198 protein-coding genes, 1 tRNA gene and 7 pseudogenes (1 of these 206 running past the window's edge) are annotated in these 227,597 nt (G+C 70.8%); 83 read left to right on the top strand and 123 right to left on the bottom strand.

All coding sequences use genetic code 11. The annotated features are described in order from the left end of the window. From ispG to AQJ46_RS35070, 16 genes are all read right to left on the bottom strand, one after another. Positions 1–353: the beginning of a flavodoxin-dependent (E)-4-hydroxy-3-methylbut-2-enyl-diphosphate synthase gene (gene ispG / locus AQJ46_RS35140; protein WP_059209397.1), read on the bottom strand. The gene continues 805 nt to the left of window position 1, outside the view; 353 of the gene's 1,158 nt are visible here — the first part of the coding sequence; it begins with the start codon at positions 351–353; its stop codon lies off the left edge, out of view. 4 nt (positions 354–357) lie between these two features. Beyond that, positions 358–1,380 (bottom strand): adenosyl-hopene transferase HpnH, encoded by a 1,023-nt coding sequence (gene hpnH / locus AQJ46_RS35135; protein ID WP_037716058.1) that lies wholly within the window; start codon positions 1,378–1,380, stop codon positions 358–360. Between the two features lie 5 nt (positions 1,381–1,385). Then, on the bottom strand, positions 1,386–2,027 hold the full coding sequence (locus AQJ46_RS35130; RefSeq protein ID WP_059209396.1) for a phosphorylase family protein: 642 nt from the start codon (positions 2,025–2,027) through the stop codon (positions 1,386–1,388). Beyond that, positions 2,027–4,018 carry a squalene--hopene cyclase gene (shc, locus tag AQJ46_RS35125; protein WP_059209395.1) on the bottom strand — a complete coding sequence of 664 codons (1,992 nt, stop codon included), beginning with the start codon at positions 4,016–4,018 and terminating at the stop codon, positions 2,027–2,029. Before shc ends, AQJ46_RS35130 begins: the two co-directional genes overlap by 1 nt. Positions 4,019–4,138: 120 nt before the next feature. Further along, a complete protein-coding gene (locus AQJ46_RS35120; RefSeq protein ID WP_079072542.1) occupies positions 4,139–5,203 on the bottom strand; it encodes a polyprenyl synthetase family protein in 1,065 nt (354 codons plus the stop codon). 71 nt (positions 5,204–5,274) lie between these two features. Next, positions 5,275–6,669 (bottom strand): hydroxysqualene dehydroxylase HpnE, encoded by a 1,395-nt coding sequence (gene hpnE, locus AQJ46_RS35115; RefSeq protein WP_059209393.1) that lies wholly within the window; start codon positions 6,667–6,669, stop codon positions 5,275–5,277. Beyond that, positions 6,666–6,806 (bottom strand): DUF6380 family protein, encoded by a 141-nt coding sequence (locus AQJ46_RS57565; protein WP_225887471.1) that lies wholly within the window; start codon positions 6,804–6,806, stop codon positions 6,666–6,668. The genes hpnE and AQJ46_RS57565 overlap by 4 nt, the downstream gene beginning before the upstream one ends. Further along, a complete protein-coding gene (hpnD, locus tag AQJ46_RS35110) occupies positions 6,806–7,756 on the bottom strand; it encodes a presqualene diphosphate synthase HpnD (protein ID WP_059209392.1) in 951 nt (316 codons plus the stop codon). Before hpnD ends, AQJ46_RS57565 begins: the two co-directional genes overlap by 1 nt. Next, positions 7,753–8,655: a squalene synthase HpnC gene (gene hpnC / locus AQJ46_RS35105; RefSeq protein ID WP_059209391.1), complete on the bottom strand. Its 903-nt coding sequence runs from the start codon at positions 8,653–8,655 to the stop codon at positions 7,753–7,755. Before hpnC ends, hpnD begins: the two co-directional genes overlap by 4 nt. Before the next feature lie 387 nt (positions 8,656–9,042). Next, on the bottom strand, positions 9,043–9,858 hold the full coding sequence (locus tag AQJ46_RS35100; protein ID WP_404828493.1) for an ABC transporter ATP-binding protein: 816 nt from the start codon (positions 9,856–9,858) through the stop codon (positions 9,043–9,045). Next, a complete protein-coding gene (locus AQJ46_RS35095; protein ID WP_059209390.1) occupies positions 9,851–10,780 on the bottom strand; it encodes an ABC transporter permease in 930 nt (309 codons plus the stop codon). Before AQJ46_RS35095 ends, AQJ46_RS35100 begins: the two co-directional genes overlap by 8 nt. Before the next feature lie 99 nt (positions 10,781–10,879). Next, positions 10,880–11,752, bottom strand: a complete 873-nt coding sequence (locus AQJ46_RS35090; protein WP_387531666.1) for a glycosyltransferase family 2 protein — start codon at positions 11,750–11,752, stop codon at positions 10,880–10,882. An 8-nt stretch (positions 11,753–11,760) separates the two neighbouring features. Further along, positions 11,761–12,540 (bottom strand): CDP-alcohol phosphatidyltransferase family protein, encoded by a 780-nt coding sequence (locus tag AQJ46_RS35085; protein WP_079072546.1) that lies wholly within the window; start codon positions 12,538–12,540, stop codon positions 11,761–11,763. After that, positions 12,518–13,579, bottom strand: a complete 1,062-nt coding sequence (locus AQJ46_RS35080) for an iron-containing alcohol dehydrogenase family protein (protein ID WP_059209389.1) — start codon at positions 13,577–13,579, stop codon at positions 12,518–12,520. Before AQJ46_RS35080 ends, AQJ46_RS35085 begins: the two co-directional genes overlap by 23 nt. After that, complete coding sequence (locus AQJ46_RS35075) at positions 13,567–14,319, bottom strand: phosphocholine cytidylyltransferase family protein (protein ID WP_057610194.1); 753 nt, start codon at positions 14,317–14,319, stop codon at positions 13,567–13,569. The genes AQJ46_RS35080 and AQJ46_RS35075 overlap by 13 nt, the downstream gene beginning before the upstream one ends. Beyond that, the gene (locus tag AQJ46_RS35070) at positions 14,316–16,109 is read right to left on the bottom strand and encodes a DUF5941 domain-containing protein (RefSeq protein WP_059209388.1); all 1,794 of its coding nucleotides are present in this window, start codon (positions 16,107–16,109) and stop codon (positions 14,316–14,318) included. The genes AQJ46_RS35075 and AQJ46_RS35070 overlap by 4 nt, the downstream gene beginning before the upstream one ends. Before the next feature lie 277 nt (positions 16,110–16,386). Between AQJ46_RS35070 and galE the strand changes: the two genes are divergently transcribed. The 3 genes from galE (at position 16,387) to idi (ending at position 19,209) form a co-directional block, all read left to right on the top strand. Next, entirely contained in the window at positions 16,387–17,349 is a 963-nt protein-coding gene (galE, locus tag AQJ46_RS35065; RefSeq protein WP_059209387.1) for a UDP-glucose 4-epimerase GalE, read from the top strand. A gap of 143 nt (positions 17,350–17,492) precedes the next feature. After that, the gene (locus AQJ46_RS35060; protein WP_059209386.1) at positions 17,493–18,428 is read left to right on the top strand and encodes a cation diffusion facilitator family transporter; all 936 of its coding nucleotides are present in this window, start codon (positions 17,493–17,495) and stop codon (positions 18,426–18,428) included. Between the two features lie 187 nt (positions 18,429–18,615). Continuing rightward, positions 18,616–19,209, top strand: coding sequence for an isopentenyl-diphosphate Delta-isomerase (gene idi, locus AQJ46_RS35055; protein WP_059209385.1), 594 nt, complete (start codon positions 18,616–18,618; stop codon positions 19,207–19,209). A gap of 6 nt (positions 19,210–19,215) precedes the next feature. On the opposite strand, the gene AQJ46_RS35050 is transcribed toward idi, so the two are convergent. Both AQJ46_RS35050 and AQJ46_RS35045 read right to left on the bottom strand, forming a co-directional pair. Next, positions 19,216–19,725 (bottom strand): ATP-binding protein, encoded by a 510-nt coding sequence (locus AQJ46_RS35050; protein WP_059209384.1) that lies wholly within the window; start codon positions 19,723–19,725, stop codon positions 19,216–19,218. 126 nt (positions 19,726–19,851) lie between these two features. Beyond that, positions 19,852–20,456, bottom strand: a pseudogene (locus AQJ46_RS35045) (HdeD family acid-resistance protein). 70 nt (positions 20,457–20,526) lie between these two features. On the opposite strand from AQJ46_RS35045, the gene AQJ46_RS35040 reads away from it, so the two are divergent. Next, the gene (locus tag AQJ46_RS35040; protein WP_059209383.1) at positions 20,527–21,291 is read left to right on the top strand and encodes an enoyl-CoA hydratase/isomerase family protein; all 765 of its coding nucleotides are present in this window, start codon (positions 20,527–20,529) and stop codon (positions 21,289–21,291) included. Here the strand turns inward: AQJ46_RS35040 and AQJ46_RS35035 are convergent. After that, positions 21,263–21,913 (bottom strand): DJ-1/PfpI family protein, encoded by a 651-nt coding sequence (locus AQJ46_RS35035; protein WP_059209382.1) that lies wholly within the window; start codon positions 21,911–21,913, stop codon positions 21,263–21,265. The genes AQJ46_RS35040 and AQJ46_RS35035 overlap by 29 nt on opposite strands. A gap of 10 nt (positions 21,914–21,923) precedes the next feature. Continuing rightward, complete coding sequence (locus AQJ46_RS35030; protein ID WP_059209381.1) at positions 21,924–22,883, bottom strand: GlxA family transcriptional regulator; 960 nt, start codon at positions 22,881–22,883, stop codon at positions 21,924–21,926. A 113-nt stretch (positions 22,884–22,996) separates the two neighbouring features. Here AQJ46_RS35030 and AQJ46_RS35025 point away from each other — a divergent pair, with 113 nt between their 5' ends. The 3 genes from AQJ46_RS35025 (at position 22,997) to AQJ46_RS35020 (ending at position 26,559) form a co-directional block, all read left to right on the top strand. Beyond that, positions 22,997–23,866: an SCO6745 family protein gene (locus AQJ46_RS35025; RefSeq protein WP_059209380.1), complete on the top strand. Its 870-nt coding sequence runs from the start codon at positions 22,997–22,999 to the stop codon at positions 23,864–23,866. Between the two features lie 101 nt (positions 23,867–23,967). Next, on the top strand, positions 23,968–24,099 hold the full coding sequence (locus tag AQJ46_RS58535) for an LPFR motif small protein (protein ID WP_252100478.1): 132 nt from the start codon (positions 23,968–23,970) through the stop codon (positions 24,097–24,099). A gap of 93 nt (positions 24,100–24,192) precedes the next feature. After that, positions 24,193–26,559, top strand: coding sequence for a Tex family protein (locus AQJ46_RS35020; RefSeq protein WP_059209379.1), 2,367 nt, complete (start codon positions 24,193–24,195; stop codon positions 26,557–26,559). Between the two features lie 59 nt (positions 26,560–26,618). Here the strand turns inward: AQJ46_RS35020 and AQJ46_RS35015 are convergent, their stop codons facing one another. The 5 genes from AQJ46_RS35015 to AQJ46_RS34995 all read right to left on the bottom strand — a co-directional run bounded on the left by AQJ46_RS35015 (position 26,619) and on the right by AQJ46_RS34995 (position 34,489). Then, positions 26,619–28,262, bottom strand: a complete 1,644-nt coding sequence (locus tag AQJ46_RS35015; protein WP_059209378.1) for an ABC-F family ATP-binding cassette domain-containing protein — start codon at positions 28,260–28,262, stop codon at positions 26,619–26,621. Between the two features lie 48 nt (positions 28,263–28,310). After that, positions 28,311–29,339: a hypothetical protein gene (locus AQJ46_RS35010; RefSeq protein ID WP_059209377.1), complete on the bottom strand. Its 1,029-nt coding sequence runs from the start codon at positions 29,337–29,339 to the stop codon at positions 28,311–28,313. A 149-nt stretch (positions 29,340–29,488) separates the two neighbouring features. Then, the gene (locus AQJ46_RS35005; RefSeq protein ID WP_059209376.1) at positions 29,489–31,189 is read right to left on the bottom strand and encodes a BCCT family transporter; all 1,701 of its coding nucleotides are present in this window, start codon (positions 31,187–31,189) and stop codon (positions 29,489–29,491) included. Positions 31,190–31,277: 88 nt separating this feature from the next. Continuing rightward, positions 31,278–32,519 (bottom strand): M14 family metallopeptidase, encoded by a 1,242-nt coding sequence (locus AQJ46_RS35000; protein ID WP_059209375.1) that lies wholly within the window; start codon positions 32,517–32,519, stop codon positions 31,278–31,280. After that, a complete protein-coding gene (locus tag AQJ46_RS34995; RefSeq protein ID WP_059209374.1) occupies positions 32,516–34,489 on the bottom strand; it encodes a Xaa-Pro dipeptidyl-peptidase in 1,974 nt (657 codons plus the stop codon). The genes AQJ46_RS35000 and AQJ46_RS34995 overlap by 4 nt, the downstream gene beginning before the upstream one ends. Positions 34,490–34,650: 161 nt before the next feature. On the opposite strand from AQJ46_RS34995, the gene AQJ46_RS34990 reads away from it, so the two are divergent. After that, positions 34,651–36,159, top strand: a complete 1,509-nt coding sequence (locus tag AQJ46_RS34990; protein WP_059209373.1) for a M1 family metallopeptidase — start codon at positions 34,651–34,653, stop codon at positions 36,157–36,159. Positions 36,160–36,244: 85 nt separating this feature from the next. Here AQJ46_RS34990 and AQJ46_RS34985 read toward each other — a convergent pair whose 3' ends face one another. Together AQJ46_RS34985 and AQJ46_RS34980 are read right to left on the bottom strand one after the other, a co-directional pair. Next, a complete protein-coding gene (locus AQJ46_RS34985) occupies positions 36,245–36,727 on the bottom strand; it encodes a macro domain-containing protein (RefSeq protein ID WP_059209372.1) in 483 nt (160 codons plus the stop codon). 39 nt (positions 36,728–36,766) lie between these two features. Then, positions 36,767–38,233, bottom strand: a complete 1,467-nt coding sequence (locus tag AQJ46_RS34980; RefSeq protein ID WP_059209371.1) for an amino acid permease — start codon at positions 38,231–38,233, stop codon at positions 36,767–36,769. A gap of 226 nt (positions 38,234–38,459) precedes the next feature. Between AQJ46_RS34980 and AQJ46_RS34975 the strand changes: the two genes are divergently transcribed. Then, entirely contained in the window at positions 38,460–39,179 is a 720-nt protein-coding gene (locus tag AQJ46_RS34975; protein ID WP_059209370.1) for a MerR family transcriptional regulator, read from the top strand. Between the two features lie 40 nt (positions 39,180–39,219). On the opposite strand, the gene AQJ46_RS34970 is transcribed toward AQJ46_RS34975, so the two are convergent. The 6 genes from AQJ46_RS34970 to AQJ46_RS34945 all read right to left on the bottom strand — a co-directional run bounded on the left by AQJ46_RS34970 (position 39,220) and on the right by AQJ46_RS34945 (position 47,250). Continuing rightward, positions 39,220–40,848, bottom strand: a complete 1,629-nt coding sequence (locus tag AQJ46_RS34970; RefSeq protein WP_059209369.1) for a thiamine pyrophosphate-binding protein — start codon at positions 40,846–40,848, stop codon at positions 39,220–39,222. Positions 40,849–41,016: 168 nt separating this feature from the next. Next, positions 41,017–43,194: a 3-hydroxyacyl-CoA dehydrogenase NAD-binding domain-containing protein gene (locus tag AQJ46_RS34965; RefSeq protein ID WP_059209368.1), complete on the bottom strand. Its 2,178-nt coding sequence runs from the start codon at positions 43,192–43,194 to the stop codon at positions 41,017–41,019. A gap of 42 nt (positions 43,195–43,236) precedes the next feature. After that, on the bottom strand, positions 43,237–44,451 hold the full coding sequence (locus AQJ46_RS34960; RefSeq protein WP_057610171.1) for an acetyl-CoA C-acetyltransferase: 1,215 nt from the start codon (positions 44,449–44,451) through the stop codon (positions 43,237–43,239). Between the two features lie 19 nt (positions 44,452–44,470). Further along, positions 44,471–45,613, bottom strand: coding sequence for an acyl-CoA dehydrogenase family protein (locus AQJ46_RS34955; protein ID WP_059209367.1), 1,143 nt, complete (start codon positions 45,611–45,613; stop codon positions 44,471–44,473). A 10-nt stretch (positions 45,614–45,623) separates the two neighbouring features. Continuing rightward, positions 45,624–46,760: a CaiB/BaiF CoA transferase family protein gene (locus AQJ46_RS34950; RefSeq protein WP_079072540.1), complete on the bottom strand. Its 1,137-nt coding sequence runs from the start codon at positions 46,758–46,760 to the stop codon at positions 45,624–45,626. A 109-nt stretch (positions 46,761–46,869) separates the two neighbouring features. Further along, positions 46,870–47,250, bottom strand: a complete 381-nt coding sequence (locus tag AQJ46_RS34945; protein WP_059209482.1) for an MmcQ/YjbR family DNA-binding protein — start codon at positions 47,248–47,250, stop codon at positions 46,870–46,872. 90 nt (positions 47,251–47,340) lie between these two features. Here AQJ46_RS34945 and AQJ46_RS34940 point away from each other — a divergent pair, with 90 nt between their 5' ends. Continuing rightward, complete coding sequence (locus AQJ46_RS34940; protein WP_059209365.1) at positions 47,341–48,519, top strand: saccharopine dehydrogenase family protein; 1,179 nt, start codon at positions 47,341–47,343, stop codon at positions 48,517–48,519. 7 nt (positions 48,520–48,526) lie between these two features. Here AQJ46_RS34940 and mmpA read toward each other — a convergent pair whose 3' ends face one another. Together mmpA and AQJ46_RS34930 are read right to left on the bottom strand one after the other, a co-directional pair. After that, the gene (gene mmpA, locus AQJ46_RS56355; RefSeq protein WP_086723806.1) at positions 48,527–48,685 is read right to left on the bottom strand and encodes a morphogenic membrane protein MmpA; all 159 of its coding nucleotides are present in this window, start codon (positions 48,683–48,685) and stop codon (positions 48,527–48,529) included. Positions 48,686–48,783: 98 nt separating this feature from the next. Then, on the bottom strand, positions 48,784–49,473 hold the full coding sequence (locus AQJ46_RS34930) for an endonuclease V (protein ID WP_059209363.1): 690 nt from the start codon (positions 49,471–49,473) through the stop codon (positions 48,784–48,786). A gap of 42 nt (positions 49,474–49,515) precedes the next feature. Between AQJ46_RS34930 and AQJ46_RS34925 the strand changes: the two genes are divergently transcribed. Beyond that, positions 49,516–49,812, top strand: a complete 297-nt coding sequence (locus tag AQJ46_RS34925; protein ID WP_059209362.1) for a YciI family protein — start codon at positions 49,516–49,518, stop codon at positions 49,810–49,812. 3 nt (positions 49,813–49,815) lie between these two features. Here the strand turns inward: AQJ46_RS34925 and AQJ46_RS34920 are convergent, their stop codons facing one another. After that, entirely contained in the window at positions 49,816–50,145 is a 330-nt protein-coding gene (locus AQJ46_RS34920) for a hypothetical protein (protein WP_059209361.1), read from the bottom strand. A 50-nt stretch (positions 50,146–50,195) separates the two neighbouring features. Then, on the bottom strand, positions 50,196–51,308 hold the full coding sequence (locus tag AQJ46_RS34915) for a WD40/YVTN/BNR-like repeat-containing protein (protein ID WP_225887470.1): 1,113 nt from the start codon (positions 51,306–51,308) through the stop codon (positions 50,196–50,198). Positions 51,309–51,549: 241 nt separating this feature from the next. Here AQJ46_RS34915 and ssgD point away from each other — a divergent pair, with 241 nt between their 5' ends. Then, on the top strand, positions 51,550–51,966 hold the full coding sequence (gene ssgD, locus AQJ46_RS34910; RefSeq protein ID WP_057610164.1) for a spore wall synthesis regulator SsgD: 417 nt from the start codon (positions 51,550–51,552) through the stop codon (positions 51,964–51,966). A 63-nt stretch (positions 51,967–52,029) separates the two neighbouring features. Here ssgD and AQJ46_RS52780 read toward each other — a convergent pair. Together AQJ46_RS52780 and AQJ46_RS34905 are read right to left on the bottom strand one after the other, a co-directional pair. Next, positions 52,030–52,158: pseudogene (locus tag AQJ46_RS52780) on the bottom strand (isocitrate lyase/phosphoenolpyruvate mutase family protein); the annotation flags it as partial. A 37-nt stretch (positions 52,159–52,195) separates the two neighbouring features. After that, entirely contained in the window at positions 52,196–52,843 is a 648-nt protein-coding gene (locus AQJ46_RS34905; RefSeq protein ID WP_059209360.1) for a GOLPH3/VPS74 family protein, read from the bottom strand. A gap of 284 nt (positions 52,844–53,127) precedes the next feature. Between AQJ46_RS34905 and AQJ46_RS34900 the strand changes: the two genes are divergently transcribed. Further along, positions 53,128–54,750 carry an ABC-F family ATP-binding cassette domain-containing protein gene (locus tag AQJ46_RS34900; protein ID WP_059209359.1) on the top strand — a complete coding sequence of 541 codons (1,623 nt, stop codon included), beginning with the start codon at positions 53,128–53,130 and terminating at the stop codon, positions 54,748–54,750. Here the strand turns inward: AQJ46_RS34900 and AQJ46_RS34895 are convergent. After that, positions 54,719–55,435, bottom strand: a complete 717-nt coding sequence (locus tag AQJ46_RS34895; RefSeq protein WP_059209358.1) for a MerR family transcriptional regulator — start codon at positions 55,433–55,435, stop codon at positions 54,719–54,721. The genes AQJ46_RS34900 and AQJ46_RS34895 overlap by 32 nt on opposite strands. A 51-nt stretch (positions 55,436–55,486) precedes the next feature. Between AQJ46_RS34895 and AQJ46_RS34890 the strand changes: the two genes are divergently transcribed. The 5 genes from AQJ46_RS34890 (at position 55,487) to AQJ46_RS34870 (ending at position 60,528) form a co-directional block, all read left to right on the top strand. Continuing rightward, a complete protein-coding gene (locus AQJ46_RS34890; protein WP_059209357.1) occupies positions 55,487–55,921 on the top strand; it encodes a DUF6194 family protein in 435 nt (144 codons plus the stop codon). A 129-nt stretch (positions 55,922–56,050) separates the two neighbouring features. Next, a complete protein-coding gene (ddaH, locus tag AQJ46_RS34885; RefSeq protein ID WP_057610159.1) occupies positions 56,051–56,827 on the top strand; it encodes a dimethylargininase in 777 nt (258 codons plus the stop codon). 207 nt (positions 56,828–57,034) lie between these two features. Continuing rightward, complete coding sequence (locus AQJ46_RS34880; protein WP_059209356.1) at positions 57,035–58,015, top strand: acyl-ACP desaturase; 981 nt, start codon at positions 57,035–57,037, stop codon at positions 58,013–58,015. 412 nt (positions 58,016–58,427) lie between these two features. Then, positions 58,428–59,189: an IclR family transcriptional regulator gene (locus tag AQJ46_RS34875; protein ID WP_059209355.1), complete on the top strand. Its 762-nt coding sequence runs from the start codon at positions 58,428–58,430 to the stop codon at positions 59,187–59,189. 94 nt (positions 59,190–59,283) lie between these two features. After that, positions 59,284–60,528 (top strand): PP2C family protein-serine/threonine phosphatase, encoded by a 1,245-nt coding sequence (locus AQJ46_RS34870; RefSeq protein WP_208617031.1) that lies wholly within the window; start codon positions 59,284–59,286, stop codon positions 60,526–60,528. Between the two features lie 48 nt (positions 60,529–60,576). Here the strand turns inward: AQJ46_RS34870 and AQJ46_RS34865 are convergent, their stop codons facing one another. After that, positions 60,577–60,825: a WhiB family transcriptional regulator gene (locus AQJ46_RS34865; RefSeq protein ID WP_199873702.1), complete on the bottom strand. Its 249-nt coding sequence runs from the start codon at positions 60,823–60,825 to the stop codon at positions 60,577–60,579. A gap of 226 nt (positions 60,826–61,051) precedes the next feature. Here AQJ46_RS34865 and AQJ46_RS34860 point away from each other — a divergent pair, with 226 nt between their 5' ends. Next, positions 61,052–61,843, top strand: coding sequence for a VOC family protein (locus AQJ46_RS34860; protein WP_059209354.1), 792 nt, complete (start codon positions 61,052–61,054; stop codon positions 61,841–61,843). Between the two features lie 13 nt (positions 61,844–61,856). Here the strand turns inward: AQJ46_RS34860 and AQJ46_RS34855 are convergent, their stop codons facing one another. The 3 genes from AQJ46_RS34855 to AQJ46_RS34845 form a co-directional block, all read right to left on the bottom strand. Next, positions 61,857–62,882 (bottom strand): LacI family DNA-binding transcriptional regulator, encoded by a 1,026-nt coding sequence (locus AQJ46_RS34855; RefSeq protein WP_059209353.1) that lies wholly within the window; start codon positions 62,880–62,882, stop codon positions 61,857–61,859. Positions 62,883–63,033: 151 nt separating this feature from the next. Beyond that, positions 63,034–63,948 (bottom strand): ornithine cyclodeaminase family protein, encoded by a 915-nt coding sequence (locus AQJ46_RS34850; protein WP_059209352.1) that lies wholly within the window; start codon positions 63,946–63,948, stop codon positions 63,034–63,036. 14 nt (positions 63,949–63,962) lie between these two features. Continuing rightward, a complete protein-coding gene (locus AQJ46_RS34845; protein WP_059209351.1) occupies positions 63,963–64,943 on the bottom strand; it encodes a multicopper oxidase domain-containing protein in 981 nt (326 codons plus the stop codon). A gap of 189 nt (positions 64,944–65,132) precedes the next feature. On the opposite strand from AQJ46_RS34845, the gene AQJ46_RS34840 reads away from it, so the two are divergent. After that, positions 65,133–67,631: a ThuA domain-containing protein gene (locus tag AQJ46_RS34840; RefSeq protein ID WP_208617030.1), complete on the top strand. Its 2,499-nt coding sequence runs from the start codon at positions 65,133–65,135 to the stop codon at positions 67,629–67,631. Beyond that, positions 67,631–69,823 (top strand): OmpL47-type beta-barrel domain-containing protein, encoded by a 2,193-nt coding sequence (locus AQJ46_RS34835; protein ID WP_059209349.1) that lies wholly within the window; start codon positions 67,631–67,633, stop codon positions 69,821–69,823. Before AQJ46_RS34840 ends, AQJ46_RS34835 begins: the two co-directional genes overlap by 1 nt. On the opposite strand, the gene ligD is transcribed toward AQJ46_RS34835, so the two are convergent. Next, positions 69,810–70,835: a non-homologous end-joining DNA ligase gene (gene ligD / locus AQJ46_RS34830; RefSeq protein WP_059209348.1), complete on the bottom strand. Its 1,026-nt coding sequence runs from the start codon at positions 70,833–70,835 to the stop codon at positions 69,810–69,812. The genes AQJ46_RS34835 and ligD overlap by 14 nt on opposite strands. A 65-nt stretch (positions 70,836–70,900) precedes the next feature. Here ligD and AQJ46_RS34825 point away from each other — a divergent pair, with 65 nt between their 5' ends. Next, the gene (locus AQJ46_RS34825) at positions 70,901–71,962 is read left to right on the top strand and encodes an ATP-dependent DNA ligase (RefSeq protein WP_059209347.1); all 1,062 of its coding nucleotides are present in this window, start codon (positions 70,901–70,903) and stop codon (positions 71,960–71,962) included. Positions 71,963–71,971: 9 nt separating this feature from the next. On the opposite strand, the gene AQJ46_RS34820 is transcribed toward AQJ46_RS34825, so the two are convergent. Further along, positions 71,972–73,162 (bottom strand): zinc-dependent alcohol dehydrogenase, encoded by a 1,191-nt coding sequence (locus AQJ46_RS34820; RefSeq protein ID WP_059209346.1) that lies wholly within the window; start codon positions 73,160–73,162, stop codon positions 71,972–71,974. A 184-nt stretch (positions 73,163–73,346) separates the two neighbouring features. On the opposite strand from AQJ46_RS34820, the gene AQJ46_RS34815 reads away from it, so the two are divergent. Beyond that, positions 73,347–74,369 carry a DUF3048 domain-containing protein gene (locus tag AQJ46_RS34815; RefSeq protein ID WP_059209345.1) on the top strand — a complete coding sequence of 341 codons (1,023 nt, stop codon included), beginning with the start codon at positions 73,347–73,349 and terminating at the stop codon, positions 74,367–74,369. Here AQJ46_RS34815 and AQJ46_RS34810 read toward each other — a convergent pair whose 3' ends face one another. Further along, positions 74,370–74,834, bottom strand: coding sequence for a MarR family winged helix-turn-helix transcriptional regulator (locus AQJ46_RS34810; RefSeq protein WP_057610147.1), 465 nt, complete (start codon positions 74,832–74,834; stop codon positions 74,370–74,372). 151 nt (positions 74,835–74,985) lie between these two features. Between AQJ46_RS34810 and pcaH the strand changes: the two genes are divergently transcribed. The 5 genes from pcaH to AQJ46_RS34785 are packed head-to-tail and all read left to right on the top strand — an operon-like array spanning position 74,986 to position 79,666. Then, entirely contained in the window at positions 74,986–75,759 is a 774-nt protein-coding gene (gene pcaH / locus AQJ46_RS34805) for a protocatechuate 3,4-dioxygenase subunit beta (protein ID WP_059209344.1), read from the top strand. A gap of 6 nt (positions 75,760–75,765) precedes the next feature. After that, the gene (gene pcaG / locus AQJ46_RS34800; protein WP_059209343.1) at positions 75,766–76,371 is read left to right on the top strand and encodes a protocatechuate 3,4-dioxygenase subunit alpha; all 606 of its coding nucleotides are present in this window, start codon (positions 75,766–75,768) and stop codon (positions 76,369–76,371) included. Next, complete coding sequence (gene pcaB / locus AQJ46_RS34795; protein ID WP_059209342.1) at positions 76,368–77,699, top strand: 3-carboxy-cis,cis-muconate cycloisomerase; 1,332 nt, start codon at positions 76,368–76,370, stop codon at positions 77,697–77,699. The genes pcaG and pcaB overlap by 4 nt, the downstream gene beginning before the upstream one ends. Beyond that, positions 77,696–78,814 (top strand): bifunctional 3-oxoadipate enol-lactonase/4-carboxymuconolactone decarboxylase PcaDC, encoded by a 1,119-nt coding sequence (gene pcaDC, locus AQJ46_RS34790; protein WP_059209341.1) that lies wholly within the window; start codon positions 77,696–77,698, stop codon positions 78,812–78,814. The genes pcaB and pcaDC overlap by 4 nt, the downstream gene beginning before the upstream one ends. A gap of 60 nt (positions 78,815–78,874) precedes the next feature. Next, positions 78,875–79,666, top strand: coding sequence for an SDR family NAD(P)-dependent oxidoreductase (locus tag AQJ46_RS34785; RefSeq protein ID WP_059209340.1), 792 nt, complete (start codon positions 78,875–78,877; stop codon positions 79,664–79,666). A gap of 24 nt (positions 79,667–79,690) precedes the next feature. Here AQJ46_RS34785 and AQJ46_RS34780 read toward each other — a convergent pair. Further along, positions 79,691–82,360 (bottom strand): annotated as a pseudogene (locus tag AQJ46_RS34780) (ATP-binding protein). Positions 82,361–82,612: 252 nt separating this feature from the next. Between AQJ46_RS34780 and AQJ46_RS34775 the strand changes: the two are divergent. Beyond that, complete coding sequence (locus AQJ46_RS34775; RefSeq protein WP_059209339.1) at positions 82,613–83,620, top strand: DUF2510 domain-containing protein; 1,008 nt, start codon at positions 82,613–82,615, stop codon at positions 83,618–83,620. 148 nt (positions 83,621–83,768) lie between these two features. Here AQJ46_RS34775 and AQJ46_RS34770 read toward each other — a convergent pair whose 3' ends face one another. Further along, complete coding sequence (locus AQJ46_RS34770; RefSeq protein WP_059209338.1) at positions 83,769–84,383, bottom strand: TetR/AcrR family transcriptional regulator; 615 nt, start codon at positions 84,381–84,383, stop codon at positions 83,769–83,771. Positions 84,384–84,615: 232 nt separating this feature from the next. Between AQJ46_RS34770 and AQJ46_RS34765 the strand changes: the two genes are divergently transcribed. Together AQJ46_RS34765 and AQJ46_RS34760 are read left to right on the top strand one after the other, a co-directional pair. After that, positions 84,616–85,458 carry a phosphatase PAP2 family protein gene (locus AQJ46_RS34765; RefSeq protein ID WP_059209337.1) on the top strand — a complete coding sequence of 281 codons (843 nt, stop codon included), beginning with the start codon at positions 84,616–84,618 and terminating at the stop codon, positions 85,456–85,458. Continuing rightward, complete coding sequence (locus tag AQJ46_RS34760) at positions 85,455–86,402, top strand: DMT family protein (protein WP_059209336.1); 948 nt, start codon at positions 85,455–85,457, stop codon at positions 86,400–86,402. Before AQJ46_RS34765 ends, AQJ46_RS34760 begins: the two co-directional genes overlap by 4 nt. A 6-nt stretch (positions 86,403–86,408) precedes the next feature. On the opposite strand, the gene AQJ46_RS34755 is transcribed toward AQJ46_RS34760, so the two are convergent. After that, positions 86,409–87,272, bottom strand: a complete 864-nt coding sequence (locus AQJ46_RS34755) for a phospholipid scramblase-related protein (RefSeq protein ID WP_057610136.1) — start codon at positions 87,270–87,272, stop codon at positions 86,409–86,411. Between the two features lie 63 nt (positions 87,273–87,335). Beyond that, complete coding sequence (locus tag AQJ46_RS34750) at positions 87,336–89,390, bottom strand: phosphocholine-specific phospholipase C (protein ID WP_059209335.1); 2,055 nt, start codon at positions 89,388–89,390, stop codon at positions 87,336–87,338. 156 nt (positions 89,391–89,546) lie between these two features. On the opposite strand from AQJ46_RS34750, the gene AQJ46_RS34745 reads away from it, so the two are divergent. Next, positions 89,547–90,845 carry an MFS transporter gene (locus AQJ46_RS34745; RefSeq protein ID WP_059209334.1) on the top strand — a complete coding sequence of 433 codons (1,299 nt, stop codon included), beginning with the start codon at positions 89,547–89,549 and terminating at the stop codon, positions 90,843–90,845. On the opposite strand, the gene AQJ46_RS34740 is transcribed toward AQJ46_RS34745, so the two are convergent. From AQJ46_RS34740 to AQJ46_RS34700, 9 genes are all read right to left on the bottom strand, one after another. Beyond that, positions 90,792–91,763 (bottom strand): sugar phosphate isomerase/epimerase family protein, encoded by a 972-nt coding sequence (locus tag AQJ46_RS34740; RefSeq protein ID WP_059209333.1) that lies wholly within the window; start codon positions 91,761–91,763, stop codon positions 90,792–90,794. The genes AQJ46_RS34745 and AQJ46_RS34740 overlap by 54 nt on opposite strands. Then, positions 91,760–92,371, bottom strand: coding sequence for a nucleoside deaminase (locus AQJ46_RS34735; protein WP_059209332.1), 612 nt, complete (start codon positions 92,369–92,371; stop codon positions 91,760–91,762). Before AQJ46_RS34735 ends, AQJ46_RS34740 begins: the two co-directional genes overlap by 4 nt. Before the next feature lie 21 nt (positions 92,372–92,392). Next, positions 92,393–93,901 (bottom strand): GMC oxidoreductase, encoded by a 1,509-nt coding sequence (locus AQJ46_RS34730; RefSeq protein WP_059209331.1) that lies wholly within the window; start codon positions 93,899–93,901, stop codon positions 92,393–92,395. Positions 93,902–93,931: 30 nt separating this feature from the next. Beyond that, positions 93,932–95,077 (bottom strand): ROK family transcriptional regulator, encoded by a 1,146-nt coding sequence (locus AQJ46_RS34725; protein WP_059209330.1) that lies wholly within the window; start codon positions 95,075–95,077, stop codon positions 93,932–93,934. Further along, entirely contained in the window at positions 95,071–96,387 is a 1,317-nt protein-coding gene (locus AQJ46_RS34720) for a carboxylesterase family protein (RefSeq protein ID WP_059209329.1), read from the bottom strand. The genes AQJ46_RS34725 and AQJ46_RS34720 overlap by 7 nt, the downstream gene beginning before the upstream one ends. Further along, complete coding sequence (locus tag AQJ46_RS34715) at positions 96,384–97,205, bottom strand: carbohydrate ABC transporter permease (RefSeq protein ID WP_057610128.1); 822 nt, start codon at positions 97,203–97,205, stop codon at positions 96,384–96,386. Before AQJ46_RS34715 ends, AQJ46_RS34720 begins: the two co-directional genes overlap by 4 nt. Continuing rightward, positions 97,202–98,143: a carbohydrate ABC transporter permease gene (locus AQJ46_RS34710; protein WP_059209328.1), complete on the bottom strand. Its 942-nt coding sequence runs from the start codon at positions 98,141–98,143 to the stop codon at positions 97,202–97,204. Before AQJ46_RS34710 ends, AQJ46_RS34715 begins: the two co-directional genes overlap by 4 nt. Further along, entirely contained in the window at positions 98,143–99,441 is a 1,299-nt protein-coding gene (locus AQJ46_RS34705; RefSeq protein ID WP_059209327.1) for an extracellular solute-binding protein, read from the bottom strand. The genes AQJ46_RS34710 and AQJ46_RS34705 overlap by 1 nt, the downstream gene beginning before the upstream one ends. Positions 99,442–99,636: 195 nt before the next feature. Further along, the gene (locus AQJ46_RS34700) at positions 99,637–100,671 is read right to left on the bottom strand and encodes a chitinase (RefSeq protein WP_225887469.1); all 1,035 of its coding nucleotides are present in this window, start codon (positions 100,669–100,671) and stop codon (positions 99,637–99,639) included. 279 nt (positions 100,672–100,950) lie between these two features. Here AQJ46_RS34700 and AQJ46_RS34695 point away from each other — a divergent pair, with 279 nt between their 5' ends. Genes AQJ46_RS34695 through AQJ46_RS34685 form a run of 3 tightly spaced genes read left to right on the top strand, consistent with a single transcriptional unit; the run spans position 100,951 to position 103,144 of the window. After that, positions 100,951–102,024: an aromatic ring-hydroxylating dioxygenase subunit alpha gene (locus tag AQJ46_RS34695; RefSeq protein ID WP_059209325.1), complete on the top strand. Its 1,074-nt coding sequence runs from the start codon at positions 100,951–100,953 to the stop codon at positions 102,022–102,024. Beyond that, complete coding sequence (locus tag AQJ46_RS34690; RefSeq protein ID WP_057610121.1) at positions 102,021–102,209, top strand: hypothetical protein; 189 nt, start codon at positions 102,021–102,023, stop codon at positions 102,207–102,209. Before AQJ46_RS34695 ends, AQJ46_RS34690 begins: the two co-directional genes overlap by 4 nt. Next, on the top strand, positions 102,206–103,144 hold the full coding sequence (locus tag AQJ46_RS34685; RefSeq protein WP_059209324.1) for a PDR/VanB family oxidoreductase: 939 nt from the start codon (positions 102,206–102,208) through the stop codon (positions 103,142–103,144). Before AQJ46_RS34690 ends, AQJ46_RS34685 begins: the two co-directional genes overlap by 4 nt. Here the strand turns inward: AQJ46_RS34685 and AQJ46_RS34680 are convergent. After that, positions 103,059–103,940 (bottom strand): IclR family transcriptional regulator domain-containing protein, encoded by an 882-nt coding sequence (locus AQJ46_RS34680; RefSeq protein ID WP_404828492.1) that lies wholly within the window; start codon positions 103,938–103,940, stop codon positions 103,059–103,061. The two genes, AQJ46_RS34685 and AQJ46_RS34680, sit on opposite strands and share 86 nt — an antisense overlap. Before the next feature lie 128 nt (positions 103,941–104,068). On the opposite strand from AQJ46_RS34680, the gene AQJ46_RS34675 reads away from it, so the two are divergent. Genes AQJ46_RS34675 through AQJ46_RS34660 form a run of 4 tightly spaced genes read left to right on the top strand, consistent with a single transcriptional unit; the run spans position 104,069 to position 107,428 of the window. Beyond that, complete coding sequence (locus AQJ46_RS34675) at positions 104,069–105,040, top strand: ABC transporter substrate-binding protein (protein WP_059209323.1); 972 nt, start codon at positions 104,069–104,071, stop codon at positions 105,038–105,040. Next, on the top strand, positions 105,037–105,810 hold the full coding sequence (locus AQJ46_RS34670) for an ABC transporter permease (RefSeq protein WP_059209322.1): 774 nt from the start codon (positions 105,037–105,039) through the stop codon (positions 105,808–105,810). Before AQJ46_RS34675 ends, AQJ46_RS34670 begins: the two co-directional genes overlap by 4 nt. Then, positions 105,807–106,586: an ABC transporter permease gene (locus AQJ46_RS34665; protein ID WP_059209321.1), complete on the top strand. Its 780-nt coding sequence runs from the start codon at positions 105,807–105,809 to the stop codon at positions 106,584–106,586. The genes AQJ46_RS34670 and AQJ46_RS34665 overlap by 4 nt, the downstream gene beginning before the upstream one ends. A gap of 26 nt (positions 106,587–106,612) precedes the next feature. Further along, on the top strand, positions 106,613–107,428 hold the full coding sequence (locus AQJ46_RS34660; RefSeq protein ID WP_208617029.1) for an ABC transporter ATP-binding protein: 816 nt from the start codon (positions 106,613–106,615) through the stop codon (positions 107,426–107,428). Here the strand turns inward: AQJ46_RS34660 and AQJ46_RS34655 are convergent. The 10 genes from AQJ46_RS34655 to AQJ46_RS34610 all read right to left on the bottom strand — a co-directional run bounded on the left by AQJ46_RS34655 (position 107,397) and on the right by AQJ46_RS34610 (position 119,511). Further along, a complete protein-coding gene (locus AQJ46_RS34655) occupies positions 107,397–109,538 on the bottom strand; it encodes a discoidin domain-containing protein (protein ID WP_225887468.1) in 2,142 nt (713 codons plus the stop codon). The two genes, AQJ46_RS34660 and AQJ46_RS34655, sit on opposite strands and share 32 nt — an antisense overlap. Positions 109,539–109,592: 54 nt before the next feature. After that, complete coding sequence (locus AQJ46_RS34650) at positions 109,593–111,179, bottom strand: glycoside hydrolase family 13 protein (RefSeq protein WP_059209319.1); 1,587 nt, start codon at positions 111,177–111,179, stop codon at positions 109,593–109,595. A 33-nt stretch (positions 111,180–111,212) separates the two neighbouring features. Next, entirely contained in the window at positions 111,213–112,073 is an 861-nt protein-coding gene (locus tag AQJ46_RS34645; protein ID WP_059209318.1) for a carbohydrate ABC transporter permease, read from the bottom strand. Further along, a complete protein-coding gene (locus AQJ46_RS34640) occupies positions 112,070–113,026 on the bottom strand; it encodes a carbohydrate ABC transporter permease (RefSeq protein WP_059209317.1) in 957 nt (318 codons plus the stop codon). Before AQJ46_RS34640 ends, AQJ46_RS34645 begins: the two co-directional genes overlap by 4 nt. Before the next feature lie 5 nt (positions 113,027–113,031). After that, positions 113,032–114,378 (bottom strand): ABC transporter substrate-binding protein, encoded by a 1,347-nt coding sequence (locus tag AQJ46_RS34635; RefSeq protein ID WP_059209316.1) that lies wholly within the window; start codon positions 114,376–114,378, stop codon positions 113,032–113,034. A gap of 121 nt (positions 114,379–114,499) precedes the next feature. Next, entirely contained in the window at positions 114,500–115,495 is a 996-nt protein-coding gene (locus AQJ46_RS34630; protein WP_208617028.1) for a LacI family DNA-binding transcriptional regulator, read from the bottom strand. 66 nt (positions 115,496–115,561) lie between these two features. Beyond that, complete coding sequence (locus AQJ46_RS34625) at positions 115,562–116,377, bottom strand: ABC transporter permease (RefSeq protein WP_059209314.1); 816 nt, start codon at positions 116,375–116,377, stop codon at positions 115,562–115,564. A gap of 9 nt (positions 116,378–116,386) precedes the next feature. After that, positions 116,387–117,250, bottom strand: coding sequence for an ABC transporter permease (locus tag AQJ46_RS34620; RefSeq protein WP_059209313.1), 864 nt, complete (start codon positions 117,248–117,250; stop codon positions 116,387–116,389). A 3-nt stretch (positions 117,251–117,253) separates the two neighbouring features. Then, positions 117,254–118,459: an ABC transporter substrate-binding protein gene (locus AQJ46_RS34615; protein WP_208617027.1), complete on the bottom strand. Its 1,206-nt coding sequence runs from the start codon at positions 118,457–118,459 to the stop codon at positions 117,254–117,256. 17 nt (positions 118,460–118,476) lie between these two features. Next, positions 118,477–119,511 carry an ABC transporter ATP-binding protein gene (locus AQJ46_RS34610; protein ID WP_059209312.1) on the bottom strand — a complete coding sequence of 345 codons (1,035 nt, stop codon included), beginning with the start codon at positions 119,509–119,511 and terminating at the stop codon, positions 118,477–118,479. 121 nt (positions 119,512–119,632) lie between these two features. Here AQJ46_RS34610 and AQJ46_RS34605 point away from each other — a divergent pair, with 121 nt between their 5' ends. Together AQJ46_RS34605 and AQJ46_RS34600 are read left to right on the top strand one after the other, a co-directional pair. Further along, positions 119,633–120,373 (top strand): FadR/GntR family transcriptional regulator, encoded by a 741-nt coding sequence (locus AQJ46_RS34605; RefSeq protein ID WP_059209476.1) that lies wholly within the window; start codon positions 119,633–119,635, stop codon positions 120,371–120,373. Between the two features lie 39 nt (positions 120,374–120,412). Further along, positions 120,413–121,171 carry a cache domain-containing protein gene (locus AQJ46_RS34600; RefSeq protein ID WP_059209311.1) on the top strand — a complete coding sequence of 253 codons (759 nt, stop codon included), beginning with the start codon at positions 120,413–120,415 and terminating at the stop codon, positions 121,169–121,171. A 113-nt stretch (positions 121,172–121,284) separates the two neighbouring features. Here AQJ46_RS34600 and AQJ46_RS34595 read toward each other — a convergent pair whose 3' ends face one another. Continuing rightward, the gene (locus AQJ46_RS34595) at positions 121,285–121,935 is read right to left on the bottom strand and encodes an MmyB family transcriptional regulator (RefSeq protein ID WP_057610109.1); all 651 of its coding nucleotides are present in this window, start codon (positions 121,933–121,935) and stop codon (positions 121,285–121,287) included. A gap of 224 nt (positions 121,936–122,159) precedes the next feature. Here AQJ46_RS34595 and AQJ46_RS34590 point away from each other — a divergent pair, with 224 nt between their 5' ends. Both AQJ46_RS34590 and AQJ46_RS34585 read left to right on the top strand, forming a co-directional pair. After that, a complete protein-coding gene (locus tag AQJ46_RS34590; protein ID WP_059209310.1) occupies positions 122,160–122,816 on the top strand; it encodes a helix-turn-helix domain-containing protein in 657 nt (218 codons plus the stop codon). Positions 122,817–122,848: 32 nt separating this feature from the next. After that, the gene (locus tag AQJ46_RS34585) at positions 122,849–123,379 is read left to right on the top strand and encodes a hypothetical protein (protein WP_059209475.1); all 531 of its coding nucleotides are present in this window, start codon (positions 122,849–122,851) and stop codon (positions 123,377–123,379) included. A gap of 23 nt (positions 123,380–123,402) precedes the next feature. Here the strand turns inward: AQJ46_RS34585 and AQJ46_RS34580 are convergent, their stop codons facing one another. Then, the gene (locus AQJ46_RS34580) at positions 123,403–124,425 is read right to left on the bottom strand and encodes an alpha/beta fold hydrolase (RefSeq protein ID WP_059209309.1); all 1,023 of its coding nucleotides are present in this window, start codon (positions 124,423–124,425) and stop codon (positions 123,403–123,405) included. Between the two features lie 243 nt (positions 124,426–124,668). Between AQJ46_RS34580 and AQJ46_RS34575 the strand changes: the two genes are divergently transcribed. After that, entirely contained in the window at positions 124,669–124,908 is a 240-nt protein-coding gene (locus AQJ46_RS34575) for a hypothetical protein (protein ID WP_059209308.1), read from the top strand. Positions 124,909–124,929: 21 nt separating this feature from the next. Here the strand turns inward: AQJ46_RS34575 and AQJ46_RS34570 are convergent, their stop codons facing one another. Both AQJ46_RS34570 and AQJ46_RS34565 read right to left on the bottom strand, forming a co-directional pair. Continuing rightward, positions 124,930–125,610, bottom strand: a complete 681-nt coding sequence (locus AQJ46_RS34570; RefSeq protein ID WP_059209307.1) for a 4'-phosphopantetheinyl transferase family protein — start codon at positions 125,608–125,610, stop codon at positions 124,930–124,932. Beyond that, a complete protein-coding gene (locus AQJ46_RS34565; RefSeq protein ID WP_059209306.1) occupies positions 125,607–126,467 on the bottom strand; it encodes a metallophosphoesterase family protein in 861 nt (286 codons plus the stop codon). Before AQJ46_RS34565 ends, AQJ46_RS34570 begins: the two co-directional genes overlap by 4 nt. Positions 126,468–126,732: 265 nt before the next feature. Here AQJ46_RS34565 and AQJ46_RS34560 point away from each other — a divergent pair, with 265 nt between their 5' ends. Next, a complete protein-coding gene (locus AQJ46_RS34560; RefSeq protein WP_057612719.1) occupies positions 126,733–127,854 on the top strand; it encodes an ATP-grasp domain-containing protein in 1,122 nt (373 codons plus the stop codon). A 154-nt stretch (positions 127,855–128,008) separates the two neighbouring features. Further along, positions 128,009–129,688, top strand: a complete 1,680-nt coding sequence (locus AQJ46_RS34555; RefSeq protein WP_059209305.1) for a carbohydrate binding domain-containing protein — start codon at positions 128,009–128,011, stop codon at positions 129,686–129,688. 53 nt (positions 129,689–129,741) lie between these two features. On the opposite strand, the gene AQJ46_RS34550 is transcribed toward AQJ46_RS34555, so the two are convergent. The 5 genes from AQJ46_RS34550 to AQJ46_RS34530 form a co-directional block, all read right to left on the bottom strand. Then, on the bottom strand, positions 129,742–130,263 hold the full coding sequence (locus tag AQJ46_RS34550) for a cupin domain-containing protein (RefSeq protein WP_059209304.1): 522 nt from the start codon (positions 130,261–130,263) through the stop codon (positions 129,742–129,744). A gap of 115 nt (positions 130,264–130,378) precedes the next feature. Further along, on the bottom strand, positions 130,379–131,629 hold the full coding sequence (locus tag AQJ46_RS34545) for an alpha-L-fucosidase (protein WP_208617026.1): 1,251 nt from the start codon (positions 131,627–131,629) through the stop codon (positions 130,379–130,381). A gap of 4 nt (positions 131,630–131,633) precedes the next feature. Continuing rightward, positions 131,634–134,681, bottom strand: coding sequence for an alpha-mannosidase (locus AQJ46_RS34540; RefSeq protein WP_059209303.1), 3,048 nt, complete (start codon positions 134,679–134,681; stop codon positions 131,634–131,636). A 76-nt stretch (positions 134,682–134,757) separates the two neighbouring features. After that, positions 134,758–136,095 (bottom strand): 6-phospho-beta-glucosidase, encoded by a 1,338-nt coding sequence (locus tag AQJ46_RS34535; protein ID WP_059209302.1) that lies wholly within the window; start codon positions 136,093–136,095, stop codon positions 134,758–134,760. Between the two features lie 214 nt (positions 136,096–136,309). After that, entirely contained in the window at positions 136,310–137,074 is a 765-nt protein-coding gene (locus tag AQJ46_RS34530) for a DeoR/GlpR family DNA-binding transcription regulator (protein ID WP_059209301.1), read from the bottom strand. Positions 137,075–137,201: 127 nt separating this feature from the next. Between AQJ46_RS34530 and AQJ46_RS34525 the strand changes: the two genes are divergently transcribed. The 7 genes from AQJ46_RS34525 to AQJ46_RS34495 all read left to right on the top strand — a co-directional run bounded on the left by AQJ46_RS34525 (position 137,202) and on the right by AQJ46_RS34495 (position 147,986). After that, the gene (locus AQJ46_RS34525) at positions 137,202–138,362 is read left to right on the top strand and encodes a carbohydrate kinase family protein (protein ID WP_225887467.1); all 1,161 of its coding nucleotides are present in this window, start codon (positions 137,202–137,204) and stop codon (positions 138,360–138,362) included. 64 nt (positions 138,363–138,426) lie between these two features. After that, positions 138,427–139,713: an ABC transporter substrate-binding protein gene (locus tag AQJ46_RS34520; protein ID WP_059209300.1), complete on the top strand. Its 1,287-nt coding sequence runs from the start codon at positions 138,427–138,429 to the stop codon at positions 139,711–139,713. Beyond that, positions 139,713–140,663 carry a carbohydrate ABC transporter permease gene (locus tag AQJ46_RS34515; RefSeq protein WP_059209299.1) on the top strand — a complete coding sequence of 317 codons (951 nt, stop codon included), beginning with the start codon at positions 139,713–139,715 and terminating at the stop codon, positions 140,661–140,663. Before AQJ46_RS34520 ends, AQJ46_RS34515 begins: the two co-directional genes overlap by 1 nt. 14 nt (positions 140,664–140,677) lie before the next feature. Further along, a complete protein-coding gene (locus AQJ46_RS34510; protein WP_057612710.1) occupies positions 140,678–141,517 on the top strand; it encodes a carbohydrate ABC transporter permease in 840 nt (279 codons plus the stop codon). Continuing rightward, entirely contained in the window at positions 141,514–144,438 is a 2,925-nt protein-coding gene (locus tag AQJ46_RS34505; protein ID WP_059209298.1) for a glycoside hydrolase family 2 TIM barrel-domain containing protein, read from the top strand. The genes AQJ46_RS34510 and AQJ46_RS34505 overlap by 4 nt, the downstream gene beginning before the upstream one ends. A 39-nt stretch (positions 144,439–144,477) precedes the next feature. Next, complete coding sequence (locus AQJ46_RS34500) at positions 144,478–146,301, top strand: LamG-like jellyroll fold domain-containing protein (protein ID WP_059209297.1); 1,824 nt, start codon at positions 144,478–144,480, stop codon at positions 146,299–146,301. An 11-nt stretch (positions 146,302–146,312) separates the two neighbouring features. Then, positions 146,313–147,986 carry a PHP domain-containing protein gene (locus tag AQJ46_RS34495; RefSeq protein ID WP_059209296.1) on the top strand — a complete coding sequence of 558 codons (1,674 nt, stop codon included), beginning with the start codon at positions 146,313–146,315 and terminating at the stop codon, positions 147,984–147,986. Positions 147,987–148,058: 72 nt separating this feature from the next. On the opposite strand, the gene AQJ46_RS34490 is transcribed toward AQJ46_RS34495, so the two are convergent. The 4 genes from AQJ46_RS34490 to AQJ46_RS34475 are packed head-to-tail and all read right to left on the bottom strand — an operon-like array spanning position 148,059 to position 151,849. After that, positions 148,059–148,514, bottom strand: coding sequence for a MaoC family dehydratase (locus AQJ46_RS34490; protein ID WP_057612706.1), 456 nt, complete (start codon positions 148,512–148,514; stop codon positions 148,059–148,061). A 14-nt stretch (positions 148,515–148,528) separates the two neighbouring features. Next, positions 148,529–150,034, bottom strand: a complete 1,506-nt coding sequence (locus tag AQJ46_RS34485; RefSeq protein ID WP_059209295.1) for an acyl-CoA synthetase — start codon at positions 150,032–150,034, stop codon at positions 148,529–148,531. 10 nt (positions 150,035–150,044) lie between these two features. Then, a complete protein-coding gene (locus AQJ46_RS34480) occupies positions 150,045–150,920 on the bottom strand; it encodes an amidohydrolase family protein (RefSeq protein WP_059209473.1) in 876 nt (291 codons plus the stop codon). An 11-nt stretch (positions 150,921–150,931) separates the two neighbouring features. After that, entirely contained in the window at positions 150,932–151,849 is a 918-nt protein-coding gene (locus AQJ46_RS34475; protein ID WP_057612704.1) for an SDR family NAD(P)-dependent oxidoreductase, read from the bottom strand. A gap of 195 nt (positions 151,850–152,044) precedes the next feature. Between AQJ46_RS34475 and AQJ46_RS34470 the strand changes: the two genes are divergently transcribed. Genes AQJ46_RS34470 through AQJ46_RS34455 form a run of 4 tightly spaced genes read left to right on the top strand, consistent with a single transcriptional unit; the run spans position 152,045 to position 155,166 of the window. Next, positions 152,045–152,464 (top strand): MarR family winged helix-turn-helix transcriptional regulator, encoded by a 420-nt coding sequence (locus AQJ46_RS34470; RefSeq protein ID WP_059209294.1) that lies wholly within the window; start codon positions 152,045–152,047, stop codon positions 152,462–152,464. Continuing rightward, positions 152,461–153,246, top strand: coding sequence for an IclR family transcriptional regulator (locus AQJ46_RS34465; protein ID WP_059209293.1), 786 nt, complete (start codon positions 152,461–152,463; stop codon positions 153,244–153,246). The genes AQJ46_RS34470 and AQJ46_RS34465 overlap by 4 nt, the downstream gene beginning before the upstream one ends. Before the next feature lie 58 nt (positions 153,247–153,304). Further along, positions 153,305–154,501, top strand: a complete 1,197-nt coding sequence (locus AQJ46_RS34460) for a sensor histidine kinase (RefSeq protein WP_059209292.1) — start codon at positions 153,305–153,307, stop codon at positions 154,499–154,501. Next, on the top strand, positions 154,498–155,166 hold the full coding sequence (locus AQJ46_RS34455) for a response regulator (protein WP_059209291.1): 669 nt from the start codon (positions 154,498–154,500) through the stop codon (positions 155,164–155,166). Before AQJ46_RS34460 ends, AQJ46_RS34455 begins: the two co-directional genes overlap by 4 nt. Here the strand turns inward: AQJ46_RS34455 and AQJ46_RS34450 are convergent. Beyond that, positions 155,163–155,570 (bottom strand): VOC family protein, encoded by a 408-nt coding sequence (locus AQJ46_RS34450; protein ID WP_059209290.1) that lies wholly within the window; start codon positions 155,568–155,570, stop codon positions 155,163–155,165. The two genes, AQJ46_RS34455 and AQJ46_RS34450, sit on opposite strands and share 4 nt — an antisense overlap. A gap of 195 nt (positions 155,571–155,765) precedes the next feature. Here AQJ46_RS34450 and AQJ46_RS34445 point away from each other — a divergent pair, with 195 nt between their 5' ends. Both AQJ46_RS34445 and AQJ46_RS34440 read left to right on the top strand, forming a co-directional pair. Continuing rightward, on the top strand, positions 155,766–157,877 hold the full coding sequence (locus AQJ46_RS34445) for an MMPL family transporter (RefSeq protein WP_059209289.1): 2,112 nt from the start codon (positions 155,766–155,768) through the stop codon (positions 157,875–157,877). 170 nt (positions 157,878–158,047) lie between these two features. Further along, complete coding sequence (locus AQJ46_RS34440) at positions 158,048–159,280, top strand: L,D-transpeptidase (protein WP_059209288.1); 1,233 nt, start codon at positions 158,048–158,050, stop codon at positions 159,278–159,280. A gap of 6 nt (positions 159,281–159,286) precedes the next feature. Here AQJ46_RS34440 and AQJ46_RS34435 read toward each other — a convergent pair whose 3' ends face one another. Further along, complete coding sequence (locus AQJ46_RS34435) at positions 159,287–160,072, bottom strand: helix-turn-helix domain-containing protein (RefSeq protein ID WP_059209287.1); 786 nt, start codon at positions 160,070–160,072, stop codon at positions 159,287–159,289. A gap of 64 nt (positions 160,073–160,136) precedes the next feature. Between AQJ46_RS34435 and AQJ46_RS34430 the strand changes: the two genes are divergently transcribed. Further along, complete coding sequence (locus AQJ46_RS34430) at positions 160,137–160,946, top strand: SDR family oxidoreductase (protein ID WP_059209286.1); 810 nt, start codon at positions 160,137–160,139, stop codon at positions 160,944–160,946. A gap of 227 nt (positions 160,947–161,173) precedes the next feature. Then, positions 161,174–162,559, top strand: coding sequence for a glycoside hydrolase family 16 protein (locus AQJ46_RS34425; RefSeq protein ID WP_059209285.1), 1,386 nt, complete (start codon positions 161,174–161,176; stop codon positions 162,557–162,559). A gap of 158 nt (positions 162,560–162,717) precedes the next feature. Here AQJ46_RS34425 and AQJ46_RS56605 read toward each other — a convergent pair. The 6 genes and pseudogenes from AQJ46_RS56605 to AQJ46_RS34400 form a co-directional block, all read right to left on the bottom strand. After that, positions 162,718–162,852: pseudogene (locus tag AQJ46_RS56605) on the bottom strand (MFS transporter); the annotation flags it as partial. A 16-nt stretch (positions 162,853–162,868) separates the two neighbouring features. Then, a pseudogene (locus AQJ46_RS52775) lies at positions 162,869–163,235 on the bottom strand (alkaline phosphatase family protein); the annotation flags it as partial. Positions 163,236–163,333: 98 nt separating this feature from the next. After that, a complete protein-coding gene (locus AQJ46_RS34415) occupies positions 163,334–164,557 on the bottom strand; it encodes an RNA-guided endonuclease InsQ/TnpB family protein (protein ID WP_059209283.1) in 1,224 nt (407 codons plus the stop codon). A gap of 181 nt (positions 164,558–164,738) precedes the next feature. Then, a pseudogene (locus AQJ46_RS34410) lies at positions 164,739–165,146 on the bottom strand (acid phosphatase); the annotation flags it as partial. Positions 165,147–165,339: 193 nt separating this feature from the next. After that, positions 165,340–165,726 carry a VOC family protein gene (locus AQJ46_RS34405; RefSeq protein ID WP_059209282.1) on the bottom strand — a complete coding sequence of 129 codons (387 nt, stop codon included), beginning with the start codon at positions 165,724–165,726 and terminating at the stop codon, positions 165,340–165,342. An 11-nt stretch (positions 165,727–165,737) separates the two neighbouring features. After that, positions 165,738–166,652 carry a helix-turn-helix transcriptional regulator gene (locus AQJ46_RS34400; protein ID WP_059209281.1) on the bottom strand — a complete coding sequence of 305 codons (915 nt, stop codon included), beginning with the start codon at positions 166,650–166,652 and terminating at the stop codon, positions 165,738–165,740. 146 nt (positions 166,653–166,798) lie between these two features. On the opposite strand from AQJ46_RS34400, the gene tkt reads away from it, so the two are divergent. The 8 genes from tkt to AQJ46_RS34360 all read left to right on the top strand — a co-directional run bounded on the left by tkt (position 166,799) and on the right by AQJ46_RS34360 (position 177,195). Beyond that, positions 166,799–168,874, top strand: a complete 2,076-nt coding sequence (gene tkt, locus AQJ46_RS34395) for a transketolase (RefSeq protein WP_059209280.1) — start codon at positions 166,799–166,801, stop codon at positions 168,872–168,874. A gap of 19 nt (positions 168,875–168,893) precedes the next feature. Then, the gene (gene tal, locus AQJ46_RS34390) at positions 168,894–170,039 is read left to right on the top strand and encodes a transaldolase (protein WP_059209472.1); all 1,146 of its coding nucleotides are present in this window, start codon (positions 168,894–168,896) and stop codon (positions 170,037–170,039) included. Next, the gene (gene zwf, locus AQJ46_RS34385; protein WP_059209279.1) at positions 170,036–171,571 is read left to right on the top strand and encodes a glucose-6-phosphate dehydrogenase; all 1,536 of its coding nucleotides are present in this window, start codon (positions 170,036–170,038) and stop codon (positions 171,569–171,571) included. The genes tal and zwf overlap by 4 nt, the downstream gene beginning before the upstream one ends. Beyond that, on the top strand, positions 171,568–172,503 hold the full coding sequence (opcA, locus tag AQJ46_RS34380; RefSeq protein WP_059209278.1) for a glucose-6-phosphate dehydrogenase assembly protein OpcA: 936 nt from the start codon (positions 171,568–171,570) through the stop codon (positions 172,501–172,503). The genes zwf and opcA overlap by 4 nt, the downstream gene beginning before the upstream one ends. Next, a complete protein-coding gene (gene pgi, locus AQJ46_RS34375; protein WP_059209277.1) occupies positions 172,496–174,148 on the top strand; it encodes a glucose-6-phosphate isomerase in 1,653 nt (550 codons plus the stop codon). The genes opcA and pgi overlap by 8 nt, the downstream gene beginning before the upstream one ends. A 10-nt stretch (positions 174,149–174,158) precedes the next feature. Then, the gene (gene gnd / locus AQJ46_RS34370) at positions 174,159–175,037 is read left to right on the top strand and encodes a phosphogluconate dehydrogenase (NAD(+)-dependent, decarboxylating) (protein ID WP_059209471.1); all 879 of its coding nucleotides are present in this window, start codon (positions 174,159–174,161) and stop codon (positions 175,035–175,037) included. 7 nt (positions 175,038–175,044) lie between these two features. Then, positions 175,045–175,632 (top strand): histidine phosphatase family protein, encoded by a 588-nt coding sequence (locus AQJ46_RS34365; RefSeq protein ID WP_059209276.1) that lies wholly within the window; start codon positions 175,045–175,047, stop codon positions 175,630–175,632. A 99-nt stretch (positions 175,633–175,731) separates the two neighbouring features. Then, on the top strand, positions 175,732–177,195 hold the full coding sequence (locus AQJ46_RS34360) for a hypothetical protein (protein ID WP_059209275.1): 1,464 nt from the start codon (positions 175,732–175,734) through the stop codon (positions 177,193–177,195). A gap of 7 nt (positions 177,196–177,202) precedes the next feature. Here AQJ46_RS34360 and AQJ46_RS34355 read toward each other — a convergent pair whose 3' ends face one another. Further along, a complete protein-coding gene (locus AQJ46_RS34355; RefSeq protein ID WP_059209274.1) occupies positions 177,203–178,078 on the bottom strand; it encodes a shikimate dehydrogenase in 876 nt (291 codons plus the stop codon). A 130-nt stretch (positions 178,079–178,208) separates the two neighbouring features. Between AQJ46_RS34355 and AQJ46_RS34350 the strand changes: the two genes are divergently transcribed. After that, entirely contained in the window at positions 178,209–178,874 is a 666-nt protein-coding gene (locus AQJ46_RS34350) for a TetR/AcrR family transcriptional regulator (protein ID WP_059209273.1), read from the top strand. A gap of 124 nt (positions 178,875–178,998) precedes the next feature. Beyond that, positions 178,999–180,339 carry an MFS transporter gene (locus AQJ46_RS34345; protein WP_059209272.1) on the top strand — a complete coding sequence of 447 codons (1,341 nt, stop codon included), beginning with the start codon at positions 178,999–179,001 and terminating at the stop codon, positions 180,337–180,339. Between the two features lie 83 nt (positions 180,340–180,422). On the opposite strand, the gene AQJ46_RS34340 is transcribed toward AQJ46_RS34345, so the two are convergent. Both AQJ46_RS34340 and AQJ46_RS34335 read right to left on the bottom strand, forming a co-directional pair. After that, positions 180,423–180,833 (bottom strand): VOC family protein, encoded by a 411-nt coding sequence (locus AQJ46_RS34340; RefSeq protein WP_059209271.1) that lies wholly within the window; start codon positions 180,831–180,833, stop codon positions 180,423–180,425. A gap of 110 nt (positions 180,834–180,943) precedes the next feature. Further along, the gene (locus AQJ46_RS34335; protein ID WP_059209270.1) at positions 180,944–181,390 is read right to left on the bottom strand and encodes a PPOX class F420-dependent oxidoreductase; all 447 of its coding nucleotides are present in this window, start codon (positions 181,388–181,390) and stop codon (positions 180,944–180,946) included. Positions 181,391–181,548: 158 nt separating this feature from the next. Between AQJ46_RS34335 and AQJ46_RS34330 the strand changes: the two genes are divergently transcribed. Further along, entirely contained in the window at positions 181,549–182,775 is a 1,227-nt protein-coding gene (locus tag AQJ46_RS34330; protein WP_059209269.1) for a serine hydrolase domain-containing protein, read from the top strand. 15 nt (positions 182,776–182,790) lie between these two features. On the opposite strand, the gene AQJ46_RS34325 is transcribed toward AQJ46_RS34330, so the two are convergent. The 5 genes from AQJ46_RS34325 to ribA are packed head-to-tail and all read right to left on the bottom strand — an operon-like array spanning position 182,791 to position 187,820. Beyond that, positions 182,791–183,945, bottom strand: coding sequence for a saccharopine dehydrogenase family protein (locus tag AQJ46_RS34325; RefSeq protein ID WP_059209268.1), 1,155 nt, complete (start codon positions 183,943–183,945; stop codon positions 182,791–182,793). Then, the gene (locus AQJ46_RS34320) at positions 183,938–185,002 is read right to left on the bottom strand and encodes a saccharopine dehydrogenase (protein ID WP_059209267.1); all 1,065 of its coding nucleotides are present in this window, start codon (positions 185,000–185,002) and stop codon (positions 183,938–183,940) included. The genes AQJ46_RS34325 and AQJ46_RS34320 overlap by 8 nt, the downstream gene beginning before the upstream one ends. Beyond that, on the bottom strand, positions 184,999–186,147 hold the full coding sequence (locus tag AQJ46_RS34315) for an NAD(P)/FAD-dependent oxidoreductase (RefSeq protein WP_059209266.1): 1,149 nt from the start codon (positions 186,145–186,147) through the stop codon (positions 184,999–185,001). Before AQJ46_RS34315 ends, AQJ46_RS34320 begins: the two co-directional genes overlap by 4 nt. Further along, positions 186,144–187,115, bottom strand: coding sequence for an ornithine cyclodeaminase family protein (locus AQJ46_RS34310; protein ID WP_059209265.1), 972 nt, complete (start codon positions 187,113–187,115; stop codon positions 186,144–186,146). The genes AQJ46_RS34315 and AQJ46_RS34310 overlap by 4 nt, the downstream gene beginning before the upstream one ends. A 45-nt stretch (positions 187,116–187,160) precedes the next feature. Next, entirely contained in the window at positions 187,161–187,820 is a 660-nt protein-coding gene (gene ribA, locus AQJ46_RS34305) for a GTP cyclohydrolase II (protein ID WP_057612671.1), read from the bottom strand. Positions 187,821–187,858: 38 nt separating this feature from the next. Between ribA and AQJ46_RS57555 the strand changes: the two genes are divergently transcribed. Next, the gene (locus AQJ46_RS57555) at positions 187,859–188,611 is read left to right on the top strand and encodes a creatininase family protein (RefSeq protein WP_079072539.1); all 753 of its coding nucleotides are present in this window, start codon (positions 187,859–187,861) and stop codon (positions 188,609–188,611) included. A 110-nt stretch (positions 188,612–188,721) separates the two neighbouring features. Here the strand turns inward: AQJ46_RS57555 and AQJ46_RS34300 are convergent. The 5 genes and pseudogenes from AQJ46_RS34300 to AQJ46_RS34280 form a co-directional block, all read right to left on the bottom strand. Then, positions 188,722–189,945, bottom strand: a pseudogene (locus AQJ46_RS34300) (lysylphosphatidylglycerol synthase transmembrane domain-containing protein); the annotation flags it as partial. Continuing rightward, a complete protein-coding gene (locus tag AQJ46_RS34295; RefSeq protein WP_059209264.1) occupies positions 189,942–190,949 on the bottom strand; it encodes a class I SAM-dependent methyltransferase in 1,008 nt (335 codons plus the stop codon). The pseudogene AQJ46_RS34300 and the gene AQJ46_RS34295, both read right to left, overlap by 4 nt. Then, positions 190,946–192,130 carry a glycosyltransferase family 4 protein gene (locus AQJ46_RS34290; RefSeq protein ID WP_059209263.1) on the bottom strand — a complete coding sequence of 395 codons (1,185 nt, stop codon included), beginning with the start codon at positions 192,128–192,130 and terminating at the stop codon, positions 190,946–190,948. Before AQJ46_RS34290 ends, AQJ46_RS34295 begins: the two co-directional genes overlap by 4 nt. After that, the gene (locus AQJ46_RS34285) at positions 192,127–192,525 is read right to left on the bottom strand and encodes a 6-pyruvoyl trahydropterin synthase family protein (protein ID WP_059209262.1); all 399 of its coding nucleotides are present in this window, start codon (positions 192,523–192,525) and stop codon (positions 192,127–192,129) included. The genes AQJ46_RS34290 and AQJ46_RS34285 overlap by 4 nt, the downstream gene beginning before the upstream one ends. 115 nt (positions 192,526–192,640) lie before the next feature. Then, positions 192,641–193,621 (bottom strand): zinc-dependent alcohol dehydrogenase, encoded by a 981-nt coding sequence (locus AQJ46_RS34280; protein ID WP_059209261.1) that lies wholly within the window; start codon positions 193,619–193,621, stop codon positions 192,641–192,643. Positions 193,622–193,741: 120 nt separating this feature from the next. On the opposite strand from AQJ46_RS34280, the gene AQJ46_RS34275 reads away from it, so the two are divergent. Further along, positions 193,742–194,539: a CDP-alcohol phosphatidyltransferase family protein gene (locus tag AQJ46_RS34275; RefSeq protein ID WP_059209260.1), complete on the top strand. Its 798-nt coding sequence runs from the start codon at positions 193,742–193,744 to the stop codon at positions 194,537–194,539. A gap of 19 nt (positions 194,540–194,558) precedes the next feature. Here AQJ46_RS34275 and AQJ46_RS34270 read toward each other — a convergent pair whose 3' ends face one another. The 5 genes from AQJ46_RS34270 to AQJ46_RS34250 form a co-directional block, all read right to left on the bottom strand. Further along, a complete protein-coding gene (locus AQJ46_RS34270) occupies positions 194,559–195,008 on the bottom strand; it encodes a GNAT family N-acetyltransferase (RefSeq protein ID WP_059209259.1) in 450 nt (149 codons plus the stop codon). A 645-nt stretch (positions 195,009–195,653) separates the two neighbouring features. Continuing rightward, the gene (locus AQJ46_RS34265; RefSeq protein WP_059209258.1) at positions 195,654–196,865 is read right to left on the bottom strand and encodes an MDR family MFS transporter; all 1,212 of its coding nucleotides are present in this window, start codon (positions 196,863–196,865) and stop codon (positions 195,654–195,656) included. Further along, positions 196,862–198,655: an ABC transporter permease subunit gene (locus tag AQJ46_RS34260; RefSeq protein WP_059209257.1), complete on the bottom strand. Its 1,794-nt coding sequence runs from the start codon at positions 198,653–198,655 to the stop codon at positions 196,862–196,864. The genes AQJ46_RS34265 and AQJ46_RS34260 overlap by 4 nt, the downstream gene beginning before the upstream one ends. A gap of 3 nt (positions 198,656–198,658) precedes the next feature. Beyond that, the gene (locus AQJ46_RS34255; RefSeq protein WP_059209256.1) at positions 198,659–200,137 is read right to left on the bottom strand and encodes an ABC transporter substrate-binding protein; all 1,479 of its coding nucleotides are present in this window, start codon (positions 200,135–200,137) and stop codon (positions 198,659–198,661) included. A gap of 7 nt (positions 200,138–200,144) precedes the next feature. Continuing rightward, positions 200,145–200,681 carry a GNAT family N-acetyltransferase gene (locus tag AQJ46_RS34250; protein WP_059209255.1) on the bottom strand — a complete coding sequence of 179 codons (537 nt, stop codon included), beginning with the start codon at positions 200,679–200,681 and terminating at the stop codon, positions 200,145–200,147. Positions 200,682–200,797: 116 nt separating this feature from the next. On the opposite strand from AQJ46_RS34250, the gene AQJ46_RS34245 reads away from it, so the two are divergent. The 3 genes from AQJ46_RS34245 to AQJ46_RS34235 all read left to right on the top strand — a co-directional run bounded on the left by AQJ46_RS34245 (position 200,798) and on the right by AQJ46_RS34235 (position 202,924). Continuing rightward, a complete protein-coding gene (locus AQJ46_RS34245) occupies positions 200,798–201,754 on the top strand; it encodes an ATP-binding protein (protein ID WP_059209254.1) in 957 nt (318 codons plus the stop codon). Positions 201,755–201,800: 46 nt separating this feature from the next. Continuing rightward, a complete protein-coding gene (locus AQJ46_RS34240) occupies positions 201,801–202,193 on the top strand; it encodes an SCO5389 family protein (RefSeq protein ID WP_057612659.1) in 393 nt (130 codons plus the stop codon). A gap of 89 nt (positions 202,194–202,282) precedes the next feature. After that, positions 202,283–202,924 carry a DUF6461 domain-containing protein gene (locus tag AQJ46_RS34235; protein ID WP_059209253.1) on the top strand — a complete coding sequence of 214 codons (642 nt, stop codon included), beginning with the start codon at positions 202,283–202,285 and terminating at the stop codon, positions 202,922–202,924. 89 nt (positions 202,925–203,013) lie between these two features. On the opposite strand, the gene fusA is transcribed toward AQJ46_RS34235, so the two are convergent. After that, on the bottom strand, positions 203,014–205,050 hold the full coding sequence (fusA, locus tag AQJ46_RS34230) for an elongation factor G (RefSeq protein WP_059209252.1): 2,037 nt from the start codon (positions 205,048–205,050) through the stop codon (positions 203,014–203,016). A gap of 299 nt (positions 205,051–205,349) precedes the next feature. Continuing rightward, positions 205,350–206,462 (bottom strand): serine hydrolase domain-containing protein, encoded by a 1,113-nt coding sequence (locus tag AQJ46_RS34225; protein ID WP_059209251.1) that lies wholly within the window; start codon positions 206,460–206,462, stop codon positions 205,350–205,352. Positions 206,463–206,628: 166 nt separating this feature from the next. On the opposite strand from AQJ46_RS34225, the gene AQJ46_RS34220 reads away from it, so the two are divergent. Next, positions 206,629–208,170 carry a hypothetical protein gene (locus tag AQJ46_RS34220; RefSeq protein ID WP_225887466.1) on the top strand — a complete coding sequence of 514 codons (1,542 nt, stop codon included), beginning with the start codon at positions 206,629–206,631 and terminating at the stop codon, positions 208,168–208,170. Then, complete coding sequence (locus AQJ46_RS34215; RefSeq protein ID WP_059209250.1) at positions 208,167–210,818, top strand: phospholipase D-like domain-containing protein; 2,652 nt, start codon at positions 208,167–208,169, stop codon at positions 210,816–210,818. Before AQJ46_RS34220 ends, AQJ46_RS34215 begins: the two co-directional genes overlap by 4 nt. On the opposite strand, the gene AQJ46_RS34210 is transcribed toward AQJ46_RS34215, so the two are convergent. Next, complete coding sequence (locus AQJ46_RS34210) at positions 210,776–211,678, bottom strand: DUF429 domain-containing protein (RefSeq protein ID WP_079072537.1); 903 nt, start codon at positions 211,676–211,678, stop codon at positions 210,776–210,778. The genes AQJ46_RS34215 and AQJ46_RS34210 overlap by 43 nt on opposite strands. A gap of 65 nt (positions 211,679–211,743) precedes the next feature. Continuing rightward, positions 211,744–211,828 (bottom strand) — tRNA-Leu (locus tag AQJ46_RS34205). 184 nt (positions 211,829–212,012) lie between these two features. On the opposite strand from AQJ46_RS34205, the gene AQJ46_RS34200 reads away from it, so the two are divergent. Then, on the top strand, positions 212,013–212,441 hold the full coding sequence (locus tag AQJ46_RS34200) for a PAS domain S-box protein (RefSeq protein ID WP_059209249.1): 429 nt from the start codon (positions 212,013–212,015) through the stop codon (positions 212,439–212,441). A gap of 66 nt (positions 212,442–212,507) precedes the next feature. Here AQJ46_RS34200 and frc read toward each other — a convergent pair whose 3' ends face one another. Together frc and oxc are read right to left on the bottom strand one after the other, a co-directional pair. Beyond that, positions 212,508–213,764 carry a formyl-CoA transferase gene (gene frc / locus AQJ46_RS34195; protein ID WP_059209248.1) on the bottom strand — a complete coding sequence of 419 codons (1,257 nt, stop codon included), beginning with the start codon at positions 213,762–213,764 and terminating at the stop codon, positions 212,508–212,510. A gap of 29 nt (positions 213,765–213,793) precedes the next feature. Beyond that, a complete protein-coding gene (gene oxc / locus AQJ46_RS34190; protein ID WP_059209247.1) occupies positions 213,794–215,542 on the bottom strand; it encodes an oxalyl-CoA decarboxylase in 1,749 nt (582 codons plus the stop codon). Positions 215,543–215,796: 254 nt separating this feature from the next. On the opposite strand from oxc, the gene AQJ46_RS34185 reads away from it, so the two are divergent. Then, complete coding sequence (locus AQJ46_RS34185) at positions 215,797–217,380, top strand: FadD7 family fatty acid--CoA ligase (RefSeq protein WP_059209246.1); 1,584 nt, start codon at positions 215,797–215,799, stop codon at positions 217,378–217,380. An 812-nt stretch (positions 217,381–218,192) separates the two neighbouring features. Here the strand turns inward: AQJ46_RS34185 and AQJ46_RS34180 are convergent. From AQJ46_RS34180 to AQJ46_RS34160, 5 genes are all read right to left on the bottom strand, one after another. Next, complete coding sequence (locus tag AQJ46_RS34180) at positions 218,193–219,125, bottom strand: LysR family transcriptional regulator (RefSeq protein ID WP_059209468.1); 933 nt, start codon at positions 219,123–219,125, stop codon at positions 218,193–218,195. Between the two features lie 83 nt (positions 219,126–219,208). Continuing rightward, complete coding sequence (locus AQJ46_RS34175; protein WP_079072543.1) at positions 219,209–219,391, bottom strand: formate dehydrogenase subunit delta; 183 nt, start codon at positions 219,389–219,391, stop codon at positions 219,209–219,211. Between the two features lie 31 nt (positions 219,392–219,422). Beyond that, positions 219,423–222,239 (bottom strand): formate dehydrogenase subunit alpha, encoded by a 2,817-nt coding sequence (fdhF, locus tag AQJ46_RS34170; protein ID WP_059209244.1) that lies wholly within the window; start codon positions 222,237–222,239, stop codon positions 219,423–219,425. Next, complete coding sequence (locus tag AQJ46_RS34165; RefSeq protein ID WP_059209243.1) at positions 222,236–223,849, bottom strand: formate dehydrogenase beta subunit; 1,614 nt, start codon at positions 223,847–223,849, stop codon at positions 222,236–222,238. The genes fdhF and AQJ46_RS34165 overlap by 4 nt, the downstream gene beginning before the upstream one ends. Then, on the bottom strand, positions 223,846–224,325 hold the full coding sequence (locus AQJ46_RS34160; RefSeq protein WP_059209467.1) for a formate dehydrogenase subunit gamma: 480 nt from the start codon (positions 224,323–224,325) through the stop codon (positions 223,846–223,848). Before AQJ46_RS34160 ends, AQJ46_RS34165 begins: the two co-directional genes overlap by 4 nt. A gap of 286 nt (positions 224,326–224,611) precedes the next feature. Between AQJ46_RS34160 and AQJ46_RS34155 the strand changes: the two genes are divergently transcribed. Continuing rightward, the gene (locus AQJ46_RS34155) at positions 224,612–225,301 is read left to right on the top strand and encodes a GntR family transcriptional regulator (RefSeq protein ID WP_057612647.1); all 690 of its coding nucleotides are present in this window, start codon (positions 224,612–224,614) and stop codon (positions 225,299–225,301) included. Between the two features lie 18 nt (positions 225,302–225,319). Here the strand turns inward: AQJ46_RS34155 and AQJ46_RS34150 are convergent, their stop codons facing one another. Further along, positions 225,320–226,126, bottom strand: coding sequence for an acyl-CoA dehydrogenase family protein (locus tag AQJ46_RS34150; RefSeq protein WP_059209242.1), 807 nt, complete (start codon positions 226,124–226,126; stop codon positions 225,320–225,322). Positions 226,127–226,267: 141 nt separating this feature from the next. Between AQJ46_RS34150 and AQJ46_RS34145 the strand changes: the two genes are divergently transcribed. Next, entirely contained in the window at positions 226,268–226,960 is a 693-nt protein-coding gene (locus AQJ46_RS34145) for a GntR family transcriptional regulator (RefSeq protein WP_059209241.1), read from the top strand. Positions 226,961–226,997: 37 nt separating this feature from the next. Here AQJ46_RS34145 and AQJ46_RS34140 read toward each other — a convergent pair whose 3' ends face one another. Beyond that, positions 226,998–227,519: a beta-class carbonic anhydrase gene (locus tag AQJ46_RS34140; protein WP_059209240.1), complete on the bottom strand. Its 522-nt coding sequence runs from the start codon at positions 227,517–227,519 to the stop codon at positions 226,998–227,000. Positions 227,520–227,597: the final 78 nt, after the last annotated feature.

Raw genomic sequence — 227,597 nt, 5'->3', positions numbered from 1 at the left:
TTGACGCGTACGGCCGCACAGCCTGCCTCGATCGCCGCAAACACGTACTTGGGCTGGAAGTGGATGTCCGCGATCACCGGGATCTGCGACTTGCGGGCGATGGTCGCGAGCGCGTCCGCGTCGTCCTGTGTGGGACAGGCGACGCGGACGATCTGGCAGCCGGACGCCGTGAGCTCGGCGATCTGCTGGAGCGTCGCCCCGACGTCCGACGTTCGGGTCGTCGTCATCGACTGCACCGACACCGGGGCCCCGCCCCCGACCGCCACCGGCCCGACCATGATCTGGCGCGACACGCGCCGTTCGGCGATCGGCCGGACCGGTACCTCGGGGACGCCCAAGGAAATGGCGGTCATGGCGCTACTCGCGGTTTCCGGAGACCGTCTCGCGCATGGCACGCAGCGACTCCTTGAGCGAGCCCATGGTGGCGAGAACGGCGGTGGGCTCGTAGCCGCAGTGCGCCATGCAGTTGGCGCACCGCGGGTCCTTGCCGCGGCCGTACTTGTCCCAGTCGGTCTCCTCGATGAGTTCGCGGTACGTCGGCACGTATCCGTCGCTCATCAGGTAGCAGGGGCGCTGCCAGCCGAACAGGGAATAGTTCGGGATCGCCCAGGCCGTGCACGGGAAGTCGACCTTGCCCTCCAGGAAGTCCAGGAAGAGCGGGGAGTGGTTGAGCCGCCACTTCTTGCGGTTGCCGCCCGCGAAGGCCTTCTTGAACAGCTCACGGGTCTGCTCCACGCCCAGGAAGTGCTCCTGGTCGGGCGCCTTCTCGTAGGCGTAGGCGGGCGAGATCATCATCTCGTCGACCTTGAGGTCGTCGTTGAGGAAGTTGAGCACCTCGATGATGGTCTGGGGGGTGTCGGTGTTGAAGAAGGTCGAGTTGGTGGTGACCCGGAAGCCGCGCTTCTTGGCCTCCTTGATCGCCTCCACGGCCTCGTCGAACACACCCTCCTTCGCCACGGACTCGTCGTGCCGTTCACGCAGCCCGTCGATGTGCACCGCGAAGGCGAAGTAGGGGGAGGGCTTGAACTTGTCCATCTTCTTGCGCAGCAGCATGGCGTTGGTGCAGAGGAAGACGTACTTCTTCTTCGCCACCAACTGCCGCACGATCTCGTCGATCTGAGGGTGCATCAGCGGCTCACCGCCGGCGATGGACACCATCGGCGCACCGGACTCCAACACCGCCCCGACGGCCTGCGCCACCGGCATGCGCTGCTTGAGGACACCCGCAGGATGCTGGATCTTGCCGCAGCCCTCGCATTTGAGATTGCACGCGAAGAGAGGCTCCAGCTCCACGATCAGCGGGAACTTGTCCCGCTTGCGGAGCTTTTGTTCGGCCAAGTATGTAGCGACCTTGATGGACTGGCGCAGCGGCATGGCCATCTGGCTCACCTCCTGGGGAGCAGCAAGGAACGGTGCCATTCATGGAAAGCTGGAAGAACGGAACGAAGGACGCGGAAGGCTGATATTCCACCGCGTACCGTGCCGATCCGGACGAGTTCATGTTGTGGAGCATCCACGACCACCCGGACGGCCGCAACAGGACGCTCGCCCACGCGCACGGCGCTCAGGAGCGTGGCCGCGGACTCCATGTCGACCGCGATCGCGCCGGTCGCGAGCAGATCCGACCGCTCGTGACCGCGGACCACGTGATCGGAGCCGGTGAGCGGTCCGGTGTGCACGGTACGTCCCGGTACGGCCCGTACAAGCTCCTTGACGAGTAGGTCGGTCTCCACACAGGGAACGGTTCCGTCCGGATCCCGGGTCTCCTCGGCGACCACCAGATCGCCGGGGTGCATCCCGGGGGCGAGCCCCGCGCAGAAGCCGGTGGCCAGGACGGCGGCCCCGGCGAGCGCGGGATCGGCCAGGCGCCGGGTGACGGACCGTTCCGCCGCCTTGGGGCCCATGCCCGTCCGGAGCAGGGTGACCGGCCCGCCGACCCCGCCGCGGTCGCCGGTGCGCAGGGCGAGGTGCTCGATGCCGAGAGCGCAGGCGATCAGCAGCGGGGCGGTGGCGGGCTGGGTGCTCATCAGAGGGCCTCGGTCCGGGAGAACGGTTCTCCGTGGACGTAACGGCCCAGGGCGGTGAGTGGGAAGACCTGCCGGTAGAGGTGGTAGTTGATGGAGAAGTCCCAGGGGAAACCGGTACCGGTGAAGTAGGGCTCGTCCCAGGAGCCGTCCTCGCGCTGGGTGCTCGCGAGCCACTCGATGCCGCGCTCGACGGCCTTGGAGTCCTTCTCCCCCGCGGCCAGCAGCGCCATCAGCGCCCAGGCCGTCTGCGAGGCCGTGGAGGCGCCGCGGCCGCTCCACTCCTTGACGTACCTGTAGGAGCGCAGGTCCTCTCCCCAGCCGCCGTCGTCGTTCTGCACCTTCTCCAGCCAGGCCACCGCCCGCCGGATCGCCGGGTGCGAGGCGGGCAGACCGGCGGCGGTCAGCGCGGGCACCACCGACCCGGTGCCGTAGACGTAGTTGACGCCCCAGCGCCCGAACCACGAGCCGTCCGGCTCCTGTTCGGCGAGCAACCACTCGATGCCGCGCCGGGTGCGCGGGTCGTGGGAGAGCCCCTCGATCGCGAGCATCTCCACCACGTGCGCGGTGACGTCGGCGGACGGCGGGTCGATGACCTCGCCGAAGTCGCAGAACGGCAGCCGGTTGGGGAACGGGCTGGTGTTGTCGACGTCGAAGGCGCCCCAGGCCCCGTTCTTCGACTGCATCCCGAGGTTCCAGCGCACCCCGCGCCCGATGGCCTTCTCCACCCGCTCGGGGTCGTGGTGTCTGACCCGTCGCAGCGCGAGGACGACCTCGGCGGTGTCGTCGATGTCGGGGTAGTTGTCGTTGTGGAACTCGAACGCCCAGCCTCCCGGCGGGAGTTGGGGTCGTTTGACGGCCCAGTCGCCGGGCCGGACGATCTCCTCGCCGAGCATCCAGTCCGCGGCCTTGACGAGCTGCGGGTGATCGGCGGGCACGCCGGCGTCGGCGAGCGCGATGGTCGCGAGGCAGGTGTCCCACACCGGCGACTGGCAGGCCTCGATCATCCGGGACCCGTCCTCGCGCCAGATGGCGAAGCGGTCCAGGGACTCCAACCCGGCCCGCATGACCGGGTGTTCGAGGTCGTAGCCGAGCAAGTGCAGCGCGATCACCGAATAGACGGCCGGGGGCTGGATGCCGCCCCAGCAGCCGTCGTTCTCCTGCCGCTCGATGATCCAGCGGGCCGCGCTGTTCATCGCGGCTCTGCGCAGTCTGCGCGGGGCGACCTTGCGCAGCTGGTGCAGCGCCTTGTCGAGACGCTGGAAGGCACCGTCCCAACTCGCCACCGGGGCAAGGGGCTTGGCCGGGTTCGGATCGGCCGGGTCGAGGTGCAGTTCGTCGAGCGGGAAGGGCGCGGGCCGGACCGGGCGCTTCGCGGAGACGATCGTCAGCGGGACGATGGTCTGGCGGGCCCAGCAGCCGAAGTCGTAGATGTTGAGCGGCATCCACCGGGGGAAGTAGATGAGCTCCGGCGGGAGTTCGGGCAGGTCCTCCCACTTCCACCAGCCGAACAGGGCGAGCCAGATCCGGGTGAACACCCGGGCGGCGGCGATACCGCCCTGAGCGCGGATCCAGGCGGAGGCCTTCGCCATGTGCGGGGCGTCGGGAGCGTCGCCGTCCAGGCGGAGGGCGACGTACGCCTCGATGGTGGTGGAGAGTTCGCCGGGCCCGCCGTAGAAACTGGCCCAGGCGCCGTCCTCGCGCTGCTCGCCGCGGATGAACTTGGCGGCGGCCCGGGTGGTCGACTCGTCGCGGATGCCCAGGAACTGTCGGAGCAGCAGGTCCTCGGCGTCCATCGTGACGTTGGTCTCGAGGTCGCCCTTCCACCAACCCTCGGCGTCCTGCTGGGCGAGCAGGTGCTCGGTGGCGCGCTGTACGGCACGTACGGCGGCTTCTTGTATCCCGGCCGCCACGGGAGTGTCGAGGTGGGTTTCGCTGGCCGCGGCAGCGCGGGGCGGCAGGGCCCCGGTGCTTCCGTCGGTCGTCGCTGTCATGGCTTCCCCTTCGTGCAGTGTGCATGTGGTGCTCTGCTGTGGGTCCGCCGTCGGCCGGTGCCTTTCCTTTCCTCGCAGCACCGGCCGGCGACTACGCGAGGGCTATTCGACCGATAGTGATCATCTCTTTCGTACGACGACGAAGTCGGCGAGCGCCGTGAACCGGTCCCGCACCGAGTCGGGCATGTCGATGGCGTTCAGGGCCTCGATGGCGACGGTGTGCTGACGGCGGGCCTCCGCCGCCGTCCACTCGCGGCCTCCGGCCTCCTCGATGAGGGCGGCGCGGGCCGCGAACTCCTCCTCGGAGAAGTTCTCGAAGTCGCTGCTCTTGGCGTCGGCGGCGAGGATCTCGCCGAGCCGCTCGGAGGCGGCACCGCCCGCCGCGAGCGCGGCCACGACCGGCAGCGACTTCTTGCGCTGGCGCAGATCGCTCCAGGTCTGCTTGCCGGTGGAGACCGGGTCGCCCCAGATGCCGAGGAGGTCGTCGACGGCCTGGAAGGCGAGGCCGAGGTGGTAGCCGTACTTCTCCAGGGTGTCGGCGGTGCGGTCGTCGGCGCCGCCGAGCACCGCGCCGATGGAGGAGGCGCAGGCGAGCAGGGCGCCGGTCTTGTTGCCCTCCATCTCCAGGCACTCCTCGACGCTTACGCGGTCGCGGTGCTCGTAGGAGATGTCCTGGGCCTGGCCGTCGATCAGGGCGCGGGTGGCGGTGGTCAGACGGCGGGTGGCGCGGCCGGCCTCGACCGTGCCGAGCTCGAGCAACACCTCGTTGGCCAGGGCGAACAGGGCGTCGCCGACCAGGATGGCCTGGGCGGGGCCGTGCACCTTCCACACGGTGTCGCGGTGGCGGCGCTGCTCGTCGCCGTCCATCAGGTCGTCGTGCAGCAGGGAGAAGTTGTGGACCAGTTCGACGGCGACGGCGCCGGGGATGCCGGTCTCGGGCGGGGCGCCGGTGACCTCGGCCGAGAGCACCGCGAGGGCGGGGCGCACGGCCTTGCCGCCGTCCCCGTCCGCGGGGTTGCCCTGGGCGTCGATCCAGCCGAAGTGGTAGGCGGAAACGGTGTCCATCGGGGGTGCCAGGCGGTCGACGGCCGCCTTCAGCTCCGGTGTGGCCAGGGTCCGGCCGCGCTCGAGGAGCGCGGTCACGTCCACCGCGGTCCTCGCAGCGGCTGTCTCTGCCGGGGGCACAGTGGGCACGGTCTCTCCTCTTGTTGCGGTACCGGAGGTGCTGGGGCCTGACGCGCCGTGCTGATCGAGCATCACGCGGCCTCCTCGAACTCGAAGAGGCGGGCGGGGCGGGGCCGGCCCAGGGCGGCGAGAGCGGCGTCCGCCGCGCTCACACCGCTGCGGACCGCACTCTCCATGGTCGCGGGCCACCCTGTGGCGGTCCACGCGCCGGCCAGGTAGAGGCCGGGGGCTTTCGTACGGGCACCGGGCCGCAGCCGTCCGACGCCGGGGGCCGGAGCGAACGTCGCCGTGCGCTCCCGGGTCACGAAGAAGTCCTTCACCTCGGCGCCGCGCGCGAGCGGAAGCAGCCGCTCCAGCTCGGGCAGATAGCGCTCGCGCAGCGCGGCCACCGGCTCGTCGATCTCGTGGTGCGCGGCCGACTGGGACAGGGCGAGGTACTGGCCCTCGAGCAGCCCGGAGGCGTCGGTGCGGTCGAAGACCCACTGCACCGGGGTGCCGAGGGCCGCGAAGAACGGCTTGTCGAGCACCTTGCGGTCGTAGACGACATGGACGTTGAGGATCGGGGCGGTGCCGATCTCCCGAAGATTTTCCGGGGCGTCCAGCGCGCCCTCCGGCAGCAGGTCACACGCCTCGTCCTGGGCGACGGCGAGGACCACCGCGTCGGCCCGGAGCGTCTCCCCGGGAACCTGAACGCTCCAAGTGCCGTTCTCGTCAGTAGAGATGGAGGTGACGCGTGTACGGACCTCGATACGCACGCCCGCGGAGTCGAGCGCCTTGCGGGCGAGCCGGTCATGCAGTTCACCGAGCGGGACGTGCGCCCAGCCGATGTCGGCCGCGCCCGGGTCGGACAGCAGACCGGTCTTGAACACCATCGCGGCGAGCCCCAGCGAGGCGTCGCCCGCGACCGCGTTGAGGGTGGCGACCCCGACCAGGTCCCACAGGGCCTCGACGGCACGCGCCGACTGACCGTGCGCGGTCAGCCAGCTGCCGAAGTCCTGTGCGTCCAGGCTCGGATCGGCGAGGTCGAGCCCCTTGAGCGCGAGCGCGGCACGCCCCACCCTGGCCCGCTCGGCGAGCGAGAGATGCGGATAGGTCGCCAGGCTGCGCCCCAGATGCAGGGGCACCGGCAGCGCGTCGCGCCGCAGCCTGCCGAGCCGTCTGCCTTCGGGCCGGGCCACGTCGAGTACGGGCACGTCGAGCCGATCCTGCAGCGGCGCCAGCGCCGTTCCCTCGATGCGGTCGAGGAACCAGCGGTAGGCGGTGCAGCAGCGCAGGTAGACGTGCTGTCCGTTGTCGACGGTCAGTTCGCCGCGCTGGAAGGAGAAGGCGAGTCCGCCCAGGCGTGGTCTGCCTTCGAGCAGGGTGACACGCACCCCGGCGTCGGCGAGCGCGAGCGCGGCCGTGATACCGGCGAGCCCACCGCCGATCACGACGGCGTCCCGCCCGGACTGCTGCCCGTCGGTCATCGCACACCCTCCCCTGCGCGGACGCCGTGGTGCTTGAACGATGCACGGCGGGCCGTTGCAGTCAGGGACGCCGTCCTCGAGCGGAGGGTTGCGTGCCACTTTTCTCCGATGGCATCACCTTGGGCCGAATTGTCCATCAGGCGCGCCTCCTGACGGTCTGCCGCGTCACATGCCGTGCGTCCAGGCCGGACAGGCCACGGACGGCGACGTACGCCTTCTCACGTCCGGGCAGCGAGACCCGGCCGCGCAGCACCGCCTCGGGGTCGCGCTCGATGCGGTCGAGCAGACGGCGGTAGATGCCGGCCATGGCGGCGACACAGGCGCCGCTGCGCCGGTCGAGCATGGGGAGCAGCCGGTAGCCCTCGGCGAAAAGGGCGCGGGCCCGTCGCACTTCGAAGTGCACGAGGCCCGCGAAGTCGGCGCCCTCCGGTGGTTTCGGCCCCTTGAAGCCGGCCGAGCAGCCGAACTTCGCGAGGTCGTCGGCGGGCAGATAGATGCGTCCGCCCTCAGCGTCCTCGCGGACGTCTCTGAGGATGTTGGTGAGCTGGAGCGCAAGACCGAGCGTGTCGGCATACTCTGGCGCGCGCTCGGCGGCGCGCGCCCCCGGTTCGGTGCCGAACACACCGAGCGAGAGCCGTCCGATGGCGCCCGCCACGCAGCGGCAGTACACCTTCAGGTCGTCCCAGGTCTCGTAGGTCTCGCCGTGTACGTCCATCAGGACGCCGTCGATCAGCTCGTCCAGGCCGCCCAGCGGGATCGGGAAGACCTCCGCGGCGTGGGCGAGGGCGACGGCCACCGGATCGGTGTCGTCCTCGTCGATCGAGCCCTCCCGCACCCGGGTCAGCATCGCCCGGGTGTCCTCGAGCCTCGCGGTCTTCACGTCGGCCGCCAGTGCGCCGTCGCCGATGTCGTCGACGCGCCGTGAGAACGCGTAGAGCGCCGACATCGCACGCCGCTTGGACGTGGGCAGCAGCCTGATGCCGTACGCGAAGTTGCGCGCCTGCTGTCCGGTCACGGTCTCGCAGTAGCTGTAGGCGGCGAGTACCGGTGCGGACACATGCGGTGGTGACTCCACGGTCCGGATCACCCCTCTCCTCGCAGAGTGACGCCCACCTCGCGCAACAGCTGGAGCTTGCCGGGCTTGGGCGGGCCGGGAAGTACGTCGTGTTCTGCGGCGGCGATCGCGTGGAGCGCCGCCCTTCCCCCCGCCACGAACCCTGCGAGCAGCAGCTTCAGTCTGCCGTGGACGCTACCCACCAGGGGGGCGCCTTCATTCAGGAGTTCGCGGGCGCGTTGTGCTTCGTATGCAACCAGAGCGCGCACCGATGCGCCCGCGGTTTTCGCGGCGAGATCCGCTTCCTGGACGTGAAAGCGCTTCATGTCCTCGGCGGGCAGATAGATCCGGTCGCGGCCGAGGTCCTCGGCGACGTCCTGGAGGTGTTCGACGATCTGGAGGGCCGTGCAGATCGCGTCCGAGAGACGGATCCGCTCGGGGGTCGAGGTGCCGGTGACGGCGAGCACGAGACGGCCGACGGGGTTGGCGGACAGCTCGCAGTAGGCGAGCAGGTCGTCGTAGGTCTCGTAGCGGGTGACGAGCTGGTCCTGGCGGTTGGCGGCGATCAGGCCGAGGAAGGGCTCGGGGGTGAGCGAGCGGCGGCGGACCGTGGCCTGGAGGCGGCGCAGCAGGGGATGGCCCGGGGTTCCGTCGAAGACCCGGTCCAGGTCGGCCTCGAAGGCGTCCAGGAGGAGCGACCGGTCCTCGGCCTCCTCGGGCGACACGCCGAGCAGCCCGGCGTCGGTTCCGCCGGGGGCCAGGTCACCGTCGCCGATGTCGTCGACGAGCCGGGCGAAACCGTAGACCGCGATGAGATCGGTGCGCCAGTCCTTGGGCAGGAAGAACGGAGCCACGGGGAAGTTCTCCCCCGCGGCCTTGTCGAGCGTGCCGCGCTCCGGATCGCCGGCGCGCGCCGTACCGGTTGCCGTCACCGCTCACTGCCCGGGGCAGGGACGGCACGGGCTGGGCGGAGCTGGGGATCTTCGGTCGCCATTGCCGTCACAACTCCCGTTCTACACCGCAGACCCAATACAGACTATTTCGGACACGCCGCCCGGCCGTCGGCGCAGCGCCCCAGTGATCGGGTGTCGCGCATTATCGCCCCACTTGCCGCGATTAGGCACCCGTACAGCTTACGTTGTACAACGCGGCAAGGATCGTCGGGGTGTCCTGCACATCACAACAACACACCGATTGGCCCCAAGATTCCTAAGGGGGCACGAAGTTGACGTTTCCTTTGCAGACGCGGGGCCCCGCCGGATCAGTTCCGGCGGGGCCCGGTCAAGCGGAGCGGTCCTGTTCGTCCGCGGCGCAGTGGACTACTTGCCCGTGAACTTCTCGTACTCCTTGATGACCTCGTCGGTCGGGCCGTCCATGCGCAGCTCGCCGCGTTCCAGCCACAGGACGCGGTTGCAGGTGTCACGGATCGACTTGTTGTTGTGACTGACCAGAAACACCGTGCCCGCGGTCTCGCGCAGCTCGCGGATGCGAGCCTCGGAGCGCTTCTGGAAGGAGCGGTCGCCGGTGGCCAGGGCCTCGTCGATCATGAGTACGTCGTGGTCCTTGGCGGCGGCGATGGAGAAGCGCAGGCGGGCCGCCATGCCGGAGGAGTAGGTGCGCATCGGAAGGGTGATGAAGTCACCCTTCTCGTTGATCCCCGAGAAGTCGACGATCTCCTGGTAGCGCTCCCTGATCTGCTCCCGGGTCATGCCCATCGCGAGCCCGCCCAGGATGACGTTCCGCTCGCCGGTGAGGTCGTTCATCAGTGCCGCGTTGACGCCGAGCAGGGAGGGCTGGCCGTGGGTGTAGACGCGGCCGCTCTCGGCGGGCAGCAGACCCGCGATGGCGCGCAGCAGGGTCGACTTGCCGGAGCCGTTGGAGCCGATCAGGCCGATCGCCTCGCCCTTGTAGGCGACGAAGGACACGCCCTTGACGGCGTGCACCTTGCGCACGCCCCGCGCCGCGTCGTCGGAGCCTCGCTTGAGGATGCGGCTGAGCGCGGCGGTCGCGCTGCCCTTGCCGGTCTTGGCGCCGTTGACGCGGTAGACGATGTGCAGCTCGTCCGCGATGACGGTGGGAGTGTGCTCGTCCGCGATGACGCCGGTGGTGTGCTCGTCCCTGATGTCCTCAGCCACGGCCGTACCTTTCCTCCGCCTTCCAGAAGTACACGAAACCGCCGAGCGCGAAGAGCGCGGCCCAGCCGCCCGCGGCCGCCCAGACATGGTCGGGCAGGTTCTCGGCGCCGTACTCGTCGATCAGGGCGAAGCGCATCAGGTCCATGTAGATGGCCGCCGGGTTCCACTGGAGCACCGTGGCGAGCCATTGCGGCTTGTCGGCCAGCATGACCGGGATCGAGAACATCACGCCGGAGGCGTACATCCAGGTACGCATCACGAACGGCATGAGCTGCGCCAGGTCGGGTGTCTTGGCACCGGCGCGGGCCATGATCAGCGCCAGACCGGTGTTGAAGAGGAACTGAAGGATCAGCACCGGGACGATCAGCGCCCAGGACAGGTCCGGGTAGTGGCCGAAGCCGACCGCCACGGCGAACAGCACGACCATCGAGAACAGCAGCTGCTGGAGCTGCTGGAGCGCGAAGGAGATCGGCAGGGAGGCACGCGGGAAGTGCAGCGCGCGGACCAGGCCGAGGTTGCCGGAGATGGCGCGGACGCCCGCCATGACGGAGCTCTGCGTGAACGTGAACACGAAGACGCCCGTGACCAGGAACGGGATGTAGACGTCCTTCGGCATGCCACGGCTGGCGTTCAGGATGACACCGAAGATGAAGAAGTACACGGCCGCGTTCAGCAGCGGCGTCGCCACCTGCCACAGCTGGCCGAGCTTGGCCTGGCTGTACTGGGCGGTCAGCTTCGCCCGCGAGAACGCGAGGATGAAGTGGCGCCGGTCCCAGAGCTGGCGGACGTACTCGACGAGTGAGGGCCTGGCGCCGCTCACGGTCAGGCCGTTCCGGACGGCGAGCTGTGCCGCCGTCAGGCCTTCGTCGGGCGACACGGGCGCGCTCACCGCGACCGTGCCGTCGTGCGTTGTCTCACTCACTGATGGATAGCTTTCCTCTTCGGGATGCGCAGCCTTGTGCGGGGCAGGGCATGAGCCTGGGGCCGCGGTGCGGCCCGGTCGCTCTCAGGAACGAGCTTGTCAGATGACCGGGGGCCGGCCCAGTCGGGTCAGGCGCCAGACGGTACGCCACTTCATCGGCCTGCGCGGTCCGCACTGCGTGCTCCAGCCCTCCCGGAAGCCGCCGAACCAGGCCTTCAGGGCGGGCCGCGAGGGACGGCGCAGCAGGGTGAGGAGCAGCCAGACGCCGAGATAGACCGGGACCAGCGGCGCGGGCAGGTTGCGGCGGGCGAGCCAGACGCGGTTGCGGGCGACCATGCGGTGGTAGACCGCGTGCCGCGAGGGCGCGGTCGTCGGGTGGTACAGCACCATGTCGGACCGGTAGTCGATCATCCAGCCCGCGTCGAGGGCCCGCCATGCCAGGTCGGTTTCCTCGTGGGCGTAGAAGAACTCGTCCGGGAGGCCGCCGACTTCGGCGAAGACCTGGGTGCGTACGGCGTTGGCGCCGCCGAGGAAGGTGGTGACCCGGGAGGAGCGCATCGGGTCGGCGGCCCGCAGCCGGGGGACGTGCCGGCGCTGGGTGACCCCGGTGTCGGGGTCGGCGATGCGGAAGCTGACGATGCCGAGCTTCGGGTCGGCCTCGAAGGCCTGGCGGCACAGTTCGGCGGTGTCGTGGTTCGGGAGGAGGCCGTCGTCGTCGAGGAAGAGCAAGATGTCGACGTCACGGCCGCTGGGCCCGAAGGCCTCGATGCCGACGTTGCGGCCGCCGGGGATGCCGAGGTTCTCCGGCAGCTCGATCGTGCGGACGCCGTCGGGGACGTCCGGGACGGGCGAGCCGTTGCCGACGACGACCACCTGGACCGGGTCGCCGTCCTGCTTGGCGACCGAGTCGAGCAGGGCGCGCAGCTCCTCGGGGCGGTTGCCCATGGTGATGATGACCGCGCCGACCTTCATGCCGGTGCTCACTTCAGCCTGCTGGAGGCGAGGATCGACACAAGGTGCAGCAGGGTCTGGAGCAGGGCGATACCGGCGAGCACCGCGACGCCGAGCCGCGAGAAGAACAGGTCGTCGCGCAGCTGGTCCGCTATCGCGAGGACCAGGATCAGCAGGGAGGCCTCGATGCCGAGGATCAGCCGGTGGAACTTGAACGCGGCGGCGGCCCGGCGGGCCAGTGCCATACCGGAGGAGCGCATCTCGGCGGCCGCCTCCTGGACGGGCGGCTTCCCGGTCTGGTGGCGGGCGACGCCGACCAGATCGGTCTCGGCCTTGATCAGGATCGCGCCGAGCGCGGCCAGGGTGCCGAGGAAGGCCCACAGCCAGTCGATACGCCCACTGCCGAACACGTCGGCGGCGCGCAGACCGAAGCCGACGAGCACGGCGGCGTCGGTGAGGTAGGCACCGACCCGGTCGAGGTAGACGCCGCCCAGCGAGTACTGCTTCTTCCAGCGCGCGATCTCGCCGTCGACGCAGTCCAGCAGCAGGTACATCTGGACGCACACCACGCCGAGCACGGCTCCCGGGATCCCCGGCACCAGGAGGGCCGGGGCCGCGAGGACACCGAAGACGGTCATCAGGTACGTGAGCTGGTTGGGCGTGACCTTGGTGTTCACCAGGTAGCGGTCCACCCGGAGGGACACCTCACGCATGTAGAGGCGTCCCATCCAGTGCTCACCGCTGCGCCGGTCCTTGACCCCTGCGGGGTGGACGACCGGACGGAGTTCAGCTACCGATGGCCTTGACATAGTCGGTGTAGATGTCCTTGATCTGGTCGGTCTTGAGGTCGAGGTGTTCGAGGATGGTGTAGCGGCCGGGGCGGGTCTGCGGGGCGAACTCCACGGCGCGGACGAACTCCGCGGGCGTGAAGCCGATCTCCTCCGGCAGGACCGGCAGTCCGTGCCGGCGCAGTACCTCGGCCATGTACGCCGATTCCTCGTGGGCTCCGCGCAGGTACATCGCGAAGGCCGCGCCCAGGCCGCACTGCTCGCCATGGGCGGCGGCGCGCTTGGGGTAGAGCAGGTCGAACGCGTGGTTGATCTCGTGGCAGGAGCCGGACGCGGGCCGTGAGTCGCCCGAGATCGACATCGCGACGCCGGTGAGGACGAGGGCCTCGGCCAGCACCTGGAGGAAGTCGTTGTCGCCGACACCTCCCGGGTGCCGGAGCACGGCCTCGCCGGCCTGGCGGGCCATGGCGGCCGCGAGTCCGTCGATCTTCTCGCCCTTGACGCGGTTCGCCAGCTCCCAGTCGGCGATCGCGTTGATGTTGGAGACCGCGTCGCCGATGCCCGCGCGCACGAAGCGCACCGGGGCCTCGCGGATGACGTCGAGGTCGATGACGGCCGCTATCGGGTTGGGCACGCCGTACGAGCCGCGGCCCGCGTCGTTGTCGAGGGTCGCGACCGGCGAGCACAGGCCGTCGTGCGCGAGATTGGTCGGTACGGCGACCAGGGGCAGGCCGATGCGCGCCGCGGCGAACTTGGCGCAGTCGATGATCTTGCCGCCGCCGAGTCCGACGACCGCGTCGTAGTGGCCGGCCTTCATCTCGCCGGCCAGCCGGATCGCGTCGTCGAGGGTGCCGCCGCCGACCTCGTACCAGGTGGCGCCGGGCAGGGCGGGAGCAATCCGCTCCTTCAGCTTGGCGCCGGAGCCGTTGCTGACGGCGACGGCCAGCTTGCCGGAGTGCGAGATCCGCTCGTCGGCGAGCACACCGGCCAGGTCGTCGAGGGCGCCGGGGCGGATGTCCACGACGACCGGCGCGGGAATCAGCCTTGTCAGTAGCGGCACGCGATCTCCCGTCCGCGGGCGAGATCGTCGTGGTTGTCGATCTCCACCCACTGGACGTCGCCGATCGGCGCGACGTCGATGCGGAAGCCGCGGTTCACGAGCTCCTGGTAGCCGTGCTCGTAGAACTGCTGCGGGTCGGTCTCCCAGACCGTCTTCAGGGCGTCGGCAAGTTCCGGGGCGGCGGCGCCCTCGATGAGGGTGACGCCGATGTACTCACCGGTGGCCTCGGCCGGGTCCATCAGCTTGGTGATCTTCGTCATGCCCTTCTCGGCGTCGACGACGACCTTCATCTCCTCGTCGGCGAGGGACTTCACGGTGTCCAGGGCCAGGATGATGCGCTTGCCCTCGCCGCGGGCGGCGAGCAGCGTCTTCTCGACGGAGACCGGGTGCACGGTGTCGCCGTTGGCGAGGATCACGCCGTCCTTGAGGGCGTCACGGCCGCACCACAGGGAGTAGGCGTTGTTCCACTCCTCGGCCTTGTCGTTGTCGATGAGGGTGAGCTTGAGGCCGTACTTCGCCTCCAGCGCCGCCTTGCGCTCGTACACGGCCTCCTTGCGGTAGCCGACGATGACCGCGACCTCCGTCAGACCGATCTCGGCGAAGTTGCCGAGGGTCAGGTCGAGAACCGTGGGTTCGCCCTCTATGCCCGCGGGCCCCACCGGCACCAGAGCCTTGGGAAGGCTGTCGGTGTAGGGGCGCAGACGGCGTCCGGCGCCGGCCGCCAGCACGAGGCCGATCATGCGGGTTCTCCTTCATCGTGTACGGCGGGCGCCCCTGCGGACACCCAGAAGCGGATGCTCTCGACGAGCACCAGCAGGGCCACCGCCACGGCCAGGACCGTGAGCGCGACCGTGAACTGCGAAGCGGTGAGCAGCGCGGCCAGGACGGTGACGAGCAGCGTCCGTCCCTCGTGCCCCCCGATGGCGCGCACCAGCCAGGCCGGGGGCGCTCCGGCGTTGCCGCGGATGCGGTACACCGTGTCGTAGTGATGGTAGGCGACGGCGGCCACCAGGCCGAAAGCCGCGGGAAGGGCTCCGTTCACGTCCGCCGTGGCCGCGAGGATCAGGACGGTGCCGTATTCGGCGGCACGGAAGAGCGGGGGGATCAGCCAGTCGAGGGGGCCCTTGAGGGGCCGCGAGACGGCTTCGGCGGACAGCAGGACGTACAGGCCGGCGACCAGGACGACCATCCAGTCGGGACCCCACGCCCAGGCCGCCAGCGCCGTCGCGACCGCACCGGCGGCGGCGCTCAGCGGCGCCGTGCCACGGGGGGTGCCCGGCAGGATGCGCGCCAGCAGTCCGGCCAGCGGTCCGCTGTCCGCGAGGTCCGCCAGCGCCTGCGCCGCCCGGTCCGTGCGCTGCGCCTTCCGCGTCAGCGACCGCAGCACCCGGCCCGCCGTCGTGTAGGTCGCCGCGAAGGCGCACCCGATGAGAAGGGCGTAGAAGGTGATACGAGGAGTGGTGGCCGCCGTCAGGACCGCGATCATCGCCCAGCGCTCACCGATCGGCAGGACGATCATCCGCCGTACCCACACCGTCCAGCCGACGCTGTCGAGCTTGTCCGAAAGGGCCGCCGTGGGGCTGGTGTTGGCGGTCGCGTCGTGGTTGGCCTCGTTGAAGGAGAAGTCGACGACGTGGCGGCAGGTCTGCAGGATCATCGCGCCCAGCGCCAGCGCCCAGACGTCATCGCCGCCGCGGGCCGCTCCGAGGGCGAGGCCCGCGTAGTAGGCGTACTCCTTGGCCCGGTCGAAGGTGGCGTCGAGCCAGGCGCCGAGCGTGGAGTACTGGAGGGAGTAGCGGGCGAGCTGGCCGTCGGTGCAGTCCAGGACGAAGGACGCGATGAGCAGGACGCCGGCGGCGATGAACCCGCCGCGGGTACCGGTGGCCGCGCAGGCCGCCGCTATGAGCGCGGTGATCAGGGAGGCGGTGGTGACCTGGTTCGGGGTCAGGCCGCGGCGGGCGCACCAGCGGGCGAGGTAGCGGGAGTAGGGGCTGATGAAGTGCGTGGTGAAGAAGCCGTCCCGGGACTTCACGGCCGACTTCAGGCGTACGGCCTCGTCGTCGACGTCCGCGACGGCCTGCCGTGCCTCGTTGCGGGCCTGCGGGTCGGCGGGGACGGCGGCGACCAGGCTGCCGAGCTCGGGGCGGTACACCTCGGCGCCGTCGTCGGCCAGCGCGGTGACGATGCGGTCCGGGAGGCTGTCCACCGCCAGCGCCGTGCCGCCGCCCGCGGAGTTGTCGCGGGCCAGCGCCCGAGTGAGCGTCACGCGCCCTTCGGGCTGTGCGGTGACGGCACCGGGCACGGCGGCGAGCGGGAAGCGGGGGTCGGTGAGGCCGAGGCGCAGGGCGTGCACGTGGCCGACGAAGCGGGCGTCGACGAGGGCGACCCGCTGCTCGCAGGGTGCCTCGGCGACCAGCCGCTCGGCGTCGGCGGCGTCCACGGCGACCCGCACGTCGAAGCCGAGAGACCGCAGATCACCCTCGATCGACGATCCGGGGACCGGCTGACCGGTGAGGATGGCGGTCGACAACCGAACTCACTCCCTGGGTGCCGACGCGCGGGCGCCGGTCATGTGCACGATGGGGGCGCCCCTTGGCTGCACCAGGCGGGCGGCATGTCGGCAGAGGCTATCGGATGCCAAGAAGACCGCGTTCACCGCCCGTTAACGGGCCGATCAACGACGCCTCCCCCGGCCTTTGCCGCGATCATCATCGGTGATCCGGGCCCTCGCTCACAAACCGCGCCCCACAGAGCGGACATCCAGGACATCGCCGGGAGCCCTGGGCGTCGGCATAGGGTGGGCGACCATGACGTGGCTGATCACCGGCGGTGCCGGGTACATAGGGGCACATGTGGCGCGGGCCATGACGGGGGCCGGTGAGCGGGTGCTCGTCCTGGACGACCTCTCGGCGGGCGTCCCCGCACGGCTGCCCGCCGACGTGCCGCTGGTGCGGGGCTCCTCGCTCGACGGCGGCCTGCTCAAGCGGGTGCTGGCCGAACACGCGGTGACGGGTGTGGTGCATCTCGCGGCGCGCAAGCAGGTCGCGGAGTCGGTGGCACAGCCGACCCGCTACTACCAGGAGAACCTCGGCGGCCTCGCGACCCTCCTGGAGGCGGTCGCGGAGGCCGGTGTCGAGCGCTTCCTGTTCTCCTCGTCGGCGGCCGTGTACGGCAACCCCGATGTGGAACTGATCACGGAGGAGACGCCGTGCGCCCCCGTGAACCCGTACGGCGAGACGAAGCTCGCCGGGGAGTGGCTGGTGCGGGCGGCCGGGCAGGCGCACGGGATCTCCACGGTGTGTCTGCGCTACTTCAACGTCGCCGGTGCCGCGACGCCGGAGCTCGCGGACACCGGGGTCTTCAACATCGTCCCGATGGTCTTCGACCGGCTCACGCGCGGCGAGGCCCCGCGGATCTTCGGTGACGACTACCCGACGCCGGACGGCACCTGCGTCCGTGACTACATCCACGTGTCCGACCTGGCCGAGGCCCATCTCGCGGCGGCCCGGCACCTGAGCGGACAGAGCGGCGATCTGACGGTCAACATCGGTCGCGGCGAGGGCGTGTCCGTGCGCGAGATGGTCACGGTGATCGGTGAGGTGACCGGAGACCGACGGCCGGCCGTCGTGGAGCCCCGGCGTCCGGGAGACGCGCCCGTGTCGGTGGCCTCGGCCGCCCGGGCCGCCGGGACGCTCGGCTGGAGCGCGCGGCGAGGGGTGCGCGAGATGATCGACTCCGCCTGGCGGGGCTGGCTGCTGCACCACCACTGAGGGATCCCTGACCTGCGCTTCGTTTCCGCAGGTCAGGGCACATGACAACGGTGTTCAGTGCCGCGTTGCCCGATACCCCCTACCCGTAGTTCACTGTGATCCAGGACGGGCTTTTCGGGGACAACGCGTAGGAGGCGGCTTCCATGGGGGCAGGGCACGATCACGGGCACTCGCATGCGCCGGCCGGCGGTACGGCGACCGCGGCGTACGCCGGCACGCTGCGGGTGGCGCTGTCGATCACGCTCACCGTCATGGTGGTCGAGATCGTCGGCGGCGTCCTCGCGGACTCCCTCGCCCTGGTCGCCGACGCGGCGCACATGGCGACGGACGCGCTGGGCCTCGGCATGGCCCTCCTCGCGATCCACTTCGCGAACCGCCCGGCGACCGGCAACCGCACCTTCGGGTACGCGCGCGCCGAGATCCTCGCCGCCCTCGCGAACTGTCTGCTGCTGCTCGGCGTCGGCGGCTACGTCCTGTACGAGGCGATCCAGCGGTTCATCACGCCGGCCGGCACCGAGGGCGGGCTGACCATCGTGTTCGGTGCGATCGGTCTCGTCGCGAACATGATCTCGCTGACCCTGCTGATGCGCGGCCAGAAGGAGAGCCTGAACGTGCGCGGGGCGTTCCTGGAGGTCGCGGCGGACGCGCTGGGCTCGCTCGCGGTGATCGTCTCGGCCGTGGTGATCCTCACCACGGGCTGGCAGGCCGCCGACCCGATCGCGTCCCTCGTCATCGGCCTGATGATCGTGCCGCGCACGGTCAAGCTGCTGCGCGAGACCCTCGACGTCCTGCTGGAGTCGGCCCCCAAGGACGTCGACATGACGGAGGTGCGCACGCACATCCTGGCCCTGGACGGCGTGGAGGACGTCCACGACCTGCACGCCTGGACGATCACCTCGGGCATGCCGGTGCTGTCCGCGCACGTGGTCGTGCGCTCCGACGTCCTCAGCGCGATCGGTCACGAGAAGATGCTGCACGAACTCCAGAACTGCCTCGGAGACCACTTCGACGTGGAGCACTGCACCTTCCAGCTGGAGCCGAGCGGGCACGCGGAACACGAGGCGCGCCTGTGCCACTGACACACGTGTACGGTGCATGAAACGCCCGTTCTGACGGAATGCAGCGATCCGGCGCACCTTTGCGTCCTCCACCCGACAGCACCTCCCCGAGCGGTTCCCCGCCCGCCGCGCCGGGCACGATCAACTGCCGGGAGTGCCGGATACGTGCGGCACACTTGGGGCGCGAAGACCGATGTGAAGGATGGGTATGCCGACCACACCTGCCACCACGACGCACACTCCGTCGAACGGCGCCGCGAACGCGATCCTGCTGGAACTGGTCGACGAGCACGGTGTGACGATCGGCACCGCGGAGAAGCTCGCCGCTCACCAGCCGCCGGGGCAGCTGCACCGCGCCTTCTCGGTGTTCCTCTTCGACGAGCGGGGCCGGCTGCTCCTCCAGCAGCGCGCCCTGGGCAAGTACCACTCCCCCGGCGTGTGGTCCAACACCTGCTGCGGCCATCCCTACCCGGGCGAGGCGCCCTTCGCGGCGGCGGCCCGGCGGACCTACGAGGAGCTGGGCGTGTCCCCGTCGCTGCTCGCCGAGGCGGGCACGGTCCGCTACAACCACCCGGACCCCGACTCGGGCCTGGTCGAGCAGGAGTACAACCACCTGTTCGTCGGCATGGTGCAGTCCCCGCTCGCCCCGGACCCGGAGGAGGTCGGCGCGACGGCGTTCGTGACGCCGGACGAGCTGGCGGAGCGGCACGCGAAGGACGCCTTCTCGTCCTGGTTCATGACGGTGCTGGACGCGGCCCGCCCCGCGGTCAGGGAGCTGACGGGCCCCTCCGCCGGCTGGTGACCGCCCTCAGGGCACGCGCACGGACTTGAGCGGCAGGGCGGCCCAGATCACCTTGCCGCCGCTGGACGTGTGCTCGACGTCGCAGACCCCGCCCGCCTCCCGGGTGATCTCACGGACCAGCAGCAGCCCCCGGCCCCCCGTCTCGCTGTGGGCGGCCTCCAGAGCGGTCGGCCGGTAGGGGTGGTTGTCCTCCACGGACACCCGCACCCACTCCGCGCCCACGGCCACCTCCACGGCGAGCATCGGCGAGAGCAGCGCCGCGTGCCGGACGGCGTTCGTGACGAGCTCCGACACGATCAGCAGGAGACCCTGGACGAGGTCGTCCGAGACGGGCACTCCCTGGCGGTACAGCAGGTCCCGCACGGCGTGTCGCGCCTGCGGGACCGACGCGTCGACTGCGGGTGCGGTGAACCGCCACACACCCTCGTACGGCAGCGGATCCGGTGTGCCCGGGTCGAGGGGGTCCTCTCCGCCGTCCAGTGGGCGAGGGCCGGACCCGCGCCCATGGTCGTCCATTCTTCGGTCGCCACCCTTGCGCTCGATTGTCACCACATGTCGAGTGTTGGCAGCGCGTCACTCCACCCCGGATGTCTGAACAGAAGTCAGCGGATATCGAGTGCCGCTGACCGATTTCGCGCAGAACTATTCGAGGTGTGTCTGTTTGGTGGCGGCCTCGTGCTGCTCGGTGACCATTCCGACGATCTTGCGGCCGCCGAAGCCGGTGGCCATGAGGCCGAGGCCGTCGAAGAGCAGGGCGAGCGAGAAGAAGCAGCCGATCACGTATGGGCTGCTGCTCGGCCAGGAGGCCAGGACCAGGATGCCGAGCAGCAGACCGAAGGCGCCCTGCACGAGGGTCCAGCCGAACTGCGGTCCGCGCACCACCAGGCTGCCGGCCAGCCGGAACACCCCGCCGGTCAGGAAGAGCAGCGCGGCGAACATGGTCAGAGCCGCGGCGCCGCCTCGGGGCGCACGATGACGACGACGCCGGCCGCGATGTTCAGGGCGGCGACCACGACACCGAGCCAGAAGAAGTTGGAGCCCCGGGCCTGGACCGCGTGCAGCAGTCCGACCACACCGCCGATCAGCAGGAGCCAGCCGAAGAGGATCATCGAGGTGAGCGTGGCCACACCGGTGTAGATCAGCCCGACGAGTCCGGCGAGCACCAGGATCACACCGAGCGCCGCGAGCCGGCCGAAATCGCGGCTCAGCCTGGCCGTCTCGGGGTTCTCCGCCTTGTTCACCGCCATGCGGGGCCTCCTCGCGCCGCGGACCCCTTCTTGATCGTACGGTCGGGGCATACGACTAGCATCCGACGCTATGGAGCTCTCGGAGCCGCAGCTGCTGCACACCGTCACCGACTCGGTCGCTACCGTCGTAGTCCACCATCCGGCCAAGCGCAATGCAATGACGGCCGCGATGTGGCGGGCGCTGCCGCCGCTGCTGGACACGCTGGCCGACGATCCGGGGGTACGGGCGCTCGTGCTGACCGGGGCGGGCGGGACGTTCTGCGCGGGCGCCGACATCTCCACGCTGCGGCGGTCGCCCGAAGAGGCGCAGGCGCTCGCGGTGCTCGCCGAGGAGGCCCTCGCCGCGTTCCCGAAGCCGACGCTGGCGGCGATCCGGGGGCACTGTGTGGGCGGCGGGTCGCAGCTCGCGGCGGCCTGTGATCTGCGGTTCGCCGAGGAGGGGTCGCTGTTCGGGGTGACCCCGGCGAAGCTCGGGATCGTGTATCCGGCGTCCTCCACCCGGCGGTTGGTGTCGCTGGTCGGCCCGGCCGCCGCCAAGTACCTTCTGTTCTCCGGCGAGTTGATCGACGCGGAGCGTGCACTGCGCACGGGCCTGGTCGACGAGGTGCTGCCCGAGGGCGAACTCGCCAAGCGGGTCGGTGAGTTCACCCGGATCCTGGCGTCCCGCTCGCAGCTGACGCAGGCCGCGGCGAAGGAGTTCGCGAACGGCCGCACGGACCGGGACGCGTACTGGACCGGGCAGGCGCGGGGCAGCGGCGACACCGCGGAGGGCGTCGCCGCGTTCTTGGAGCGCCGTCAGCCGCGGTTCACGTGGTCGGTGCCTGGCCGAGGATGAACCGGCTCCTCGACCGGATCAGCTCGACGACGTCGGCGGGGGCCTTCTGCGGGGCTCCGGCGTCGTAGGGCGGTTGCGGGTCGTACTCGATGCCGAGTTGTACGGCCTGGGCGACGAATTCGCCCGCGATGCGGCCGATCAGCTCGAGCCCCATGTCGATGCCGGAGGAGACCCCGGCCGCGGTGACGTACTTGCCGTCCGTCACGACCCGCTCCCCCGTCGGCTCGACCCCGAACTTCCTCAGTTCGTCGAGCGCCAGCCAGTGCGAGGTCGCACGACGCCCTTCGAGGCGGCCCGCGGCTGCGAGCAGCAGGGAGCCGGTGCACACGGACGTCGTCCAGGTGCTGGTGGTGTCGGCGACGCGGATCCAGTCGAGGAGTGCCTCGTTCGTCATCTGCGGGGTCTGCCCCGGGCCGCCCGGGACGACCACCACATCGGGGTTCGGCACTTCGGCCAAGGTCCTGTCGGCGACCAGCGCGAGGTTCCCGCTGTCGGTGCGGACGGGGCCGGTCTCCTCGGCGACGAAGACGACCTCGGAGTCGGGGAGACGACCGAGGGTCTCGTACGGTCCTACGGCGTCCAGGGCGGTGAAACGGTCGTAGAGGACGATGGCGATCTGCACGGGAGTCCTTTCAGTGGGCCGGGGTCGGATGGAAGCGGTGGCGGTACTCGGACGGGGCCGTGCCGAGGGCTTTGACGAAGGCGCGGCGCATCCCCTCGGGGGTGCCGTAGCCGCTGGCGCGGGAGATCTCCTCGATGCCGTCCGAGGTGTCCTCCAGGAGGCGGCGGGCGTGTTCCAGCCGGACCCGGTCGACGTACCGGCCCGGTGTCATGCCGGTCTCGGTCTGGAAGGCACGGGCGAAGTGGCGGGGCGAGAGACGGGCGCGGGCGGCGAGGGTCTCGACACTCAGGTCGTCGGCGGGGTGTTCGGTGATCCACTGCTGAACCTCGCGCAGCGGCTCGCGCCGGGCGGTCTGGGCGGCGAGCTGGGCGCTGAACTGGGCCTGGTTGCCGGGCCTGCGCAGGAAGACGACCAGGTGGCGGGCGATGGTGAGGGCGGCGTCCCGGCCCAGGTCCTCCTCGACCAGGGCGAGCGCGAGGTCGATGCCCGAGGTGACGCCGGCGGACGTCGACACCTGCCCGTCACGCACATAGATCGGGTCCGGGTCCACCTCCACGGCCGGGTGGTCGCGGGCGAGCTTGTCGCTGTACGCCCAGTGCGTCGTGACGCGGCGCCCGTCCAGGAGCCCCGCCTCGGCGAGCCGGATGGCGCCGGTGCACACCGAGACCAGCCGCTCGGCCCGGGGGCCGTGCTCGCGCAGCCAGTCGGTCAGGTGTGCATCGGGGCGCCGGGTGCCCTGGCCCCCGGGCACCACGAGGGTGTGCGGGGCATCGGTCTGAGCGAGGGTTTCGTCCGGTACGACGGTCAGGCCGCTGGAGGTGCGTACGGGAGCGCCGTCCAGCGAGGCCGTACGGATGCGGTAGGTGCCCGGGGTGTGCTGCTCGGCCCCGGCGAAGACCTCCAGCGGGCCGGTGACGTCGAGGCTCTGCATGCCGTCGAAGAGGACGAAGAGAACGGTTCGCTGGGCCATGTTCTCGATTCTTGGGGGCACCGGCGATGGCGGCAATGACGGGTTCCCCACCTTTTCTGCCATCAGGAGCTCCCCCGTAGAGGGGATACCAAGCGGTCGGTAACCTGCACGCCATGACTACTGCCGTCCTGGAACCGCGCGCCGGCCGCCGATGTCACAACCCGCTCAATTCCCTGCACGCCGCGCACTACTTCTCTCCCGACCTGGGCAGGGAGCTGGCCGCGATCGGCGTCACGCACCCGAGGGCCGTCAACTTCGCGGTGCGGGCCGCGGCGCTGGGGCCGGTCGGCCCGGGGGCGGTGACGGCCGCGTTCTACAACTACAAGCACGAGCTGGTGGCCGAGCATGTGCCCGCGGTGTGGCGGACCGCCACGCCCGAACAGGTTCTGGCGGCACGCGCGCGTGCCGTCGACTCGACACTGCGCCGCCTGCTGGGTGAGCAGGCCGTGGCATCCGACGAGATGGCCGAGGCGGCGCGGCTCGCCCTCCGCGCCACCGAGGCCTGCTCGCGCGCCGCGCGCCCGCTGTACTCCGCGCATGCCGATCTGCCGGTGCCCCAGGAGCCCCACCTGGCGTTCTGGCACGCCGCGACACTGCTGCGCGAACACCGGGGCGACGGGCATCTCGCTGCCCTGATGTCCGCGGGGCTCGACGGCCTGGAGGCCCTGGTGACCCACACGGCCACGGGCAGGGGCATGACGCCGCCCTGGGTGTTCACCACGCGCGGATGGACCCGACAGGAGTGGGACGCGGCCGTCGGACGGCTCCGCGAGCGCGGGCTGCTGGACGCCGACGGCGAGCTGACGGAGCGAGGTGCCGCCCTGCGGGACGGGATCGAGGCGGAGACCGACCGGCTGGACCGGGCCCCGTACGAGCACCTCGGGGCCGAGGACGTACGGCGGCTGACGGAGCTCGCGATCGGGTTCGCGCGTACCGCGACGGCCGCGGGGGCCTATCCCGCGGACCTGATCGGCAAGCGCTGAGCCATGACGGATCAAGTCCGCGCAGCGAAGATTGCCGCGCCGTCACGGAGGTACCCGTTCATCTCCTGGTCGTGGTGGCCGGGAGAGGAAAGGGGATGCACATGTTCCGCGCGATCGCAGACGTACTGCGCCAGATCGGTGGCGCCATCGCCACCGTGGTGACGCTGCCGTTCCGGGCGCTGGCCCGGCTCTTCGGCGGTGCGTCCAGCTCCACGAGGAGCCGCAGGGCCTGATGACGACGGCCGGATGACCGCGCCTGATCCCCGACTGTCGGTGCCGCCTGCCACAATTGCCGCGCAACCTCAGTGAGAAGGCGGTACGGGATCGTGACGACACCCGGGTCCAGCGGGTCCACCAACGCAGGGTCGATCGAAAGCAGGATCGCCGAGGAACTCGGCGTACGGGAGCGGCAGGTCAAGGCTGCCGTGGAACTGCTCGACGGCGGTTCCACGGTTCCCTTCATCGCCCGCTACCGCAAGGAAGCGACCGAGATGCTCGACGACGCGCAGCTGCGCACGCTCGAGGAGCGGTTGCGGTATCTGCGGGAGCTGGAGGAGCGGCGGACGGCGATCCTCGACTCGGTGCGCGAGCAGGGCAAGCTCACCGAGGAGCTTCAGGCGCGGATCCGGGGCGCGGAGACCAAGGCGCGCCTGGAGGACATCTACCTGCCGTTCAAACCGAAGCGCCGCACCAAGGCGCAGATCGCCCGCGAGGCCGGCCTCGAGCCGCTCGCCGAGGGCCTGCTCGGGGACCCGGGTGTCGCTCCGCTCGCCGCGGCCGCCGCGTTCGTGGACGCCGACAAGGGCGTGCCCGACGCGCAGGCCGCGCTCGACGGCGCCAGGGCGATCCTGACCGAGCGCTTCTCGGAGGACGCCGACCTGATCGGCGAGCTCCGCGAGCGCATGTGGGTGCGCGGCCGTCTGGCCGCCAAGGTGCGGGACGGCAAGGAGGAGGCGGGCGCCAAGTTCGCCGACTACTTCGACTTCGCCGAACCCTTCACGAACCTGCCCTCGCACCGGATCCTGGCGATGCTGCGCGGTGAGAAGGAGGAGGTCCTCGACCTCGTCCTGGAGCCGGAGGAGGCCACGGAGGGGCCTTCGTCCTACGAGGGCATGGTGGCCCACAGGTTCGGGATCGCCGACCGCGGCCGTCCCGGCGACAAGTGGCTGACGGACACGGTCCGCTGGGCATGGCGGACCCGCATCCTCGTACACCTCGGCATCGACCTCAGGCTGCGGTTGCGCACGGCCGCCGAGGACGAGGCGGTCAACGTGTTCGCGGCCAACCTCCGCGACCTGCTGCTCGCCGCCCCGGCCGGCACGCGCGCGACGCTGGGCCTGGACCCCGGATTCCGTACGGGTGTGAAGGTCGCCGTGGTCGACGCGACCGGCAAGGTCGTCGCCACCGACGTCATCTACCCGCACGTCCCGGCCAACAAGTGGGACGAGGCGATCGCCAAGCTGGCCCGCCTCGCCAAGGAGCACGCGGTCGACCTGATCGCGATCGGCAACGGCACGGCGTCCCGCGAGACCGACAAGCTCGCCGGTGAACTCATCACCAAGCACCCTGAGCTGAAGCTCACCAAGGTGATGGTGTCCGAGGCGGGCGCCTCCGTGTACTCGGCCTCGGCGTTCGCCTCGCAGGAGCTGCCGGACATGGACGTGTCGCTGCGCGGCGCGGTCTCCATCGCGCGCCGGCTCCAGGACCCGCTGGCCGAGCTGGTGAAGATCGACCCGAAGTCGATCGGCGTCGGCCAGTACCAGCACGACCTGTCCGAGGTGAAGCTGTCCCGTTCGCTGGACGCGGTGGTGGAGGACTGTGTGAACGGCGTGGGGGTCGATGTGAACACCGCGTCCGCCCCGCTGCTCGCCCGGGTCTCCGGGATCACCTCCGGGCTCGCCGAGAACATCGTGTCGCACCGGGACGCCAACGGTCCTTTCAAGGCGCGCACCGAGCTGAAGAAGGTGGCCCGGCTGGGCCCCAAGGCGTACGAGCAGTGCGCGGGCTTCCTGCGGATCCGCGGCGGCGACGACCCGCTGGACTCCTCCAGCGTGCACCCCGAGGCGTACCCGGTGGTGCGGCGCATGGTGAAGACCGCCGGACAGGAGGTCGCCTCCCTCATCGGCAACACGGGCGTCTTGCGCTCGCTCCGGCCGCAGGACTACGTGGACGAGACGTTCGGTCTGCCCACCGTGACCGACATCCTCAAGGAGCTGGAGAAGCCGGGGCGCGACCCTCGGCCCGCCTTCAAGACGGCGACCTTCAAGGACGGCGTCGAGAAGATCTCCGACCTTGTCTCCGGGATGGTGCTGGAGGGGGTCGTGACGAATGTGGCGGCGTTCGGGGCGTTCATCGACGTCGGTGTCCACCAGGACGGTCTGGCGCATGTCTCCGCGCTGTCGAAGACGTTCGTCAAGGATCCCCGGGATGTCGTGAAGCCCGGTGACATCGTCAAGGTGAAGGTGCTGGAGGTCGATATTCCGCGGAAGCGGATCTCCTTGACGCTGCGGCTGGACGACGAGGCGGCGGCCTCCGGCGGGGAGCGGCGACAGCAGCAGCGGGGTGGGCGGCCTCCTCAGCAGCGGCAGCGGCAGCAACCGCGTCAGCAGCAGGCGCCTGCTCCGGGCAACAGTGCGATGGCCGATGCTCTGCGGAAGGCCGGGCTGCTGGATTCCAAGAAGAAGGGGCGGTAACGGTCGTGGGGGGGAACTGCGGGCCGGCTGTGGCTGGGCGCGCAGTTCCCCGCGCCCCTTCAGGGCGCTTCAGTCACCTTGCCCGATGAGAGCTCCAGTCGGCGGTTCACCCTCACCGCGTCCAGCATTCTGCGGTCGTGGGTGACCAGCAGCAGGGTGCCCTCGTAGGCGTCCAGTGCCGACTCCAGCTGTTCGATGGCCGGCAGGTCCAGGTGGTTCGTCGGCTCGTCCAGGACCAGGAGGTTGACGCCCCGGCCCTGGAGCAACGCCAGGGCCGCCCTCGTACGTTCGCCGGGGGACAGCGTCGCCGCCGAGCGCAGGACGTGGTCGGACTTCAGGCCGAACTTGGCCAGGAGGGTGCGCACCTCCGCCGGTTCCGTGTCGGGGACCGCCGCGCAGAAGGCGTCCAGCAGGGACTCCTCGCCGTGGAAGAGCTCGCGGGCCTGGTCGACCTCGCCGATCAGGACGCCGGAGCCCAGGGAGGACTGGCCGGAGGTCAGCGGCACCCGGCCCAGCAGGGCGCCGAGCAACGTGGACTTGCCGGCGCCGTTCGCGCCGGTGACCGCCACCCGGTCCGCCCAGTCGATCTGGAGGGACACCGGGCCGAGGACGAAGTCGCCGTGGCGGACCTCGGCGTCCCGCAGCGTCGCGACGACCGCGCCCGAGCGCGGGGCCGACGCGATCTCCATCCGCAGGTCCCACTCCTTGCGCGGCTCGTCGACGGCGTCGAGGCGCTCGATCATCCGCTGGGTCTGGCGGGCCTTCGCGGCCTGCTTCTCGCTGGCCTCGCTGCGGAACTTACGGCCGATCTTGTCGTTGTCGTTGTTCGCCTTGCGGCGCGCGTTCTTCACGCCCTTGTCCATCCACGAGCGCTGCATCTGCGCCCGGTCCTGGAGGGCGGCCCGCTTGTCGGCGTACTCCTCGTAGTCGTCCCGGGCGTGCCGCCGGGCCACCTCCCGTTCCTCCAGGTAGGCCTCGTAACCGCCGCCGTAGAGGGTGATCTGCTGCTGGGCCAGGTCGAGTTCGAGGACCTTGGTGACGGTGCGGGTGAGGAACTCGCGGTCGTGGCTGACGACCACGGTGCCGGCGCGCAGGCCCTTCACGAACCGCTCGAGGCGCTCCAGGCCGTCCAGGTCGAGGTCGTTGGTCGGCTCGTCGAGGAGGAAGACGTCGTAGCGGGAGAGCAGGAGGGAGGCGAGGCCCGCTCGTGCCGCCTGGCCGCCCGACAGGGACGTCATCGGCAGGTCCAGGTCGACCGCGAGGCCCAGGGAGTCGGCGACCTCCTCGGCGCGTTCGTCGAGGTCGGCGCCGCCGAGGTCCAGCCAGCGCTCCAGGCTGGTGGCGTACGCGTCGTCCGCTCCCGGTGCCCCGTCGACCAGGGCCTGGGTCGCCTCGTCCATCACCCGCTGGGCCTCGGCCACTCCGGTACGGCGGGCGAGGAACTCCCGTACGGTCTCGCCCGGGCGCCGCTCGGGTTCCTGCGGGAGGTGCCCCACGGACGCCGTCGGCGGGGAGAGCCTGAGCTCCCCCTCCTCCGGCGTGACCAGGCCCGCGAGCATCCTGAGCAGCGTGGACTTGCCCGCGCCGTTGGCCCCGACCAGGCCGATCACATCTCCGGGCGCGACGACGAGGTCGAGCCCGCTGAACAGGGAGCGGTCGCCGTGGCCGGCGGCGAGGTTCTTGGCGACGAGGGTGGCAGTCATCAGACCGTCGATCCTAACGGCCGCGGCGGATGCCCGGCGCTTCGATTCTCAGCGGGCCATCGCCTCCACCAGGACACTTCCCGAGGTCCGCGCCACCACGAACGATTCTCCCTTCACCGCCTTGGCGTCCAGGGCGATTCGGTGCCGGCCCGCTTCCAGGACGCCGTCGAAGACCTCGTGGGCGTGGGCGCGGTACAGCCGGTCGAGGCGGTACGCCGTCAGGCGCACCCGGCACGGTGAGGTGACCTCGACGGCCGCCTCGCCGTCGGCGGCGACCAGCCGGGTCAGCCGGCGCCGTTCGACGGGGCTGCGGTCCAGGGCGTGCTCGATCTGGGCCACGAGCAGCGGGACGATCGGGGCGAGGCCGTCGACGTAGGTCACGTCGACGCCCGCACGTTCGAAGGAGTGGCGTACGGCGGTACGTTCCTCCTCGGTGACCGCGCGGCCGAAGGCGACCGCGCCGTAACCGCGCAGTTCGTCGGCGTGGACGGCGCCCACCTCACGGGTGATGTCGGCGCCGATGCCGATGGTGCGCAGGGCGGCGGCCAGCTTGGCGAGGACGGCGACGCGGGCGCCGATGAGCAGGACGCGGCGGCGGGCGCCCTCCGGTTCGGCGCCGCCTCGGAGCAGGGAGTCGAGCGCCGCACGGTACTCGGCGCCCTGGAAGCGGAACGGCCCGATGCCGTGGTAGCCGTTGAGCTGGAGGTCCACGGCCTCCTCGGTCTGCCAGGCGAAGTCCCGCCAGATGAAGTCGTCGCCGTCCCGCTCGATGACCGCGGTGACGGCTCCACAGGCGAGGTCCTCGCACTCGGGGCAGCCGTAGATGACGTGACGACCGCTCGGAAGCGGGGCGTCCGTCTCGCCCAGGAAGCTGCGGACCTGGGCGGTGAAGATCGCGGGTGGGACGTCGGAGGCGAGCGGGGAGACGGCGTCGAGGTCGGAGAGCTGGAAGAGGAGCGGGCGGCCGTCGACGAGGAAGTCCACGAAGTCCCGGTGTATCTGAAAGTCACCGTTGGCGAGGACTCCACCGGCACGCATCGCCGGTGCCAGGCCGAAGGTCGCGTATGCGGCAGACATGGTGAGAGTATTCCCGGCTTTGGGCCGGTCTGAGCACGGCATGTGTCATTCCGCTCACGCCGGGAGGCGCGGCCCGGCGTGAGCGGCGTGCGCAGGTCGGAGGAGGACCGGTCGGAGAGGGTGTGTCCTCCTCCCGACAGGTGCCGTACTCAGCTGTGGTCGTGGCCCAGCGGGTCGCCCTCCGTCTCGGTGCCGGGGCCCGGGCCGATCTGGATCCCGAAGTCGCCGTCGTACTTCCTGTGGCCCTCGATCACGGCGAGTTCGACGGCCTCGGAGCCCATCTCGCCGCGCACGATCAACGGATCCCGGCGCAGGTCGCGCATGAGGGCGACGCACATGCCGATCATCACCAGCACGAAGGGAGCGGCGGCCAGGATCGTGAGGTTCTGCAGGCCGGTGAGCGCGTCGCCCTGGCCGCTGCCGACGAGCAGCATGATGGCGGCGACCGCTCCGGTGACCACACCCCAGAACACGACGACGAATCGCCCGGGTTCGAGGGCTCCCCGCTGGGAGAGCGTGCCCATCACGATGGACGCGGCGTCGGCTCCCGAGACGAAGAAGATGCCGACCAGGATCATCACCAGCAGGCTGGTGGCGGTGGCGATGGGGAACTCCTGGAGTACGCCGAAGAGTTGGCCCTCCGGAGTCGACTCGCCGCCGAGCGCGCCGCCCTCCTTCAGCTTCATGGCCGTACCGCCGAAGATCGCGAACCAGACCAGGCTGACCGTGCTGGGCACGAGGATGACACCGCCGACGAACTGCCGGATGGTGCGGCCGCGGCTGATGCGGGCGATGAACATGCCGACGAAGGGCGTCCAGGAGATCCACCAGGCCCAGTAGAAGACGGTCCAGCTGCCGAGCCAGTCAGCGACGCCCTTGCCGCCGCTGGCCTCGGTGCGTCCGGCGAGCTGGGGCAGATCGCCGAGGTAGGAGAAGACCGAGGTGGGCAGCAGGTCGAGCACGATGATGGTGGGTCCGGCGATGAACACGAAGACCGCGAGGATCAGGGCGAGCACCATGTTGATGTTGGACAGCCACTGGATGCCCCGCTCGATGCCGGAGACGGCCGAGAGCACGAAGGCCAGGGTCAGCACGGCGATGATCGCGACGAGCAGACCGGTGCTGACGTCGTCCATCCAGTCCAGCTCCTGGAAGCCGGAGCCGATCTGGAGGGCACCGAGACCGAGAGAGGCCGCGGAGCCGAAGACGGTGGCGATGATCGCGAGGATGTCGATCACCCGGCCCACGCCGCCGTTCGCGTGCCTTTCCCCGATGAGCGGGGTGAACACGGCGCTGATCGTCTGGCGCCTGCGCTTGCGGAAGGTGCTGTAGGCGATGCCCAGGCCGACCACCGCGTAGATCGCCCACGGGTGCAGGGTCCAGTGGAACAGGGTGGTGGCCATCGCCGTCTCCATGCGTTCGCCGGAGTTGGCGGGACTCGTGCCCGGAGGCGGGGTCGTGTAGTGCGAGAGCGGCTCGCTGACTCCGTAGAACATCAGGCCGATGCCCATGCCGGCGCTGAACATCATCGCGACCCAGGACACGGTCTTGAACTCGGGTTCCTCGCCCTCGGCGCCCAGGTGGATACGGCCGTAGCGGCTCATCGCGAGCCACAGGGCGAACACCACGAAACACGAGGCGGCCAGCATGAAGGCCCAGCCGCCGTTGTGGATCAGCCCGTTGAGCATGGAGGTGGAGACGTCCTCCAGTGAGTCCGTCGCCGCCCAGCCCCAGATCACGAACGCCAGGGTGATGGCGGCGGTGACTCCGAACACCACCCGGTCGGTCTGGCGGCCGAGAGTCCCCGCGGGGTCTTCCCGGCCACCTCTCTTCTTCAGGTCTTCCGTCATCTGCGGCACCTTCCCCTGGGGCGGTGGATACGCCTGTTTTCACACAGTTCCCCAGGACCTACCACAGGTGCCACAGATGGGAACCGCTTCAGCAGCCGGTGTCGGGCTCCCCGACCGTGAGGTGGTACGGCGCGCGTTCGTCGAGGAGCAGCGGGACGAGGGCGCGCAGGGGTTGGCGGAGCGGGACGTAGCTGCCCTTCGTCCGCACCCCGTGCAGGGCGAGTTCGTCCTTCCACTCCAGGTACTGGGCGTCGGTGAGCCGGTAGCCGCAGGGCGGGTCCTGGATCACCTCGGCCGGTTCGGGCGGGTCGTTGTCGGCGCCGCCGAGGTAGAGGGGGCCGGTGGAGGGCTTGTGGCGGGCCTCGGTGGTGGCCTTCTCGATCTGGCGGCGACGGTCGTCGGCGAAACGGAACAGGCCCTTCAGAGCGGCCAGTTGGGAGTTCACCCGGCGTCGGTTGTTGCCCGCCTCGTCGCTGTCCCCCAGCGGTTCGACTCTGCTCTCGATCAGCAGGCCGATCGCGTGCTTGACACCCGACATGTTGCGCAAAATGCGCTCCTGGCCGTCACCGGCGACCTGCTTGACCGGGTCGCCGGTGACCGGGTCGGTCCAGATGCCGTACGTGCCGGTCGTGTAGCCGGCCCGCTGGGCGGCGGGGCGTACGTACGCCTGGGACAGGGTCTCGGCCTCGTCGTGGACGGCCTGGTCGGTGTTGAGGTTGCGGGGCCAGAGGTCGAAGAGGTCCTTGTCGTAGTACCGCGGTGTGGCGGAGTACTCGTGCAGGTCGTAGATCACGTCCGGTTGCCGGTCGCGGACGACCTTCGCCATGGCGCGGGCCTCGGCGGTGGCGAGGGCGAGGTGGTCGCGGTTGATGTCGACGCCGTCACTGTTGCCACGGGTGTCGGCGGCCCGGCCGTCCGGGTTGGCGGTGGGCACGACCAGCACGGTGGTGCGGTCGAGGAAGCGCCGGGTGCCGGCGTCCTTCGCGTACGCCAGGTCGCGGACCTGGGTGAGACAGCTCTCGCGCCCGGAGGGCTCGTCGCCGTGCTGACTGCACACGAGGAGGACCTTGTCGGTGGCGTGACGTGCGCCGACCTGGACGAGGTGGAGGGGGCGGCCCTGTTTCGTCGTACCGATGCGGCTGAGGGTGACCCGGCTGCTCGCCCGGTCGACCTCGGTGAGGAAGTCCTGCTCCTCGGACTCGCTCGTCCAGCGGGCGCCGTTCGACTGTTCGAAGCCGGTGCGGGGCGGGGCCTCGGTGGCTTCGGCCGGAATCGCGACCAGGGAGGCGACCAGGGCCGCCGTGCTCACGGTGACGGTTCGGATCGTCATCCTCCCTCCGGAACACGGTGGGCGGTGCGCGGGGCCCGGACTCCGTCAAGGGCCGCTGTCGCCTCCGGTACGGCGGTCTCGGCGCCCTTCGTGGCATGGGCGAAGGCGGCGGTGCCGCCGACCAGCGGGACGCGGGCCGAGGTGCGGGAGAGGTCGATCGTGAGGGTGGGCTTGGTGGACGGCGGGTCGATGAGGTCCTTGTCGGTGCCCGCGACGATCAGGGCGAGGCGGTGGCCCGCCGGGACGACATGGTCCGTGGCGCCGAGGTCCAGGGTGATGGTGTACGCCTTGCCCGGGGTGAGCGGGACGCCCTTTCCGGGGTCGGCGTAATTGCCGAGGTCGGCCCAGCCACGGCTGACGACCGTGTAGTCGACGGCGGTGGTCTTCGCCTGCGTCCGCTTGAAGCAGGCGCTGTCACCCGACGTGCTGACACCCCAGCAGGTGCGGTCGGTGAGGGTGGCGATGCCTTCGCCCGCGGCCGCGTAGTCGCGGATGGTGTCGGGGCCGAGATCCACGAGTACGGCGGAGAGATGGGCCGTGGTGGTGGTCGGGCTCGCCGTCACGGTGACCTTGGAGGAGCCGGACAGGCGGAGGCCCTTGGTGAGGGTTCCGGTGGTGAAGCCCGCCTTGTCGGGGGTCGACGTGTCGATCCGGGCGGCCCAGTCGGTCTCGCTCAGCGCGGGGTCGTCGGTGAAGGTCTCGGTGCCCTTGGCCTTGGTCAGGCCGAGAGTGCCGACGCCGGGCTGGGAACCCTTCGAGGGGCGCAGGGTCGTGGTCGCCGTGCCGCGCGGGGGCCAGGTCTTCGAGGTGACCCACTGGTCGGGGTGGCGCTCGATGTCGGCCATCGGTTCGCGGTCGATGCCGTTGTCGTAGCCGAGGAGTTCGTGGTCGAACCAGCGGTGCAGGGTGTCGACCCAGTGCGCGCGGCGGAAGTCGAAGGGGTCGACGTGGCCGGTCTGGGAGAGCCAGATCTTGCGCTCGACGCCGTTCTTCGCGAGGGCGTCCCACCACGGACCGAGGTGCTGGAGGCGGACGTTGAGGTCCTGCATACCGTGGATCGCGAAGACGCTGGCCTTGACCTTGCGGGCGTCCTTCACGTAGTCGCGCTCGGTCCACAGCGGGGTCCGGTCGCCGGTGCGGGGCGCCTGGTCGACGAGCTTCTGCTGGACGGCGGCGCACCTGGCGCGGGCGTCGGGGCTGTCGACGTAGTCGGAGAGCCAGTCGGGGCCGGAGTCGTAGAGCGGGGCGCCCTGGGAGAAGTAGTAGTCGTACCAGGTGGAGATGGCGCTGATCGGGACGATCGTCTTCAGCCCCTCGACCCCGGTGGCGGCGACGCCGTTGGCGATGGTGCCGTCCCAGCTCTTGCCGATCATGCCGGTTCTGCCGTTGGTCCAGCCGGCCTTGGCCTTCGCTGTGCCCGTGCGGCTGGTGTAGGCGGTGGCCCGGCCGTTCAGCCAGTCGACCACCGCCTTGGCGGACTGGATGTCGGAGCGGCCGCCCACGTCCACGCAGCCGTCTGAGCGGTTGGTGCCGGCGAGGTCGACCCCGACGAAGGCGTAGCCGCGGGGCACGAAGTAGTTGTCGTAGAACAGCGGCATCTGGACGACGTCGCCCTGGGCGTCGTACGTCTTCAGCTGGCTCTCGTTGCCGCGTCCGCAGCAGGAGTAGTAGGGGCTGGCGTCCATGATGACCGGGACCTTGCGGCCCTGTTGGGCGGGTTCGCGGGGCCGGACGATGTCGACGGCGACGCGGTCGGTCTTTCCGTCACCGTCGCCGTCGAGCCGGGTGTCCACCCAGACGGCCTCGCGGACGGCGTTGCCGTACGAGTAGACCGGTTGGCTCTCTCGCGGGGCCGTCCGCTCCTGTGCGTGTGCGGTCGCGGGCACGAGGAAGGTCGCCAGCAGGGCGGCGGTGGCCGCGGCGGCTGTCGCGAGCGGTCTCCAGATCATGAAGCGCGTGCGTATCGACATGCGCGGACGGTACAGCGGTCAACTCCCGTGCAAAAGAGGGCCCCTTGAGACCATGACGGCCGAATGGCGATCGTGTGACACGGGGGTCCGTGGACACATCCAGCTCACAGGTGGTGAATAGGCTGCGAACAGACCTCGTGCCCCTACCACTTGGAGCTTTCGTGCACCGCAGACTCATCGCACCGGGCGCACTCGCGACGGCCTCCCTGATGCTGGCGATCCCGGCATCGGCGGCGGGCTCCTCCCCCGGCGCACCGGGTATCGGCGACCCCTACTACCCGGCCTACGGCAACGGCGGATACGACGTCTCCCACTACGACCTGCGGCTGAAGTACCAGCCGGCGACGGACGAGTTGGAGGGAACGGCGACCCTTCTCGCGCGCACCACGCAGGATCTGTCCCGCTTCGATCTGGACTTTCTGCTCGACGTGAGCGAGGTGCGGGTCAACGGGGCCAAGGCGTCGTTCACGACCTCCGGCGAGCACGAGCTGGAGATCACGCCGAAGTCACCCCTGGCCAAGGGCACTTCCGTGACCGTGGTGGTCCGTTACAGCGGGGTGCCGTCGTCCAAGCAGGCGTACGGCTTCACCAGCTGGCACCGCACTCCCGACGGCGGGGTCGGGGCGAACGAGCCCGAGTCGGCCTGGTGGTGGTTCCCGAGCAACGACCACCCGCTCGACAAGGCCACCTACGACGTGTCGGTCCTGGTGCCGGACGGCAGCCAGGCCATCTCCAACGGAACGCTCCAGTCGACGAGTTCACGCCTCGGCTGGACGCGCTACACCTGGCGCTCCGACAAGCCGCAGGCCACCTATCTCGCGACCCTGGCCGTCGGGAAGTTCGACATCACGACCGGGACGACCGACGGCGGGATTCCGGTCGTCAACGCCTACAGCAAGGACCTCGGGGCCAACTACGGCGCGGCGCGGGCCAGCGTCGAACGGACCGGGGAGATCGCCGACTGGCTGAGCGGGTACTTCGGGCCGTATCCCTTCAACGCGCTCGGCGGATATGTGCCGAACACCACTACCGGGTACGCGCTGGAGACGCAGACCCGGCCGTTCTACAGCCCGCGGCAGTTCGCGAACGGCTCCAACACCTCGGTCGTCGTGCACGAGTTGGCCCACCAGTGGTACGGCGACCTCGTGTCCGTGCGCGGCTGGAAGGACATCTGGGTCAACGAGGGCTTCGCCCGGTACGCGCAGTGGCTGTGGTCCGAGCACGAGGGCGAGGGGACGGCTCAGGAACTCGCCGACTACGTGTACGCCTCGCATCCGGCCGACGACACGTTCTGGACGGTGAAGCCGGGCGATCCCGGGCCGGAGAACCAGTTCGACATCGCCGTCTACGACCGGGGTGCGCTGGCCCTGCAGGCGCTGCGGAACGAGATCGGCGACGAGGCCTTCTTCACCGTGCTGAAGGGCTGGCCGCAGAAGTACGCGTACGGCAACGCGTCCGTCGCCGACTTCCAGCGGTACGCCGAGGAGGTGTCCGGGCAGCCGCTGGCGGCGCTGTTCGACACGTGGCTGTTCCAGCCGTCGAAGCCGGGGGCACCGGCGGCGCGGGGCGCGTCGATCGCGAAGGCCGGGGAGGCCGCGGACGCCTCCGTACAGCCGAAGTCGTGGAAGAAGATCGCGGCGACGAACGACGTGCACGAGCACGGCGAGTAGGGCCCGGGGTTCCGGCGAGCCGCGCTGTCCGATGGTGTCCACCCCGGCCCCGCCGGGCGCGAGCACCTCGATGTCCCGGCTCGCCTCAGGCCTCACCGTGGTCGTGGACGGTGACGGCGACACCCCGCTTCACCAGCCGCTCGTTGATCAGCGGCTCCACGCGGGACCACTTTCCGCCGGCGAGTCCGCACCCTATCCGTGGCATGTGCACGGACGCGTTGAGTTCCAACGCCTTGTCGGCCAGGCGGCCCAGAGCCACGTCGATCGCCTCGTAGCGGACCGGGACGCCCTTGCTGCCGCTCCGCATCCCCCGCTGTCCGACCATGTTGGCCACCCAGACATACGGCTCGACCTGCACGAACTGCACGGCGCCCAGCCCGAAGTCGTTCGACGCCCGCCCCCGGTGCCAGGCGCGGTAGGCGGCCTCCGGCTCGGGCCATCTGCGTGACACCGCGACGACGAAGCCCTTGCCCCAGCCCCCGAGGTCGTTGCAGACGTGCGCGATCAGCTTGGTGCCCTTCACCGACGGAGCGGTGGCGTCGCCTCGGATGTACGTGATCTCCCCCATGACGCCACCGTAGAGGGCGCCACTGACAAGGGCGTCTCGTCAGTCCGTGAGGTCGGTCAGTTCGCGGTCCGTCGTGCGGGCGACCCTGCGGCGGATGCCGAACCAGCCGCCGACCAGGAGTGCTGCGATCACCGGGATCAGCAGGAGCGTCCGGCGGCCGACCTCGGGGTCGTTCGCCATCATGCCCAGGCAGGCCAGGAGGAAGGCGATCGTGGTGATCTCCGTGGCCGGGCTGAAGGGCAGGCGGAAGGAGGGGCGGGTGACCAGGCCCGCCCGGGCGCGGCGGACGAAGACGAGGTGGCAGATCATGATGATCACCCAGGTGCTGATGACGCCCAGGGAGGCCACGTTCAGCACGATCTCGAAGGCCTGGCTCGGCATGAGGTAGTTCAGGCCGACGCCGAGGACGCAGACCGCGCAGGTGAGCAGGATGCCGCCGTAGGGGACCTGGCTGCGGTTCATGCGGGCCGTGAACTTCGGGGCCGAGCCCGCCGTCGCCATGGAGCGCAGGATGCGGCCGGTGGAGTACAGGCCGGAGTTCAACGAGGACATCGCCGCGGTCAGGACCACCAGGTTCATCACGTCACCGGCCGCCGGGAGCCCGATCTTCGACAGGACCGTGACGAAGGGGCTCTCGTCGGCCGAGTAGACCGAACCCGGCAGGAGCAGGGCCAGGAGGACGACCGAGCCGACGTAGAACAGGCCCACCCGCCACATGATCGAGTTCACGGCGCGCGGGACGACCTTCTCCGGTTCCGCCGTCTCCCCCGCCGCGACCCCGACCAGCTCCAGCGCGGCGTACGCGAAGATCACGCCCTGCATGACGAGGACGACCGGCATCACGCCGTGCGGGAGGACGCCGCCGTTGTCGGTGATCACACTCGGGCCGGGTGTCCCGTCGCCCACCTCGTGCTGAGTGGCCAGCAGGAAGATGCCGATCAGCATGAAGCCGACGAGCGTGGCGACCTTGATGATCGCGAACCAGAACTCCATCTCGCCGAAGATCTTCACCGAGATCAGGTTCACGGCGAGGACCACGGCCAGCGCGATCAGGGCCAGCGTCCACTGGGGGATGTCGGTGAACAGGCTCCAGTAGTGCGTGTAGAGCGCGATCGCGGTGATGTCGGCGATGCCGGTCGTCGACCAGTTCAGGAAGTACATCCAGCCCGCGACGTAGGCCCCCTTCTCGCCGAGGAACTCGCGCGCGTACGACACGAAGGAGCCCGAGGACGGCCGGTAGAGGACCAGCTCGCCCAGGGCACGGACGACGAAGAACGCGAAGACGCCGCAGACCAGGTAGGCCAGCGCCAGCGCCGGGCCCGCGGTGTGGAGGCGTCCTCCGGCGCCCAGGAAGAGGCCCGTGCCGATGGCGCCGCCGATGGCGATCATGTTGACGTGGCGGGCCTTGAGGTCCTTGCTGTAGCCGGCGTCGCCCGCGTCGGCGGGCACCCGGGCCGCGTCGGTGCGGGCGGCGGCCTGTGCCGATTGCACGGCGTCCTTGCTCACAGGTGGTTCCACTCTCTGGTGCGCCCCGGCAGCTCTCGCTCGGGTTTCCGGACGTGCGTCGGCCCGTACCTCTTCGCTGACGGGCACAGGCCGAGGGCTCGCCTTCCCGGGAGGCAGTCCCGCACACGGTGGCGGACGTCACAGAGGCAGAGGTCTCGAAGGTGGTCGGAACAGGCGTCACAGCAACAGGTGTCACAGCAATGGTGAGACAGCGATACTGCTCCACATGACGACCGACACCCCAACCGACGCCGAGGAGCCGACCCTCACCGTCGACGAGCTGGCCGCGCGGGCGGGGGTCACGGTCCGCACCGTCCGTTTTTACGGCACGCGAGGGCTGCTGCCGCCGCCGGTGATCGGTCCGCGGCGGGTCGGTCACTACGGCCGCGAGCACCTCGACCGCCTCGCGCTGATCGAGGAGCTCCAGCACCAGGGGATGACCCTGGCGGCGATCGAACGCTACCTGCAGCAGCTGCCGACCGATCTGAGCCCCCATGACCTCGCGATCCACCGGGCCGTGGTGGCCTCCTGGGCCCCGGACGTCGTGGAGCTGGTGACGCGCGAGGAGCTCCGGCGGCGGGCGGGACGGGCGCTGAGCGACGACGACCTGGAACGGCTCGCCGCGATGGACGTCGTACGGCGGGACGGCGACGGCTACCGCGTGGACCTGGGCCTGCTCCGGCTCGGTGTCGGACTGCTCGACGTCCCGCTGTCGCTGGAGGCGATCCTGGCCTCGCGCAAGGTGCTCATCGAGCACTCCCGGGCCGCCGCGCACGAGTTGTCGCAGCTCTTCCGGGGCGAGGTGGCCCAACGCGACGCGCAGGACGTGAAGTCACTGTCCGCGCACATGGAACCCCTGGTCGTGCAGGCCCTGTTGACGACCTTTCAGCGGTCCCTCAAGGAGGAACTGCGGGAGTGGACGCCAGAGGTGGGCGGAGGCTCCTGACACGTCCCGGGTCGGTCCGGTGCGGGGGCGCGGACTTCGGCTAGAGCCGCAGTGGTACGTCGACGAGCAGCGGCCCGGTGAGGTCGCTCGCGCCGGCCACCAGTTCCCGCAAGTGGTCGGCGCTCTCGGCGCGAACCGCCTCGACGCCGAAGAAGCGGGCGGCCTGGGTGAAGTCCAGCGGGCCCAGTTCGGTGCCGGGGCAGGTGCCTTCGACTCCCATCGCCTTGTAGGTGTCCTGGAGGGTGCGGTAGACGCCGTTGTTCATCACGACGAACAGGACGGGGGTGTTCTGGCGGGCCGCGCTCCACAGGCCCTGGAGGCCGAAGAGGGTGCCGCCGTCGCCCAGGACGGCGACGACGGGGCGGTCCGGTTCGGCGAGGGACCGGCCCACGGCGGCGCCGATGCCCCAGCCGAGGCCGCCACCGACGGTGTGGGTGTAGCTGCCGGGGTTTTCCAGGTGTACGTGCCGGCGGAGCAGGAGACCGACGGTGATGGCCTCCTCCACGACCACGGCGTCCGGTGGCAGACCACTCGCCACGGCGTGGGCTGCGGCCCAAGGTGCCAGCGGGGCCGGGGAGTAGGCGGCGCGGGCCGCGGACTCCGCGCGGTCGCGTTCGGTGGCGTGGTGTTCGCCGGCGCGGAGGATGCGGGCCTTCGCGGTGTGTTCGGGTACGCGGTCGCGGAGCAGGTCCGCCAGGCGGTGCAGGGAGGGGGCGAGGGCGCCGACGAGGCCCGTGTCGGCGGGGAAGTTACGGCCGATCTCGTCCGGGTCGGAGTCGAGTTGGAGGACGGTCAGACCGGGAGGCAGGGCGGGGCCCGGGGTGTAGTGGTGGGGGGTGAAGGCGTGGGCGCCGGCGATCAGGACGGTGTCGTACGGCGCGAGGGCGGCGCGGACCGCGTCGTGGCGGGGCGGGAGCATGCCCGCGTACAGGGGGTGTGAGGTGGGGAAGTCGAGGGCGTCCGCCATGGGCTGGTGGTGGACCACGGCTCCGCAGGCCTCCGCCGTGCGGACGAGTGCGCCGAGGGCGTCCTCACGGGCCACCGCGTCACCGGCGACGATCGCCGGGCGGGCGGCCGAGCCCAGGAGCACTGCGGCGCGTTCGATGCCGGGGGCCGGGCCGAGCGGGGGTGTGGGCGTGCGGGGTGGTATCTCCAGTTCCACGTCCTCCTGGAGGAGGTCCATGGGGAGGGAGAGGAACACCGGGCCTGCGGGCGGCCGTCGGGCGAGGGCGAAGGCCCGGCGCAGGGCCAGGGGGAGGTCCCGGGCGTGCTGGATGTCGTACGTCGCCTTCACGGCGGGCGTCGCGAGGCCGATCAGGTCGCCGGAGAGCATGGGGTCCTGCTGGAGGTGGCGGCGGTCCTGTTGGCCTGCTGTGACGACGAGAGGGGTGCGGGAGCGGCGGGCGTTGAGGAGGCCGATGAGACCGTTGGCGAGGCCGGCCGCGATGTGGAGGCTGACGAAGGCGGGGCGGCGGGTGGCCCTGGCGTAGCCGTCGGCCATGGCCACGACCGAGCCTTCGTGGACGCCGAGGACGTACTCGGGGGCCTCCTCCGTTTGTGCGAGTGCGGCCAGGAAGGGGAGTTCGGTGGTGCCCGGGTTGCCGAAGACGCGGTCCACGCCCTCGTCGCGGAGGATGTCCAGGACGGCGAGGGCGGGGCGGTGACCCATGCGGGCTCCTCGTGGCGGGAGTTGAGGTGCGACCGGCTCGCAAGCCAGCGTCGGGGAGCCCGGGGGTGTGGGGCAAGGGGGCGGGTCGGCCGTACGGGCTGAGTTGCCCGCCCCCGGACGCCGGGCGGGCGAGCCGCACTCGCCCGCCCGGCGTTCATGGCATCCGCGTCACTGGTCCCCGAAGCGCTCCCCGTTCTGCGCCTTCTCCACCAGCAACGCCGGTGGCGTGAACCGCTCTCCGTACCGCTCCGCCAGTTCACGCGCGCGGGCCACGAAGCCCGGCAGACCGCCCTCGTAGCCGTTGATGTACTGCAGGACTCCGCCCGTCCAGCCGGGGAAGCCGATGCCGAAGACGGAGCCGATGTTGGCGTCGGCGACCGAGGTCAGCACTCCCTCCTCCAGGAGTTTGACCGTGTCCAGGGCCTCGGAGAAGAGCATGCGTTCCTGCATGTCCCTGAAGGGGATCTCCGAACCCGCGCGCGTGAAGTGTTCCCGCAGGCCCGGCCACAGGGGGGTGCGCCTGCCGTCGTCGCCGTAGTCGTAGAAGCCGCCGCCCCCGCTGCGGCCCGTGCGGCCGAACTCGTCGACCATGCGGTCGATGACCGCCTCCGCGGGGTGGGGTGTCCAGGTTCCGCCCGACTCCTCCACCGCCTGCTTCGTCTCCTTGCGGATCTTGCGCGGGAGCGTGAGCGTCAACTCGTCCATCAGCGACAGGACCTTCGCCGGGTAGCCCGCCTGTGCCGCCGCCTGCTCGATCGACGCGGGCTCGATGCCCTCGCCGACCATGGCCACACCCTCGTTGAGGAAGTGGCCGATGACGCGGGAGGTGAAGAAGCCGCGGGAGTCGTTCACGACGATCGGCGTCTTCTTGATCTGCCGGACCAGGTCGAAGGCGCGTGCCAGCGCCTCCTCGCCCGTCCTCTCCCCCTTGATGATCTCGACCAGCGGCATCTTGTCGACCGGGGAGAAGAAGTGCAGGCCGATGAAGTCCGTCTGACGCTCCACGCCCTCGGCCAGCGCGGTGATCGGCAGGGTCGAGGTGTTGGAGCAGAGCAGAGCGTCCGGCTCGACGATGTGCTGGATCTCCTGGAAGACCTTGTGCTTCAGCGCCGAGTCCTCGAAGACGGCCTCGATGACCGCGTCGCAGCCGGCCAGGTCCTGGGGGTCCGCCGTCGCAGTGATGCGGGCCAGGAGCGCGTCCGCCTTCTCCTGGGTCGTCCGGCCGCGGGAGACCGCCTTCGCGCAGAGCTTCTCCGAGTAGGCCTTGCCCTTGGCCGCCGCCTGCGGGGTCACGTCCTTCAGGACCACGTCGATGCCCGCGCGGGCGCACGAGTACGCGATGCCCGCGCCCATCATCCCGGCGCCGAGTACGGCCACCTTGCGGACCTGCCGGGGGGCCACGCCCTTGGGGCGGTTGGCGCCGGAGTTCACCGCCTGGAGGTCGAAGAAGAACGCCTGGATCATGTTCTTGGAGGTCTGACCGGCGGCCAGCTCGACGAAGTAGCGCGCCTCGATGACCTGTGCCGTCTCGAAGTCGACCTGGGCGCCTTCCACCGCTGCCGCGAGGATGTTGCGCGGGGCCGGGTAGGGCGCGCCGTTGGTCTGCTTGCGGAGGGTCGCCGGGAAGGCGGGGAGGTTCGCCGCGAACTTGGGGTTGGCGGGCGTGCCGCCGGGGATGCGGTGGCCCGGCTTGTCCCAGGGCTGCTGGGACTCGGGGTTGGCGTCGATGAAGGCGCGGGCCTTGGCCAGGAGTTCGTCCTGTGTGATGGCCACGTCGTCGACCAGGCCGTTCTGCAGGGCGCGCTGCGGGGCGTACTGGGTGCCCTGGAGCAGGACCTTCAGGAGGGCGTCGGCGATGCCCAGGAGACGGACCGTACGGACGACTCCGCCGCCTCCGGGGAGCAGGCCGAGGGTGACCTCGGGGCAGCCGATCTTGGAGCCGGGTGCGTCGAGGGCGATGCGGTGGTGGCAGGCGAGGGCGATCTCGTAACCGCCGCCCAGGGCCGCGCCGTTGATCGCGGCGACGACCGGCTTGCCCAGGGTCTCGATGCGGCGCAGGTTGCGCTTGATCGCGAGGCCGCCGTCGAAGAGTTCCTGCGCGGTTTCCGGCGTGACCCGGATGAGGTCGCGCAGGTCGCCGCCCGCGAAGAAGGTCTTCTTCGCGGAGGTGATGATGACACCGCGGACGGTGTCCTTCTCCGCCTCCAGGCGGTCGGTGATCACCGCGAGGGAGTCCCGGAACGCCTGGTTCATGGTGTTCGCGGACTGGTCGGGGTCGTCGAGGACGAGGGTGACGACGCCGGTGCGGTCCTGTTCCCAGCGGATGGTCGTGGACTGAGTGCTCATGTGGAAGTGCTCCGTGTGATCCGTCGTATCCGTGGGAGGGGGTCAGATGCGCTCGACGATGGTGGCGATGCCCATGCCGCCGCCCACACAGAGCGTGGCGAGGCCGTACCGCTTGTCCTGGCGCTCCAGTTCGTCGATCAGGCTGCCGAGGATCATGGCGCCGGTGGCACCGAGCGGGTGGCCGAGCGCGATCGCGCCGCCGTTGACGTTGACCTTGTCCAGTGACAGGCCCATGTCCCGCACGAAGCGCAGGACGACCGCCGCGAAGGCCTCGTTGATCTCGACGAGGTCGATGTCGTCGATGGTCAGTCCGGCCTTGGCGAGTGCCTTGCGGGTGGCGGGCGCGGGGCCGGTGAGCATGATGGTGGGTTCGGAACCGGAGACCGCCGCGGACACGATCCGCGCGCGCGGGGTGAGGCCGTAGCGCTCGCCGACCTCCTGGGAGCCGATCGCGACCAGCGAGGCGCCGTCCACGATGCCGGAGGAATTGCCCGCGTGGTGGACGTGGTCGATCTTCTCGACCCAGTGGTACTTCTGCAGGGCCACGGCGTCGAAGCCGCCGAGGTCGCCGATGTCCGCGAAGGACGGCTTGAGCTTGCCGAGGGAGTCGGCGGTGGTGCCCGGTCGCAGGTGCTCGTCGTGGTCGAGGACGGTCAGGCCGGCGCGGTCCTTCACCGGGACGACGGACCGGTCGAAGCGGCCCTCTTTCCAGGCCGTGGCCGCGCGCTCCTGCGAGAGGGCCGCGTATTCGTCGACGTCACGGCGGGAGAATCCCTCGATCGTGGCGATCAGGTCGGCGCCGATGCCCTGCGGCACGAAGTTGACGGCCAGGTTGGTCATCGGGTCGTTGAACCAGGCGCCGCCGTCGGAGGCCATCGGCACCCGGGACATGGACTCGACGCCGCCCGCGAGGACCAGGTCCTCCCAGCCCGAACGCACCTTGGCGGCCGCCATGTTGACGGCCTCCAGGCCCGAGGCACAGAAGCGGTTCTCCTGTACGCCCGCGACCGTGTCCGGGAGTCCGGCGGCGACGGCGGCGATCCGGGCGATGTCGGAGCCCTGGTCGCCGACGGGGCCGACGACGCCGAGCACGATGTCGTCGACCGCGGCCGGGTCCAGGTCCGGGAAGCGGGCGCGGATCTCGTGGATGAGTCCGACGACCAGGTCGATGGGCTTGGTGCCGTGCAGGGCGCCGTTCGCCTTGCCGCGGCCGCGCGGGGTGCGGATCGCGTCGTACACGTACGCTTCGGTGCTCACGGGAAGCCTTTCGGGAGAGTCAGCTCAGGAGGGAACGACCGATGATCTCTTTCATGATCTCGGTCGTGCCGCCGTAGATGGTCTGGATACGGCCGTCGGTGAAGGCCTTGGCGACCGGGTACTCGCTCATGTAGCCGTACCCGCCGTGCAGTTGGAGACAGCGGTCGGCGACCCGCTTCTGGAGCTCGGTGGCCCACCACTTGGCCATGGAGGCGTGGACCGCGTCCAGTCCCCCGTCGGAGTGGTCCTCGACGCACCGGTCGACGAATGTCCGCGTGACCGCGCACTCCGTGGCCATCTCGGCTATCTCGAACCGGATGTGCTGCTTGGTGGCGAGCGGCCGGCCGAAGGCCTCGCGCTCCTTGACGTACTCGGTGGTGATCTCCAGGAGGTGTTCGGCGGCGGCGATCGCGGAGACGGCGATGCTCAGCCGCTCCTGCGCGAGGTTGGTCATCAGGTGCCCGAAGGCGCCGTTGTGTTCGCCGAGGAGGTTCTCCTTCGGCACGCGCACGTCGTGAAAGAACAACTCGGCCGTGTCCTGGGCCTTCTGGCCGATCTTGTCGAGGTTGCGGCCGCGCTCGAAACCGTCCATGCCGCGCTCGACGACCAGCAACGACAGTCCGCGGGCACCGCCCTCGGGCGTCGTCCTGGCGACCACGATCACCAGGTCGGCGATGATCCCGTTGGAGATGAACGTCTTGGAGCCGTTCAGCAGCCAGTGGTCGCCCCGGTCCTGCGCGTGTGTGCGGATGCCCTGGAGGTCGGAGCCCGCGCCGGGCTCGGTCATGGCGATGGCGGTGACGAGCGAACCGTCACAGAAGCCGGGCAGCCAGCGGCGCTTCTGCTCCTCGGTGGCGAGGGCGGTGAGGTACGGGCCGATGACGTCGTTGTGCAGTCCCAGGGCGAGGCCGGGAGCACCCGCGCGCGTGAACTCCTCGGCCAGGACGGTGGCGTAGCGGAAGTCGGTCGTGCCGCCGCCCCCGAACTCCTCGGGCACGGCGAGTCCGAGCAGGCCCTGCTTGCCGGCCGCCCGCCAGGCCTCGCGGGAGACGATGCCGTCCTTCTCCCACTGCTCGTAGTGCGGCAGGACCTCCCTGGCCAGGAAGGCGCGCACGGTCTCGCGGAACGCGTCGTGCTCGGGGGTGAAGAGCTGCCGCTTCATTCGGGGCCTTTCATTCGGGGCCTTCCAAAAGTTCCGGTACGCCCCAGTCGCGTGCCACGTCCGCGGTGTCGGCGCCGGCCCTGACGGGCCCCGTGCGGACCGCCGTGGGGGTCGCCGAGAAGCGGGGTGCGGGCACGGGCTGGGTGATGCCGCCGTGGTCGGTGAAGGTGCCGCGGGCGGCCAGGTGCGGGTGGTGCGGGGCCTCGCGCAGCGACAGGACGGGCGCCACGCACGCGTCGGTGCCCTCGAAGACTTCCGTCCACTCGTCTCTCGTACGGGTCTTGAAGCGGGCGGTGACCGCCTCGCGCAGCTCGCCCCAGCGGGTCCAGTCCTTGCGGGCGTCCTCGAAGTCCGGCAGGCCGAGCAGGTCCAGGAACAGGTCGTAGAACTGCGGCTCCAGCGCGCCCACCGCCATGTACTTGCCGTCGGCGGTCTCGTAGGTGCCGTAGTACGGGCAGCCGCCGTCCAGGAGGTTGGCGCCGCGCCGGTCCTGCCAGCCACCGGCGGCGGTCATGGCGTGGATCATCGCGGCGAGGTGGGAGGTCCCGTCGACGATGGCGGCGTCGACGACCTGGCCGGTGCCGGTCGCGCGCGCGTGGTGCAGGGCGGCGAGGACGCCGACGACGAGGTACAGGGAGCCGCCCGCGTAGTCGCCGAGGAGGTTGGCGGGGACGGCGGGGGGCCGGTCCGGTTCGCCGATCATGCCGAGGGTGCCGGTGAGCGCGATGTACGCGATGTCGTGGCCGGCGCGCTGGGCGAGCGGCCCTTCCTGGCCCCAGCCGGTCATCCGGCCGTAGACCAGGGCGGGGTTGCGCACGTGGCAGTCCTCGGGGCCGACGCCGAGGCGCTCGGCGACTCCGGGGCGGTTGCCCTCGATCAGGATGTCGGCGCGGGCGGCGAGGTCGAGCACGCGCGAGGGGCCGTCCGGGGCCTTGAGGTCGACGACCACCGAGCGTTTGTTGCGATTGGTGATGTCGTAGGCGGGGTTGATCGACAGGGAGACGCCGCCCGGGCGGGACACGTGGACGACGTCGGCCCCCAGGTCGGCAAGGAGCATGGCGGCGAACGGGCCGGGCCCGATACCGGCCAGCTCGACCACGCGTACGCCGGCGAGCGGGCCGCGCCCGGGCGTCGTTGCCGTTGTCATCCAGCCCCCATTGGCGTGACACAACTGATGTAACACCAGTGATGCTATGAACGCGTTCCAGTGGACACAAGACCTGAGCGAGCAAGCGCTTAGCCAATTATGGGCCCGGTCACCGGGCGTCGAGCTCCGCTATCAGCCGCTTCGGCGCGATCGCGCGGTAGCTCTCCTCGACCCAGTCGCACAGCAGGTCCGCCGCCGGGGAGCCCTTCTCCGCGAGCGGGACGCGCACCCAGCCGGCCTTGCCCAGTCCGTACCCGGCGGGCTCGGCGCCCGGGGAGGTCAGTGCGTGGGCGTGGGCCTCCGCGTCCTTGAGCTTCACCGTGACGCCCATCGGGTAGCTGCCGTCGCTCACTCCCAGGAAGACGAAGACCTTCTTGTTGACCTTGGCGACGGTCTCGCCCCAGGGGAACTCCTCCGTGGTACCCGGCAGCCCCAGCGCGAATTCGCGCACCTTCTCCCACGTCTGCAGGGCGTTCCTGGGCACGGCCACCGTCCCACCTCCGGCCTCGTCGTCGGGCTCCGCAGTCTTCACGCTAGCCTCGGCCACCGACAACGGCGCGCGGCGGGATCCAGGAGTGTCATGAGCAGGCTGAAAAGGGCGGACCGTCCCTACGACATCGTGCTCTTCGGAGCGACCAGTTTCGCGGGAGTGCTCACCGCGGAGTACCTCGCCGCACACGGCCCGGAGGATCTGCGCTGGGCGATCGCCGGCCGCAGCGAGGACAAGCTCCGGGCACTGCGCGAGAAGCTGCCCAAGGGCACGGCCGTCGGGGTGCTCACGGCCGACGTCTCGGACCCGGAGTCGCTGCGCGCCCTCGCCGACCAGGCGCGCGTGGTCGCCACGACGGTCGGCCCCTATCTGACGTACGGCGAGGAGCTCGTCGCCGCCTGCGCGGACACGGGTACGGACTATCTCGACCTCTCGGGCGAGCCGGAGTTCGTGGACCTGATGTACGTCCGGCACGACGCACGCGCGCGTGAGACCGGCGCACGGCTGGTGCACGCGTGCGGGTTCGACTCGATCCCGCACGACCTGGGGGCGTACTTCACGGTCCGGCAGCTGCCGGAGGGCGTGCCGCTGACCGTCGACGGGTTCGTGACCGCCGACGCCACCTTCTCCGGCGGGACGTTCGCCTCGGCGTTGAACCAGTTCGCGCGGGGCCGGCAGATGATCGCCGCCGCACGGGACCGCGGACGGCACGAGCCGCGCCTGGTGGGCCGACGGGCCACCGCGCCGACCGGAACACCGCGGTACGCCCAGGAGATCGGCGCCTGGGCCCTGCCCCTGCCGACCATCGACGCGCAGATCGTCCGCCGCTCCGCCAAGGCCCTCGAGCGCTACGGCCCCGACTTCCGCTACCGCCACTACGCGGCGGTACGGCGGCTGCCCATGGCGGTGGGCGGGGTCGCGGCCGTGGGCGCGCTGTTCGCGGCGGCCCAGGTGCCGCCCGCCCGGCGCTGGCTGTCCAACCGGGTCAAGCCGGGTGACGGGCCGAGCCCCGAGAAACGGGCGAAGAGCTGGTTCACCGTGCGCTTCGTCGGCGAGGGCGGTGGGCGCCGGGTGTTCACCGAGGTCGCGGGCGGCGACCCGGGATACGACGAGACGGCGAAGATGTTCGCCGAGTCGGCGCTGTCCCTGGCCTTCGACGACCTGCCGGAGACCACCGGTCAGGTCACGACGGCGGTGGCGATGGGGGACGCGCTGATCGAGCGGCTGCGACGGGCCGGAATCACCTTCCGGGTGGCGTCGAGCCGGTGAGCACGCGTCAGAAGGACCAGCCGGCCACCGTGTAGATCATCCCCGCTATCCAGCCGAGTCCCGCGAGCACACCGAGGACCAGCGCGGCGGTCACCGCACGCTCGACGGGCCGGTTGGGGTCGGCGAGGGGCTTGGGAGAACGGTGGGTCATGCGGTGCGTCGTCATGCGGGACAGCCTGCCGATCGCACCGGGGTGCGCACATCCGTACAGGTACTCAGACGACGTACTCAGTCCCCCTGGCTCGGTCCGCTCCTGGAGCGCGGTCAGGCGGTCGCCTCCCGCAGCGCCTTCCGGCACAGCGCGTCCGCCCTGCGGGTCGTCTCCGGGAGCCGGTACGCCGGCGTGAGGGCGAGGGTGTGGGCGCAGGCGTTGTCGAGGCTCACGCGGTGGCCGACCGAGACGAAGACCGGCTTCACGGCCTCGCGGGTCCGCAGGGCCCGGCCCACCTCCTGCGCGTCCGCCAGCAGCGGTGCCCACGCGCCACGCCGGGCGCCGGGATCGTCGTAGGTGAAGGCGAACGGGTTCTTGGCGACGCCGATCGTCGGCAGACCGGTGAGCACGCCCAGGTGGCTCGCGAGGCCGAAGCGGCGGGGATGGGCGAGGCCGTAGCCGTCGCAGACGACCAGGCCGGGCGGATCCGGCAGGGCGCCGAGGGCGGCGAGGACCGTGGGGATCTCGCGGAACGCGAGCAGGCCGGGGACGTACGGAAAGGAGATCCGCCCGACGGCCGTGGCCTCGGCGACGACGTCCAGCGTCGCCGCGTCCAGCACGACGGCCGCCGCCGCGACGACGTCCCGTTCGTCGTCGTAGGCCACGTCGACCCCGGTGACATGGCCGGTGCCGGGGGGCGGGCCGGGCTCGTCGAGGACCGTCCTCGCCCTCAACTCGTCCTGGACCGCGCGGGCCTGCTCCTCGGTCGCGGGCCAGCCCGCGGGAATGTCTACGGTCGTCATGGTGGGGACGAGGGTACGGCGGGACGGCGTACCCTCGCGATCATGTTCGTACTGGAGCTGACCTACACCGCCCCGCTCGATGCCGTGGACGCCGTGCTGCCGGCGCATGTCGCCTGGCTGGACGAGCAGTACGGGCGCGGCGTCTTCCTGGCGTCCGGGCGCAAGAACCCCCGCGACGGCGGGGTGATCATCGCCGTCGCGGAGGACCGCGCGCGGATCCAGGAGACCGTCGCGGGTGACCCGTTCGTCGTGGCCGGGGTGTGCGCGTACCGCGTCACCGAGTTCGCCGCGACGAAGACGGCCCCCGCGCTGGAGGAGTACCGCGAGACCCTGGACTGAGGGTCAGCCCTTGCCGTCCAGGGCACGCTGGAGCCGGCTCTTGTTCATGTCCGAACGGCCCTTGACGCCCTTGCGTTTGGCCTCCTCGTAGAGCTGGTCGTAGGTCGGCCCCTGGGAGCCCGTGCCGGACCGCCGGCCGCCCCGCTTGCCCGAGGACATGTCCTGGGTCGAGGTGCGGCCGACGGTCTTGGACTCGCCGGACCGGGCGCGTTCCTTGTTGACCGTCCGCGCCGCGATCTCCTTGGCCCGTCCGGTGCTCTCGCCCCGGTCCTGGACGCTCTCCTTGATGTGCTCGTACTGACGCTCGCGCTTGGAGCTCGAACCGGCCGGCATAGGGGATCACTCCTTTCGCCATCGGCGACCGGGTACCCACACTCCGCCCCTCAGCCCTCCAGACGTGCCACCCGTCCCTTCTCCCCGGCCGCCCAGCAGCCGCCGTCGACCGTGCAGTCCACGGTGTCGTACGAGCCGGTGTCGACGGTCCGCCAGGTCCGGCCGCCGTCCCTGGTGAGGTCGGTGCCGGTGGGGCCGACCGCGAGAGCGGCGGTGCGGCTGTGCGGGAGCCAGGCCACTCCGGAGCGGTAGCCGTTCACCGGGGCTGCGGCGGGCCGCCAGGCGGCGCCCCCGTCGCCGGTTCGGGCTGCGGCCTGCGGCGAGCTCTGGTCGGGGCGGTAGTCGCCGCCGACCGCGAGTCCGTGCGCGCGGTCGCGGAAGGCCAGCGCGAAGACACCCTTGGCCGGGTCACCCGCCGGGATCGGTGTGTCGGAGGCCGTCCAGGTCAGCCCCCGGTCGGCGGAGTGCAGTACACGCGCGCGTGCCGCCCCGCCGGTGGCCAGCCAGACGTCCCGCGGCCCGGAGCTGACCAGGCACTGCCCGCTCGCCGCGAAGCCGGCCTCGCCGTCGAGCGCGGCCGGCATCCCGGTGTTCGGCAGCACCTTCCAGGAGCGGCCGCCGTCGGAGGTCGACAGGATGCGGAACTTCCCGTCCACCGGGTCGCTCATGGCGAGGCCGTGGCGGTGGTCGAAGAAGGTGAGGCAGTCGTAGAAGGCCTTGGCGTCGGTGTTGCGGAAGGACTCGGTCCAGGTCGCGCCGCCGTCGTCGGTGCGGTACACGCGGGACGCCTCGCCCTCTCCGATGGCCAGGACCACGGCCCGGCGCGCGTCGAAGGACTCGATGTCGCGGAACTGGAGTTCGGCGGTGCCGGGGGGCGAGACGTTTCGCCAGCTCGCCCCGCCGTCCGTGGTGCGCAGCACGGTGCCCTGGGTACCGGCCAGCCAGGCGGTGTCCCTGCTGACGGCCGACAGCCCGCGGAACCGCACCTCGGGGGTGCCGGTGTCCTTGAGCTCCCAGTGCGGGGTGCGGCCGTCGGGACCGTGTGCCTGGGCCGGTACGGCGGCCAGGGCGGCCAACGCCGCCGCACAGGCCACCCCCACGGCGATGGTGCGGCTCGTCAGGCCCAGCCGTCTCTTGCCTCGCGTGTTCCCCAAGCGCCTCATGGCGGGCGAAGCTAGCCCACGCTCCCGGCGCCGTCCAGATGCCCTCGGCCGTCGGCCCGGTCGTGCGGGATCGCCACAACTGCCTCTCGGGGCACGGGAAGAGGACTGAATCACACCTGTGCATGAAGACGGTGACAGAGGTCACTCGACTTTCGTGTACACGGATTGGCTCATTCCGTCGTCTCTTCCAGTGCCCGTCCTCACTCCGAAGCCCCACCGGCCGTCACAAGGGAGCAAGGCGTTGTCCACCGTCATCGAGCAGCCCGTCGAGGCCCGTCTCGTCGCCGCGGCACCGCGGATGCCGAGCATTCCCGCCACATTGCACTACGACCGCTGCGATCCGTTCGCGGTCCGTATGACCTTCCCCGCCCCGGCCACCCTGGAGGGGGTCGAGGTCTGCTGGACCTTCAGCCGCGATCTGCTCACCACCGGCCTGCACGAGCCCGATGGCCACGGCGACGTCCGGGTGCGGCCGTACGGCTACGACCGCACCGTTCTCGAGTTCCACGCCCCCGAGGGCACCGCCGTCGTGCATGTACGCACGGGTGAGCTGCGCCGGTTCCTGGAGGCGACGAACGACCTGGTGCCGACCGGCCTGGAGCACCTCCAGCTCGACCTCGACCACGACCTGGCGGAACTGATGCGGGACGCCTACTGAGGCGGGCCACCGAGGAGGGCGTTGAGGTCGCCGTGGTTCGAGCCCGTCGGCCGGCGCGTCCTACGCCATGACGTTCAGCGGTCCGTCCACGCAGTCGGCGAGGAGTTCGACGGTCTCCGGGTCGACGGCCCCGGGGACGAAGATCCCGTCGGCACCCGAGGCGAGGGAGGCGGCGGCCCGCTCCAGAGCTCCAGGGTGAGGTCCTCCCCGGTTGCGGCCATGCCGGTGTTCAGGCCCCGGCCGAGGCCTCCGTCACCGCCCCGCGCAGCTCTTGGACGACCTTCCGCAGTGCCGGGGCCGCCTGCCCGCTGCGCTCGATCAGCTCCTCCGCCCGGGTGCCGTGCGACTCCTTGCGGGGCAGCAGGGTCCTCAGCCCGGCGGCGGCCGCGAGCGCGACGACGGCCGCGTCCCGGTCGGAGAGGTCCACGGCCGGGACCGGCCCCCGCAGGATCCCCCGCGCCTCCTCCTGGAGCGCCTCCACCGCGGCCGGGCGCGCCAGGTCGTACTCGACCGTGGGGAAAAGCCCCAGGGCCCGCCTCTTCCGCGCCCGCAGCCATCCCCCGGCGGCGAGTTGTTCCCGTACGGCGTCCAGGGTGATCCGGGTGTGCAGCGTCACCCAGGACCGCCACCGGTGCGGCCGGGATTCGCGGACCAGTTCGAGAAGCCCGTCCAGGACGGCGTCACCGGTGGACGCGTCCATGTCGACCGGGGTCGCGATGCCGTCGTCGTCGAGGAGCAGCCCGCGCTGGGCCAGCTCGGTGAGCGCACCGGCCCGGACCAGCTGGGGGATCCGGGTGGCACCGGTGACATCGGACTTCGAGGTGTCCCAGGCCAGCAGGTAGAGGTGGGCCGGCAGGGAGAGCGGACCGACGGGCACGGGGCCTCCTGGGGAGCATTAACTCGTTGACAGCCCTGCGGCCGCCTCGTACGTTGTACAACGGTTCTGTTGTCGTCGATCGGAGAAGGACGTTGCTCGTCTGAGGTCCTGAGACACCGTGTCACACACCTGTGGTGTGTGCACTGCGTGCGACCTCGGCACACGAGCCGTTCCGACGAGCCGGGCCCTGTCCCCGCCCTCCGGTTTCCTCTCTGGCCTCCGTCGCCGCGGGTGTCTCGATACGCGTTTGCCCCTTCTCGCTTCGAGCAACCGCGGAGACTCGTATGTCTACTTCCATCACCTGCACCTCGCTCGCCTTCTCCTGGCCCGACGGCACCCCTGTCTTCGAGGGCCTCGACATCGCCTTCGGCCCCGGCCGGACCGGTCTCGTCGGCGTCAACGGGTCAGGAAAATCAACCCTGTTGAAGCTCATCGCCGGTGAACTCACCCCGGCCGACGGTGCCGTACGGGTGGCGGGCGAGGTCGGTTACCTCCCGCAGAACGTCACGCTCGACACCGGCCTGAAGGTCGACGAGGCGCTCGGCATCGCCGCGCAGCGCGCCGCCCTGCACGCCATCGAGGCGGGTGACGTGGCCGAGGAGCACTTCGAGACGGTCGGTGACGACTGGGACGTGGAGGAGCGGGCCCTGGCCACCCTCGGCGAACTCGGGCTCGGCCACATCGAGTTGGACCGCGGGATCGGCGAGGTCTCGGGCGGCGAGTCGGTGCTGCTGCGGCTGGCGGCGCTGCTGCTGCGCCGCCCGGACGTCCTGCTTCTCGACGAGCCCACCAACAACCTCGACCTGTACGCCCGCAGGCGCCTGTACACGGCCGTCGCCTCCTGGCCGGGGGTCATGGTCGTGGTCAGCCACGACCGCGAACTCCTCGACCTGGTCGACCAGATCGCCGATCTGCGCTCCGGGGAGGTCACCTGGTACGGCGGCAACTTCTCCGCCTACGAGGAGGCTCTGGCCGTCGAACAGGACGCGGCGGAGCGGATGGTGCGGGTCGCCGAGTCCGACTTCCGCAAGCAGAAACGCGAACTGGTTGATGCTCAGGTCAAGTTGGCCCGGCGCAAGCGGTACGGCCAGAAGATGTTCGAGCAGAAGCGCGAGCCGAAGATCGTCATGGGGGCGCGCAAGCGGTCGGCGCAGGAGTCCGCGGGCAAGCATCGCATCATGCACGAGGAGAAACTCGCCGAGGCCAAGGACCGGCTCGACGAGGCGGTGGAGGCCGTACGGGACGACGACGAGATCCGCGTCGACCTGCCGTACACGGCCGTGCCGCCGGGCCGTACGGTGCTGACCCTCATGGACCTGGAACTCGCCTACGGCGCACGGGTGAAGGGCGGCCTCGATCTGCGGGGCCCCGAGCGGGTCGCGCTGATCGGGCGCAACGGCGCGGGCAAGACGACGCTGCTGCGCACGATCGCCGGGGAACTGGAGCCGGTGTCGGGCGAGGCGACGGCCCATGTCCCGCTCCGCTTCCTGCCCCAGCGCCTGGACGTCCTCGACGGCGAGCTGTCGGTCGCCGAGAACGTGGCCCGGTTCGCGCCGGGCGCCACCAACAACCGGGTGCGGGCCCGTCTCGCCCGCTTCCTGTTCCGGGGCGCCCGGGCCGACCAGCAGGCGTCGACGCTGTCCGGCGGCGAACGCTTCCGGGCGGCCCTGGCCGCGCTGATGCTGGCGGAGCCCGCACCTCAGCTGCTCATGCTCGACGAGCCGACGAACAACCTCGACATGGCGAGCGTGCGGCAACTGACCTCGGCCCTGGAGTCGTACGAGGGCGCGCTGGTCGTGGCCAGTCACGACCTGCCGTTCCTGGAGTCGATCGGCATCACACGCTGGCTGATGCTGGACGGTGGGCTGCGGGAGGTCACTCCGGAGGCCCTGGAGTTCCCCGCGTAGGGTCCGCGGCGGTGACGACGGCCGCCAGATCCGCGCCCGCCCGGAGCAGCGCCACGCTCCGGGCGGCGAGCCGATCGAGCCGTTCCCGAAGGATGCGCCGGGCGTCCTCCAGTCCGTCGGGTCCGTCCAGTGAGCCCATGACCTCGCGCACGGCCGGAATGCCGTAACCGCCGGCGCGCAGGGCGGCGACGACCCGTGCGGCCCCGATGGCCGCCGGCCCGTAGCGACGCGCGCGCAGGGTGGTCACCCGCTCGGGGAGCACGAGCCCTTCCTGCTCCCAGAACCTCAGGGTGGAGGACCGTACGCCGAGCGCCTCCGCGAGCTGCGTGATGGTCATGGAGTCGTCGTCCCGGCCGTCCTCTTCGGCCTGGATCCCCTGGAGCGCCCGCTGGGCGCGCAGCGCCTCCTCGCGTTCCCGCGCAAGCCGGGCGTGGACCCCGTCGACCGCCGCGGCCGCCTCCGCGATCGTCGCCATCCGCAGCTCGGCGAGCAGGCGCCGGGCCTCGACGGGGCCGACGGCACCGGCGAGTCCTCGGTAGGCGCGCAGGGCGTGCACGTGGAGCGGCGTGTAGGAGCGGTAGCCGTTGTCCGACCGTGCGGCCGGCGGAATCACCCCCAGCCGCTCCAGGTCGCGCACCTGCTGCACCGAGTACCCGGACGCCCTGGCGACGTCTGCTGTGCGCATTGTCCGGCCAACCCCACACAAGCACTTGAAGGTCACGCTTGAACCATGAGTATGGAGCAGATCATCGCGACCGTGCGCGGCTTCGAGGGGGCGCTCGTGGTCGTCCCGGAGCCGGGTGGGGACTTTCCCGAGATCGCGTGGGGCGACGCGTTCTTCTACTACGCCCCCGACGGGGTGATGCCCCGGACCACACAGCCGTACGGCACGATCGTCACCAAGAACTACCCCGACGACAGCGCGTCCGACCTCGACCCGCCGGGCCGCTGGCGGGTCAACGTCCATGTCGGCCGGACGGCGCTTCCGGGACTTGCCGGGGGACGGTACGCCCTCGCGGCGGCCGACGTGGTGCTGCCGCACCCGGTCTACGGCCCCCTCGGCTGGATCTGCGTCGTGAATCCCGGCGAGCGGACGACCGGGACGGTCGTGCGACTGCTGCGTGAGGCCCACGAGGCGGCACGCGCGCGTGCGGCGCGGCGGCGCTCGTGAGCCGTGGCGCGTCTCAGGAGGGCCACAGCCTGACGCCGGGGGTTTTGTCGACACGGACCGGCGCTGCATGATGGCTGACCGGCGCCCGTCACGGGTGCCGCCCCTGTCCCGCCGATACGGAGTTCCCTCGTGCCCAGCAAGAAGGCCCTCGTCCGCCGCCCCAGCCCGCGCCTCGCCGAAGGTCTGGTGACGCACGTCGAGCGGGAGAAGGTCGACGTCGACCTCGCGCTCGAACAGTGGGAGACGTATGTCGAGGCCCTGCGCGCGCACGGCTGGGAGACCGTCGAGGTGGACCCGGAGGACGACTGCCCGGACTCGGTGTTCGTCGAGGACACCGTGGTCATGTACAAGAACGTCGCGCTGATCGCCCGCTCCGGCGCGGAGTCCCGGCGCGAGGAGACCATCGGCGTCGAGGAGGCCGTGGCGCGCCTGGGCTGCTCGGTGAACTGGATCTGGGAGCCCGGCACCCTGGACGGCGGCGACGTGCTGAAGATCGGCGACACGATCTACGTCGGCCGGGGCGGGCGTACCAACGCGGCCGGCGTCCAGCAGCTGCGGGCCGCCTTCGAGCCGCTCGGGGCCCAGGTCGTCGCCGTACCGGTGAACAAGGTGCTGCACCTGAAGTCGGCAGTCACCGCGCTGCCCGACGGAACCGTCATCGGGCACATCCCCAAGGTGGACCGGCCCGCGCTCTTCCCGCGCTTCCTGTCCGTGCCCGAGGAGGCCGGCGCCCACGTCGTCCTGCTCGGCGGCCCCAAGCTGCTCATGGCGGCGAGCGCGCCGAAGACGGCGGAGCTGCTCACCGACCTCGGTTTCGAACCGGTGGTGGTCGACATCAGCGAGTTCGAGAAGCTCGAAGGCTGTGTGACGTGTCTCTCAGTCCGACTGCGGGACCTGTATGCCTGATCGGGCGTGCGCGTCATTCCCCACGGCCCCGGACCTGCGGTTCCGGGGCCGCTTGTCATGCCCGGGAAACACCGCTGATCAGCGGCCTTTACGGCCCTCTTAACCTACGGTGTCGTAACCTACGGTTTCGTAGCCTACGATTCCGTAGGTTCCCCGGCACCGCTCGCCGATCCCCTCAATTGTTCGCCGCGTCCCCCTGGAGCACCTGTGACGATCACTTCCCCTCACCTCGGCAGCCCGTCCTCCGCCTGGACCGACGCGCGACTGCTGTACGCGCTGGAGGAAGTGGTCGAGCAGGAACTCAACCGGCATCTGAAGGTCACCAAGGACTGGATGCCGCACGAGTACGTCCCGTGGAGCGACGGCCGCAACTTCCCCGGTTTCTTCGAGGACGGCGAAGCCTGGGAGAAGGGCCAGTCCAAGGTCACCGAGATCGGCCGGATCGCCCTCGTCGTGAACCTCCTCACGGAGGACAACCTCCCCAGCTACCACCACGAGATCGCCTCTCTCTTCGGCCGCGACGGCGCCTGGGGCACCTGGGTGCACCGCTGGACCGCCGAGGAGGGCCGGCACGGCATCGTGATGCGCGACTACCTGCTCGCCTCGCGCGCGGTGGACCCGGACAAGCTGGAGCAGTTCCGGATGGCCCACATGAGCGAGGGCTTCGAGTCGGACAACCGCCACTCGATGCTGCACTCGGTGGCCTACGTCTCGTTCCAGGAGCTCGCGACCCGCGTCTCGCACCGCAACACCGGTCACCAGTCCGGGGATCCGGTCTGCGACCGCATGCTGGCGCGCATCGCCACCGACGAGAACCTGCACATGGTCTTCTACCGGAACCTGCTGAAGGCGGCCTTCGAGCTGGCGCCCGACCTGACGATGATGGCGGTGCGCGACGTCATCGTGAACTTCCGGATGCCCGGCCACGGCATGCCCGGCTTCGAGCGGGCCGCCGCGCAGATGGCGATCGGCGAGATCTACAACATGCGCATCCACCACGACGACGTCATCCAGCCCGTCCTGCGCTTCCTCAAGGTCCTGGAGATCGACGGTCTCGGCCCCGAGGGCCTCAAGGCCCAGGAGGAACTGGGTCTGTACATGAGCGGCCTGGACGCGGAGGCGTCGAAGTTCGACGAGAAGCTGGCGGCGCGCAAGGCGCGCATGGCGGCTCGCGCGGCAGGAGCCTGACGCCCATACGGCCGGTCCGCCCCATATCCGGTGCGGGCCGCCCGCACCGGAATTCCTGATCGGCCTGATCGACGCCGCCGCGCGGGTACGGCGGCGGATCGGCGCGCCGCTCAAGGGCGCGAACGAACGCCGGGCCGCACACGCCGCCCTGAAGCTCGACGCGGCCGTGTACCGGCACGGTTCGGCCGACCCGACGATGCGGGGCGTGCCGTTCGGTCCGGGCCGCGCGGACCCGCTGCCCTGGACACCGTCCCGCGCAAGCACGCGGACCAGCCGCCGGTGCCGCAATGTCGGTGCCCGGATGGGTGGAGGGTGCGGCGCTTGAGCATGGCGTGCAGCACGTCGGTGCGGCGGCAAGCCGAGAAGGGGCGCGTGCCTTGCCTGCGTCGAGCGCTCGGCGCACGCTGGTCGTATGGGTGCTCACGACGGTGGCCCTACGCTCATCACCTCCGTGCAGCGTGCCCTCCGCCTGCTGGAGGCGGTGAGCGCGCACGAGAACGGTGCGCCGGCGAAGAAACTGGCACGTGAGACGGGACTGCCCCTGGCCACCGCCTATCACCTGCTGCGGACGCTGGTCCACGACGGATACATACGAAAACTGGACGACGGCGGGTTCGTCCTGGGCGACAAGCTGCAGACGCTGCACACCACGAGCCGCGGGCAGGCGTTGCTCAACCGCGTCCGCCCCACGCTCGCCGCTCTGCGGGACGACCTCGCGACCGCCGCCTACCTCACCTTCTACGAGGAGGGCGAGATTCGAGTCGCCGAGATCGTCGACGGCCCCCAGGCGCCCCGTGTCGACCTCTGGGTGGGATTCGAGGACGCGGGGCACGCCACCGCGTTGGGCAAGTCCGTGCTGCGAGAACTGGATGACGCCTCGCGCAAGGACTACCTCTCCCGGCACGCCCTCGCCGACCTCACACCACGGACCATCACCAGCCATCCGGAACTGCTCCGGCGACTCGACTCCTCACCCGTGGCCCCGGCCGTCACGGACCTGGAGGAGTACGCCCTCGGTACGGTCTGTGTCGCCGTGCCCGTCTACAACGGGGACACACTCGGCTCGCTCGGCGTCTCACTGCGGGCGGACCGGCTCTCACGACTCGAGGAGATCCTGGCGCGGCTGATCCCGGCCGCGAGTCGCGTGACCAGGGGTCTCTCGCTCACTATCTGAAAACCCCCTCCTTGTGGCGCCCGAGTCATACCTCTTTCCTGGACGAAAGAGACATTTCAGCAACCCCGCACAAGGTGAGGACGACGGACGAAGCATGAGTCAGGTTCGAAACCACGGCCGCGACCGTGTCGTCGCGCAGTTGGCCGCCGGTACACCCGCACTGCCCGTGCTGATCGTCTCCGTCATCGTGCTCGTCGCCGTCGTGTGCGGAGCAGGGACGATCTGGCTGCCACTGCTCGCGGCCGGGCCGGCGCTGGCCGCCACCACCGGCGGGCCGCGCGGAGTCCTCTGTGTCGGCCTCCTCGCGGCGGTACTGGGGGCGACGCTCGGAACCCGGGACGGCGTTCCGGGACATGAGCTGACGGCCGTACTGTCCGCCCTGGTGGCCGTCACGCTGGCAAGCGGCCTCGCCAGCGCGTTGCGCGGGCGTCGTGAACGGGTGCTCGCGGCCGTACGCTCGGTCGCGGAGGCCGCCCAGCATGCGCTCCTCAAGCCCGTACCGGCGACTGTCGGCCCATTCCAGGTGGCCGTCCGCTACAGCGCCGCGGCGGCGGAGGCCCGGATCGGCGGGGATCTCTACGCGCTGGTGCCCACCCCGTACGGGGTCAGGCTGATCGTCGGCGATGTGCGCGGCAAGGGGCTGCCGGCCGTAGGGACCGCCGCACTCGTAGTCGGTGTCTTCCGTGAGGCCGCCTACGACGAGCCCGATCTCCTCGCCGTCGTCGGCAGGATCGAGCGGAGCCTGGCGCGCAACCTTGGTGCTGACGACTTCGTCACCGCCGTGGTCGCCGGGTACCCGCAGGCAGGCCATCTGGAGGTGGTCAACTGTGGCCACGCGCCGCCGCTCCTGGTGCGCGAATCCGGCACCGTCGTGGCGGTGGAGCCCGCCCGTCCGGCCCCGCCCCTCGGGCTGCGCGCCCTCACGGACGAGACCCCCAGCCTCCAGGTGCTGGCTTTCGCCGACGGGGATCAACTGCTGCTCTACACCGACGGGGTCACCGAGGCCCGCAACCACAGCCGTGAGTTCTACCCGCTCGCCGAGGGACTGGCCCGCCACCTGTCCGACGAGCCGGCCGGCACCCTCACCGCGCTCCATGACGAGCTGCTGACGCATGTGGGCGGACGTCTGCACGACGACGCGGCGCTTCTCCTGCTCCGCAAACCGGCCGCTTCCGCAAGCGAAGCCGCCGTTCCCGAAGCGGTGTCGGACGACGGCAGCGGCAGCGGCAGCGGCAGCGGCTCACGCTCCGTCTCGTCCCGCTCCCGGGCCTCTGCCGCGAAGACCGAAGGAACGGCGGACCCGGGTATCCCCGTCGCCGCCCTCATAAAGCCCGAATAGAACGCCTCCCTGAGGAGAGAAACCCCTGGTCAACGGCTTAGCGTCGGCTCATCGGTTTTCCACCCGCCTGATCGCCAGCCGTTCCTTCTCGGAAAGGCCGCCCCAGACGCCGAAGCGTTCGTCGTTGGCCAGGGCGTACTCGAGACAGGCCGTACGCATCTCGCACATGCCGCAGATGCGCTTCGCCTCTCGTACCGAGCTGCCCGGCTCGGGAAAGAAGAAATCCGCCCCGGTCTGCGCGCACAACGCCTGCGCCTGCCAGGCGGGGTCGGTCGGGGTGATGGTGTCGATGTGCATGGCCGAGATCGTGCCGGTCGGCGAAAAACGTTCGATCAACGCGCGATCAACGGCCCCGTTCATGGCCTCCGGTCGCCACGATGGTCCTCCGTCCGGTACGGGGGTGCACGGCGGCGCGCGGACATGGTGCATCCGACGATTCGCGGCGTCGTCCCGGCGGCGATTGTCAGTGGACGGTGCAAGACTCGGCAGTGCAGGCAACGGGACCCCTCAGAGGAGGGCAGAGATGCTCACGACCCGTTATGTCACCGGCGCTCCGAACTGGCTCGACCTCGGCACCCCGGACATCGACGGCGCCACCACCTTCTACGGCGGCCTGTTCGGCTGGGATTTCCAGCCGGGCCCGCCCGAAGCCGGCGGTTACGGCTTCTTCCAGCTCGCCGGCAGAACCGCCGCGGGCGGCATGCAGACCACGCCGGAACAGGGCCCGCCCTCCTGGACCGTGTACTTCCAGACCCCGGACGCGGATGCCACCGCCAAGGCGGCCGAGCAGGCGCACGGCTCGGTGCTGATGCAGCCCATGGACGTGATGGACCAGGGCCGCATGGCGATCCTCGCCGACAAGGCGGGCGTGTCCTTCGGCATCTGGCAGCCCAAGCAGAACAAGGGGCTCCAGGTCACCCAGGAGCCGGGCTCGCTGTGCTGGGTCGAGCTGTACACGGCCGACCTGCCGATGGCCGCCTACTTCTACCGTGCGGCTCTCGGCCTGGAGACCTACGGGGTCGACTTCCCGGGCGGCACGTACACGACCGTGCTGCCGGACGGGCAGGGCGAGGACGCCATGTTCGGCGGCATCGTCCCGTTCGCCGACGATCCACTGGAGGCGCAGGCAGGGGCGTACTGGATGCCGTACTTCGAGGTCACGGACACGGACGAGACGGTGACGAAGGCACAGGAGCTGGGCGGCAGCATCCGGCTGCCCGCCACGGACGTGCCGGGTGTCGGCCGGGTCGCCAAGCTGGCCGATCCCTACGGCGCCCGCTTCGCGATCATCAAGAGCGCCCCGCAGCAGACGTGACCGGGGCGGGGGATCACGCCGAGGCGCGGCGGATCAGCGTGGTCGGCAGGACGACAGCGGCCGGTGTGGCTCCCCCGTTCCTGCGGTCGAGGTCTCGCAGCAGCAGGCGGGCCATCAACCGGCCCATCTCCTCTATGTCCTGACGGACCGTCGTCAGCGGTGGATCGGTCTGTTCGGCGACCGGCAGCATGTCGTCGAAGCCGATCACCGCCACGTCCTCGGGCACCCGGCGCCCTCGCTCCCGCAGCACGCGCAGGGCGCCGGACGCGGTGAGGTCGTTGGCGGCGAACACCGCGTCCACGTCCGGGCACCGGTCGAGGAGTTCGCGCATCGCCCGCTCCCCGCCGGCCGGGGTGAAGTCGCCCCGCACGACAAGCTCCGGGTCGGCGTCGCCCATGACGTCCCTGTAGCCGTCGAGCCGGTCCGCGGCGGAGGTCTGGTCGAGGGCGCCGGTGATGTGGGCGACTCGGGTGCGCCCGAGTCCGACGAGATGCCGCACCGCCTCGCGGGCACCGCCCCGGTTGTCGCTGTCGACGTACACGACATCCGTCGTCCCGTCGCTCCAACCGGGCCGCCCGCCGAACACCGTGGGTACACCGGCCCGTTGGATCAGTTCCGGCAGCGGGTCGTCGAGGTGCAGCGAGAAGACGAGCGCGCCGTCGACGTGTCCTCCGCCGAGGTAGCGTCCGACGCGGGCGTGGTCGTCGCGGCCCTCGGTGAGCAGCAGGACGAGTTGATTGTCGTGGGCGGTCAATTCCTTGCTGATTCCCCGGAGTTGCAGCGCGAAGAAGGGGTCCGCGAAGACCCTGGTCTCCGGTTCGGCCACGACCACGGCGACGGCGTCATGGCGCCGGGTGACGAGACTGCGGGCGGCCTGGTTGGGGACGTAACCGAGCTCTTCGACGGCCCTGCGGACCCGCTCGACGAGCGGCTCCCTGACCCCGTCCCCGCCGTTCACCACCCGGGACACGGTGGCCCGCGACACCCCGGCCCGGGCCGCCACGGCCTCCAGTGTGGGGCGCGGCGCTGTGTCGGTCACTTCGGGGCTCCTCATCGGCGGGTGCGGATCAGGATAGCCGCGGAGGAGGACAGGGTGAGAGCGCTCTCGGGGTGGGCGGAAGGGGCTTGCGCACCGGATCACTGACGCGGTGGCCCTGGACCGGTCGGTGCTGGACCTCTCGTGACGGGCTTCAGGCCAGCAGATCCACCCGCCGCCCGATCCCCTCCCGCTCGGCCCGCCCGTACGCCGTCCAGGCCAGCGCGAGGTCCTGCCAGGGCATGCCCACGGGGGCGTAGACCGTGCGGTCCGTGTCGGTCGTCCGGCCGGGGTGCTCGGACCGTGCCACCTCGCCGAGGGTCGCGTCGGCCGCCCTCAGCACTCCCACGCCCGCCACGAGTTCACGATCGTCGACCACCAGGAGCGCGGCGTCCAGCAGATCGGCGGCCAGTTCCGCCTTGCCGGGCTCGTCCACACCCAGGCTCGTGAAGTGCTGCCCCGGCCTGGTGTCCCGCAGGTGCAGCAGTGGTTCCCTCGACCAGGTCGCCGACAGGACGATGTCGGCGGCCACGGCGACCTCCGCGGCGCAGGACACCACACGCCCACCGTGCCGCGCGGCGAACTCCGCGGCGCGATCGGCGGACGTGTCCTGGACGACGAGGGCGCTGCGGGGTCGTAGCGCCGCAAGGCCCCGCACCATCAACTCGGCCTGTGCGCCCGCCCCGATCACTCCGACGACGTCTCCCCGGCCGGCGAGCAGATGGGTTCCCAGCGCGGCCGCGAGGCCTGTTCGCCAGGCCGTGACCGTCGCCGAGTCCAGCAGTGCCAACAACTCGCCGTCGGCACCGCTGTGCAGGCAGATCACGCCGCGCAGCGCGGGCCGGGCGGCGGGGAACTTGGCGTTGACCTTCACCGTGTAGGCCGGGATGCCGGGGAGCAGGCCCGGGATCAGCGCGGTGGCCGTACCGGGGAACGGGAGGTCCGTGCGCACCCGTTGTCCCGCGATCGGCACCGCCTCCGCGTGCCGGAAGCCCTCCCGCAGAGCCTCGATGCAAGCCCCCGGCTCCAGCACCGCTTCCAGATCACCACGTGCGAGAAGAAGAGTCACCCGTCCATGATCCGTCAGTGCGCGTGCCCGGCCTGGTGCTCCGTGTGCTCGTGCGGCTCGTACCCGGGGATCGTGCCGTCCGTCTTCTTCACCAGGAACAGGCCCACCATGCCCATGTCGGAGTGACTCTGCACATGGCAGTGGTACATCCAGGCGCCCGCCCCCACCCCCTCCCCCGCGATCACCTGGAAGCCGAAGGAGTCCGCCGGGCCCACGATCTTGTTGTCGATGACCTGGCTCGGGTCGTCGGGGCCGGTGAGCATGCCCGTGCGGTTGTCCGCCCAGCGGTGACCGTGCATATGGAAGGTGTGGTAGTACTCGCCGTGCGTGATCATCACGAACTCGACCCGATCGCCCACCGTGGCCTCGAAGTCGGGCCCCGAGTGGGCGGGCTTGTTGTTGATGAGCATGTCGTTGAAGACGATCGTGTGGGTCGTGTCCGGGAGGACATCGCCCTTGCGGCGGACGATCACGGGTCCGTAGAGGCCCTTGCGGATGCCACCGGTTCCGTGTTCCGTGCCGACCACGTGGTCGTGGTAGTGCCAGTAGCCCGCGCTGCCCGCCCGCCAGGTGCCGTCGCTCCGGCGGCCCGGCACATGGGTGCGCCAGGTGTAGGTGCGGGTGCCGCCCGGCTCGACGTCACTCTTGTTCAACTTGGTGCCGTCGCTGGAGATTTCGTAGTCCAGGCCGTGGACGTGCAGGCTCGCCCTGACGTCCATGGTGTTCTCGAACTCGATGTGCAGCGTGTCGCCCTCGTTGAGCTCGATGAGCGGACCGGGGATGGTCGCCTTGCCCTTCTCGAGGCCGTAGCCCATCTGCCCGTCGGCGAGCTTCTCGGCGTACAGCTTGATGCGCTTTACCTCGCCGCCGCCCGGGGCGGCCGTCGCCGGACCTGTGTCGCTCCGGGCCTCCGGCGCCAGGGACAACGATGTCGCGACAGCCGCACCGCCGAGCAGCACCCGCCGGTTGAAGCCGCGTCTGTCCAGTGCGCCCATGCAGAACTCCCCACCGTGATACGGATTTTGCGGAGACGTGCCGGTGATGAACCTGTGAGACGGTACCGGCCGCCGAGCCGTTTATCCACACTCAGGACAAAGTTCGTCCGATCCCGGTCATAGGTATTGGCGAGTGACGCAAAGGGGTCTAGCTTCCATGGCGCTGTTGCTGTGACCGAGGAGGTGCCCATGCACTTACGAGGGTTGAGCGCGAGAAGCGGAGGAAGCACGAGAAGACGGGTCTGGACGGCCACCGTGACCGCGGGGGTCGTCGCCGCCGGGCTGATGTCCGGACCGGCGGCGGGGGCGCTGCCGGCTCCCGATCCGTCCGCGACAACGATGTCCGTCAAGTCGCCACCGGGCGGCGCCGATGTACGGGTGCTGGTCTTCTACGGGTCCGCGGCCGCCGGGGACGAATCACCGGTCGTCAACGCCGGGATCGCCGCAGTCGAGAAGATCGGGCTGTCCGGTCCGGTGAATCAGCGGTTCGAGACCGAGGCCACGGACGACGCCAGGGTCTTCACCGACGAGCAGGCGCTGGGGAGTTACCACGCGATCGTCTTCCTGACCGGCGGCGGCGATGTCCTCGACCCCGACCAGGAGGCCGGCCTGGAGGCCTACATGGAGGCCGGCGGCGGCTTCGTCGGCATCCATGACGCGGCCCGCGCCGAGCCGTACTCCGACTGGTTCACGGGCCTCGTCGGCGCCCGTCCGGCCGCCTCCAGCCCGGCGGCCGTCCAGCGGGCCACCGTTGAGGTCGGCGACCGGCAGCATCCGGCGACCAAGGATCTGCCGGTGCAGTGGAAGCGTCCCGACCAGTGGCTCAACTGGACGAAGAACCCGTCCGGCGACGTGCACACCGTGGCCCGGGTGCGCGAGTCGACCTACCAGCCCGGCGCGAGCGCCAACGGCTGGGACCACCCGGTGAGCTGGTGCCGGGACTACGACGGCGGCCGGTCCTTCTACACCGGCATGGGCGGCACCGTGGCCTCGTACGACGAGACCGACTTCCGGACCCACCTGCGCGGCGCGCTGCTGTGGACCTCGCGGCTCGTGCAGGCCGACTGCAAGGCGACCATCAACGGCAACTACAAGGCCGAACGCCTCACCCAGCCCAACCAGGCGGGGCAGAGCGACCAGATCGGCGAGCCGCACGGCCTGGTCACCGCCCCCGACGGGCGCGTCCTGTACATCGGCCGGGGTGGCGCCGACTCCTCCCGGCCGGTGATCACCGACTGGAACAACCCGGACGTCGGCAAGGGCAAGGGCCAGATCCACGTCTACGACCCGGCGACCAAGAAGGTCACCCTGGCGGGCGAGTTGACCGTCTTCGGCAACAAGGGCGGCGGCGACGAGCTGGTGAAGGTCGAGGAAGGGCTGCTCGGGATCGAGCTCGACCCGCGCTTCGAGCAGAACGGCTGGGTGTATCTGCACTACACCCCGCACGACCGGCTCAACCGTGACACCCGGATCGCCGAGCGTCGGGTCTCCCGCTTCACGCTCGACCTGACGACGAACAAGCTGGACCTGAACAGCGAGAAGGTCCTGCTCAAGTGGCCGGTCCAGGTGCACAGTTGCTGCCACGCCGGCGGCGGGATGTCCTGGGACTCCAAGGGCAACCTGTACATCGCGACCGGCGACAACAACTCCAGTGGCTTCAGCGGCGGTTACTCCGGCAACAACCCGCAGCCGAACTACAAGGGCGTCTCCTTCGCGGACGCGCGCCGCACCGCCGGCAACACCAACAACCTCAACGGCAAGATCCTGCGCATCCACCCGGAGCCCGACGGGACCTACACGCTGCCCGGGGGGAACCTCTTCACGGGCAAGGAGACCGCCGAGGGCGGCGGCAAGACCCGCGGCGAGATCTATGTCATGGGCGTCAGGAACCCGGCCCGCATCTTCGTCGACAAGAAGACCGACATCCTGTACGCGGGGTGGGTCGGCCCGGACGCGAGCGCGCCCTCGACGACCTGGGGCCCGGCCAAGTACGACACCTTCGCCGTCATCACCAAGGCGAGCAACCGGGGCTGGCCGTACTGCATGGGCAACAAGCAGCCCTACCGGGACCGCAACCTGCCGGATCCCGACCAGCCGCTCGGCTGGTACGACTGCGACCACCCGAAGAACGAGTCGCCCAACAACGACGGTCTGGTCAACCTCCCGCCGGTCACCGGCAACAACATCTGGTACTCGCCCCAGGGCGGCGCCCCGGACTACCCGCGCGACGCGAACGGCATCCCTTCCTACAAGCAGGAGGACGCCAAGTACCTGCTGCCGTGGCTCAAGGGCGGCGGCCAGGCCGCGATGAACGGGCCGGTCTACCGCTACGACACCGCCTCGGCCACCAGCACCGTCAAGTGGCCCTCCTACTGGGACGGCAAGTGGTTCGTGGGCGACTTCTACGACGCCGACCAGCCACGCAACGCCGTCATCACCGATCCGAAGAACCACGGGGACGGCGGACTGCCCGTCCACTCGGAGTCGCTCAAGAAGATCGTGCCGATCGGCAACGACGGCATCAGGAACCTCATGGACTGGAAGTTCGGTCCGGACGGCGCGCTGTACGTCCTCGACTACGGGCGCGGGTTCTTCACCTCGGACGCCAAGTCGGCGCTGTGGAGGGTCACTTACCAGGGCGGCGGGCCCACCCCGGCCGCCGGCCAGCTGGTTCGGGGAGGACAGTGATGCGCCGACAAAGACTTCTGACCGTGCTGCTGGCCGCCCTGCTGATGATGCTCGGCCTGCAGTCGACATCCACGGCACAACCCGAGCGGACGAAGGCGGCGGAGCAGGTCCTCACCTGGACCGCCGGCGACGACATCACCAAGTACAACTCCGTCCCGACGACGGCCGTCGCGGGCACGGCCACGATCGTCTTCGAGAACAGCGCGGCCACCGGCAACACCACTGGTATGCCGCACACGTTGACCTTCGTGACCAGCGACCCCGAGTTCAACAACGACGTCGAACTCAACATCCTCGCCAACCCGAACGACGACATGGGCGGCCGCCACACCGCCGAGGTCACGCTCACCCCGGGCCGCTACTTCTACCACTGCACGATCCCGGGCCACGGGCAGATGCAGGGCATCCTCGTGGTGACCGAGGGCAGCGGCGAGGACACCACCGCACCCTCGGCGGCGGCCCAGGTGACCGGCACGCAGAACGCGCAGGGCCAGTACGTCGGTTCGGCGAGCGTGGCGGTCACGGCCACCGACGAGGCAGGGGGCTCCGGCGTCGACCGGATCGAGTACGCGACCGGGGACACGGGTGCCTGGCAGCCGTACACCGCCCCGGTGGTCTTCGACCAGGTCGGCAGCCACACAGTGCGTTACCGGGCCGTCGACAAGGCGGGCAACGTCTCCGCGGAGAAGAGCGTCGACTTCACGGTCGTCGCCCGGCCCTCCGACGACACCGCCCCGCCGGACACCTCGGCCACGGTCAGCGGCGAGCAGAACCCCGACGGCACGTACCTCGACATGGCGACCGTGACCGTGTCGGCCTCCGACACCGGATCCGGGGTCAACACCATCGAGTACGCGGTGAACGACGGGAGTTGGCAGCCGTACACCATGCCCGTGATGGTGCATCAGGTCGGCACCCACACCGTGCGCTACCGGGCGACCGACAAGGCGGGCAACGTGGCCGCCGAGAAGAGCGTCCGGTTCACGGTGGTCGCGACGCCCCCGCAGGACACCACCCCGCCGGTGACCGGTGTGACCGTGGACGGCACCCGGAACTCCGACGGGGCCTACGTGGGCAACGCCAGGGTGACCGTGAGCGCCACGGACGAGGGCGGTTCGGGTGTCGCGGGCGCCGAGTACTCGATCGACGCCGGACCCTACCTGGCTTACACCGCTCCCGTGGTCGTGGACCGGGCGGGCACCCACACCCTGGCGTACCGGGCGACGGACAAGGCGGGCAACACCTCGGCCGCGCGCACGGTGACCTTCACGGTGGTCTCCAGTCAGGTTCCGGCGCCCAGCTGCGCGGAGTTCGACGAGCGGTTGACGGTGATCGTCGGCACGGTCGACTCCGGGGTGCCGAACCGGATCACCAACAGCCGGTGCCGGATCAACGAGTTGATCGAGGACGAGAAGGGGTGGACGTCCCACGCGCTGTTCCTCAAGCACGTGAAGACCGTCCTGGACAAGCTCTTCAGGGACGGGGTCGTCGACGAGCGCGAGTACGACGCCATCGACGCGGCGGCCCGTGAGTCCGGGATCGGCAAGCCGGGACAGACCGAGGGCTACCGCACGATCCTCGACGGCAGCGCGGCGTCCTTCGCCAAGTGGCAGCAGGTGGGCGGCGGTTCGTTCGCACCCAACGGCGACGGGTCGATCACCTCGGGCACCACGAAGGACGGCCTCGGCATGCTCTGGTTCCCGGAGCGCAAGTACGGCGACTTCTCGCTCAAGCTCCAGTGGCGGGACGACGCCCCGGGCACCGGGCACGCCAACTCCGGTGTGTTCGTGCGGTTCCCGTGGGTCCACGACCATCCGGAGGAGCCCCGGCCGGAGTGGGCCGCCATCAAGTACGGCCACGAGGTGCAGGTGCTCGACCGGCCCGACGGCGACATGTACAAGACCGGTTCGGTCTACGGCTTCGACCGGGTGGGGCTGGCCGGTGCCGGCGTCACCCAGAAGGGCACCTGGAACGACTACGAGATCCGTGTGGTCGACCAGCACTACTCGGTCTACCGCAACGGTGTGCTGATCAACGAGTTCGACAACATCGGCGGTCAGGACTTCTACCCGGCCCGCTCGGACGACCCGGGCACGGACGGGCGGCGGTTCGCCTCCGGCTACATCGGACTCCAGGTGCACGGCACGACGGACGTGATCTCGTACCGGGACATCAGGATCAAGGAGCTGTAGGACCGGGCTTCCTGGCCCTGCTCGGCTGTACCCGCTTGGGCTCCCCCGGCATCTTCGGATACTCGGGCGGGTACGGCAGATCACCTAGCCCGTGGTCGTGCTCGTCACGGCGGGCCAGGTCCAGCAGGGCGTCCAGCGAGAACGCGTGATCGTCCATGTCCGCGTGCACATCGCCGAGTTCGGCGAAGCGCGCGGGCATGGTCGCGATGTCGAAGTCCTGCGGGTGTGCCTCGCCGACCTCCTCCCAGCGCAGGGGTGCGGAGACGGGGGCGTGCGGGCGGGGCCGTACCGAATAGGCGGAGGCGATCGTGCGGTCGCGGGCCGTCTGGTTGTAGTCGAGGAAGATGCGCTCGCCCCGCTCCTCCTTCCACCACCTGATGGTCACGTGGTCCGGCATCCGGCGCTCCATCTCACGCCCGACCGCGATCGCGGCCCGCCGCACCTGGGTGAAGGTCCAGCGCGGTTCGATCGGCACGAAGACGTGCAGGCCGCGTCCGCCGGAGGTCTTGGGCCAGCCGCGCAGACCACCGAACTCCTCGAGCACCGACCGCAGTTCATGAGCCGCGCGCACGGCGTCGTCGTAGTCCGTGCCGGGCTGTGGATCGAGGTCGATGCGGAGTTCGTCGGGGCGGTCGACGTCGTCGCGGCGGACCGGCCAGGGGTGGAAGGTGAGGGTGCCGTACTGGGCGGCCCACAGGACGGCGGCCTCCTCGGTGGGGCACATCTCGTCGGCGCTGCGGCCGCTCGGGAAGGTGATGTGGGCGGTCGGGATCCAGTCGGGCATGTTCTTGGGCGCCCGCTTCTGGAAGAAGTTCTCGCCGGTCACACCGTCCGGGTAGCGCTCCAGGGTGGTGGGGCGGTCGCGCAGGGCGCGCAGGATGCCGGGGGCGACGGCCTGGTAGTAGCGGGCGAGGTCCAGCTTGGTGAAGCCGCGCTCCGGGAAGAAGATCTTGTCCGGGCTGGACAGCCGTACGGTCCGGCCGCCCGCCTCCAGTTCCACCGCGTCACCCATGCGAGCCACGGTAAGCGAGCCCGGCATATCAGGCATTTCGGGGCAGGCGCGTGCAGAATCGGACCATGGATCTGCCGGTGATGCCCCCCGTGAAGCCCATGCTCGCCAAGTCGGTGGCGAAGATCCCGCCGGACATGCACTACGAGGCGAAGTGGGACGGGTTCCGCGCCATCGTCTTCCGGGACAGGGCCGAGGTCGAGCTGGGCAGCCGTACCGGCAAGACGCTGACCAGGTACTTTCCGGAGCTGGTGGAGGCACTGCGGGAGCGGCTGCCCGAGCGCTGCGTGATGGACGGGGAGATCGTGATCGCGCGGGAGGGCCGACTCGACTTCGACGCGCTGACCGAGCGCATCCATCCGGCGGCCTCGCGGGTGCGGACGCTCGCCGAGCGGACGCCGGCCTCCTTCGTCGCCTTCGACCTGCTGGCCCTCCAGGACGAATCACTGCTGAACGTCCCGCTGACCGCCCGCAGGAAGCTGCTCACGACGGCTCTGTCCGGGGTGACGGCCCCGGTGCACCTCGCACCGGCGACCACGGACATCGACGTGGCCCGCCATTGGTTCGAGCAGTACGAGGGCGCGGGCCTGGACGGTGTCATCGCCAAGCCGCTCACCCTGCGCTATCTGCAGGACGAGCGTGCCATGTTCAAGATCAAGCACGAGCGCACGGCGGACGTGGTGGTGGCGGGCTACCGGCTCCACAAGAGCGGCCCCGTCGTCGGCTCCCTGCTGCTGGGGCTCCACGACGAGGCGGGCACCCTTCAGCACGTCGGCGTGTCCGCGGCCTTCCCCATGAAGCGGCGCGCCGAGCTGATCGACGAACTGGAGCCGCTGCGGATGGAGAACCCCTCCGGGCACCCCTGGGCGGCCTGGGCGGAGGCAGCCGCGCACGAGAGCGCCCGGCTGCCCGGGGCCCCGAGCCGCTGGTCGGGGAAGAAGGACCTGTCGTGGGTGCCGCTCAAGCCGGAGCGGGTGGCGGAGGTGGCGTACGACCACATGGAGAACGGCGTACGGTTCCGCCACACCGCCCGCTTCCGCCGCTGGCGGCCCGACCGGACGGCCTCCAGCTGCACGTACGCGCAGCTGGAGGAACCGGTGCGGTACGACCTGGACGAGATCCTGGGGTGACGCGCCGGGTCAGGGCCGCATCAGCACCTTGACCGCGCCCTCCTGCTTCTTCTGGAACATCTCGTACGCGTGCGCGGCGTCCGACAGCGGCACGTGATGGGTGGCGAAGTCGTCGACGCCGAGCGGGTCCTCGTCCGTCAGGTACGGGATGATCTCGTCGCTCCAGCGCCGCACGTTGGCCTGGCCCATCCGGATCTGGATCTGCTTGTCGAACATGGTGAGCATGGGGAGCGGGTCGGCCGTGCCGCCGTAGACGCCGGTCAGCGAGAGGGTGCCGCCGCGGCGGACCAGTTCGATGGCGGTGTGCAGGGCGGCGAGCCGGTCGATGCTGAAGCGCTCGGCGAACGGCCCGCTGAGCTTCCTGGGCAGCAGGGCCGAGGCGTTCTGGGCGAGCCGGGCGGCCGCGCTGCCGTGGGCCTCGGTGCCGACGGCGTCGATGACGGCGTCCGGGCCGCGTCCGTCGGTCTCGTCGCGGATCGCCTGGACCAGCTCCTTCTCGCTGTCGAAGCTCCTGAGGTCGTACGTCTCCACGCCCCGCGCACGGGCCCGCCGCAGCCGTTCGGTGACCAGGTCCACGCCGAAGACCCGCCCGGCGCCGCGCACCTGCGCGACCCGGCAGGCCATGTCGCCGATGGGGCCGAGACCGAGCACGGCGACGCTGCCGCCCTCGGGGATGTCCGCGTAGGCGACGGCCTGCCAAGCAGTGGGCAGTACGTCGGAGAGGTAGACGAAGCGGTCGTCCGGCGGGCCCTCGGGAACCTTGATCGGTCCGAACTGGGCCTGCGGGACCCGCAGGTACTCGGCCTGGGCGCCCGGTACGGCGCCGTAGAGCCGGGTGTAGCCGAACAGGGCGGCGCCCATGCCCTCGCTGCTGACCTGGGTGGTCTCGCACTGGGTCGGCAGCCCGGTCATGCACATCCAGCAGTTGCCGCAGGCGATCTGGAAGGGCACGACGACCCGGTCGCCCACCGCGAGGTCCGGCACCCCGGCGCCGACCTCCTCGACGATGCCCATGGGTTCATGGCCGAGGATGCCACCCGGCGTCATGAACGGGGTGAGCACCTCGTAGAGATGCAGGTCGGAGCCGCACAATCCGGTCGAGGTGATCCGGATGACCGCGTCCGTCGGTTCCTTGATCTTCGGATCGGGCACCTCCTCCACCCGTACGTCCCGCTTGCCCTGCCAGGTCACAGCCTTCATCGCCGGGCACTCCCTCCGTCACCTCGCGTGTCGGTCCTGGGTAGGCGCCCCGGGTACCCGGGGCGCCTCCGCCGAACCACGATCCAGGGCCGATCGGCGTACTCGACGCGACTAATCAGAAACGGACGGGTATGGCCACCAATGAACTTATAAGCGCACAATCAAAGACACGAGACGGGTGGGCATGGTGGGCATGGCGGATACGGAACACAGGGGGCGCGCGCGACGCGCCCGTACGGCGGCGGCACTGCTGACCGCCGCCGGTCTCTTCGCCGCGGGCTGCACGGGGCACGGCACACCCCGTGCCCCCGCCGACGACGGACGCGGACAGTTCCGCACGGATCAACCGAGCCCTTCACCATCGAACACACCGGAACCGAGCGAGGAGGCCGACGGTCCCTCCGTGCTCGCCGTGAAGATCGACAACGTGCGGGCGGCCCGCCCGCAGACCGGCATCGACTCCGCCGACGTCGTCTACGCCGAGCAGGTCGAGGGCGGGCTCAGCCGGCTCATGGCGGTGTATGCGACCAAGCTGCCGAAGGCCGTCGGCCCGGTGCGCAGCGCCCGCGAGTCGGACCTGGAGCTGCTGCGGCAGTTCGACGACCCGACGCTCGCCTTCTCCGGCGCCCAGGGCAAGCTGATGCCCCTCATCAACGGGGCGCCACTGGTCCCCCAGACCCCCGAGAAGGCGACCCGCGCCTACTTCCGCGGTCCCGACAAGGTCTCCCCGCACAACCTCTTCCTGCGTCCGAAGCGCCTGGTGCCGGCCACGCCGGGCGCCGCCGCGCTGACGACCGGCTTCACTTACGGCCCCGCGCCCGCCGGCGGCACCGAGGACACCTCGGAGACGGTCCGCTTCCCGGCCGCCCGTTTCACCTTCACCTGGTCGCAGAGCCGCGCACGCTGGCTGGTCTCGATGGACGGCACCCCCGACGTGACGTCCGACGGAAAGCGGCTGGCCCCGGCCACGGTCGTCGTGCAGTACGTGAAGGTGCGCAAGTCCGCCTTTCACGACTTCCTCGGCAACAACACGCCGTACACGGTGACGGTGGGCTCGGGCAGGGCGAAGGTGCTGCGCGACGGCCGCGCGTACGACGTGAACTGGAAGCGGGCGACGGCCACGGACGGTACGGAGTTCACCACCAAGGACGGCTCCCGGGTGAACTTCGCCAAGGGCCAGGTGTGGATCGTCTTCGCGAAGGCGTGATCAGGGCTGGGTGACGAGGGGTTCGGCGGGATTGCGGAGCCCCTCCGCCGCGTCCGCGACCCGGCGGATCAGCTCGAAGAACTGGCCCTGTTCCGCGGCGGAGAGCGGGCCCAGGAAGACCTGGTTCATCCGGGCGGTGCGCACGGTCAGCTTGCGGTGGGTGCGCACCCCGTCGTCGGTCAGGCGCAGCAGGAAGCGGCGGCCGTCCTGGGGGTCGCGGACCTTGTCGAGCAGTCCGCGCCTGCCGAGCCGGCTGATGACCTCGGCGATGGTGGACCGGTCGAGACCCACCCGCTCGCCCACCGTGCGCTGGTCGAGCCCCGGTTCGGCGACCAGTGCGTTCAGGACCGCGAACTGCGGCGAGGTGATCTCCTCGGAGACCATCGTGTTCCAGAGCAGGTAGTGCGCCTGCTGGAGCCGCCGGGCGAGGTGCCCGGGGTGGGTGGTGAGGTCCACCGCGGCCATGTGCGCTCCCGAGTCATTTGGTTGGTGCACTGAAGAGTAGTGAGCCTTGACGCCAGGCTGCCACAGTGGCAGCTTAAGAGAAACCCGGCTGAAATAGTCAGTGCACTGAGCGATTGACGTCCTCGAACGCTAGCGAAACACAGGAATCACCATGACTCTCACCCAGCACGACATCGACCGGGAAATCGCCGCCGAGCACGCCGCCTACGAGAAGCGGCTCGCGGACGGCGCTCCCGTCGAGCACCAGCCGCGCCGCGACTACGCGCCCTACCGGTCCTCCGTGCTGCGACACCCCGAACAGCCGCCGATCAGCATCGACGTGTCCAAGGACCCGGAGCTGGTGGAGCTGCGGTCGCCCGCCTTCGGGGAACGGGACATCACCGAGATCGACAACGACCTGACCCGGCAGCACACCGGGGAGCCGATCGGTGAGCGGATCACCGTCGAGGGGCGGCTCCTGGACCGCAACGGCCGTCCGCTGCGCGGGCAGCTGGTGGAGATCTGGCAGGCGAACTCGGCCGGCCGCTACGCCCACCAGCGCGAGCAGCACGACGCCCCACTGGACCCGAACTTCACGGGCGTCGGCCGCACGCTGACCGACGACAGCGGCTTCTACCGCTTCACCACCGTCCAGCCGGGCCCGTACCCGTGGCGCCAGCACGTCAACGCCTGGCGGCCGGCCCACATCCACTTCTCGATCTTCGGCACGGCGTTCACCCAGCGGCTCGTGACGCAGATGTACTTCCCGAGCGACCCGCTGTTCCCGTACGACCCGATCATCCAGTCCGTGACGGACGACGCGGCCCGCCAGCGGCTCGTCGCGACGTACGACCACGGCCTGTCCGTTCCGGAGTTCTCGATGGGCTACCACTGGGACATCGTGCTCGACGGACCGCAGGCCACCTGGATCGAAGAAGGACGCTGACCAGCCATGACGAAGATCGACCCGAGCCGTCCGGAGACCGTGCTGCCGACCCCGTCGCACACCGTCGGTCCCTTCTACGGCCACGCCCTGCCCTTCCCCGGCGGCGGCGACATCGCGCCCATCGGCCACCCGGACACCATCGTGCTCCAGGGCTACCTCACGGACGGCGAGGGCAACCCGCTGCCGGACGCCTTCGTGGAGCTGTGGAGCGCCGACCCCGACGGCAACGTCCCGCAGGTCGACGGCTCGATCCGGCGCGACCCCGCGAGCGGTGGCTACCTTGGCCGCAACGGAGTGGAGTTCACCGGCTGGGGCCGCATCCAGACCGACGCCAACGGCCACTGGACCGCACGGACACTGCGGCCGGGCGCGCGCGGCCAGAGCGCGCCGTACATCAGCGTGTGCGTCTTCGCGCGCGGGCTGCTGGTGCACCTGTACACCCGGATCTACCTGCCGGGCGACGAGGCGGCCCTGACCGCAGACCCGCTGCTGGCCCGGGTACCGGCGGAGCGGCGCGACACGCTGATCGCGCGTGAGCAGGGCGATGGCACCTACCGTTTCGACATCCGCCTTCAGGGCGAAGGCGAAACGGTCTTCCTGGAGTTCCAGTGACGTCTCCCGATCCGGACACCGGCCTGCTCGCCCCCGGGTGGGCAGGTTCCCCCGCCGCCTCCGCGACCGCCGACGGCGCCTACCTCCAGGCGCTGCTGGACGCGGAGGCGGCACTGACCCGGGTCCAGGCCCGTCTGGGTCTCGCCCCGGCGGGGGCGGCCGACGCGGTGACCGAGGCGGCCCACGCGGACCGCTTCGACGTACGATCCCTCGCCGACCGTGCGCGCGGCGGCGGCAACCCCGTCATCCCCCTGGTCGCCGACCTCACCGAGGCGGTCGGCGAGGAGTACGGCCCGTACGTCCACCGGGGCGCCACCAGCCAGGACATCCTGGACACGGCGACGATGCTGGTGGCGGCGCGCACGCTCGACCTCTTGCTGGCGGACCTCGACCGCGTCCAGCGGGCTTTGGCCCGGCTGGCCGCCGAGCACCGGGACACCGCGATGCCGGGACGGACGCTGACCCAGCACGCCGTGCCGACGACATTCGGTCTGAAGGCGGCCGGGTGGCGGGCGCTGGTGCTGGACGCCCGGGACCGGGTCGCAACCGTACGGGACTCCCTGCCCGCCCAACTCGGCGGCGCCGCCGGGACATTGGCCGCCTTCACGGTCTACGGCACCGAGGACGCCCAGGCCCTCACGGCGGCCTTCGCCGCGGAACTCGGCCTCCGGGCTCCGCTGCTCCCCTGGCACACCCTGCGCACCCCGATCGCCGACCTCGCCGGATGTCTCGCCTTCACCGCCGGAGCGCTGGGCAAGATCGCCGCGGACGCCCTCGTGCTCGGCCGTACCGAGATCGCCGAAATCGCGGAGGGCAGCGGAGGCGGTTCCTCGGCCATGCCGCACAAGGCGAACCCCGTACGGTCCACGCTGATCGCCGCCGCCGCCCGACGCGCCCCGCAGCTCGCGGCCACGCTGTACGGCTCGCTCACCGCAGAGGACGAGCGGCCGGCCGGTGCCTGGCACGCCGAGTGGGAGCCGCTCAGGGACCTGCTGCGGCTGGTCGGCGGAGCCGCCCGGGACGCCGCCGAACTGACCGAGGGGCTGCGGGTCCACGCCGACACCATGCGGGAACACCTCGATCTCACCCACGGGTTGATCGTCTCCGAGCGGCTGTCCGCCGAGCTGGCACCCGTGCTGGGCCGGGCCCGTGCCAAGGCGTTGCTGACGGACCTCGCCAAACGGACGTACGCCGAAGACCCCTCCCTCGGTGAACTCCTCGCACGCGAGCCCGAGTTGAAAAACGTCGACCTCGGCGCACTCACCGATCCCGCCCGCTACACCGGCTCCGCCGGAGCCCTCACCGACCGTGCTCTGGAGCGACCTTGACCGAGAAACTCCTCAACCACCGTGCCGAGGGCCCCGCTTCTGCTCCTCCGCTGCTGCTCGGGCCGTCGCTCGGGACGTCGTACGCCCTGTGGGACAAGGTGGCGCCCGAACTGTCCATCAGCCACCGGGTGGTCCGCTGGGACCTGCCCGGGCACGGCGGTTCGGCGGCCGGTCTGATCGGTCCCGGCGCCACCGTGGGCGACCTCGCCGACCTGGTGCTGGCGCTCGCCGACTCGCTCGGCATCGAGCGGTTCGGGTACGCGGGGGTGTCGCTCGGCGGTGCGGTCGGTCTGCACCTGGCCGTACATCACCCGGACCGCGTCGAGCCGCTGGCGGTGATCTGCTCCTCGGCCCATTTCGACGGCAGCAAGCCGTGGCAGGAGCGGGCCGAGCGGGTCCGCCGGGAGGGGCTGCAGTGGCTGCTGGAGAGCGCGAACTCCCGTTGGTTCGCGGGCGACTTCAGCGTTCCGGAACTGATCCGCGACCACGCCGAGGCCGATCCGTCGGCGTACGCCGCCTGCTGTGACGCCCTGGCCTCCTTCGACCTGCGCGACCGGCTGGCCGAGATCTCCGCGCCGACCCTGCTGATCGCCGGCCGGCAGGACCCGGCGACCCCGCCGCCCCATCTGCGGGAGATCGCCGACGCGGTGCCGCGCGCCACGCTCGTCGAACTCCCGGGAGCATCGCACCTGGCACCGGCCCAGTGCCCGGAAGCCGTCCTCACCGGCCTGCGCGCACACCTCGGCGGGGGTGCCAAGCGGGGCATGGAGGTGCGGCGCGAGGTGCTCGGGGACACGCACGTGGACCGGGCACAGGCCCGGCAGACCCCCTTCACCGCGCGCTTCCAGGACTTCATCTCACGGTACGCGTGGGGCGAGATCTGGACCGACCCGACGCTCAGCCGCCGCGAGCGCAGCATGATCACACTGACGGCGCTGGTCGCCCACGGCCACTACGACGAACTGGCCATGCATGTGCGCGCGGCGCGGCGCAACGGGCTCACGCCGGAGGAGATCGGGGCCGTACTGCTCCAGACGGCCGTCTACTGCGGGGTACCGGCGGCGAACTCCGCGTTCGCCACGGCCCAGCGGGTGCTCGCCGAAGAAGAAGGGTGACCCCAGCAGTAGCAGCTTCCACAGCAGCGGATGCTCCCCTCGTGTGCCTACGGTGGGAGCATGTCCACGATTCTGATCACCGGTGCCACCTCCGGTCTCGGCCGCTACGTCGCCTTCGAACTGGTCCGCTCCGGCCACACCGTCCTCGCCCACGGCCGTGACCCGGGCCGCACCGGGAGCCTGGTGGCGGAGCTGCGGTCCGAGGGGCAGGCCGAGGGCTTCGTGGCCGACCTGGCGTCCCTGGCCCAGGTGCGTGATCTGGGCGCGAGGGTCGCCGAGGCCCACCCCGGGCTGGATGTCCTGATCAACAATGCGGGCGCGGGCGCGGGTTCGCCCGGCTCGGGCCGGGAGGTGAGCGCCGACGGTCACGAACTGCGCCTGGCGGTCAACTACTTGGCGCCCGTCGCCCTGACGCGTGCCCTGCTGCCGACGCTCACGGCGAACACCCCGTCCCGGATTGTCAACGTCGGTTCGGTGGGGCAGGAGCCGGTCGCCCTCGACGACCCGGAGTTCACCCGCGGCTATGCCGGCTTCGCCGCGTACTGTCGCGCCAAGTTCGCCCTGGCGGCCCACACCTTCAGCCTGGCCGAGGAGTTGGCGGACACGGGCGTCGCGGTGAACGTCCTCCACCCGGCGACGTTCATGGACACGGCGATGGTCCGAGAGGGCGGGGTGGCCCCGTGGTCCACGGTGGCCGACGGCGCTCCCGGAGTCCTGGCCCTGGCCACCCAGGACGTGGGCACGGGCCGCTTTTTCGACGGGACGAGTCCGGCGCGGGCGCACGAGGATACGTACGACAGGGACGTACAGAAGCGCCTGGCTGCGCTGACGGACCAACTGCTCGCGCTGTAGTGCCCGGACGAACGACTCACATGGTCACCGCAACCCACGCCCCGTCTCCAGCACCTCCCGGGCCTGCGCCACCAACCCGTCCGCCCCGCACGAACGCGCCAGCGCCAAGCCCCGATTGAGTTCGGCCACGGACCGCGCCGCGATGCCGTACTCCACCCGGGCCGCCGCGTGCTCGTACTGGCAGGGAGAGGCCTCCAGATAGGCCACCGCCTGCGCGGCGAGCCGCACCGCTCGCTGCCCGGTCTCCAGCGCGGCGGCACACCGCAACGCCTCGCCGATGGCCGTGTCCGTACCGAGCCGCTCGGCATGCCGCCGGACATCCGTGGCCAGCTGAGCGGCCCGCACCGGGTCCTCACCGGCGAGCGCCCGGGCGAGATCGACAGCCCATGGCACCAGCACCGGGTTGTGATGCCCCCGCACGGCCGCCGCCTTCTCCGCGGCGTCCAGTTCGTTGATGCCGTCCTTGGTCCGGCCGACGGCCAGCAGCAGCCGTCCCCGCACCGACCGGGGATCGGGCAGCACGATCGTGGACGGATACGGCGGCGTGAACCCGTACTGCTCGGCGATCGCCCATGCCTCCTCGACATGCCCGCGCGCGAGCAGCGTGTCGACGAGGTTGCAGGTCGCCGACCAGTACAGCGGCAGCCCTCGTCCCACCCGCTCGGCGAGCCGGAGCGACTCGCGCAGGGAGGTCTCCGCCTCCCGGAGCCGTCCTCGCCGGCGGTGGGCGAGGCCGACGTAGGCATGGGCGAGCGCGAGGTGGCCGCCGCTCCAGCCGGCCGACTCGTAGGTGCGCAGGGCGTCGGTGTACAGGGCCTCGGCGCGATCGAGCCGGTCCGTGAAGACGTACGCGCTGGCGAGCATCAGCGGCAGTTCGAGGCCCCACTCGGTGTCGGTCCAGCCGAGTCCGGGTGCGAGGCGGCCGTTGACGAGGGCGCGGTCACACGCTTCGGCGATCTCCTCGGCGCTCTCGCCGCGGGCCATCGCGTCGAATCCCCGCAGGATGAGCAGGGCCCGCTCGGAGTTGTCACGGCCCGCACAGGTGGCGGCCAGGGCGGCGAGGCGCTCGGAGCGCGCCGGGGAGGTGGCCTCGCCCGGGTAGAGCCCCTCCCAGGTGTACTACACGGCTTGCAGGCGGAGTCTGGCAGGGCCTTCCTCGTGCCGGGCGGCCTCCGCCTCGACCGTGCGGACCGCCTCCTCCAGCTGGTTGTTGTGCATGAGGGCCTGGGAGAGACGGACGACGGCGTCCACCCGGGCGGAGCCTTCCAGGCCGGGCATGGCGAGCGCGGTCTGGAGGTGGCCGATGGTCTTGGCGGGGGCGGTCAGGAGGGTGGCGCAGCCGAGTTCGAAGAGCACACGCGCGTGGACCTCGGGTGGCGGGGGCTCCACCAGGGCGCGCTCCAGACAGCGGCGGGCCGCGTCGGGGGCGCCGACGAGGAGGTGCTCGCGGGCGGCCTCACGCAGTTGCTCGACGAGTTCCTCGTCGTCGTCCGGGTGGACCTGGAGCAGGTGCCGGGAGGCGGCCGCGGCGCCCAGCCCGGAGTCGGTGACGAGCTGTGCGGCGATGCCGTGCATGGCGGTGCGCAGGGCGTCGGGGATGGAGTCGTAGACGGCGGTGGCGATCAGCGGGTGGACGAACTCCAGCTCGCCGTCCTCCGTCCCGGAGTCGGTGAGGATACGGGCGTCGCGCAGCAGTTCGGCGCAGAGCGCCGCCTTCTCCGGCTTCAGGGTGGCGAGCCGGGCCGCCAGGCCGACGGAGATGTCGGACCCGAGGATCGCGGCCGCCCAGGCGAACCGGGTGGCGTCGATGCCGAGTTCCTCGAGGCGGGAGACGAGGCCGCCGCCGCGGGCCGAGCGGTTCAGCTCCCGCAGTTCGTTCGCCGAGCCCTCGCCGGGCTCCATCCCGCTGTCCCGGACCTTGGCGAGGAGTTCGACGGTCTCGTACGGGTTGCCGCCGGTGACGGCCCACACCTCGCGGCAGAACGGGGCGTCGGCGTGCTCACCCAGGGTGGCGCGGGTGAGTCCCGCGGCGGCGTCCGGGGTGAGGGCGCTGAGGTTGGTGACGGGGCCGCCCGCGGCGGAGGCCACCGTCTCCAGGAGGCGGGCGCTCTCGGCGGTGGCCTCGCCGGGGCGGCGCGCCACCACGACCAGGACGGACAGGTCGTCCAGGCGCTCGACGAAGGCGGCGAGCCAGCGCAGGGTCTCCTGGTCGGCCCAGTGGGCGTCGTCGACCATCAGCACCAGCGGCCAGTCCCGGCGGGCCAGCCGGCGCACCGCGGCGACCAGTCCGTCGCACACGCCCTGCGGGTCGGCCTGCCGCTCCCCCGGGTCCGCGATGCCGAGAGCGGGGCCGGCGATGTCGTACCAGTCGCCGAGGTACTCGCGGGCCTCCTCGGGCATCAGCGACACCAGGGCGGGCTGGAGCAGTTGTCGTACGACGTTGAAGGGGACGGACCTGAGGGTCTCGCCGCCGCGGGCCGACCAGACCGTGCAGCCGCGTGCCTCGGCGATACGGCGGGTCTCGGCCAGCAGGGCGGTCTTGCCGTAGCCCGCCTCGCCGCGGATCACCAGCACGCTGCCCGAGGATGTGCGGCCCGCGCACAGGGAGTCCACCACCCGTTCGACGGCGGCGAGTTCCTCGTCGCGCTCCCACAGCGAGGCCGGGGCGGCCGCAACCGGCCGTACCTCCGTCATCCCGCTACCTCCCCAAGTCGCCCGAACGACGTACAGATCTCGAGCGTAGCCGTCCGGGTGCGGAAGCGGAGGGCGGTCGGAGCAGCTCTTGCCTTCACGGGTGACCTCGGGTACGGGCAGGCGACGCGGCCTGCCCGTGACCTGCCGTCAACAAAGCTGACCATCAGTCAGTCATCCCTGTCGGGCGAGATGCGCGGGATCGGCCGGCGCCCCTCTCATCCCTCTTTCACCGAGGGCTCATACGGTGGGGGCATGACGCAGGAGACTCCCCCCGGGTGGTACCCCGATCCCGGGCAGACAAGTGACGGTCCCGCCACCGAGCGCTGGTGGGACGGCAAGGCGTGGACGGAGCGGACCCGGCCCGCCGGATCGGCCGCCGCATGGGGTCCTCCGGAACAGGTCGCGAGCCCGGGGGCCCCCGGAGCCTACCCGGCCTATCCGACGTATCCCTCGCAGCCGCCCGCCGGGTCGCGGCGCGGCCGTATCGGCATAGCCGTCGCGGTGGCCGTCGTGGTCCTGGCGAGCATCGGCGTGGGTGTGTACGCGCTGGCCGACAACGGCAACGGCGGCGGCACGGCCGACTCGCAGGGGCCGGGGGGCCAGGGCGGGCCCGGCGGCACCGGGGGTCAGGGCGGACCGTTCGGCGGCAACGGAGGGTCCGGCGGCTCCGGTGGCAGCGGGGGTTCCGGGGGCGCGTCGCCCTCGCCGCAGGAGTCCGAGGCGCCGAAGATCGAGAGCGGTTCGGTGACCGACTCGATCGACGGGATCAGCCTGCCCATCCCGCAGGACTGGTACGGCCAGGAGATCTCGGTCGGCGCGTCCGTCACCTCGAACGACTCCTACGCCTGCCCCGGCGACACCGCCGAGAAGTGCACGAAGGGCGGTGCCTACTCGGCGCCCGCCCTGGCGCTGGGCACCAAGGGCAGCACGGCCGAGCAGGTCGCCAAGGCCGACATCGAGGCGAACGCCGAGCAGTCCTACGGCGGCAAGACCTACGGCTCGATCACCTCGCACGACGTCCTCGCCTCCGAGGCGGTGACCGTGGCGGGGCAGAAGGGCTACAAGGTCCGCTGGAAGGCGGTCACCAGCAAGGGCTCCGACGGCTATGTCGAGTCGCTGGCCTTCCCGTCCCCGGCGAACCCGCAGCAGATCGTCGTGGTGCGGTTCGGTGTAGACGTCGAAGAGGGCCAGACCGTGATCGACGACATCACCAAGGGGATCGAGGTGTCGAAGGGCGGCGGCAGCGGCCAGGACGTCTGACGGCCGGTCCCGGACACCGGTCGGCCGGGTGGGGCGCCTCTCCGCTCGAGAGGAACCCCACGCGGCCGGGGGTGCGCGCCGCCCCCGTCCCCACGGTGCGGCGCGAGCAGGTCACCGTCCCGTCATCCCGTGGACGGCGGCCTGGGTCTCAGGTCAGTCCGAGTGCCGGCAGTATGACCGCCTCCACGAAGCGGACCAGGTAGTCCGGGTCGGCGTACTCCCCGTCGATGACGGGCCGGGCGCGGATGACGCCGAACATCTGGGCCGGGATGTACTCCAGCGCCGGGTGTCCGGCGGCGATCTCACCCCGGTCGACCCCACGCTGGAGGATGTGCCTCAGTGCGGCGATCTCCGGGTCGATGAGCGCCTCACGCAGGGCCTGCGCGAGCTCCGCGTCCTGTGTGACGGCGTGGCCGAGCGCCTGGAGGAGCTTGGTGTCGTGCATCGACCACCGGCCCGCGGCCCGGGCGGCCTCGCGCAGATCGTCGGCGAGCGATCCGGTGTCGATCCCGTCGAACTTCGACCTGCGGCGGGAGCGCAGGGCGGCCACCACGAACTGGGGCTTGGTCTTCCACTGCCGGTAGAGGGTGGACTTGCTGCAGCGGGTGCTGCTGGCGACGCCCTCCATGGTCACGGCGTCATATCCGCATTCACGGATCTGTTCGAGCACAGCGTCGAAGAACTCCTGCTCACGCTCGGGCGTGATCTTGGAGCGGCGCGAGGCGGCGACCGTCTCCGGTCCGTCCGCGGCCTGCGACGTCATCAGCTCATCCCCTCATTCGCCTCGGCGGCCGGCCTGCTTCGAGGCCGCCGCGTTTCATTCCCGGATTCCAGTGTGTCGTATGTCTATCGATACGCCAGTGTACCGGTACCCGGTCGTATCGGTACACTGGCGTATCGGTACGAGGTCGTATCGATGAGTTTCGGAATCAGGACGAGTCACCAACTTGTTCAGATTTCAGTAGCCGCACCACCATCAGCGAAGGGGCCGGGGGATGAATGCCCTCACCGAGCCTGCAGAAGCGAAGCCGAGCGCCACAGCGCGGCCGCCGCTCGTCCGTGAGCTCCTGCTCGTCGTAGGACTCTTCCTCGTCTACAAGTTCGGCCGGCAACTGGTCACGGGCCACACCACCGAGGCCTACCACAACGCCGGCCGCGTGTGGCACTGGGAACGCGTCCTGGATCTGCCCGGAGAGGGCTCGGTGCAGTCGCTGCTGCTGCACGGCGACACCCTCGCGCACCTCGCGAACACCTACTACGCGACCGTCCACTTCCCGGCCACGGTCGCCTTCCTGGTCTGGCTGTACCTCAGGCGCCCCGCCCACTACATCTGGGCCCGCCGCGTCCTCGCCCTGCTCACCGGCGCCGCCCTGGTGCTGCACCTCGTCTTCCCGCTGGCCCCGCCGCGGATGCTCGCGGCGGCCGGCCTGGTCGACACCGCGAAGGTCTACGGCCCCTCCGTGTACGGCCCGCCGCAGACGGACACCCTCTCCAACCAGTTCGCGGCGATGCCCTCGCTGCACTTCGGCTGGGCCCTGATGGTGGCGATCGGCCTGATCGTGGCCACCCGCTCGCGCTGGCGCTGGCTGTGGCTGCTGCACCCGCTGGTGACCCTGGTGGTGATCGTCGGGACGGCGAACCACTACTGGATGGACGCGGTCGTGGCGACGGCCCTGCTCGGCATCGCCCTCGCGGTCATTCGCCCCCGGACTTCGTCCGGCGGGAGCCCCATCTCGCTTCGCTCGCCGCACCGGACGGCCACCACTGCGGGCCGGGCGCAGGAGAAGCTCGGCCCGGCCGACCCCAACGAGAACGTCCTGGTCGGAGCTGGCCGATGAACGCCACCCTGCTCGCCCTCGCCCTCTCCCTGCTCTCCTCTGTCGCTTACGCGGCCGCCGCCGTCGCCCAGGAGCGCCTCGCCTCCCGCAACCCCGGCTCGGGTGTGCTGCGGATGCTGAGCTCGGGCGCCTGGTGGGGGTCGGTCGCGCTCAACGCGGCGGCCGCCCTGCTGCACGTCGTCGCCCTCAAGTACGGCCCCCTGACCGTGGTCCAGCCGCTCGGCGCCCTCACTCTGGTCGCCGCGGTGCCGCTGGGCGCGCGGATCGCGGGGCGCCGGGTCAGCGCGACGGAGTGGCGCGGCACGGCGTACACGCTGGCCGGCCTCGCCGCGATCCTCGTGGTGGCGTCGGGGTCCGCGCCCGGAAAGGTGCTGAGCACGTCCGAGGCGGTGGCGGTGGCGGCGGTGACGGCGGCCCTGATCGGTCTGCTGGCCCGTCCCGGCGCCCGGCCCGGAATACGGCACGCGTCGGCGTCGGGGGTCGCCTCGGGGGTGGCCTCCGCGCTCACCCAGACCGTGACGGTGGCCGCGACGGACCGTTCCGAGTCACTGCTCAGCGTCCAGGTGATCGGCGTGGCCCTGCTCGTGGCGGCCTTCGCCGCGGGGGGACTCCTGCTCTCCCAGACCGCCTACCGTGACGGCCTGGGCGCCCCGCTGGCGGTGGTGACCCTGGCCAACCCGGTGGCCGCCGCGGTGATCGGCCTCTCCCTGCTGGGCGAGAGCCTGCGGGGCGGCGCGGCCGGTGTGCTGCTCGCACTGGCGGGAGCGGGCCTGGCGGCATGGGGTGTGGTGCTGCTGACCCGGATGTCCCCGGTGCCGGTGGACGACGACCACCCGGTGGCGGCGGTACTGGCACTGGAGCCGTCGACGGCGTCCGTGGAACCGGCGCTGCGGGAGAAGCGTGTGCCCCGGCAGCCGGAGCCGGGGCACCTCACACCGCTGTAGGGACGCTCAGCCGAACCCGCGGGCGTCCTGCTTCAGCGCCGTGTCGACCGTCAGCGCGGTGGCGACGACCAGGCTCAGCAGCGGCTCGGGCAGCTGGTAGTGGATCTGCAGCACGTAGTTGTCCGCGGTCGTGAACATCGTCTTGGCGAGCCCCTCCCACGTCTTCGTGATCCGGGCCACCTCGTTCTCGGTGTGGTCGACGATCGCGAAGTTCCAGGCCCGCCAGTTCTCCGCCTTGATCGCGCCGACCTTCTGCCCGTTCACCATCATCGCGAAGTTGATCTTCCCGATCATGTTCTGCTGGACGATCTCACCGACCGGCGAACCGTCCGGACGCTCCACGATCACCCGCGACTTGAAGATCTTCCCCGGCCGGGTCAGCAGCATGACCGGCTGCCCGTGGGCGTCGCGGATCTCCAGCCTGATCTTCATGAACTGGTCGATGCTCCAGAGGAACCGCACGATCTTCCGGAAGGCGCTCTGCCCGACCTGGGTGACGGAGCCGACCTGATTGCCGTTCTGATCCATGACCTTGTACTCGTTGGTCAGCTCGATCAGTTTGGCCTTCTGGTTGACCACGAGCACCGGCTCGGAGAACAGCGTGCCGCCGCCGGGCCCGCCCGCGGTGACCCCGGCCTGCTGCTGCACCTGACGCTGCACGCGCGGGTCGGGACCGGCCGACTGCTGAGGTATCTGCGGTGCCTGCTGGACCGGCGGGGCCTGCACGGCCTGAGCCTGGGCCTGCCCCGCCCCCTGCTGGTCCTGGTGCGTGTGCTGCGTCCACTGCGCCCCGTCCCAGTAACGGAGCGTCTGGGACGCTCCGTGCGGATCGGGGTACCAGCCTGCAGGTGTGTTCGAATGCGTGGTCACCGGGGCACACTACCCCGGGACCACGGCGATCCGGCCAGGTGAACGACCGCTCCCGCGGCGGCTTTACCTGGTGATTACGGCCGGATCGCTCACTCCGGTGCGCCCGTTCTCGACATGTCCGGCGAATCGCCTCAGGAACGCCGGATCGGCGTCGGAGGTGACCGTGAGGTCGTACCAGCGCCGGCTCCTGGCGAGGCGGAAGGTGTGCCGGGCGGTGGCACCGGCCCGCACGGTGAAGGTCCTCGCGGGGTCCCCGTAGCCGCTCACGACCTTCAGACGGACCGTGCCGGAGCCCTTGTTGGTGAACGTCAGCTCGACGTCGTCACCTTCGTGGCGGGCGGTGACCTCGGGACCGGCGGTCCCGTTCGGCCCCTTGAAGACGCGCAGGAAACCGGCCGGGCCGTGCACCGTCAGGTCGTACGACCCCTTCGAGTACGCCGAGTTCCAGGTGTCCGAGACGGTCTTGCCGGCCTCGGTGGTGTAGCTCCAGGGCCCGTCGGTGCGGTTGCCGGAGGTCACCAGGAAGGCGGCGCCCGCCTTGGCCCCGGAGGCGAAGGCCAGCGTGAACCTGCCGCGCGCCGCGTCCACCGAACCGTCCACGTGCGGGGCGTACTTCAGCGGGCGGGCGGGGCGCAGTCCGCGCTCCTGCTTCGGCAGGGCGCCGACGACGGGCGGCACCGGCACGTAGTCGGGGTGGCGCTCGCGGTCCGGCGGCTCGTAGCCGTCGGTGTCCGGGAGGGCGACCGGCTTGGTGTCCTTGCGGGAGAAGTCGAAGGCGGAGGTCAGGTCGCCGCAGACCGCGCGCCGCCAGGGCGAGATGTTGGGCTCGTGGACGCCGAAGCGGGTCTCCAGGAAGCGGATGACCGAGGTGTGGTCGAGTGTCTCGGAGCAGACGTAACCGCCCTTGCTCCAGGGCGAGACGACGAGCATGGGCACACGCTGGCCGAGGCCGTAGGGGCCGGCCGGGTGGCTGCTGTCGCCCTTGAACAGGTCGGGAGCGGGGTCGACCGTGGACTTGCCCTGGGCGGCCGAGCCGGGCGGGAAGGCGGGGACCACGTGGTCGAAGAAGCCGTCGTTCTCGTCGTACGTGATGAACAGGGCGGTCTTCGCCCACACCGCGGGATCCGAGGTGAGCGCGTCCAGGACCTGGGCGATGTACCAGGCGCCGTAGTTCGCGGGCCAGTTGGGGTGCTCGGTGAAGGCCTCGGGAGCGACGATCCAGGAGACCTGGGGCAGCTTTCCGCCCTTCACGTCGGCCTTCAGCTGGTCGAAGTAGCCCTCGCCCTTGGTGTAGTCCGTGCCGGTGCGGGCCTTGTCGTACAGCGGGTCGCCGGGCTTGGCGTTCCGGTACTGGTTGAAGTAGAGCAGCGAGTTGTCGCCGTAGTTGCCTCGGTAGGCATCCGGGATCCAGCCCCAGGAGCCGTTCGCGTCGAGGCCGTCGCCGACGTCCTGGTAGATCTTCCAGGAGACGCCGGCCTTCTCCAGACGCTCGGGGTAGGTCGTCCAGCCGTAGCCGATCTCGTCGTTGCCGAGGACCGGGCCGCCGCCCTGGCCGTCGTTGCCCGTGTAACCCGTCCACAGGTAGTAGCGGTTCGGGTCGGTCGAGCCGATGAACGAGCAGTGGTAGGCGTCGCAGATGGTGAACGAGTCGGCCAGGGCGTAGTGGAACGGGATGTCCTCGCGGGTCAGGTACGCCATGGTCGTGGAGCCCTTGTTCGGGACCCATTTGTCGTACTTGCCCCCGTTGAAGGCGGCATGTCCGTCGTTCCAGCCGTGCGGGAGGTCCTGGATGAACTGCAGGCCCAGATCGTCGGCGTCGGGGCGGAACGGCAGGACGTCCTTGCCCGTCGCGTCCGCCTGGTGCCAGACGGATTTGCCGTTCTGCAGGGTCACCGGGCGCGGGTCGCCGAAACCGCGCACACCTCTGAGCGAGCCGAAGTAGTGATCGAAGGACCGGTTCTCCTGCATCAGGACGACGACGTGTTCGACGTCCCGGATCGTCCCCGTGCGGTGATGGGCCGGAAGCGCGGCGGCGCGCTGGATGCTGTTCGACAGGGCGGTGAAGGCCGTGGTGGCACCCGCGAGTTGGAGGAATCTGCGCCGGTTGACATCGGACATGGGTGTGGGACCTCTCAATCCTGCGCACCGATGACCGGAACGTGACGGAAGGTGCGCGCAGCGAGTGTTCCAAGTGCAACAAACGTCAGGGAAGGGTCCGGTGGCGCTGATGTGAAAGTCGCGGGTACGGGAGGTGTGCCGGACCTCGATCGGGGGATGGTCGCGATCATGACAGAGACGCCACCTCCGGACGTGCTGCCCACAGGACGACCCGCACGGCAGCTTCTCGCCGCCTCCGTGGGCAATGCCGTGGAGTGGTACGACTGGTACGCCTACACGTTTCTGGCCACCTACATCGCCGGCGCGGTCTTCCCCAAGGGCGCGGACAACTCGCTGGTGCCGCTGCTGTCGACGTTCGCGGTGTTCGCCGTCGGGTTCTTCATGCGGCCGGTCGGCGGGCTGCTGATGGGGGCGATCGCGGACCGGCACGGGCGGCGCTCGGCGCTGACGGTCACCATCCTGCTGATGGGCGGCAGCAGTCTCCTGGTCGGACTGACACCGACGTACGCGGCGGTCGGCGTCCTGTCTCCGGTCGTGCTGGTGCTCGCGCGACTGCTCCAAGGGCTGTCCGTGGGAGGGGAGTTCGCCGCCTCGACAACCTTCCTGGTCGAGTCGGCGCGGCCCGGCCGACGCGGGCTGTTCTCCAGCTTCCAGTACGTGTCGACGACGGCCGGGCAGCTTCTCGCGTCCGGGATCGCCACCCTGCTGGTGGACACACTGAACGAGGGGCGGATGGACGGCTGGGGGTGGCGCGTCCCGTTCGTCCTCGGGGCCGTGCTGTCCCTGGTCGGGTTCTGGATCCGGCAGGGCGCGCAGGAGACGCGCAGCGAGGAGCAGCGGCGGGCGCCGCGTCCCGGGCTCCTCGAGGGGTTGCGGCGCCATCCGCGCGAGTCGCTGCTGATCTGCGGGATCACGATGGGCGGCACGATCGCGTACTACACGTGGACGTCGTATCTGCCGACGTATGCCGAACTCAACGCCGGTGTCGACAAGTCGGACGCATTGCTCGCGGGGACGATCTCGCTCGCCTTCTTCGGGGTGCTTCAGCCGCTCGGCGGTTTGCTGTCGGACCGCTTCGGGCGCCGGCCGTTGTTGCTGTTCTTCGGGCTGGGCTTCGCTCTGCTGAGCGTGCCGCTGCTGCACGCGCTGCGGGACTCCTTCGTGGTGCTGCTGCTCGTGCAGTGCGCGGGGATGGTGTTGCTGACCGGGTTCACGTCGATCAGCGCGGCGGTGAACGCGGAGGTGTTCCCGGCGCGGGTGCGGGCGGCCGGGATCGGGTTCCCCTACTCGTTGACGGTCGCGGTGTTCGGGGGGACGGCCCCGTATGTGGGCACGCTCTTCAAGGAGTTGGGGCAGGCGGGAGCTTTTCCGTGGTACGTGGCCGTCCTGTGCCTCGGCTCGTCACTGGTCTATCTGCGGCTCCCGGAGACCGCTCACGGAGAACTGCGCCGCTAGCGCCCGCTTCGCCACCGCCGTGCCCGACCGCAGCGCGGCCACCGGATCGGCGGCCTCGTCCAGTTCGATCAGGACCGTACCCGCGCCGGGCGTACCGGACATCGCGTGGGCCCAGCCCTCCCAGTCGACGATCCCCGTGCCCAGCTCCGTCATGTACGGCTGCTGCTGGGAGTACACCGTGTCGTCGATCGTGAGGTGGACGTCGATCGGGGCGACCGCGTCCTTCCAGTGGGCCAGGGCCGTGCGCGGAGTGTGGCGCCGGGCCACCGCGACGGGGTCGCCGCCGCCCAGGGCGATATGGCAGGAGTCGGGGCACAGCCAGACATAGCGCGGGTCGGTCAGGGCCATGAAGAGGTCGATGTCCCGCTCGTACCAGAGGGTGCTGTGGGACTCGGTGTGGAAGGCCAGCCGCACCCCGTACCGAGACACCGCCTCGCCCACCGCGTGCGCGATGTCGGCCATGCGGGTCATGTAGGCGGCGTCGACGAAGAAGGGCGGGCGGGTGCCGTACGTCGCCCTCATCGGCAGTCCGGCGACGAGGACGTCGGCGCCCACCTCGGCGAGGAAGGCGGCGCGGCGCTCGGCGTCGGCGACGATCGCGGGGAGGTTGTCGCCGTGGCGCCAGTCGGGGGCGTCGCTGTCGGCGACGAAGGCGCTGACGACGGCCAGGCCCCTGTCGGCCAGTTCCCGGCGGAACGCCTCCGCGCCGCCGTAGGCGCGCAGGGCCGAGTCGATGTCTCCGGGCGCGAACGTCAGCTCGATGCCGGTGACCTCGGTCTCGGCGAGCGTGTCCAGCACCCGCTGCCAGAAGCGGTCCGGGTGATCCGCGGCCCAGTCGCGGACCGCGTCGGCGGAGTCGAGGCCCCAGAATCCGGGGTGGTAGAAGGTGATGACGTCGGTCGCGAAACGAGGGCTCATTCGGTTCCCCCGCGCGCGTTGTAGACGACGACCTCGTCGGACTCGTCAATGGCCTTGCGGTAGTTGCGGAACACCGCGAGCGCCTCGTCCCTCAGGACGTCTCCCACGACCTCGATGCCTCGTGTCTCGAACTGCTCGGCCCAGTCGGAGCCGACCGGGCCCTCGTCGAACGTGGTGATCTCCTCCAGTTCCGGGCCCTGCCCCGCGACCACCAGGCCGCGTACCCCGGACCACATCGTGGCGCCGTAACACTGCACACAGGGACGCCAGTTGACGACCAGTTCGTGAGCCGGCAGACCGTCGCCGCCGAGGTCCCAGTTGCCGGTGGCCATCTGGGCGAGGCCGAGCGCGACGACCTCGGCGTGCGCGCTGGAGACTCCACTGGACAGGACGACGTTGACGCCGACGGAAACGATCCGTCCGGACGCGCGCTCGGCGACGAGTGCGGCGAACGGACCGCCGTTGCCCTCGCGCCAGTTGCGGTCGGCGAGGCGGTGCACGAGACGCATCCGGCCCTCGCGTGAGGGTACGGCTGCGGGCACGTCGGCGAGTTCGTCGTCGATCCAGGCGGGCAGGGCCACGCGGTATTCCCTGGCGATGTCGATCACGGTGGGGTTCCTCTCGGTGGTTCAGGTGCGTGCGGTGACGGCACGGGCGGCCCGTACCGCGGTGACGGCGCCGGTCAGCGTGACGTTGGCGGCCATCGGCGTGGGAACGACTCCGTTGCCCGCCAGATACAGGTTGTCGAAGCCCCACACCCTCCCGTCCGGGTCGCACACGCCGGTGCCGTCGTCGGTGTCGCCTGCCCGGACCGTGCCGGTGAGATGCAGCGACGAACCGGGCGGCAGCACCGTGGACTCGGTCACGGGATCGAAGGGGCCGAACTCCTTGGCGACGGACCGGACTTCGTCCAGCGCCCGCCGGATCAGCGCGCGGTCGGTCTCGGAGTAGCCGAACTCCACGCGGATGCGGGGCAGCCCGGCCAGGTCGGTCTCGCTCGCCGAGAACACGAGCCGGTTCTGCGGGCGCGACTCGACGGGGACGTACAGCGAGAGGCCGACGGAGTGCGCGAGGGGCCGGCCGGTCCCGTCGACGTAGGTGCGGTTCATGATCTGGCCGTGGAAGGGCTGGGCGGGGCCGTTGCACGGCAGCCACAGCGAGTCCGTGCTGAACTCGCCGGGGCGCGGCAGGGGCAGGGCGTCGGGGTCGAGACCGAACCGGTCGAGGTCGAGCAGGACGCGGGCGGTGACGAAGGCGTGCTCGTTGAGGTGGCGGCCCAGGGCCTCGGGACGGATGCCGGAGGCGTACAGGAGCTGCGGGGTGCGCAGGGCGTCGGCGCACACCACCACGGTGTCGGCGCGGAGTTCGGACTCGGTGCCGTCGGCGACGCGGCGCAGGCGGGCCCCGGTGACCCGGCGGGCGTCCCGGACGAGGGCGGTCACGAGCGTGCCGGTGAGCAGGGTGAAGGCGGGATCGCCGCCCTGCGCGAGGGCGGGGAAGATCGTCCCGGGTGCCGTGCGGGGCATGGGGCCCGACGGGGTGGGGGTGACGGCCATGGGCATGGGCTGCGGGGCCCGGTCGCCCGGCCCTGTGCCGCCGTAGCGTCGACGCAGGACGTCGAGGACGAGTTCGCCGACCTTGGTCGGGCCGATCGCCGCGGGTGTGACGGCGAGCAGTCGGCGTGCGGTGTCGAGGTCGGCCGCCCAGGCGTCCGGGTCGCCGAAGTCGAAGACCTCGTCCCCGGCGGGCCACGGCGTGGCGGCGGTCCAGTGGACGCCCATGCCGCCCGCGTTCCACGCGAGCGCGGCCTGCGGCATCGCCTCGGTGTCCTCGCCGAAGGCGAGCGCGTGGAACATGCCGGGGGTGAGGTCGGGGAGGCTGCCCGCGACCTCACGGACCACCTCGGCTCCCGTGTACATGCCCTGGATGCCGGTGGCGACCTTCTCGTTGTAGCGGGACCACAGGTCGGGGTCGTCGAGGTCGTGCAGGTGCCGCCCGGGTGCACCGCCGATCGGGCTGCCGCCGTCGGCCATGGTGATGTGCAGCGCCGGATCGCTCCGGCGCAGGAGGCGGGCCACGAGGGATCCCATGATGCCGCTGCCCACGATGAGGACGTCGGTGCGGGGGGTGTGGGTCAAGTGGGACTCCGTGTAGGTGCGTTGTGGGGGTCAGTCGACCGGGACGAGCGGTCCGAACAGCTCGGTGTCCATGCGGTCCAGGGCGAGCTTCACCGCGCCGATGAGCGGGGCGTCGTGCCCGAGCGCGGTGGCACGCAGTTCGACCGCGGGAGTGCGGGCGTCCCGCAGCGCGTCCCGCACCCGGGGCAGCAGGACGTCGGCCGCGTCCTCCAGCCCGCCGCCGAGGACGATGAGCGAGGGGGCGACCGTCCAGGACAGAGTGGTCAGGATCGACGCGATGTTCTCCACGAACTCGTCGACCTCGGCGAGCGAAGCGGTGTCACCGTTGCGGGCCGCCTCGAACCGGGCAAGGGCGAGGGCGCGTTGGGCGGGCAGCGGCGAGGTCAGGGCGGCGACCGGCCAGTCCTCGACCGAACCGGCCGGCATCGAGCGTGCCTCGACGATCTCGCCCGCGGCACCGTCGAGCCCGCGGTGCACGGCCCCTCGGATGAGGATGCCGAGGCCGGTCCGGTTCCCGAGCATCGCCCATACGACGTTGTCGTGATCGGCGGCCACTCCCCGCCAACGCTCCGCCAGCGCACCGAGGTTGGTGTCGTTGTCGGCGAACCAGGGCACCGGGACACGCCGGCCCAGCTCCTCGGGCAGGTGCACGCCCTCCCAGCGCGTGGTGTGCACCAGGCGCCGTACGACTCCCTCGTCGTCGATGGCACCGCCGCCGGCGATGGCCCCGGCGCGCAGCCGGTCCACCGAGCCGCCGGCGTCTTCGAGGGCCTCAAGGACCAGTTCGGCGGCGTCGTCGAGGGTGGTGCCCGGGTCCTTGTAGTCGCGCAGCGGCCGGTGTGCCCGGCCGAGGATGTGGCCGCGGACGTCGGCGACGACGGCGGAGGCATCGACTGTCGTGACGCGGACGGCGGCCAACAAGGCGTGTTCGGCCCGTAGTTCGTAGCGTCGGGCCGGGCGTCCGGCGCAGCCGCTGTTCGGCACCCGGTCGAGTTCGGAGACCCAGCCCGCCTCGACGAGCGAGTCCAGGATCAGTTCGATCGTGCGGCGGGACAGACCGGTCTGCTCGGCGAGTTCGGTGAGTTTCCTCGGTCCGGCCGACACCGCCAACGCCCGCAGGATCACGGAGGTGTTGACCCGTCGTACGGCGCTCTGGTTCATGCCGGCCGTCAGCACGGGTCCCCTCCCGTCACCGGGTCGTACAGGCCCCGGGTGTCGGCCGCGAGGGGTTGGCCGTATGCACGGGCCGGGTCGCCGAGCCGGCCGGTCGCCCTCTCCCAGGCCGGGGTCTCGCCGCCCACGAAGGCGACGAGGTCGGTGTGCATCCGGGCGGCCAGCTCTGCGGGCGGGTTCGGACCGAGCGCCTCGGGGACGCCGGGCGCGTCGAGCACGTCGAAGAAGAAGGGGAGGTCGACGCAGTGCACGGCGCCGCCGAGGGCCGGGGAGGGCCATTCGAAGGAGTACAGCCAGGTACCGGCGGGGGCCGCGCGGCGGGCGGCCGCGGTGTGGGGGCAGGCGGAGCGGAACAGGGTGTCCGTGATCCGGGTGCCGGCCGCGCGCGACCCGCGCTCGCTGTCGCCGTCGCCGTCGAACTCGTCGCCGGTGGCGCCGAGCAGCAGCGGGACGTCCGGTCCGTGCACGGCCAGTCCCTCGGCGAGCGGCAGCGGCAGGATGTCGTCGCCGACGACGGGGCCGAGCACGAGCTGGTCGTCGTCCTCGCGCAGGTCGAGCACGCCCCGCTGGATCAACTCCGGTGTGCACAGGGCCAATCCGGCCCGGGTGGGCGGCACGTCCAGGCGCTCGCCGAGCCGTGCGAGGAAGGCGCGGACCCGGGCCGCTTCCACCTCGAACAGGCCGCCGGAGATACTGACCGCCCGCTGGAACCGGCCGCGCCCGGTGGGCGACGACAGCAGTGCGAGCACCATCGCTCCCCCGGCCGACTGGCCCGCGACGGTGACCCGGTCCGGGTCGCCCCCGAACGCGGCGATGTTCTCCCGCACCCAGTCGAGCGCGAGAAGCACGTCCCGCAGCGCGAGGTTGGTGGGGACGTCGTCCAGTACGGCGAACCCGTCGACGCCGAGCCGGTAGCCGACGCTGACGGTGACGACGCCGTCGCGGGCGAAGGCGCGGCCGTCGTACCAGGGGCTGGCCGGGCTGCCCGCGAGAAAGCCGCCGCCGTGGATCCACACGAGCACCGGGCAGCCGTCCGCGTCGGGGGCCGTGACGGAGACGTTCAGTATGTCGTCGCCCGGCACCGACAGTTCGGGGATGGTGGTCGTGGCGAACAGCGGCACGCGCTGCGCGGTGGCTCCGGGGCGGGAGGCGTCGTACGGCCGCGTGAAGCGTCCGCGTGGGAGCGGCGCGGCGAACCTCCGTGGGCCGGTGGGTGCTTGCGCATAGGGGATGCCCAGGAAGCGCCGCACGTCTTGGTGTCGACGGCCGACGACCGTGCCCGCCGGGGTCCGGACGGTGACCGGCGTGCTCATCGCAGCCCCGTTCCCGCGATGCCCTGGACGAAGTACCGCTGCAGGAAGAGGAAGAGCACGAGCACCGGCAGCATCACGACGATCGCTCCGGCGAGCAGCAGGCCGTAGTCGGTGACGTGGGCCGCGGCCTGGCTGGTGGCGGCGAGGCCGACCGGGAGGGTGTAGGTGGACATGCTCTGGGCGACGACCAGCGGCCAGATGAAGTTGTTCCAGGAGTTGAGGAACGACATGATCGTGATCGTGGCGACGGCGGGACCGGCCAGCGGCAGGAAGATCCTGAAGAAGATCCGGAACTCGCCCGCGCCGTCGATGCGGGCCGCTTCGAGGAGTTCGTCGGGGACCGACAGGGCGTACTGGCGCACGATGAAGACCGACAGGGGCAGCGCGGCGCCGGGCAGGGCGATTCCGGCGAGGGTGTCCGCGAGGCCCAGGTCCACGGTGATCACGAACTGGGTGACGAACACCGCGGTGAACGGCACCATCATCGCCGCCATGACCGCGCCGAACGCGAGCCGCCGGCCCGCGAAGTCGAGTTTGGCGAGGGCGTATCCGGCGGCAGACGCGGCCAGGATGTTCCCGGCCACCACGATCAGCGCGACGACGACGCTGTTGACCAGGAACCGGCCGAAGCCCTGGGTCTCGAACAGCCGGGTGAAGTTGCCGAAGGTGAGGTGGTGCGGGAACAGGGCCCCGGGGTCGGAGCGGATCTCGTCCAGGCTGCGCAGCGAGCCGCTCACACCCCATGCGAAGGGCAGCGTCGTGAGCAGGGCGCACAGCACCAGGGCGGCGTACATCGCGGGGCGGGCGGCACGGTTCATGTGCGGGACCTCAGCAGCCGGAACTGGACGACGCTCACCACGGTCACCAGCGCGAGCGTCACGAAGGACGCCGCCGAGGACATCCCGAACTCGCCCGCCCCGAACTGGCGGTAGGTGTACAGCGCGACCGACTCGGTGGAGCCGAGCGGGCCGCCGCCGGTGAGGAGGTAGGGCTCGTCGAAGACCTGGAGGTAGAAGACGGTCAGCAGGACGGAGACCATGAGCGTGGTGGGCAGCAGCAACGGCAGGGTGATATGCCGGAGTTGGCGCCACCGGCCGGCCCCGTCCAGGGCGGCGGCCTCGTACACGTCCCGCGGGACGGCCTGGAGACCGGCGAGGAACAGCACCATCGCGATGCCGAAGTTGCGCCAGACGCCGAGCAGGATGACGACCGGCATCGCCAGGTCGGGGTCGTCCAGCCAGTTCGGTCCGGCGAATCCGACCGCGCCCAGCAGCTTGTTGACGGTGCCGTCGATGTGGAAGGCGTACTGCCAGATCAGCGCGACGGCGACGACGTTGGTGACGACGGGCGCGAAGAAGACGGTGCGCAGGACACCGCGCAGCCGGCTGATACCGGAGTTCAGCGCGAGGGCCAGGGTGAAACCTATGCCCATCGTCAGCGGTACGCCCACGGCCACGAAGAGGGCGGTGTTGAGGATGTCCCGTACGAAGGTGTCGTCCTGGAACAGCCGCAGGTAGTTGTCGACGCCGGTGAAGTCGACGGCGAACGGGGTGCGCAGGTCGGCGCCGCGGATGTCGGTGAGGCTCAGGGCGAGCGCGGCGACCGTGGGGATGGCCGTGTAGACCAGGAAGACGAGGCCGAAGGGGGCGAGGAAGAGCCAGGCGACGGCGGTGCGGCGGGCGCGGGACGCCTTGTGTGCAGCCGTCTTCGGTACGGCCGTGGCCCTCTTGGTGGCCGGAGCGAGAGTCGTGGTCATCACTGCGTGCCCGTGCCGACGCTTTCGGCGTACGCCTGGATGTTCGCGGCCGCCTTCGCCGCGGTCTGCTTGCCCTTGGCGACGGCCTCCACCTCCTTGCCCAGCCGGGTCGCGACCTGCTGCCACGTACTGACCTGCGGGAACGCGCGGGTGTTCTTGAGCTGGGTGAAGAAGGCGGCCAGCAGTGGCTGGCCCTTGATCGCCGGGTCGTCCCAGGCGGAGATGACGGCCGGCAGCGAGCCGTACGCCTTGTACTGCGCGACCTGCGTGCTGGGCTTGGCCAGATGCCGGACGAGCTTCCAGGCGGCGTCCGTGTTGCCGCTGTCGGCGAGGACGCCCCAGGTGCCGCCCGCGGAGAAGGAGACGCTGCTCGACGCTCCGGCGGGCAGGGGGGCGGTGGCGACGTGGGAGGCCGTCCAGCCGTTCTTCTTGGCGGCGGTGTCGAGCTGGCCGATGACCCAGGGCCCGGTGATCATGCTCGCCGTCTTGCCGGAGACGAAGTACGGCTGTGCGTCCAGGAAGGTCGGGCCGCTGGTGTCGGCGGTCCCGGCGGTGAAGAAGGACGCGTTGTAGTCGAGGGCGTCGACCATCTGGGGCGTGTTCAGGTTCCACTTGCCGGCGGAGGTGACGAGTGAGCCTCCGGCCTGCCAGGCGTACATGGCGACGTCCTGGCCGTTGAAGATGTCCCACCCGATGTCGGCCCCGAGCGCGTGGGCCGCGCCGGCGCCCTGAAGGGCCTTGAGGAAGGGTTCCATGCCGGCCCAGGTGGTCGGCGCCTGGACGCCCGCCTTCTTGGCCAGATCCGATCGGTAGACGAGCGCGTACGTGTACGCGTACCAGGGGACCGTGTAGGCCACGTCGTCCACGACGCCGGCGTCCCAGAGGCTCTTGAAGAAGCTGCCCGGATCCACCAGGCCGTCCGGGACGGGCCGCAGGGTCGACGAGTCGAGGAACTGCGCCTGCGACTCGGGGAAGAACTGGGCGACGTCCGGTCCCTTGCCCGCCGCGATCGCCGCCTGGAGCTTGGTGTAGTACTCCGCGTTCGGGATCAGCGTGGTCTTCACGACCAGGTCGGGGTTGGCGGACTTGAACGGCTTGACGACCGTGCCGAGCACGTCGGCGTCGCCCTGGGCGGCCCAGACGTTCACGGTGCCGGTGGCCGGGGACGCGTCGACCTTCTTGGCGCCGGAAGCGGCGGCCGCGTCGTCTTCGCGCCCGCAGCCGGCCAGGGGAAGTGCGGCGCCGAGGGCCATTCCGGCGGTCAGCCGCAGGGCGGTGCGACGGGAGAGGTTGGGCACGGGGACTCCTGTGACACGAGATTCCTCACGAGTACTGAGGGCGGTGGCGTGATGTGTCCCGACGCTATGAACCGCGTGTTTCGGCCACGTGGCGGTCCTCGCCCCGAATAATTTCGGAACTTGTAGCGAAATCGGTGTGGCGAGGGCCCGGTGCGCACTCCGCGCACCGGGCCCTCGCCGCCCTGAGGCGTTCCGCTACTGGTGACCGCCGCTCGTGAACTGCTCGAAGGTGTGGCTGAAGGCCCAGGTGTCCTGGACGATGCCGGAGCAGGAGTTGGAGCCGCCGGTGCCCGGGCAGCCGCCGTTGTCGCGCTGGAGCGCCCAGAAGGAGAGGCTGTTGATCTTCTTGGCCTCGGCCCACTGCTCCACCGCGACCGCGTTCTCGACGGTGAAGGTCTCCTCGGGGCCGTAGTCGTCGATGCCGGGCATCTCGATGACCCCGATCATGCTCCACAGCTTCGCCGAGGTCTTGTGCGGGTAGAGCGCGGCGAGCTGGCCGTGCAGCCCCTCGGCGGCCGTCCTGGTGTCGGCCGCCATGTCGTGCGTGGCGCCGTCGTAGTAGTCGAACGTCATGAGGTTGACGACATCCACGCGTGCGCCGTTGTCGACGGCGTTCTGGAGCACGGCGAGGCCGTTGGCCGCGAGGCCGGTCGTGGAGGTCGGGAGGGTGTAGGAGAACTGCACGGTGCGGCCGGTGCGTTCGGCCCAGCGCTGGACCTTGGCGATCGCCTTGTTGCGGCGGTCGATCCCGGCGGCGTTGTTGATGGAGTCGCCCTCGACATCGAGGTCGATGCGGCTGATGCCGTATGTCGTGACGAGGCTCTTGAACACGCCGGCGATGGCGTCGACGCTGGTGCAGCTGTCGGCCAGTTCGGTGCCGGTCGTGTCCGCGGACCAGCCGCCGAAGGACGGGATGGCGTCGCCGCCGCGTGCCTGGAGGGTGGCGATGTCACGGCCGAAGGACGCCTTCGAGATCGGCTGATCGCTCTCGCCGTTCCAGTAGGCGGTGCAGGAACCCGCCGTGGCCGTCTGAAGGAAGGCCATGGTGAGGTACTTGTTGCCCGAGGCGGCGGCGAGCGCGGCCGGGCTCTCGCCCGTCCACGTCTCGACGTAGGGGGCCGCCACCTGGGCGGGCAGGGGCTTGCCGAAGGCCGAGGGCAAGGGCGAGGAGGGCGCCGCGAGCGCGCTCCCTCCCCCGAGTCCGACGAGCCCGGCGGACAGAGCGCTCACGCTCAGACAGGACAGCAACGCACGAAGGTGACCAGGTCGTCTCACTGACGCTCCCAGGGGAAAGGGCATGCGGGGACGCGGAAGGACAGAACCGCGGGGAAGAAGAACGGTGCCCATAATTGGACTAGACCATCCGACTGTCAAGGTTCTTTACAGTTAGATGGCCCAGCCGGCCCCAGCGGTGTCCGGCCTTCGTCTTCCGTGAGACGGAAGCGGTGTTGCCGTGCCCCTGCGAAGGCCAAGACGATGCCACCACCACGACAGACGGGAGCCGCAACGATGCCGCACACGACCGCGTTCGCCAGGAACCAGTGGTACGTCGCCGCCTACAGCCATGAGGTCGGGCGCGAGGAGTTGCTCGGCCGGACGATCCTCGGTGAGCCGCTCGTGTTCTACCGGACCGAGGAGGACGGGACGCCCGTCGCGCTCGCCGACCGGTGTGTGCACCGCCGGTTCCCGCTGCACGAGAAGCCCAGCCGGCTCGACGGCGACCGGCTCGTGTGCGGGTACCACGGGTTCACGTACGACACGACGGGCACCTGCGTGTACGTGCCCGGTCAGAAGCGCGTACCGCGCACCGCGCGGGTCGCCTCCTACCCCGTTGTCGAACTGGACTCCCTGATCTGGGTCTGGATCGGCGACCCGGCCCTCGCCGACGCCGACACCATCCCGCGGGCCAGGCACCTCGACTCCCCCGGCTGGGTCACCGTCCGCGGCATGGAGCCGATCGACGCCGACTACGGCCTGCTGGTCGACAACCTCCTCGACCTCTCCCACGAGACCTATCTGCACGGCGGCTACATCGGCACCCCCGAGGTCGCCGAGACGCCGATCACCACGGAGGTCGACGAGGGCGCGGGCATCGTGCGGGTGAGCCGGCACATGGACGACGCCGAGTGCCCGCCGTTCTACGCCAAGTCCACCGGCATCAGCGGCCGGATCACGCGCTGGCAGGACATCGAGTACCACGCGCCTTGCCTGTATCTGCTGCACAGCAGGATCGCGCCCGTCGGCGTGCTCCCCGAGGCGGACGGCAGCGACCCGAACGGCTTCCACACCGAGATCACGTACGCCATCACCCCGTCGAGCGACGGCCACGTGTACGACTTCTGGATGGTCTCGCGCGACTGGGCGACCGAGGACGCCGAGGTCACCGAGTTCCTGCGGGGCAACAACCACACCGTCGTCATGCAGGACGTCGACGCGCTCAACCTGCTGCAGCGGACGCTCGGCACCGAGCGCACCGGCTACCAGGAGCTGAGCATCAACATCGACACCGGCGGTCTCGCCGCCCGCCGTATCCTCGCCCGCCTGGTCGAGGAGGGCGACAAGCCCGTGGAGAAGGTCCTGTGAGTGCCGGGCCCACCGGGGAGATCTACCGCATCGACTGGCTGCCGGGCACCGATGTCCTGCACGGCACCTGTCACTGCGGCCGCGAGCACACCTCGCAGGACCCGATCGAGATGTGGGAGTGGATGCTCGCCCATCCGCAAGGACACGAGCCGCCCTCGCACGAGCCGCAAGGAAACAGTTCATGAGTGACGCGTACGAAGCCGAACTCGTCGTCGACCGCAGGGACGCGGCGGCCGACGGCGTGCTCGCCCTCACCCTGCGCCACCCGCTGGGCGAACAGCTCCCGCAGTGGGAGCCCGGCGCCCACATCGACGTGGTGCTCGGACCCGGCCTGGAGCGGCAGTACTCCCTGTGCGGCGACCCGGCCGACCGCACCGCCTGGCGGATCGCCGTGCTGCGCGAGCCCGTGGGGCGCGGTGGATCCGCCCATGTGCACGAGCAGTTGGGGCAGGGCGACAAGGTCAGGGTGCGCGGGCCGCGCAACCACTTCGCGCTGCGGCCCGCACCCGCCTACCGCTTCATCGCGGGCGGAATCGGCATCACCCCGATCCTCCCTATGCTCGCGGCGGCGGAGGCCGAGGGCGCGGAGTGGACGCTGCTGTACGGCGGGCGGACGCGCCAATCCATGGCGTTCACCGAGGAGTTGAGCCGTTACGGGGATCGGGTCACCGTCGCTCCCCAGGACGAGACGGGTCTCCTGGACCTGGCGTCGGTGCTTGACGGCGTCCCCGAGGGAACCCTCGTCTACTGCTGCGGGCCCGGCCCGCTGCTCGACGCGGTGGAGGAGCGCTGCCCGGCCGGACTGCTGCACGTGGAGCGGTTCACGCCGAAGGAGCAACCGGCCGGTGAGAACACGGAGTTCGAGGTCGAACTGGCACAGACCGGTACGACGGTCACCGTGGCCCCGGACGTCTCCGTGCTCGACGCCGTACGCGCCTCGGGCGTGGAGGTGCTGTTCTCGTGCACCGAGGGCACCTGCGGCACCTGCGAGACCGACGTCCTCGACGGCACACCGGACCACCGGGACTCGGTGCTCACGGACGAGGAGCGGGAGGCCGGGGAGACGATGATGATCTGTGTGTCCCGGTGCCGCGGGAAGAAACTGGTACTTGACCTGTAGCCATCCCGAGATCGGCCTCGATGCCCGCGACCGTCTCCAGCAGCGGCGGCAGCAGGTCCCGCCGCAGCGCGGCCAGTGTCGTACGCCCCGCCTGCACGGGGACGTTGACCGCCCCCACCACCTCGCCGCCCCGGCCCCGCACCGGGGCGGCGATCGAGCGCAGCCCCTCTTCCAGTTCCTGGTCGACGACGGCGTACCCCTGTCGGCGTACCCGGTCGAGTTCCGCCCGCAGAAGGTCGGCGGAGACGAGGGTGCGGGCGGTGAGCGGGGTCAACTCGGCGTGGGCTAGGCGTACTTCGAGCTCCTCCTGCGGCAGGTGGGCGAGGATCACCCGACCGACCGAGGTGACATGGGCCGGGAAACGGGTGCCGACGGTGATCGCCGCGGTCATGATGCGGCGCGCGGGCACCCTGGCGACGTACACGATGTCGTCGCCGTCGAGTACGCACAGGGACGACGACTCCCTTGTGTTCTCCACCAGTTGCTCCAGATGTGGTGCGGCGATCTGGGCCAGCGAGAAACTCGACAGGTAGGAGTAGCCGAGCTCGAGGACGCGCGGGGTGAGCCGGTAGGCGCGGCCGTCGGCGCGGACGTATCCGAGGTCGGCCAGCGTCAGCAGGAAGCGGCGGGCCGCGGCGCGGGTCAGTCCGCAGGCGCGGGCGACTTCGCTGAGGGTGAGTTGCGGGTGGTCGGCGTCGAAGGCGCGGATGACGGCGAGGCCGCGCTCCAGGGAACGTACGAAATGCGGGGCGCGGGCTGCTGGGGACATCGTCGCCTCCAGGGAGTTGTTTCCCATGAATGTCAACAATATTGTCAGCCAAAGGCATTGACCCCACCCCCGCGAGCCCCATACCTTTCGCGCTGAGCACCACTGTGCGGTCTGCGCACAGCCTGTCGGAACAACAAGTCTGCACAGGAGGAGCCATGCGTCGTCAGCTCGTCGCCCTCGCGGCTGGAGCATTACTGGTCACCGCGTCGGCCTGTGGTTCGTCCGGTGACTCGGGGGACTCGGACTCGGGATCGTCGTCCGGTGGCACCACCACCGTCAAGCTCGGCCTCATTCCGATCGTCGATGTCGCGCCGGTCTATCTGGGCCAGAAGAAAGGCTTCTACGGCAAGCGCGGGCTGAAGCTCGAGATATCGACCGCGTCCGGCGGCGCGGCGATCGTGCCCGGAGTCGCCAGCGGGCAGTTCCAGTTCGGTTTCTCCAACGTCACCTCCCTGCTGATCGCCCAGTCGTCGGGGGTGCCGGTCAAGGCGGTCTCCAACGGCATCGCCTCAACGGGCGTGGCGGGCAAGGACTTTGCGGCGATCGCGGTGAAGAAGGGCAGCTCGATCAAGTCCGCGAAGGACCTGGAGGGCAAGAAGGTCGCCATCAACACGCTGAAGAACATCAACGAGTCCGCGGTGCGCGAGTCGGTCCGCAAGGACGGCGGCGACCCGGACAAGGTGAAGTTCGTGGAGCTGGCCTTCGACCAGATGCCGGCCGCTCTCGACAGCGGCCAGGTCGACGCGGCCTGCGCGGTCGAGCCCGCGCTCGCCACCATCAAGAGCCAGGGCGGCCAGGTGATCGCCTCCCCCATGGTGGACGTGGCGCAGGGCACCACGGTCGCCATGTACTTCACCTCGACGCGGTACCAGCAGCAGAACGCCGACGTGGTGAAGAAGTTCCAGGAGGCCACCGCCGAGTCCCTCGCCTACGCGGACGCCCACCCGGACGAGGCACGCCAGATCATCACGACGTACACCAAGATCCCGGCATCCGTGCTGGCGCAGGTGACTCTCCCGAAGTGGCCGGCCGAGCCGAACAAGGAGTCCATCGAGGCGCTGGCGAAGCTGGGCGAGGAGGACGGGTTCTTCAAGAAGACCCCCGACGTGGACGCGCTGCTTCCGTGAGGTTCCAGAACGCGGCGCTGGGCGCCGCCGGTCTCGCGGCCTTCCTCGCCCTGGGCGAGGCGGTGCCGCGACTCGGTCTGGTCAAGGAGGAGTACTTCCCGCCGACCAGCCGGATCGCGAGCGCCTTCGCCGACGAACTCTCCGACGGCGCCTTCTGGACGGCGCTCGGCGACACCCTCACCGGCTGGGCCCTGGGCCTGGCCATCGCCGTCTCGGCGGGGATCGTCATCGGCGTGATCGTCTCCGTAGTGCCGTATCTGCGCGAGGCGACGGCCTCGACGATCGAGTTCCTGCGCCCGATCCCCTCGGTCGCCCTCATCCCGCTGGCGGTGCTGTTGTACGGCAGCGAACTGCGCTCGGTGCTGTTGCTCGTCGTGTACGCCTCGTTCTGGCAGGTGCTCATCCAGACGCTGTACGGCGTCCAGGACGTCGACCCCGTGGCGGACGAGACGGCGCGGTCGTACGGTCTCGGCACCTGGGCACGGATCCGGCATGTGCTGTGGCCGACCGCGCTGCCGTATGTGCTGACCGGTGTCCGGCTGGCCGCGGCCGTCGCGCTGATCCTCGCCATCACCGGTGAACTCGTCATCGGAGCACCGGGGTTGGGCGCCAGGATCGCGGTCGCACAGAACTCGCAGGCGGTCCCGGAGATGTACGCGCTGATCGTGGTGACGGGTCTTCTGGGGCTGCTCATCAACGTCGGCGCGCGTACCGTGGAGCGACGGGCGCTGGCCTGGCACCAGTCGGTGCGCGGGGAGGTGGTGGTATGAAGCGCTTCGCACTCCGGCTGGTCTTCGTACTCGCGCTGCCCGCGCTGCTGGTCGCCGTCTGGTGGCTCGCGTCGGACGGCAGCACCAACGTCTTCTGGCCGCCGCTGCGCACGATCCTCCAGACCTTCCCGGACGTGTGGACCGCCGAGCGCCTGCGCACCGACGTGCTGCCCAGCATCTGGCGACTGGCGGCCGGTTACGCGCTGGCGGCCGTCGCCGGGGTGGCGGTCGGCACGGTCATCGGCTCCTACCGGCGGGTGCGGGCGGTGTGCGAACCGGTCCTGGAGTTCCTGCGGGCGGTCCCGCCGCCGGTCCTGATCCCGGTCATCATGCTGTTCGCGGGCATCGGCGACACCATGAAGGTCACGGTGATCGCGAGCGGCTGCGTCTGGCCGATCCTGCTCAACACGGTCGAGGGCGTGCGCGCGGTCGACCCGGTGATGCTGGAGACGGCCCGCTCCTACGGCATCACCGGCCCCTCGCGCCTGCGCGACCTGGTGCTGCGCTCGGCGAGTCCGCAGATCTTCGCGGGGCTGCGCCAGGCCCTCTCGATCGGCATCATCCTGATGGTCATCAGCGAGATGTTCGCGGCCAGCAACGGCATCGGCTTCACCATCGTCCAGTTCCAGCGCAGTTTCGCGGTCCCCGACATGTGGACCGGGATCCTCGTCCTCGGTCTGCTCGGCTATCTGCTCTCCGTCGTCTTCCAGCTGGTCGAGCGGCGGGCCCTCGCCTGGTACCACGGCCTGCGTGACTCCACCCGGCGGTCCCCGTGAACCACCCGAACCCGAAAGGGCGGTCCATGCTCGACGTACGCGGCCTGAAGAAGGTCTACGAGGGTTCCGGCCGCCGTGTGGAGGCGGTCCGCGACCTCACCTTCACCGTCGAAGCGGGCGAACTCGTGTGTCTTGTCGGCCCGTCGGGCTGCGGCAAGACGACGCTGCTGAAGTGCATGGGCGGCCTGCTCACCCCGACCGCCGGCGAAGTCCACCTGGCGGGACGGAAGGTGAGCGGTCCCCCGCCCGGGATGGCCTTCGTCTTCCAGGAGTACGGCCGCAGCCTCTTCCCCTGGATGCGCGTCGCCGACAATGTCGAACTGCCGCTGAAACAGAAGGACTTGAGCAAGGCGAGGCGACGTGAGCTGGTCACCGACGCGCTGGAGTCGGTGGATCTCGCGGAGGCCGCCGGGGCGTATCCGTGGCAGCTCTCCGGCGGTATGCAGCAGCGCGTCGCGATCGCCCGCGCACTCGCGTACGAGCCCGAGGTCCTGCTGATGGACGAGCCGTTCGCGGCCGTGGACGCGCAGACCCGCGCCGACCTGGAGGATCTCGTACGACGGCTGTGGCGGGAGCGCGGCATCACGATCCTGTTCGTCACCCACGACATCGACGAGGCGGTCTACCTGGGCGAGCGGGTGATCGTGCTGTCCGCCTCGCCCACGGTCGTGCGGGAGCAGCTCAAGGTCGATCTCCCGGACGAGCGGGACCAGTTGCACACGCGTGTGACCCCGCGCTTCGCCGAACTGCGCACCCATGTGTACGAGCAGATCCAGGCGGCGAAACGCGGAGTCGTTCAGGACGCCGTCGTCACGAAGTCTGATACGCCTCCACTTCGCTGAACTGCCCTGCGGGCCAGCCGGTGTTGGCGCTGACGGAGAGGCGGAGGTAGCGCAGGCCTGGACCGCTGGGCAGGGAGACGGTGGCGGTGTTGCCGGTCGCCGGGTCGAAGCGGTAGCCCTGCGCGCCGACGACGGTGGTGTAGGTGGTGTTGTCGGTGCTGCCCAGCACGGTGAGGGTCTGGGTGCGCGCGCCCCACGCGGAGGACGGCGGCAGCTTCAGCACCAGGCGGCGGACCGCCTCCACCGAGCCGAGGTCCACGGTCCACGACTGCGGGAAGGCGTTGTTGGTGGACTCCCAGTAGCTGTTCGCGTCGCCGTCGACCGCCTTGCCGGGCGTGTAGACGTCCTGGGAGCCGGTGGAGGTGGCCGGGCGGCCCTTGGCGAGGTTGCGGTTCGGATCGGGGTCGGGGTTGCCCTGTCCGGGCTGCGGCCAGGTCGAGCAGTCCGACCAGGTGGTGCTCCAGCCGGAGTTGCCGCCGCCGTCGGTGAGGGCGAAGGTGCCCGAGTTCGCCGGGTAGGGGCAGTTGTAGACGCCGGCCGCGCCGACGCCCGTCGCCGTGACATTGCGGAAGGTGGCGGCGCCCTGGGCCTCCGCCTGCACGACGACCGTGCCGGTGTTGCGGACGGTCGCGCCGTCCACGGTGACGTTCCGGACCGGGTACCCCTGTCCGCCGCCGGACACGAACTCGAAGGCGCTGTACGGGCTGTCGGTGATGGTCGTGTTGGTGATGGTGACGGTGGCGTTGACGGCGCTGTCGTAGGAGTCGACCCTCAGCGCACCCATCGGGTGGTTCCAGTTGGGATTCATCGCGCCGGTGCGGACCAGGGTGTTGCCGTCGACCGTGATGGTGCCGGCCAGCGGGGAGAACGGGTCGAGGAACTTCTGGTTGGAGATCGCGATGCCGCTGCCGAGCGCGTTGGTGTCCGAGACCAGGTTGTTCTTCACCGCGATGTCGGTGCCGCCGTAGATCGCGATGCCGTTGGCGAGGTTCGGCTGGCTGATGGTGTTGTTCTCGAAGCTGCTGTTCGTGTCCGGCGCGTACAGCGACCACATCGCGAGCGCGTCGTCGCCCTGGTTGCGCAGGAAGTTGTTGCGGACGCGGACGCCGCGCGCGTTGCCGTTGAGGTTGAGGCCGTCGGCGGTCATGTCGAGGAAGCGGTTGTTCTCGACGACGAGGTTGTCGTTGTCGCCCGTCAGCCAGAGGCCGACCTTGAGGTGCTGGAGCCACATCCCGGACACCGAACTACCGCGTCCCAGAGATCCGTTGACGAAGTTGTCCGGGTTGGAGTCGACGCGCTCGGTGACCTCGCCGATGACCGCGAAGTCCTTGATGTGGACGCCCCCCGAGAAGCCGGACTGGTCGATGAAGCGGGAGGAGTGCACGACCGAGTGCCAGCTTCCGGCGCCCTGGAGGGTGACGTTCTGGATGCCGCTGAGGGCGGAGGTCAGCCGGTAGTCGCCGGGCGGGATCCAGACCACTCCCCCTTGGGCGGCGGAGATGGCGTCCCGGAAGGCCTGGGTGGAGTCGCCGTTGCCGGTGGGGTCGGCGCCCTTGGAGGTGACGGACACGGACCCGGCGGGCTGGCCGGCGGCCGCGGCGACCTGCTCGAAGTCGGCTACGTCGACGGTGACTTGAGCCCCCGCCGCCTCGAAGGCGATCTTGTCGCCCGCCTGGACGTTCTGGCCGAGCAGGAGGCGGGCGTTGTCGAAGAAGTGGTGCGTCTTGGCCCCGGGGATCCAACTGGTGTCGATGTAGGAGTACTTGGAGGTCATCGGGAGGGTCTTCGCGAGTCTGGTGCCGTTGACGTAGAGGTTCAGCGTGCCGGACTGGCCGTCGGGGACGCTGTGGGCGACGTTCACGGCGTTGGCCGCGCGCGGCACGGTGAACTCGACGCGCCGGCCCGGGGCGAGCTGTACCGCCTGCCGCCCGGACGCCTCCGAGGCGAGCGTGCCCTGCGTGTGGTCGGGGCCGATCCTCGTGCCGGTCGTGGTGGCGGACTCGGCCTCGACCGAGGTGAAGGGGAGGGTGGCGCCCACCGCCGCGTGGGCGGTGGGCGCCGTGGCGGTGAGGAGGCCGGCGGAGAGGGCCACCACTGCGATGATTGGCATGCCCCTGACAGATCTGCGCATGTGCTGATCCCTTCGTGTGGGGGTGCTGCGGTCTCAGCTCCGGAGCCAGACCGCGGTGTCCTCGGGCAGTCGGCCCACCCCGTCCATGGGGCCGCTGGCAAGCAGCAGTGCGGTGTGCTCGGGCAGGTCCACGGGCGTGTCGGCGAGATTCACCACGCACAGGGCCCCGTCCGCACGGGCGAAGGCGAGAACGCCCTCGGGCGCGGGCAGCCAGGTGAGCGGGCCGTCGCCGAAGACCGGCCGGAGCCGGATGGCCTCGCGGTAGAGGCCGAGCATCGACCCGGGGTCCACGGCCTGCCGGTCGACGGCGTACGACGCCCAGTCGGCGGGCTGCGGCAGCCAGGGCTCGCCGCCGAACCCCGCATGGGGCGCCCCGGCCGCCCACGGCAGCGGCACCCGGCAGCCGTCGCGCCCTGGGTCCTTGCCGCCGGAACGTACGTGCATGGGGTCCTCGATGCGGTCGCGCGGGATGTCCGCCTCGGGCAGGCCGAGTTCCTCGCCCTGGTAGACGTAGACGGCCCCGGGAAGGGCGAGCGAGAGCAGAGCCGCCGCGCGGGCACGCCGGGTGCCGAGGGCGAGGTCGGTCGGGGTGCCGAAGGCCTTGGCCGCGAAGTCGAAGCCGGTGTCCGTACGGCCGTAGCGGGTGACCGTGCGGGTGATGTCGTGGTTGCACAGCACCCAGGTGGCGGGGGCACCCACCGGGGCGTGCTCGGCGAGGGTCGTGTCGATCGAGGTGCGCAGCCGCCCGGGGTCCCAAGGGCAGGACAGGAAGGAGAAGTTGAAGGCGGTGTGCAGCTCGTCGGGGCGCAGGTAGCGGGCGAAGCGTTCGGTGTCCGGGAGCCAGACCTCGCCGACGAAGACTCCGTCGTACTCGTCGGCGATCACCCGCCAGGAGCGGTAGATGTCGTGGAGTTCGTCGCGGTCGACGAAGGGGTGCGGGTGGGGTCCGCCTGCGAGGTCGGGCAGCGCGGGGTCCTTGGCGAGCAGGGCGGCCGAGTCGATGCGCACGCCCGCCACTCCCCGTTCGAACCAGAAGCGCAGGATGTCCTCGTGCTCCTGGCGGACGGCCGGGTGGGCCCAGTTGAGGTCGGGCTGTTCCGGGGTGAACAGGTGCAGATACCAGTCGCCGTCGGGCAGCCGCGTCCACACGGGCTCGGCGGAGCCGACGAACTGCGACGGCCAGTCGTTGGGCGGGAGTTCGCCGTGCTTGCCGCGTCCGCGCCGGAAGTGGAACAGCTCGCGTTCGGGGCTGCCCGGGCCCGCGTTCAACGCCGCCTGGAACCAGGGGTGTTGGTCGGAGACATGGTTGGGCACGATGTCGACGACCGTGCGGATGCCCAGCTCCCGTGCCTCCGCGATCAGTTTCTCCGCCTCGGCGAGGGTGCCGAAGGCGGGGTCGATGGCCCGGTAGTCGGCGACGTCGTAGCCGCCGTCCTTCATCGGGGAGAGGTACCAGGGGTTGAACCACAGGGCGTCCACACCGAGTTCGGCGAGATACGGCAGCCTGGCCCGGACTCCGGCGAGGTCGCCGGTGCCGTCCCCGTCGCCGTCGGCGAAGCTGCGGACGTAGACCTGGTAGATGACGGCGGAGCGCCACCACTCGGTGGGCTGCTGTCCCACTGGGAGTTCCCTTCTGTAGGCGGACGGATGGTGTCAGCCCTTCGTGCTGCCCGCGCCGATCCCGGCGACGATGTGCCGCTGGAAGACGAGGAACAGGGCGACCATCGGGATGCTGGCGATCACCATCGCGGCGATGAGCACGGTCAGTTGGATGTTCTGCGACAGCTGGACGAGTGCCACGCTGATGGGCTGCTTGTCGGTGTCGGAGAAGACCATCAGCGGCCACAGGAAGTCCTGCCAGACGGCGACCAGGGCGAAGATCGAGACCACCCCGAGGACCGGCCTCGACATGGGCAGCACGATCGACCACAGGATGCGCGGCTTTCCGGCCCCGTCGATCTCGGCGGCCTCCAGCACATCGCGCGGGAGCTGGTCGAAGAACCGCTTGAGCAGGTACAGGTTGAAGGCGTTGGCGACGGCCGGCAGCCAGATGGCGAGGGGGTCGTTGAGCAGGCCCAGGTCGGCCACGGTCAGGTATTTCGGTACGACCAGGGCCTGGGCCGGGACCATCAGCGTGGCGAGGATCCCGCCGAGGACCATCTTGCCGAAGACGGGCCTGAGCCGGGACAGGGCGTAGGCGGCGGCCGTGCACAGGACGAGCTGGAACGCCCAGGCACCTGCCGCCTGGACCACCGTGTTCCACAGGTGTTGCGGGAGCTGCATGAGGTCCCAGGCGTCGGTGTAGCCGTCGAGGTGCCATTGTTCGGGGACGAGGGTGGGCGGCGTGCGCGTCACCTCGTCCGGTGACTTCATCGCCCCGGTGACCATCCAGTAGACGGGGAAGAGGAAGGCGAGCGCGAAGAGCACGACGACCGCGGTGAAGACGGTCCAGTAGACGGCCCTGCCGCGCGGGCGGGCGAGCGTCGCCGGGGAGATCAGGGTGCGGGTGCTCATGCGAGATCCCCCTCTGCGGACCGGGTCAGCCGCAGATACACGGCGGAGAAGGCGCCCAGCAGCACCAGGAGCATGACGCTCAGCGCACACGCGCCGCCGAAGTCGTTGTAGAGGAACGCGTACTTGTAGATCAGGTAGAGAACGGTGACCGTGGCGTTCTCCGGACCGCCACCGGTGATCACGAACGGCTCCGTGAACACCTGCATGGTCGCGATGATCTGAAGGAGCATCAGCATCAGGACGACGAACCGGGTCTGGGGGAGCGTCACATGACGGATGCGCTGGAGGAGGTTCGCCCCGTCCAGTTCGGCGGCTTCGTACAGCTCGCCGGGGATGGACTGCAGGGCGGCCAGGTAGATCAGGACGGTGCCGCCCAGGTTGGCCCAGGTCGCCACGATCACCAGGGAGACGAGCGCGGTGTCGGCGCCGTTGGACCAGTTCGAGGTGGGCAGGTGCAGGAAACTCAGCGCCTCGTTGGCGAGGCCGGCTCCGGGGTCGTAGAACCACTTCCAGAGCAGGGCACTGACCACCGGCGGGATCATGACGGGCAGGTAGACCACCACCCGGAAGAACGCCTTCGCGTGCCTCAGCTCATTGAGCACCAGGGCCATGACGAAGGGGATCGCGAAGCCGATGAGCAGGGCCAGCAGGGTGAAGGTGAGGGTGTTGCGCCAGGCTGCGGTGAACTCCGGGTCGTGCCACACGCGGGTGAAGTTGGCGGTGCCGACCCACTCGGGCTCGGAACCCGGCGTGTACTTCTGGAAGGCGATCACGACGGCGCGGATCGCCGGGTACCAGGAGAAAAGGGCGAAGCAGAGCAGTCCGCCGAGGAGGAAGCCGTAGGCGCGGGCCTGGTCGGCGAGGCGGCGCCGCCTCCGGTCCCCTGCGGGAGGCGGCGCCTGGATCGGGGGTACGGCGACGGCCTCGTGGGGCGGGCTTTCCACCGTCTTCACGGGGGTCAGCTCCGGGCCAGGATGCCGTCGATCTTGCCGGAGGCGTCCTTCAGGAGCTGGTCGATGTCGGCGTCCTTCTTGGTGAGGACGGCGGAGACGGCTCCGTCGAGGACGGAGTAGAGCTGCTGGGCGTGCGGCGGTTCGATCTTCATCTTCAGCGACTGGTTGCCGTCGAGGAATGCCTGGTAGTTCTCCACCGGCACATTGGCGTTGGCCTTCTTGACCTGCTGGTCCTTGGTGTCGGCGGCGCCGGTGAACAGGCGCGGTTCGGGCAGGCCGACCGGGGCGTCGGCCTTCTTGGCGCGGGAGTAGTCGCCGAGGAATCCCGCGCCGGGCCTGAGGAACATGTGGTCGAGCCACTTCAGGCCCGCCCTGATCTGGTCGGGGCTCGCCTTCTTGTTGACCATGTAGCCGTCGCCGCCGATGAGCGTGCCCTCGCCGCCGGGCATCGGGGCGAGCGCGAGGTCCTTGTAGTCGCCGCCCTTCTCCTTGACCAGGATCGGGATGTTGTCCGGGGCGGAGAGGTACATGCCGAGCTTGCCCGAACCCATCATCTGCTGGACGTCGTTGATGACGAGGAGCTGCTTGCTGCCCATGGAGTCGTCGGTCCAGCGCATGTCGTGCAGGTTCTGCAGGACGGCCCGGCCCTCGGGGGTGTCGATGGTCGCCTTCTTGCCGTCCGGGCTCACGACGTCGCCGCCCTGGGAGTAGAGCTCGGCGGTGAAGTGCCAACCGCCTTGGTTCTGGGCGCTGTAGTCGGCGTAGCCGACGGTGCCGTCGCCCAGCGCGGCGATCTTCTTGGCGTCGGCGCGCAACTCCTCCCAAGTGGCGGGAGGTTGCTCGGGGTCGAGGCCGGCCTTCGCGAAGAGCTTCTTGTTGTAGATCAGGCCCATCGAGTAGCCGGTGCGCGGGATGCCGTAGATCTTCCCGTCGACGGTGTAGATGTCGCGCAGCTGCTGCTGGAGGGAGTCGTAGTTCTTCAACTCCTTGACGTACGGGGTGAGATCGGCCGCCTGGTTGATGTCCACGACGTGCTTGGCGTCGGTGAAGTACGTGTAGAAGACGTCCTCCATCTGCCCGCCGGCGAGCTTGGCGTCGAAGGTCTTGGGGTCCTGGCAGGGGAACGCGTCGTGCGCGACGACGTCGATGTCCGGGTTCTGCTTCTCGAAGGACGCGATGTCCTGCTCGAAGAACCGACGGTCGACCTTGGCGCTCTTGGGCGGCATGCAGTTGACCGTGATGCGGGTCTTGCCGCTCGCCGTGTCGTCGCCCGATCCACAGGCGGAGGCGGCGAGGGCAAGGGAACAGACACTGAGCGCGGCGACGGTACGGCGGTACCCGGTGCTTCTCATCGGTGGACCCCTCGTGGCAGGAGCGGTGGGCGCCGCACACTCAAGCACCGCCGACATCTGTCCGCAAGATGTCACGCAGAATCTGTAATTATTCGACAGAGCGATGAGAGAGTCGTGGATCTCAGCCGCGAGGCGCTTGCGCGGTGGACCCCCGGACCACCAGCTCGGGTTCGAAGAGCAGTTCCTCGGGCGGTACGGCACTGCCGCCGACCTGCGCGTTCAGCAGCTCCACGGCGGCCCGGCCCATGGCCTCGATGGGCTGGCGGACGGTGGTCAGCGGAGGTTCGGTGCAGTTCATCAGGGCGGAGTCGTCGTAGCCGACCACCGACACCTGGCCCGGCACGTCGAGTCCCTTGCGGCGGGCCGCCCGGATGGCACCGAGGGCGAGGGGGTCGCTGGCGCAGATGAAGCCGGTGACGCCGCGGTCGATGAGCCGGGCGGCCGCCGCGTGCCCGCCCTCGATGGAGAACATGGCCCGCGCCACCCGCTCCTGAGGCAGCTCGCCGAGTCCCTGCGCCGCGGCCAGCTTGCGGGCCGACGGCATGTGGTCCGCGGGCCCCAGGACCAGCCCGATCCGCTCGTGCCCCAGGGAGGAGAGGTGTCGCCAGGCCTGCTCGACGGCCACCGCGTCGTCGCAGGACACGCCCGGGAAGCCGAGGTCGCCTATGGACGCGTTGACCAGCACCACCGGGATGTTCCGGTCGGCGAGCCGCCGGTAGTGGTCGTGCGGCGCGTCCGCCTGGGCGTAGAGCCCGCCGGCGAAGACGACACCGGAGACCTGCTGCTGCAGCAGGAGATCCACGTAATCGGCCTCGGACACCCCGCCCTTGGTCTGGGTGCACAGCACCGGCGTCAGCCCGAGCTGGGCCAGCGCCCCGCCGATGACCTCGGCGAACGCCGGGAAGATCGGGTTCTGGAGTTCCGGCAGCACCAGCCCCACCAGCCGCGCGCGCTCCCCGCGCAACTGTGTGGGCCGCTCGTACCCGAGCACGTCCAGCGCGGACAGCACCGCCTGCCGGGTGGCCTGGGAGACTCCCGGCTTGCCGTTGAGCACCCGGCTGACCGTGGCCTCGCTGACCCCGACTTTCTTCGCCACCTCGGCAAGTCGTCGCGTCATGAACGCAAGAATAGCGCAATTTATGCAAGTCGTTTGCGTAAACGGTGCAGTGGACGCTCCACGACGTCAGACCCGGCTTCCCGTCGCCGTGTCCGCCGACAGCCGCTGAGCCCCGTAGATCGGAAGCACGGACAGCAGGACCAGCACGGCCGCCACCACGTTCACCACCGGCGCCTGTTGCGGGCGGGTCATGTTGTTGAAGATCCAGATGGGGAGGGTCTCGACGCCCGGCCCCGCGGTGAAGGTGGTGACGACGATCTCGTCGAAGGAGAGGGCGAAGGCGAGCAGGCCGCCCGCGAGGAGGGCCGAGCGGACCAGGGGGAAGGTGACGTCGACGAAGGCGCGGAAGGTATTCGCGCCCAGGTCCATCGCGGCCTCCTCGTAGGAGCCGGAGGTGCGGCGGAGCCGGGCGACGACGTTGTTGAAGACCACGACGATGCAGAAGGTGGCGTGGCCGACGACCACGGTGAACAGGCCGAGGCCGACGCCCAGCGGCTCGAGCACCGTGCTGAACGCCGAGTTGAGGGCGATGCCCGTGACGATGCCCGGGAGCGCGATCGGCAGGACGACCACGAAGGAGAGGGCCTCCCGGCCGAAGAAGCGGTACCGGGCCACGGCGAAGGCGATGAGCGTTCCGAGGACCAGTGCGATGGCCGTGGCGCCGAGGCCCGCCTTGACCGAGACCCACAGCGCCTCACGGGCGCCCGAGTTCTCCCAGGCCACCGACCACCAGTGCAGGGTCAGGCCCGGCGGGGGCCAGCTCGCGCTCCGGTCGGGGTTCAGGGAGTTGACGAGGACGAGCAGGAGCGGGACGTAGATCACCGCGAAGCCGAACCCGGCGGCGACGCGCAGTGCGATACGGGCGGAGCGGGACAGTTGCACGGGGCTCCTCTACAGGCTGCTCAGGGCGCCGGTGCGGCGCATCGCCAGCAGGTACAGCACGATGACGACCACCGGGACCGTGCCGAGCGCCGCGGCCATCGGCAGGTTGAGTTCGATGTTGGAGTAGACGAGATTGCCGATCAGCTGGGTCTTGCCGCCGACGATCTGCACGGTGATGTAGTCGCCGAGGCTCAGTGAGAACGTGAAGATCGACCCGGCCGCCACCGACGGCAGCACCATCGGGAGCACCACCGACCGGAAGGTCCGGCCGGCCCGCGCCCCCAGGTCGGCCGAGGCGTCGAGCAGGTTGCCGGGCAGCTGCTCCAGCGCCGTGTGGATCGGCAGGATCATGTACGGCAGCCAGAGGTACGTCAGCGTCAGCACGGCCGCCGTGAGGCCGAACCCGGGGCCGCTCGACCCGAACGGCTTCAGCATCCAGTCGGCGAGCCCGCCCTCGGAGAGGATCAGCCGCCAGGCGTACACCTTGACCAGGTAACTCGCCCACAGCGGGGTGAGGATGGCGACGACCAGCAGTGGGCGCCACCTGGGCCGTGCGACCCGTGCCGTGTAGAAGGCGACCGGAAAGGCGATCACCGCGCACAGGACGGTGACGGCCAGCGCCACCCCCACGCTCCGCAGGATCACCTGCCGGAACACCGGCGTGGTGAACAGCTCGCGGAAGTTGGCGGTCGACCAGACCTTCACGACCTCGGAGGTGAAGGAGTTCGTCGTCCAGAACGCGGAGACGAACAGCACGGTCAGTGAACCGAGATAGAGCACCGCCAGCCACAGCAGCGGGGCGGCGAGGAGCAGGGAGAGCCGGAGCCGGGGGCGGCGGTGCAGCGCCCCCGCGGTCCGCGTCAGCAGGACCATGCCTCAGCCCTTGATCTCGGTCCAGGCCTGGACCCACTTGGCGTACGGCACGCACGTGACGTCCGTGCGGCCGTCAAGGCACTGCTCGATGGGTGTGTTCCAGAAGGCGATGTTCTTCCAGTAGCCCTCGTCGGAGGCGTGGTACGTCGTGCAGAAGTTCTTGTCGCTGGTGTGGTCGCAGGCCTTGGAGTTGGCGGGTGCCTCGCCGAAGTACTCGGCGACCTGGGCGTTGACCTTCGGCGAGACGATCCAGTCGAGCCACTTGTAGGCGCAGTTGGGGTGCTTGGCCTTGGCGGAGACCATCCAGGTGTCGGACCAGCCGGTCGAACCCTCCTTGGGGACGAAGGCCCTGACCTTGGCGCCCTCGTCGGCGGTGAGGTTGGCGATCACCTGCCAGGTGGTGCCGACCACGGAGTCGCCGCTCTTGAACGCGGAGATCTCCTTGAGGTAGTCGCTCCAGTACTCGCCGATGTTCGCGTTCTGCCGCTTGAGCAGGGCGACGGCGGCGTCGAACTGCTTCTGGTCGAGGGCGTAGGGGTCCTTGATGCCGAGATCGGGCTCGGTGGCCTTCAGATACAGCGCCGCGTCGGCGATGTAGATCGGTGAGTCGTACGCGGTGACGTGGCCCTTGTACGTGGACGCGTCGTCGAACACGGCGGACCAGGAGGTCGGCGCGGGCGTGACCTTCGCGGTGTTGTACATCAGCAGGTTGGCGCCCCGGCCGTGCGGGACGCCGTACATCTTCCCGTCGACGGAGTTCCAGGCGCCGTCCTTCAACCCGCTGAAGATGTCCCGGTAGTTGGGGACGAGGGCGGTGTTGACGGGGGCCGCGTCGCCGGAGGCTATGAGGCGCAGGGAGGCGTCGCCGGAGGCGGAGACGGCGTCGTACTGACCGGTCTTCATCAGCTTGACCATTTCGTCGGAGCTGGCGGCGGTCTTGGAGTTGACCTGGCAGCCGGTCTGCTTCTCGAAGTCGCTGACCCAGTCGACCTTCGGGTCGTTGGAGCCGTCCTCGACGTAGCCGGCCCAGGCGATCAGATTGACCTGTCCCTCGGTCGCGCCGAGCTTCGTGGGCGCCTTGAGGTCGGGCGGGTTGAGTCCGTCGGAGGAGCCGCCGGAGCCGGAGTCGGAGGAGCCACAGGCGGTGGCGACGCACAGGAGGGTGACGGCCACAGCCGCCTTGAGGGTGAGGCGCACGACGTACTCCATCCGCGAGAAGGGGTCAGTCAGTGGGGGGGCACCGCGACGGCATGCCGCCTGTGCCATTGCAGTCGCACCCGGGCACCCCGGTAGGCGGCCACATCCTCGGACGACGTCTCCAGGTTCTGCTGAAGGGCGGTGAGGCGGCCGCCCCCGTCGAGGTCGACGAGGAAGCGGGTGGCGTCGCCCAGGTAGACCACCTCGGCGACGGTGCCGGTCGCAGAGGCGTGTTCCGGCTCGTCGCTCTGCGCGGACTCCTTCAGGATGCGGATCTTCTCGGGCCGGACACTGTAGGTGCCGGCCATGCCGACGATCCGCCGGGCGGTGTCCCCCTCGAGGAGATTGGACGTGCCGACGAAGGAGGCCACGAAGGGCGTCGCGGGGCGTTCGTAGATCTCGGCCGGGGTGCCGACCTGTTCGATACGGCCCTGGTGGAAGACGGCGATACGGTCGCTCATCGTCAGGGCCTCCTGCTGGTCGTGGGTGACGAGCACGAAGGTGATGCCGACCTCGCGCTGCAGCGCCTTGAGCTCGACCTGCATCTCCTCCCGCAGCTTCAGATCGAGCGCCCCGAGCGGCTCGTCGAGCAGCAGCACCCTGGGACGGCCGACGAGGGCCCGGGCCAGAGCGACCCGCTGGCGCTGCCCGCCGGACAGCTGGGCCGGACGCCGCCTGCCGAAGCCCTCCAGACGCACCTCGCCGAGCGCTTTGCGCGCCCGCACCGCCCGCTCCGCCCTGGGCACCCCCCGGACCTTGAGTGCGTAGGCGACGTTCTGCTCGACGCTCATGTGCGGAAAGAGGGCGTAGTCCTGGAACACGGTGTGGACGTCCCGCTCGAAGGGGGCGAGGCCGGTGACCTCCTGTCCGGCGAGCTCGATGCGGCCCTCGGTGGGGGTCTCGAAGCCGGCGATCAGGCGCAGGACCGTGGTCTTGCCCGAGCCGGAGGGGCCGAGCATCGAGAAGAACTCCCCGTCCCGGATCTCCAGGTCGATCCCGGCCACGGCGGTCGTCTCACCGAACGACTTCCGCAGATGGTGCAGCCGGATCGCGCTTCCCTCCATGGGCGGGAACCTTTCTGGCTCGCTCGGGCGTTGACCGATAGACCGAAAACATATGAAGTCATAGTTCCAATCTCAAGGCCCCCTTAGGGTAAAGCTTGAGTCAACGTGCAAGGTGGTGGCCGTGAACCAGCAGCGCATCGACGGCGGCGCCCGCAGAGCCGTGTTCGCCCCGGTCGACAGCGGGGCGCGGGTGGACGCGGTCGTGCGCCGGATCGGCGACGCCATCGAGCTCGGGCTGCTCGGCGACGGTGAGCAGCTGCCGGGCGAGAGCGAGCTGGCCGGTCAGCTCGGCGTGTCCACGGTGACCCTGCGGGAGGCGCTCATGGCGCTGCGCCAGCAGGGGCTCGTCACCACCCGCCGGGGCCGCGGCGGCGGCTCCTTCGTCTCGCTGCCCGAAGCCCCGGGCGAGGAACGGCTCAAGGTCCGTCTGCGTGGCTGGAGCACCGAGGAACTGCGCGACCTCGGCGACCACTGGGCCGCCCTCTCCGGTACGGCGGCGAGGCTGGCGGCTGAGCGCACGGAGCCCGAGGACCTCGTACAACTACGGCGGACAGCCGAGGAGTTGGCGCAGGCGGAGGACGCGGCGGCGCGCAGTCGCCTCTACGGACGCTTCCATGTGGAGCTGTCCGCGGCCGCGCAGTCGGCGCGGCTGACCCGGGAGCAGGTCGCCCTGCAGACGGAGGTCGGGGCACTGCTGTGTCTTGTGCTCGGGGACGGCGAATATCGTGAAGAGGTGTCCGAGCGACTCCGATTCGTCATCTCCGCCGTGCAGGATGGGGCCCACGAATCGGCCAGGGAACTGGCCGAGCGATGCGTGCGGGAGTCCACGGCACGGCTGATCGCCCTGCGTCTGTCGCTGTAGCCGCCTCGCTCGACGGGTCCCGTCCGCTGGAGGGCAGCCATGGGCCTCGCGACGGCAATGCTCGACAAGGCACCGGAGGAGTCGGTCGCGGCGCGGGTCCGCTCGGCCGTGGAGACGGTCTTCGACGCCGTGGCCGCGACCCGCGCGGACACCACGGCCCTGCTCGAACGGGTGGCCGCCGAGGGCAGGCGCCCCGCCACCGTGGACCTCGCCGCCCTGCGCCCGGGTCTTCATCTGCGGCTCGCCCGGCACGCGTTGGTGTCCGGAGTCGGGTTCGTCGCCGCGCCGGGACTGCTCACGGACGTACCCGCGTGGCTGGAGTGGTGGCAGACCGGCTCGGAGGGTGACGTAAGGCCGCTGCCGCTCGACCTGGACCCCGAGCACTCGGCGTACGCCGACTACACGCACTGGGACTGGTTCGCGCTCCCCCGCGACACCGGGGAGCGGGCGGTGGCCGGGCCGTACGTCGACTACCTCTGCTCCGACGAGTACAGCCTGACGCTGTCGGCGCCGGTCGAGGTGGCGGGCCGGTTCGCCGGGGTGGCCGCGGCCGATGTGTATCTACGGCACTTCGAGGCGGCCGTGATGCCGATGCTGCACCAACTCCCGGGCCCCGCCCGTCTGGTGAACGCCCGCGGCCGGGTCGCCGCGTCCACCGACCCGCGCCACCTGGTCGGCTCCCTCGACAAGGGCCCGGACTTCGCGGAGGCGTTGGCGACGGGCAGGCCCGGGCGGGCCGACGGGGCGCGGCTGGTGCCGTGCGAGGGGGTGCCGTTGGTGCTCGTGGTGGCGGAGTGAACCGGCAGGGGTGGCCCCGTGGAACACCTCGGCCCCGTGGAACACCCTTGCTCCACGGGGCCGGACACTTACTGACGAGGCGCCGTCGACGACCTGAACGCCGACGGTGCCCGTCAGGCCTGGGGGGTGGGGACCACCGTGAGATGTGTCGTCGCGCGGCGCGGGCGGCGCCTGGTGGGAGCCGGGCGGAGTACCAGGGTCAGCCTGGTGTAGCCCAGGTCGCGCAGGGTGCGCGGGGTCTCGTCGACGACCCGGCAGTCGGTGGCGCCCCAGCGCGGGTCGGGGTGCACCAGCGGGCGTACGGAGCCGTCGTGCTCCACCGCCCGCTCGCCGACCGCGCGGATCCAGTGCGGCAGGCCGTGCCGGTAGGCGGCGTCCATGATCGGGTCCTGGGCGATGTCCCGGCGGATCGCCTGGATGCCGTGGTCGTGGCCGTGCCGCTCCGCCGCGGCCGCGAAGTGCGCGAGCATCGGCAGACACCAGCGCGACTCGTGCTCGCCGAGGACACTGCTCGCATCGGGGTGGAAGAGGACGAACCGGAGGAAGTTGTCGCCCGGCATGGCCGTCGGATGCGGACCCACGGCACGGAAAAGTGACGCGAAAGCGGCGTTGGCCAGGACGACGTCCCAGCGGTGGTCGAGGACGACGGACGGGAAGGGGACGGCTTCCAGGAGCGTGGCGTAGTCCTGAAGATACGCCTGGGCTTCGAGCCCCTCGGGGACGGGCCGCAGTTCCGACGGCTGCCCACCTGCCTGATATGCCATCGGGAGGTCACCCCTCTTGCCTATGCGGCCTTCACGCGGCGCCTTGATCCTGCTTCCCCGGAGCGAGTGGTGTCAACTATCGTGGCATTCCGTAGCTGTTGACGGCTGAAATTGGCCACAGTTGTGGCGACACCTGGATGTGAGTTCGAACAACGGGCTACTCTCCGGGAAGTTCACGGCGACCGCCTGTGAGTAGTCGGGTGAGAGACGTAGGAGATCTGTCGGTGTCGGATGGCTTCGAGAGCCCGGACGACGCGGCAACGGTCGTGCTGACGGCCGTCGTCGCCCGCGTCACCGCACTCTCCGACCGGCTCGGCGTGCCGCACGCGCAGGTCTTCGACACCGGTCGGCTGTCCGTCGCCTCGGGTGTCCCCGAGCCCGTGGTCAAGGCCCTGCTCAGCGGGCGCCCGGCGGGTGAACCGGACGTCCAGGCGCGGTTCCTGCAGCGGCTCGACCTGTTGCGCCGCACCCGGCTCAAGCCCAACGGGCGCAAGTACACCCAGCAGGAGATCGCCGACGGCGCGGGCATGTCCCGGCAGCAGGCGGGCGCGCTCATCAACGGCGACCGGCGCCCCACCATGGAGCACTGCGACGCCATCCAGCGGTTCTTCCGGGTGCACGCCGGGTTCCTGACGGCCGAGGACCCCGAGGCGCTCGCGGGTGCGCTCCAGCACACCGAGCAGGAGCTCCTGCACAAGCTCGCCGACCGGGAGCGGGAGGCCGCCGCGGCCGCCCACGACCCGTTGGAGCGGCTGCTCCAGGACCACGGCGTCCGCGGGATCGCCTGGCGGGCCGCGCAGCTGCCCACCGACCAGCACCGTGACAAGGTCGCCGAGTGGCTGGACATGCTCCTGGAGAGCGTCAAGCGGCCCGAGTCCTGATCCTGGAGACAACTGTGGGCATCGGTAAGCACATGCGCCGCCTGAGCGGCGAGTTGGTGGCGGAGCTGGAACTCGACGCCCCGGCACGGCCCGAGGACCTCTACGGCGCCCTGTGCGACGCGATGAGCAGACGCCGGGGCCGCCCCGTCCACTTCCGTACGGCGCCCTTCCCGCCCGGCACGGCCAGCGGGCTGTGGCTCGACATGGCCGACCAGGACCTCGTGGTGATCGAGGAACGCACCGCCCCCGACCACCAGTTGGTGATCCTCGGCCACGAGCTGTGGCACATGAACGCCGGCCACTGCTCCCACCACGTCGAGGGCGCCGCGGTCGCCGCCCGCCTCCTCAGCGACGACGCCGATCTGCAGGCCACGGTCCGCAAGGTGGCCGCCCGTAGCCGCTTCGAGCTCGACGACGAGCGGGAGGCGGAGAGTTTCGGCCTGTTGCTGGCCAGCAAGTGCCGGACGTGGCTGGCCGGTTCGTCGCTGCGGGGGCCGGTGCAGCGGGACCGTCTGGCGGGGCGGATCGAGGCGTCGCTGGGGTATCTGGGCCCACAGGGCTGACCCTGCCCCGCCGTCACGTCACCTCAAGTCGCGCTGCGTTCGCTCGCCTCTCTCAGGTCACGGTCCACGCCACGCGTCCGCGAGGCGCCGGGGCCGCCGTCCCGGAGCAGTTGCCTCCAGTGGTCACGGCTCCAGTCCGCCGGGGCCGTGCTCGCCGTGAACTCCTCGACCAGCGAGACGAACCGCGTGGGATCGCTGTGGAACGGGAAGTGACCGGCGCCCTCGAAGATCTCCAGGCGGCTGCCCGGCATCGCCTCGTGCGCCCCGAAGGCGTGCCGGACAGGTACCACGCTGTCCCGGTCGCCCCACAGCAGCATGGTCGGCATGCCCTCGGTGAGGTAGCAGCGGTCGAGCATGGTGACGACCTGGCCACGCCAGTCGACGACCGCGCGCAGGGTGCGGATGAAGGCGTTGCGGGAGGTCTCGTCCGGGAGGGCGTCGACGAGGTTGAGCAGATCCGGGGCGTCCTGGCCGAGGTCGGTGTCCAGGAGCTTCATCAGGTGGACGGCGAGGCCCACTTGGAGCCGCATGCCGGGCAGCCGCAGCGACGACAGCATGAGGTGGGCCCCGGGCAGGGAGACCAGCCGCAGCACGGGGTTGACCTCGCGGCCCACACCGCCGGCGCTGACCAGGATGAGCCGCTCGGTGCGCTCGGGGAACTGGTAGGCGAACTGCATGGCCACTCCCCCGCCCAGCGAGTGCCCGACCAGAGTGGCCGACTCGATGCCCAGGGTGGTGAGCAGATCACGCACGCCGTTGGCGTACGCGGCCACCGAGTAGTCGGCCCGCGGCTTGTCGGAGTCGCCGTGACCGAGCAGGTCGGGGGCGATCACGGTGTGGGTGCGGGCGAGGTCCGGAATCAGCTCGGCCCAGGTCGCCGAGGAGTCACCGATGCCGTGGATGAGGACGAGCGGCGGGCCCTCGCCCGCCATGCGGAATGCACGGCGGTAACCGTGCACCACGCGGTACTGCAAATCCAGTTCTGCGTCGCCCACCGAGCGCAGCCGAACGGCGCGCACCGGGCGCCGGCGCGGGTCGTCGACCATGTGCTCACCTCCCGTTCCCCTGGCCGCGGATCAAGACGGCCGAAAGCCCTTCCTCCCAGCGTAGGACCGCTTTCCCCCCGGTGATTTCGGTGAGGTTTCGCCTCCGCTAAGCGGGCGAACGAACGGGCGCGGAAGCCGGATTGTCAGTGGTGGACGGCAAGCTGGAGATGCACGCCCGTACGGGCTGCGACCGACGCGCCCCGCCCGGGGGTGCGACCGACGCCGACTTGGGGAGAGCCGCCGATGCCCACCGCCGTACTGACCGACCGTGAGCGCACCGCCGTCCAGGCCTATCTGCGGCTGTTGCACACGGTCCGAGCCGCCTTCGACACCGCGGCCGGCCCACCCGACACCGCCCGACCACCGGTCGTCCCGCCGGCGGTCCTCGCCGAGGCCGAACAGGCGCTGGCGGACGCGGGCCTCGAGGGCAACGAGGAGGCGTTCTTCAGGCTGCTGCAGAGCTGGTGTCCGCCGGAGTCCTAGACGTACGACCGCGCCGTGCGCTCAGGCGTGCGGCACGGTCACCGATGTCGCGACCAGGCCGCCCCGGACCGTCCAGCGACCCTCCAGGACACCGCGGCGCTCGCCGCCCACCAGCGGGCCGGGGACGAGCAGTTCGGCGCGCAGAGTGCCGCCGGAGGGCTCTGCGGGGTCGACGAGGATCTCTATGTCGGCCTCGGTGAAGTCCAGCCACTTGCCGGTGAGCGGGAACCACGCCTTGTAGACGGACTCCTTGGCGCTGAACAGCAACCGGTCCCAGTGGACCGCGGGGTACGTCCCGGCGAGTTCCCGCAGCCTGACCCGTTCCTCCGGCAGGGAGACACCCTCCAGCACGCCCTCCGGGAGCGGTCCGTGGGGTTCGGCGTCGATGCCGAGGGAGGCCAGGTCGGCCGCGCGGACCAGGGCGGCGGCGCAGTAGCCGTCGCAGTGGGTCATGCTGCCGGTGAGCCCGGCCGGCCACCGCGGAGCGCCGCGTTCCCCGGGCAGGACGGGCTGCGGCGGCACCCCGAGTTTCTCCATGGCCCGGCGGGCGCAGGCCCGCACGGCGGTGAACTCACGGCGGCGCTTGGGGACCGCGGCAGCGACGAGCGCGGCTTCCTCGGGGTACAGCGTGGCGTTCTCCGGCTCGTCGTGACCGTAGGCCTCGACGGCCACCACCGAGTCCGGCAGGAGTTCCTCGATCACCGTGCGCCGACCTCCCCCGGCACGATCCGGCGCAGCCGTCCGGGCGGCTCCGGCCGCTTGCGCCACTCCCGCGGATAGCCCACCGACACCTCCTCGAAGCGGACGCCCTCGTGCCAGGTGGTCCGCGGGATGTGCAGATGGCCGTAGACCATGGTCTCCACGCGGAACCTGCGGTGCCAGTCGGCGGTCAGCGTGGTGCCGCACCACATCGCGAACTCGGGGTACCACAGGACGTCCGTCGGGTGCCGGTCCAGCGGGTAGTGATTGATCAGGACCGTGGGCAGGTCGTCGGGGAGCACGGCGAGCCTGCGCTCGGTCTCGGCGACCCTGGCCCGGCACCAGGCCTCGCGGGACGGGTAGGGATCGGGGTGCAGCAGGAACTCGTCGTTGCAGACGATGCCGGTGCCGTGCGCGTACGTGAGGCCCTGCTCCTTGGTGGTGCAGCCGGCCGGCAGGAAGGAGTAGTCGTAGAGCAGGAACAGCGGGGCCACGGCGACGGGGCCGCCGGGGCCGTCCCAGACGGGATAGGGGTCCTCGGGGGTGAGGACGCCGAGTTCCCGGCACATCTGGACGAGGTGCTCGTAGCGGGCGGCCCCGCGCAGGGTGACGGTGTCCTTCGGATGGGTCCACAGTTCGTGGTTGCCGGGGGCCCAGACGACCTGGCGGAAGCGGCCGGCGAGGGTCTCGAGGGCCCAGCGGACGTCGGCGACGGTCTCGGCGACGTCACCGGCCACCAGGAGCCAGTCGTCGTCGGTGTCGGGGCGCATCCGCTCGACGAGGGAGCGGTTCTCGGGATAGCCGATGTGCAGGTCACTGACGGCCAGCAGCTGGGCCGCACCACCGGCCGTAGACGTCACCTCTCGCCCCTTCCGAGCACCCGGGTGGAACCACGAGAACACATTTGTTTTCCTGGTACAAGAGTGGCCCGGGGCGCCGGGGCTTCATGATCGGGAATTCCGTAACACGGGTGTTGCACGCGTGCCCCCTGGAAAGCCGTATGATCGCCCCACCACCACCGCTCTGAAACTTCCCCTTCGCAAGGGGCTGTTTGGTGACCCTCCAACCACCCTGCCCGGGCACGGGCCTGCTTCGCCCTGCCCGCAAACCCGAAAGGCGGCCTGCATGCTCTCTCGCGTACGCGTCTGGCTCAACCGCACGTACGCGGAGAACGTGTTCTTCATGGATCAGCTGCGGCGAAATCCCAGCGCCAGAGCCGTCGAGATCCATGCGACGCACGGAGACGCCGACTCGCCCGTGCTGGCCGCCGCGGACACCGCCGAGCTGGAGCCGGAGGGGCTGTCACCGGCCGGCTACGTCGAGTTCGCCCTCGACCAGTGCCAGCGGCGGGGCATCGACGTGTTCGTGCCCCGGCTGCACCAGGCGGCGATCGTCGCCCACCGCGCCGACTTCGCCGCGATCGGTACGGCGCTGCTCGCACCGCCGCCGGAGGCCGTCGCCGTCTTCCACGACAAGGTCGTCGCCTACGAGGCGGTCCAGGCCGTCGGTGTTCCGGTGCCGCCGTGGTGGCGGGTGCGGACCGCGGACGAGCTGGTCGCGGCCGTGGAGGAACTGGAGGCCGACGGCCACAAGGCCTGCTTCAAGCCCGCGTCCGGTGCGGGCGGGGTGGGCTTCCGGGTCATCACGCGCGCGCCCTTCTCGCTCGCGCAGCTCAACGGGTTCCCCAGTCCGTACGTGTCGCTCGACACGGTCGTCGAGGCGCTCGAGCAGGCCGACGAGCAGGTGGACTGGCTGGTCATGCCGCGTCTCGAGCAGCCGGAGGTGTCGGTGGACACGCTCACCGGGACCGACAACCGGGTGCGGCTGGCGATCGGCCGCACGAAGAACGGGCGGCGGCGCGGGTTCACCCAGCACGAGCAGTGGCTGGAACCGGCACGGCTGATCGCCGAGGGGTTCGGGCTGCACTATCTGTCCAACATCCAGTTCCGGATGTTCGGTGACCGTCCCGTGCTCATGGACGTCAACACGCGGCCTGCGGGTGGGCTGCACCAGCTCTCCCTGTGCGGGGTCAACGTGCCTTGGGCCGCTGTGCAGTTGGCGCTCGGTGAGGACACCGGGGTGATCGAGCCGCCGTTCCTGGGGCAGGACTACACGGTGGTGTCGGGGCTCAGGCAGCTGCGGCCGGTGTCGGTGCCTCATCAGCGGGTCGAGGAGGTCGAGCCGTTGTTGCCTTCCGTTCCCGCGCCTGCACCTGCGGTGGAAACGGCTCAGGCCCTGCCGCTCTAGGTAGTTCCCCGCCCCCTGGGCAGCTCCCCTCGACCGGTATGGACCAATCCCCGCCGCTCATCTTGACAGGCGGATTGGTCCATACCAACTTGGTTGCGCACCCCCTTGCACTTCTCTGCACTCCCGAACACCCCCATATCTTCAGGGAGATCGCGTGCGCAACCCACTCAGACGTTCCAGACTTCTCGCGCTCCTCGGCACCGCCGCACTGGCTTTCGTCGGTGCCGTCGCTCTGCCCGGCACGGCTCAGGCGGCCAACGTCCTGACCAACCCCGGCTTCGAATCCGGGAATCTCTCCCCCTGGACCTGCACCGGCAACCTCGGTTCGGTCGTCTCCTCCCCCGTGCACGGAGGCACCAAGTCCCTTCAGGGCGCGGTGAGTTCGAGCGACAACGCCCAGTGCAGCCAGACCGTCGCCGTCCAGCCGAACACCACCTACAGCCTCAGCGGCTGGGTGCGCGGCTCCTACGTCTACCTCGGCGTGAACGGCGGTTCCTCCACCTGGACCTCGTCCCCCTCGGCGTACAGCCAGCTCACCACCAGCTTCACCACCGGCGCCTCGCAGACCAGCGCCACCGTCTACGTCCACGGCTGGTACGCCCAGGGCACCTACTACGCCGACGACATCAGCCTCGACGGGCCCGGCGGGGGCGGTGGCTCGGACACGCAGTCGCCGAGCGCGCCCGGGAGTCTGCGGTCCACCGGGAAGACCTCCTCCAGCGTGTCCCTCGCGTGGAACGCCGCCTCCGACAACGTCGGAGTGACGGCGTACGACGTCTACAGCGGGTCGAACCAGGTGCTGAGCGTGTCCGGCACCGGCGCGACCGTGAGCGGCCTCGCCGCCAGTACCTCCTACACCTTCACCGTGAAGGCCCGGGACGCGGCCGGAAACGTCTCGGCGGCCTCCAACGCCGTGTCCGTGACGACCGACGCGGGCGGCGGTGGCGGGACCGGGTTCAAGCAGGCCGCCCCCTATCTCTACCTCGGCTGGGGCGATCCGCCGAGCGCGACCTCGGTGATGAGCGCGACCGGGATCAAGTGGTACACGATGGCCTTCATCCTCTCCTCCGGTGGCTGCAACCCCGCCTGGGACGGCAGCAGGCCGCTGACCGGCGGCAACGACCAGTCCGTCATCAACTCGATCCGGTCCGCGGGCGGCGACATCGTCCCGTCGATCGGCGGCTGGAGCGGCAGCAAGCTCGGTCCGAACTGCTCGACCCCCGAGGCGCTGGCCGGTGCCTACCAGAAGGTGATCGACGCGTACGGCCTCAAGGCCATCGACGTCGACATCGAGAACACGGACGAGTTCGAGAACGCGACCGTGCAGGACCGGATCCTGAACGCCCTGAAGATCGTCAAGGCGAACAACCCGGGTCTGAGGACCATCCTCACGTTCGGCACCTCGACGACCGGGCCGACGTACTGGGGCAACCGGCTGATCGAGCAGGCCAAGGCGCTGAACGCGAACATCGACGTCTTCACGATCATGCCGTTCGACTTCGGCGGCGGCAGCGACATGTACGGCAACACCGTGAACGCGGCGGAGGGGCTGAAGACCAAGCTGAAGTCGACCTTCGGGTGGGACGACGCCACGGCCTACGCCCACCTGGGGATCTCCGGCATGAACGGGCTCAGTGATCAGCAGGAGTTGACCAGCACGGCGATCTGGACCCAGATCCGTGACTGGGCGAACTCCCGTCACATCGCCCGGCTCGCGTTCTGGTCGGTCAACCGGGACCGGCCGTGCCCGGGCGGCGGAGTGACGAGCAACTGCTCCGGCATCAGCCAGAACAACTGGCAGTTCACCTCGATCACGGCCGGCTTCACCGGCTGAGGACGCGGGAGGTCCCCGGCGCCATGCGGCTGTCGGGGACCTCCCGCCTTCTCTCAGGCCCGCGCCGCGAGCGCCTCGCGCCACACCGGGCTGTCGACGTAGTGGTTGTCGAACCGCTCCGAGGAGTCCTTGATCTCCTGCGGATCGGCCTCGCCGCGCATCACCCGGCCGAGCAGCCGCAGGTAGTCGAAGCGGCCCGCGCCCGGCGTGAAGACGAACAGCACGTCGGCCGTCCTGCCGGGCGCGGCGGCGAAGGCGTGCGGGGTGTGCGGCGGCACGACGAGGAAGTCGCCCGCCTCCAGGACGGTGATCTCCTCGCCCAGCAGCACCTGGAGCGCTCCGTCGATCACGAAGAACATCTCGGCGGCCCTGGTGTGCAGGTGCGCGGGCGCGCCGACCGCGCCCTCGGCGAAGGTCGACCGGTAGCCGGTGAGCCGCCCGCCGGTGTGGTCGGAGTCCGCGAGGAGCGTCATCACGCTGCTGGGGTCGCGGGTCGTCTCGGCGTCGGCGGCACGGGTGAGGACCGGGGGGAAGTCCGTGGCCGGCGCGGGCTCGTTCTTCTTCGTCGTCGTCATGCCTACGACGTTACGGACCCGACCGACCGGCGGCGGGGGGCATTTCCCGGCCGGAATCATGGGTCAATTCCGGGGTCCGGTGCCCCCCGCCTCACGGGACCTCGGGCGAGGAGCCTCAGAACCGGCCCGACCCCCGGTACAGCTCCAGTTCCCCGTCCAGCTCGACCGCCAGCACCGTGGCGTAGGGATCGAGGTCCGCCCCGTTCGGCGGATCGATCCACAGCACCCCGACCGCCTCGTGCAGTCCGCCGACCACCCGGTGCGCCAGCTCGGTACCGGTGCCGAGGACGGTGACCTTGCGGACCGGTGTGGCCAGGCCGCGTACCCCGATCTCGGCCCGCGGGACGTCGAACAGGGTGAGATAGAGCGTCCGGCCGTCCGCGGAGAGCGTGCTGGGTCCGTAGTGGTGCCCGGCGGGCAGCCCGCGCACGGTCCCGTACACGGCCTCGGAATGCTTGCGGATCCACTCCCCCAGACCCTCCAGGCGTTCCACCTGAGGCTCGGGGATGGTGCCGTCCTCCATCGGGCCGACGTCGAGGAGCAGATTGCCGCCCCCGCCGATGGTCTCGGTGAAGTAGCGGATCAGCTGGGCGAGCGACTTGTGGTGGTGATCGTGGTGCTGGTAACCCCACGAGTCGTTGATCGTCAGGCACAACTCCCAGGGGCCGTCGGGCGGTTCGATGGGAGCGCCCTGTTCGGGGGTGGCGTAGTCGCCCTCGCTGAGCATGCGCGCGTTGAAGACGACGTCCGGCACGTACGACCGTATGAGCGCGGCGAGTTCGGGGATGCGCCACTGCTCCTCGCTGCGGTCCCACTCGCCGTCGAACCACATCAGGTCGGGCCGGTAGCGGGAGGCGAGCTCCCGGATCTGGCCGTCGCGGTAGGCGATGAACCGCTCCCAGGCCGCCAGGTCCTCGTCCTCGGCGGCGACCTCGGAGTAGCGGTTGTCCTCCTGCTCCGGCGGGCGGCCCGGCTTGCGCGTGGAGGCGTAGTCGGGGTGGTTCCAGTCGGAGTGGGAGTAGTAGAAGCCCACCTTGAGGCCCTGTTCGCGCAGGGCCTCGGCGTAGGGGCCGACGTAGTCCTTGCCGAGGTTCAGGTCGCCGTACTCCGTGTCCCACAGGGCCACGCCGTCATGATGACGGGTCGTCAGCACGGCGTACCTGGCGCCGGCACGGGCGAACAGATCGGCCCACTCACGGGGGTCGTACTCGGCCCCCGTGAAACGCTCCAGCTGGGACATGTACTGGTCGTGCGGGACGATGTCGTCGTAGAACGACCAGGACTCCTGGACGCCGTCGACGGCGTAGATGCCCCAATGGATGAAGATCCCCAACTTGGCGTCGGTGAACCAGGGTTGCATGGACACGGGGTCACCCCCTCCGCAGGCGGAGCGTCAGCACCTGGAACGGCCGCAGCGAGACCGCCACGCCGCCGTCGGTGACCTCGGCCGTCTCGTCCTCCAGCGGGCGCTCCAGCAGGTCGGTGACCTGGGCGCCGGCGAGCGGGAAGCCGGTGCGCAGCACGCCCCGGGCGCGACCGCCGCCCGACTCGTACAGCCGGACCACCACGTCACCGGACCCGTCGTCGGCGAGCTTGACCGCTTCGACGGTCACGCCCTCGCCGTCGACCGAGACGACCGGCTCGGGGGTACCAGCCGCGTCCGCCACCCGGAGCGGGAGGTTGAGGGAGTAGCCCTCGGCGACGGTGTCCTCGATGCTCGCGCCGGGCAGCAGCGAGTAGGTGAAGCGGTGCGTGCCCTGATCGGCCTCCGGGTCCGGGATGCGCGGGGCGCGGACCAGGCTGAGCCGGACCGTGGTCGTCGTACCGCCGTCCTCGCGGACCGTGCGGGAGACGTCGTGGCCGTAGGTGGAGTCGTTCAGCACGGCGACGCCGTAGCCCGGTTCGCCGACGTGCACCCAGCGGTGGCCGGAGACCTCGAAGCGGGCCGCCTCCCAGCTGGTGTTGGTGTGCGTGGGCCGCTGGATGTGGCCGAACTGGATCTCCGCGGAGGAGTGCGCGGCCCGGACGTCCACCGGGAAGGCGGCCTTGAGGATCTTCTCGGCCTCGTGCCAGTCGATCTCGGTCTCGAAGTCGATCCGGGGGCTGCCGGCGCGCAGGGTGATGGTCTGGGTGATCGTCGAGCCCTTGCCGAAGGACCGCGTCACCCGGATCGCGCCCAGCAGCGGGTCCTTGGAGACGACCTCGACCGACGTGGGCTCCAGGAGATCGGTGTACCGGTTGTTGTAGTGCTTGTCGATGTCCCAGGCGTCCCAGTAGTTCGGGAGGTCGGTGTGCAGGCGGAGCAGGTTGCCCTTGTCGCCCAGCACCTCCCGGCCGGCCCGCAGATCGAGGACGGACGACAGCGTGCCGTCCTCCGCCACCTCCACCCGCACCAGCCCGTTGTCGAGGACGCGACCGGCGACACGGACCGGCTGCGCGGGCTCGGCGTCGGCCAGGGGCGCGCTGCCGTTCGCGGGCACCTCGACGTACGCCAGAGCCTGATCACCCGTGCGCACCACCTCGGAGCGGTCGAACGGGCTGGTGTTGAAGACGCGGGTGCCACCGGCGCCCAGCGCGGCCACCGCCTCGGCGGTCAGCGTCTCCAGCTCGGCGGCCACGCGGGCGTATTCGGCCTCCGCCTCGCGGTGCACCCAGGCGATCGAGGAGCCCGGCAGGATGTCGTGGAACTGGTGGAGCAGGACCGTCTTCCACAGGCGGTCGAGCTTCTCGTACGGGTACGAGTAGCCCGGCGCGTGCAGCGCGGCCGTCGTCGCCCACAGCTCGGCCTCGCGCAGCCGGTGCTCGGAGCGCCGGTTGCCTTGCTTGGTGCGGGCCTGCGAGGTGTAGGTGGCGCGGTGCAGCTCGAGGTAGAGCTCGCCGACCCAGACCGGGGCGTCGGGGTACTCCTCGCGGGCCTTGGCGAAGAACTCGTCGGGGTGCTCGACGACGACCTTGGGCGAGCCCTCCAGGTCGGCGAGGCGCCGGGCCCGCTCCATGATCTCGCGGGTGGGGCCGCCGCCGCCGTCGCCCCAGCCGAAGGGGGCCAGGGAGCGCGTTCCGCCGCCCTTCTCGTTGTAGTTGCGGACCGCGCGGTCCATCTCCTCGCCGCTGAAGCGGGCGTTGTAGGTGTCGACCGGCGGGAAGTGGGTGAAGATCCGGGTGCCGTCGATGCCCTCCCACCAGAAGGTGTGGTGGGGGAACTTGTTGGTCTGGTTCCAGGAGATCTTCTGGGTGAGGAACCAGTCGTTGCCGGCCAGCTTGGCGAGCTGCGGGTAGGCGGCGGTGTAGCCGAAGGAGTCCGGCAGCCAGACGCCCTTGGTCTCGACGCCGAAGTGCTCGATGAAGAACCGCTTGCCGTGGATGAGCTGGCGGGCGATGGCCTCGCCGCCGGGCAGGTTGCCGTCGGCCTCGACCCACATGCCGCCGACCGGGGCCCACTGGCCCTTCTTCACGGACTCCTGGATGCGGGCCCAGACGTGCGGGTAGTTGTCGCGGACCCATTCGTACTGCTGGGCCTGGGAGCAGGCGAAGATGAAGTCGTCGTACTCGTCGGCGAGCGCGGTGACGTTGGAGAAGGTGCGGGACGTCTTGCGCTTGGTCTCGCGGATGGGCCAGAGCCAGGCGGAGTCGATGTGGGCGTGGCCGACACCGGAGACCGTGTGGGCGCTGGCGTTGGCCGGCTTGGCGAGCACGGGTGCGAGGACCTGGCGGACCGCCGCCGCGCTGCCGGAGACGTCGTCCAGGTCGAGGGCGTCCATGGCCCGGTCCAGGGCGTGCAGGATCTCGTGGCGGCGGGGCTCGTGCTCGGCGAGGTGGACCATGAGCTCGCGCAGCACCTGGAGGTCCAGGTCGAGGTGGAAGACCTCCTCGTCGAGGACGGCGAGGTCGGCGCGCTGGAAGGTGTAGAGGGGCGCGGACCCGGCCGTGAGCTTGTCGCCCATCGGCGTGATCTTCGAGAAGTTGTCCTTGAGGATGTCCGGGTTGGAGGCCGCCTCGACCAGGTAGTCGATCTCCTCGCCGCCGTTCGCCGGGTTGGCGATGGGGACGTACTGGTTGAGCGGGTTGACGGCCTTCAGGGGGCGGCCGTCGGCGAGGTGGACCAGGGCCTCGGCCTGGTTGCCGGGCCAGTCGCCGACGAAGCCGAGGTCGATGACCGCCTCGACGCGCCGTCCGGCCCACTCGGCGGGCACCCGGCCGCGCATCCGGAACCAGGTGGTGCCCCAGGGCGGGCCCCACGGGGTGTCCATCGCGAAGGGCGTGTAGCGGGCGGCCGCGGCCTCCTCGAAGGAGACCGGCTCGCCAGGCGCCTGCCAGGCCTCGACCTCGAAGGGGACGGTGGCCGCGTAGACCGCGGGCTTGATGCGCTGGTCGTGGGCGCGCTGGACGCGCTCCTCGATGCGGCGGCGTTCGTCGTGCATGAAGGGTCTCCAGGGAGGGAGAGAGCGAGCTGGTGGGGCCGACAGGCGAGGGGAAAGCGCTTTCTAAAAGTGGCCGCTACTTAAGGTACGCGAGCCCGGGATGGACCGAGGTGTAGCCCTCGACCAGCTTGCGGGCGACATTGACGGAGTCGACCAGCGGGTGCAGCGCGAAGGCCTTCACCGCGGTCGCTCGCGAGGCGGACTCGGCGGCGGCCAGCACCTCCCGCTCGACCGCCTTGACCGAGCAGACCAGTCCGGTGGCGTGGCCGGGCAGCGGTGCGACGGAGACCGGGTGGGCGCCGTTGGCGTCGACGAGGCAGGGCACCTCGATGACGGCGTCGTGGTCGAGCACGGAGAGCGTGCCCTGGTTGCGGACATTGAGGATCAGGGTGGTGCGCTCGTCGCGGGCGATGGCCCTCATCAGGGCGAGGGCGACCTTCTCGTAGCCGCCGGAGAGATCGTCGGCGTCGCGTTCTCCGGCGCCGGCCGTCTCCCGGTTCTCGGACATGTAGGTGGCCTCGCGCTCGGCACGCGTGCGGTCCCACACGTCCAGCGCCTTGGCACCGGGGGCGCCGACCTCGTCGTAGAACCGCGCCTGCTGGTCGGCGAGGAAGGCGCCGCGGGTCTTCTCGGCGTGCTGGTAGGCGCGGACGGCCTCGCGGTTGAAGTAGTAGTAGTGCAGGTACTCGTTGGGGATCGCGCCGAGGGACTGGAGCCAGTCGACGCCGAAGAGCTTGCCCTCCTCGAAGGAGCCGAGCAGGTCGGGGTCGGCGAGCAGCCGGGGCAGCTCGTCCCGGCCGGCGATCGTCAGACCGCGGACCCAGCCGAGGTGGTTGAGGCCGACGTAGTCGATCCAGGCCTCGTTGGGGTTGGCGCCGAGCACGCGCGCGATGCGGCGGCCGAGGCCGACCGGAGAGTCGCAGATGCCGATGACCCGGTCGCCGAGGTGGCGGGACATGGCCTCGGTGACCAGGCCCGCCGGGTTGGTGAAGTTGATGACCCAGGCGTCGGGAGCGAGCCGGGCCACGCGCCGGGCGATGTCCACGGCCACCGGGACCGTGCGCAGGCCGTAGGCGATGCCGCCCGCGCCGACCGTCTCCTGGCCGAGGACACCCTCCGCGAGGGCCACCCGCTCGTCGTCGGCGCGCCCCTCCAGGCCACCGACGCGGATCGCCGAGAAGATGAAGTCGGCGCCGCGCAGAGCCTCGTCGAGGTCGGTCGTGGTGGTCACCGTGGGGGCATCGGGGACGGCGGCCGCCTGTTCGGCGAGGACCCGGCCGACCGCGGAGAGCCGGCCGGCGTCCAGGTCGTGCAGGACGACCTCGGTCACCCGGCCCTCGGCGCGGTCCGTCAGCAGCGCGCCGTACACGAGCGGGACCCGGAAGCCGCCGCCGCCAAGAATGGTCAGTTTCACCGGGTGCCTCCAAAAATGCCCCGGCGTTCAGGCTGGGACGAATCATCTACGGGCAGCGCGTCGCGAGAACCGGGCACGCGCTGCCTCCTTGCACTTGCTCCGAGAACCCGGGCCGGCGTCGACCCGGCCGCTGTCGATCGCGTACGACCCGGTCGCCCACCGAGCGGTCGAGCGGCGTGAGCCAGGGATCTCCTTCGATTCCGGGGGCGCGGATTCAAGCTTGTACCTTTCCTGCCAGGACCACCTCGACGCCCGCCTCCTCCAGGGAGGAGCGGGTCGCCGCGTCGACCGGCGCGTTCGTCACCACCACGTCCAGCTCCTCCGGACCGCACACCTTCGCCATGCCCGTACCCGGGAACTTGGCCGTGTCGGCGAGCAGGACGGTCTTGTCGCTCGCCTTGATCATGGCCCGTTTGACCGGCACCTCGACGACCGTCGTGTCCATCACCTGCCCGCCGGGGCGCACTCCACTGGTGCCGAGGAAGAGCCAGTCGGCGTGCAGCTGGCGGAGGTTGTCCTCGGTGAGGAAACCGACCAGGGAGCGGTACTCGCGGCGGACCATGCCGCCGAGCAGCACCAGCTCGATGCCCTCGTCGTCGGCGAGCTCCTCGTAGACCACCAGGTTGCTGGTGATCACGGTGAGCCGGCGGCCGTGCAGCTGCCGGGCCAGGCGGTAGGCGGTGGTGCCGATGTCGAGCAGCACGGACTGTCCGTCGGCGATCAGCGCGGCCGCCCGGGCGGCTATGGCGTCCTTCTCCGCCACCCGGACCTCGGCGACCTCGGCGAAGGGCTGGTCGCCCTCCTCGGCGCGCGCGCCGCCGTGGACCCGGGTGAGCAGCCCGTCCTCCTCCAGCTTGACGAGGTCACGCCGGATGGTGGCGGGGCTCACACCGAGTTGCTCGGAGAGATCCGTCACGGCCGCGGGACCGCCTGAGCGCAGGGCCCGCAGGATGAGTTGGTGTCGTCGTTCAGCCAGCACGCCGTGAACACTACTCGTCATCTTCAATCATTTCCATGCTCAGTTCTGCTTGGGTATTGACCAATCTCGCCGAGCGGCGCACGATTCCCGTCATCGAAATTGACGTGTTTTGACGAGAGGCGCTCACGTGGACGACGACCGGCCCGAGGTGCTGCTGACCGGGCTGCTCTTCTACGACCTCGTCCTGACGGGTCTGGGAAAGCCGCCGACGCCGGGCGAGGAGATCTGGACGGCCGGCATGGGCTGCGGCCCCGGCGGCATCGCCAACCTGGCGGTCGCCGCGTCCCGCTTCGGCCTGCGCACCTCCCTGGCCACGGTCTTCGGCGACGACTTCTACGGCGGCTATTGCCAGGAGGTCCTCGCGGGTCAGGAAGGTGTCGACCTCTCGCTCTCGCGGGTCGCGGACGGCTGGCACACCCCCGTCACCGTCGCGCTCGCCCACGGTGACGACCGGGCGCTGGTCACCCACGGCCAGGAACCGCCGTACTCCCAGGACGCGCTGATGGGCGACCCGCCCGAGGCGCGCACGGCCCTGGTGCATCTGGAGTCCGAGCCGCGTGCCTGGCTCTCCAAGGCCGCCGCGAACGGCACGCACATCTACGCGGACGTCGGCTGGGATCCCACCCAGGTGTGGTCCACCGACCTCCTGGACCAGCTGGCCCTGTGCCACGCCTTTCTCCCCAACGAGACCGAGGCGATGGCCTACACCCGCACCGACAGCGCGGTCGCGGCCCTCGGCACGCTCTCCGAGCTGGTGCCGGTGGCCGTGGTCACGCGGGGCGGGGACGGCGCGGTCGCCGTCGACCAGACCACCGGCGAGTACGCGGACGTCCCGGCCCTCGCCGTCGACGTCCTCGATGCCACGGGCGCGGGAGACGTCTTCGGCGCCGCCTTCGTCGCCGCCTCGCTGGGCGGCTGGCCGCTGGAGGAACGGCTGCGGTTCGCCGTCCTCGCCGCGGGTCTTTCCGTACGGCATCACGGCGGGGCCCTGGCCGCCCCGGGCTGGTACGGAGTGGACCGGTGGTGGCGCTCGCTGACGGACCCCGACCTGAAGCGGGCGTACGGATTCCTGGCCGACCGGCTCCCGGCGGACGTGGGCCCACCGGTCCACTACGCGCCGATCACACCGCCGGCCCGGCCGGCAGCGTTCGCGCCGGTGGTTCCAGGGGCCGAGCACGCTCCGGCCGCCCCGAAGACCTCGTCGGCCGAGCACGCCCCGATCTCCCCGGACACCCCGCAGTCCGCGCACTCCCCCGTGCCCCCACCCGACAGCGCACGGCAGCACTGACCCCGCAACTCCCACGCAAGCCCCCCATGCACGTCCCGAAATGATCCGAAAGGCGGTGGGAGCTGTGCGGCTCTCACGAAGAGGCCTGCTGCGCGCGGGCCTGGGCGGTACAGCCGCCACGGCACTCGGCGGCCTGGCCACCGGCTGCGCCGTTCCGACCGGTTCGACCGGCCGGAACATGGTCCTGTGGTACTGGAGCGGCGGTCTGAGCGACACCGTCGTGAAGAACGCCAGGGCCCGCTACGGCAGTTCCGTGAGCCTGGACGCCATCCAGATCGGCGGCCAGTACCGCTCCAAGCTCATCACCACCATCACCGGCCGGGCCCACATCCCCGACATCGCGGGGCTCAAGGGCGAGGACATGGCCGCCTACCTGCCGAACGCGGACCAGTTCATCGACCTGCGGACCCTGGGCGCGGAGAAGTACAAGAGCCAGTACCTGTCCTGGAAGTGGGACCAGGGCATCGCCGACGACGGCACGATGGTCGGCTTCCCGATCGACTGCGGACCGGTCGGGCACTTCTACCAGTACGAGATCTTCCGCAAGGCGGGGCTGCCGTACGAACCGGACGACGTGTCGCAGGAGCTGAACACCTGGGAGAGCTACTTCGCCGCGGGTGAGCAGCTCAAGAAGCGGATCCCGGGGACCATGCTCCTCACCGACGTCAACTCCGTGTTCGAGAACGTCGTGCAGCAGGGCTCCAAGCGGTACGTCGACAAGGACCGCCACTTCATCGGCGACCAGGAGCACGTGCGCGACGCCTGGGCGCTCGCCGTGGAGGCCAAGCGCCGCGGGATCGTCTCCGACCTCGTGAGCGGCACCCCGGACCAGCTGTCGGCCAAGCAGGACGGCAAGCTGCCCAGTGAACTGGGCGCCTCCTGGGCGGCCTTCGACATCAAGAACGGTGTGCCGAAGGCCAAGGGCAGGTACCGGGTCGCCCAGATGCCGGTGCGGCCCGCCAACAACGGCGGATCGTTCCTGGCGATCACCAAGGCGTGCCGGGAGCCCGAACGGGCCTTCGAGATCATCACCTGGATCCTCAACGCGTCCAACCAGGCGCAGGGTTACGTCGACGCGGGCCTCTTCCCCTCCACGCCCGCCTCGTACGGCCTGAAGCAGATGCGGGAGCCCGACCCGTACTTCGGCGGCCAGGTCACGACCGACATCTTCGGGCCGGCCGCGCAGAAGATCGTGGTCGCCTACAACAGTCCGTTCGACGTCGCGCTCGGGCAGCCCATCAAAGACGAGATCAAGAACGTCGGCGTCCTCGGCAAGGACCCCAAGAAGGCCTGGAGTGACGCCATGAGCAAGTGCCGTCGCATCGCGAAGCACCTGGGGGTGAGCTACTGATGGCCGTCCTCGAGCAGACTCCGCCCGCGGTGGCACAGCCCACGCCCACGCAGCCCAAGAAGGGCCTGCGCAAGTACTGGCACCTCTACGCCGCGATCTCCCCCTTCTATCTGATCTTCCTCGGCTTCGGCCTGTTCCCGGTCGGCTTCTCGCTCTACCTGTCCTTCCACCGCTGGGACGGCCTCGGCTCGATGGAGTGGGCCGGGCTCTCGCAGTACCAGTACCTGCTGAGCGACGGCGATTTCTGGAACTCGATCGGGAACACGCTCATCATCTGGGCGCTGGCCACCTTCCCCATGATCTTCCTGGCGATGGTCACGGCCGTGATGCTCAACTCCGCGGTCCGGTTCAAGGGCCTGTACCGCGTCGCGTACTTCCTGCCGAACGTCACCTCGGTCGTCGCCATCGCGATCGTCTTCGGCTCGATCTTCTCCACCAACAGCGGTGTGGTGAACGCCGTCCTGCACTCGGTGGGCATCGACCAGGTGGCCTGGCTGAACACGCCGTGGGGGATCAAGGTGACCATCGCCGCCCTGATGACCTGGCAGTGGACCGGCTACAACGCCATCATCTTCCTCGCCGGCCTGCAGACCGTCCCGGGCGAGCTGTACGAGGCGGCGCGCATGGACGGCGCCGGTCCGATCCAGACCTTCTTCCGGATCACGCTCCCGCTGCTGCGGCCCACGCTGCTGTTCGTGCTCGTCGTCTCGACGGTCACGGGTCTGCAGAGCTTCTCCGAACCGCAGGTCCTGCTCCAGACCTCGTCCAACGACTCGACGTTCGCGGGCGGGCCCGGTCACTCGGGCCAGACGATGGTCCTCTACTTCTTCCAGCAGACCTTCGACAACAACGACTTCGGGTACGGCGCCGCGGTGGCGTGGGGCATCTTCCTCGTCGTCGTCCTGTTCTCGATCATCAACTGGCGCCTCGTGCAGCGCCGCGGCGACTAGGAAGGGCGCGCATCATGGCTGCCATCAAGGGATCCCGCCGCAGAGGGATCGCGCTGCACCTCCCGCTGATCATCGGCACCGTGCTCTCGGCCTTCCCGTTCTACTGGGCCGTGATCATGTCGACGCACAGCTCGTCGGAGATCTTCGCGTACCCGCCGAAACTGCTGCCGGGAACGCACTTCCTGGAGAACGTCCGCAACCTCTTCGACGCCATCGACTTCTTCGGGTCGATGTGGAACTCGCTGCTGGTCGCGGTGTCGGTGACCTTCCTCGTCCTGCTCTTCGACTCGCTCGCGGCCTTCGTCTTCGCCAAGTTCGAGTTCCCGGGCAAGAACGTGCTGTTCGGGCTGCTCATGGTCATCTTCATGGTGCCGGCGCAGCTGTCGGTCATCCCGCAGTTCGTGATCATGGCGAGGATCGGCTGGATCGGCTCGATGACCGCGCTGATCGTGCCGGCCGCGGCCAACGCCTTCGGCATCTTCTGGATGCGCCAGTACATGAAGTCCGCCATCCACGACGAACTGCTCGACGCCTCCAAGCTGGACGGCGCGCACTTCCTCCGCCAGTACTGGCACGTGGCGCTGCCGGTGGTCCGCCCCGGTCTCGCCTTCCTGGGCATCTTCACCTTCATGGGCCAGTGGAACGACTTCGCCTGGCCCCTGATCGCCCTCACCAACCCCGACAACGTGACCCTCCAGGTCGCGCTGTCCCAGCTCAACGGCACCCACGGCACCACCGACTACGGGATCGTGATGACCGGCGCCCTGCTCGCCCTCGTCCCGCTGCTGATCGTGTTCGCCATCGGCGCCAAGCAGATCATCGGCGACCTCGCCAAGGGAGCCGTGCGCGGATGACGGCCGATCCCCTGATCGCCCTGCGCCCCTGGGAGGCACCCGAGGTGACCTCCTGGGGACGGCTGCCCATGAACGCCGTCGACCGGCGCTCCGGAGTACTCCCCCTGGACGGCGACTGGCGCTTCCAGTTGCTGCCCGCTCCGGACGCGCCGGTCGGCGGCTCCTGGTCCTCGGCGTACGTGCCGGGGGCCTGGACCGTGCAGGGCACCGACGACCTGCCGCAGTACACGAACGTGCGGATGCCGTTCCCCGAGTACCCGCCCCACTCCCCCGCGGGCAACCCCACGGGCGTCTACGAGCGCGAGGTGGACGTCCCCGCCGAGTGGGCCGGTCGCCGGATCGTGCTCCAGGTCGGGGCCGCCGAGAGCGTGCTCCTCGTGCACGTGGACGGGCGGCCCGTCGGCGTCTCCAAGGACTCCCATCTGGCGGCCGAGTTCGATCTCACGGGACGGGTGCGCGCGGGCGCGCGGAGCGTCGTACGGCTGACGGTCGTCAAGTGGTCGGACGCCTCGCACATCGAGGACCAGGACCAGTGGTGGCACGGCGGGATCACGCGGTCCGCGCTGCTGTACGCGACGGATCCGCTGCATCTGGCGGACGTGACCGTGCGGGCGTCCCGCAGCGGCGAGCTGCGGGTGGACTGCAGGGTGCGGGACACGGGCGGCGCACTGCCCGAGGGGTGGTACGTCAGCGGCGAGCTGGAGGGGCACCTGCTCACCCAGGACGCGGAGTTCGACCGATTCAACGCCGAGGACGAGCGGGTCTCCGACTTCCTCGGCGAGGCACGGCTGCGGACCGTCGTGGAGGACGTCCGCACCTGGAACGCCGAGACACCCGAGCTGTACTCGCTCACCGTCCGACTGCACCGCGCCGACGGCACGGTCGCCGACACCTCACGGCACCGGACCGGCTTCCGGGACGTCGAGATCACCGGCCGCGACCTGCTGGTCAACGGCGAGCGGATCTTCGTCCGGGGCGTGAACCGGCACGACTTCCACCCCCTGACCGGGCGCACGGTGTCGTACGACGACATGCGCGCGGACCTGATCACGCTGAAGCGCTTCGGGTTCAACGCGATCCGCACCTCCCACTACCCCAACGATCCCGCCCTCTACGACCTCGCCGACGAACTCGGTTTCTACGTCGTCGACGAGGCGGACATCGAGTCCCACGACCACGCCCACGAGATCGCCGACGACCCGCGCTATCTGAACGCCTTCGTGGACCGGGTCTCGCGGATGGTGCTGCGGGACAAGAACCATCCGTCGGTCGTCATCTGGTCGCTGGGCAACGAGTCGGACTACGGCGCGAACCATGACGCGGCCGCCGGGTGGGTGCGCCGGCACGACCCGACGCGGCCGATCCAGTACGAGGGGGCGGCAAAACTCGACTGGGCGGACCCTTCGGTGGCCTCCGACATCGCCTGCCCCATGTACGCCTCGCTCGAGGAGTGTATGGAGCACGCGCTCTCCGGGCGGCAGACCAAGCCCCTGATCTGGTGCGAGTACTCGCATGCCATGGGCAACAGCAACGGCACACTCGCGGACCATTGGGCGGCCATCGAGTCAACGCCAGGTCTTCAGGGCGGGTTCATCTGGGAGTTCTGGGACCACGGCATTCTGCAGCGTGTGAACGACGGCAGACCGGTCGGACGTGGGGGCGTCGGGCTCTATGACAACGGTGTCGCCGCGCCCGGCCACCGCTGGGCCTACGGCGGCGACTTCGGCGAACTCCTCCATGACGGCGCCTTCATCGCGGACGGCGTGGTCTTCCCCGACCGCACGCCCAAGCCGGTGATGTACGAGCACCGCGAGATCGCGGCGCCGGTGCGCATCGAGTGCTTCAGGCACGAGGGCATCGTCCTCGGCAACCACCAGCACTTCCGGGGCCTGGCCTGGCTGACCGGCGAGTGGGAGCTCTCGCTCGCCGACGGACGCACTCTGACCACGCCCGCCGAGCTGCCCGATCTGCGGCCCGGTGAGACGGCGGCGGTACCGCTGCCGTTCGAGCTGCCCGAGGAGGGCGGCGAGGCGTGGCTGACGCTCCGGGTGACGACCGCCGGGGACGAGCCCTGGGCGCCGCGCGGGACGGTGGTGTGCGTGCCGCAGGTGCGGCTGCGGGAGGCGGTTCCGCAGGCTCCGGTGAGAGTGAAGAATCGTTCCGTCGAGGTCGCCGACGACGGTCTCCTGGTCCACCCCCTGCTCACCGCCGCACCCACGCTCTCCCTGTGGCGGGCGCCCACCGACAACGACGAGCTCGGCGGCATGGCACCGCGCTGGCGCGACTGGGGACTCGACGCCCTGGTGCGCAAGGTCGCGGACGTACGGCGGAGCCCCGGACGGGTCACCGTGCACGCCGAGTACGCCTGTGCGGCCGGTGTCGTCCGCCATCTGCAGGTCTTCACCGCGGTCGAGGGCGCGATCCATGTCGCGGAGTCGGCCGAGCTGCCGGACGGGCTCGACGACGTGGCGCGGGTCGGCTCGGTCTTCGAGACGGTCGCCGGGCTCGACCTGATGGAGTGGTACGGACAGGGCCCCTGGGAGTCGTATCCGGACCGCGCCTTCGGGGCGCCCGTCGGCCATCACTCCGTGCCCGTGGACGCACTGTTCACCCCCTATCTGCGCCCGCAGGAGAGCGGCGGCCGTCACGGCGTACGCCATTTCACGCTCTCCGCGCCGGACGCCACCGGCCTCGCGGTCATCCTGGACGAACCGCGCCAGGTCGGCGTGAGCCGGTACCGCGCCGCGGACCTCACCGGCGTGACGCACCACGACGAACTCGTCCCGCGGGCGGGCTGTGTCGTGCACATCGACGCGGCCCACCGCGGCCTCGGCACCGCCTCCTGCGGACCGGACACCACCGCCTCCTACCTCGTCGCGCCGGGCGTCCATCGCTGGAGCTGGACTCTGCGCGCCCTCTGACTCCCCCTTCTTCTTCACTTCCCTCGCAACGGAGCACACGTGTGCACTTCGCATGAGCACGATCAGGGCGAGGCCGCCCAGGCCGGTGCCGGACGGCGCAGTTTCCTGCGGGCGACGGCGCTGCTGAGCGCGGCCGCCACGGCGGGCGTCGCCCTGCCGACCGTGGCCGAGGCCGCGGTGTCCGGGTATCGTCCCGACACCCGCAGCCGGCGCTTCACGCTCGCCGTCATGCCCGACACGCAGTACCTCTTCGACGGGCCGAGCATCGACAAGGCTCCCGTCGAGGCCGCACTGCGGTATCTGCTGGAGCACGGGAAGGACGAGAACATCGTCTTCCTGTCCCACCTCGGCGACCTCACGCAGAACGGCGCGGCACCCGAGTTCGCCGCGATCGGCGAGGCGTTCGAGCTGCTCGACCGCCGGGGTGTCGGCTACAGCGTCCTCGCGGGCAACCACGACGTGAAGTCGTCCACCACCGACCAGCGCGGTGCGTCGCCGTACCTGGACGTGTTCGGCCCCGACCGGTTCAAGGGCAGCAGGACCTTCGGCGGTGCCTCGCCCGACGGCTACAACACCTTCCACCTCTTCGAGGCCGCGGGCCGCGAGTGGATGGTGCTCGCGCTGGACTGGCGCCTTTCGGACCAGGGGTACGCCTGGGCGAAGAGTGTCCTGGCCGCCCACCCGAGGACGCCGGTCGTCCTGACCACGCACGAGCTGGTCGTCGAGGACGACACCCTCTCGGACTACGGTCAGCAGCTGTGGGATCAACTGGTCAAGGACCACGACCAGATCTTCCTCACCCTCAACGGGCACTACTGGCCGGCCGGGCGGGCAACCCTCAAGAACACGGCCGGCAACGACGTCCACCTGCACCTGACGAACTACCAGAACCGGTACTTCGGCGGCGCCGCCATGATCCGCCTGTACCGCTTCGACCTCGACCGCGGCGTGATCGACGTGGAGACGGTCTCCCCGTGGATCCTGGGCCGGGCCGCCAAGGGGCTCAACGAGCTGGAGCGGCAGGAGATCGAACTCAGCGGCGACGCCGACCGGTTCTCCGTCGACATCGACTTCGCCTCGCGGTTCGCCGGCTTCGCTCCGGAGCCCGCGCGTGCGGCGCGTCCGGCGGCCACCATGCTCGTGCCGGGTACGGCCGCGTACTGGCGTTTCGAGTCGGCGGTCTCCGGCACGGTCCGTGACCTCTCCGGCCGCGGCAACGACCTCACCGTGGTGTCGGTCGGCGGCGGCTCACTGGGCTGGTCCGCCGACCATCACCCCGACCAGCCCGGCCACGGCAGCCTGGAGTTCCAGGGCTACAAGTCGCCGCTCAAGGGCGCGTACCTGAAGACCGTCGACGGGGCCCCGCTCAACAGGGCGACCTTCGAGAAGGGGTACACCATCGAGGCGTTCTACCGGCTCCCCGCGGACTGGGACCCGGACCACAACGCCTGGTCGGGCCTGGTCAGCAGGACCGGTACCGGCGGTGCCGCGGGCAAGACCGCCGACGACCCCGACGAGCCGCTCGCCACGCTCTCGCTCTCCAACGACCGCGAGCCGCAGTGGGCCATGCGCCCGCTCAACCAGCAGGGCATCGCCACCAACTGGGGCCAGGAGACACCGCTGGAGACCTGGTGGCACCTCGCCCTCGTCAACGACGGTAAGCACTCCACGCTGTACGTCCAGGGCTGCCCGGTGGTCCGCAACCCGAAGGCGCCCGCCGTCGGCATCACCTCGGTGGGTCTGCCGTGGCTGCTCGGCGGCTACGAGTACGGCGGCACGATCGACCAGATCTTCCACGGCCGTCTCGGCGACGTCCGGATCGTCGGACGCGCCCTGCCCGTCTCCTCCTTCATGACTCACTGACGGGAATCACCATGCACGAGCAGCAACTGCCCTCCTGGGCCGACCCCTCCGTCAACCCCGCCGACCTCGACGCACAAGGCGTGTCGAGACGCGGACTCCTGCGCCGCGCCGGCCTGTTCGGCGCCGCGTTCGCCCTCGGCTCGGCGGCGACCCCCGCGTTCGCCTCCTCCGAGAAGCGGGGCTTCGGCGGCGACGACCCGCGCCTCGCCTACCTGGTGGGCGACCACCACGTCCACTCCGTGTACAGCCACGACGCCAAGTACACGTTCTCCCAGCAGGCGCAGGCCGCCGCCAGGTACGGCCTCGACTGGATGGTGTTCAACGAGCACTCCAACTTCGGACACGCCTACTACGGCGCCAAGATGGAGCACGCGGAGATCGTCAAGGCCCGCGCGGAGAACCCGCGCCAGCTGATCTTCCAGGGCCTGGAGTGGTACATCCCGGCCGCCGAGCACTGCACGGTGTTCGCGGCCCCCGGCCCGCACGAGACCGACCTGCTCACGCAGTTCGAGCTCGCCTACGACGGCAAGCTCCTGGGCTACACCGAGGGGTCCGCGGGCGCCGCCGACACCGCGCGCAACGAGGCCCACGCCGTCAAGGCGATCAAGTGGCTGGCGGAACAGCGCCGTTCGGGCTACGTCGACGACGTCCTCGTGATCGCCAACCACCCCCTGCGGCTCGGCATCGACTCCCCGCACGAGATGCGCGGCTGGCGCGACGCCGCCCCCGAGATCATGATCGGCATGGAGGGCGCCCCGGGCGCACAGGGCGCGGCGCTCCCCGGCTGGCGCGGGGCCACCTCGATCCGCGGCGAGTACGAGAACAAGCCGTCGGCGCAGTCGTGGTCGGGCTATCCGACGGACGCGTATCTGACGTACGGCGGCTTCGACTGGGCGACGGCGACCGTCGGCGGGCTGTGGGACTCGATGCTGGCAGAAGGCAGCCTGTTCTCGATCACCACGAACTCCGACAACCACCGCACCGTCTTCGACACGTGGAAGAACGGCGACTGGCCGGCCGGCCAGAACTTCGACAACACCGGCAAGCTGCCCGACCCGGTGAACACCGACACCCCGCAGCCCGGCAGCGACTTCTGGCCGGGCGAGTTCAGCCGCACCCACGTCGGCGTGACCCGCTACGGCTACCGCGCGGTGATGGCAGGCCTGCGCGCGGGCCGGGTCTGGCTGGACCACGGGCATCTGCTCGACGGACTCGACGTCCGCGTGAAGCGGGACTGTGACGCGGGCCGCGGGGTCACGCTGGGCGGCCGGCTGCGGGTCCGCAAGGGCGAGCGGATCACGCTGTACGTCACCGTCACCAGCGCCTCCCGGACCAACCCGCAGGGAATCCTGCCGGAGCTGGCACACGTGGACGTGATCCGGGGCGCGGTACGGGGTCCGGTGAGCGACCGTGACGGCTGGAAGGCGCCCGACACCAGGGTCGTACAGACGAAGGACGTGTCCGGCCGGAAGGGGACGTACACCCTGCGCATCCCGCTGACGGCCGGGGACGAGTCCTTCTACGTCCGGCTGCGCGGGAGTGACGGCAAGCGGCACGGTACGGGGTATCTCGGCGCCTCGGTCGATCCGCACGGTCCGATTCCGCACGAGCCCGGCGACGGTGACCCGTGGGCGGACACGTGGTTCTATTCCAACCCCGTCTTCGTCGACGTGGCGGGCGCCTGACGAAGGGCACACTCCGGGCGGAGATGATCCGCCCGGAGTGTGCGCTCTGTCGACGGCCGTGTACTCCTGCCGTCAGGCGTAGAAGCGCGACAGGCTCTGCAGCACCGCGGCCGGCTTGGCCCCGCCCTCGATCTCCACCGCCCCGTCGACGGTGACCTGCACACCGCCCGGCACCTCCTCGACGTCGGTGAGCTTGGCGACGAGGCGGATGCGCGAGCCCACCTTCACCGGCGAGGGGAAACGGACCTTGTTCAGGCCGTAGTTGACCTTCGTGGTGACGCCCTGGACGTCCAGCAGTTCGGTGAAGAGCGGGATGAACAGCGAGAGGGTGAGGTAGCCGTGCGCGATGGGCGCGCCGAAGGGGCCTGCCGCCGCCTTCTCGGGGTCCACGTGGATCCACTGGTGGTCGCCCGTGGCGTCGGCGAACGTGTTGATGCGCTCCTGGGTGACCTCGATCCACTCGCTGGTGCCGAGGTCGCTGCCGGCGAGCTTCTTCAGTTCGTCGAGGCCGTTGACGGTGACGCTCATGTAGCTGTCCTTACTTAAGAGTGGGAGCCGAAGCGCTTGCGCACCCGGGACTTGAGGAGCTTTCCGGAGGCGGTGCGCGGGAGTCCGTCCGCGATCACCACCGACTTGGGGATCTTGTACTTGGCGAGCCGTCCGCCCAGGGAGGCCAGGACCTCGTCGGGGTCGGGCGTGGCGCCCTCGCGCGGCACGACGACCGCCCGCGGCACCTCGCCCCACTTGTCGTCCGGGACACCGATGACCGCGCACTCGGCGATGTCCGGATGGCCGAGGAGCAGGTCCTCGATCTCGGCGGGGTAGATGTTCTCGCCGCCGGAGATGATCATGTCCTTGATGCGGTCGACGATGAAGACGTATCCGTCCTCGTCGACGCGGGCCGCGTCCCCGCTGCGGAACCAGCCGTCCGCGAAGGAGGCGGCGGTCTCCTCGGGCAGCCCCCAGTAGCCGGGCATGACGTGAGGCCCCCGGAGCACGACCTCACCGGTCTCGCCGACGTCGACGGGCGCCAGGTCCGGCCGTACGACCCGGACATCGCTGAAGAAGTGCGGCACGCCCGCCGAACCCGCCTTGCTGATGGCGTGCTCGGCATCCAGGAACAGGGTCCCGGGTGAGGCCTCGGTCATGCCGTAGCCCTGGAGGAAGGTGAGCCCGCGCTCCTGGTAGGCGGCGATCAGGGGGGTCGACACCGGGGAGCCGCCGCAGGTCAGGATCCGCAGGGAGGACAGGTCCGCGTCCGCCCAGCGCGGGTGCCTCGCCACCTGCTCGAACATCGTCGGCACCCCGAACATGAAGGTGATCCGGTGCTGCTCGATCAGATCGAAGGTCGCGTTCGGTTCGAAGGCCTCCACCAGGACGCAGGTGCCGCCCTTCAGGAGCACGGGCAGCGTCAGCATGTTCAGGCCGGCCGTGTGGAACAACGGCGCGGAGACCAGGGCGCGTTCGTCGGCGATCAGGTCGGTGTCGACGAGGACGTTGATCGCGTTCCAGGTCAGGTTGCCGTGGGTGAGCATGGCGCCCTTGGGACGGCCGGTCGTGCCCGAGGTGTACATGATGATGCAGGTGTCGTCGGCGGTGACCGGCTCGTCGATCGGTTCCGCCGCCGACTCGGCGAGCAACCGCTCGTATTCGGCGCCGACTTCGACATACGTACGAACATCGGTGCTGCCCGGCAGGCCGGCGACGAGCCCCGCGTGCGAGGGGCCGTAGATCAGTGCCCTGGCCCCGGAGTCGGACAGCTGGTAGCCGATCTCCGGTCCGGCGAGGCGGGTGTTGAGGGGGACGAAGACCGCGCCCAGCGAGCCGGCCGCGAACAGCGTCTCCAGGTAGGAGGGGTGGTTGGGGCCGAGGTAGGCGACGCGGTCGCCGCGCCGGATGCCGCGGGCGCGCAGGGCGTGCGCGAGGCGGGTGACGCGGGTGTGCAGTTGGGCGTACGTGAACGTGGTGTCGCCGTGGATCAGGGCGGTGCGGTGCGGGGTCTTGCGGGCCCGGCGTGCGGGCCATGAGCCCAGTCCCTCGTTGCGCATCTGAGGCCCCTTATGGCTTGGTGAGCCCGAGCAGACGGGCGGCGTTCTCCTTGAGGATCTTCGGCTTCACCTCGTCCTTGATCGACAGCTTCTCGAAGTCGGCGAGCCAGCGGTCGGGGGTGAGGACGGGGAAGTCGGAGCCGAAGAGAACCTTGTCCTTGAGCAGGGTGTTCGCGTACTGCACGAGCTGCGGCGGGAAGTACTTCGGCGACCAGCCGGACAGGTCGATGTGCACGCCCGGCTTGTGTGTGGCGACGGCGAGGGCCTCGTCCTGCCAGGGGAAGGACGGGTGCGCCAGGATGATCTTCAGGTGCGGGAAGTCGGCCGCCACGTCGTCCACGTGGAGCGGGTTCGAGTACTTGAGGCGGATACCGCCTCCGCCGGGGACGCCCGCGCCGATGCCGGTCTGGCCGGTGTGGAAGAGGGCGACGGTGCCGGTCTCCTCGATGACCTCGTAGAGGGCATAGGCCACCGAGCGGTCGTTGGGGAAGAAGCCCTGGATGCTGGGGTGGAACTTGAAGCCCCTCACCCCGTACTCCTCGACCAGGCGGCGGGCCTGCTTGACGCCCGCCTTGCCGCGGAAGGGGTCGATGGAGGCGAAGGGGATGAGGATGTCGGAGTTGGCGGCCGCGGCTTCGGCGACCTCCTCGTTCGGGACCGGCGCCGTGCCGGTCGCGGACTCGGCGTCCACCGTGAAGATCACGGCGGCCATCTTCCGCTCGCGGTAGTAGGCGGCGGTCTCCTCCAAGGTCGGCTTCCGCTTGCCCTCGACCTTGAAGTAGGCCGAGGAGGCGTCGTGCAGGTCGTCGTCCAGGGACGAGTGCCCCTTGGAGGACACCTCCGCGTGGGTGTGGACATCGATCGCGACCAGGTCCTCGACGTTCATGGAGAGGTCCATCACGCCTCCGGAAGCTTCGGTGCCGGGATGCCGACCGTCTGGAGCTCGGCGCCCACCGACGTCGGGAAGGCGTCGGCCAGGGTGTCGGGGGTCCAGCCGCCGTCGGCGTAGGCCGCCCTGATCTCCTGCGGATGGGACCAGAGTGCCACCTTGTCGCCGCCGATGCCGATGGCCTGCCCGGTGATGCCCCGGGCGGCCTCGGAGGCGAGGAAGGGGACCAGGGCCGCGCAGTCCTCGGGGGTGCCGAAGCCCTCGCCCTTGCGGAGGAAGTCCGGGAGCGGCTCGCCGTTCCTCATGGCCTCGATGTACGGGGCGAAGGCGGGGATGGTCTCGGTCATCGCGGTGGCCGCGACCGGCACGATCGCGTTGACGGTGATGCCGGCGCGGCCCAGTTCCATGGACCAGGTGCGGGCGAAGGCGGCGATGCCGGCCTTGGCGGCGGCGTAGTTCGTCTGTCCGAAGTTGCCGCGCTGCCCGGCCGGGGAGCCGACCAGGATCAGGGAGCCGCCCTCGCCCTGCTCGCGCATGCGGACCGCGGCGGCGCGGGCGCAGGTGAAGGTGCCCTTGAGGTGGGTCGTGATCACCGCGTCGAAGTCGTCGTCGGTCATCTTCCACAGCACCTTGTCACGCAGGATGCCCGCGTTGGTGACCAGGATGTCGAGCCGTCCGAACTCCTCCACCGCCCGGCCCACCAGCCGCTCGGCGGCCTCGGTGGTGCCGACCGGGACCACCTCGGCGACGGCGGTGCCGCCAGCCGCCACGATGGACTTCACGGCCTGCTCGGCGACCGCCTCGTCGACGTCGTTGACCACCACGGAGGCGCCGTGGGCGGCGAGGGCGTGCGCGTAGGCGAGGCCGAGGCCCCGGCCGCTGCCGGTGACGACGGCGACCTTGCCGGAGAGATCGATGCTGGACACGAGCGGGTCCCTTCATGGGTTCACATGGGGTGCGGCTACGAGATCGAAGCTAAGAGCAATAATTGGTGACGTCAATAGTTGTTGGAGACCTTCGGGTGCGTCATGCTGGAATCTCCCTGACACACCGAGCCCGAGGAGCCCGCCATCACACGCCAGCACGTCACCCCGAAGCCCATCGACTCGGAGGAGCCGTGGATGCGCGGGCTGCACGCGGACACCGGTTATCTGCTGTACCGCCTGGGCCTGCGCTCGGGTCAGCTGTTCAACACGTTCCTCCAGGAGTCGGGGCTGCGACTGCGCCACTACGCGGTGCTGCGCTATCTCGCCGGGTCCGCGGGCGCCCTCCAGCGGGAGCTGAGCACCCGGCTCGGCTACGACCCCAGCGCGATCGTCGGCCTGGTCGACGACCTGGAGAAACTGGGCCTGACCGAGCGCCGCCCCTCCCCCGACGACCGCCGCAGCAAGATCGTCGTGCTCACCGAGGAAGGCCGCGCCTTCCTGCGCGGCACCGACGAGGCCGGCCTACGGGTGACCAACGACCTGCTCGCCCCGCTCGACCCCGCCGAGCGCGAGACACTCCAGGCGCTCCTGCTGAGGGTCGCCGACCAGCCATGACCTTGCGCTCGGCGCCGGACCGGCTGCTGTCCGTGCTCGCCGCCTTCGACCACGAGCACCCGGCGCTGTCCCTGACCGACATCAGCCGGCGTGCGGGGCTGACCCTGACCACCACCCACCGGCTGGTGGGCGCGCTGACCGACTGGGGCGCTCTGGAGCGGGACGACGCCGGCGTCTACCACGTCGGGCTCAGGCTGTGGGAGGTCGCCGCGCTCGCGCCGCGCGGGGTCGCGCTCAGACAGCTGGCACTGCCGTATCTGGAGGACCTGTACGAAGCCACCCACGAGAACGTGCAGTTGGCGGTGCGCGACGGCTCGGACGTCGTCTACATCGAGTGGATCGCGGGGCGTTCGTCGGTCGGCGTGCACATCCGGGTGGGGGCGCGCTGGCCGCTGCACGCCACCGGGGTCGGCCTGGTGCTGCTGGCGCACTGCGAGCCGTGGGAGCAGGAGGAGTACTGCGCGACCCCGCTCGCCGTGTTCACGCCGTACACGATCACCGAGCCGGCGAAACTGCGCCGGGTGCTCGCCGAGGTCCGGCGCACCGGCGTCGCGGTGAGCAGCCGTCAGGTCACCGACGACGCCCTCTCGGTGGCCGCCCCCGTGTGCGGACCCGACGGGAAGGTGGTCGCGGCCGTGTCGGTGGTGGTGCCCCAGGCCGACGCCCAGGTGCCGGCGTTGATCCCCGCGGTACGGCTCGCGGCGCTCGGGATCTCGCGGGCACTGGGCTGGCAGCCCACCGTCCCGCCCCGATCGGGTGCCGGATATCCCTCTCACCGGTGAGGACCCGGCCGCGTCGGCGTCGTGATACTGGAACGGCCCCGGCCCCGAGGAGCCGCTCATGTCCGATGCCCGGTCCTGGTACGCCCCCGTCGTGACCCGCCTGAGGACGACGAACCCGTACGTCGTCGACAGCGCACTCGCCGTGCTGGTGCTGTTCGCCGCGTCCCTGCAGTGGATGTTCCCGGACGAGGGGGACGACCGTCTGAGCCTGGTGGGCTGGCTGCTGGGGGCCGCCACCGCCGTCCCCCTCGTCTGGCGGCGCCGCTCCCCCTACGTGTGCGCCCTGGCGGTCTCGGCGGCCACCACGGCGATGGCCTACTACCACGCGCCACCGCCCGACGTGCTCTACGGCGGCTTCGTGGTCCTCTACACGATGGCCGCCCAGGGCCTGCCCTGGCAGCGCCGCACGATGCTGGCGAGCTGGCTGCTCGGGGCCGTGCTGACCATGCAGCACAAGGAGCACTCCGAGCCCTTCGAGTACGCCTTCCACCTCACCGGCATGATCTGTGCCTACGGCCTCGGCGTACTGGCCCGCGTCCAGCGCGCGTACACCGCCGCCGTCGAGGACCGGGCCAGCAGGCTGGAGCGGGAGCGGGCCGCGGAGACCGCGCGGGCCATCGCCCAGGAACGGTCCCGGATCGCCCGGGACATGCACGACATCCTCGCGCACGCGGTGAGCCTGATGGTCGTCCAGGCGGAGGCGGGCCCGGTCGTGGTGCGCAGTGATCCGGACCGCGCCGAGGCGGCGTTCGACGCGATCGCGGCCAGCGGACGGGACGCGATGGCCCAACTGCGGCGCATCCTGGGGGTGTTGAAGGAGGAGGAGCGCCGTGGTGGTGCCGCCAGGCTGCCCCAGCCGGACCTCGCCGGACTGCCCGGCCTGGTCCGGCAGGTCTCCGACTCGACGCGGCTGCACGTCGCGTTGACCGTACGGGGCCGGCCGCGCCCTCTCCCCCCGGACACCGAGGTCGCCGCCTATCGCGCGGTGCAGGAGGCCCTGACCAACACGGTGAAGCACGCGTACGCTTCCTGCGCACAGGTGGAACTCGACTGGGCGGAGGACGAGTTGACCCTCACGGTGACCGACGACGGCAGCGGACCGGCCCGCTCGGACGGCGGGCACGGACTGATCGGCCTCAGGGAGCGGGCGGCCGCCTGCGGGGGCAGCGCGGAGACCGGGACGGGTCCGGAGGGGGGCTTCCGGGTCGTCGTACGACTGCCCGCCGGCGCGGACCGGGAAGCGGCCCTCGGGTGAGCATCCGGGTGGTCGTCGCCGACGACCAGGAACTGGTTCGCAGCGGCTTCAGCATGATCCTGGAGGCGCAGCAGGACATCAAGGTGGTCGCCGAGGCCGGGGACGGCGCCGAGGCGGTCGACGCGGTGCGCCGGCACACCCCCGACGTGCTGCTCCTCGACATCCGGATGCCGGTCATGGACGGCCTGGAGGCGGCCCGGCGGGTGTGCGCGCAGTCGAGCTGCAAGGTGGTCATGCTGACCACCTTCGACCTCGACGAGTACGTGTACGACGCGCTCTACGCGGGGGCCAGCGGCTTCCTCCTCAAGGACGTGCGCCGGGACGATCTCGTGCACGCGGTCCGCGTGGTGGCGGGCGGCGACTCCCTGCTCGCGCCGGCCATCACCCGCCGCCTGGTCGCGGACATCGTGCGCCGCCGCCGCGAGGAGGCCGCCACCGGGGCCACCCCGGACCGCCTGGACGTCCTGACGGCCCGCGAGGTGGAGACCCTGCGGATGCTGGCGCGGGGCCTGTCCAACGCGGAGATCGCGACGACGCTGTTCGTCAGCGAGCACACGGTCAAGACCCATGTCAGCAACGTCCTGAGCAAGCTCGGCCTGCGGGACCGGGTGCAGGCGGTGATCTGCGCGTACGAGACGGGTCTGGTGGCGCCGGGTTCCCCCTAGTCCCCGAGCTCGGTGAAGAGGGTCAGCTGAAGCGAACCAGGCGCTTCCAGGCGGGAGTTCAGCGAGTTCCACGGCGTACGGGTCGGCTCGGCGACCACCTCCGCTCCGGCCTCCGCCAGCCTGGCCGTGGTGAGAGCCGAGTCGTCCACCTCGAACGCCACGCGGATGTGTCCCGCGACCCGCCGCCCCACCTCGACCTCGTCGATGAACGCCGCGTGGTTCGGGTCCGTCAGCTCCAGCGTCGCCCGCCCCGCCTCCAGAATGGTGACCCGCCCGTCGGGTGAGGAGAACGCGGCCCGTTCGGGCAGTCCGAGGACGTCCCGGTAGAAGCGCAGCGCCTCGTCGTAGTCCTCCGCCGTGACGACGAGCCGGAGTTCACGGACGGGGGGTGGTACCTCGGACATACGGCCTCCTCGATGGTGTCTGCTCGGTCAACCCCGCGACCGGTACCGGAGATTCCTCCCTCCGAGGAGTGAGGGAGCACCCTGTCTCACCCGTACGGCGGAGTCCCGGAAACCGCCCGCTCCGGCGATCCGGTGATCACGCCCGCGGCACGAATCTGGGGGCGGTATCACTCCTCGACCCGCCGGGAGGCGACCGTGCTCTCCACCCTCGCCCGGGCAGCGACTCGCCGCCCGCTGACCGTCATCGGCCTCTGGGCCGCCTTCCTGCTGCTGGGCTTCGGCCTCGGGACGGGCGTCTTCGCCGACCTCTCCGACGACGTGCCCGACGTGCCCGGCACCGAGTCCGACATGGCCGACGACTATCTCTCCGGCGTGGACCCGACCGGCGAGTCCGTCACCGCGGTCGTCGCGGGCGAGCCGGTCTCCGACGCCGCCCTGCGCGCCCAGGTCGAGCGGACCGTCGCCGAGGTCCGGAGGATCGCCGGGGTGGCCGATGTACCGGACCCGTACACCACGCCCGGTCTCACCGCCCGCGACGGGCAGGCCCTCGTCGTCCCGGTCACCTTCGAGGGCGGCCTGAGCGACGAGGCCGAGGAGGAGGCGACGGACTCGGCCGTCGAGACCATCAAGCGGATCGACGCACCCGACGTCCACGTCAGCGGCGGCGAACTGCTCGGGCGACAACTCGGTGAGCGCGCCCAGGAGGATGTGAAGAACGCCGAGTTGATCTCCCTGCCGGTCGTCCTCGCCCTGCTGCTCGTCGTGTTCGGCGGACTGCGCGCCGCCGCGCTGCCGCTGGTGATCGCGGTGAGCGGGATCGCGGGTGCCTTCCTGGGACTGTTCGCCTTCAGCCAGGTCACCGACATCTCGGTGTACGCGATCCAGGTCACCACCATGCTGGGCCTCGGACTCGCCATCGACTACGCCCTGTTGATGCTGGTCCGCTTCCGCGAGGAACGACGGCGCACCGAGTCCACCGAAGACCTGGTCGAGGCCGTGCACCGCACGGTCGACGCGGCCGGCCGGACCGTGCTGTTCTCCGGGCTCACCGTGGCCGTCAGCCTGACCGGCCTGCTGGTCTTCCCGAGCGTGTTCCTGCGCAGCATGGGCCTGGCCGTCGCCGCCGTCGTCGTGGTCGACATGCTGGCCGCGGTCACGCTGCTGCCCGCGCTGCTCACGAAGTTCGGGGGGAGGATCCGGCCCTCGAAGGCACGCTCCCTGGACGAGGAGGGCCGGGTCTTCGCCCGCCTCGCCCGCTTGGCGCGGCGCCGCCGGATCGCCGTCCTGGTCACCGTCGTCCCGGCCCTGCTGCTCCTCGCCCTGCCCGTGACCGGCATGCGGATCTCCATCGGTGACGCCCGGCAACTGCCTTCCGGTACCGAGGCACGGCAGTTGTACGACACCGTCGACGCGCACTTCCCGAAGGGCACCGGCGTCTCCCCCGTGATCGTCGTCCTGAAGCCCGGCACCGACACCGCGACCCTCGACCGCATCCGCGCCCTGGTCCCGGACTCGGAGTCCCGTGAACTGCCGGGCGGCAACACCGTCGTGGAACTGCAGCCGCCCGGCACCGTGGACGGCAAGGCGGCCACCGGCCTCGTCGAGCGGGTACGGGACGTACGCGGTGACGAGCCCGTCGAGGTGACCGGGGTCGCGGCCCGGCTGGTCGACTTCCGCGCGATGCTCGCCGACCGGGCGCCGTGGGCGGCCCTGACCGTCCTGGCCGGCATCTTCGTCCTGCTGTTCGCCTTCACCGGCTCGGTGCTGATCCCGCTGCGCACGATCGCGACCACCCTGCTCAGTCTGGGCGCGGCGCTCGGCGTGGTGGTGTGGGTCTTCCAGGACGGCCACGGGGCCGGGCTGCTCGGCGGCGAGGGGCTGGGCGCGCTGAGCCTGACCGCACCGCCGCTGATCGTGTCGATCGCGTTCGGGCTCGCCATGGACTACGAGCTGTTCATCCTGGCCCGGATGCGGGAGAGCCGGCTGCGCACCGGGGACGACCACGAGGCCGTGGTGACCGGGCTGCGCCGCTCCGGGCGGGTCGTCACCTGCGCCGCCCTGCTCCTCGCGGTCGTGTTCGGCGCCTTCATGACCGGCGGGTTCTCCCCCATCCTCCAGATCGGCCTCGGTCTGACCCTGGCGGTGCTGATCGACGCGACGGTCGTACGGATGCTGCTGGTCCCGGCGACCATGGCACTGCTCGGCCGACACGCCTGGTGGGCGCCCGGGCCGCTGCGCAGGGTGCACGACCGGTTCGGGCTGCGGGAGGGGGCTGCGGCCGAGCCGTCGGTGACGACGAAGGTCTGACGGCTGCGGCGGACAGTGCCCGGGCGCTCCAGGCGAGCCCCGGGCGCCTCGCGCGCGGCCTCAGCGACTCCTCACCGGAATCTCAGACAGTCACCCCCCGTTTCAAAGGATCAACCCAGGTACGAGGCGCACGATGCCCCGCAAAGGTGGATATCTCAGGAAGGTGTGCCGTGGGCGTCCCGCACATATCGAACCGGTCCGGGCGACAGCCGGAGAGGTGGTCCCGGCGCGGGATGCTCGCCGCCCTGGGTGCCGTGCCGGCGGCCGTCGTCCTGACGGGCTGCAGTGGATCCGCGGACGCCTCGGAGGGGACGTCGACCGCGTCCGCCCGAGCGGCCGCGAAGAAGGCGGCCATCACGGTCACCCCCGCCGACGGGACCAGGAAGGCCGACTTCGCCGGTCCCGTCGAGGTCACCGTGACCGACGGCACCCTGGCCTCCGTGAAGGTGACCGGCAACGACGGCTCCACGCTGGCCGGATCGCTCAACGACGCGAAGACCACCTGGACTTCGACGACGAACCCGTACTCGGGCACCAAGTACACGGTCGCGGTCACCGCACAGGACGGCACCGCGAAGACGGCGACCTTCACCACGAAGTCCCCCGGCGAGACGTTCGTGGGTTACTTCACCCCCGAGGCGAACACCACCTCCGGCGTCGGCATGCCCGTCTCCCTCAACTTCTCGCACGCCGTGTCCGACAGGGCCGCCGTCCAGAAGGCGATCACGGTGACCGCCGAACCCGCGGTCGAGATCGTGGGCCACTGGTTCAACGACACCCGGCTCGACTTCCGGCCCGAGACCTACTGGGCGGCCGGCACGAAGATCACGCTCGGCCTGCGGCTCAAGGACGTTCAAGGATCCGCCGGGGTCTACGGCGTGCAGTCCAAGGACGTCACCTTCCACATCGGCCGCGAGCAGATCAGCACGGTCGACCTGTCCACCAAGGAGATGGTGGTGAAGAGGGACGGCGAGACGATCGCCACGTACCCCGTCTCCGGCGGCGACTCCGACCACACCACCTGGTCCGGGATCATGGTGATCAGCGAGCGGTTCAAGCAGACCCGCATGGAGTCCTCGACGGTCGGCCTCGGCGACGAGTACGACATCTCCGACGTCCCGCACGCCCAGCGCCTGACCACCTCCGGCACCTTCGTGCACGGCAACTACTGGGCGGCCACCTCGGTGTTCGGCAGCCGGAACACCAGCCACGGCTGTGTCGGCCTGCACGACGCCAAGGGCGCGAACGACAGCTCCGTGGACGGCTACAAGTTCTACGAGAGCTCCCTGCTCGGCGATGTCGTGATCGTGAAGAACTCCGGCGAGAAGACCGTGGAACCGTCGAACGGGCTCAACGGCTGGAACCTGTCGTGGTCGGACTGGAAGGCGGGCAGCGCGCTCTGAACGGCGTCAGAGCAATCTGGCGAGGGCTTCGGCGGAGGGGCTCGAGGGCACCGCCTGGTAGACGATGATCACCTGTTGCTCGGCGCCCCCGACGGTGAGCGCCTGCCGACGCAGGGCGAGCTCCCCGACGTGCGGGTGCGCGAACCGTTTCAGCTCGTCGCGGGAGGGCCGCGCGTCGTACCGCGCCCACAGGTGGCGGAAGTCCTCGTCGCTCTCCAGCTCGGCCACGAGTCGCGCGGTCACGGGGTCGCGCGGGTCGGCCTCGGCGCGCAGGGCCGCGACGGTCTGCGCGGCGATCTCCGGCCAGGCGGGGAACAGCCGGCGGGCCGCGGGATCGAGGAACATGTCCCGGACCAGGTTGTGCCCGGGCTCGTACATCGGCGCGAGCGCACGGGCCCACTTGTTGGCGGCCAGCACCTCGAACCGCCGGTTGCGCACATACGCCGGCGTGCCCGCCCACGCGTCGAGCAACTGGTGCAGATCCGGGGCGACTTCGGTCTCCGCGGCCCGTACGGGATCCGGGGCGGCGAGCGCGAACAGATGCGCGCGGGTGTCGGCGTCCAGTTCCAGCGCCCGCGCGAGCGCCCGCAGCACCTGCGGCGAAGGATGCTGGTCCACGCCCTGTTCGAGCCGGGTCAGATACGGCTCGCTGATGCCCGCCAGCCGGGCCAGCTCGTCCCGGCGCAGTCCGGCGACCCGGCGTCTTCCGTGCGCGGGCAGATCCGCGCGCGAGGGCGGGACCCGTCCCCGCCGGGCCTTCAGGAACTCTCCGAGCGCGTTGCCGGCCGCCATGGCCGAAAGGGTAACCCTGCGGGGGTGCTGGCTGCCGTCCGGTGGGAGGCGCAGGGTCGAGGGCATGAAGAAGACCTGGTTCATCACCGGCGCGTCCCGCGGCTTCGGCCGGATCTGGGCGGAGGCCGCACTCTCCCGAGGCGACCGGGTGGCCGCCACCGCCCGCCGCCCCGAGTCCCTCGAGCCTCTCGTCGACGCCCACGGGGACAGCGTCCTGCCCCTCGCCCTCGACGTCACCGACCGGGCGGCCGCCTTCGCCGCCGTCCAGCGTGCCGCCGACGCCTTCGGCCGCCTCGACGTGGTCGTCAACAACGCGGGCTACGGCCTGTTCGGGATGGTCGAGGAGACCACCGAGGAACAGGCCCGCGCCCAACTGGACACGAACGTCCTCGGCCCACTGTGGGTGACACAGGCGGCCCTGCCTCTTCTGCGCGCCCAGCGCGGCGGGCACATCCTGCAGGTGTCCAGCATCGGCGGCCTGGCCGCCTTTCCGTCCCTGGGGCTCTACAACGCCTCCAAGTGGGCGCTGGAGGGCATGAGCGAGGCGCTCGCCCAGGAGGTCGGCCCGCTCGGCGTGCGCGTCACGCTCGTCGAACCCGGCCCCTACGGCACCGACTGGTCCGGCTCCTCCGCGGTGCACGCCGAGCCCCTCGCCGCCTACGAGCCGATCCGGGAGGCCCGCCGGGCCGGTGCCGGCGCCCGGGCGCCCCAGGATCCGCAGACCACCGCCGAGGTCATCCTCGAACTGGTCGACACGGACGAGCCGCCCCTGCGCCTGTTCCTGGGCACCTACCCCTATCCGGTCGTGGAAGCGGCCTACCGCCGGCGGCTGGACACCTGGAACGCCTGGCGGCCACTCGCCGCCAGGGCCTGACGCGGACGTGCGGGCCGACGCCTCGGCGGTGACCGAGGCGTACGGCGCCGATCCGCACCCTTCACTGGGTGAACTCACCTGCGCCGAAGCGACTTTCACTGTTTCACCTCTTGACGGCCGGAGTGGCCGAGAGCACATTGGGCGCACTTTGAGAGCGCTCTCAGAACGCGCTCGAAGGGCACCCCCGCACTCGCACCCCCACTCCGTACTCGAGAGGCAGCACCCCCATGAGTGAAACCTCCGGCATACCCAGACGGCGGCGAGCCCTCGTCGCCGTGCTGAGCACCCTCGGTCTGGCAGCCGCCCTCGCGACGGCCGCGACCCTCCCCGCCGACGCCTCCGCCCCCACACCTCCCACGGGCTGGTCGCAGGTCTTCCTCGACGACTTCAACGGCTCCGCCGGGACCGGCGTCAACACCTCCAACTGGCAGTACGCGACCGGCACTTCCTATCCGGGCGGCCCCGCGCACTGGGGCACCGGCGAGGTCGAGACGATGACCAACAGCACCAGCAACGTGGCGCTGGACGGCAACGGCAACCTGCGCATCACGCCCCTCCGCGACTCGGCAGGCAACTGGACCTCGGGCCGTATCGAGACCAACCGCACCGACTTCCAGCCCCCGTCCGGCGGCAAGCTGCGCGTCGAGGCGCGCATCCAGATGCCCAACGTCACCGGCACCGCGGCCGAGGGCTACTGGCCGGCGTTCTGGGCACTGGGCGCGCCCTATCGCGGCAACTACCAGAACTGGCCGGGCGTCGGTGAGCTGGACATCATGGAGAACGTCCAGGGCATGAACCGCGTGTGGGCCACGATGCACTGCGGCACCAACCCGGGCGGCCCCTGCAACGAGACGACGGGCATCGGCAACAACGTCGCCTGTCCGGGCTCGACCTGCCAGTCGGCGTTCCACACCTACACCATGGAGTGGGACCGCTCGGTGAGCCCCGAGACGATCCGCTTCCTCGTCGACGGCACCCAGTTCCACTCGGTCAACGCGAGCCAGGTGGACGCGACGACCTGGGCCAACGCCACGGGCCACGGCTTCTTCCTCATCCTCAACGTGGCGATGGGCGGCGCCTTCCCGGACGCGTTCGGCGGCGGCCTCGACTCCGGCACCCAGTCCGGCGTGCCCATGACCGTCGACTACGTCCAGGTGCTGTCGGCGAGTGGGAGCGGTACCACGCCTCCGCCCACGGGCGGCGTCGACGCCTACGGCACCATCCAGGCGGAGTCGTACAACAGCCAGAGCGGCGTGAGCGCCGAGGCCACGACGGACACCGGTGGCGGCCAGGACATCGGCTCGCTCGCGAACGGTGACTGGGCGCTGTACCAGAACGTCAACTTCGGCTCCACGGCGGCGACTCAGTTCGTCGCGCGGGTGGCGAGCGGCGCGGCGGGCGGCGTCAGCGGTCTGGTCGAGGTGCGCCTGGACAGCCGTAGCGCCACTCCGGTCGGCAGCTTCTCGATCGCCAACACGGGCGGCTGGCAGTCCTGGAGAACGGTCCCGGCGAACATGAGCTCCGTCACCGGCACCCACAACGTGTATCTGACCTTCACCAGCGGCCAGCCGGCCGACTTCGTGAACGTGAACTGGTTCAACTTCGGTCACTGACCGGTGTGTTGACGCCGCCCCGCGAGGCCTGTGCGCTCTCGCGGGGCGGCGTTCTGTCACCCCAGGTAGGCGGGGGCGACCGCGGAGGTCATCAGGCGGCGGGCCGTGCCGGTGCCGTCGGCGCGGACGGCCCACAGGTCGGAGCCGTAGTCGCCGGGGAGGCCGAGGCCCGCGACCACGTACAGCGGCAGGACGGCCGTGACCATCTCCGAGGAGACGTCCGTGATCAGGCTGACCGCGCCCGGGGCCAGCACAGTCAAGGGCACCGCGGTCGGCTGCCGCCCCGGACGGATGTCCGGGACGACGGCGGGCCAGGTCTTCCACCGTGGACAGCACGTTGTAATGGTTGTAGGTCGTGGAGCTGGAGCTGCCGGGGGCGACGTACTGCCCGTAGAACAGGGTGGGGATGCGGTTGCCGGAGAGCTTGTTGTCCTCGTCGAAGCTGACGGCGAGGATGCGGGGTGGGTCTTGGCCCCGGTGGCGTAGCCACGCAGGTTGTTCTTGATCCAGGTGTCGCCCGTGGAGACCGAGCAGTCGTGCATGTCGCTGCACAGGTTCGGGGTGACGGAGGAGACCTTCGGCAGGGTGGTGTAGTCCGTCGGGAACTGCGCGAAGGTCTTTGTGGTGCTGGTCGGCACGTGTTGCCGCTGTTACAGGTCGTCGAACCCTGGCCTGGTGGCTGCCACTGCCTTGTGCCTGGGCAGCGACTCGTTTTGACATGCTCCTCGCCCTGAAGGGTGAGGATTCTGGCCTTCTCTACCGGTTGCCGTGCCGCTACGCGGCATGGTTTCCGGTGGGGAATCCATGGCTTCCTGTTTCTTCGCGCTGTGCCGGGATCGCTCCTGGTCTTACCGACGCTCCGCAGGCTGTTACCGCCAGTCCGGCGGCCTGTTTGACGTTGAGTGCGGCGTTGTGGTCCCGGTCGTGGAGGGTGCCGCAGGCGGTACAGGTCCATTGGCGGATGTTCAGGGGCTTGGGACCGTCCTTGACTCCGCAGGTGGAGCAGGTCTGGCTGGTCGGCTCGAACCGGCCGATCTTGATCAGGGTACGCCCGTACCGTTCCGCCTTGTATTCCAGCATGTTCACGAACGCCGTCCAGCCCGCGTCGTGGACGGACTTGGCCAGCCGGGTACGCGCGAGTCCTGTCACCGACAGGCTCTCCACTGCGATTCCTTGGTTCTCGGAGATCAGCCGGGTGGAGAGCTGATGGTGGAACTCTTTGCGGGCGTCGGTGACCTTGGCATGGGCGCGGGCGACCTTGAGACGGGCCTTCTCGCGGTTCTTCGACCCCTTCTTTTTGCGGGACAGCTCGCGCTGGGCGCGCTTGAGTTTCTTCTCCGCGCGGCGCAGGAACCGGGGTGAGTCGATCTTCTCGCCGGTGGACAGGACGGCGAAGGTGGTGAGGCCGAGGTCGATGCCGATGCTCTGGTCGGTGGCAGGCATCCGCGCGGCGTCGGCGGCGGGGTCGGTCTCGATGACGAACGAGGCGAAAAACCTGCCCGCGCTGTCCTTGACCACGGTGACGGAGGTGGGCGTGGCGGGCAGCACGCGGGACCACTTCACCTTCACCGCCCCGATCTTCGGCAGGTTCAACCGGCCGCTGTCGGTGATGTTCCAGCGGGCGTTGGCCGTGAACCGGATCGACTGCCGGGCATCCTTGCGGGACTTGAACCGGGGCGCACCCAGCTTCGGGCCCTTGCGGGTGCCCTTGAGGGACGCGAAAAAGTTGCGGTAGGCGGCCTCGGCGTCCCGCAGGGACTGCTGGAGCACAACCGCGGACACTTCACCCAGCCAGGACCGCTCCACCGTCCGTTTCGCCTCGGTGATCAGACGGGTGGACAACTCTCCCGCCTTCGGGAAGGGCCGGCCGGCCTTCCGGGCATCCTCACGGGCCCGCACCGCGTCGTTGAACACGACACGGGCACACCCGAACGCCCTCGCCAACGCGATCCGCTGACCGGCATCCGGGTACACGCGAAACGAGTACCGGAGCTGCATGACGTCACACTAGGCACGCCGAACAAGCACCGCCATCGCGAACATGCGAGCGAACCTTCACCGTCACCGCCACACAGTCCGGCTCCGCCGGAACGACACCGCGACGCTTCGCGTCGCAGGCGTAAGATTCGCTTCACCACCGGGGTGGACCCCGGAGCACTGCGAATGAATCCCGGTAGCAGCTGGTCCAGGTCTTGCCCGCCGCGATCAGCTCGGGGGCGAGGTTGGGCTTGTTGATGGAACCGACGCTGACACAACTGTCGTCGGTGCGGCCCTGGTTGGAGCCGGAGAAGAGCATGTAGTAGTTCGGCTCGCTGGGGTGGGTGAGGCCGTAGGACTGGGTGAGGTCGGCGCCACCCGCCTTGAGGGTGTTGTTGAGGTAGGGGGCGCTGGAGCTGCCGATGACCTGCGAGTAGGCGTGGTTCTCCATCACCACGACCACGACGTGGTCGGGGGTGGGGAGAGCGGCTGCCTCGGCGGTGGAGGCCGTTGCGGCCCACACGCCGATCGAGGTGGCGGTGAGGGCGACGGCTCCGGCGAGTGCGGAGAGGGAACGTCGGTTGCGCTGCGGTGCCTTGACGGCGGCCATGACTGTCCTCCGGACAGAGGTGACGGACGTTCGGGGGGAGCGGCGCCGCAACCCTAGGAGCCTTCGGCCGGGTCCGCGTGAAGGCAGGGCGAACCGTGGGTTCCGCCGGGCAAAGATCACCCCACGCACAGGTCACGCACAGCAAAGCGCGAGTCAAGTGACCATCGGGCGGGCGCGGTTCGCCGGGATGTCGTCAGGCCTCGCCGATGAGACAGAACTCGTTCCCCTCGGGATCGACCAGCATCAGGTGGTCCGCGTACCGGTCCCGGACCGTCGCACCGAGCCCGACGAGCCGCTCGGCCTCCGCTTCCCTGTCCGCGGCGGAAAGGTCCAGGTGGACCCGGTTCTTGACGCTCTTGCCCTCCGGCACCAGCTGGAACCACAGCCGGGGCCCGCCCCGCGAGGACTCGACGAGCACGGTCGGGTCGTCTTCGACGTCCGTGATCCCTAGGGACCTCAGCCGGGCCAACTCCTCCTCGTCGTACGGGGCGACGGCATACCCGTCCATCGCCGCCGCCCAGAACCGCGCAGTGGCGGCGGGATGGGCGCAGTCGAAGACGATGTCTCGCAGTCGGGCCATTCGGTGCACTCCTAGAGAAGTTCCGTCCGGAACGCCGCCGGCGTCATGTCGGTGTGCTGATGGAAGAACTTGGAGAAGTTCGCGGCGTCGGGAAACCCCACCGCCGCCCCCACCCGCCCGATCGGCATGTCCGTGTGGGCGAGCAGCCGCTTCGCCTCCAGCACGACCCGCTTGTCGATGAACCCCTTGGGGGTCTCCCCGGTGGCGGCGCGCACCGCACGCACCAGGGTCCGGCGGGAGTAGCCCAGCGCGTCGGCGTACGCGCTGACACTGTGGTTCGTGGCGAAGCCCTTCTCCACCGCGTCCCGGAACAGGGTGAACGTCGACTCGGTCCGCCGCCCCGCCTCGGCCGAACTCGCCGCGAGGTGGGCCAGGCGCAGCAGAAACGCCGTCAACGAGTGCCGCAGGACCGAGGTGTGCAGGCTCAGCGGGAGGGTCGAGGTGTCCTCGTACTCGCGTTGCAGCTGTTCCAGTGCGGCCTCAAGGCCCGCCAACTGGGCGCCGGAGGGCCGCAGTAGCGGCGGCAGGTCGTAGCGGTAGAGCCCCGTTGCCTCCACTGTCGCCCGGGGCAGGAAGCCCGGTTGCATGGTCAGCACGGTTCCGCGGTACTCGCTCGTCGGCGAGAAGCGGTGGACCTGGCCCGGCCGGATCCACAGCAGGTCGCCCCCCGTCGCCTCGTACTCTGCGAAGTCGATCATGTGGCGCACGGGACCGCCGTTGAAGAGCATCACGACATGGAAGTCGATGCGGTGCACCCGCTCCAGCGGGGCGTCCGCGTGCCAGGTGCGGCCGGTGCCCATCGCGCCGACCTGCATGCCGACGCCGCCCACGCTCAGCTCTATGGGGAAGGGGAACGTTCTGATCCCGTCCACTCCGCCGTCACCGTCTCCGCCAAGGATGGAACCTTGGGTTGTTCTGTCCGCCATGTCCTTGTCGCGCCGCCTGCCTGGAGCGTTCCGTGTCCCACTTTCACCACAGGCTGACACACGGCGACCTTCCCCCGTAAAAGTCAGACTTTTAAGTTTGAACGCGTCAGACCAGCTACTTCGCTCCGATCGAGGACTTCTTGAAGATGAGCACGCAGACACCGGACAGCTTCGAATGGACCGAACTCGACCGGCGTGCCGTCGACACCGCCCGCCTGCTGGCGGCGGATGCCGTGCAGCAGGTCGGGAACGGCCACCCGGGCACCGCGATGGCCCTGGCCCCCGCGGCGTACACGATCTTTCAGAAGGTGATGCGTCATGACCCGGCCGATCCCGAGTGGACCGGGCGCGACCGCTTCGTCCTCTCCCCCGGCCACACGTCGCTGACGCTCTACACCCAGCTCTACCTCTCCGGATACGAGCTGGAGCTGGACGACCTGAAGGCCTTCCGGACCCACGGCTCCAAGACGCCCGGTCACCCCGAGTACGGGCACACGGCAGGAGTGGAGACGACCACCGGGCCGCTCGGGCAGGGTGTCGCCAACGCCGTCGGCATGGCGATGGCCGCCCGCTACGAGCGCGGCCTCTTCGACCCCGAGGCCCCCGAGGGCGAGTCGCCCTTCGACCACACCATCTGGGCGATCGTCTCCGACGGCGACCTGGAGGAGGGCATCTCCGCCGAGGCCTCCTCGCTCGCGGGCCACCAGAAGCTCGGCAACCTGGTCTTCGTCTACGACGACAACCACATCTCCATCGAGGGCGACACGGCGACCGCGTTCTCCGAGGACGTGCTCAAGCGGTACGAGGCCTACGGCTGGCACACCCAGCGCATCGAGCCCGGCGCCGACGGCGACATCGACGTACCCGCCCTGTACACGGCACTGAAGTCCGCGCAGGCCGAGACCGAGCGGCCCTCGATCATCGCGATGCGCACGATCATCGCCTGGCCCGCCCCGAACGCCCAGAACACCGAGGCCGCCCACGGCTCCGCGCTCGGCGCCGACGAGGTCGCCGCCACCAAGCGGGTCCTCGGCTTCGACCCCGAGCGGACCTTCGAGGTCGCCGACGAGGTGCTGGCCCACTCCCGCAAGGCCCTCGACCGGGGCGCCGAGGCGCACGCCGCCTGGGACAAGCAGATCTCCGTATGGCGCGGTGAGCAGCCCGAGCGGGCCCAGCTCTTCGACCGGATCGTCGCCGGCCAGCTCCCCGAGGGCTGGGAGTCCGCGATCCCGGTCTTCGAGGAGGGCACGTCCGTCGCCACCCGCGCCGCCTCCGGCAAGGTGCTCCAGGCCCTCGGCGCGGTGCTGCCCGAGCTGTGGGGCGGTTCCGCCGACCTCGCCGGCTCGAACAACACGACCATCGACAAGTCGAGCTCCTTCCTGCCGAAGGGCAACCCGCTGCCGGAGGCCGACCCCTACGGCCGTACGGTCCACTTCGGCATCCGCGAGCACTCCATGGCCGCGGAGATGAACGGCATCGCGCTGCACGGCAACACGCGGATCTACGGCGGCACCTTCCTGGTGTTCTCCGACTACATGCGCAACGCCGTACGCCTGTCCGCGCTGATGCAGCTGCCCGTCACCTACGTCTGGACGCACGACTCCATCGGCCTCGGTGAGGACGGCCCCACCCACCAGCCGGTCGAGCACCTCGCGTCGCTGCGCGCCATCCCGGGCCTGAACATCGTCCGCCCGGCCGACGCCAACGAGACCGCGACCGCCTGGGCCGAGATCCTCCGCCGGCACGCCACCGACCCGGCCCCGCACGGCCTCGCGCTCACCCGCCAGGGTGTGCCGACGTACGCGCCGAACCCGGACGCGGCCAAGGGCGGGTACGTCCTCGTCGAATCGTCCGGGGAGACGCCCGACGTCGTCCTCATCGCCACCGGATCCGAGGTCCAGCTCGCCGTCGCCGCGCGGGAGCAGCTGGAGGCGGAGGGGGTCGGCACCCGGGTGGTGTCGATGCCGTCCGTGGAGTGGTTCGAGCAGCAGCCGCGGGAGTACCGGGACGGCGTCCTTCCGCCGTCCGTGCGAGCCCGTGTCGCGATCGAGGCCGGTATCGGTCTCACGTGGTACCGCTTCGTAGGTGACGCAGGACGCATCGTCTCCCTCGAGCACTTCGGTGCCTCCGCCGACGCGAAGATCCTGTTCGCCGAGTACGGCTTCACCGCCGAGAACGTCGCCGCCGCAGCCCGGGAATCCGTGGCCGCCGCGCGTGGTTGATCCGATCGCCAGAAAGAAGATGATCACAGTGACCGAAGCAACCGCGACCGCGGGAGCACTCAAGCGCCTGTCCGACGAGGGCGTATCCATCTGGCTGGACGACCTGTCGCGAAAGCGGATCGAGTCCGGGAACCTCGCCGAACTGGTCGGGACGAAGCACGTGGTGGGTGTCACCACCAACCCGTCGATCTTCCAGGCCGCCATCGGCTCGGGAGCGGGCTACGAGGATCAGCTGACCGACCTCGCCACCCGGGGCGTGACGGTCGACGAGGCCGTACGGATGATGACCACGGCCGATGTCCGCGCCGCCGCCGACGTGCTGCGTCCGGTGTACGACGCCACCGGCGGCCGGGACGGCCGGGTCTCCATCGAGGTCGACCCGCGCCTCGCCCACGACACCCGGGCGACGATCGCCGAGGCGAAGCAGCTCGCCTGGCTCGTCGACCGCCCGAACGTCATGATCAAGATCCCGGCGACCACGGCGGGCCTCCCGGCGATCACCGAGGTCATCGGCCTCGGGATCAGCGTCAACGTCACGCTGATCTTCTCCCTGGAGCGCTACCGCGAGGTCATGGACGCCTACCTGGCCGGCCTGGAGAAGGCCGCCAAGAAGGGCCTCGACCTCTCCACGATCCACTCCGTCGCCTCCTTCTTCGTCTCCCGCGTCGACGCCGAGATCGACAAGCGCCTGACGGTGCTGGGCACGGACGCCGCCCTCGCGCTCAAGGGCAAGGCGGCGCTCGCCAACGCGCGGCTCGCCTACGAGGCCTACGAGGAGGTCTTCTCCGGCGAGCGCTGGACCGCCCTCGGCGGCGCCCGCGCCAACAAGCAGCGCCCGCTGTGGGCCTCGACCGGCGTGAAGGACCCGGCCTACAAGGACACCCTCTACGTCGACGACCTGGTCGCGCCCGGCACGGTCAACACCATGCCGGAGGCCACGCTGAACGCCACCGCCGACCACGGCCGGATCACCGGCGACACGGTGACCGGCGGCTACGCGCAGGCCCGCGCCGACCTGGCCGCCGTGGAGGCGCTGGGGATCTCGTACGACGAGGTCGTGCAGCAGCTGGAGGACGAGGGCGTCGCCAAGTTCGAGGTGGCCTGGCAGGACCTGCTGGACGCCGTCACGAAGTCGCTGAACAGCAAGGGAGTTGACGCGGAATGACCGTCACCGCCGACTGGGAGAACCCGCTGCGCGACGAGCGCGACCGGCGTCTCCCCCGGATCGCCGGACCGTCCGGACTCGTCATCTTCGGTGTCACCGGCGACCTGTCCCGCAAGAAGCTGATGCCGGCCGTCTACGACCTCGCCAACCGCGGCATGCTGCCGCCGGGCTTCTCGCTCGTCGGGTTCGCCCGCCGGGACTGGGAGGACGAGGACTTCGCACAGATCGTGCACGACTCCGTGCGCGAGCACGCGCGGACCGAGTTCCGTGAGGAGGTCTGGCAGCAGCTCGCCGAGGGGATGCGGTTCATCCCGGGCGACTTCGACGACGACACGGCGTTCAAGCAGCTGCGCCAGACCGTCGAGGAGCTGGACAAGGCCCGCGGCACCAGCGGCAACTACGCCTTCTACCTCTCCGTACCGCCGAAGTTCTTCCCGAAGGTCGTCCAGCAGCTCAAGAAGCACGGGCTGGCGAACGCGCCCGAGGGCTCCTGGCGGCGCGCGGTCATCGAGAAGCCGTTCGGCCGCGACCTGAAGAGCGCCCGCGAGCTCAACGCCCTCGTGCACGACGTGTTCGAGCCGGACCAGGTCTTCCGCATCGACCACTACCTCGGCAAGGAGACGGTCCAGAACATCCTGGCGCTGCGCTTCGCCAACCAGATGTACGAGCCCATCTGGAACCGGTCGTACGTCGACCACGTCCAGATCACGATGGCCGAGGACATCGGCATCGGCGGCCGCGCGGGCTACTACGACGGCATCGGCGCCGCCCGTGACGTCATCCAGAACCACCTGCTCCAGCTGATGGCGCTCACCGCCATGGAGGAGCCGGCCGCCTTCGACGCCGAGTCGCTGCTCACCGAGAAGCTGAAGGTCCTCAGGGCCGTGAAGCTGCCGGAGGACATCGGCGCGCACGCCGTGCGCGGGCAGTACGCGGGTGCCTGGCAGGGCGGCGAGAAGGTGCTCGGGTATCTGGAGGAGGAGGGCATCGACCCGGCCTCCACGACGGACACGTACGCGGCCATCAGGCTGAACGTCGACAACCGCCGCTGGGCGGGCGTCCCCTTCTACCTGCGCACCGGCAAGCGGCTCGGCCGCCGGGTCACCGAGATCGCGGTCGTCTTCCAGACGGCCCCGCACTCCCCCTTCGACTCCACGGCCACCGAGGAACTCGGCTCCAACGCGATCGTCATCCGCGTCCAGCCGGACGAGGGCATGACGGTCCGCTTCGGGTCGAAGGTGCCGGGCACCTCGATGGAGATCCGGGACGTGACGATGGACTTCGCCTACGGCGAGTCGTTCACCGAGTCCAGCCCGGAGGCCTACGAGCGGCTCATCCTGGATGTCCTTCTCGGGGACGCCAACCTGTTCCCCCGCCACCAGGAAGTGGAAGAGTCCTGGAAGATCCTCGACCCGATCGAGGAGCACTGGGCGAACCACGGCCGTCCGGCGCAGTACGCGTCGGGTACCTGGGGACCCGAGGAAGCCGACGAGATGCTCGCACAAGACGGACGGAGCTGGCGCAGGCCATGAAGATCGACCTGACCGACACCACGGCAAGCAAGATCAACAAGGCGCTGGTGCAGGGTCGCCGCGCCATCGGCACGCCGGCCGTGGGCATGGTCCTGACGATGGTGATCGTCACGGACGAGGAGAACGCCTACGACGCGATCAAGGCGGCCGAGGAGGCCTCGCACGAGCACCCCTCGCGCACCCTGGTCGTCATCAAGCGGCACGCCCGCACCCCGCGCGACCGCACCAACTCGCACCTCGACGCCGAGGTCCGGGTGGGCGCCGACGCCGGCACCGGCGAGACGGTCATCCTGCGCACCTACGGCGAGGTGTCCGACCACGCCGACTCCGTGGTGCTGCCGCTGCTGCTGCCGGACGCCCCGGTCGTCGTGTGGTGGCCGGTGGACGCGCCGGAGAACCCCGCGAAGGACCCGCTGGGCGCGCTGGCCCAGCGCCGGATCACCGACCTGTACGCCGTCGAGAACCCCCTCGACGTCCTCGCGACCCGGGTCCGCTCCTACGCGCCCGGCGACACCGACCTCGCCTGGACCCGGCTGACCCCGTGGCGGTCGATGCTCGCGGCGGCCCTGGACCAGGCCCGCACGGAGATCATCTCCGGGGCCGTGGAGGCCGAGGCCGACAACCCGGCCGCCGAGCTGCTCGCGCGCTGGCTGGAGGCGCGGCTGAAGGTGAGGATCGACCGCGTGGTCACCGCCGGTCCGGTCGTCACGGCCGTCCGCCTGGGCACCGCGAACGGCGAGGTCGTCATCGACCGCCCCGAGGGCCCGCTGGCCACGCTGTCCCTGCCGGGCCAGCCCTCCCGCACCCTCGCGCTGAAGGTCCGCACCACCTCCGAACTCATCGCCGAGGAGCTGCGGCGCCTCGACGCCGACGAGATGTACGCCGTCGCTCTCCGGGGCGAGGCCACCAAGGAGACCCCCTCTCATGTCTGACTCTCCCAAGCTGACCCGCCGCCCCGAGTGGACCGCGCTGGAGTACCACCGCGCCGAGGGCGCGCCCCATCTGCGTGAGCTGTTCGCGACGGACCCCGGGCGCGCGGAGCGGTACGTGGTGCGCGTCGGCGATCTGCGCATCGACTACTCCAAGCACCTGATCACCGACGAGACCCTGGCCCTGCTCCAGGAACTGGCCACCGCCACCGGCGTGTCCGGGCTGCGGGACGCCATGTTCCGCGGCGAGCGGATCAACCTCACCGAGGACCGGGCGGTGCTGCACACCGCGCTGCGGGCCCCCGCCAACGCGGTGGTCGAGGTGGACGGGGAGAACGTCGTGCCGCGGGTGCACGCCGTGCTCGACAGGATGAGCGACTTCGCGAACCGGGTCCGCTCCGGCGAGTGGACCGGCCACACCGGCAAGCGCATCAAGAACGTCGTCAACATCGGCATCGGCGGCTCCGACCTCGGTCCCGCGATGGCGTACGAGGCCCTGCGGGCCTACACGGCACGGGAGTTGACCTTCCGTTTCGTGTCCAACGTGGACGGCGCCGACCTGCACGAGGCGGTGCGGGACCTGGACCCGGCGGAGACCCTGTTCATCGTCGCGTCCAAGACCTTCACCACGATCGAGACGATCACGAACGCCACCTCGGCGCGCACCTGGCTGCTCGACGGCCCGGCCGGACTCCGCGACGACAAGGCCGTGGCCAAGCACTTCGTCGCCCTGTCGACGAACGCCGAGAAGGTCACGGACTTCGGCATCGACCCGGACAACATGTTCGAGTTCTGGGACTGGGTCGGCGGCCGCTACTCCTACGACTCGGCGATCGGCCTCTCCCTCATGATCGCCATCGGCCCGGACCACTTCCGGGAGATGCTCGACGGCTTCCGGATCGTCGACGAGCACTTCCAGAACGCCCCCGCCGAGGCCAACGCCCCGCTGATCCTGGGCCTGTTGGGCGTCTGGTACGGCAACTTCCACGACGCCCAGTCGCACGCGGTGCTGCCGTACTCCCACTACCTGTCGAAGTTCACCGCCTATCTCCAGCAGCTGGACATGGAGTCCAACGGCAAGTCGGTGGACCGTGACGGCAACCCCGTGGACTGGCAGACCGGCCCGGTGGTGTGGGGCACGCCCGGCACCAACGGGCAGCACGCCTACTACCAGTTGATCCACCAGGGCACCAAGCTCATCCCGGCCGACCTGATCGGCTTTGCCCGGCCGATCGGCGAGCTGAGCGACGAACTCAAGGCGCAGCACGACCTGTTGATGGCCAACCTGTTCGCGCAGGGGCAGGCGCTCGCCTTCGGCAAGACCGCCGAGGAGGTCCGCGCGGAGGGTGTGGCCGAGGAGCAGGTGGCGCACCGCACCTTCCAGGGCAACCACCCCACGACCACCGTCCTGGCCAAGGAGCTCACCCCCTCGGTCCTCGGCCAGCTGGTCGCCCTCTACGAGCACAAGGTGTTCGTCCAGGGCGCGATCTGGCACATCGACTCCTTCGACCAGTGGGGCGTCGAGCTCGGCAAGGTACTCGCCCGGCGCGTCGAACCCGCCCTGACCGAGGGCGCAGACGTCCCCGGCCTCGACTCCTCCACCACCGCCCTCGTGGCCGCCTACCGTGAACTGAAGGAAGTGCTCTGACATGACAGCGATGCAGCTCGGCCTCATCGGCCTCGGCAAGATGGGCGGCAACATGCGCGAGCGCATCCGCCGCGCCGGCCACACCGTCATCGGCTACGACCGCAACCCCGACGTCTCCGACGTGGCGAGCCTGTCCGAGCTGGTCGACAAGCTCGAAGCGCCGCGCACGGTGTGGGTGATGGTCCCGGCCGGCGCCGCCACCCAGTCCGTCGTGGACGAGCTCGGCGAGCTCCTCTCCCCCGGTGACACCGTGGTCGACGGCGGCAACTCCCGCTGGAGCGACGATGAGAAGCACGCCGAGGAGCTGGGCGCCAAGGGCATCGGCTTCGTCGACGCCGGTGTCTCCGGCGGCGTGTGGGGCCTCCAGAACGGCTACGCGCTGATGGTCGGCGGCGAAAAGGAGGACGTGGAACGGCTCCAGCCGATCTTCCACGCGCTCAAGCCCGAGGGGCCGTACGGCTATGTCCACGCGGGCAAGGTCGGCGCCGGGCACTTCTCCAAGATGGTCCACAACGGCATCGAGTACGCCATGATGCAGGCCTACGCCGAGGGCTGGGAGCTGCTGGAGAAGGTCGAGTCGGTGGACAGCGTCCGGGAGGTGTTCCGCTCCTGGCAGGACGGGACCGTCATCCGCTCCTGGCTGCTCGACCTCGCGGTCAACGCCCTCGACGAGGACGAGCACCTGGACAGGCTGAAGGGGTTCGCGCAGGACTCCGGCGAGGGCCGCTGGACCGTGGAGGCGGCCGTGGACAACGCGGTGCCGCTGCCGACGATCACCGCCTCGCTCTTCGCACGGTTCGCGTCCCGCCAGGACGACTCCCCGCAGATGAAGATGATCGCGGCGCTGCGCAACCAGTTCGGCGGCCACGCCGTCGAAGCGAAGAAGTAGGCGCGCCGTGGGGGATCTTCTTCTGGTCCGCCACGGCGAGACGGAGTGGAGCGTGTCGGGACAGCACACCAGCTGGACCGACCTGCCCCTCACCCAGCACGGCGAGGAACAGGCCAAGTCACTCGCTCCGCTCCTCTCGGGCCGGACCTTCTCGCTCGCGCTGACCAGTCCGCTGGGCCGCGCGATACGCACCGCCGAACTGGCGGGCATCACCGGGGCTTCGACCGACCCCGACCTCCACGAGTGGGACTACGGCGCCTACGAGGGCGTCACCACCGTCGAGATCCACCGCACCCGCCCCGACTGGTACCTGTGGACCGACGGGGTCCCGCCCGGCCCGGAGGGGCACCCCGGCGAGTCCCCCGAGGACGTCGGCCGCCGCGCCGACCTGGTGCTGGCCCGGGTGGACACAGCCCTCCCCGACGGCGACGTGGTCCTGGTGGCCCACGCCCACTTCCTGCGCGTCCTGACGGCCCGCAGGCTCGGGCTCGCCCCGGCGGACGGCCGGCTGTTCCAGCTGGCGACCGGGACGGCGAGCCGGCTGTCGACGGAACACGGCCGTCCGGTGCTCGCGGAGTGGAACACCAGGGTCTAGCACGGCAGTTGTGGACGGCCCGGGAGCACGGACTCCCGGGCCGTCGTCGTCGGCAGGGCCTGTTGACACCGTGCCGTGCACGTTGGAGAGTCGCGGCTGATGGAGATCGACAACCTGACCCCGGCCGAACTGCGTGTGTGGCGAGCCTTCCCGAAGGGCGAGGCCGTGGACTTCCGTACGGCCGAGGACGAAGACGTGGCGGACGGCGCCGAGTGGGGTGCCGAACGTACCGTGCGGGCCTCCGTGTTGCGGGCGCTGATGCTCAACGGACCGCAGGAGGAGGGGGAGATACCGGCCCTCAAGCTCGCGGGCGCCCGGATCACCGGTGTGCTCGGGCTCCAGTACGGGACGGTCGACCACGCCGTACGCCTCAGCCATTGCCACTTCGACGACGTACCGCTGCTGTACGGCTGCCGGTTGCGCCAGTTGAACCTCAGCAACTCCGTGCTGCCCGGACTGACCGCCGCCACGATGCGCGTGGACGCCGTGCTGCGGCTGACGGACTGCAAGGTGAACGGCCCGGTGCGGCTCGGCGGGGCACAGATCTCCGGAGCGCTGTTCATGGACCGCGCCGAGATCACCGCGGTCGACGCCGGTGAACCCGCGCTCCAGCTCAACCACATGACCATCGGCGACGACCTGTGGGCGCCGGGCCTGCGCACCCACGGCGAGATCCGCCTCAACGGGGCCACCGTCGCCGGTTCCGTCAACCTCATCGACGCCCGGCTCAGCCACCCCGGCGACATCGTCCTCGACGCGCAGACCCTCGTCGTGGAGGGCGACGTCCATCTGCGCCGGGTGCACACCTTCGGCTGGATCGGTCTGCGGGGCGCCCGGATCGCGGGCCGGCTCGACTTCTCGTACGCGCATCTGTCGAACCCGGGCGACGCGGCGCTCAGAGCGAACAGTTCCACCATCGGGGAGCTCTGGCTGCGCAAGGGGCCGCGCATCCAAGGCACCCTGAGCCTGCGCCGCGCCCAGATCGACGACCTGTTCCTGGAACCCGAAGTGGTGCCGGAGGAGGTGCAGTTCAACAAGCTCGTCTACACCTCGCTCACCCCCCAGGAGCCCGCCGAGCGCCGCCTGCCGATGCTGGAGCGGGACCGTGAGGGCTATGTCCCGCACGCCTACGAGCAGTTGACCGCCGCCTACCGCCGTATCGGCGACGACCGGGCCGCACGACTGGTCCAGCTCGCCAAGCAGCGCCGCCACCGCGCCACCCTCGCCTGGTACGGGCGCCTGTGGGGCCACGTCCAGGACGCCACCGTCGGCTACGGCTTCCACCCTCTGCGGGCCTGCGTCTGGCTGGTCTCCCTGCTCGCCGTCGGCACGGTCGCCTACAGCCTCCACCACCCGCCACCGCTCAAGGCGGACGAGGCCCCGCGCTTCAACGCGCTGTTCTACACCCTCGACCTGCTGCTGCCGGTGATCTCCTTCGGCCAGGAGGGCGCCTTCGCCCCGCAGGGGTGGTACCAGTCGCTGTCGTACGCGCTGGTCATCGCGGGCTGGATCCTGGCGACGACGGTCTTCGCCGGTGTAACGCGGACCGTCAACCGCCAGTGATCCCGGCTTACTTGGGGGCGCCGACCACGCCCGCCAGTTCCGCGATGTCCCCGAGCATCCGCGCCGCGTCCGGCTCCCGCCCGGTGAACAGCCGGAACGCGTCGGCGGCCTGGAAGACGGCCATCCCTCCCCCGTCCAGGGTGGCGCAGCCGAGCGCTCGGGCGATCCGCAGCAGCTCCGTCTCCAGCGGGCGGTAGACCACCTCGGCGACCCACAGCTCGGGGCGGAGCAGGTCGGCCGGGAACGGCAGGCCGGGGTGGGCGGCCATGCCGGTGGGCGTGGCGTGCACGATGCCGTCGGCGTCGGCGAGCAGCCGCGGCAGCCGGTCGGGGGTGGTCCCGGCCGCCCGGCCCTCGCCGAAGTGGCGGTTCAGCGACGCCGCGAGTTCGGCGGACCGGTCGGCGAGCGCGTCGACGACGGTGACCCGCCCGGCGCCCAGGGTGAGCATGGCGTGCGCGACGGCCGCCCCCGCGCCGCCCGCCCCCAGCTGCACGACCCGTTCGAGCGGCACGTCGGGCAGCCCGCGCGCGAAGGACGCCGCGAAACCGGTGACGTCGGTGTTGTGGCCGGTCGCCCGGCCGTTCTCGAAGACCACGGTGTTGACCGCGCCCAGCGCCTCGGCCTGCGGGGCGAGCGCGTCCAGGTGCCCGATGACCAGCTGCTTGCACGGGTGGGTGATGTTCAGCCCGTCGAAGCCCAGGTCACGGGCGGCCCGCAGCAGATCGCCGACCGCCTCGGGGCGCACCCCGAGCAGGTCGATGTCGATGAGCCGGTACACATAGCGCAGGCCCTGCCGGTCCGCCTCCCGCTCGTGCAGCGCCGGGCTCAGCGAAGGGCCGATGCCGGCGCCGATCAGTCCGACGAGAAACGAGTCCTTGGCCACGCGGACCTCCTGAGGCGAGCCCTAATGTACGAACCAGTACGTTAGCTATATCAGCCGGGCTGCCGCCGGGGAAGACTCCCGCCGCGCCTTCTAGAATCTGCGGCACCGGCCGCACTCCCGAAGGAACCCGATGACCAGCGTCGACGAACCGGCACGACCAGGCGAGCGGATCCGCGACGCCGCCCGCACCCGGGCCGAGATCCTCGACGTGGCGACCCAGGAGTTCGCGCGGGCCGGCTACGACGGTGCCCGCGTCGACGACATCGCCGCCCGCACCCGCACCACCAAGCGGATGATCTACTACTACTTCGGCGGCAAGGAGCAGCTGTTCACGGCCGTCCTGGAGCAGGCGTACGGCGTGATCCGTGAGGCCGAGCAGCAGCTGGACGTCGAGCACCTGGACCCGGTCGCGGCGATCCGGCGCCTGGCCGAGGTGACCTTCGACCACCACGAGCAGCACCCGGACTTCATCCGCCTGGTCAGCATCGAGAACATCCACGGGGCCGAGCACATCGCCGCCTCCGAGAAGCTCGGGAAGATCGGCTCGCCCGCGCTCGACGTGATCCGCCGCATCCTGGCCTCGGGGCAGGAGTCCGGCCTGTTCACCGCCGACGTGGACGCGGTCGACCTGCACGCGATGATCAGTTCGTTCTGCTTCTTCCGGGTCGCCAACCGGCACACCTTCGGCGCGCTGTTCGGGCGTGATCTGGTCGCCGCCGAGCAGCGGGAGCACTACCGGACCATGTTGGGAGACATGGTGATCGCCTACCTGACGGCGGACCGCGCGGCGGACTGACCCGGCACGTCCGGACCCCTTGACACCCGGGATGCGCGGGCGCACCATCCTCGGCAACCGCTACTAACTATCCAGTGGGTTAATTAGCTGGATAGCTCCCGGAGTCCCCCCGAAGGAGCACCCCGTGTCCGTCCCCGCCGAAGCCGTCGGGCAGCCCAAAAAGGCGGCGACCGCCGCCTGGATCGGCAGCGCCCTCGAGTACTACGACTTCTTCATCTACGGCAGTGCCGCAGCCCTGATCTTCCCCAAGGTGTTCTTCGACGAGTCCGACCCGGCCACCGCGACCCTGCTGTCCCTGGCCACGTTCGGTGTCGCCTACGCGGCCCGGCCGGTCGGCGCGCTCTTCCTCGGGCATGTCGGCGACCGGGTCGGCCGTAAGAAGATCATGGTCTTCACGCTGATCCTGATGGGCCTGTCGACGTTCCTCATCGGCTGTCTGCCGACCCGCCACCAGGTCGGCACCCTCGCCCCGGTCCTGCTGGTCCTGTGCCGCGTCCTGCAGGGCATCTCGGCGGCCGGTGAGCAGGCCAGCGCCAACTCCATGAGTTTGGAGCACGCGCCGGCGCACCGACGGGGCTTCTTCACGAGCTTCACGCTCAGCGGCACCCAGGGCGGACAGCTGCTCGCCACTCTCGTCTTCCTGCCGGTCGCCGCGCTGCCCGAGGACCAGTTGCTGTCCTGGGGCTGGCGGGTGCCGTTCTGGCTGAGCGTGGCGGTCGCCGTGGTCGGCTTCGTCATCCGCCGCAAGCTGGACGAGACACCGGCGTTCGAGCAGCAGGCCGCCTCCGAGGGCGTCCCGAAGCTTCCGCTGGTGGTCCTGGTGCGGGAGCACTGGGCCGATGTGCTCCGGGTGATCGGGGGCGCGCTGATCGCCTCGGTCTCCACGATCTTCACGGTGTGGGCGCTGGCGTACGCGACCAGCGACGCGGTCGGGATGAGCCGTTCCTCGATGCTGTGGGTGGGCGCGCTGGCCAACCTCGTCGCGCTCGCCGCGATCCCCCTGTGGGCCACGCTGTCGGACCGCATCGGCCGGCGTCCGGTCTTCCTGATCGGCGCGGCGGGCAGCGCGGTGACGATGTTCCTCTACCTCTGGGCGATCTCCACGGGCAACTACCCGCTGACGCTGCTGCTCGGCATCGTCGCCTTCGGCGTCGTCTACAGCGCCGCGAACGGGGTCTGGCCGTCCTTCTACGGCGAGATGTTCTCCACCAGGGTCCGGCTGTCGGGCATGGCGATCGGCACGCAGATCGGTTTCGCGGTGGCCGGTTTCGCGGTCACCTTCGCGGCGCAGATCGCGGGCCCCGACGGCACCGACTGGTCCTCGGTGGCCCTCTTCACCGCGGCCCTGTGCGTCCCCCCGCTGATCGCCGCCCTCACGGCCCGCGAGACCCACAAGGTTCCCACGGAGGAGCTCGGCTCACGCACCTCCCGGGAGGTGCCCCGCCCGGAGAAGGTGACGGCCTGACCTCCCCTTCCGCTCTCCCCCCACGTCGAGCCCCCGGGCGCCATGCCGGCACCGGGGGCTCGGGCCTGCCCGGTTCTCGGCGCCTACGCGTTCGCCCAGCCCCGCGTGCACAGCACCAGCCGGTACCCGTCCGGGTCCTCCACCGTGACGCCCCACTCGTTCCAGTACGGGTTCGGCGACAGCACCCGTTTGCCGCCGTGGGCCTCGATGCGGGTCACGAGGTCCTCCGGTACGGGCCCGTCTACGTAGATCACCAACAGGTCCTCCTCGGTGGGGCGGGGTTCGACCGGGTGGCCCTGCTCGTGGACGAGTTCCAGGTGCCAGCCGGCGTCCGGCCACCCGAGCATCAGCAGGTCGTGCTCGCCGGGTTCGGGGCCGCCCTCGGCGCGCCACACGACACCCAGGCCGAGCCCCTCGACCCAGAATCGCTCGGCGGCGGCCAGGTCCCGGGACGGGCGGGCGATACGGATGTGGCTGCGGCCGTTGACCGGCATGGTGACCTCTTTCCCTTGACAGACGACGACGTGCACCGACCACCGCGCACTCCGGCCGGATTCAGGGGCGGCCGGGGTGCGCGGACCGCAGTCGTGGATTGGTACTCCCCCTAGTCGTCTGCGCGGGCCGGAATCCCGTACGCCCGCTCCACCCGCAACCGCAGCACCAGCCGCCGGTCCCTGACCATCGCCGCGCGGTAGTCGTCCCAGTCGGGGTGTTCGCCCTGGACGTCCCGGTACAGGCGGATGAGTTCCTCGACCGTGTCGTCGTGCGGGTCGTTGGCCACGGGGGTGAGGTCGGCCGTGCCCTCGGCGACCGTGTACGCCCATCGGTCCGGCGTCGTCACGTGGTACGAGGCGCGGGGGTCCCGGCGCAGGTTGCGGGTCTTGGCGCGGTCGTCGGTGAGGGAGACCCGGATGATCCGCTCGTCGGGGTAGTAGGCGTGGCTGACGTTCGACAGCTGGGGCCGGCCGTCGCGCTTGAGGGTGACCAGCACCCCGCCGTGGCCCGCGGAGAGCAGCCTGAGCAGTGCGTCCTGCGTCGCGTCCTGAGTCATACCACGATCAACCGGCCCGGTCGCACCCGGCATTCCCGCGACGGGCGATTCCCCGCCGACCCGCGGCTCGTCGCGGTTTCCTGAGCGACGATGATGTCTGAGGTGGTCCGGGCCGGGTATATCGGTCCGCACCTCGACGGACGCGACGGAGGAATGCGATGGCACAGCTTCGGCAAGAGGTCGATCCCGCTGAGGTGGGGCTGGACGGCAAGGCGCTGGACCGCCTCGACCAGCACTTCGCCCACTACGTCGACGAGGGCCGGATGCCCGGCTTCCTGGTGTCCGTCGCCCGCGGCGGACGCGTCGCCCACCTCACGGCGCACGGCCGGCGTGACCTCGCGGCCGGCCTGCCGGTCGAGGCCGACACCCTGTGGCGGATCTACTCGATGACCAAACCGGTCACCTCGGTGGCCGCCCTCCTGCTGGTCGAGGAAGGGCTGCTGTCGCTGGACGACCCGGTCGCCGAGTACCTGCCGGCGTTCGCGGAGCCCCAGGTCTACGTGGACGGTTCCGGCGAGAGCCTCACCACCCGCCCCGCCGACGGTCCGATCCTGATCCGGCATCTCATGACCCACACAGCGGGTCTGACCTTCGCCTTCTACCACTGCCACCCGGTCGACGCCCTCTACCGCGAGGCCGGACTGGAGTCGTCCGTGCTGCCGGGCTCGGACCTCGCCGAGACCGTCGCCGTGTACGCGAGCCTGCCGCTGCAGTTCGAGCCGGGCACGCAGTGGAACTACTCGGTCGCCTCCAACGTCCTGGGCCGGGTCATCGAGATCGCGTCCGGCCAGACCCTCGACGCCTTCTTCGCCGAGCGCGTCCTCGGGCCGCTCGGGATGACCGACGCCGGCTTCTGGGTGCCGGACGAACAGGCGGACAGACTCTCGGAGTTGTACGGCGAGAAGGACGACGGCACCATCGAGCCGGTCCCCGGACTGCCGCTGCGGGGCCGCCCCCGCCTGTTGTCCGGCAGCGGTGGCATGGTGGCGTCCGCGTACGACGTCCACCGCTTCGCGGAACTGCTGCGCCGCCGCGGCGAACTCGACGGCACCCGTCTGCTGTCCGCCGAGACGGTGGACCTGATGACCTCCAACCACCTCCCGGACGGCGCCGACCTGCGCACCTTCGGTGCCAAACCCGCCCACGACGAGCCCGGCAACGACGGCGTCGGCTTCGGCCTCGGCGTCTCCGTGGTGACCGACCCGGCCCGCACCCTGGCCCCTTCCGGCCTCGGTTCCTACGGCTGGAGCGGGGCGGCTTCCACGACCTTCTGGGTCGACCCGGGCCGCGACCTGACCGTGCAGTTCTTCACCCAGGTGCGGCCGAAGACGCTGAAACTCTTCCCCGACCTCAAGCGGCTGGTCCACGAAGCGGTCGTGGACTAGAACGCTCCGGGTCGCCTAGTGATCGACCCGGAGCGTGAAGTGGACGCCGTCGCGGGCGAGTTCGCCCAGCCACTGCTCGGACCGGGCCGCCGTCTCCGCCGCCCGGTTCAGGCCTGCCGGGAGAGAGCCGTCCAGGATGTGACCGATGCCGAGGGCAAGAGTGCGGGAGACACAGCGGGCCATGGCGCTGTCCTCCTCGTCGCCCACCAGGTCGAGGAGGTAGCCGCCGGACCAGGTGCGGCCGTCGTTCGCGCGCACGTCGAGGGAGACGGCCAGGACGACCCGGTCGCGGTCGGCCTCCGTCGTCGGGTATCTGGCCGCCAGTTCCTTGGCCAGGGCGGCGATCCGGGTGTCGTCGCCGGCCCTCAGCCCCTCGAAGACCGGCTCCCAGGCGCGCAGCCAGCCGTCCAGCCGCAGGGTCCCGCGCACGAAGGTCCGCGGTGTCCAGGCGGCCGGCAGTCCGTACTGCTCGATGAAGGGGACGCTGTCGCGGTTGGGATAGACCTCGAAGGTCTCGCCGTCCACGACATGGCGCCGGGTCGCCTCCCAGGGGCGCTCGGCGGTGGTCGGGGTGCCGTTGTCGAGGTAACGGGCGGGCGAGCGCAGGGCGTTGAGGACTCCGGCGGGGGCCCAGCTGAAGCGGTACGTGAAGTCGTTCGGGACGGCGGGGACACCTCCGCAGTAGGAGGTGAGGCTGTACGACGCCGGTGTCGCGTCGCCGATCACATCGCGGGCCCGGGCGACGAGGCTGTGCGCGAAGAGGTGGTCGATGCCCGGGTCGAGGCCCGCCTCGGTGAGGACGACGATCCCGGCCTTCTCCGCCTCCGGCACCTGTTCGAGGACGGCGTCGGACACATAGCTGGAGCAGCCGAAGTGGGCCTTCTCGCGCACGCAGGCGGCGAGGATCCCCGCGTGTTCGGGCGCGGGCAGCATCGACACGACGACGTCCCCGGGCGCCAGTGCGGCCGCGAGCGCGGACAGCGTGTAGGCGCGAGGCTCGGCCCGTCCGGTGAGCCCCAGCGCCGCGAGGGCCTCGGCGGCGCGCTCCTCGGTGCGGTGCCACAGGCGGACCCGGTCGGCGGTGTCGCACAGCTCGGCCAGGCCGCTGCCGGTGGAGAGCCCGGCGCCGATCCAGTGGACGGTGCCGGTCGCGGGAACCAGGTCAGCCACGGCGGAACTCCCCTTCATCGATGCCGAGTTCACGGCACGCCTGATGGAACCGTTCCAGACAGCGTCCCCAGGGGCCGCCGACTCCGAACTCCAGCAGCAGGGGCAGCAGGGACCCCGAGAAGCCGACGCTGGACTCCTCCGGGAGCAGGGACGGCAGGTTGTCGATGGCGATCAGGTCGAGCGGGGGCTCCTTGTGCAGCCGGCGGACGGGCTCGGCCCACTCGGTGACGCGGTCGTAGACCGGCAGGACGTTCAGGGGTGAGCCGACGTCGCAGGTGACGTCGGAGAGGGTGCGCAACCGACGGGTCGGGTCGTCCAGGTCCGCCTCACGGACGAAGGGCGGGACGGGGGTGGTGGCGAGGACGCAGTTCACGAGCAGGTCGTGGGCGAGCAGGGCGGGGCGGTCCAGGCTGCGGGTCTCCTCGAGGTCCCAGCAGGCCGGCTCGATCCCGGCGGCCTGGAGCGCGACGCGCGCGCCCCGGCCGCTGCGGCCCAGCGCCCCGATCACCAGCGCCCTGAACTCCTCGTCCCCGGCGACGGGCCGCAGGACCTCCGCCAGCTCCTCCTGCGAGGTGGGTGTGAGGGGCGCGGACAGCCTGCCCCGGTGCTGGAGCACGGCCAGGGCCGCACCCAGGTAACCGGCCCAGTAGCCGAAGGCGGCGAGCCTGCGGCCGTGGTCGTCGACCAGGTACTCCAGGTCGAGGAGCGCCCCTCCCCCGGCGGCGAACCGGCGCAGCAGTTCCGGGGCGCCCGGCTGCCCCTTGTAGGCGTGCCCGAAGAAGATGTGCCGGTGCGGCAGGGCGGCGGGCTCGTCGGGGAGTTCCTTCAGGCCTACGACCACGGCGTCCAGCTGCGCCAGGGACGCCCAGGAACCCGCGGGCGCGACTCCGCAGCCGGCCGCCTCGTACTCCTCGATCGGGAAGATCCGTTGCGGGGACTCCTCGACGGTCAGCGTCACCCCGCTGTCGACGAGCCGCCGGGCGTCGGACGGCACGACAGGTGTGCGTCGCTCGGTGGAACGGACCTCGTGGCGCAGCCACAGATGGAGCTCGGTCATACGCGGTTGGCCTCCGGGCGCGGGGCGTCGGCCGCGAACCGGCCGGCGCTGAGCGGGCTGATGTCCACGAAGGGTACGCGGCCGAGGTACAGGTCGCGGACGACCTCGCCGACGGCCGGCCCCTGGAGGAAACCGTGGCCGGAGAAGCCGGTCGCGTACAGGAAGCGGGACACCGAAGTGGCCTCCCCGATCAGGGCGTTGTGGTCGGGGGTGAGCTCGTACAGGCCGGCCCAGCCGCCGGTGCGGCGCAGGTCGAGGAGGGCGGGGGCGCGATGCGTCATGGCCTCGGCGAGCCGGGGGATCCAGCGGTCGTGGGTGGCGGTGTCGAAGCCGGGTCTCTCGTCGGGGTCGGACATGCCGAGGAGGAGGCCGGGGCCCTCGCCGTGGAAGTAGAGGCTGCTGGTGAAGTCGATGGTCATGGGGAGGTCGGGCGGCAGCCCCTCGACCGGTTCGGTGACCGCGATCTGGCGGCGCAGCGGCTCGACCGGCAGGTCCACGCCGACCATCGCGCCGACGGCCCGCGACCAGGCGCCGGCCGCGCAGATCACCGTGCCGGTGGCGATCCGGCCCCGGCTCGTCACGACGCCCGTGATGTCGTCGCCGTGCAGTTCGATGCCGGTGACCTCGGTGTGCCGCAGGATCGTCGCGCCGTGCCGGCGGGCGTCGGCGGCGTAGCCGTACACGACGGACTCGGGCGTGCAGTGGCCGTCCTCGGGCGAGAAGGCGGCGGCGAGCAGGCCGTCGGTGGTGATGAGGGGGGACAGCCGGCGTGCCTCGGCCGGGTCGGTCATGCGGCTGGGGACGCCGAGGGAGTTCTGGAGGCGCACGCTCTCCTCGAAGGAGGCGACCTCCTCCGGCGTCGACAGGAGGAACAGATAGCCCACCCGGTGCAGCCCGATGTCCTGCCCCGTCTCCTCCTCGAAGCGGCCGAACGCCTCCAGGCTGCGCGCCCCGAGCCGGATGTTGAGCTCGTCGGAGAACTGCGCCCGTACCCCGCCCGCGGCCTTCGAGGTGGAGCCGGAGGCGAGGTCGTCGCGCTCGACGAGCACCACGTCCCGTACGCCCGCGCGCGCCAGGTGTCGGGCGATGCTCGTGCCCATGACTCCGCCGCCGATCACGACGACGTCTGCCGTATGTGTGCTCACCGGCGCTCCCGCTTCGCCGCCTGCACCACGGCCCAGGCCGCGGCCGCGTCCTGGATGCCGAGGCCGACGCTGTTGTAGTAGACGATGTCGCCGTGGGCCGTCCGGGCCACGGCTCGTCCGGTCAGGACGTCGCCGAGCCCGACGAGGTCGGTCAGCAGGCCTGTCCTGAGCGCGTCCACGACCGGTCCGGCGTGCTGCGCCGCGGTCGCCGGATCGTCCACGACGACGGCCCCTGAAAGCACCGCTCGCCGTAGGACGTCGGTGTCCACCTCCCGGCGGGTGGGCTCGAAGGACCCCACGCTCACCACCGTGCACCCGGGCGCGAGCCACTCCCCGTGCACCACCGGTGTCGTGCTCAGTGTGCAGGCCGCGACCAGCGAGGCGCCGCTCACCGCCTCCTCGGCGCTGCCGGCCGCTTCGGCGGGGAAGCCGAGCTCCGCCAGCGTCTCGGCGGCGCGGGCGCGGTGGCGCGGAGTCGGGCTCCACAGCCGCACGGATGTCAGGGACCGGACCCGGGCGATCGCCCGCACATGGGCCAGTGCCTGGGTGCCGGAGCCCAGCACGGCCAGGTCGGTGCTGTCGGGCGTGGCCAGCGCGTCGACGGCGACGGCGCTCGCGGCGGCCGTGCGCAGGGTGGTCACCGCGGCGCCGTCCATGACGGCGGCGAGGCGGCCGGTCACCGGGTCGAGCACCGAGACCACGGCGTGGATCGTGGGCAGCCCGGCCGCCGCGTTGCCCGGATTGACGCTGCCGAACTTCGCGACGGCCCCGGAGTCGGCGGAGAGCCGGGAGACGTAGGCGAAGACGACGCTGTCGTCGAAGCGGCTCGGATGCATGATCTTCGCCGGCAGGTCGGCCGCCCCGGAGCCGAGCGCGGTGAAGGCCGCGCGCTGCGAGGCGATGGCCGTGTCCGCGTCGAGCAGGCGGGTGACCTGCGGTCCGGAAAGGAAGAGGACGTCGTCGGTCATTCCCTCTTCCTGTCCGGATTTCCCGTCCCGGAATCAGTCCGGTGATCAGGACAGGTGGGCCACCGCGTCCAGATGGGGCAGAACGTGGTCCAGCCGCTCCCGCTTGGTGCGCAGATAGGTGATGTTGCTCTCGCACGGCGTGATGAGCAGCGGCACCGTCTCGGCGACCTTGATGCCGTGCCGCAGCAGCGCCTCACGCTTGCGCGGATTGTTGGACATCAGGCGGACCGAGTTCACGCCCAGGTCGTGGAAGATCCCGGCGGCGACGCCGTAGTCACGGGAGTCCACCGGCAGGCCGAGCGCGAGGTTGGCCTCGACGGTGTCCAGGCCCTCCGCCTGGAGCGCCATCGCGCGCAGCTTGGCGAGCAGTCCTATGCCCCGGCCCTCGTGGCCCCGCAGGTAGACGACGATGCCGCTGCCCTCCTTGACCACGGCCCGCAGCGCGGCATCCAGTTGGTCGCCGCACTCGCAGTGCTGGGAGCCGAACGCGTCACCGGTCAGGCACTCCGAATGCAACCGGACGAGGACGTCGTCGGAGCCGATGTCACCGTAGACCAGGGCGACTTGTTCGTCACCGCGGTCGTGATCGAGATAGCCGACCGCCTGGAATTTCCCGTACACGGTGGGCAGCGGGGCATTCACCACGCGTTCCACGCCGGTGCGCTGTGGTGCCTTCTTGCCGAGGACGCCAACTTTATCTGTCATGATCTGTTTCCTAAGCAGAGACGAAAGGCCGTGAAAAGATGAGCGGTTCGGGAATGCGGTCGGCGGCGTACGGTCTGTTGCCGACGGACACTACGGAAGACGTACGGACGCGGGGCGCGGGCGTTTCAACGCAGGTCGCCGTCCTTCCGGTCGGAAGCTTCGAACAGCACGGTGCGTACCTTCCCCTGGCGACCGACACGCTCGTCGCCTGTGCCGTCGCGCGGGAGATCGCCGCGGCGTACCCGGTGCACCTCCTCCCCCCGGTGACGATCTCCTGCTCGCACGAGCACGCGGCCTGGCCGGGGACCGTCAGCATCTCCTCCGTCACCCTTCATGCGGTGGTACGGGACATAGCGGCCTCGCTGCGCCGTTCGGGCGTCGAGGCGCTGGTCGTGGTCAACGGACACGGCGGCAACTACGTGCTGGGCAATGTCGTCCAGGAGGCCTCCGCCCGCGGGGAGCGGATGGCGCTCTTCCCGGCCGCGGAGGACTGGGAGGCCGCCCGTGTGGAGGCCGGCGTGGTCACCTCGCTGCTCACCGACATGCACGCGGGAGAAATCGAGACCTCCATTCTTCTGCACACCGATCCGGAATGTGTCCGATCCGGTTACGAGACCTCCGATTTCGTCGCGGACGACCGTCGTCATCTCCTCACCCTCGGTATGTCCGGTTACACCGATTCCGGTGTCATCGGGCGCCCTTCACTGGGCTCGGCGGAAAAGGGCAAAGCCTTGCTGGAGAGCCTTGCGGCGTCCTTCGGCGCGTATTTCTCGGCGCTCACCGGGGAGTAGCGGTTCGCCGGGCGCAGGCCCTGGTACCAGCGGACGACCAGGACGACCGCGCCCGGCAGGCTCGCCACGAAGCTGAGGACGCCGTACACGATGGCGGTCGCGAGACCGACGCCGGCGCCGAGGCCCATGGCGGCGAACGCCCAGGCGGTGACGCCCTCCCGGGGGCCGAACCCGCCGACGTTCAGGGGCAGTCCCATGGCGAGCAGGGCGAGCACGGCCAGGGGCAGCAGTGCGGCCACGGAGGCGTCGGAGCCGGCGATGCGGGCGGCGAGCACGAACATCCCCAGGTGGCCGGCGAGGACGACGGCCGAAGAGAGGGCGACGCCGGGCCAGTTGCGGCGGGACAGCAGTCCCTCGCGGGCCTCGCCGAGGGTCGCGCGCAGGAGCCGGCCCCGGCGGGAGGAAGGGGTCCGGTTCATCCGCAGGGCCACGACGACGGCGAGGGCTCCCAGGCCGGCGAGGCCGACGGCGGGGGCGAGGTGGCGGGCCTCGGCCAGCACCGGGGACTCCATGGTGAGCAGCACGGCACCGCCGACGACCGCCAACGCGATCTGACCGGCGACCCGTTCGAGGACGACCGCCCGCACGCCGCGGCCCATGTCACCGCTGCTCCGCCCGTGCCGCACCGCGCGGTGCACATCGCCGAGGACACCGCCGGGCAGGGCCGCGTTCAGGAACAGGGCACGGTAGTAGTCGGCCACGGCCTCGCCGAGCGGCAGCCGGATGCGCAGCCCGCGGGCCACCAACTGCCAACGCCAGGCGCTGAACACGGTGGTCAGCACGCCGATCGCGAGCGCCGCCAGCAGGGCGGGGCCGTCGATCCGGCGCAGCCCGTCCAGGAAGACGCCGGTGCCGAGGCGCCACAGCAGGACCGCGAGGATGGTGACGCCCGCGACGGTGCCGATGTGGGTGCGCAGGGCGCGGGAGTTGAGGACTCCGCGCAGCACGGTACGCCACCGGGGGGCCTGAGCGGGCAACGGCCGTGCCGCGGTCACGATCACGCCGATCCGGTCCCGGGAGACGGCGGCGTCGGTCAGGTCCGCGACGGACTCTCCCGCTGCCTCCAGGATCCGGGCCCGGACCACGAGCGCCTCGGCGCGCGCCGTGAGTACCTCGTCGCGCGTCTGGACGACTTCGGCCCGGAGCGTGAGGGCCCGGCGGGAGAGGCTGCCCGGCTCGGGCGTCTCCGCGGGTCGCCGGACGGGCAGCCGCGCCGTACCGTGGCCGGTGCTGCGGACCGGAAGGGCCCTCCGCTCGCCCGCCCCGGCGTCGTCGCAAGTCGAGCGGTCCTCCGCACGCCGGTCGGTGTCCGGCCGCACCGTCTCCACGCTCATGACGCTCCGCCCGTCGGCCGGGACAGCGCCAGCAGGTCGCTGTGGTGGACGACGACCTTCAACTCGCCCGCGCGGCAGGCCTCCAGACGGTCCCGGAGGTAGCGCTCGGCGGGCTCCTTCAGCTCGGGCCGCTCCTCGACGGCCGCGCCGACCCAGCCGCGCAGCCACTGGACGGTGAGCGCGGACTCGGCGGGGCCGAGGCGCCAGGCACTCGGGTGCAGCCGTACCGTCGCGCCCCGTTCGGAGAACGCCTCGCAGGCGACGGTGACGGCGTCCGGGCCGAGCAGTCCGCCGCGCCGCTGGTGGGCGTTGAACGCGTCGGCGATCTCGTCGTCCAGCGGGTCCGACGGGGTGAGTTCGACGCGGCCCGCCACGGACAGGGTGAGCAGTGCCGGGCAACCGGCGCCCGTGCAGGCCGTGGCGAGGGTCTCGATCTCCTCGCGGATGAGGACGTCGAGGAGCGCGGAGGCCGTCACCAGGGAGGCGCCGGCGAGGGCGTCCGGGGTGAGCAGGCCGACATCGCCGCGGCGGGTCTCGACGGTGACCCGGCTGCCGTCGGCGGCGGAGCGCGGTGAGGCGACCGCCGCGAAGTGCAGGAGGTAAGGGTCCCGGTCGTGCAGGATCCAGTGCTGGGGGCCGTCGAGGCGGGGCGCCAGCCAGCGTCCCATCGAGCCGGTGCCGCAGCCCAGGTCGTGGATGACCAGGCCGGCCTTGCCCGGCAGGTTCGCCAGCCGGATCCGCAGCGGGTCGAGCAGATCGCCCGCCCGCGCGGCCGCGTCGGGCCCCTCCCGAAGCTCGAGCCACTCGGGGGCATAACGGGGAGCGTCGTCGGGACCCGCGTCCCTGAGCCGTACGGTGGGACGCTCGCCGGGGTGGGTGCTGGGACCGGCCCCGGGGATGACCGATTCCGCGTCGGAAGGAACTCCGGGCTTCACGGACGCCGCCTCCCGCGGTCCCGGCTGTGCCGGGATCTTCCCGCTCTGCTTGGTCGCCGTCTTCCTCATGCCGCCCTCCTGGGCTCGCTCGGGAGTCGGCCGAGTACTCCGGCCAGGCTGCGGGCCGTGGTCGCCCAGCCGTCCAGGGCGGCCCGCCGGCCCCGGGCAGCCGCCTTCAGTCGGCGTCGTACGTCCGCCTCGCCGAACCAGCCGCGCAGTTCGGCGGCGAGGGCGGCGGGGTCCTCCGGCGGGACGAGGATGCCGGGCACGCCGCCGTCGGGGGCGCGGCCGACGGCCTCCGGCAGTCCGCCGACGTCGGTGGCCAGCACCGGGATGCCGCGCGCGAGGGCCTCGGTGACCGCCATGCCGTAGGTCTCGGCGTAGGAGGCGAGGACCAGCAGGTCGGCGGCCGCGTAGCTGGCGTCGAGCTCGGCCCCGGCCTGCGGTCCCGCGAGGTGCAGGCGGTCCTGGAGGCCGTACTTCTTGATGAGCATCCGCAGACTGGCGACGTACTCGGGGTCCTGGGTGATCCCGCCGACGCACACGCAGCTCCACGGCAGGTCCTGCGCGCCGGCCAGTGCCTCGATCAGCCGGTGCTGTCCCTTGCGGGGAGTCACGGCGGCCACGCACAGCAGCCGTGAGACACCGTCGGTGCCGGAGGCGAGCGGGGCGATGTCGGCACCCGGGGTGGCGACATGGACCCGCTCGGGGGCGAGGCCATGGTGCGAGACGAGTCGCCGTACGGCCCAGTCGCTGGTGGCGATGACGGCGGGCACGGCCCGCAGCACCTCGCGCTCCCTGGCGTCCAGTTCGAGGGCGAGATTCGGTTCGAGCCCGGTCTCGTCGCCGAGCGGCAGGTGGACGAGGACGGCGAGCCGCAGCCGCTCCGCCTCGGGGACGATGATCTCCGGGACGCCGCAGGCGACCAGTCCGTCGATCAGGACGACGGTGTCGTCGGGCAGGTCCCGCAGGGTGCGGGCCAGTTCGGTACGGGCCGCGGCGCCCGGCCGGGGCCAGCTGCCGGCCACCGCGTGGCGCTCGACCTGCCAGCCGAAGCCGGGCAGGTCGAGGCAGACCCGCCGGTCGTAGGCGTTGCCGCCGCTCGGCGCGGTCGAGTCGTCCACGCCACCGGGCATCACGAAGTGCACGGACCGCAGGGACATCGGGATGATCTCGGCCTTCTTGAGGGCGGAGTGCTGCACGGGTACGTAGTCCAGCGTGCCCGTGCGCCCGGTGGTCATGTCGGTCACAGGGCACGCTCGTAACTCGCCCAGGCGACATGCGACTCGTGCAGGCTCACGGTCAGGCCCGCGAGGCCCTTGGCGCCCTCGCCGAGAGCGCCCTTCTCGATGCGCTCGGCCAGCCGGTCCGCGATGACCTTGGCCAGGAACTCCGTCGAGGTGTTGATCCCGGCGAAGTCGGGTTCGTTGTCGAGGTTGCGGTAGTTCAACTCGCTGACGACGGCACCGAGTTCCTGGGTGGCCAGTCCGATGTCGACGACGATGTTGTCGTCGTCCAGCTGTTCGCGCCGGAACGTGGCGTCCACCAGGAAAGTGGCTCCGTGCAGACGCTGCGCGGGTCCGAAGACCTCGCCGCGGAAGCTGTGGGCGATCATGATGTGATCGCGGACGGTGATGCTGAACAACGGACGACCCTCCAGGTGCGGCGCGTCTGGTCCCCGGCTGAACCCTGCCGGGGGATGCCGTGTAGTACGGCCCTTCGCGTCCCCTTGTTCAGCCGTCTCTCACTCTTTTCTCAGGTCAGGCGCTCTTGTCGTACCTCACGAGGTGACAGAGGGCCGCAATTTCCCCACTGGCCAGCTTCGGCATCACCTCGGGAAGTTCTTCGAACGCGCTTTCCCCCGTGATGAGGGCGTCGAGCGCCGGATCGGCGAGCAGCTTCAGCGCGAGGGCGAGCCGGTCGCCGTAGCTGCGGTTGCCGCGCGCCGGGGACACGGTGCCGACCTGGCTGCTGCGGATGACGAGCCGCCGGGAGTGGAAGGCCTCGCCGAGCGGGAGGGCGACCTTGCGGTCGCCGTACCAGCTCAGTTCGAGAACCGTGCCCTCGGCGCTGAGGAGTTCCAGGGAGCGGGCGAGGCCCTGTTCGGTGGCGCTGGCGTGGACGACGAGGTCGCAGTCGCCGAGGGCGTCCGCGGGGGTCGCGAAGCCGACGCCGAGGGCCTCGGCGGTCTTGGCGCGGGCGGGGTCGGCGTCCACCAACTGGACCCGGACGCCCGGAAAGCGGGCCAGCAGCGCGGCGACCGAGCTGCCGACCATGCCGCCGCCGACCACCGCGATCCGGTCGCCGATCAGGGGGGCCGCGTCCCAGAGGGCGTTCACGGCGGTCTCGACCGTGCCGGCGAGGACGGCCCGTGCGGCGGGCACGTCGTCCGGTACGACCGTCACGGCGCTCGCGGGAACTACGTACCGCGTCTGATGCGGGTACAGACAGAAGACGGTCCTGCCCTTCACCGCGGAGGGCCCCTCCTCCACCACTCCGACGCTGAGGTAGCCGTACTTCACCGGCCCCGGGAAGTCGCCCTCCTGGAACGGTGCCCGCATGGTCGCGTACTGGCTCTCGGGCACCCCGCCGCGGAACACGAGTGTCTCCGTGCCCCTGCTGACTCCTGAGTACAGCGAGCGGACCAGCACCTCGTCCTCACGCGGGGCCGGAAGGGTGACCTCCCGTAGCTCGCCCTCGCCCGGAGAGCGGAGCCAGAACGCGCGTGCGGCGGCCTTCATCGAGAACCTCCTGAACGATCGGGAACCCGGGCACGTACCTCGTCACGTACCGAGATGTGCACAGGCCGCGCACAGTACGCGGCCTTGATCGACTCTGTCATCTGGCCGGAGGAATGTGCGGTGGCCCTGAACAACACTTACGAAGCAAGGCTGGTCCAGCAGGAGACCGCTGTGGGAGCGGGTCTGCAGATCCTGTTGCTGGCCCTGCTCGGCACGGCGATCGGCATGGGGCCCGCGGGCTGGCTGACCGGCCTCGCCTTCGCCGTCGCCACCTGGGCCGTGCTCTCCAGGGCACTGCACCGCACCCGGCCCCGCTCCTTCGGTCCGGCCAACCGGGTGACCCTCGGCCGGGCCACCCTCGTCGGCGGAGTGACCGCGCTGGTCGCGGACTCCTTCCAGGACTCCCCGCCGGTGACGCTGTTCGTGGGCCTGACCGCGGTGGCTCTGATCCTCGACGGCGTCGACGGCAAGGTCGCCCGTGCCACGGGCACCTCGACCCCGCTGGGCGCGCGGTTCGACATGGAGGTCGACGCGTTCCTGATCCTGGTGCTCAGTGTGTACGTCTCGATGTCGCAGGGTCCGTGGGTCCTGCTGATCGGCGCCATGCGTTACGGCTTCGTCGCCGCGGCCCGCGTCTGGGACTGGCTGAACGCCCCCCTGCCGCCGAGCATGGCCCGCAAGACGGTGGCCGCGCTGCAGGGGATCCTGCTGCTCGTGGCCGCGTCCGGATACCTGCCGTACTCGGCGACCTTCGGGGTCGTGGCCGTCGCTCTGGGGACGCTGGTCTGGTCGTTCGGCCGGGACATCCTGTGGCTGTGGCGCACGCACCGGGCGGACCAGGCGGCGGTGGGCGAGCTGCTGGAGCTGGAGTTCGTGGCGGTGGAGCGGGAGCGGGAGCCGGAGGCGGTGGCCTCCTGAGGCGCTGCCGGCTCGAAGGTCAGCTTTTGAGCGGCACGCGGTACACCATCGACTCCCGCTGCCGGAACCCCTGCCGCTCGTACAGCCGGTTGGCCGCCGCCCGGTCCGGGCGGGAGGTCAGATCGACGGTACGGGCCCCGGCCTCCCGGGCGAGCCGGATGGCCTCCCGGATCAGCAGTCCGGCGATGCCCTGGCCGCGTGCCTCGTGATCGACGATCACGTCCTCGATACGGGCCCGCAGTCCGGCGGGCGCGGGGAACATGACCAGGGTGAGCGTGCCGATGACCGACCCGGCCGACGACCTGGCGATCAGCATGGTGTTGGCGTCACAGGCCAGGATGCGGTCGAGCGCCGCGAGGTCGAGGGCCTCGGCCGTCGAGGACAGCTGCGGCAGCATCCGCGCGAAGGCGTCGACAAGCCCCTGGTCCGCCTCCCGGGCGATCTCCACCCGGATGTCCTGAGTCTCCATGGGGTGGACCCTATCGCCGAGAGCTCCGCGTCACGGCGGATCGAGCGGCCACACCGGCGGAGCGACCGGGCGCGCGAGCCGTCTGCTGGGTTCCTGGGTGGGCCTGCCTGACCCTTCAACGGTTTCCTGACGTGGACACTGTGCCCGACCGGCCCTCGGCCCGCGCCAGAACCGGCACCCGCGGAACGGCGAGCCCGCCCGGAACCGGGCCACCTCGCCCCTGTCACAGGGCCCTACGGCCGCAGCAACAACCCGACCCCGCGACCGGCACCGTGCCCAGGCCCTACCGCCCCGGCAACAGCCCGACCCCCACGACCGGCACCAGCCACACCACGGTGACCGGCCGACCCTCCCTCCGAGTCGGGGCCGACACCCTCACCACGGCCGGCCCCACCAGAGCCGGACCGCCTCCGCCCACCCGCACAGGCCCTACCGCCGCAGCAACAACCCGACCCCGCGACCGGCACCGCGTGCCCAGGCCGGCCCGCCCGCGCAGGCCCTACCGCCCCGGCCACAGCCCGACCCCCACGACCGGAACCAGCCACACCACGGTGACCGGCCGACCCTCCCTCCATAGCGGGGCCGACACCCGCACCACGGCCGGCCCCACCAGAGCCGGACCGCCTCCGCCCACCCGCACAGGCCCTACCGCCGCGGCAACAGACCGATCGCCGCGATCGGTACCGCTGTCAGTACCAGCCACAGCACCGCGGCCGGCAGTCCGGCGTCCAGCAGCGAGCCTGTGGCCGAGCTGCCGACCAGGACGATCAGTCCGGAGACCGAGGACAACGCCCCGGTGTAGAGGCCTGGTCGGCCCTCCTCGGCGAGGTCCGGAACCCAGGCCCGGGCCACGGGTGCGACGAGCATCTGCCCGAAGGTGAGCAGGACGACGAACCCGGCCGAGGGCAACAAGCCCGCCGTACCGGTCCAGTCCGCGGGCCGCGACACGGCGACGACCGCGAACCCCGCGCCGATCAGCAGCAGTCCGGCCACCATGGACCGGCGCAACGACAGTCGGGAGCCGGCCCAGCGGGTGACGGGGAGCTGGGCGGTCACCACCAGCAGCGAGGACAGCGCGAACAGCCAGGCCAGCGCGGACTGCGAACCCGTCGCGCGTTCCACCTCGTCGGGGAGGGCGAGGTACAGCTGGTTGTAGGCGAGCAGGTAGGCACCGTACGCGCAGCACAGCGCGAGGAAGCGGCGGTTGCGGACCAGCGCCCCCAGCCCGCCTTTCAGTCGCACCCGTTGCCGCCCCGGAATGTGCTGCGGCAACATCCACGCGTGCCCGGCGAGGACGAGCACGAAGACCCCGGCACCCGTCAGACACACCGCCCGGAAGTCCACCGACAGCAACACCGCGCCGAGCAACGGCCCCACGAACGCCCCAGCCTGCCCTGCGACGGTGAACAGCGCGAGCACGCGGGTGCGTCCACCGCCCGCTTCCTCATGGACGACGGCCTGGCGGGCGACCTCCGACTCCACCGCAGGCGAGAACAGGGCGGCGGCGAACCCGATGAGCAGCACGGCCCCGATGACCGCCCCCGTCCGTTCGGCGTACCCCAGCCAGCCGAACCCGGCGATCCGCAGCACACATCCGGCCAGGACGACCGGCCGGATCCCGTACCGGTCGGCGAGCGCCCCGCCCACCACGAACAGCCCCTGCTGGCTGAAGGTCCTCAGACCCAGCACGAATCCGACCAGCCAGCCCGCCATGCCGACGGCCTGCCCCAGATGCTCGGACAGAAAGGGCAGCACGGCGAAGAAGCCGATGTTGAAGGCGAGTTGCGTGAGGATCAGCAGCCGTAGCAGCGGAGAAAGCGGGATGGGCGTCCGCAGATCGACTGGCGTCGACGTCACCCGGCCTCCACCAACTCCGGCGTACGCAAAGGCAGTTCTGGTCCGGTCGCGGTCGCACGAGGACGCGCACGCCGTCGCGGCCACCGCACCCCGCCCGCCGAACTCACCGCCAGCGCGCCCAGCAGGGCGAGGGCGGCGGCGGGGGCGAGGACGGCCCAGGGTGCGCGTTCGGCGTAGGGCTGGTTCTCAGCGAGGAGCAGGCCCCACTCCGGGGAGGGCGGCTGAGTGCCCAGGCCGAGGAAGCCGAGGGAGGCGAGGGCGAGGGCGACTCCGGGCAGGCGCAGCAGGGCGTGCCGGGTGACGGGCGGCAGGATCGCGGGCAGCACTTCGTACCGCAGGAGGTACCAGCGGTTCGCGCCCAGACCTCGGGTGGCCGTCAGATGCGGGGTGGCGTGCTCCTGCCGGAGCAGCGAGGAGGTGTGCGCGGCGAGCGCCGCCCAGGAGACGGTGGCCACGGCGATCGCGGGGGTGGCGGCGCCGCTCCCGGCGACGGCGGTCACGAGCAGCGCGGCGAGCACCGGCGGTACGGCGTTGACGGTGTCGACGAGCGGCCCGGACAGCCGGGGCAGCAGTCCGAGCAGGACGCCGACGACCAGTGCGGTGGCGCTGATGGCGAGGGCGGTCAGCAGGGTGTCGAGGGCGCCGTGGCCGACCCGGGCGAGCAGGTCCCGGCCGAGCGCGTCGGTGCCGAACGGATGCGCCCAGGAGGGCGATTGGAGCCGGGCGCCGGTGTCCAGGGCGAGCGGGTCGCGGAGCAGGCCGAGCCCGATGACGGCGGTCAGGAGGCCGCCGTACACGAGAGGCAGGGCGCTGCGGTCGGACCGTCGCGGCCGGTGCAGGGAGTCCAGGGCGCCGTCGCGCAGGGCCGGGCCGGTCAGGCGGCGGACGGCGAGTGCCGCGATGCCGGTGGTGGTGACGGCGAGGAGCAGGAGGGCGAGGGTGCCGGCCTGGAGTACGGGCAGGTCCTGTGCGAGGGCGGCCTGCAGGGTGGTGCGGCCGAGGCCGGGGATGTCGTAGATCTGCTCCACGGCGACGGAACCGGCCGTGAGGCCCACGACGAACAGGCCCAGGTTGGGCAGCAGCGCGGGGACGCAGCGGCGGACCGCCTTGGCGGCAAGGGTTCGGCCCGGCAGTCCGCGGGCCTCGGCGGCCAGCACCCAGGGTTCGGCGAACGCGCCGGGCAGCAGGTCGTCGAGGAGGCGGCCGAGCACGGCCCCGGCGGGCAGGCCGAGGGCGAGGGCGGGCAGGACCGTCCACTGGGGGCCGTACCAGCCGAGGGCGGGCAGCCAGCCGAGTTGTACGCCGACGACGGTGGCCAGCACGGAGGCGGTGAGGAACTCGGGCAGCGCGGCGAGCATCGCCGAGGCGCCGCCTCCGGCCCGTCGCCCGTCGAGGCGTCGGTGCGCCCCGAGCCACAGCGTGCGGGCGCACACCAGGGCGGCGGTGGCGGCGGCGACCGCGAGCGCCACGGTGACCAGCAGCAGGGTCACCCCGAGTGCCTGGACGACGCTCGGGGTGACCTCCGTGCCGTTCAGCCAGGACCGGCCGGCGTCCCCGCGGGGCAGCCCGCCGAGCCATTGGCCGAGCAGGTGCAAGGGGCCCTGGTCCAGGTCGAGTTGGGCTCGGATGTCGGCCAGTACCCGCGGCGTCGGGTCGCGGTCCGCCGAGCGGGCCTTGAGCACGGTGAGCGCCGGGTCGGTGCGGGACAGCCAGGGCAGCAGGCCGATCCCGCACACCAGGGCGGCCGCGAGCAGGACACGCCACAGCAGGGTGGCCGCGCGGTATCCCATGGATCAGCGTCGCGTTCCTGTGCCGACCAGGGTCCGCTCGTACGGGTCGAGGAGCACGCCCCGCACGTCGGTGGCGACGCCGACGATGATCCCCTGGTGGGCCAGCGGGACCACGGCGTCGGTGCCGAGGATCGCCGCTTCGGCGCGCATGGCGGCGTCCTGCCGCTCGCCGGTGTCGGCCACGGCGCCGGTCTCGGCGACCGCCCGGTCAACCCTCTTGTCGCACAGCCGGGCGAGGTTGTACCCGCCGTCGCAGGTGTAGTCGCTCGCGAGGACGCCGACGGGGTCGCCGGTGTCGACGAGGCTGTTGCGGGCGCCGATGAACGCGTCGAACTTCCCGTCGAGCGCGTCGCTCTCGAGCCGTGAGTACTCGCGCACCTCCAGGGTGACCTTGAACCCGGCCTTCTGGAGCTGCTGTTGGAGGACCTGGGCGACCTCGGGGAGTTCGGGCCGGTTGTCATAGGTGGCGAGGGTGACGGCGGTGCCGTTCGGCTTGGCGGCCCTCGCGCGACCGGTGGGCTGCACACGCTTGCCCTCGGCCCAGGTCACGGCCGGTCCGTAGATGCCGGCGCCGGGATCGGCGTACCCCTCGAAGACGCCCTTGACGACGGCGGAGCTGTCGACGGCCTCGCGGGCGGCGGCGCGCAGCTTCGGGTCCTTGAAGGGGCCGGACCGGGTGTTGAGTTGCAGGCTCGTGGTGCGGGTGGTCGCGGTCTCCTTGAGGGTGGCCTGGTCGAGGGTTGCGGCCTGGGCGACGGGGATCGCCTCGGCGATGTCGACCTGGCCGGTGCGCACGGCGTTGGCGCGGGCGGTGCCGTCGGCGATGAAGCGGGCGTCGATGCCGGAGGCCTGGGCGCGGCCGCCCCAGTAGTCGTCGAAGCGGTCGAGGGTGGCGGACGTGGAGCCGTTGACCTTGGTGAGCTCGAAGGGTCCGGTCGCGGTGCCGACCGGGTCGGCGCCGTCCTGGTAGGCCTTCGGGGAGAGCACGGCGAGGCTGGGACTGGACAGGCGCAGGGGCAGCACGGGGTCGGGGTTCGTGGTGGTGATCCGTACGGCGGCGCTCTGCGCCTTGGCCGTGAGGGTGACGCCGGAGAGGGCGGCCGGGGCGGGCTTGGCCTCGGTGGCGTGGGTGAGGGCGGCGGCGACCGCGGCCGGGGTGACCTCTGAACCGTCCTGGAAGGTGGCCTCGCGCAGGGTGAACAGCCAGGTGCGGTCGTTCTCGCGGCGCCAGGACTCGGCGAGCGCGGGAGCGGCGGCGCCGTTGGCGTCGAGGGCGGTCAGGCCCTCGGTGACGCCGAGGCGGCTGAGGAGGGTGGCGTCGGCACCGTACGGAGAGAGGTTCTCGGCGGGTGGGAAGGCGAGGGCGACGCGGAGACGGGAGCCGTCGCTCGCGGTCCCTTCGGGGCCTTCGCCTCCGGAGGCGAAGCAGGCGGTGAGCACGGGGGTGAGCAGCAGGGAGCCAAGCAGGTGACGGCGTCGCATGGTTGTCCTATCGCCCCATCGGTATCTCGAAGTGGACGACGCTGCTCGCGCCGCCCGTGGTCTCGCGTTCGTCGTGCACGACCTTGCCGATCGTGCGCCAGAAGGGTTCGGCGCCCGGGACCGCGGGGTCGGTGTGCAGATACACGGAGCGGTAGCCGCCGTCGGCGGCCGCGAAGGCGAGCAGCTCGTCGACCAGGCGGCGGGCGAGGCCGCGCCTGCGGTGCTCTGGGCGGACGTAGATCCGGCGCAGCTGCGCGGTCTCACCGGAGGGGTAGCGCTCGGCCAGCTCGCGCGGGTTGGGCGGGTGGGCGGGGCCGCGGGAGTCGAGGGCGGCGGTGGCCACGACGGTTCCGTCCTCCGGGTCGAGGGCGACGAGGAGGGTGTGGCGGGCCGGGACGAGATAGGCGGCGGCCGGGTCGATGACATCGCCGTGCCAGCGGGGCACGTACCCGGTTCCGAAGTCGCGGTAGACGGTGTCGAGCATCACGGCTCGCGCACCTTCGAGGTCGTCCGGGTACGCGGCCCTGATGCTGTAATCACGCACTTGCACATCATATGCATTAAGCCTTCCGGCTTGATCGCGGGGCGATTTGACAGTGATCGAATGGACGCCATAGAACCTACCAACATGACATCCATTTTCAAAAAGGTGGAGCGGTAGTGCGCATCGCGTTCGTGGGCAAGGGCGGCAGCGGCAAGACCACGCTGTCGGCGCTCTTCTCTCGTCATCTGGCCCGTTCCCGCGCACCGGTGCTGGCCGTGGACGGCGACATCAACCAGCACCTGGCCGAGGCGTTGGGCCATGACGGCGACGACCTGGGTGCCCCTCCGCTGGGCGCGCACGTGGCCGACATCAAGGACTACCTGCGCGGTGCCAACCCGCGCATCGCCTCCCGCGAGGCGATGATCAAGACGACCCCGCCGGGCCGCGGCTCACGTCTGCTTCGGCTGCTGGGCGATGACGAGCTGCACGCCAGACACGTCCGGCGGGTGGGTGACGTGCCGCTGATGGTGACGGGCGCCTTCGAGGAGAGCGATCTCGGCGTGGCGTGCTACCACTCCAAGCTGGGCGGGGTGGAGCTGTACCTCAACCACCTGGTCGACGGCCCCGGCGAGTACGTCGTCGTCGACATGACGGCCGGCGCGGACGCTTTCGCCTCCGGCCTGTTCACCCGCTTCGACGTGACCTTCCTGGTGGCCGAACCCACCCGCAAGGGCGTCTCGGTCTACCGCCAGTACCGCGACCACGCACGGGAGTTCGGGATCCGGATCGCCGTGATCGGCAACAAGGTGACCGGCGAGGACGACCTGCTCTTCCTCAAGGAACACGTCGGCGACGACCTGTTGACCCACCTGGTCCACTCGCCCTGGGTACGCGCCGCCGAACAGGGCCGGGGCGAAGGTGACCTGGGCGGTCTGGAGCCGCACAACCGGCACGCTCTGACGATCCTGCGCGAGGCCGTCGACTCCCACCCCCGCGACTGGTCGGCGCTCCACCGCCACACGGTCGAGTTCCATCTGCGCAACGCCCGCTCCTGGGCGAACGAGGCGACCGGCCTCGATCTGACGGCCCAGGTGGACCCGGACTTCGTACCGGGTCCGGCCTCCCTCGGCTGACTCCCCTCCCTTCAGTTCACGACCACAGGACAGGAACCCCCCTCACATGTCTCTCGACGTCTCCCCGAAGCTCCTCGCCGCAGCCGAACAGGGCGATATCCGCGAGGAGGACTTCGTGGACACGGTCCGCACGTCCCTCCCCTACGCCTACGACCTGATCGCCTCCCTCGCCACCGAACTGCGTGACGGCACGGTCGAGTTCACCGACAACCAGACCCCTCCCCCGTCCGAGCGGGAACGCGGCCAGCTCCTGCGCGCCCTCGCCAGCGACGCCATCCGCGGCAGCCTGGAACGCCACTTCGGCGTGGCCCTGGCCTTCCAGAACTGCCACCGGGTGGCGGCCTTCCGCCCGGAGTCGCTCACGGGTGAGACCTACGCCCGCTTCACGTCGGTACGGTCACAGGTGCTGAATCAGTCGCCGGAGTTCAGGGACTGCTGAGACCCCCGGTGGTCGGTCGGTGGGGCACAGCACTGGTTCTCACTGTGCCCCACCGGCCTCATGTCGTGGCACGGAAGGAACGAACCGCGATGCCTGACGGTCTCGCATGGATAGCCGACGCCTGGCGCGGTACGAGCCCGAGCGCCACCGACCTGTACATCACCTGCGCCCGCGGCCTCAGCCCTCAGCAGCTGGCCGAACGCATGGCCGACCATGAACCTGTCGAATTCGGGGCCGCCCTCACCGTCCAGGACGCGCACCGCATGGTCGACCTCACGCAGATCTACTGCGTCGGCCGCATCGGCCGAAGCGGCGACTGGTCGTTCATCGTGGAATGCGTGGGCAGCGAAGGCTGGGCCCTGGACCCGGCAACGTCCCGGGGCGCCGAGGTATTGATCTTCGACCCACAGCCGGACAATCCGCCCTCCTTCTTCAGGTACCTCGCCGACGGCGAGGTGCAGCTGCACTTCGAGTTGGGCTTCGGGTACCACCCCACAGGAGCCCAGCCGGACCTGCTGCGCCCGGCGCTGGAGGCGGCCGGAGTCATTCCACCGGAGGACGACATGGACGACCTGCTGGGTGCGGACGAGGAGCCGGCACCAGCCGAAGAGAAGCGCCGGGTGTTGAGGGTCATCGGTGAGCACTTCGGGCTGTCGCTCCCACGGGAGGTGATCGAGAGCGGGCAGCTTCCTGCCGTGGTCACCCGCACGTCACCTCCGTCCTCCTGGTGACCACGAGTGTGAGTTCCGGTGGAGGGGTCGTAGGGCGGGAGTGCGGGCCGCCCTACGACCCTGCGGTCACGGGACTTCCGTCCCGGCCGTCACCGTGCCGTTGTCACCGCCGGAGCCGGTGCGTACCCCGTAGGCCGGGCCGTGAAGGTGCCGCGGCCCTGGGTCCGGCTCCGCAATCTCGTCGCGTAGCCGAAGAGTTCGGCCAGCGGCACGGTCGCCGTGACGACCGCCGAACCGCCGCGCGTGACCGAGCCCGAGACCCGGCCGCGGCGTGCGGCGAGGTCGCCGAGCACCGCGCCGACGGCGTCCTCGGGGACGGTGACCGTGACCTCGACGACCGGTTCCAGGAGGACCATCGCGCAGGCACACAACGCCTCCCGGAGGCCGAACCGGCCCGCCGTGCGGAAGGCCGTGTCCGAGGAGTCCTTCACATGGGTCGAACCGTCGGTGAGCGTGACCCGCAGCCCGGTCACCGGGTGCCCGCCGAGAGGACCCTCGGCCAGGGCATCCCGGCAGCCGGCCTCGACCGCGCGGACGTACTCCTGCGGGACCCGCCCGCCGACGACGGCCGAGCGGAACTCGAACCCCTCCGCCGACGGCTCCACATCGAGCACGACATGCGCGAACTGCCCAGCCCCGCCGTCCTGTTTGACGTGCCGGAAGACCAGCCCGGACACCCCGCGTCCGACCGTCTCGCGGTAACTCACCCTCGGACGGCCGACGTTGAGCGTCAGGCCGTGCTCGCGCCGCGCCTTCTCCACAGCGACCTCCAGATGCAGTTCACCCATGCCCGAGAGCAGGGTCTGACCGGTCTCGGCGTCCGTGCGGACGACGAGCGACGGGTCCTCCTCGGCCAGTCGGGCGAGCGCCGAGGCCAACCTGTCGGTGTCGGCTGACCGCTCCGCCTCGACCGCCACCGACACGACCGGCTCCGCCACGCCGGGCGGTTCGAGCACGAGCGGGGCGTCCGGCGCGCACAAAGTCGAGCCGGCGCGGGCCGACTTCAGCCCGACGACGGCCACGATGTCGCCGGCGACCGCCCGTTCCAACGGGGCGTGCCGGTCGGCCTGTACGCGCAGGATCCGTCCGACGCGCTCGGTGCGCCGCGCACCCGCGTCCCACACGGTGGCTCCCTTCTCGATCGTTCCCGAGTACACGCGTACGTACGTCAGCCGCCCCGTCGGGGTGGCGTTCACCTTGAACGCCAGCGCCGCGAAGGGCGCCGCCGGGTCGCAGGGCCGCTCCTCGCCGTTCTCACCGCGTACGGCGGGCACGTCGAGCGGCGACGGCAGATACGCCACGACCGCGTCCAGCAACGGTTCGATGCCGCAGTTGCGGTAGGCCGAGCCGCACAGCACGACCACGCCGTCGCCGCTGCGGGTGAGGTCCCGCAGGGCGGCGGTGAGGGTGTCCGCGGAGACGGTCTCCCGGTCGCAGAACTCCTCCAGGGCGGCCGGGTGGCGTTCGGCGACCGCTTCCTCCAGCAATCGACGTCGCCGTAGGGCTTCTTCACGCAGATCGTCCGGCACGGGCCCCTCGTCGGCAGCGGCGGTGCCATCCGCCCAGGTCAGCGCCCGCATCCTCAGCAGATCGACGACACCGGTGAAGCCGTCCTCGCTGCCGATGGGCAACTGCACGACCAGCGGGGCCGGATGCAGCCGCTGCCGGATCGATTCGACGGCCGCATCCAGGTCGGCGCCCGCGCGGTCCAGCTTGTTGACGAACGCGATCCTGGGCACACCGTGCCGGTCCGCCTGCCGCCACACCGACTCGCTCTGCGGCTCCACGCCCGCGACCGCGTCGAACACCGCGACCGCCCCGTCGAGCACCCTGAGCGAGCGCTCCACCTCGTCGGCGAAGTCGACGTGCCCCGGGGTGTCGATGAGGTTGAGGCGGTGCCCGTCCCACGCGCAGCTCACGGCCGCCGCGAAGATGGTGATCCCGCGGTCCCGCTCCTGCGGGTCGAAGTCGGTGACGGTGGTGCCGTCGTGGACCTCGCCGCGCTTGTGCATGGTTCCGGTGGCGTACAGGATCCGCTCGGTGACGGTGGTCTTCCCGGCGTCGACGTGGGCGAGGATGCCGAGGTTGCGGACGACGGCGAGCGGGTTGGGGTTGTTGGTGCGCACGGCCCATGGCCTTTCGGTGCTGTGATGACAGGGCTGCGCAATGGCCCGTACGACGACATGACGGCACGCCACCTATGTGTGCTACGGCGGTACTCGACCGTTCAGGCAGTCGTCACGGGCATCCGGTGCCGGCCGCGCAGCGGGCACCGGAGGGACGGGGACACGAGGATCACGTCGTACGACGTCCGGGGGACGGCGACAGCTGTGCGCACGCACATGGCCGTACTCCCCTCACTCGTCTTCCCTGGTCATGGCGAGTGTAGGGAGCCGGCTGCGTCAGCGCACGGGGTTTTCCGCGGTCAGCGGCGCAGCCCCTGGAGGCCGTCGTAGGCGGACATGACGAGGTCCAACCCCCGGGTGTCCTCGGCGGGTTCACGCATCTGGTTGGTCGCGTACGCCACCGCCATGCGGGCGTCGGGGTCGATCATGACGAGGGAGCCGCCCCAGCCGCCCCAGCCGAAGGTGTTGCCGAAGAGGCCGTAACCCAGGCCGTACCGCTGTGCCATGCCGATCACGCGGTCCTCGCCGGCGAACTGCTCCTCCCGGGCCCGCCCGGCACCCGCCGCCGACAACGGCCGTACGCCCAGGACCGTGCCTTCGCACGCGAGCGCGGACTGCACGAGCGCGATGGAGCGGGCATTGCCGAACCCGCTGGCGGCGGGAATCTGGGCGCGCCGCCACGCCACACTGTTGCCGTCCCGGACACGCAGGGCGGTCCCGCTGGAGGGTTTCGCGTCGGGACCCGGGGTGGCGGCGCCCGCGGTGTAGTCCTCGTCCCGGCCGGGCGGGGGGACCGTGAGGGCGACGCGGTGATCGTGCTCGGCGGAGAGTCCGACGTGGAAGTCGGCTCCGAGGGGCCCGGTCACCTCGTCGGCAAGGAACTCGCCAACGGTGCGGCCGGTGATCCGGCGCAGGACCTCGCCGACCAGGAATCCCTGGGTGAGCGAGTGGTAGCCGGCCGCGGTGCCGGGCTCCCAGAGCAGCGGCTGGGCGGCGAGCCGTGCGGTGGCGGCCGGCCAGTCGTAGAGCTCCTCGACCGGGCCCTCCCAGTGGGGCAGTCCCGCGGTGTGCGAGAGCAGATGCCGTACCAGCACCTTCTCCTTGCCGGCGGCGGCGAACTCCGGCCAGTACCGGGCGACCGGGGCGTGCAGGTCGAGTTCCCCGCGGTCGGCGAGGATCAGCGCGCACAGTGCCGTCATCGTCTTGGTCGTGGAGAAGACGTTCGTGATCGTGTCCCGCTCCCACGGGGCCGTCCGCTCGGCGTCGGCGTAGCCGGCCCAGACGTCCACCACCGGTTCACCGCCCACGAAGACGGCCACGGATCCCCCGACATCCCCCTCCCCCAGCAGCGCTGCCAGCTTGTTGGGGACGGCGGAGAACAGATCGTCGTACGTGCCCTGGATGTCGGCCATGCCGGGTATTGAGCCCGCAGCGCGGGGGCCGGGTCAACCGAATTACGGCATACGGGGAAATGACCATCGCGCTCACCGTTTCCCGTACGGCGGGCGGTCCTTGAGTGGATCATTGGGTGCACCCCGTGGCAGCGCGGGCGGGCAGGTCGCAGGCGGAGGTGGCGGAGTGACGGTCGACGTCCAAGGGCCGGCATGGGCCGTGCAGGGGCTGGGAGTACGGTCCGGACGCTATCCGCTGGCGGTGGAAGGGCCGGTGATGCGAGCGGTGGACCGCCTGGTACCGGGGGTGTCCACCGTGACCCGGTACCTCCGGTACCACTCGATGTACGCCGCGATCGCCGCCCATGCCGAGCGGCTGGACCTCGACGCCACCGGGTGCCGGGGGCTGGTTCGCCACTGCGAGGTGCTGCTGGCCGCGCTTCAGTGCGCGGGCGCGTCGGCCGAAGTGGAGTGGTCGGCCCACGGGGTCGACCGGGTGCGTCGCTTTTGCGGTGAGAGCCTGGAACTGGCGCGAGCGGCGGACGAAGAGGAACTGGGCCAGTCGTACTCGCCCCGCCGCTGGGGCTTCTGGGACCAGTACGGCGGACCTGCCGTGGTTCTCGGCACCGTGAAGCTCGAGCAGGGGGCGCTCAGGCCCGGCCGCCACCGCTGCCCTGCCGCCGTCGGCGAAGCCTTCGCCCCGCTGCTGTCGCTCGCGGAACGAGACGTCGTGCCCTCCCCCGCACTGGAGCGAGCCGGGCAGGCGGCCCTGGGGGTGCCGCTCGCTGCCGAGCGGGAATGGCTCACCCGACTGATCACCGCGACCACGTCCGCAGGCGTGCACGTTCCCGAGGAATGGGAGCCGTCCGACCGCACCCGGCGTGCCACGCTGCGTGCCCTCGGCCGCGCCATCGAGCTCCACGGCCACGAGGGCCACGGCTACCAGGAAACGCTGCGTTCGGCGGTGGCGTTCGGCGAGACCCTGACCGGCGACCCGGTCCTGGCCGCGATTCCGGAGGCCGCGGGCTGGCGAGGGCTACTGCTGCGTCACTACTCCGTCGGCGCCTGGCGCAGGCTGTGGGCGGCACTGGTGGCGGAGATCGGGTCCAAGGAGGGCGAGGCCGACCGGTCCGCCGAGGAGCTCCGCGACTGGCTGGCACTGCAGGCTCCGAACAGGACACTTCGGCAGGCTCTGGACGACCTGCCGCCGCTCAAGGACACCGCCGGCCACTTGCTGCCGGCCGAACGGCAACTCCTTGAGCCGGGCGATGACACGCCGATGACCGATGTACTCCTGCTGCTGGTCGGCGCGCTCCGGTCCCGGGAGGGCCATCTGCCCGGCGACGTACGGGCCGTCTTCCTGGGGCGGCGACGGCGTGCGGCCGAGTTCCTGGACCCCACCTGGGTCGACGGCCTCGTCGTCGACCACCTCGACCGGCCCATGAGCGATCTGGCCGCCCGCCTGGTGGACGACATGCTCGCCCAGTCCCGCAGGGTCGCCCTCGCCAAACTGCGCCACGACCGGGCGACCGGCGGACTGAAGATCTTCTCGCGGCTGCATCTGCGGGACGAGCGGTACTTCAAGACCGGTGACGAAGGGGACTCCGACATCGGTACGCGTCTCCTGCAACTCGGCTCCTTCGGACAACAGTTGGGTTTCTTCACGGTCCGGGACGGCTGTCATGCCGTCACCACGGCCGGCCAGACGATCTTGGAGTTGAGCGCGTGAGCGTGGCCCAGCACACCCGGTTCGCCTCCCCGGTCACGCTGCTGCACGAGTGGCACGAGCAGGGCGACGGGGCCTTGCACGAGGCGCTCTTCATGGGGTTCACCGTCGATCTTCCCTTCCTGGAGAAGGTCGCGATTCCCCTCGCGCGCAGTCTCGGCGCCCGCACCGCGGTCATCAGTGACGCCGCCCAGAGCCTCCACGACCCGGTCGACGTACGGATGGCCGGGCGCAGCTACCTCCACGGGCCCGCCACCTGTCGCGGCGCGTTCCATCCCAAGGTCGCACTGCTGATCGGCGAGGAAGCCTGCCGGGTCGCCGTCGGCTCGGGAAACCCCACCCTGTCCGGCTGGGGAGCCAACGACGAGCTGTGGACCGTGGTGGAGACGGAGCACGGCGCCTCCCACCCGGTCCTCGCCGACCTCGCCGACTGGCTGGACGAACTGCCCGCGGTCGTGGATCTCGCGCCCTGGTCCGCGGCCCATCTACGCGAAATTGCCGCGCTGCTGACGGAGCGTCACATCAATGCCCCCTCCGGTGACTCGGATGCCGGGCCCCGGCTGCTGCACAACCTCCACCGCGGCCTGCTGGGCCAACTGCCCCCCGGCCCCGTGGACGAGCTGCACGCCTACGCCCCGTTCGTCGACGCCACCGGTGACGCCCTGCGCGAGCTCGTCGACCGTCTCGCACCGCGCCGTGCGATCCTCGGTCTCCAGCCTCGTTGGTCGAGCTACGACGCCGAAACGGTGAAGGGGGCCCTCAAGGACTCGTCCGCGGAGATACGGCTGCTCGACGAAACCCGGATGCGCCACGGCAAGTTCATCCAGTGGCAGCAGGGCGACCGCCGGTACGCGCTGACCGGAAGCCCCAACCTCACCGGGCCCGCACTGTGCACCAGCACGAGGGAGGGCGGCAACTGCGAACTCGCCGTATTCGCCACCGAGCCCTCACCACTGCTCCCCGACGAGGGACGTGTCACTCCTCTCGGCAGCCTGACGGGCCGCACCATCCGGCCCGTCACCACCACCGCCCCCACACTGGTCCTGCTCGGGGCCAAGGTGGACAGCGACGGTCTACACGTCTGCCTGGACCAGGGTCGTCCGACACCCGTCTTGATCAGCACTTCTCCGGACGGCTCGCCGGGCTCCTGGACCGAGATCGGCAGCGTCCCCGCCGGACGGCGGGCCTGGTCGTTCCCGCTTCCGGAGATGCCCGGCGCGGCGGTGCGCGCGACCTGCGTCCGGCCCGACGGTGGCACCGCCGAATCCGCCGTCGTCTTCGTCTACAGCCCGGTGCACTGCGCACGCCGTGGCGACGCGGACAGCGGGCCCAGCCTGAAGTACGACTACACGGCACAGGCCCTCTTCGCCGACGAACGCGCCGCACGGCGTTTCGAGGCGGACCTGTTGCGCCTGCGGGAACTCATCGCGGGGAGCTCCGCGCCCGGGGGGAGCGCCGCGACGAGCACGACGTCCGGCCCCGGGGTCGTCAGTGCCGTCAGCGGGGTGGACCGCTGGGACGCCTACCTCGCGGACTGCCGCCGGATGCTCGGGGACCGGCTGACGGACCTGGCGTTCGGCACCTCACAGTTCGACCTTCCGCAGGCACCCACGTCACCGTGGGTCGTGTCGGCGGTCACCGGTGCGGACGCCGACGAGGCGTACGGGGACGACACGGAGGACGAGGAGCCGGCGGGCGAGGACCTCGCACCGTACGTGGCGCCGGAGCAGCGGGTCATCTGCCGCAACTGGGCTCGGCGCTGGGTGGGGACACTGGCCGCTCCCAAGCCGCAGCCCGTGTCCGGACTCCCGATGCGGCTGCTCGTGGCGAATCTGTACGTCCAACTGCTGGCCGCAGGAGTCTGGGACGAGGACGACGACAGCTGGCGCGCCGGACTCGGCGATCTCCTCACCGCCCTGACACCGGAAGGCGAGACCGCCGCCGCCGACGAGCAGGCGCCGCCCGAGTCCCGGCGACGACTGGAGGCGGTCACAGCCGTGGTGATGACGCTGCTCAGCCAGGACGCCGTGTTCACCGGTGGCGGTGAACACGACGTACGGGCCGCTCACGCGTGGCGACGGAGCAAGGCCGTGATCGCGAGAGCCGAGCCGGACCGGGCGCAGGACCTGATGATCGCGCCGCGGCAGGCGCTGGCCCGTGTCGCGTCATGGAGCGAGGTGGAGCGGCTCATCGGCCTCGCTCAGGAGGCCGACCCGTATGCCGAGGTGATCGCGGAACTCTCGGCGGCCGGCTGGTCGGCCGTGTACGACGACGGGCTCTGGGAGATCGAGGGCTCCTTCGGAAATCCGGTACCGGTCGCCGCGAGAGTCGCCGACCGGCTCGGGCGGCACACCTCCGACGCGGTGCTCGTCCGGGCCCGGAGCCGGGACCGCTGGACGTTCGTCGCGTGGGCGAAACCCCGTCTGGTGCTGCTGAATTCGCCGGCACGCGTCTGGCGCACCTACGAGATACGTCCCCCGGCCACTCCGGAGTCACGGTTCGGCGGCGGTGATCTTTCCGCGGTTCCGGGTCGTGTCGGCGCCCCGGCCCCGCTCCGTACGGGCCCGCCCGAAGCTCTCCGGACGATCCTCACCGAAGTGGGCATCCCTTACCCCGAATTGGTACGCCGCCTGTTCTCGGACGGAGGCTGAGCGGCATCAGCCCGGTCGGCAGCCGGTTCACTCCGCCGGCCGGTGCGGCGCTGTTCGGGCCGGGCGGGCGCGATGATCGTGGGAGCCGCTCCGGGCCTCGCGGCAACCGCCTCTCCGAGAACCTGGCAGCGGACGAGACCGCGCCGGAACCACAGAGCGGCCGTCCATGCGCAGAGCAGCGCGTCGACGAGGTCTTCGCGATGCTTGTAGGGAGCGTCCCGCTCGGGCGAAGGCTCGGTCATGAGCTGCCGGGAAAGCGGGTGGGACGCCACCAGCAACGGCGGGTCGGCCTCGGCCAGGCTCGCCAGCCGGACGATCAGCGCGTCGCACACGTGCGCCCGCGCCACCCGCCATCCCTGCGGCGGCCTGCGCCCCGGCCTTTTGTACCGGGGGCGCTCCTGGTCGTATCCGAGCTCGGCGGCACCGACCAGGGTCGTGTACGGATAGCACTCGGACATGACCAGCCCGTCGGTCGGCGGACCGTCGAGTCCGTCGTGATAGATCCAGCCGGATTCCTGGAGTCGTTCACGCAGCAGGACTCCGGCCTGATGGCGGGAGTTCTGGTTGGTGCTGTTCGCGCTCACCTTCCATCGGCCGTACCGGCGGCCGACGTCCCGCTCGCAGAGTCGTTGCCCCGCAGGGTTGTCGACGACCAGGGGCGCGTCGACAAAGGCCAGGGTCGATCCGTCGACGGCCGCCTTGGCGATCCACGTGACGGTCTCCTCGACCCCGCGGGTCCAGCCGCAGTCGATCACTGTGCCGGCCCCGTCGATGACCGCGACACCCGTCTCGTTGGGCTGATCCTGGGTACCGGTCCGCGCCCAGGCGAGATCGACGCCGATGAACCGCTGCATTCCCATGCACCGGTGGTACCAGAGGAGTCCTGACACGCGAAAGACCCCTGCTCAGCAGGGGTCTTCGTCTGTGTCCGAGGGGGGACTTGAACCCCCACGCCCGATAAAGGGCACTAGCACCTCAAGCTAGCGCGTCTGCCATTCCGCCACCCGGACCAGGTGTCTGCCGCCTTGACGGGGGTGTTCCCCGCGGCGACATGGACAACAATACCAAGCTTTCGGTGTGCCCTTCACCTGCATATCCGTCCTCCCCGAGAACCTCCGGGAGCCTCGCCAGGGTACGTGACGACAGTATTCTGTATACTGTTGGCCACCAAAATGGCCCCGGCTCGGAGGCGACATGGCAGATCTGGACCCCGCGGTGGTGCTCGGCATGGCAGACCAGGCACCCGACGGCATAGTGATCATCGACAGCGAAGGGCTGATCCGCTACTGGAACCGGGGCGCGGAGCGCATCTTCGGATTTCCGGCGGCCGACGTGGCCGGTCGGAGCCTGGACGTCATCATTCCCGAGAGGCACCGCAAACGGCATCAGGACGGGTTCGAGGCGGCCATGGAGCGGGGGTACAGCAAGTACGGGGACGCGGATCTACTGAACGTCCCGGCGCTGGCCGCGGACGGCCGGAAGTTGTCCATCGAGTTCAGCGTGGTGCTGCTGGCGGGACCCGACGGCAGCTCCTACTGCGGCGCGGTCATCCGGGACGTCACCGCGCGACGCGAGCGGGAGCGGGAGCTGATGCGGCGGCGGGCCGAGACGACGACGGTCTGAGCACCGCCGGACAGCGCGGAAGCGGCCGTGGCCTTCGGGCCACGGCCGCTTCGCGTCGGCTCTGCGTCAGACGATGACCCCGCTCTCCTTCAGCCGGCCGATGGTCTCCTCGTCGTAGCCCAGCTCCACCAGGACCTCGGAGCTGTGCTCGCCCAGCAGCGGGGCGCCGACGACCTCCGGCTTGAAGGAGGAGAACTTCACCGGGCTGCCGACGGTCAGATAGGTGCCCCGGCCCTTCTGCTCGACCTCGACGACCGTGCCACTGTTGCGCAGGTCCTCGTCGTAGGCGATCTCCTTCATGCTCATCACCGGCGCGCAGGGCACCTCCCACTCCCGCAGGATGTCCACCGCCTCGTACTTGGTCTTGTCCGCGAGCCACTTCTCGATCTCCTCGAAGATCTCGAAGATGTGCGACTGGCGGGCCCGCGCGGTGGCGTACTCCGGGTCCTCGGCCCACTCGGGGTGGCCGATCACCTCGGCGGTGCGCTTCCAGTTCTGCTCCTGGACCGTGAAGTAGATGTAGGCGTTCGGGTCGGTCTCCCAGCCCTTGCACTTGAGGACCCAGCCGGGCTGGCCGCCGCCGCCCGCGTTGCCGCCGCGCGGCACCACGTCGGTGAACTCGCCGTTCGGGTACTGCGGGTACTCCTCCAGGTACCCCACCCGCTCCAGGCGCTGCTGGTCGCGCAGCTTGACGCGGCAGAGGTTGAGCACGGCGTCCTGCATGGAGACGGAGACCTTCTGGCCGCGGCCGGTCCTCCCCCGGTCGATGATCGCGGTGAGGATGCCGATCGCCAGGTGCATACCGGTGTTGGTGTCACCGATGGCGGCGCCGGAGATGGTGGGAGGGCCGTCCCAGAAGCCGGTGGTGGAGGCGGCGCCGCCCGCGCACTGGGCGACGTTCTCGTAGACCTTGAGGTCGTTCCAGGACGACTGGTCGTTGAAGCCCTTCACCGAGCCGAAGATCAGCCGCGGGTTGAGTTCCTGGATGCGCTCCCAGGTGAAGCCCATGCGGTCCAGGGCGCCCGGGGCGAAGTTCTCCACCAGGACGTCGGCGTCCTTGATGAGCTTCTCCAGGACCTCCTTGCCCTCGGCGGTCTTGGTGTTGATGGCGAGGGAACGCTTGTTGCTGTTGAGCATCGTGAAGTAGAGCGCGTCCAGTTCCTCGATGTCCCTGAGCTGACGGCGCGTCACATCGCCGCCGTTGGGGCGCTCCACCTTCAGGACGTCGGCGCCGAACCAGGCGAGCATCTGCGTGCAGGCGGGACCGGCCTGGACCCCGGTGAAGTCGATCACCTTGATTCCGGCGAGCGGCTTTTCACTCATGTGTGCTTCCTTTTCGTGAAGTTACGTGGTCACTTCTTGGCCGGCGTGATGTTGCCGACGGTGATGCCCTTGGGGTTGAGGTGCGAGATGTGGCCGCTCTCGGTGCCTGCCGAGGGGTCGATCACGCAGTCGATGAGCGCCGGGCCGCCGGAGGCGAGGGCCTCGGTGAGGGCGGCGGTGACCTCGGCGGGTGTGGTGGCCCGGTAGCCCTTGCCGCCGAACGCCTCGATGAGCAGGTCGTGGCGGGCCGCCGACATGAGGGTCGTGGGTGAGGGCGCGTCGTCGTACGGGTTGGTGTCGTCGCCGCGGTAGACACCGCCGTTGTTCATGATCACGGTGACGACGGGCAGCTGGTAGCGGCAGATCGTCTCGATCTCGATGCCGCTGAACCCGAAGGCACTGTCACCCTCGATGGCCACGACCGGGGCGCCGCTCTCGACGGCGGCGGCGATCGCGTAGCCCATGCCGATGCCCATGACGCCCCAGGTGCCGCTGTCGAGGCGGTGCCGCGGTACATGCATGTCGATGACGTTGCGCGCGATGTCCAGGGCGTTGGCGCCCTCGTTGACGATGTACGTCTCCGGGTGCGCGTGCACGACGTCGCGTACGGCCTTCAGCGCGCCCATGAACTGCATCGGATGCGGGTCGGCCTCCAGGCGCTCGGCCATCTTGGCGACGTTCTGCGCCGAGCGCGCCCCGAGCTCCTCGCGCCAGGCCGAAGGGGCCGTGATCTGGCCGGGCTTGGTGCGTTCGGCGAGCGCGTCGAGCACCGACTCGATGTCACCGACGAGGGGTGCGGAGATGGGCTGGTTGCTGTCCATCTCCTTGGGGTCGATGTCGATCTGGACGAACTTGGCGTCGGGGTTCCACCCCGCCCGGCCATGGCCGAGGAGCCAGTTGAGGCGGGCGCCGATCAGCATCACGACGTCGGCCTTCTTCAGCGCCAGGGAACGGGCGGTGGCCGCCGACTGGGGGTGGTCGTCGGGCAGCAGGCCCTTCGCCATCGACATCGGTACGTACGGAATGCCGGTCGACTCGATGAACTGCCGTACCTTGGCGTCGGCTTGGGCGTACGCGGCCCCCTTGCCCAGCACCACCAGCGGGCGCTCGGCGGAGGCGAGGAGCTCGATCGCCCGGTCCACGGCCTCCGGCGCCGGCAGCTGGCGCGGCGCGGGGTCGACGAGACGGCTCAGTGTCCGGTCGCCCTCCGCCTTGGGCATGATGGCGCCGAGCACCGCGGCGGGGATGTCGAGATAGACGCCGCCGGGGCGCCCGGAGATCGCGGTGCGCAGGGCGCGGGCGATGCCCCGGCCGATGTCCTCCACCCGGCTGACCCGGTAGGCGGCCTTCACGAAGGGCTGCGCGGCGGCGAGTTGGTCCATCTCCTCGTAGTCGCCCTGTTTGAGGTCGACGAGGTGGCGCTCGCTGGAGCCGGAGATCTGGACCATCGGGAAGCAGTTGGTGGTCGCGTTCGCCAGGGCGACCAGGCCGTTGAGGAAACCGGGGGCCGAGACCGTGAGGGCCACGCCGGGTTTCTTGTTGAGGTAGCCGGCGATGGCGGCCGCGTGTCCGGCGTTGCTCTCGTGGCGGAAGCCGATGTAGCGGATGCCCTGCGCCTGGGCGAGACGGGCCAGGTCGGTGATCGGGATGCCGACCACCCCGTAGATGGTGTCGACGTCGTTCATCCTGAGCGCGTCGACGACCAGGTGGTACCCGTCGGTGAGCTCGGTCGGAACGTCGGCTGCTGCCGCGGTCTCCAGTGTCGAGGGGGCGGTCATGGTCCGAGGTCCTCCTTGGGCAGGTCCTGCCGGAGCGGCTACTTCTCTCACCATCCGCAGCGCGCTCGTCCGCGTCCAAGACCCATCGGCGACCAGCCGATAAACGGCGTCTATCGAGGGCTGGTCAGGGGCTTGGCAACTCCCTTGATAGACAGTTGCTATCGGCCGTTCGTCAGCGGGTATTGGACGCGCACCGGGTGCCACCGCACGCTCGCAGTGGATGTTTCGTCGGACCTGTGCGAGGGGGTGGGGTCATGGCCGTTCCGGCCGCGGCATCCGTGCGTGACGCGAACCGGTACCGGCCTTCGGAGGTCACCGGCCTTGGCGACCTCCTCGACCGGCAGGTACGTGAACGCCCTGACGCCCGGGCCCTCGTGGTGACCGGCGAGCGTGTGCAGCTGTCGTACCGGGGGCTCGCGTCCCTGGCCGACGACGTGGCCGGCCGGCTCGGTGGTGCGGGGCTGCGCCGCGGTGACGCGGTCGGCCTCATCTGTGCCAACACCGCGGAGTTCGTTGTCGGGTTGCTCGGCGCGGCGCGGGCCGGGCTGGTCGCGGCGCCGCTGGATCCTGCGCTGCCCGAGTCCCAACTGTCCGCGCGACTGACGGCGTTGGGGGCGCGGGCGGTACTCCTCGATCCGTCGGCGTCCGGTGTCGTCCCGCTTCCGGTGCCGGCCTGGCCGCTGCGCGTGGACGTCTCCCGGGCGGGGACGGCTGCGGTCGTACTCGAACCCGGCGTCTGCGAAGTGCCACAAGTCGTAGGTGCTGCGGGTGAGTTGTCGGACCGGGACGCCCTCGTGCTGTTCACCGCCGGTACCACCGACCGGGCGAAGATGGTGCCGTTGACACACGCCAATGTGGCCGCGTCGCTTCGGAACATCTGCGCCACCTACGAGTTGGGCCCCGGGGACGCGACCGTCGCGGTGATGCCGTTCTTCCACGGCCACGGGCTGTTCGCCGCGCTGCTGGCGTCCCTGGCGAGCGGGGGCTGTGTGCTGCTGCCCGAGCGGGGGCGGTTCTCGGCGGGCACGTTCTGGGACGACATGCGGGCCGTGGCCGCGACGTGGTTCACGGCGGTGCCGGCGATCCACGAGATCCTTCTGGACCGGTCGGAGCGGGAGTACCCGGGTCCGCAGGCGCCGCCGCTGAAGTTCGTCCGCAGTTGCAGCGCGCCCCTCAACACGGCGACGCAGCGGGCGTTGGAGCGCACGTTCGGCGCGCCGCTGCTGTCCGCGTACGGGATGACCGAGTCCTCGCACCAGGCGACCAGCGAACCGCTGCCGCAGCGGGGAGCGCTCAGGCAGGGGTCGGTGGGCCGGCCGACCGGGGTCGAGGTGCGGGTCGTGGACCGGGGCGGGCGTCCCTGTCCGGTGGGCGTCGAGGGCGAGGTGTGGGTGCAGGGGCCCACGGTCGCCCGGGGTTATCTCGCCGACGGGGACGAGTCGGCGCGGACCTTCGTCGACGGGTGGCTGCGCACCGGTGATCTGGGGGCGCTGGACGAGGACGGGTATCTGTCGCTGACCGGGCGGATCAAGAACCTCATCAACCGGGGCGGGGAGAAGATCTCGCCCGAGCATGTCGAGGACATCCTGGCCGGCTGCCCCGGGGTTGCGGAGGCGGCCGTGTTCGCCGTCCCCGACGGGGTGTACGGGCAGCGGGTCGGCGCGGCCGTGGTGGTGCGCGAGGCCGACGGCGTCGGGCGCGAGGAGATCCTGCGGTACTGCCGCGACCGGCTGGCCGCGTTCGAAGTACCGGACCGCCTTGAGCTGGTCACCGCGCTGCCGTACACCGCGAAGGGGGGACTGGACCGGAAGGCGGTACAGGCGCGGTATGCACCCTGACAGGGGCTGACGGGGGCGGCGCCTCGACGGGGCAGTCTTGGGGGCGGCGCCCCGACGGGGCAGTCGGGGCAGCGCCGGCCGCGCGCGGCGGGGAGCGGGCTGTCGGGCGGAGCGCCCCGACGGGCAGTCTTGGGGGCAGCGCCCCGACAGGGCAATCGCGACAGGGCCCGCCACGCCCGGCGGGGAGCCGCCTGTCCGGGGGAGCCGCCCCGACCAGGCAGGCTCGGGGGCAGCACCCCGACAGGGCAATCGCGACAGGGCCCGCCACGCCCAGCGGGGAGCCGCCTGTCCGGGGGAGCCGCCCCGACCAGGCAGGCCTGAGGGCAGCACCCCGACAGGGCAGTCGGGGCAGCGCCGGCCGCGCGCGGCGGGGAGTGGCCTGCCGGAGGCAGCGTCTCCACGGGCAGTCTTGAAGGCCGCTCCGCGACGGGGTGAGCAGCGCCCGCCGCGCCCGGCAGGGTGCAGCCTGTCGGAGAAGCGCCAGACGAGGCAGTCGCGACAGGGCCCGCGGTGCTCGTCGGGAGCGGCCTGTCGGAGGCAACGCCCCGACCAGGCAGGCTTGGGCGCAGCACCCCGACAGGGCAGTCGCGGCAGCGCCCGCCATGCCCGGGAGCGGCCTGTCCGAGGCAACGCCCCGACCAGGCAGGCTTGGGCGCAGCACCCCGACAGGGCAGTCGCGGCAGCGCCCGGCAGGGGGCGGACGGGCAAGGGAGTCGTCGCGGACGCGCCCGCCGCCGCGCCGCCGTGCACCGCGAAACGACAACTGGACCGGAGAGAGCAGCGCCGGCCGGACACCCGCACCCGGGCGGAGCTCAGCGCACCCGGTGGTCGGTGGGCAGGGGGCGGGCGAAGAAGTCGTCCAGGGAGAGGCCCGTCGCCGCGTTGACGAACGCGCGGGCGGCGACCGAGCCGGGGGTCGCCGCGTGGATCGCCACGGAGACCTGGGCTCCGGCCTCCGGGTCGACCAGCGGCAGGGCTCTCGTCCGGCCGACCACCGGCATCGCGCGCAGCCAGGTGTGGGGCACGATGCTCGCCCAGCCACCGCCGCCCACGTGGGCGTAGAGGGAGGCGATCGAGTCGGTCTCGACCTGCGGGGTCACCACGTACCCCTTCTCCGCGAACACGGTGTCGACGATCTGGCGGATCCGCATGTCCGGCGTCAGCAGTGCGAGCGGCAACTGGGCCGCGTCCGCCCAGGACACGGTGGCGGACTGGGCCACCAGCTGGTCGTCGGAGACCAGCAGCATGTACCTCTCCTGGTAGAGGGGGACCACCTGGAGACCCTCCTGGTCGTCCGGATCGAAGTGGGCGATGGCCACGTCGAGTTCGTAGTCACGCAGCTGGCGATGGAGTTCCTTCGTCGACAGCCGGGAGCGGACCTGGACCTTGGCCAGCGGGTGCGCCGCGCAGAAGGCGGCCACGGGAAGGGCGAGGGTCGTGGACGCGGTGGGGTCGGTGCCGAGCCGCAGGGTCCCCGTGATGCCGGACTGCACGGCGGCCACCTCGGCCTTGAAGGCGTCCTGTTCGGCGAGGATCCGCTTGGCCCACACCACGAGCCGCTCGCCCTCCGGGGTGAGGCCCTGGTAGTTGTGGCCGCGGTTGATCAGGGTGACGTTCAGCTCCCGCTCCAGTTTGGCGATCGCCGCCGAGAGCGCGGGCTGGGAGACGTAGCAGGACTCCGCCGCCCGGGCGAAGTGCCGTTCCCTCGCCACCGCCACGAAGTATTCGAGCTGCCGGAACAGCATGAGCGGCTCCTCCCTGCCCATGGGATCACTGGCTCCATACTGTATGCAGTGTGGAGTGATGTACAGGGAGGAGACCGCACAGGTCAGCGCAGAAGCTTCACCGCGGCCACCACCAGGGGGTCCAGGCCGTCCACCCCGGCATCGACGAACTCGTGGAGCCGCGTGCGCATGCGCGGGTCCCAGAACCTGCCGATGTGCCCCGCGATCGCCTCCGCGGCGTCCTCCCCCGGCAGGTGCCCGAGGTTCCTGGCGATGTCGTTGGCCATCCTGCACTCCGACGGCACGGTCGCTGTCATCTCAGTCCACCACCGTCACGAGGTCGTTCCCGGCGGCTTCGGTCTCGCTCGACCGGTCCGGGCGGGCGAGCGCCACCTGTACGGCGGTCACCTTGTATTCCGGGCAGTTGGTCGCCCAGTCGGAGTTCTCCGTGGTCACCACGTTGGCGCCGGTGACGGGGTGGTGGAACGTGGTGTACACGACCCCGGTCGGCATGCGGTCGGAGAGCTCCGCGCGCAGAGTCGTCTGCCCGACGCGGCTGGCCAGGGTGACCATGTCGCCGTCGTTGATGCCGCGGACCTCGGCGTCGTGCGGATGCAGCTCCAGTACGTCCTCGGGGTGCCAGGCGACATTGCCGGTACGGCGGGTCTGCGCGCCGACGTTGTACTGGCTGAGGATGCGGCCCGTGGTGAGGACCAGCGGGAAGCGCCGGGTGCTGCGTTCGTTGGTCGGCACGTAGGAGGTGACCACAAACTTGCCCTTGCCGCGCACGAATTCGTCCACGTGCATGACGGGCGTGCCCTCCGGGGCCTCCTCGTTGCACGGCCACTGGACGCTGCCGAGCTTGTCGAGGAGGTCGAAGGAGACTCCGGTGAACGTCGGCGTGACCGACGCGATCTCGTCCATGATCTGGCCCGGATGGTCGTAGGACATCTCGTAGCCCATGGCCGTGGCGATCTCGCTGACGATCTGCCACTCGTGCTTGCCCGTCTTCGGCTTCATCACCGCGCGTACCCGGTTGATGCGGCGTTCGGCGTTGGTGAAGGTGCCGTCCTTCTCCAGGAAGGACGCCCCGGGCAGGAAGACGTGTGCGAACTTGGCCGTCTCGTTGAGGAACAGGTCCTGGACGACGACGAGTTCCATCGCTTCGAGGGCCGCGGTGACGTGCCCCAGGTTGGGGTCGGACTGGGCGATGTCCTCGCCGTGGACGAACAGACCGCGGAAGGTGCCGTCGATGGCCGCGTCGAACATGTTGGGGATGCGAAGTCCCGGCTCGGCGAGGAGGGTTCCGCCCCAGAGGTTCTCGAAGACGGTCCGGACGGCGTCGTCGGAGACGTGCCGGTAGCCGGGGAGTTCATGGGGGAACGAGCCCATGTCGCAGGAGCCCTGCACGTTGTTCTGGCCGCGCAGCGGGTTAACGCCGACACCGTCGCGGCCGATGTTCCCGCACGCCATCGCGAGGTTGGCCATCCCCATGACCATGGTCGAGCCCTGGCTGTGCTCGGTGACGCCGAGGCCGTAGTAGATGGCCCCGTTGGGCGCTTCGGCGTACAGCCGTGCGGCGGCTCGGAGTTCGGCGGCAGGTACGCCGGTGATCTCCTCGACGGCCTCCGGGCTGTTCTCCGGGCGGGCGATGAACTCGGCCCACTCGTCGAAGCCTTCGCACCGCGCGTCGACGAAGGAGCGGTCGACCAGGCCCTCGGTGACGACGACATGGGCCATCGCGTTGACCACGGCCACGTTGGTGCTGGGCCGGAGCTGGAGGTGGTGCCGCGCCTCGATGTGCGGCGAGCGCACGAGGTCGATGCGGCGCGGGTCCACGACGATCAACTTGGCGCCCTCGCGCAGCCGGCGCTTCATCCGGGAGGCGAACACCGGGTGGCCGTCAGTGGGGTTGGCGCCGATCACCATGATGACGTCGGCCTCGGCGACCGAGCGGAAGTCCTGGGTGCCGGCCGACTCGCCGAAGGTCTGCTTGAGGCCGTAGCCCGTCGGGGAGTGGCAGACGCGGGCGCAGGTGTCGACGTTGTTGTTGCCGAAGGCCGCGCGGACCATCTTCTGTACGACGTAGACCTCTTCGTTGGTGCACCGTGAGGAGGTGATCCCGCCGATGGCGCTCGATCCGTGCCGGTCCTGGATCTCGCGCATCCGCCGGGCGACCGTGCCGATCGCCTCGTCCCACTCGACCTCGCGCCAGGGGTCGGTGATCCGGTCGCGGACCATGGGCTTGAGTTGACGGTCCGGGTGGGTGGCGTAGCCGAAGGCGAAACGGCCCTTCACGCAGGAGTGGCCCTCGTTGGCGCCGCCGTCCTTGTACGGCACCATGCGCACGAGCTCGTCGCCGCGCAGCTCGGCCTTGAAGGAGCAGCCGACCCCGCAGTACGCGCAGGTGGTCACCACCGACCTGGTGGGCATGCCCAGTTCGACGACCGAGCGTTCCTGGAGCGTGGACGTCGGGCAGGCCTGGACGCAGGCCCCGCACGAGACGCACTCGGAGTCCATGAAGGTCTCGCCGGCGCCCGGCGAGACCTTGGAGTCGAAGCCGCGGCCCTCGATGGTGAGGGCGAAGGTGCCCTGGACCTCGCCACAGGCGCGGACGCAGCGGGAGCAGGCGATGCACTTGGCGGGGTCGAAGTCGAAGTACGGGTTGGACGTGTCCTTCTCGGCGTCGAGGTGGTTCTCGCCCTCGTAGCCGTAGCGGACCTGCCTGAGGCCCACCACGCCTGCCATGTCCTGGAGTTCGCAGTCCCCGTTGGCCGGGCAGGTCAGGCAGTCCAAGGGGTGGTCGGAGATGTAGAGCTCCATGACGCCCTGGCGGAGCTTCTCCACCTTCGGTGTCTGGGTGCTCACCCTCATGCCGTCGGCGCAGGGGGTGGTGCAGGACGCCGGGGTGCCGCGCCGGCCGTCGATCTCCACCACGCACAGCCGGCAGGAGCCGAACGCCTCCAGGCTGTCGGTGGCGCACAGTTTGGGTATCTCGACGCCGGCCTGCGCGGCCGCGCGCATCACCGACGTGCCCTCGGGTACGGTCACCGCCAGACCGTCCACCTCGACGGACACCGTCGCCGGGCCGGGCCTCTCGGGGGTTCCGAAGTCGGGTTCCTTGAGGAGTGTCATGCCGTGCCCTCCGTCCTCGGGCCCGTCGCCTGTACGGGCTGGATGTCCAGGAGTCGACGGCCGCCGAGGAAGTCGTCGGGGAAGTGGGTGAGGGCGCTGCGCACGGGAAGCGGGGTGAGCCCCCCCATCGCGCACAGCGAGCCCTCGGTCATCAGATCGCAGAGGTCTTCGAGCAGGGCGAGGTTCTCGTCCCGGTGGGTGCCGGCGACGATCTTGTCGATCACCTCGACGCCGCGCACCGCGCCGACCCGGCACGGGGTGCACTTGCCGCAGGACTCCTCGGCGCAGAACTCCATCGCGAAGCGGGCCTGCGCGGCCATGTCGACGCTGTCGTCGAAGACGACCACTCCGCCGTGGCCGACCATCGCCCCGGCCGCCGCGAACGCCTCGTAGTCCATGGGCAGATCGAACATCGACTCCGGCAGGTACGCCCCCAGCGGGCCGCCGACCTGCGCGGTGCGCACCGGGCGTCCGGAGTGGGTCCCGCCGCCGTACTCCTCGATGAGCTCGCGCAGGGTGATGCCGAAGGCGGTCTCCACGATGCCGCCGTGGGCGATGTTGCCGCCGAGCTGGAACACCTGGGTGCCGCGGGAGCGCTCGACGCCGAGATGCTCGTACGCCTTCGCGCCCTCGGCCATGACCACGGGCACGGTGGCGAGGGTGAGGACGTTGTTCACCACGGTCGGTTTGCCGAACAGGCCCTCGATCGCCGGGATCGGCGGTTTCGCGCGGACCATGCCGCGCTTGCCCTCCAGGCTCTCCAGCATGGAGGTCTCCTCGCCGCAGATGTACGCGCCGGCGCCGACGCGGACGTGCAGGTCGAAGTCGAGGGCGGAGCCGAGGATGTTGGTGCCGAGCCAGCCGTGCTCGCGGGCGATCCCGATCGCCCGGCGCATCGTGGCCACCGCGTCCGGGTATTCCGAGCGGATGTACAGGTAGCCCTCGCTCGCTCCGACCGCGTGTGCGGCGATCGTCATGCCCTCGATGAGCATGAACGGGTCGCCCTCCATGACCATCCGGTCGGCGAAGGTCCCGCTGTCGCCCTCGTCGGCGTTGCAGCAGACGAACTTCAGCTCGTCGGCGCAGTCCAGCACGGTCTTCCACTTGATGCCGGCCGGGAATCCGGCGCCGCCGCGGCCGCGCAGTCCGGACGCGGTGACCTCGGCGACCACGTCCGCGGGGGCGAGTTCCAGGGCGGCGCGCAGTCCCGCGAGGCCGCCGTGGGCTTCGTAGTCCTCGGCCGACAGCGGGTCCGTCACTCCGACTCTGGCGAAGGTGACGCGGTTCTGGCGTGCCAGCCAGGGCAGTTCGTCGACGAGACCGAGCCGCAGGGGATGATCGGCGCCGTCGAGCATGCCCGCGGCCAGGAGACCCTCGACGTCTTCCGGGGCCACCGGGCCGTAGCCGACGCGCCCTTGGGGAGTCACCACCTCGACCAGGGGCTCCAGCCACAGCATGCCGCGCGATCCATTGCGTACGACGTGCAGGGCGAAGTCCCCGCGGTCGGCAGCGTGTTGAAGGGCCTGCGCGACCTCGTCCGCGCCGACGGACCTGGCCGCGGAGTCGCGGGGGACGTACACGGTGGCCATGGAGTGCGAGGGGTTGTTCATGAGGAGACCGTCCCGTTGAGGATCGAGCCCAGCTTGGCCGGGCCAACTCGTCCGTACAGCCGTCCGTCGGCTTCCACCGACGGCCCGAGCGCGCAGTTGCCGAGGCAGAAGACCTGCTCGACGGTGACCGAGCCGTCCGCCGTCGTCTCCCCCAGCGGCAGTCCGGACTGGCGTGCGTAGCTCACCAGTTGGTCGGCGCCCAGCGCCTGGCACGCCTCGGCGCGGCAGATGCGCACGGTGGTGCGGCCCGCGGGCTCGCGACGGAAGTCGTGGTAGAAGGTCACCACTCCGTGGACGTCCGCCCTGGAGAGGTTGAGCTCCTCGGCGAGCACCGGCACGGCCTCCTGCGGCACATGGCCCAACTCGGCCTGAACGGCATGCAGTACGGGCAGCAGCGCCCCGCGCTCGCCCCGGTGACGGGCCACCACCCTCCGGACCACGCTCTCGACCGTCACGTCACTCCCGCTGGTCGTCATGATCGCTTCGCCTTCCGTCACACGGGTCCCCGGCGAGGGGTGCAGGAGACTCCGACCATACTCCATACAGACTTCTGTATACACAACCCTGCCGCACGGGAGGCAGACAGAGAAGTGGGGAGACCGGACTGCGCGTCAGGTGCGCCCACCAGGGCGGACCCCGCGGCGACACCCGCCATGTTGCATACCAAAACCTGTATGCTGACGCGGCCGTTCGGCGACCCTCCGGACGGCCCCACTCGGCAAGGCCGCCATTCCGCGACACCGGCGGCAGAACGGGACAACCATGCGCGAGGCACTCACGGCCGCAGCGTCCCGGCGCGTCACCCGCCCGGCACCGCTGCGTCAGGCCGTGTACGACGCCCTGACCGAGCTGATCGTCAACGGCTCCCTCAAGCCGGGCCAGCATCTGGTCGAGGCCGAGCTCGCCGAACACCTCGGCGTCAGCCGCCAGCCGGTCCGCGAGGCACTGCAGCGGCTCCAGACCGCCGGCTGGGTCGATCTGCGACCCGCCCAGGGCGCCTTCGTCCACTCCCCCACGGAGGAGGAGGCCGCCCAGCTCCTCGGCGTCCGCTCGGTCCTGGAGACCTACTCGGCCCAGCTCGCCGCGAAGAACGCGAAGCCCGAGGACATCGCGCGCCTCGACGAACTCCAGCTGGACGGGGTCGCCGCTCTCGCCGACGGCGACGTCGAGCGCCTGGTCGCGGCCAACACAGCGCTGCACGACTTCATCACCGCCGTCGCCGACAACGCCGTGCTGGCCGAACTGATCGCCCAGGTCGGCCAAAAGGTCCGCTGGTACTACACGCCCATCGCCAAACCCCGCGGCAAGGAGGCCTGGAACGAGCACACCCAGCTCATCAGGGCCATCGCCAAGGGCGACGCGGACCAGGCGGGCGAGGTCATGCGCAAGCACACCGAGCGGACGACCGACTTCTACCGCAGGCAGATCGCGGTCAGGGCGAACCAGGACTGACGTTTGACCGGGCACGGCTCAGGACGCGGCGAGGGAGCCGGCGGGGCGTCGGACGCTCCCGAGGTCGACGGCCGGCGGGCGGCGGGTTTCGGCGGCGGCCCGTAGTTCGAGCAGCCACGGCAGGACCGTGCGCAGCACGATGTCGAGTCCGCCGCCGTCCGCTCCGAGCATCGCCTCCGCGGGCACCCGCACCGGGTCGGCGAACACCGTGGAGGTCGCGCTGCCGCGGGGTCCCGCGGCACCGGGCCGCGCCGGTACGAAGAGGTCCGGGGCGTGCGCCGGGACCGCCCAGAGCGTCAGCCCGTCGGGGGCGGCGAGGGGCCGGGAGGACCAGACGTACAGGTCCGCCTCCCCCGCCGCGACCACCCGCCGCTTCAGGGCCCGCAGGGCTACCACCTCACCGGAACGAGTGGCCACGGAGCGCGGCACGAGGAGCTGGGTCTCGGCCGTCGCCCCGTCGCCCCCGGCCTCCGGCTCCCCCTCCGACTCGGCGAGCGCGAGACTGGCGAGGTGGCGCCCGGCGGCGATCTCGCCCCGCGTCCAGGGGCCGCCGTATGCCTCGATGACGGCGACCGCCGTGTAGTGGGACTGGAGGACGGCCGCCGTGGCCGGGCAGACGCGTGCGGTCCGCGCGACCACGTCGGCGGCCTCCGGCAACCCCCGTCCCCCGCCGCCGAACCCGGTGGAGACGGTGAGTCCCAGCAGTCCGGCGCGGCCGAGGGCCGTCACGGCGCCGCGAGGGAACCGTCCCTGGACGGCGGTTGCTTCGGCGGCGGGTCCGACGGCACTGGTCAGGACTTCGGAGAGAGCGGTGCGGTACGACACGGGGCGACCCCCTCGGGCATGGCTGGTGGTCCACTGTCGAATGATGATTGCATACAGTATTCTGCATGGGAAGGTCACCGCGCCAGGGGTCCAGCCGGGCAATTTCCGGGACCCATCAGCCGAACGAGGGAGACAGGGCCCATGCCCGACACGCCCACCGTGACAGCCCATGGCCAGATCAGCAGGCCCACTCCGCTCCGCCAGGCCGTCTACGAGGCACTCACCGAACTGATCATCAACGGCTCGCTCAAACCCGGCCGGCATCTCGTCGAGGCCGAGCTGGCGGAGAGCCTCGGAGTGAGCCGGCAGCCGATCCGAGAGGCGCTGCAGCGGCTCCAGACCGCCGGCTGGGTCGACCTGCGCCCTTCACAGGGGGCGTTCGTCCACTCCCCCACCACGCAGGAGTGCGCCCAACTCCTCAGCGTCCGGGCCCTTCTGGAGACCCACTCCGCGCGCGGAGCGGCCCGGCACGCCACTGCCCGGGACGTCGCCCGGCTGTGGGAACTCCAGCAGACCGGTCTGGCCGCCCTCGCGGCCGGGGACGCCCGGGCCATCGTGGAGGCGAACGCCGCCCTGCACGGCCACATCACCCTGCTGTCCCGCAACGCGGTCCTCGACGAACTCATCCCCCAGGTCGACCGGCGGGTGCGCTGGTACTACATGCCCATCGCCAAGCCCCGCGGCAAGGACGCCTGGAACGAGCACGCGAGGATCATCGAGGCCATTGGCGAGGGTGCCGCCGACCGCGCCGAGGAGCTCATGCGCCGGCACACCCGGAACACCACCGACTTCTACTGCGAGCAGATCGCCGCGGTGGCCGGCCGGGACGACTGACCCCGGCCGGCTATCGCCGCCAACGGACCGGGGCGGCTCAGGAGTTCGGGTCGATCTCCCGCAGCAGCCCGGTCGCCACGTCGAAGACGAACCCCCGCACATCGTCGGTGTGCGGGAGGAACGGCGACGTGCGCACGCGTTGCATGGACTGCCGTACGTCCTGGTCGACGTCCCGGAAGGCCTCCACCGCCCACCCGGGACGCTGGCCGACCTCCAGTTCCAGTTCGTGCCGGAAGTCCTCGGTCAGGGTCTGGAGACCGCAGCCGGTGTGGTGGATGAGCGCCACACTGCGGGTGCCGAGGGCACGCTGACTGATCGTCAGAGAGCGGATCGTGTCGTCAGTGACGACTCCCCCGGCGTTGCGGATGGTGTGGCAGTCGCCGAGCTCCAGTCCGAGCGCGGCGTGCAGGTCGAGGCGGGCGTCCATGCACGCCACGACGGCCACGCGCAGCACGGGTCGGGCGCCCATGCCGGGGTCGGTGAAGCGGGCGGCGTAGGCGCGGTTGGCTTCCACGAGCCGGTCGGTGACCGTCGCGGTTCGGGGTGCTGAAGTCGACATGGGGGCTACCTCACTCCGGTCGGTCGGGTCGGTCAGATGACGCCCTGCTCCTTGAGCTGCGGCAACTCGTCCCGCGAG

Origin of the sequence: Streptomyces canus (assembly GCF_001514145.1) — a bacterium.
Taxonomy (GTDB): Bacteria; Actinomycetota; Actinomycetes; order Streptomycetales; family Streptomycetaceae; genus Streptomyces; species Streptomyces canus.
Note: the sequence above shows the minus strand (reverse complement) of the source record. Positions and strands in the feature narration are given on the sequence as shown.

Excerpts from the sequence above, each read along its gene's own strand:
- hpnH (WP_037716058.1), bottom strand. The coding sequence starts at position 1,380 with ATGGCCATGCCGCTGCGCCAGTCCATCAAGGTCGCTACATACTTGGCC.
- AQJ46_RS35130 (WP_059209396.1), bottom strand. The coding sequence starts at position 2,027 with ATGAGCACCCAGCCCGCCACCGCCCCGCTGCTGATCGCCTGCGCTCTC.
- shc (WP_059209395.1), bottom strand. The coding sequence starts at position 4,018 with ATGACAGCGACGACCGACGGAAGCACCGGGGCCCTGCCGCCCCGCGCT.
- hpnE (WP_059209393.1), bottom strand. The coding sequence starts at position 6,669 with ATGACCGACGGGCAGCAGTCCGGGCGGGACGCCGTCGTGATCGGCGGT.
- AQJ46_RS57565 (WP_225887471.1), bottom strand. The coding sequence starts at position 6,806 with ATGGACAATTCGGCCCAAGGTGATGCCATCGGAGAAAAGTGGCACGCA.
- AQJ46_RS35090 (WP_387531666.1), bottom strand. The coding sequence starts at position 11,752 with ATGAAGGTCGGCGCGGTCATCATCACCATGGGCAACCGCCCCGAGGAG.
- AQJ46_RS35085 (WP_079072546.1), bottom strand. The coding sequence starts at position 12,540 with ATGTCAAGGCCATCGGTAGCTGAACTCCGTCCGGTCGTCCACCCCGCA.
- AQJ46_RS35075 (WP_057610194.1), bottom strand. The coding sequence starts at position 14,319 with ATGATCGGCCTCGTGCTGGCGGCCGGCGCCGGACGCCGTCTGCGCCCC.
- galE (WP_059209387.1), top strand. The coding sequence starts at position 16,387 with ATGACGTGGCTGATCACCGGCGGTGCCGGGTACATAGGGGCACATGTG.
- AQJ46_RS35060 (WP_059209386.1), top strand. The coding sequence starts at position 17,493 with ATGGGGGCAGGGCACGATCACGGGCACTCGCATGCGCCGGCCGGCGGT.
- idi (WP_059209385.1), top strand. The coding sequence starts at position 18,616 with ATGCCGACCACACCTGCCACCACGACGCACACTCCGTCGAACGGCGCC.
- AQJ46_RS35050 (WP_059209384.1), bottom strand. The coding sequence starts at position 19,725 with ATGGACGACCATGGGCGCGGGTCCGGCCCTCGCCCACTGGACGGCGGA.
- AQJ46_RS35040 (WP_059209383.1), top strand. The coding sequence starts at position 20,527 with ATGGAGCTCTCGGAGCCGCAGCTGCTGCACACCGTCACCGACTCGGTC.
- AQJ46_RS35030 (WP_059209381.1), bottom strand. The coding sequence starts at position 22,883 with ATGGCCCAGCGAACCGTTCTCTTCGTCCTCTTCGACGGCATGCAGAGC.
- AQJ46_RS35025 (WP_059209380.1), top strand. The coding sequence starts at position 22,997 with ATGACTACTGCCGTCCTGGAACCGCGCGCCGGCCGCCGATGTCACAAC.
- AQJ46_RS58535 (WP_252100478.1), top strand. The coding sequence starts at position 23,968 with ATGTTCCGCGCGATCGCAGACGTACTGCGCCAGATCGGTGGCGCCATC.
- AQJ46_RS35015 (WP_059209378.1), bottom strand. The coding sequence starts at position 28,262 with ATGACTGCCACCCTCGTCGCCAAGAACCTCGCCGCCGGCCACGGCGAC.
- AQJ46_RS35010 (WP_059209377.1), bottom strand. The coding sequence starts at position 29,339 with ATGTCTGCCGCATACGCGACCTTCGGCCTGGCACCGGCGATGCGTGCC.
- AQJ46_RS35005 (WP_059209376.1), bottom strand. The coding sequence starts at position 31,189 with ATGACGGAAGACCTGAAGAAGAGAGGTGGCCGGGAAGACCCCGCGGGG.
- AQJ46_RS35000 (WP_059209375.1), bottom strand. The coding sequence starts at position 32,519 with ATGACGATCCGAACCGTCACCGTGAGCACGGCGGCCCTGGTCGCCTCC.
- AQJ46_RS34995 (WP_059209374.1), bottom strand. The coding sequence starts at position 34,489 with ATGTCGATACGCACGCGCTTCATGATCTGGAGACCGCTCGCGACAGCC.
- AQJ46_RS34985 (WP_059209372.1), bottom strand. The coding sequence starts at position 36,727 with ATGGGGGAGATCACGTACATCCGAGGCGACGCCACCGCTCCGTCGGTG.
- AQJ46_RS34975 (WP_059209370.1), top strand. The coding sequence starts at position 38,460 with ATGACGACCGACACCCCAACCGACGCCGAGGAGCCGACCCTCACCGTC.
- AQJ46_RS34970 (WP_059209369.1), bottom strand. The coding sequence starts at position 40,848 with ATGGGTCACCGCCCCGCCCTCGCCGTCCTGGACATCCTCCGCGACGAG.
- AQJ46_RS34965 (WP_059209368.1), bottom strand. The coding sequence starts at position 43,194 with ATGAGCACTCAGTCCACGACCATCCGCTGGGAACAGGACCGCACCGGC.
- AQJ46_RS34955 (WP_059209367.1), bottom strand. The coding sequence starts at position 45,613 with ATGAAGCGGCAGCTCTTCACCCCCGAGCACGACGCGTTCCGCGAGACC.
- AQJ46_RS34950 (WP_079072540.1), bottom strand. The coding sequence starts at position 46,760 with ATGACAACGGCAACGACGCCCGGGCGCGGCCCGCTCGCCGGCGTACGC.
- AQJ46_RS34940 (WP_059209365.1), top strand. The coding sequence starts at position 47,341 with ATGAGCAGGCTGAAAAGGGCGGACCGTCCCTACGACATCGTGCTCTTC.
- mmpA (WP_086723806.1), bottom strand. The coding sequence starts at position 48,685 with ATGACGACGCACCGCATGACCCACCGTTCTCCCAAGCCCCTCGCCGAC.
- AQJ46_RS34930 (WP_059209363.1), bottom strand. The coding sequence starts at position 49,473 with ATGACGACCGTAGACATTCCCGCGGGCTGGCCCGCGACCGAGGAGCAG.
- AQJ46_RS34925 (WP_059209362.1), top strand. The coding sequence starts at position 49,516 with ATGTTCGTACTGGAGCTGACCTACACCGCCCCGCTCGATGCCGTGGAC.
- AQJ46_RS34920 (WP_059209361.1), bottom strand. The coding sequence starts at position 50,145 with ATGCCGGCCGGTTCGAGCTCCAAGCGCGAGCGTCAGTACGAGCACATC.
- AQJ46_RS34915 (WP_225887470.1), bottom strand. The coding sequence starts at position 51,308 with ATGAGGCGCTTGGGGAACACGCGAGGCAAGAGACGGCTGGGCCTGACG.
- AQJ46_RS34900 (WP_059209359.1), top strand. The coding sequence starts at position 53,128 with ATGTCTACTTCCATCACCTGCACCTCGCTCGCCTTCTCCTGGCCCGAC.
- AQJ46_RS34895 (WP_059209358.1), bottom strand. The coding sequence starts at position 55,435 with ATGCGCACAGCAGACGTCGCCAGGGCGTCCGGGTACTCGGTGCAGCAG.
- AQJ46_RS34890 (WP_059209357.1), top strand. The coding sequence starts at position 55,487 with ATGGAGCAGATCATCGCGACCGTGCGCGGCTTCGAGGGGGCGCTCGTG.
- AQJ46_RS34875 (WP_059209355.1), top strand. The coding sequence starts at position 58,428 with ATGGGTGCTCACGACGGTGGCCCTACGCTCATCACCTCCGTGCAGCGT.
- AQJ46_RS34870 (WP_208617031.1), top strand. The coding sequence starts at position 59,284 with ATGAGTCAGGTTCGAAACCACGGCCGCGACCGTGTCGTCGCGCAGTTG.
- AQJ46_RS34865 (WP_199873702.1), bottom strand. The coding sequence starts at position 60,825 with ATGCACATCGACACCATCACCCCGACCGACCCCGCCTGGCAGGCGCAG.
- AQJ46_RS34860 (WP_059209354.1), top strand. The coding sequence starts at position 61,052 with ATGCTCACGACCCGTTATGTCACCGGCGCTCCGAACTGGCTCGACCTC.
- AQJ46_RS34845 (WP_059209351.1), bottom strand. The coding sequence starts at position 64,943 with ATGGGCGCACTGGACAGACGCGGCTTCAACCGGCGGGTGCTGCTCGGC.
- AQJ46_RS34840 (WP_208617030.1), top strand. The coding sequence starts at position 65,133 with ATGCACTTACGAGGGTTGAGCGCGAGAAGCGGAGGAAGCACGAGAAGA.
- AQJ46_RS34835 (WP_059209349.1), top strand. The coding sequence starts at position 67,631 with ATGCGCCGACAAAGACTTCTGACCGTGCTGCTGGCCGCCCTGCTGATG.
- ligD (WP_059209348.1), bottom strand. The coding sequence starts at position 70,835 with ATGGGTGACGCGGTGGAACTGGAGGCGGGCGGCCGGACCGTACGGCTG.
- AQJ46_RS34825 (WP_059209347.1), top strand. The coding sequence starts at position 70,901 with ATGGATCTGCCGGTGATGCCCCCCGTGAAGCCCATGCTCGCCAAGTCG.
- AQJ46_RS34820 (WP_059209346.1), bottom strand. The coding sequence starts at position 73,162 with ATGAAGGCTGTGACCTGGCAGGGCAAGCGGGACGTACGGGTGGAGGAG.
- AQJ46_RS34815 (WP_059209345.1), top strand. The coding sequence starts at position 73,347 with ATGGTGGGCATGGCGGATACGGAACACAGGGGGCGCGCGCGACGCGCC.
- AQJ46_RS34810 (WP_057610147.1), bottom strand. The coding sequence starts at position 74,834 with ATGGCCGCGGTGGACCTCACCACCCACCCCGGGCACCTCGCCCGGCGG.
- pcaH (WP_059209344.1), top strand. The coding sequence starts at position 74,986 with ATGACTCTCACCCAGCACGACATCGACCGGGAAATCGCCGCCGAGCAC.
- pcaG (WP_059209343.1), top strand. The coding sequence starts at position 75,766 with ATGACGAAGATCGACCCGAGCCGTCCGGAGACCGTGCTGCCGACCCCG.
- AQJ46_RS34785 (WP_059209340.1), top strand. The coding sequence starts at position 78,875 with ATGTCCACGATTCTGATCACCGGTGCCACCTCCGGTCTCGGCCGCTAC.
- AQJ46_RS34775 (WP_059209339.1), top strand. The coding sequence starts at position 82,613 with ATGACGCAGGAGACTCCCCCCGGGTGGTACCCCGATCCCGGGCAGACA.
- AQJ46_RS34770 (WP_059209338.1), bottom strand. The coding sequence starts at position 84,383 with ATGACGTCGCAGGCCGCGGACGGACCGGAGACGGTCGCCGCCTCGCGC.
- AQJ46_RS34765 (WP_059209337.1), top strand. The coding sequence starts at position 84,616 with ATGAATGCCCTCACCGAGCCTGCAGAAGCGAAGCCGAGCGCCACAGCG.
- AQJ46_RS34760 (WP_059209336.1), top strand. The coding sequence starts at position 85,455 with ATGAACGCCACCCTGCTCGCCCTCGCCCTCTCCCTGCTCTCCTCTGTC.
- AQJ46_RS34750 (WP_059209335.1), bottom strand. The coding sequence starts at position 89,390 with ATGTCCGATGTCAACCGGCGCAGATTCCTCCAACTCGCGGGTGCCACC.
- AQJ46_RS34745 (WP_059209334.1), top strand. The coding sequence starts at position 89,547 with ATGGTCGCGATCATGACAGAGACGCCACCTCCGGACGTGCTGCCCACA.
- AQJ46_RS34740 (WP_059209333.1), bottom strand. The coding sequence starts at position 91,763 with ATGAGCCCTCGTTTCGCGACCGACGTCATCACCTTCTACCACCCCGGA.
- AQJ46_RS34720 (WP_059209329.1), bottom strand. The coding sequence starts at position 96,387 with ATGAGCACGCCGGTCACCGTCCGGACCCCGGCGGGCACGGTCGTCGGC.
- AQJ46_RS34715 (WP_057610128.1), bottom strand. The coding sequence starts at position 97,205 with ATGAACCGTGCCGCCCGCCCCGCGATGTACGCCGCCCTGGTGCTGTGC.
- AQJ46_RS34710 (WP_059209328.1), bottom strand. The coding sequence starts at position 98,143 with ATGACCACGACTCTCGCTCCGGCCACCAAGAGGGCCACGGCCGTACCG.
- AQJ46_RS34695 (WP_059209325.1), top strand. The coding sequence starts at position 100,951 with ATGCCGCACACGACCGCGTTCGCCAGGAACCAGTGGTACGTCGCCGCC.
- AQJ46_RS34685 (WP_059209324.1), top strand. The coding sequence starts at position 102,206 with ATGAGTGACGCGTACGAAGCCGAACTCGTCGTCGACCGCAGGGACGCG.
- AQJ46_RS34680 (WP_404828492.1), bottom strand. The coding sequence starts at position 103,940 with ATGGGAAACAACTCCCTGGAGGCGACGATGTCCCCAGCAGCCCGCGCC.
- AQJ46_RS34675 (WP_059209323.1), top strand. The coding sequence starts at position 104,069 with ATGCGTCGTCAGCTCGTCGCCCTCGCGGCTGGAGCATTACTGGTCACC.
- AQJ46_RS34665 (WP_059209321.1), top strand. The coding sequence starts at position 105,807 with ATGAAGCGCTTCGCACTCCGGCTGGTCTTCGTACTCGCGCTGCCCGCG.
- AQJ46_RS34660 (WP_208617029.1), top strand. The coding sequence starts at position 106,613 with ATGCTCGACGTACGCGGCCTGAAGAAGGTCTACGAGGGTTCCGGCCGC.
- AQJ46_RS34655 (WP_225887468.1), bottom strand. The coding sequence starts at position 109,538 with ATGCCAATCATCGCAGTGGTGGCCCTCTCCGCCGGCCTCCTCACCGCC.
- AQJ46_RS34645 (WP_059209318.1), bottom strand. The coding sequence starts at position 112,073 with ATGAGCACCCGCACCCTGATCTCCCCGGCGACGCTCGCCCGCCCGCGC.
- AQJ46_RS34635 (WP_059209316.1), bottom strand. The coding sequence starts at position 114,378 with ATGAGAAGCACCGGGTACCGCCGTACCGTCGCCGCGCTCAGTGTCTGT.
- AQJ46_RS34630 (WP_208617028.1), bottom strand. The coding sequence starts at position 115,495 with ATGACGCGACGACTTGCCGAGGTGGCGAAGAAAGTCGGGGTCAGCGAG.
- AQJ46_RS34620 (WP_059209313.1), bottom strand. The coding sequence starts at position 117,250 with ATGGTCCTGCTGACGCGGACCGCGGGGGCGCTGCACCGCCGCCCCCGG.
- AQJ46_RS34615 (WP_208617027.1), bottom strand. The coding sequence starts at position 118,459 with ATGGAGTACGTCGTGCGCCTCACCCTCAAGGCGGCTGTGGCCGTCACC.
- AQJ46_RS34610 (WP_059209312.1), bottom strand. The coding sequence starts at position 119,511 with ATGGAGGGAAGCGCGATCCGGCTGCACCATCTGCGGAAGTCGTTCGGT.
- AQJ46_RS34600 (WP_059209311.1), top strand. The coding sequence starts at position 120,413 with ATGGGCCTCGCGACGGCAATGCTCGACAAGGCACCGGAGGAGTCGGTC.
- AQJ46_RS34595 (WP_057610109.1), bottom strand. The coding sequence starts at position 121,935 with ATGGCATATCAGGCAGGTGGGCAGCCGTCGGAACTGCGGCCCGTCCCC.
- AQJ46_RS34585 (WP_059209475.1), top strand. The coding sequence starts at position 122,849 with ATGCGCCGCCTGAGCGGCGAGTTGGTGGCGGAGCTGGAACTCGACGCC.
- AQJ46_RS34580 (WP_059209309.1), bottom strand. The coding sequence starts at position 124,425 with ATGGTCGACGACCCGCGCCGGCGCCCGGTGCGCGCCGTTCGGCTGCGC.
- AQJ46_RS34575 (WP_059209308.1), top strand. The coding sequence starts at position 124,669 with ATGCCCACCGCCGTACTGACCGACCGTGAGCGCACCGCCGTCCAGGCC.
- AQJ46_RS34560 (WP_057612719.1), top strand. The coding sequence starts at position 126,733 with ATGCTCTCTCGCGTACGCGTCTGGCTCAACCGCACGTACGCGGAGAAC.
- AQJ46_RS34550 (WP_059209304.1), bottom strand. The coding sequence starts at position 130,263 with ATGACGACGACGAAGAAGAACGAGCCCGCGCCGGCCACGGACTTCCCC.
- AQJ46_RS34540 (WP_059209303.1), bottom strand. The coding sequence starts at position 134,681 with ATGCACGACGAACGCCGCCGCATCGAGGAGCGCGTCCAGCGCGCCCAC.
- AQJ46_RS34515 (WP_059209299.1), top strand. The coding sequence starts at position 139,713 with ATGGCCGTCCTCGAGCAGACTCCGCCCGCGGTGGCACAGCCCACGCCC.
- AQJ46_RS34510 (WP_057612710.1), top strand. The coding sequence starts at position 140,678 with ATGGCTGCCATCAAGGGATCCCGCCGCAGAGGGATCGCGCTGCACCTC.
- AQJ46_RS34505 (WP_059209298.1), top strand. The coding sequence starts at position 141,514 with ATGACGGCCGATCCCCTGATCGCCCTGCGCCCCTGGGAGGCACCCGAG.
- AQJ46_RS34495 (WP_059209296.1), top strand. The coding sequence starts at position 146,313 with ATGCACGAGCAGCAACTGCCCTCCTGGGCCGACCCCTCCGTCAACCCC.
- AQJ46_RS34490 (WP_057612706.1), bottom strand. The coding sequence starts at position 148,514 with ATGAGCGTCACCGTCAACGGCCTCGACGAACTGAAGAAGCTCGCCGGC.
- AQJ46_RS34485 (WP_059209295.1), bottom strand. The coding sequence starts at position 150,034 with ATGCGCAACGAGGGACTGGGCTCATGGCCCGCACGCCGGGCCCGCAAG.
- AQJ46_RS34480 (WP_059209473.1), bottom strand. The coding sequence starts at position 150,920 with ATGAACGTCGAGGACCTGGTCGCGATCGATGTCCACACCCACGCGGAG.
- AQJ46_RS34470 (WP_059209294.1), top strand. The coding sequence starts at position 152,045 with ATGCGCGGGCTGCACGCGGACACCGGTTATCTGCTGTACCGCCTGGGC.
- AQJ46_RS34465 (WP_059209293.1), top strand. The coding sequence starts at position 152,461 with ATGACCTTGCGCTCGGCGCCGGACCGGCTGCTGTCCGTGCTCGCCGCC.
- AQJ46_RS34460 (WP_059209292.1), top strand. The coding sequence starts at position 153,305 with ATGTCCGATGCCCGGTCCTGGTACGCCCCCGTCGTGACCCGCCTGAGG.
- AQJ46_RS34450 (WP_059209290.1), bottom strand. The coding sequence starts at position 155,570 with ATGTCCGAGGTACCACCCCCCGTCCGTGAACTCCGGCTCGTCGTCACG.
- AQJ46_RS34435 (WP_059209287.1), bottom strand. The coding sequence starts at position 160,072 with ATGGCGGCCGGCAACGCGCTCGGAGAGTTCCTGAAGGCCCGGCGGGGA.
- AQJ46_RS34430 (WP_059209286.1), top strand. The coding sequence starts at position 160,137 with ATGAAGAAGACCTGGTTCATCACCGGCGCGTCCCGCGGCTTCGGCCGG.
- AQJ46_RS34425 (WP_059209285.1), top strand. The coding sequence starts at position 161,174 with ATGAGTGAAACCTCCGGCATACCCAGACGGCGGCGAGCCCTCGTCGCC.
- AQJ46_RS34415 (WP_059209283.1), bottom strand. The coding sequence starts at position 164,557 with ATGCAGCTCCGGTACTCGTTTCGCGTGTACCCGGATGCCGGTCAGCGG.
- AQJ46_RS34405 (WP_059209282.1), bottom strand. The coding sequence starts at position 165,726 with ATGGCCCGACTGCGAGACATCGTCTTCGACTGCGCCCATCCCGCCGCC.
- AQJ46_RS34400 (WP_059209281.1), bottom strand. The coding sequence starts at position 166,652 with ATGGCGGACAGAACAACCCAAGGTTCCATCCTTGGCGGAGACGGTGAC.
- tkt (WP_059209280.1), top strand. The coding sequence starts at position 166,799 with ATGAGCACGCAGACACCGGACAGCTTCGAATGGACCGAACTCGACCGG.
- tal (WP_059209472.1), top strand. The coding sequence starts at position 168,894 with ATGATCACAGTGACCGAAGCAACCGCGACCGCGGGAGCACTCAAGCGC.
- zwf (WP_059209279.1), top strand. The coding sequence starts at position 170,036 with ATGACCGTCACCGCCGACTGGGAGAACCCGCTGCGCGACGAGCGCGAC.
- opcA (WP_059209278.1), top strand. The coding sequence starts at position 171,568 with ATGAAGATCGACCTGACCGACACCACGGCAAGCAAGATCAACAAGGCG.
- pgi (WP_059209277.1), top strand. The coding sequence starts at position 172,496 with ATGTCTGACTCTCCCAAGCTGACCCGCCGCCCCGAGTGGACCGCGCTG.
- gnd (WP_059209471.1), top strand. The coding sequence starts at position 174,159 with ATGCAGCTCGGCCTCATCGGCCTCGGCAAGATGGGCGGCAACATGCGC.
- AQJ46_RS34360 (WP_059209275.1), top strand. The coding sequence starts at position 175,732 with ATGGAGATCGACAACCTGACCCCGGCCGAACTGCGTGTGTGGCGAGCC.
- AQJ46_RS34350 (WP_059209273.1), top strand. The coding sequence starts at position 178,209 with ATGACCAGCGTCGACGAACCGGCACGACCAGGCGAGCGGATCCGCGAC.
- AQJ46_RS34340 (WP_059209271.1), bottom strand. The coding sequence starts at position 180,833 with ATGCCGGTCAACGGCCGCAGCCACATCCGTATCGCCCGCCCGTCCCGG.
- AQJ46_RS34335 (WP_059209270.1), bottom strand. The coding sequence starts at position 181,390 with ATGACTCAGGACGCGACGCAGGACGCACTGCTCAGGCTGCTCTCCGCG.
- AQJ46_RS34330 (WP_059209269.1), top strand. The coding sequence starts at position 181,549 with ATGGCACAGCTTCGGCAAGAGGTCGATCCCGCTGAGGTGGGGCTGGAC.
- AQJ46_RS34320 (WP_059209267.1), bottom strand. The coding sequence starts at position 185,002 with ATGACCGAGCTCCATCTGTGGCTGCGCCACGAGGTCCGTTCCACCGAG.
- AQJ46_RS34310 (WP_059209265.1), bottom strand. The coding sequence starts at position 187,115 with ATGACCGACGACGTCCTCTTCCTTTCCGGACCGCAGGTCACCCGCCTG.
- ribA (WP_057612671.1), bottom strand. The coding sequence starts at position 187,820 with ATGACAGATAAAGTTGGCGTCCTCGGCAAGAAGGCACCACAGCGCACC.
- AQJ46_RS57555 (WP_079072539.1), top strand. The coding sequence starts at position 187,859 with ATGAGCGGTTCGGGAATGCGGTCGGCGGCGTACGGTCTGTTGCCGACG.
- AQJ46_RS34295 (WP_059209264.1), bottom strand. The coding sequence starts at position 190,949 with ATGAGGAAGACGGCGACCAAGCAGAGCGGGAAGATCCCGGCACAGCCG.
- AQJ46_RS34280 (WP_059209261.1), bottom strand. The coding sequence starts at position 193,621 with ATGAAGGCCGCCGCACGCGCGTTCTGGCTCCGCTCTCCGGGCGAGGGC.
- AQJ46_RS34270 (WP_059209259.1), bottom strand. The coding sequence starts at position 195,008 with ATGGAGACTCAGGACATCCGGGTGGAGATCGCCCGGGAGGCGGACCAG.
- AQJ46_RS34260 (WP_059209257.1), bottom strand. The coding sequence starts at position 198,655 with ATGGGATACCGCGCGGCCACCCTGCTGTGGCGTGTCCTGCTCGCGGCC.
- AQJ46_RS34255 (WP_059209256.1), bottom strand. The coding sequence starts at position 200,137 with ATGCGACGCCGTCACCTGCTTGGCTCCCTGCTGCTCACCCCCGTGCTC.
- AQJ46_RS34240 (WP_057612659.1), top strand. The coding sequence starts at position 201,801 with ATGTCTCTCGACGTCTCCCCGAAGCTCCTCGCCGCAGCCGAACAGGGC.
- AQJ46_RS34235 (WP_059209253.1), top strand. The coding sequence starts at position 202,283 with ATGCCTGACGGTCTCGCATGGATAGCCGACGCCTGGCGCGGTACGAGC.
- AQJ46_RS34225 (WP_059209251.1), bottom strand. The coding sequence starts at position 206,462 with ATGGCCGACATCCAGGGCACGTACGACGATCTGTTCTCCGCCGTCCCC.
- AQJ46_RS34210 (WP_079072537.1), bottom strand. The coding sequence starts at position 211,678 with ATGGGAATGCAGCGGTTCATCGGCGTCGATCTCGCCTGGGCGCGGACC.
- AQJ46_RS34200 (WP_059209249.1), top strand. The coding sequence starts at position 212,013 with ATGGCAGATCTGGACCCCGCGGTGGTGCTCGGCATGGCAGACCAGGCA.
- frc (WP_059209248.1), bottom strand. The coding sequence starts at position 213,764 with ATGAGTGAAAAGCCGCTCGCCGGAATCAAGGTGATCGACTTCACCGGG.
- oxc (WP_059209247.1), bottom strand. The coding sequence starts at position 215,542 with ATGACCGCCCCCTCGACACTGGAGACCGCGGCAGCAGCCGACGTTCCG.
- AQJ46_RS34185 (WP_059209246.1), top strand. The coding sequence starts at position 215,797 with ATGGCCGTTCCGGCCGCGGCATCCGTGCGTGACGCGAACCGGTACCGG.
- AQJ46_RS34180 (WP_059209468.1), bottom strand. The coding sequence starts at position 219,125 with ATGCTGTTCCGGCAGCTCGAATACTTCGTGGCGGTGGCGAGGGAACGG.
- AQJ46_RS34175 (WP_079072543.1), bottom strand. The coding sequence starts at position 219,391 with ATGGCCAACGACATCGCCAGGAACCTCGGGCACCTGCCGGGGGAGGAC.
- fdhF (WP_059209244.1), bottom strand. The coding sequence starts at position 222,239 with ATGACACTCCTCAAGGAACCCGACTTCGGAACCCCCGAGAGGCCCGGC.
- AQJ46_RS34165 (WP_059209243.1), bottom strand. The coding sequence starts at position 223,849 with ATGAACAACCCCTCGCACTCCATGGCCACCGTGTACGTCCCCCGCGAC.
- AQJ46_RS34160 (WP_059209467.1), bottom strand. The coding sequence starts at position 224,325 with ATGACGACCAGCGGGAGTGACGTGACGGTCGAGAGCGTGGTCCGGAGG.
- AQJ46_RS34155 (WP_057612647.1), top strand. The coding sequence starts at position 224,612 with ATGCGCGAGGCACTCACGGCCGCAGCGTCCCGGCGCGTCACCCGCCCG.
- AQJ46_RS34145 (WP_059209241.1), top strand. The coding sequence starts at position 226,268 with ATGCCCGACACGCCCACCGTGACAGCCCATGGCCAGATCAGCAGGCCC.
- AQJ46_RS34140 (WP_059209240.1), bottom strand. The coding sequence starts at position 227,519 with ATGTCGACTTCAGCACCCCGAACCGCGACGGTCACCGACCGGCTCGTG.